Source organism: Serinicoccus sp. CNJ-927 (assembly GCF_001942435.1).
In the GTDB taxonomy this organism is placed as follows: domain Bacteria; phylum Actinomycetota; class Actinomycetes; order Actinomycetales; family Dermatophilaceae; genus Ornithinicoccus; species Ornithinicoccus marinus.
The window spans coordinates 55987-283094 of record NZ_MKKF01000011.1; the positions used below are offsets into that span (position 1 = coordinate 55987).

The 227108-nt window shown below is 72.3% G+C and carries 209 protein-coding genes, 6 tRNA genes, 11 pseudogenes and 1 riboswitch (2 of these 227 only partly in view); of the genes and pseudogenes, 138 read left to right on the forward strand and 88 right to left on the reverse strand.

Features of this window, described 5'->3' with window-relative positions:
• Positions 1-748: the 5' portion of an NADH-quinone oxidoreductase subunit D gene (locus tag BJF86_RS04235; RefSeq protein WP_075817104.1), read on the reverse strand. It extends 422 nt beyond the left edge of the window; the window shows 748 of its 1170 coding nt (coding positions 1-748); it begins with the start codon at positions 746-748; its stop codon lies off the left edge, out of view.
• Positions 749-757: 9 nt separating this feature from the next.
• Positions 758-1894 (reverse strand): SAM-dependent methyltransferase, encoded by a 1137-nt coding sequence (locus BJF86_RS04240; RefSeq protein ID WP_237768081.1) that lies wholly within the window; start codon positions 1892-1894, stop codon positions 758-760.
• Positions 1895-1928: 34 nt separating this feature from the next.
• Here BJF86_RS04240 and BJF86_RS04245 point away from each other — a divergent pair, with 34 nt between their 5' ends.
• From BJF86_RS04245 to BJF86_RS04270, 6 genes are all read left to right on the forward strand, one after another.
• Complete coding sequence (locus BJF86_RS04245) at positions 1929-3053, forward strand: calcium/sodium antiporter (RefSeq protein WP_075817106.1); 1125 nt, start codon at positions 1929-1931, stop codon at positions 3051-3053.
• Between the two features lie 49 nt (positions 3054-3102).
• Positions 3103-4749: a DNA-3-methyladenine glycosylase 2 family protein gene (locus BJF86_RS04250; RefSeq protein WP_321166141.1), complete on the forward strand. Its 1647-nt coding sequence runs from the start codon at positions 3103-3105 to the stop codon at positions 4747-4749.
• Positions 4746-5321 (forward strand): methylated-DNA--[protein]-cysteine S-methyltransferase, encoded by a 576-nt coding sequence (locus tag BJF86_RS04255; protein WP_075817108.1) that lies wholly within the window; start codon positions 4746-4748, stop codon positions 5319-5321. The genes BJF86_RS04250 and BJF86_RS04255 overlap by 4 nt, the downstream gene beginning before the upstream one ends.
• Positions 5318-6820, forward strand: coding sequence for a lysine--tRNA ligase (lysS, locus tag BJF86_RS04260; RefSeq protein WP_075817109.1), 1503 nt, complete (start codon positions 5318-5320; stop codon positions 6818-6820). The genes BJF86_RS04255 and lysS overlap by 4 nt, the downstream gene beginning before the upstream one ends.
• On the forward strand, positions 6820-7047 hold the full coding sequence (locus tag BJF86_RS04265; RefSeq protein WP_075817110.1) for a hypothetical protein: 228 nt from the start codon (positions 6820-6822) through the stop codon (positions 7045-7047). The genes lysS and BJF86_RS04265 overlap by 1 nt, the downstream gene beginning before the upstream one ends.
• Before the next feature lie 160 nt (positions 7048-7207).
• A complete protein-coding gene (locus BJF86_RS04270) occupies positions 7208-7540 on the forward strand; it encodes a histone-like nucleoid-structuring protein Lsr2 (RefSeq protein ID WP_022925479.1) in 333 nt (110 codons plus the stop codon).
• A gap of 137 nt (positions 7541-7677) precedes the next feature.
• Here BJF86_RS04270 and ligD (BJF86_RS04275) read toward each other — a convergent pair whose 3' ends face one another.
• A complete protein-coding gene (gene ligD, locus BJF86_RS04275; protein WP_075817111.1) occupies positions 7678-8526 on the reverse strand; it encodes a non-homologous end-joining DNA ligase in 849 nt (282 codons plus the stop codon).
• A complete protein-coding gene (ligD, locus tag BJF86_RS04280; RefSeq protein WP_075817112.1) occupies positions 8523-9515 on the reverse strand; it encodes a non-homologous end-joining DNA ligase in 993 nt (330 codons plus the stop codon). Before ligD (BJF86_RS04280) ends, ligD (BJF86_RS04275) begins: the two co-directional genes overlap by 4 nt.
• 18 nt (positions 9516-9533) lie before the next feature.
• Here ligD (BJF86_RS04280) and BJF86_RS04285 point away from each other — a divergent pair, with 18 nt between their 5' ends.
• The gene (locus tag BJF86_RS04285) at positions 9534-10484 is read left to right on the forward strand and encodes a Ku protein (RefSeq protein WP_075817113.1); all 951 of its coding nucleotides are present in this window, start codon (positions 9534-9536) and stop codon (positions 10482-10484) included.
• A 57-nt stretch (positions 10485-10541) separates the two neighbouring features.
• Here the strand turns inward: BJF86_RS04285 and BJF86_RS04290 are convergent, their stop codons facing one another.
• The gene (locus BJF86_RS04290; RefSeq protein ID WP_075817114.1) at positions 10542-11162 is read right to left on the reverse strand and encodes a hypothetical protein; all 621 of its coding nucleotides are present in this window, start codon (positions 11160-11162) and stop codon (positions 10542-10544) included.
• Between the two features lie 131 nt (positions 11163-11293).
• On the opposite strand from BJF86_RS04290, the gene BJF86_RS04295 reads away from it, so the two are divergent.
• The 3 genes from BJF86_RS04295 to BJF86_RS04305 all read left to right on the forward strand — a co-directional run bounded on the left by BJF86_RS04295 (position 11294) and on the right by BJF86_RS04305 (position 17052).
• Positions 11294-13819, forward strand: coding sequence for an ATP-dependent Clp protease ATP-binding subunit (locus tag BJF86_RS04295; RefSeq protein ID WP_075817115.1), 2526 nt, complete (start codon positions 11294-11296; stop codon positions 13817-13819).
• A gap of 451 nt (positions 13820-14270) precedes the next feature.
• Positions 14271-15725: an SH3 domain-containing protein gene (locus BJF86_RS04300; RefSeq protein WP_075817116.1), complete on the forward strand. Its 1455-nt coding sequence runs from the start codon at positions 14271-14273 to the stop codon at positions 15723-15725.
• 49 nt (positions 15726-15774) lie between these two features.
• Positions 15775-17052 (forward strand): hypothetical protein, encoded by a 1278-nt coding sequence (locus tag BJF86_RS04305; protein ID WP_075817117.1) that lies wholly within the window; start codon positions 15775-15777, stop codon positions 17050-17052.
• 7 nt (positions 17053-17059) lie between these two features.
• On the opposite strand, the gene BJF86_RS04310 is transcribed toward BJF86_RS04305, so the two are convergent.
• The 4 genes and pseudogenes from BJF86_RS04310 to radA form a co-directional block, all read right to left on the reverse strand.
• Positions 17060-18106, reverse strand: coding sequence for a lipid II:glycine glycyltransferase FemX (locus tag BJF86_RS04310; RefSeq protein ID WP_075817118.1), 1047 nt, complete (start codon positions 18104-18106; stop codon positions 17060-17062).
• 795 nt (positions 18107-18901) lie between these two features.
• Positions 18902-19791, reverse strand: a pseudogene (locus BJF86_RS04315) (A/G-specific adenine glycosylase).
• A 1-nt stretch (position 19792) separates the two neighbouring features.
• Positions 19793-20875, reverse strand: coding sequence for a DNA integrity scanning diadenylate cyclase DisA (disA, locus tag BJF86_RS04320; protein ID WP_075817119.1), 1083 nt, complete (start codon positions 20873-20875; stop codon positions 19793-19795).
• Positions 20876-20983: 108 nt separating this feature from the next.
• The gene (gene radA, locus BJF86_RS04325) at positions 20984-22402 is read right to left on the reverse strand and encodes a DNA repair protein RadA (protein ID WP_075817120.1); all 1419 of its coding nucleotides are present in this window, start codon (positions 22400-22402) and stop codon (positions 20984-20986) included.
• 81 nt (positions 22403-22483) lie between these two features.
• On the opposite strand from radA, the gene BJF86_RS04330 reads away from it, so the two are divergent.
• From BJF86_RS04330 to BJF86_RS04435, 22 genes and pseudogenes are all read left to right on the forward strand, one after another.
• Positions 22484-23410, forward strand: coding sequence for a Ppx/GppA phosphatase family protein (locus tag BJF86_RS04330; protein ID WP_075817361.1), 927 nt, complete (start codon positions 22484-22486; stop codon positions 23408-23410).
• Positions 23407-24215, forward strand: a pseudogene (locus tag BJF86_RS04335) (sugar phosphate isomerase/epimerase family protein). Before BJF86_RS04330 ends, BJF86_RS04335 begins: the two are co-directional and overlap by 4 nt.
• A 33-nt stretch (positions 24216-24248) precedes the next feature.
• Positions 24249-25214, forward strand: coding sequence for a proline dehydrogenase family protein (locus BJF86_RS04340; RefSeq protein WP_075817121.1), 966 nt, complete (start codon positions 24249-24251; stop codon positions 25212-25214).
• Positions 25215-25219: 5 nt separating this feature from the next.
• Positions 25220-26023, forward strand: a complete 804-nt coding sequence (gene proC, locus BJF86_RS04345; RefSeq protein WP_075817122.1) for a pyrroline-5-carboxylate reductase — start codon at positions 25220-25222, stop codon at positions 26021-26023.
• Positions 26024-26099: 76 nt separating this feature from the next.
• On the forward strand, positions 26100-26639 hold the full coding sequence (locus tag BJF86_RS04350; RefSeq protein WP_075817123.1) for a GNAT family N-acetyltransferase: 540 nt from the start codon (positions 26100-26102) through the stop codon (positions 26637-26639).
• Between the two features lie 25 nt (positions 26640-26664).
• Complete coding sequence (locus BJF86_RS04355; protein WP_202817315.1) at positions 26665-27978, forward strand: acetoin utilization protein AcuC; 1314 nt, start codon at positions 26665-26667, stop codon at positions 27976-27978.
• A 79-nt stretch (positions 27979-28057) separates the two neighbouring features.
• Positions 28058-28267, forward strand: coding sequence for an excisionase family DNA-binding protein (locus tag BJF86_RS04360; protein ID WP_022925497.1), 210 nt, complete (start codon positions 28058-28060; stop codon positions 28265-28267).
• Positions 28268-28449: 182 nt separating this feature from the next.
• Complete coding sequence (locus BJF86_RS04365; protein ID WP_003792170.1) at positions 28450-28548, forward strand: 30S ribosomal protein bS22; 99 nt, start codon at positions 28450-28452, stop codon at positions 28546-28548.
• A 113-nt stretch (positions 28549-28661) separates the two neighbouring features.
• Positions 28662-28967, forward strand: a complete 306-nt coding sequence (locus BJF86_RS04370) for a glutaredoxin family protein (RefSeq protein WP_075817124.1) — start codon at positions 28662-28664, stop codon at positions 28965-28967.
• A 143-nt stretch (positions 28968-29110) separates the two neighbouring features.
• Positions 29111-29776 carry a redox-sensing transcriptional repressor Rex gene (locus BJF86_RS04375; protein WP_075817125.1) on the forward strand — a complete coding sequence of 222 codons (666 nt, stop codon included), beginning with the start codon at positions 29111-29113 and terminating at the stop codon, positions 29774-29776.
• The gene (locus tag BJF86_RS04380; RefSeq protein ID WP_075817126.1) at positions 29773-31155 is read left to right on the forward strand and encodes a glutamyl-tRNA reductase; all 1383 of its coding nucleotides are present in this window, start codon (positions 29773-29775) and stop codon (positions 31153-31155) included. Before BJF86_RS04375 ends, BJF86_RS04380 begins: the two co-directional genes overlap by 4 nt.
• Entirely contained in the window at positions 31148-32068 is a 921-nt protein-coding gene (hemC, locus tag BJF86_RS04385; RefSeq protein WP_083652710.1) for a hydroxymethylbilane synthase, read from the forward strand. Before BJF86_RS04380 ends, hemC begins: the two co-directional genes overlap by 8 nt.
• 61 nt (positions 32069-32129) lie before the next feature.
• Complete coding sequence (locus tag BJF86_RS04390; protein WP_075817127.1) at positions 32130-33764, forward strand: uroporphyrinogen-III synthase; 1635 nt, start codon at positions 32130-32132, stop codon at positions 33762-33764.
• Positions 33761-34753 carry a porphobilinogen synthase gene (gene hemB, locus BJF86_RS04395; protein WP_022925504.1) on the forward strand — a complete coding sequence of 331 codons (993 nt, stop codon included), beginning with the start codon at positions 33761-33763 and terminating at the stop codon, positions 34751-34753. The genes BJF86_RS04390 and hemB overlap by 4 nt, the downstream gene beginning before the upstream one ends.
• Position 34754: 1 nt before the next feature.
• Complete coding sequence (locus BJF86_RS04400; protein WP_075817128.1) at positions 34755-35228, forward strand: MarR family winged helix-turn-helix transcriptional regulator; 474 nt, start codon at positions 34755-34757, stop codon at positions 35226-35228.
• Positions 35229-35277: 49 nt separating this feature from the next.
• A complete protein-coding gene (hemL, locus tag BJF86_RS04405; RefSeq protein WP_075817129.1) occupies positions 35278-36600 on the forward strand; it encodes a glutamate-1-semialdehyde 2,1-aminomutase in 1323 nt (440 codons plus the stop codon).
• 44 nt (positions 36601-36644) lie between these two features.
• Positions 36645-37355, forward strand: coding sequence for a histidine phosphatase family protein (locus tag BJF86_RS04410; protein ID WP_083652711.1), 711 nt, complete (start codon positions 36645-36647; stop codon positions 37353-37355).
• Positions 37352-37975, forward strand: a complete 624-nt coding sequence (locus BJF86_RS04415; protein WP_075817130.1) for a TlpA family protein disulfide reductase — start codon at positions 37352-37354, stop codon at positions 37973-37975. Before BJF86_RS04410 ends, BJF86_RS04415 begins: the two co-directional genes overlap by 4 nt.
• A complete protein-coding gene (locus tag BJF86_RS04420) occupies positions 37972-38751 on the forward strand; it encodes a cytochrome c biogenesis CcdA family protein (protein WP_075817131.1) in 780 nt (259 codons plus the stop codon). Before BJF86_RS04415 ends, BJF86_RS04420 begins: the two co-directional genes overlap by 4 nt.
• Positions 38752-40428: a cytochrome c biogenesis protein ResB gene (locus BJF86_RS04425; RefSeq protein WP_075817132.1), complete on the forward strand. Its 1677-nt coding sequence runs from the start codon at positions 38752-38754 to the stop codon at positions 40426-40428. It abuts the gene before it with no gap.
• Entirely contained in the window at positions 40425-41426 is a 1002-nt protein-coding gene (gene ccsB, locus BJF86_RS04430; protein WP_075817133.1) for a c-type cytochrome biogenesis protein CcsB, read from the forward strand. The genes BJF86_RS04425 and ccsB overlap by 4 nt, the downstream gene beginning before the upstream one ends.
• On the forward strand, positions 41423-41671 hold the full coding sequence (locus BJF86_RS04435; protein WP_075817134.1) for a DUF4229 domain-containing protein: 249 nt from the start codon (positions 41423-41425) through the stop codon (positions 41669-41671). The genes ccsB and BJF86_RS04435 overlap by 4 nt, the downstream gene beginning before the upstream one ends.
• A gap of 31 nt (positions 41672-41702) precedes the next feature.
• Here BJF86_RS04435 and BJF86_RS04440 read toward each other — a convergent pair whose 3' ends face one another.
• The 7 genes and pseudogenes from BJF86_RS04440 to BJF86_RS04465 form a co-directional block, all read right to left on the reverse strand.
• Positions 41703-42482: a hypothetical protein gene (locus BJF86_RS04440; protein ID WP_075817135.1), complete on the reverse strand. Its 780-nt coding sequence runs from the start codon at positions 42480-42482 to the stop codon at positions 41703-41705.
• Positions 42479-42664 carry a hypothetical protein gene (locus BJF86_RS04445; RefSeq protein ID WP_143553685.1) on the reverse strand — a complete coding sequence of 62 codons (186 nt, stop codon included), beginning with the start codon at positions 42662-42664 and terminating at the stop codon, positions 42479-42481. Before BJF86_RS04445 ends, BJF86_RS04440 begins: the two co-directional genes overlap by 4 nt.
• Before the next feature lie 347 nt (positions 42665-43011).
• Complete coding sequence (locus BJF86_RS04450; RefSeq protein WP_022925515.1) at positions 43012-43884, reverse strand: 1,4-dihydroxy-2-naphthoate polyprenyltransferase; 873 nt, start codon at positions 43882-43884, stop codon at positions 43012-43014.
• A gap of 13 nt (positions 43885-43897) precedes the next feature.
• On the reverse strand, positions 43898-44167 hold the full coding sequence (locus tag BJF86_RS04455; RefSeq protein WP_321166142.1) for a PLDc N-terminal domain-containing protein: 270 nt from the start codon (positions 44165-44167) through the stop codon (positions 43898-43900).
• 12 nt (positions 44168-44179) lie between these two features.
• A complete protein-coding gene (locus tag BJF86_RS19745; RefSeq protein WP_414819933.1) occupies positions 44180-44623 on the reverse strand; it encodes an AMP-binding enzyme in 444 nt (147 codons plus the stop codon).
• A gap of 164 nt (positions 44624-44787) precedes the next feature.
• Positions 44788-45330, reverse strand: a pseudogene (locus tag BJF86_RS19750) (AMP-binding protein); the annotation flags it as partial.
• On the reverse strand, positions 45327-45935 hold the full coding sequence (locus tag BJF86_RS04465; RefSeq protein WP_075817138.1) for a hypothetical protein: 609 nt from the start codon (positions 45933-45935) through the stop codon (positions 45327-45329). The pseudogene BJF86_RS19750 and the gene BJF86_RS04465, both read right to left, overlap by 4 nt.
• Before the next feature lie 482 nt (positions 45936-46417).
• Between BJF86_RS04465 and BJF86_RS04470 the strand changes: the two genes are divergently transcribed.
• Both BJF86_RS04470 and BJF86_RS04475 read left to right on the forward strand, forming a co-directional pair.
• Positions 46418-47194 carry a YfbU family protein gene (locus BJF86_RS04470; RefSeq protein WP_075817139.1) on the forward strand — a complete coding sequence of 259 codons (777 nt, stop codon included), beginning with the start codon at positions 46418-46420 and terminating at the stop codon, positions 47192-47194.
• 109 nt (positions 47195-47303) lie between these two features.
• Positions 47304-48221: an Abi family protein gene (locus BJF86_RS04475; RefSeq protein WP_075817140.1), complete on the forward strand. Its 918-nt coding sequence runs from the start codon at positions 47304-47306 to the stop codon at positions 48219-48221.
• 37 nt (positions 48222-48258) lie between these two features.
• Here BJF86_RS04475 and BJF86_RS04480 read toward each other — a convergent pair whose 3' ends face one another.
• The 9 genes from BJF86_RS04480 to BJF86_RS04520 form a co-directional block, all read right to left on the reverse strand.
• Positions 48259-49101: a hypothetical protein gene (locus tag BJF86_RS04480; protein WP_075817141.1), complete on the reverse strand. Its 843-nt coding sequence runs from the start codon at positions 49099-49101 to the stop codon at positions 48259-48261.
• A 2-nt stretch (positions 49102-49103) separates the two neighbouring features.
• A complete protein-coding gene (locus BJF86_RS04485) occupies positions 49104-52190 on the reverse strand; it encodes a type III restriction-modification system endonuclease (RefSeq protein WP_075817142.1) in 3087 nt (1028 codons plus the stop codon).
• A gap of 3 nt (positions 52191-52193) precedes the next feature.
• On the reverse strand, positions 52194-54128 hold the full coding sequence (locus BJF86_RS04490) for a site-specific DNA-methyltransferase (protein ID WP_083652712.1): 1935 nt from the start codon (positions 54126-54128) through the stop codon (positions 52194-52196).
• Positions 54116-54838, reverse strand: a complete 723-nt coding sequence (locus BJF86_RS04495) for a DUF4391 domain-containing protein (RefSeq protein WP_158068372.1) — start codon at positions 54836-54838, stop codon at positions 54116-54118. The genes BJF86_RS04490 and BJF86_RS04495 overlap by 13 nt, the downstream gene beginning before the upstream one ends.
• The gene (locus BJF86_RS04500) at positions 54831-58091 is read right to left on the reverse strand and encodes a helicase-related protein (RefSeq protein WP_075817143.1); all 3261 of its coding nucleotides are present in this window, start codon (positions 58089-58091) and stop codon (positions 54831-54833) included. The genes BJF86_RS04495 and BJF86_RS04500 overlap by 8 nt, the downstream gene beginning before the upstream one ends.
• Positions 58091-58288, reverse strand: a complete 198-nt coding sequence (locus BJF86_RS04505; RefSeq protein ID WP_075817144.1) for an excisionase family DNA-binding protein — start codon at positions 58286-58288, stop codon at positions 58091-58093. The genes BJF86_RS04500 and BJF86_RS04505 overlap by 1 nt, the downstream gene beginning before the upstream one ends.
• A 67-nt stretch (positions 58289-58355) precedes the next feature.
• A complete protein-coding gene (locus BJF86_RS04510; RefSeq protein WP_075817145.1) occupies positions 58356-58778 on the reverse strand; it encodes a hypothetical protein in 423 nt (140 codons plus the stop codon).
• A gap of 2 nt (positions 58779-58780) precedes the next feature.
• Complete coding sequence (locus BJF86_RS04515) at positions 58781-59272, reverse strand: hypothetical protein (RefSeq protein ID WP_143553687.1); 492 nt, start codon at positions 59270-59272, stop codon at positions 58781-58783.
• 112 nt (positions 59273-59384) lie between these two features.
• Positions 59385-60323: a 1,4-dihydroxy-2-naphthoyl-CoA synthase gene (locus tag BJF86_RS04520; protein WP_075810987.1), complete on the reverse strand. Its 939-nt coding sequence runs from the start codon at positions 60321-60323 to the stop codon at positions 59385-59387.
• A 22-nt stretch (positions 60324-60345) separates the two neighbouring features.
• Between BJF86_RS04520 and BJF86_RS17345 the strand changes: the two genes are divergently transcribed.
• The gene (locus tag BJF86_RS17345; protein ID WP_143553688.1) at positions 60346-60771 is read left to right on the forward strand and encodes a hypothetical protein; all 426 of its coding nucleotides are present in this window, start codon (positions 60346-60348) and stop codon (positions 60769-60771) included.
• Positions 60772-60789: 18 nt separating this feature from the next.
• Here BJF86_RS17345 and BJF86_RS04530 read toward each other — a convergent pair whose 3' ends face one another.
• Positions 60790-61200, reverse strand: coding sequence for a VOC family protein (locus BJF86_RS04530; RefSeq protein ID WP_075817148.1), 411 nt, complete (start codon positions 61198-61200; stop codon positions 60790-60792).
• A 105-nt stretch (positions 61201-61305) separates the two neighbouring features.
• On the opposite strand from BJF86_RS04530, the gene BJF86_RS04535 reads away from it, so the two are divergent.
• The 4 genes from BJF86_RS04535 (at position 61306) to BJF86_RS04550 (ending at position 65094) form a co-directional block, all read left to right on the forward strand.
• Positions 61306-62313, forward strand: coding sequence for an o-succinylbenzoate synthase (locus BJF86_RS04535; protein ID WP_075817149.1), 1008 nt, complete (start codon positions 61306-61308; stop codon positions 62311-62313).
• A 174-nt stretch (positions 62314-62487) separates the two neighbouring features.
• Positions 62488-63756 carry an ammonium transporter gene (locus BJF86_RS04540; protein ID WP_075817150.1) on the forward strand — a complete coding sequence of 423 codons (1269 nt, stop codon included), beginning with the start codon at positions 62488-62490 and terminating at the stop codon, positions 63754-63756.
• Between the two features lie 184 nt (positions 63757-63940).
• Entirely contained in the window at positions 63941-64342 is a 402-nt protein-coding gene (locus tag BJF86_RS04545) for a cold-shock protein (RefSeq protein WP_022925524.1), read from the forward strand.
• Between the two features lie 5 nt (positions 64343-64347).
• Complete coding sequence (locus tag BJF86_RS04550; protein WP_075817151.1) at positions 64348-65094, forward strand: DUF3027 domain-containing protein; 747 nt, start codon at positions 64348-64350, stop codon at positions 65092-65094.
• Between the two features lie 10 nt (positions 65095-65104).
• On the opposite strand, the gene BJF86_RS04555 is transcribed toward BJF86_RS04550, so the two are convergent.
• The gene (locus BJF86_RS04555) at positions 65105-65353 is read right to left on the reverse strand and encodes a DUF2530 domain-containing protein (RefSeq protein WP_075810993.1); all 249 of its coding nucleotides are present in this window, start codon (positions 65351-65353) and stop codon (positions 65105-65107) included.
• Positions 65354-65436: 83 nt separating this feature from the next.
• Here BJF86_RS04555 and BJF86_RS04560 point away from each other — a divergent pair, with 83 nt between their 5' ends.
• From BJF86_RS04560 to BJF86_RS04590, 7 genes are all read left to right on the forward strand, one after another.
• Complete coding sequence (locus BJF86_RS04560) at positions 65437-65925, forward strand: MarR family winged helix-turn-helix transcriptional regulator (protein WP_083652715.1); 489 nt, start codon at positions 65437-65439, stop codon at positions 65923-65925.
• Positions 65926-65930: 5 nt separating this feature from the next.
• Complete coding sequence (locus BJF86_RS04565; RefSeq protein WP_022925528.1) at positions 65931-67202, forward strand: MFS transporter; 1272 nt, start codon at positions 65931-65933, stop codon at positions 67200-67202.
• Positions 67203-67287: 85 nt separating this feature from the next.
• Positions 67288-69102: a gamma-glutamyltransferase family protein gene (locus tag BJF86_RS04570; RefSeq protein WP_075810994.1), complete on the forward strand. Its 1815-nt coding sequence runs from the start codon at positions 67288-67290 to the stop codon at positions 69100-69102.
• Positions 69103-69154: 52 nt separating this feature from the next.
• On the forward strand, positions 69155-69550 hold the full coding sequence (locus BJF86_RS04575; protein WP_075817152.1) for a hypothetical protein: 396 nt from the start codon (positions 69155-69157) through the stop codon (positions 69548-69550).
• Entirely contained in the window at positions 69547-70233 is a 687-nt protein-coding gene (gene pdxH, locus BJF86_RS04580) for a pyridoxamine 5'-phosphate oxidase (protein WP_075817153.1), read from the forward strand. Before BJF86_RS04575 ends, pdxH begins: the two co-directional genes overlap by 4 nt.
• A gap of 79 nt (positions 70234-70312) precedes the next feature.
• Complete coding sequence (locus BJF86_RS04585) at positions 70313-70978, forward strand: metal-dependent transcriptional regulator (RefSeq protein ID WP_237767385.1); 666 nt, start codon at positions 70313-70315, stop codon at positions 70976-70978.
• Positions 70979-71203: 225 nt separating this feature from the next.
• Positions 71204-71350, forward strand: a riboswitch (cyclic di-AMP (ydaO/yuaA leader).
• The gene (locus BJF86_RS04590) at positions 71349-72221 is read left to right on the forward strand and encodes a C40 family peptidase (protein WP_075817154.1); all 873 of its coding nucleotides are present in this window, start codon (positions 71349-71351) and stop codon (positions 72219-72221) included. (Overlaps the previous riboswitch by 2 nt.)
• Before the next feature lie 104 nt (positions 72222-72325).
• On the opposite strand, the gene BJF86_RS04595 is transcribed toward BJF86_RS04590, so the two are convergent.
• Both BJF86_RS04595 and BJF86_RS04600 read right to left on the reverse strand, forming a co-directional pair.
• The gene (locus BJF86_RS04595) at positions 72326-73429 is read right to left on the reverse strand and encodes a hemolysin family protein (protein ID WP_075810998.1); all 1104 of its coding nucleotides are present in this window, start codon (positions 73427-73429) and stop codon (positions 72326-72328) included.
• A complete protein-coding gene (locus BJF86_RS04600; RefSeq protein WP_075810999.1) occupies positions 73426-74868 on the reverse strand; it encodes a hemolysin family protein in 1443 nt (480 codons plus the stop codon). Before BJF86_RS04600 ends, BJF86_RS04595 begins: the two co-directional genes overlap by 4 nt.
• A gap of 124 nt (positions 74869-74992) precedes the next feature.
• Here BJF86_RS04600 and BJF86_RS04605 point away from each other — a divergent pair, with 124 nt between their 5' ends.
• From BJF86_RS04605 to BJF86_RS18700, 5 genes and pseudogenes are all read left to right on the forward strand, one after another.
• On the forward strand, positions 74993-75403 hold the full coding sequence (locus tag BJF86_RS04605) for a FluC/FEX family fluoride channel (RefSeq protein WP_083652716.1): 411 nt from the start codon (positions 74993-74995) through the stop codon (positions 75401-75403).
• The gene (locus tag BJF86_RS04610) at positions 75400-75777 is read left to right on the forward strand and encodes a fluoride efflux transporter FluC (RefSeq protein ID WP_202817316.1); all 378 of its coding nucleotides are present in this window, start codon (positions 75400-75402) and stop codon (positions 75775-75777) included. Before BJF86_RS04605 ends, BJF86_RS04610 begins: the two co-directional genes overlap by 4 nt.
• Before the next feature lie 127 nt (positions 75778-75904).
• On the forward strand, positions 75905-77146 hold the full coding sequence (locus BJF86_RS04615) for a metallophosphoesterase family protein (RefSeq protein WP_075817155.1): 1242 nt from the start codon (positions 75905-75907) through the stop codon (positions 77144-77146).
• Positions 77143-79839 carry an AAA family ATPase gene (locus BJF86_RS04620; protein WP_075811001.1) on the forward strand — a complete coding sequence of 899 codons (2697 nt, stop codon included), beginning with the start codon at positions 77143-77145 and terminating at the stop codon, positions 79837-79839. The genes BJF86_RS04615 and BJF86_RS04620 overlap by 4 nt, the downstream gene beginning before the upstream one ends.
• Positions 79840-79970: 131 nt before the next feature.
• Positions 79971-80162, forward strand: a pseudogene (locus tag BJF86_RS18700) (type II toxin-antitoxin system VapC family toxin); the annotation flags it as partial.
• A gap of 47 nt (positions 80163-80209) precedes the next feature.
• Here BJF86_RS18700 and BJF86_RS17355 read toward each other — a convergent pair.
• Complete coding sequence (locus tag BJF86_RS17355) at positions 80210-80740, reverse strand: OsmC family protein (RefSeq protein ID WP_075811002.1); 531 nt, start codon at positions 80738-80740, stop codon at positions 80210-80212.
• 77 nt (positions 80741-80817) lie between these two features.
• On the opposite strand from BJF86_RS17355, the gene BJF86_RS04635 reads away from it, so the two are divergent.
• Positions 80818-81282, forward strand: a complete 465-nt coding sequence (locus BJF86_RS04635) for an SRPBCC family protein (protein ID WP_075811003.1) — start codon at positions 80818-80820, stop codon at positions 81280-81282.
• Between the two features lie 41 nt (positions 81283-81323).
• Here BJF86_RS04635 and BJF86_RS19755 read toward each other — a convergent pair whose 3' ends face one another.
• Both BJF86_RS19755 and BJF86_RS19285 read right to left on the reverse strand, forming a co-directional pair.
• A complete protein-coding gene (locus BJF86_RS19755; RefSeq protein ID WP_237767377.1) occupies positions 81324-81572 on the reverse strand; it encodes a hypothetical protein in 249 nt (82 codons plus the stop codon).
• A 231-nt stretch (positions 81573-81803) separates the two neighbouring features.
• Positions 81804-81926 (reverse strand): hypothetical protein, encoded by a 123-nt coding sequence (locus tag BJF86_RS19285; RefSeq protein WP_269087253.1) that lies wholly within the window; start codon positions 81924-81926, stop codon positions 81804-81806.
• 68 nt (positions 81927-81994) lie between these two features.
• Between BJF86_RS19285 and BJF86_RS04645 the strand changes: the two genes are divergently transcribed.
• From BJF86_RS04645 to BJF86_RS04650, 3 genes are all read left to right on the forward strand, one after another.
• Positions 81995-82067: transfer RNA gene (locus BJF86_RS04645), tRNA-Arg, on the forward strand.
• Complete coding sequence (locus BJF86_RS19290; RefSeq protein WP_269087254.1) at positions 82038-82169, forward strand: hypothetical protein; 132 nt, start codon at positions 82038-82040, stop codon at positions 82167-82169. Before BJF86_RS04645 ends, BJF86_RS19290 begins: the two co-directional genes overlap by 30 nt.
• 318 nt (positions 82170-82487) lie before the next feature.
• Positions 82488-83111, forward strand: coding sequence for a hypothetical protein (locus BJF86_RS04650; protein ID WP_237767378.1), 624 nt, complete (start codon positions 82488-82490; stop codon positions 83109-83111).
• An 11-nt stretch (positions 83112-83122) separates the two neighbouring features.
• Here BJF86_RS04650 and BJF86_RS04655 read toward each other — a convergent pair whose 3' ends face one another.
• Positions 83123-83599 carry a GyrI-like domain-containing protein gene (locus BJF86_RS04655; RefSeq protein ID WP_158068373.1) on the reverse strand — a complete coding sequence of 159 codons (477 nt, stop codon included), beginning with the start codon at positions 83597-83599 and terminating at the stop codon, positions 83123-83125.
• Between the two features lie 62 nt (positions 83600-83661).
• Entirely contained in the window at positions 83662-83916 is a 255-nt protein-coding gene (locus BJF86_RS04660; RefSeq protein ID WP_143553689.1) for a hypothetical protein, read from the reverse strand.
• Between BJF86_RS04660 and BJF86_RS04665 the strand changes: the two genes are divergently transcribed.
• Genes BJF86_RS04665 through BJF86_RS17860 form a run of 4 tightly spaced genes read left to right on the forward strand, consistent with a single transcriptional unit; the run spans position 83915 to position 89346 of the window.
• Complete coding sequence (locus BJF86_RS04665) at positions 83915-84259, forward strand: UBP-type zinc finger domain-containing protein (protein ID WP_075817157.1); 345 nt, start codon at positions 83915-83917, stop codon at positions 84257-84259. The genes BJF86_RS04660 and BJF86_RS04665 overlap by 2 nt on opposite strands.
• A 34-nt stretch (positions 84260-84293) precedes the next feature.
• Entirely contained in the window at positions 84294-85550 is a 1257-nt protein-coding gene (locus BJF86_RS04670) for an MFS transporter (RefSeq protein ID WP_237768082.1), read from the forward strand.
• A complete protein-coding gene (locus BJF86_RS04675; RefSeq protein ID WP_075817158.1) occupies positions 85547-89128 on the forward strand; it encodes a DUF4011 domain-containing protein in 3582 nt (1193 codons plus the stop codon). The genes BJF86_RS04670 and BJF86_RS04675 overlap by 4 nt, the downstream gene beginning before the upstream one ends.
• Before the next feature lie 44 nt (positions 89129-89172).
• Positions 89173-89346, forward strand: a complete 174-nt coding sequence (locus BJF86_RS17860; protein WP_158068374.1) for a hypothetical protein — start codon at positions 89173-89175, stop codon at positions 89344-89346.
• 109 nt (positions 89347-89455) lie between these two features.
• Here the strand turns inward: BJF86_RS17860 and mscL are convergent, their stop codons facing one another.
• From mscL to BJF86_RS04690, 3 genes are all read right to left on the reverse strand, one after another.
• Positions 89456-89863, reverse strand: a complete 408-nt coding sequence (gene mscL / locus BJF86_RS04680; RefSeq protein ID WP_075811010.1) for a large conductance mechanosensitive channel protein MscL — start codon at positions 89861-89863, stop codon at positions 89456-89458.
• Between the two features lie 168 nt (positions 89864-90031).
• Positions 90032-90664, reverse strand: coding sequence for an SAF domain-containing protein (locus tag BJF86_RS04685; RefSeq protein ID WP_083652720.1), 633 nt, complete (start codon positions 90662-90664; stop codon positions 90032-90034).
• A 40-nt stretch (positions 90665-90704) separates the two neighbouring features.
• Complete coding sequence (locus BJF86_RS04690; RefSeq protein WP_075811011.1) at positions 90705-91121, reverse strand: FmdB family zinc ribbon protein; 417 nt, start codon at positions 91119-91121, stop codon at positions 90705-90707.
• A gap of 60 nt (positions 91122-91181) precedes the next feature.
• On the opposite strand from BJF86_RS04690, the gene BJF86_RS04695 reads away from it, so the two are divergent.
• Positions 91182-93875 carry a penicillin acylase family protein gene (locus tag BJF86_RS04695; protein WP_075811012.1) on the forward strand — a complete coding sequence of 898 codons (2694 nt, stop codon included), beginning with the start codon at positions 91182-91184 and terminating at the stop codon, positions 93873-93875.
• Between the two features lie 27 nt (positions 93876-93902).
• On the opposite strand, the gene BJF86_RS04700 is transcribed toward BJF86_RS04695, so the two are convergent.
• Positions 93903-94532 carry a 5-formyltetrahydrofolate cyclo-ligase gene (locus BJF86_RS04700; RefSeq protein ID WP_075811013.1) on the reverse strand — a complete coding sequence of 210 codons (630 nt, stop codon included), beginning with the start codon at positions 94530-94532 and terminating at the stop codon, positions 93903-93905.
• A 37-nt stretch (positions 94533-94569) separates the two neighbouring features.
• On the opposite strand from BJF86_RS04700, the gene glp reads away from it, so the two are divergent.
• The 9 genes from glp to BJF86_RS04745 all read left to right on the forward strand — a co-directional run bounded on the left by glp (position 94570) and on the right by BJF86_RS04745 (position 102178).
• Positions 94570-95847: a gephyrin-like molybdotransferase Glp gene (gene glp, locus BJF86_RS04705; RefSeq protein WP_075811014.1), complete on the forward strand. Its 1278-nt coding sequence runs from the start codon at positions 94570-94572 to the stop codon at positions 95845-95847.
• Entirely contained in the window at positions 95847-96341 is a 495-nt protein-coding gene (moaC, locus tag BJF86_RS04710) for a cyclic pyranopterin monophosphate synthase MoaC (protein WP_022924514.1), read from the forward strand. Before glp ends, moaC begins: the two co-directional genes overlap by 1 nt.
• Positions 96342-96394: 53 nt before the next feature.
• On the forward strand, positions 96395-97021 hold the full coding sequence (locus BJF86_RS04715) for a GNAT family N-acetyltransferase (protein ID WP_075817159.1): 627 nt from the start codon (positions 96395-96397) through the stop codon (positions 97019-97021).
• Positions 97022-97112: 91 nt separating this feature from the next.
• On the forward strand, positions 97113-98219 hold the full coding sequence (locus BJF86_RS04720) for a hypothetical protein (protein ID WP_075811016.1): 1107 nt from the start codon (positions 97113-97115) through the stop codon (positions 98217-98219).
• Between the two features lie 128 nt (positions 98220-98347).
• A tRNA-Ala gene (locus BJF86_RS04725) sits at positions 98348-98423 on the forward strand.
• Positions 98424-98612: 189 nt separating this feature from the next.
• Positions 98613-99617 (forward strand): ornithine carbamoyltransferase, encoded by a 1005-nt coding sequence (gene argF, locus BJF86_RS04730; RefSeq protein ID WP_075817160.1) that lies wholly within the window; start codon positions 98613-98615, stop codon positions 99615-99617.
• A complete protein-coding gene (locus tag BJF86_RS04735; RefSeq protein WP_075817161.1) occupies positions 99614-100135 on the forward strand; it encodes a PH domain-containing protein in 522 nt (173 codons plus the stop codon). The genes argF and BJF86_RS04735 overlap by 4 nt, the downstream gene beginning before the upstream one ends.
• A complete protein-coding gene (locus BJF86_RS04740; protein WP_075817162.1) occupies positions 100132-101751 on the forward strand; it encodes a PH domain-containing protein in 1620 nt (539 codons plus the stop codon). Before BJF86_RS04735 ends, BJF86_RS04740 begins: the two co-directional genes overlap by 4 nt.
• A 7-nt stretch (positions 101752-101758) precedes the next feature.
• Entirely contained in the window at positions 101759-102178 is a 420-nt protein-coding gene (locus BJF86_RS04745; RefSeq protein WP_237767382.1) for a tetratricopeptide repeat protein, read from the forward strand.
• 116 nt (positions 102179-102294) lie between these two features.
• Here the strand turns inward: BJF86_RS04745 and BJF86_RS04750 are convergent, their stop codons facing one another.
• Complete coding sequence (locus BJF86_RS04750; RefSeq protein ID WP_083652721.1) at positions 102295-103905, reverse strand: dolichyl-phosphate-mannose--protein mannosyltransferase; 1611 nt, start codon at positions 103903-103905, stop codon at positions 102295-102297.
• Between the two features lie 98 nt (positions 103906-104003).
• Between BJF86_RS04750 and BJF86_RS04755 the strand changes: the two genes are divergently transcribed.
• The 5 genes and pseudogenes from BJF86_RS04755 to BJF86_RS04775 all read left to right on the forward strand — a co-directional run bounded on the left by BJF86_RS04755 (position 104004) and on the right by BJF86_RS04775 (position 108981).
• Positions 104004-104705, forward strand: coding sequence for a succinate dehydrogenase cytochrome b subunit (locus tag BJF86_RS04755; RefSeq protein WP_075817164.1), 702 nt, complete (start codon positions 104004-104006; stop codon positions 104703-104705).
• Between the two features lie 19 nt (positions 104706-104724).
• Positions 104725-106728 (forward strand): fumarate reductase/succinate dehydrogenase flavoprotein subunit, encoded by a 2004-nt coding sequence (locus BJF86_RS04760; RefSeq protein ID WP_075817165.1) that lies wholly within the window; start codon positions 104725-104727, stop codon positions 106726-106728.
• Positions 106725-107476: pseudogene (locus BJF86_RS04765) on the forward strand (succinate dehydrogenase/fumarate reductase iron-sulfur subunit). Before BJF86_RS04760 ends, BJF86_RS04765 begins: the two are co-directional and overlap by 4 nt.
• 81 nt (positions 107477-107557) lie before the next feature.
• The gene (gene rsmI / locus BJF86_RS04770; protein ID WP_075817377.1) at positions 107558-108403 is read left to right on the forward strand and encodes a 16S rRNA (cytidine(1402)-2'-O)-methyltransferase; all 846 of its coding nucleotides are present in this window, start codon (positions 107558-107560) and stop codon (positions 108401-108403) included.
• A gap of 137 nt (positions 108404-108540) precedes the next feature.
• Positions 108541-108981, forward strand: coding sequence for a hypothetical protein (locus BJF86_RS04775; protein ID WP_075817166.1), 441 nt, complete (start codon positions 108541-108543; stop codon positions 108979-108981).
• Here BJF86_RS04775 and BJF86_RS04780 read toward each other — a convergent pair.
• Positions 108972-109583, reverse strand: coding sequence for a DUF4126 domain-containing protein (locus tag BJF86_RS04780; RefSeq protein WP_075817167.1), 612 nt, complete (start codon positions 109581-109583; stop codon positions 108972-108974). The two genes, BJF86_RS04775 and BJF86_RS04780, sit on opposite strands and share 10 nt — an antisense overlap.
• Before the next feature lie 184 nt (positions 109584-109767).
• On the opposite strand from BJF86_RS04780, the gene BJF86_RS04785 reads away from it, so the two are divergent.
• The 8 genes from BJF86_RS04785 (at position 109768) to BJF86_RS04820 (ending at position 119732) form a co-directional block, all read left to right on the forward strand.
• Positions 109768-110610: a peptidoglycan-binding domain-containing protein gene (locus BJF86_RS04785; protein ID WP_075817168.1), complete on the forward strand. Its 843-nt coding sequence runs from the start codon at positions 109768-109770 to the stop codon at positions 110608-110610.
• Between the two features lie 85 nt (positions 110611-110695).
• The gene (locus tag BJF86_RS04790) at positions 110696-111178 is read left to right on the forward strand and encodes a SigE family RNA polymerase sigma factor (RefSeq protein ID WP_075817169.1); all 483 of its coding nucleotides are present in this window, start codon (positions 110696-110698) and stop codon (positions 111176-111178) included.
• Positions 111171-112577 carry a hypothetical protein gene (locus tag BJF86_RS04795; protein ID WP_075817170.1) on the forward strand — a complete coding sequence of 469 codons (1407 nt, stop codon included), beginning with the start codon at positions 111171-111173 and terminating at the stop codon, positions 112575-112577. Before BJF86_RS04790 ends, BJF86_RS04795 begins: the two co-directional genes overlap by 8 nt.
• Before the next feature lie 283 nt (positions 112578-112860).
• Positions 112861-114693, forward strand: coding sequence for a methionine--tRNA ligase (gene metG, locus BJF86_RS04800; protein ID WP_075817171.1), 1833 nt, complete (start codon positions 112861-112863; stop codon positions 114691-114693).
• 181 nt (positions 114694-114874) lie between these two features.
• Entirely contained in the window at positions 114875-115720 is an 846-nt protein-coding gene (locus BJF86_RS04805) for a TatD family hydrolase (RefSeq protein WP_075817172.1), read from the forward strand.
• A gap of 184 nt (positions 115721-115904) precedes the next feature.
• Complete coding sequence (gene rsmA, locus BJF86_RS04810) at positions 115905-116816, forward strand: 16S rRNA (adenine(1518)-N(6)/adenine(1519)-N(6))-dimethyltransferase RsmA (RefSeq protein ID WP_414819929.1); 912 nt, start codon at positions 115905-115907, stop codon at positions 116814-116816.
• A 34-nt stretch (positions 116817-116850) separates the two neighbouring features.
• Positions 116851-117864, forward strand: coding sequence for a 4-(cytidine 5'-diphospho)-2-C-methyl-D-erythritol kinase (locus BJF86_RS04815; RefSeq protein ID WP_075811030.1), 1014 nt, complete (start codon positions 116851-116853; stop codon positions 117862-117864).
• A complete protein-coding gene (locus BJF86_RS04820) occupies positions 117864-119732 on the forward strand; it encodes an ABC-F family ATP-binding cassette domain-containing protein (protein ID WP_075811031.1) in 1869 nt (622 codons plus the stop codon). The genes BJF86_RS04815 and BJF86_RS04820 overlap by 1 nt, the downstream gene beginning before the upstream one ends.
• A gap of 15 nt (positions 119733-119747) precedes the next feature.
• On the opposite strand, the gene BJF86_RS17865 is transcribed toward BJF86_RS04820, so the two are convergent.
• From BJF86_RS17865 to BJF86_RS04855, 8 genes are all read right to left on the reverse strand, one after another.
• Positions 119748-119900 (reverse strand): hypothetical protein, encoded by a 153-nt coding sequence (locus BJF86_RS17865; RefSeq protein ID WP_158068375.1) that lies wholly within the window; start codon positions 119898-119900, stop codon positions 119748-119750.
• Between the two features lie 151 nt (positions 119901-120051).
• Positions 120052-121749, reverse strand: a complete 1698-nt coding sequence (locus tag BJF86_RS04825) for an ABC transporter permease (RefSeq protein ID WP_075817174.1) — start codon at positions 121747-121749, stop codon at positions 120052-120054.
• Positions 121746-122711 carry an ABC transporter ATP-binding protein gene (locus BJF86_RS04830; protein ID WP_075817175.1) on the reverse strand — a complete coding sequence of 322 codons (966 nt, stop codon included), beginning with the start codon at positions 122709-122711 and terminating at the stop codon, positions 121746-121748. The genes BJF86_RS04825 and BJF86_RS04830 overlap by 4 nt, the downstream gene beginning before the upstream one ends.
• Positions 122708-123367 carry a TetR family transcriptional regulator gene (locus BJF86_RS04835; RefSeq protein WP_075817176.1) on the reverse strand — a complete coding sequence of 220 codons (660 nt, stop codon included), beginning with the start codon at positions 123365-123367 and terminating at the stop codon, positions 122708-122710. The genes BJF86_RS04830 and BJF86_RS04835 overlap by 4 nt, the downstream gene beginning before the upstream one ends.
• Before the next feature lie 97 nt (positions 123368-123464).
• Complete coding sequence (locus BJF86_RS04840) at positions 123465-123962, reverse strand: MarR family winged helix-turn-helix transcriptional regulator (protein WP_075817177.1); 498 nt, start codon at positions 123960-123962, stop codon at positions 123465-123467.
• A 37-nt stretch (positions 123963-123999) separates the two neighbouring features.
• On the reverse strand, positions 124000-124872 hold the full coding sequence (locus BJF86_RS04845; protein ID WP_075817178.1) for an aldo/keto reductase: 873 nt from the start codon (positions 124870-124872) through the stop codon (positions 124000-124002).
• Between the two features lie 22 nt (positions 124873-124894).
• Positions 124895-124973 (reverse strand) — tRNA-Gln (locus BJF86_RS04850).
• A gap of 36 nt (positions 124974-125009) precedes the next feature.
• Positions 125010-125618 (reverse strand): TetR/AcrR family transcriptional regulator, encoded by a 609-nt coding sequence (locus BJF86_RS04855; RefSeq protein WP_075810741.1) that lies wholly within the window; start codon positions 125616-125618, stop codon positions 125010-125012.
• 91 nt (positions 125619-125709) lie between these two features.
• Here BJF86_RS04855 and glmU point away from each other — a divergent pair, with 91 nt between their 5' ends.
• From glmU to pth, 4 genes are all read left to right on the forward strand, one after another.
• The gene (glmU, locus tag BJF86_RS04860) at positions 125710-127221 is read left to right on the forward strand and encodes a bifunctional UDP-N-acetylglucosamine diphosphorylase/glucosamine-1-phosphate N-acetyltransferase GlmU (RefSeq protein ID WP_075817179.1); all 1512 of its coding nucleotides are present in this window, start codon (positions 125710-125712) and stop codon (positions 127219-127221) included.
• Positions 127221-128201 carry a ribose-phosphate diphosphokinase gene (locus tag BJF86_RS04865; RefSeq protein WP_075817180.1) on the forward strand — a complete coding sequence of 327 codons (981 nt, stop codon included), beginning with the start codon at positions 127221-127223 and terminating at the stop codon, positions 128199-128201. Before glmU ends, BJF86_RS04865 begins: the two co-directional genes overlap by 1 nt.
• Positions 128202-128390: 189 nt before the next feature.
• Positions 128391-129080 (forward strand): 50S ribosomal protein L25/general stress protein Ctc, encoded by a 690-nt coding sequence (locus tag BJF86_RS04870; RefSeq protein ID WP_075817181.1) that lies wholly within the window; start codon positions 128391-128393, stop codon positions 129078-129080.
• 112 nt (positions 129081-129192) lie between these two features.
• Entirely contained in the window at positions 129193-129792 is a 600-nt protein-coding gene (pth, locus tag BJF86_RS04875; RefSeq protein WP_075817182.1) for an aminoacyl-tRNA hydrolase, read from the forward strand.
• A gap of 33 nt (positions 129793-129825) precedes the next feature.
• Here the strand turns inward: pth and BJF86_RS04880 are convergent, their stop codons facing one another.
• Together BJF86_RS04880 and BJF86_RS17870 are read right to left on the reverse strand one after the other, a co-directional pair.
• Complete coding sequence (locus BJF86_RS04880; protein ID WP_075817183.1) at positions 129826-130542, reverse strand: PspA/IM30 family protein; 717 nt, start codon at positions 130540-130542, stop codon at positions 129826-129828.
• Between the two features lie 104 nt (positions 130543-130646).
• Positions 130647-132737, reverse strand: a complete 2091-nt coding sequence (locus BJF86_RS17870) for a TPM domain-containing protein (protein ID WP_075817184.1) — start codon at positions 132735-132737, stop codon at positions 130647-130649.
• A gap of 188 nt (positions 132738-132925) precedes the next feature.
• Between BJF86_RS17870 and mfd the strand changes: the two genes are divergently transcribed.
• Positions 132926-136576, forward strand: a complete 3651-nt coding sequence (gene mfd / locus BJF86_RS04890; RefSeq protein ID WP_075817185.1) for a transcription-repair coupling factor — start codon at positions 132926-132928, stop codon at positions 136574-136576.
• Between the two features lie 174 nt (positions 136577-136750).
• Here mfd and BJF86_RS04895 read toward each other — a convergent pair whose 3' ends face one another.
• On the reverse strand, positions 136751-137197 hold the full coding sequence (locus tag BJF86_RS04895) for a DUF6918 family protein (protein ID WP_075817186.1): 447 nt from the start codon (positions 137195-137197) through the stop codon (positions 136751-136753).
• 54 nt (positions 137198-137251) lie between these two features.
• Between BJF86_RS04895 and BJF86_RS04900 the strand changes: the two genes are divergently transcribed.
• The 7 genes from BJF86_RS04900 to BJF86_RS18115 all read left to right on the forward strand — a co-directional run bounded on the left by BJF86_RS04900 (position 137252) and on the right by BJF86_RS18115 (position 143109).
• On the forward strand, positions 137252-137791 hold the full coding sequence (locus BJF86_RS04900; protein WP_022924474.1) for a hypothetical protein: 540 nt from the start codon (positions 137252-137254) through the stop codon (positions 137789-137791).
• Positions 137767-138816 carry a MazG family protein gene (locus tag BJF86_RS04905; protein WP_075817188.1) on the forward strand — a complete coding sequence of 350 codons (1050 nt, stop codon included), beginning with the start codon at positions 137767-137769 and terminating at the stop codon, positions 138814-138816. Before BJF86_RS04900 ends, BJF86_RS04905 begins: the two co-directional genes overlap by 25 nt.
• Positions 138817-138882: 66 nt before the next feature.
• Complete coding sequence (gene eno / locus BJF86_RS04910; protein ID WP_075817189.1) at positions 138883-140163, forward strand: phosphopyruvate hydratase; 1281 nt, start codon at positions 138883-138885, stop codon at positions 140161-140163.
• A gap of 130 nt (positions 140164-140293) precedes the next feature.
• Positions 140294-140833 (forward strand): FtsB family cell division protein, encoded by a 540-nt coding sequence (locus BJF86_RS04915; RefSeq protein WP_075810746.1) that lies wholly within the window; start codon positions 140294-140296, stop codon positions 140831-140833.
• A gap of 23 nt (positions 140834-140856) precedes the next feature.
• A complete protein-coding gene (locus tag BJF86_RS04920; RefSeq protein ID WP_022924471.1) occupies positions 140857-141507 on the forward strand; it encodes a DUF501 domain-containing protein in 651 nt (216 codons plus the stop codon).
• Positions 141504-142463 (forward strand): Ppx/GppA phosphatase family protein, encoded by a 960-nt coding sequence (locus BJF86_RS04925; RefSeq protein ID WP_022924470.1) that lies wholly within the window; start codon positions 141504-141506, stop codon positions 142461-142463. Before BJF86_RS04920 ends, BJF86_RS04925 begins: the two co-directional genes overlap by 4 nt.
• Positions 142464-142950: 487 nt before the next feature.
• On the forward strand, positions 142951-143109 hold the full coding sequence (locus BJF86_RS18115; protein WP_022924469.1) for a hypothetical protein: 159 nt from the start codon (positions 142951-142953) through the stop codon (positions 143107-143109).
• Between the two features lie 9 nt (positions 143110-143118).
• Here BJF86_RS18115 and BJF86_RS04930 read toward each other — a convergent pair whose 3' ends face one another.
• From BJF86_RS04930 to BJF86_RS04940, 3 genes are all read right to left on the reverse strand, one after another.
• Positions 143119-143946 carry a uracil-DNA glycosylase gene (locus BJF86_RS04930; protein ID WP_075817190.1) on the reverse strand — a complete coding sequence of 276 codons (828 nt, stop codon included), beginning with the start codon at positions 143944-143946 and terminating at the stop codon, positions 143119-143121.
• A gap of 68 nt (positions 143947-144014) precedes the next feature.
• Positions 144015-144088 (reverse strand) — tRNA-Leu (locus BJF86_RS04935).
• A 40-nt stretch (positions 144089-144128) separates the two neighbouring features.
• Positions 144129-146618 (reverse strand): M14 family zinc carboxypeptidase, encoded by a 2490-nt coding sequence (locus BJF86_RS04940; protein ID WP_083652725.1) that lies wholly within the window; start codon positions 146616-146618, stop codon positions 144129-144131.
• 171 nt (positions 146619-146789) lie between these two features.
• Between BJF86_RS04940 and BJF86_RS04945 the strand changes: the two genes are divergently transcribed.
• The gene (locus BJF86_RS04945; RefSeq protein ID WP_075817191.1) at positions 146790-147683 is read left to right on the forward strand and encodes a Bax inhibitor-1/YccA family membrane protein; all 894 of its coding nucleotides are present in this window, start codon (positions 146790-146792) and stop codon (positions 147681-147683) included.
• Between the two features lie 23 nt (positions 147684-147706).
• A complete protein-coding gene (locus tag BJF86_RS04950; protein WP_075817192.1) occupies positions 147707-147955 on the forward strand; it encodes a hypothetical protein in 249 nt (82 codons plus the stop codon).
• A 96-nt stretch (positions 147956-148051) separates the two neighbouring features.
• Here BJF86_RS04950 and BJF86_RS04955 read toward each other — a convergent pair whose 3' ends face one another.
• The 6 genes from BJF86_RS04955 to BJF86_RS04980 all read right to left on the reverse strand — a co-directional run bounded on the left by BJF86_RS04955 (position 148052) and on the right by BJF86_RS04980 (position 155291).
• Positions 148052-149041, reverse strand: coding sequence for a DUF808 domain-containing protein (locus tag BJF86_RS04955; RefSeq protein WP_075817193.1), 990 nt, complete (start codon positions 149039-149041; stop codon positions 148052-148054).
• 132 nt (positions 149042-149173) lie between these two features.
• A complete protein-coding gene (locus BJF86_RS04960) occupies positions 149174-150397 on the reverse strand; it encodes an acetyl-CoA C-acetyltransferase (RefSeq protein WP_075817194.1) in 1224 nt (407 codons plus the stop codon).
• Positions 150398-150558: 161 nt separating this feature from the next.
• The gene (locus BJF86_RS04965) at positions 150559-151530 is read right to left on the reverse strand and encodes an NAD-dependent epimerase/dehydratase family protein (protein ID WP_075817195.1); all 972 of its coding nucleotides are present in this window, start codon (positions 151528-151530) and stop codon (positions 150559-150561) included.
• Entirely contained in the window at positions 151530-153830 is a 2301-nt protein-coding gene (locus BJF86_RS04970) for an alpha/beta fold hydrolase (RefSeq protein WP_075817196.1), read from the reverse strand. The genes BJF86_RS04965 and BJF86_RS04970 overlap by 1 nt, the downstream gene beginning before the upstream one ends.
• Entirely contained in the window at positions 153743-154240 is a 498-nt protein-coding gene (locus BJF86_RS19490; protein ID WP_321166147.1) for an alpha/beta fold hydrolase, read from the reverse strand. The genes BJF86_RS04970 and BJF86_RS19490 overlap by 88 nt, the downstream gene beginning before the upstream one ends.
• Before the next feature lie 28 nt (positions 154241-154268).
• A complete protein-coding gene (locus BJF86_RS04980) occupies positions 154269-155291 on the reverse strand; it encodes a 3-oxoacyl-ACP synthase III (protein WP_187345591.1) in 1023 nt (340 codons plus the stop codon).
• A 158-nt stretch (positions 155292-155449) separates the two neighbouring features.
• Here BJF86_RS04980 and BJF86_RS04985 point away from each other — a divergent pair, with 158 nt between their 5' ends.
• Together BJF86_RS04985 and BJF86_RS04990 are read left to right on the forward strand one after the other, a co-directional pair.
• Positions 155450-156343: a hypothetical protein gene (locus tag BJF86_RS04985; protein WP_075817199.1), complete on the forward strand. Its 894-nt coding sequence runs from the start codon at positions 155450-155452 to the stop codon at positions 156341-156343.
• 189 nt (positions 156344-156532) lie between these two features.
• Entirely contained in the window at positions 156533-156835 is a 303-nt protein-coding gene (locus tag BJF86_RS04990; RefSeq protein ID WP_075817200.1) for a hypothetical protein, read from the forward strand.
• A gap of 19 nt (positions 156836-156854) precedes the next feature.
• On the opposite strand, the gene BJF86_RS18705 is transcribed toward BJF86_RS04990, so the two are convergent.
• Positions 156855-159347 (reverse strand): CDP-glycerol glycerophosphotransferase family protein, encoded by a 2493-nt coding sequence (locus BJF86_RS18705; RefSeq protein WP_237768084.1) that lies wholly within the window; start codon positions 159345-159347, stop codon positions 156855-156857.
• A gap of 229 nt (positions 159348-159576) precedes the next feature.
• On the reverse strand, positions 159577-160911 hold the full coding sequence (locus tag BJF86_RS05000; protein WP_075810758.1) for a Gfo/Idh/MocA family oxidoreductase: 1335 nt from the start codon (positions 160909-160911) through the stop codon (positions 159577-159579).
• A 512-nt stretch (positions 160912-161423) separates the two neighbouring features.
• Here BJF86_RS05000 and BJF86_RS05005 point away from each other — a divergent pair.
• A complete protein-coding gene (locus BJF86_RS05005) occupies positions 161424-162653 on the forward strand; it encodes a glycosyltransferase (protein ID WP_075810760.1) in 1230 nt (409 codons plus the stop codon).
• Here BJF86_RS05005 and BJF86_RS05010 read toward each other — a convergent pair.
• The 3 genes from BJF86_RS05010 to msrA form a co-directional block, all read right to left on the reverse strand.
• Positions 162643-163548 carry a glycosyltransferase family 2 protein gene (locus BJF86_RS05010; RefSeq protein WP_075817201.1) on the reverse strand — a complete coding sequence of 302 codons (906 nt, stop codon included), beginning with the start codon at positions 163546-163548 and terminating at the stop codon, positions 162643-162645. The genes BJF86_RS05005 and BJF86_RS05010 overlap by 11 nt on opposite strands.
• Entirely contained in the window at positions 163545-164402 is an 858-nt protein-coding gene (locus BJF86_RS05015) for a CDP-alcohol phosphatidyltransferase family protein (protein WP_075810761.1), read from the reverse strand. The genes BJF86_RS05010 and BJF86_RS05015 overlap by 4 nt, the downstream gene beginning before the upstream one ends.
• 92 nt (positions 164403-164494) lie before the next feature.
• The gene (gene msrA, locus BJF86_RS05020) at positions 164495-165166 is read right to left on the reverse strand and encodes a peptide-methionine (S)-S-oxide reductase MsrA (RefSeq protein WP_033418706.1); all 672 of its coding nucleotides are present in this window, start codon (positions 165164-165166) and stop codon (positions 164495-164497) included.
• 290 nt (positions 165167-165456) lie between these two features.
• Here msrA and greA point away from each other — a divergent pair, with 290 nt between their 5' ends.
• Positions 165457-165948 carry a transcription elongation factor GreA gene (gene greA, locus BJF86_RS05025; RefSeq protein ID WP_022924448.1) on the forward strand — a complete coding sequence of 164 codons (492 nt, stop codon included), beginning with the start codon at positions 165457-165459 and terminating at the stop codon, positions 165946-165948.
• 33 nt (positions 165949-165981) lie between these two features.
• On the opposite strand, the gene BJF86_RS05030 is transcribed toward greA, so the two are convergent.
• Positions 165982-166446, reverse strand: a complete 465-nt coding sequence (locus BJF86_RS05030) for a DUF4307 domain-containing protein (protein WP_075810762.1) — start codon at positions 166444-166446, stop codon at positions 165982-165984.
• A gap of 127 nt (positions 166447-166573) precedes the next feature.
• On the opposite strand from BJF86_RS05030, the gene mca reads away from it, so the two are divergent.
• Both mca and BJF86_RS05040 read left to right on the forward strand, forming a co-directional pair.
• Positions 166574-167650, forward strand: coding sequence for a mycothiol conjugate amidase Mca (gene mca / locus BJF86_RS05035; protein ID WP_075810809.1), 1077 nt, complete (start codon positions 166574-166576; stop codon positions 167648-167650).
• Positions 167647-167853, forward strand: a complete 207-nt coding sequence (locus BJF86_RS05040; protein WP_075810763.1) for a hypothetical protein — start codon at positions 167647-167649, stop codon at positions 167851-167853. Before mca ends, BJF86_RS05040 begins: the two co-directional genes overlap by 4 nt.
• A gap of 21 nt (positions 167854-167874) precedes the next feature.
• On the opposite strand, the gene trhA is transcribed toward BJF86_RS05040, so the two are convergent.
• Entirely contained in the window at positions 167875-168603 is a 729-nt protein-coding gene (trhA, locus tag BJF86_RS05045; protein ID WP_075810764.1) for a PAQR family membrane homeostasis protein TrhA, read from the reverse strand.
• A gap of 141 nt (positions 168604-168744) precedes the next feature.
• Between trhA and BJF86_RS05050 the strand changes: the two genes are divergently transcribed.
• The 4 genes and pseudogenes from BJF86_RS05050 (at position 168745) to BJF86_RS05070 (ending at position 173149) form a co-directional block, all read left to right on the forward strand.
• The gene (locus tag BJF86_RS05050; protein WP_075810765.1) at positions 168745-169509 is read left to right on the forward strand and encodes an isoprenyl transferase; all 765 of its coding nucleotides are present in this window, start codon (positions 168745-168747) and stop codon (positions 169507-169509) included.
• A 218-nt stretch (positions 169510-169727) separates the two neighbouring features.
• Positions 169728-171101 carry a PhoH family protein gene (locus BJF86_RS05055; RefSeq protein WP_075810766.1) on the forward strand — a complete coding sequence of 458 codons (1374 nt, stop codon included), beginning with the start codon at positions 169728-169730 and terminating at the stop codon, positions 171099-171101.
• Positions 171102-171991: 890 nt separating this feature from the next.
• Positions 171992-172272, forward strand: a pseudogene (locus tag BJF86_RS18710) (transglycosylase SLT domain-containing protein); the annotation flags it as partial.
• Between the two features lie 56 nt (positions 172273-172328).
• A pseudogene (locus tag BJF86_RS05070) lies at positions 172329-173149 on the forward strand (DUF1206 domain-containing protein).
• Positions 173150-173223: 74 nt separating this feature from the next.
• Here the strand turns inward: BJF86_RS05070 and BJF86_RS19295 are convergent.
• Both BJF86_RS19295 and coaA read right to left on the reverse strand, forming a co-directional pair.
• Positions 173224-173358 (reverse strand): hypothetical protein, encoded by a 135-nt coding sequence (locus BJF86_RS19295; protein ID WP_269087256.1) that lies wholly within the window; start codon positions 173356-173358, stop codon positions 173224-173226.
• A 7-nt stretch (positions 173359-173365) separates the two neighbouring features.
• Positions 173366-174322, reverse strand: a complete 957-nt coding sequence (gene coaA / locus BJF86_RS05075; protein ID WP_028130914.1) for a type I pantothenate kinase — start codon at positions 174320-174322, stop codon at positions 173366-173368.
• A 98-nt stretch (positions 174323-174420) separates the two neighbouring features.
• Between coaA and glmS the strand changes: the two genes are divergently transcribed.
• Genes glmS through BJF86_RS05090 form a run of 3 tightly spaced genes read left to right on the forward strand, consistent with a single transcriptional unit; the run spans position 174421 to position 178187 of the window.
• A complete protein-coding gene (glmS, locus tag BJF86_RS05080; protein WP_075810770.1) occupies positions 174421-176280 on the forward strand; it encodes a glutamine--fructose-6-phosphate transaminase (isomerizing) in 1860 nt (619 codons plus the stop codon).
• Between the two features lie 34 nt (positions 176281-176314).
• Positions 176315-176692 (forward strand): holo-ACP synthase, encoded by a 378-nt coding sequence (locus BJF86_RS05085; protein WP_075817202.1) that lies wholly within the window; start codon positions 176315-176317, stop codon positions 176690-176692.
• A 1-nt stretch (position 176693) separates the two neighbouring features.
• Complete coding sequence (locus BJF86_RS05090) at positions 176694-178187, forward strand: bifunctional ADP-dependent NAD(P)H-hydrate dehydratase/NAD(P)H-hydrate epimerase (protein ID WP_075817203.1); 1494 nt, start codon at positions 176694-176696, stop codon at positions 178185-178187.
• On the opposite strand, the gene BJF86_RS05095 is transcribed toward BJF86_RS05090, so the two are convergent.
• Entirely contained in the window at positions 178184-178621 is a 438-nt protein-coding gene (locus BJF86_RS05095) for a Fur family transcriptional regulator (protein WP_075817204.1), read from the reverse strand. The two genes, BJF86_RS05090 and BJF86_RS05095, sit on opposite strands and share 4 nt — an antisense overlap.
• An 86-nt stretch (positions 178622-178707) precedes the next feature.
• Here BJF86_RS05095 and BJF86_RS05100 point away from each other — a divergent pair.
• The 4 genes and pseudogenes from BJF86_RS05100 to BJF86_RS18720 all read left to right on the forward strand — a co-directional run bounded on the left by BJF86_RS05100 (position 178708) and on the right by BJF86_RS18720 (position 180075).
• A pseudogene (locus tag BJF86_RS05100) lies at positions 178708-179330 on the forward strand (superoxide dismutase).
• Positions 179327-179596: a hypothetical protein gene (locus BJF86_RS05105; protein ID WP_075817205.1), complete on the forward strand. Its 270-nt coding sequence runs from the start codon at positions 179327-179329 to the stop codon at positions 179594-179596. Before BJF86_RS05100 ends, BJF86_RS05105 begins: the two are co-directional and overlap by 4 nt.
• Before the next feature lie 21 nt (positions 179597-179617).
• Positions 179618-179902 (forward strand): VOC family protein, encoded by a 285-nt coding sequence (locus BJF86_RS18715; protein ID WP_237768086.1) that lies wholly within the window; start codon positions 179618-179620, stop codon positions 179900-179902.
• On the forward strand, positions 179899-180075 hold the full coding sequence (locus tag BJF86_RS18720; protein WP_237768087.1) for a VOC family protein: 177 nt from the start codon (positions 179899-179901) through the stop codon (positions 180073-180075). The genes BJF86_RS18715 and BJF86_RS18720 overlap by 4 nt, the downstream gene beginning before the upstream one ends.
• A 130-nt stretch (positions 180076-180205) precedes the next feature.
• Here BJF86_RS18720 and leuA read toward each other — a convergent pair whose 3' ends face one another.
• From leuA to leuC, 4 genes are all read right to left on the reverse strand, one after another.
• The gene (gene leuA, locus BJF86_RS05115; protein WP_075810810.1) at positions 180206-181888 is read right to left on the reverse strand and encodes a 2-isopropylmalate synthase; all 1683 of its coding nucleotides are present in this window, start codon (positions 181886-181888) and stop codon (positions 180206-180208) included.
• Positions 181889-182084: 196 nt separating this feature from the next.
• Positions 182085-183101: a TerC family protein gene (locus BJF86_RS05120; protein WP_022924427.1), complete on the reverse strand. Its 1017-nt coding sequence runs from the start codon at positions 183099-183101 to the stop codon at positions 182085-182087.
• A 262-nt stretch (positions 183102-183363) separates the two neighbouring features.
• The gene (leuD, locus tag BJF86_RS05125) at positions 183364-183963 is read right to left on the reverse strand and encodes a 3-isopropylmalate dehydratase small subunit (protein ID WP_075817206.1); all 600 of its coding nucleotides are present in this window, start codon (positions 183961-183963) and stop codon (positions 183364-183366) included.
• Positions 183963-185399, reverse strand: a complete 1437-nt coding sequence (leuC, locus tag BJF86_RS05130; RefSeq protein WP_075817207.1) for a 3-isopropylmalate dehydratase large subunit — start codon at positions 185397-185399, stop codon at positions 183963-183965. The genes leuD and leuC overlap by 1 nt, the downstream gene beginning before the upstream one ends.
• A 43-nt stretch (positions 185400-185442) precedes the next feature.
• Between leuC and BJF86_RS05135 the strand changes: the two genes are divergently transcribed.
• Genes BJF86_RS05135 through BJF86_RS05150 form a run of 4 tightly spaced genes read left to right on the forward strand, consistent with a single transcriptional unit; the run spans position 185443 to position 188841 of the window.
• Positions 185443-186618 (forward strand): 3-isopropylmalate dehydrogenase, encoded by a 1176-nt coding sequence (locus BJF86_RS05135; RefSeq protein ID WP_083652750.1) that lies wholly within the window; start codon positions 185443-185445, stop codon positions 186616-186618.
• Positions 186615-187781, forward strand: coding sequence for an alanine racemase (gene alr / locus BJF86_RS05140; RefSeq protein WP_075817209.1), 1167 nt, complete (start codon positions 186615-186617; stop codon positions 187779-187781). The genes BJF86_RS05135 and alr overlap by 4 nt, the downstream gene beginning before the upstream one ends.
• Entirely contained in the window at positions 187778-188275 is a 498-nt protein-coding gene (gene tsaE / locus BJF86_RS05145; RefSeq protein ID WP_075817210.1) for a tRNA (adenosine(37)-N6)-threonylcarbamoyltransferase complex ATPase subunit type 1 TsaE, read from the forward strand. Before alr ends, tsaE begins: the two co-directional genes overlap by 4 nt.
• Positions 188272-188841, forward strand: a complete 570-nt coding sequence (locus BJF86_RS05150; RefSeq protein WP_075817211.1) for a hypothetical protein — start codon at positions 188272-188274, stop codon at positions 188839-188841. Before tsaE ends, BJF86_RS05150 begins: the two co-directional genes overlap by 4 nt.
• Here the strand turns inward: BJF86_RS05150 and BJF86_RS05155 are convergent.
• Positions 188807-189208, reverse strand: coding sequence for a S24 family peptidase (locus BJF86_RS05155; RefSeq protein ID WP_075817212.1), 402 nt, complete (start codon positions 189206-189208; stop codon positions 188807-188809). The genes BJF86_RS05150 and BJF86_RS05155 overlap by 35 nt on opposite strands.
• A gap of 203 nt (positions 189209-189411) precedes the next feature.
• Here BJF86_RS05155 and BJF86_RS05160 point away from each other — a divergent pair, with 203 nt between their 5' ends.
• Positions 189412-190959 (forward strand): sugar transferase, encoded by a 1548-nt coding sequence (locus BJF86_RS05160; protein ID WP_202817317.1) that lies wholly within the window; start codon positions 189412-189414, stop codon positions 190957-190959.
• Positions 190960-190987: 28 nt separating this feature from the next.
• The gene (pheA, locus tag BJF86_RS05165; RefSeq protein WP_075817213.1) at positions 190988-191896 is read left to right on the forward strand and encodes a prephenate dehydratase; all 909 of its coding nucleotides are present in this window, start codon (positions 190988-190990) and stop codon (positions 191894-191896) included.
• 16 nt (positions 191897-191912) lie between these two features.
• Here pheA and BJF86_RS05170 read toward each other — a convergent pair whose 3' ends face one another.
• The 13 genes and pseudogenes from BJF86_RS05170 to BJF86_RS05225 form a co-directional block, all read right to left on the reverse strand.
• Positions 191913-192590 carry a GDSL-type esterase/lipase family protein gene (locus tag BJF86_RS05170; RefSeq protein WP_075817214.1) on the reverse strand — a complete coding sequence of 226 codons (678 nt, stop codon included), beginning with the start codon at positions 192588-192590 and terminating at the stop codon, positions 191913-191915.
• Complete coding sequence (locus BJF86_RS05175) at positions 192587-193639, reverse strand: GNAT family N-acetyltransferase (protein WP_075817215.1); 1053 nt, start codon at positions 193637-193639, stop codon at positions 192587-192589. The genes BJF86_RS05170 and BJF86_RS05175 overlap by 4 nt, the downstream gene beginning before the upstream one ends.
• Positions 193636-197601, reverse strand: a complete 3966-nt coding sequence (locus BJF86_RS05180) for a multifunctional oxoglutarate decarboxylase/oxoglutarate dehydrogenase thiamine pyrophosphate-binding subunit/dihydrolipoyllysine-residue succinyltransferase subunit (RefSeq protein ID WP_075817216.1) — start codon at positions 197599-197601, stop codon at positions 193636-193638. Before BJF86_RS05180 ends, BJF86_RS05175 begins: the two co-directional genes overlap by 4 nt.
• A 125-nt stretch (positions 197602-197726) precedes the next feature.
• Positions 197727-198563: an ABC transporter permease subunit gene (locus BJF86_RS05185; protein WP_075817217.1), complete on the reverse strand. Its 837-nt coding sequence runs from the start codon at positions 198561-198563 to the stop codon at positions 197727-197729.
• A complete protein-coding gene (locus BJF86_RS05190; protein WP_075817218.1) occupies positions 198563-199528 on the reverse strand; it encodes an ABC transporter ATP-binding protein in 966 nt (321 codons plus the stop codon). Before BJF86_RS05190 ends, BJF86_RS05185 begins: the two co-directional genes overlap by 1 nt.
• Positions 199529-199625: 97 nt before the next feature.
• Complete coding sequence (locus tag BJF86_RS05195; RefSeq protein WP_075817219.1) at positions 199626-201050, reverse strand: aldehyde dehydrogenase family protein; 1425 nt, start codon at positions 201048-201050, stop codon at positions 199626-199628.
• Positions 201051-201093: 43 nt separating this feature from the next.
• A complete protein-coding gene (selD, locus tag BJF86_RS05200; RefSeq protein ID WP_075817220.1) occupies positions 201094-202125 on the reverse strand; it encodes a selenide, water dikinase SelD in 1032 nt (343 codons plus the stop codon).
• Positions 202126-202202: 77 nt separating this feature from the next.
• Positions 202203-204008: a selenocysteine-specific translation elongation factor gene (locus tag BJF86_RS05205; protein WP_075817221.1), complete on the reverse strand. Its 1806-nt coding sequence runs from the start codon at positions 204006-204008 to the stop codon at positions 202203-202205.
• Positions 204005-205344, reverse strand: a pseudogene (gene selA / locus BJF86_RS05210) (L-seryl-tRNA(Sec) selenium transferase). Before selA ends, BJF86_RS05205 begins: the two are co-directional and overlap by 4 nt.
• A gap of 5 nt (positions 205345-205349) precedes the next feature.
• Positions 205350-206744 (reverse strand): FAD-binding oxidoreductase, encoded by a 1395-nt coding sequence (locus tag BJF86_RS05215; RefSeq protein ID WP_075817222.1) that lies wholly within the window; start codon positions 206742-206744, stop codon positions 205350-205352.
• Positions 206720-207604: a class I SAM-dependent methyltransferase gene (locus BJF86_RS05220; RefSeq protein ID WP_158068376.1), complete on the reverse strand. Its 885-nt coding sequence runs from the start codon at positions 207602-207604 to the stop codon at positions 206720-206722. Before BJF86_RS05220 ends, BJF86_RS05215 begins: the two co-directional genes overlap by 25 nt.
• A 57-nt stretch (positions 207605-207661) precedes the next feature.
• Positions 207662-207755: transfer RNA gene (locus BJF86_RS17875), tRNA-Sec, on the reverse strand.
• Positions 207756-207797: 42 nt separating this feature from the next.
• Positions 207798-207869, reverse strand: a tRNA-Arg gene (locus BJF86_RS05225).
• Positions 207870-207954: 85 nt separating this feature from the next.
• Here BJF86_RS05225 and argS point away from each other — a divergent pair.
• The 19 genes and pseudogenes from argS to BJF86_RS05320 form a co-directional block, all read left to right on the forward strand.
• On the forward strand, positions 207955-209628 hold the full coding sequence (argS, locus tag BJF86_RS05230) for an arginine--tRNA ligase (RefSeq protein ID WP_075817224.1): 1674 nt from the start codon (positions 207955-207957) through the stop codon (positions 209626-209628).
• Between the two features lie 69 nt (positions 209629-209697).
• Positions 209698-210705: a homoserine dehydrogenase gene (locus BJF86_RS05235; protein ID WP_075817225.1), complete on the forward strand. Its 1008-nt coding sequence runs from the start codon at positions 209698-209700 to the stop codon at positions 210703-210705.
• Between the two features lie 249 nt (positions 210706-210954).
• Positions 210955-212972: pseudogene (gene rho, locus BJF86_RS05240) on the forward strand (transcription termination factor Rho).
• A gap of 109 nt (positions 212973-213081) precedes the next feature.
• Positions 213082-213297: a 50S ribosomal protein L31 gene (rpmE, locus tag BJF86_RS05245; RefSeq protein WP_066637757.1), complete on the forward strand. Its 216-nt coding sequence runs from the start codon at positions 213082-213084 to the stop codon at positions 213295-213297.
• Between the two features lie 60 nt (positions 213298-213357).
• The gene (prfA, locus tag BJF86_RS05250; RefSeq protein ID WP_187345592.1) at positions 213358-214467 is read left to right on the forward strand and encodes a peptide chain release factor 1; all 1110 of its coding nucleotides are present in this window, start codon (positions 213358-213360) and stop codon (positions 214465-214467) included.
• Positions 214464-215321, forward strand: coding sequence for a peptide chain release factor N(5)-glutamine methyltransferase (gene prmC, locus BJF86_RS05255; protein WP_075817226.1), 858 nt, complete (start codon positions 214464-214466; stop codon positions 215319-215321). The genes prfA and prmC overlap by 4 nt, the downstream gene beginning before the upstream one ends.
• Before the next feature lie 322 nt (positions 215322-215643).
• The gene (locus BJF86_RS05260; protein ID WP_143553693.1) at positions 215644-216522 is read left to right on the forward strand and encodes an L-threonylcarbamoyladenylate synthase; all 879 of its coding nucleotides are present in this window, start codon (positions 215644-215646) and stop codon (positions 216520-216522) included.
• A 5-nt stretch (positions 216523-216527) separates the two neighbouring features.
• Positions 216528-217828 (forward strand): annotated as a pseudogene (glyA, locus tag BJF86_RS05265) (serine hydroxymethyltransferase).
• Positions 217829-217888: 60 nt separating this feature from the next.
• Positions 217889-219001 (forward strand): glycosyltransferase family 4 protein, encoded by a 1113-nt coding sequence (locus BJF86_RS05270; protein ID WP_075817228.1) that lies wholly within the window; start codon positions 217889-217891, stop codon positions 218999-219001.
• 92 nt (positions 219002-219093) lie between these two features.
• Positions 219094-219531, forward strand: a complete 438-nt coding sequence (locus BJF86_RS05275; protein WP_075817229.1) for a hypothetical protein — start codon at positions 219094-219096, stop codon at positions 219529-219531.
• Between the two features lie 44 nt (positions 219532-219575).
• Entirely contained in the window at positions 219576-219761 is a 186-nt protein-coding gene (locus tag BJF86_RS05280) for a hypothetical protein (RefSeq protein ID WP_075810811.1), read from the forward strand.
• A gap of 73 nt (positions 219762-219834) precedes the next feature.
• A complete protein-coding gene (gene atpB / locus BJF86_RS05285; protein ID WP_237767357.1) occupies positions 219835-220653 on the forward strand; it encodes a F0F1 ATP synthase subunit A in 819 nt (272 codons plus the stop codon).
• A 94-nt stretch (positions 220654-220747) separates the two neighbouring features.
• Positions 220748-220963: an ATP synthase F0 subunit C gene (locus BJF86_RS05290; protein WP_075810795.1), complete on the forward strand. Its 216-nt coding sequence runs from the start codon at positions 220748-220750 to the stop codon at positions 220961-220963.
• A gap of 140 nt (positions 220964-221103) precedes the next feature.
• Entirely contained in the window at positions 221104-221658 is a 555-nt protein-coding gene (locus BJF86_RS05295; protein WP_075817385.1) for a F0F1 ATP synthase subunit B, read from the forward strand.
• Positions 221658-222479, forward strand: coding sequence for a F0F1 ATP synthase subunit delta (locus BJF86_RS05300; protein ID WP_075817230.1), 822 nt, complete (start codon positions 221658-221660; stop codon positions 222477-222479). The genes BJF86_RS05295 and BJF86_RS05300 overlap by 1 nt, the downstream gene beginning before the upstream one ends.
• Before the next feature lie 69 nt (positions 222480-222548).
• Positions 222549-224195 (forward strand): F0F1 ATP synthase subunit alpha, encoded by a 1647-nt coding sequence (gene atpA / locus BJF86_RS05305; protein WP_075817231.1) that lies wholly within the window; start codon positions 222549-222551, stop codon positions 224193-224195.
• Positions 224196-224252: 57 nt separating this feature from the next.
• A complete protein-coding gene (locus tag BJF86_RS05310; protein WP_075810798.1) occupies positions 224253-225152 on the forward strand; it encodes a F0F1 ATP synthase subunit gamma in 900 nt (299 codons plus the stop codon).
• A 16-nt stretch (positions 225153-225168) separates the two neighbouring features.
• Positions 225169-226626 (forward strand): F0F1 ATP synthase subunit beta, encoded by a 1458-nt coding sequence (gene atpD / locus BJF86_RS05315; protein WP_075817232.1) that lies wholly within the window; start codon positions 225169-225171, stop codon positions 226624-226626.
• Positions 226627-226784: 158 nt separating this feature from the next.
• Positions 226785-227108: the start of a uracil-xanthine permease family protein gene (locus BJF86_RS05320; RefSeq protein WP_075817233.1), read on the forward strand. It continues 1020 nt past the right edge of the window; only the first 324 of its 1344 coding nucleotides appear in the window; the start codon lies at positions 226785-226787; its stop codon lies off the right edge, out of view.

Sequence of the window (227108 nt, forward strand, 5' to 3'; positions counted from 1 at the left end):
GCTCGTCGCGCCGCAGGTCGACATCGAGCCCGGAGGCGCGCGCGATCGGCCCGGACACGCCGTAGGCGAGGACGGTGTCCAGGTCGAGGACGCCCACGCCCCGGGTGCGGGCCTGCAGGATCTCGTTGCCCAGCACCAGCCCGACGAGGTCGGGCAGCCGCGAGCGCACCGAGGCCACCGCCGCGTCGACCCGGTCCAGCCAGCCGTCGGGCAGGTCGTGCAGGAGGCCACCGACCCGGGTGGCCATGAAGTGCATCCGGCCGCCGGAGTACTCCTCCATCACCGCCTGGATCTCCTCCCGCTCCCGGAAGGCGTAGAACATCGGGGTGATCGCACCCAGCTCGTGCGGGTAGGACCCCAGGAACATGAGGTGGTTGAGCACCCGCCCCAGCTCGCACAGCAAGGTGCGCGCCCAGGTCGCCCGCTCGGGCACCTCCATGCCCAGCAGGTGCTCGACGGTGAGCGCGACGCCGACCTCGTTGTTGAAGGCGGACAGCCAGTCGTGCCGGTTCGCGAGCACCATGATCTGCCGGTAGTCACGGACCTCGAAGAGCTTCTCGGCACCGCGGTGCATGTATCCGATGACCGGCTCGGCGGCCGTGATCCGCTCGCCGTCGGCGGTGATGCGCAGCCGCAGCACGCCGTGGGTGGCGGGGTGCTGCGGGCCGATGTTGAGCACCATCTCGGTGGTCGAGAGCCCCCCGACGCCGGTGGCGCCGAGGGTGACGTCGAGGTCGCGCGTGCTCACCCGGTCAGCCTAAGCCCGGTCCGGCCGCCCGCGGTCGACCTCGACCACGAGCCACCAGAAGTCGCCGAGGACGCCGCTGCTCAGCGTCCGGGCGGCGGCGCGTCGGGCGAGCGCGTCGAGGTATGCCCGCGGCTGGTCCCGGGCGAGCGCGTGCGGCACCGGGGCGCTCGGGTCGCCGAGGAGGTCGCGCAGGACCTCCCGCTGCCGCCGCGGCGTCACGACGGGGTGTCCGGTCGGGGAGGGGAGCGAGGCGGCGAGGGCGTCGACAGCGACGTGCGCGGTGAGGTCGCAGCTGCCGTCGGGCACCGGGTCGACCTGTCGCCCGCCGCGGAACCCGGTCAGCGTCCCGTGGGCCGGCCGGTCCTCGGCGGTGTGGCCGTAGTCGACAGCCACCACCAGGCCGCTGCGGACCCGCCTCACCACATCGGCGAAGGCAACCTCCCGGGGCAGCCCGACCTCGGCCCGGACCACCGACTCATCCGCAGAAGCTGTTCCGCTGCGCTGATGCGTCACCGCAGCGGAACCCGTCCTGCGCAGGAGTGGACCCGCTGGCGCACCCTCTGGTCCGTCGCCGAGCCAGCGCCGCACCCAGGCCAGCTCCTCGCCCTCCACCGGCGCCCCGAGAGAGTCGCGCCACCGACCCCCCTGCGCGGTCCTCGAGACCTCGACGGTGCGCCATACCCCGGTCCCGTCCCGCTGCACCACCGGGCACGGGACGACGTCGAGCCACTCGTGCGCGAGCAGCAGCGTGGCGTCGAGGTCGCGCAGCGTGTCCGGCAGCGCCGTCCCGCCCGGCGCGACGTGCCACTCCTCGACGTCCAGACCCGCCGGCCGGGCCACGACGTCGACCCCGGTGAGGTGCAGCGCGGGCGAGACCCGGCGCAGCTCGGCCAGCAGCTCACCCCGCCCCGCGCCCACGTCGACGACCCGGTCGCACCCGTGCCGGGCGGCCAGCGCCGCCACCGCCTCGGCGAGCACCCGCCCACCGCCCGGTATGCCCTGGGCCGAGGTCGCGAAGTGCGCCGCGGGCGCGCTGCGCCGGTAGAAGCCCCCCGCGCCGTAGAGCGCCTCCTGCCAGGCCGCCTCCCAGGACAAGGAGGTGTCCTGCGTCCGGTCCGTCGCGCTGCCCGTAGCCCGTTCATGCACCGGGCCAGCCTCGCAGAGCCTAAGGTGTGCGGTCGTGGACCTTCTCGACATCGCGCGCATCATCGGCGGCCTCGTCCTGCTCGTCGGCGGCGGGGAGCTGCTCGTGCGCGGCGCCTCGAACCTCGCGGCCCGCATGGGGATCAGCCCGCTCGTGGTCGGCCTCACCGTGGTCTCGGTGGCCACCTCGGCCCCCGAGCTGGCGGTGACGGTCGGGGCGGTCCTCGACGGCCAGCCCGACCTCGCGGTCGGCAACGTCGTCGGCTCCAACATCGCCAACGTGCTGCTCATCCTCGGGGTCGCGGCGCTGGTGCTGCCGCTCGTCGTGCGCGAGCAGCTCATCAAGATCGACGTCCCGGTCATGGTCGGGCTCTCGGTGGCGCTGCTCCTCGTGGCCCACGACGGGGAGATCTCGACCGTCGAGGGTGTGGTCCTGCTCGGCGCGATGGCCGCCCACACCGTGCTCACGGTGGTCGTCAGCCGCCGGGCGCAGCGCAAGGAGCTGCGCAAGCGCAGGGCGCCCGCCCCGCGCGAGGGCGAGCCGATGCGGGCGCCGCTGGCGCTGCTGCTGGTGGTCGTCGGTGTCGCGCTCCTGGTGTCCGGCGCCAACCTGCTGGTCTCGGGGGCGGTCAACATCGCCGAGGCGCTGGGCATCAGCGGTCTGGTCGTGGGGCTCACCGTCGTCGCGATCGGGACCTCGCTGCCCGAGCTGGCTGCCTCGGTGATCGCGGCGGTGCGCGGCCAGCGGGACCTCGCGGTCGGCAATGTCGTCGGCAGCTGCATCGCCAACATCGGGCTGGTGCTCGGGGTCCCGGCGATCATCTCCTCGGGCGGTCTGCCGGTGCCGACCCCGGCCATCGCCCTGGACATCCCCTTCATGATCGCGACCACCGTGGCCCTGGCCCCGGTCGTCTTCACCGGCTTCACCGTCGCGCGCTGGGAGGGTGGTCTCTTCGTGCTGCTGTATGCCGCCTACACCGCCTTCGTCGTGCTCAACGCCACCCGGCACGAGGCGCTCCAGGGCTTCGAGCTGGTCATGGTGATCTTCGTGCTCCCGCTCGTCGCGCTGACCCTCCTGGTGACCTCGACCTTCGAGCTCGGCGTCCTCGCCGAGCGGCGCCGGGTGCGTGCCAAGGCGGCCGCGGGACAACCCGTACCGTGATGTCGTTTTTCTGCTAGATCTACGTCGCGGCAGGCGGCACCATGGTCGTGTGAGCACCTCAGCCATGCACCTCGACCACGACCGCTGCGCCACGGTCGTGCGCAGCAAGGACCCGCGCTACGACGGCTGGTTCGTCACCGGGGTGCTCAGCACCGGCATCTACTGCCGGCCGAGCTGCCCGGCCATCACGCCCCGGGTGCGCAACATGCGCTTCTACCCCAGTGCCGCGGCGGCCCAGGGGGCCGGCTTCCGGGCCTGCAAGAGGTGCCTGCCCGACGCGACCCCGGGCTCGCCCGAGTGGCACGTGCGGGGGGATGTCGTGGCCCGGGCCGTGCGGCTCGTCGCGGACGGGGTCGTGGACCGGGAGGGCGTCAGTGGGCTGGCGGCCCGCCTCGGTTACTCGACCCGGCAGCTCGAGCGCCTCGTGCGCGCTGAGCTGGGGGCAGGACCGCTGGCGCTCGCCCGGGCGCAGCGCGCGCAGGCGGCCCGCCTGCTGCTGGAGGGCACGGCGCTGACGATGGCCGACGTCGCGCACGCCGCGGGCTTCTCCAGCATCCGGTCCTTCAACGACACCGTGCGCGAGGTGTATGCCGCCACCCCCTCGCAGCTGCGGGCGGGAGCCAGGGGTGGCGCCACCGGCGGAGCCCGCGGCACCGTGGGGCAGCCACCACCGGGTGCCCCGACGACGCTGACCCTGCGGCTGCCCTTCCGGGCACCGCTGCACGCCCCCAGCCTCTTCGGCCACCTCGCCGCGACCGCGGTGCCGGGGATCGACACCTGGGTCGACGGCGCGCTCGTCCGCTCGCTCCGTCTCCCCGCGGGTCCCGCGGTGGCCGAGCTGCGCCCCGGCCGCCCTGACGACCGTCACGTCCACGTCACACTGCGGCTCACCGACACCGGTGACCTGGCGGCTGCCATCGGGCGCTGCCGGCGGATGCTGGACCTGGACGCCGACCCGGTCGCGGTCGAGGAGCACCTCGCCTCCGACCCTGCCCTGGCGCCCCTGGTGCGCAAGCACGCCGGCGTCCGGCTCCCTGGCAGCCCGGACACCGACGAGCTCGCCCTCCGCGTGGTCCTGAGCCAGCAGGTCTCGACCGTCGCGGCCGGGACGCTGACCGTGCGGCTGGTGCAGAGCCTCGGCGACCCGTTGCCGGAGCCGCTGACCGGGCCGGTGACCCATCTGTTCCCGACGGCTGCTGCGGTGGCCGGCGCCGCCGACCACGAGCTTCCCGGGATGCCGGCCTCCCGTCAGCGCACCCTGCGCACGGTGGCTGCGGCGCTCGCGGAGGGCGAGGTCGACCTCGGCCCCGGGGCCGACTGGGGCACGGCGCGCGAGCAGCTGCTGGCGCTGCCTGGTGTCGGCCCGTGGACCGCCGAGATGGTGCTCCTGCGGGGCCTGGGCGACCCCGACGCCTTGCCCGTCACCGACCTCGGCGTCCAGGTCACCGCTGCCGCCCACGGGCTGCCGGGCGGTCGCGGACTGGCGCAGCACGCTGCTGCCTGGAGCCCGTGGCGCAGCTATGCCACCTCGCTGCTCTGGGCCGCCTCCGACCACGCCGCCGCGCGCCTGCCGGACGCCGAGCCGGGCACCGACCGATCCACGACCGACTTCCACACGACCGACCGCCACACCACCGACGGCACCGACCGCCACGGCGGCGACGGGCATACCGTCACGACGAAGGAGACACCATGACCACTCTGCACCTGACGATCGACTCCACCCTGGGTCCGCTGCGCCTCGCCAGCGACGGCGAGCACCTGACCGGCGTCTACTTCGCCGAGCACCGGCACGCGCCTCAGGAGCTGGGCGCCGAGGTCGACGAGGCGCAGGCACCCGCCGTGCTCCTCACGGCGGCCCGGCAGCTGCGGGAGTACCTGGCGGGGGAACGCACCGAGTTCGACCTCCCCCTGGCGGCCAAGGGCACCGACTTCCAGCAGCGCGTCTGGGGCGTGCTGCGCACGATCCCCTACGGCACGACCTGGTCCTACGGCGACCTGGCCCGGGCGCTGCGCCAGCCCGGGGCCTCGCGCGCGGTGGGGCTGGCCAACGGTCGCAACCCGATCTCCATCGTCGTGCCCTGCCACCGCGTCATCGGGTCCACCGGCGCCATCACCGGCTACGGCGGCGGCGTGGAGCGCAAGCAGCAGCTGCTGGACCTCGAGCGCAGCGCGAGCCCCCCGCGCTCTTCGGCTGAGTCGACCCCCGGCAGCGCCGCCGACGCCGTGCCGGGAAGTCGCCGACGGACGACTACGCTGGGAGGGTGAGCGACGCGACCCCCCAGCCCGTCCCGGACACCGACCTGCCCGAGCAGATCGCGGTCCGTCAGGGCAAGCGTCAGGCGATGCTGGACGCCGGGGTCGACCCCTACCCGGTCAGCCTGCCGGTGACCCACACCCTGCAACAGGTGCGCGAGCAGTGGGACGGCCTGGAGACGGGCGAGGAGAGCCAGGACGTCGTCGGGGTCGCGGGACGGGTCGTCTTCGTGCGCAACACCGGCAAGCTCTGCTTCGTCTCGCTGCAGGCCGGTGACGGCACCCGGCTGCAGGGGATGCTCTCCCTCGCCGAGGTCGGGCAGGAGTCGCTGGACCGGTGGAAGGCCTGGGTCGACCTGGGCGACCACGTCTTCGTCGAGGGCCGGGTCATCCGCTCCCGCCGCGGTGAGCTCTCCGTCATGGCGGCCCGGTGGGAGATGGCCGCGAAGGCGCTGCGTCCGCTGCCGGTCCTGCACAAGGACCTGTCCGAGGAGCAGCGGGTCCGGCAGCGCTACGTCGACCTCATCGTCCGGGGCGAGGCGCGCCAGATGGTGGCGGACCGGGCGGCCATGACGCGCGCCGTGCGCCGCGTGCTGGAGCAGGACGGCTATCTGGAGGTCGAGACCCCGGTGCTGCAGGCGGTGCACGGCGGTGCGAACGCCCGGCCGTTCGACACCCACCTCAACGCCTTCGACATGCCGATGTCGATGCGGATCGCGCTCGAGCTCTATCTCAAGCGGGCGGTCGTCGGCGGGGTGGAACGGGTCTACGAGATCGGCCGGATCTTTCGTAACGAGGGCATCGATTCCACCCACTCGCCGGAATTCACGATGCTCGAGTGCTACCAGGCATACGGTGATCAGTTCACCATGGCCGATCTCATCCGCCGGATCATCCTCGCGGCGGCCGACGAGCTCGGCACACGCACGCTCGACACTCCTGCAGGAATGATCGACCTCGACGCGGAATGGTCCTGGCTGCCCTTCTACGAGGGCCTGTCGGCGGCGGTGGGGGAGAGGGTCGGAGTCGACTCCTCGCTCGACGACCTGCGTCGGCTCGCTGCCACTCACGAGGTGCCGGTGAAGCCGGAGTGGGGCGCCGACAAGATCGCCATGGAGATCTTCGGCGACGTCGTCGAGCCGACCCTCGTCCAGCCGACGTTCGTCTGCGACTACCCGGCGATCGCCCAGCCGCTGGCCCGCCCGCACCGCACCGAGCCCGGGCTGGTCGAGGCGTGGGACCTCGTGATCGGCGGGGTGGAGCGGGGCACCGCCTTCTCCGAGCTGGTGGATCCTGAGGTCCAGCGGGCGCGGCTGACCGAGCAGTCGCTGCTCGCCGCGGGCGGGGACCCCGACGCGATGCAGCTGGACGAGGACTTCCTGCGGGCGCTGGAGTATGCCGCGCCACCCATGGGTGGCCTGGGGATGGGTCTGGACCGGGTGCTCATGCTGCTGACCGGCACCGGGATCCGGGAGACCATCCTCTTCCCCTTCCTCAAGCCGGAGGCGTGATGGGCGACCTCCTGTACGAGGGGTGGATGATCCTGGCGGCGCTGCTGCCGTCGGCAGGGCTGCTCTACCTCTTCTACGTCGTCATGAAGCACGTGGTGGAGGGAGACCGCCGCGAGCGTGCCGCGCTGCGGGCCGCCGAGCAGGCGCAGGACGCGCAGGAACGCGAGAGGGGCACCGCACGCGCCCCGCAGGACGATCCGGACGCCCGCCCGGAGCAGCGTCGCTGACTGCTGCGCCCACCCGCTGGCGGGCCGTTGAAGAATGGCACTGTGATTGCCTTGTGACCTTGTCGCGCAATTGCCCGGGTTCGCGTTCGGAGGAAAAGGCGCTAGTCTTCTTTCGCGCCGCATCCTGTTGGCGGCGCAAGGTCTCATCAAGGAGAAGAAAATGGCACAGCGTGTGCAGGTCATCCTCGTCGATGACCTCAGTGGCGGGGAGGCGAGCCAGACCGTGGAGTTCGCCCTCGACGGGGTTCACTACGAAATCGACCTCAGTGACGAGAATGCTGCGAAGCTGCGTGAGGACTTCGCCTCGTGGATCGGTCAGGCGCGTCGTTCCGGCGGTCGTCGGCAGACCCGCCGCAAGGGCTCGTCCGCCACGAGCGGTCGCAGCGACGAGCTCGCGAAGGTCCGTGAGTGGGGCCGGGAGAACGGCTTCCAGGTGAGCTCGCGCGGCCGTGTGTCGCAAGAGCTGCAGGACGCCTACGCGGCGGCCCACTGACAGCAGCGTCTGCCCCCGGGCGGACCTGGACGGGGCCGGCACCCAGGAGGGGGCCGGCCCCGTCGTCGTTCTCGAATCCCCACCGAGCGCCGTGAATGGTTGGCTCGGGTCCCACCGAGCGTCGTGCATGGTTGCCCTCACGCCTCGTGGAGGCTGACCTGGGTGAGCTCCTCGTCGCCGTCCGCCGCGGCCTCGACCTCGTCCCACTCGCGGGGGAGGGCGATCTGAGGGCGTTCGCGTCCTCGGAGCGACCACGGGCAGATCGTCGTCTTGGCCCCGTTGTTCTGGCTCCAGTCGAGGAAGACCTTGCCGGGTCGGACCGCCTTGGTCATGCGCGCCGTCACCAGGTCGGGGTGCTGCTCGGCGAGGCTCTCGGCCAGCGCCTTGGTCACCGCGGAGACCTCGTCCGAGCTGCGGGTGCCCTCGAGTGCGGCATACAGCTGCATCCCCTTGGACCCGCTCGTGACCGGGCGGGCCTCCAGGCCCACCCCGGCCAGCCGGTCGCGCACGAGCACGGCGACCCTCGCGCACTCGGGGAGCCCGGCACCGGGCCCGGGGTCGAGATCGATGACGAGCCGGTCCGGGTGCTGCGGCACGCCGTCCTCGTCCAGCCGCCACTGCGGCACGTGCAGCTCCAGGCTGCCGAGGTTGACGAGGTAGACGAGGTCGGCCAGATCCGTGACGAGGGGGAAGGTCAGGTGGGTGTGCCCGCGCGAGGACCCTGGGGTCGGCACGACGACCCGTGGCAGCCAGTCGGGAGCCCCGGAGGGGAGGTTCTTCTCGAAGAAGTGTGCCTGCGCGACTCCCTCCGGCCAGCGGATCCGGGTGACCGGCCGATCGGCCAGCTCGGGCAGGAGCTGCTCGGCGTGGGTGACGTAGTAGGTGAGGACCTCCCCCTTGGTCGTGCCCGTCGCGGGATAGAGGACCTTGTCGAGGTTGCTGACCTTGAGCGTGCGTCCGGCGACGCTCACCTGCTGGCTGCTCACGTCAGCTCCTCCTGCACCAGGTCCTCCGGGGTGAGGTCGGCCCGGACCCCCTGGAAGGAGGGTTGTCGCAGCCGGTCGGCCTCGCTCAGCCCGAGCGAGGCCACCTCCACGACCACCCGGGGCTCCAGCCAGGTCGACCCGCGGGCCTCCACCGCGGGGATCGGCGCGTCGAAGGGGTATGCCGCCCGCGGCACCGCCGCGAGCAGCCGCTGCAGCTGCTCGCCCGCGCGCCCGGCCAGCCCGCTGCCGACCCGACCCCGGTAGCGCAGGAGCAGGCTCCCGTCGTCGGCGCGCACGGGCATACCGTCGGGACCGGGGACGGGAAGACCCACGTGCACCGCGCCGAGCCGTCCCGGCCGCCCGGTCTCGGGTCGCCACCCCCCGACGACCACCGAGCGGCGGGCCCGGTGCGGGAACTTCACCCAGTCGGCGCTGCGCTGCCCCGCCCGGTATGCCGCCGTCCGCCGCTTGCTGACGACCCCCTCCAGCCGCTGCTCCCGGGTCGCGGCCAGCAGCATGGCCCCGTCGTCGTAGACCGGCGAGACCGAGACCTGGGTCTGCGGCACGTCGTCGAGCAGCTCCTCCAGCGCCTGCCGCCGCGCGCTCCACGGGAGCGAGGTGAGGTCGAGACCGTCGACGCGGAGCAGGTCGAAGGCGACGTAGGTCGCCGGACGGGTGCTCGCGAGCCGGCGGGCCGCGGCGGTGGTCGAGGTGTGCACCCGCTCGACGACCTGGCCGAAGGACGGGCGGCCGTCGACGAGCACGACGGCCTCCCCGTCGAGCAGCAGGTCGTCGGCGATCCCGACCAGCCCGGTGAGCTCGGGGAAGGCGACGGCGATGTCGCGCTCGCCGCGCGTGGTCAGCCGCAACGTCCCCCCCTGGACGTCGGCGAGCAGCCGGATGCCGTCCCACTTGATCTCGTGCACCCAGTCCGGACCGGGCGGCGGACCGACCCGGGTCTCCCCCGGGGTGGCGAGCATGGGGCGCATGGGTCCATCCTGGGGTGCGTGAGAGCGATCTGGAAGGGTGCCGTCTCGTTCGGCCTGGTCAACGTGCCCGTGCGGCTCTACTCGGCGACCGAGAACCACGACCTCAGCTTCCATCAGGTGCGGCGCAGTGACGGCAGCCGTATCCGCTACAAGCGGGTGGCCCAGGCCGACGGCGAGGAGGTCGCCTACAAGGACATCGCCAAGGCCTACGAGACCGATGACGGCAAGACCGTCGTGCTCACCGACGAGGACCTCGCCAGCCTGCCCAACCGCAGCAGCAAGGAGATCTCGGTCGAGCGCTTCGTCCCGCGCGAGCAGATCGACCCGATCCTGTTCGACAAGGCCTACTTCCTGGAGCCGGACGCCATGGGGGCGAAGGCCTACGGCCTGCTGCGCGAGGCGCTGCGGGAGTCCGACCGGGTCGCCGTGGTGACCGTCTCGGTGCGCAGTCGCATGACCATGGCCGTCCTGCGCGTGCGCGAGGACGACGACGCGATCGTGCTGCAGACCTTGCTCTGGCCGGACGAGATCCGGGCCTCCGAGCAGCTGGACCACCTCGACGAGGTGAGCGAGCCGAAGAAGGACGAGGTCGCCATGGCCCGGATGCTCGTCGACTCCATGTCCGGCGACTTCGAGCCCGAGGGGCACGTCGACGACTTCAAGGAGGCCGTGGACGCCCTGGTCGAGAAGAAGATCAGCGGCGGCGAGGTCACCGAGAGCCCGGACGAGGAGGACGAGGCCGACTCCGGCGAGGTCGTCGACCTGCTCGCCGCGCTGCAGCGCTCGGTGGACCGGGCCAAGAAGGGGCGCGGCTCCGACTCCGGCGCCGGATCCTCCGACGACGGGGGCAGCTCGGCCACGAAGGGCGGCTCCTCCTCGAAGACCTCGACCAAGAAGGGTTCGACGAAGAAGTCGACCAGCACGAAGTCGAGCTCGTCCAAGCGGTCGACGACCAAGAAGGCCGGCTGAGCGACCCGGTCACGGGGACCTGTCGCCAGGCGCGTCCCGGACCCGCACCCGAGCCGGTCAAGGCGTCACGGTCTGCTCGGCCGCCTCCTCGCGGGCCTGCTTCGGGCTGCAGCCGACGCCCTGGTCCAGCTTCTGGGCGATGGAGGTGAGGGTGGAGCGCAGCGGCTCGCGCAGGTCGTCCTCGCGGTCGACGAGGATCTCCGCGGTGAGGCTGTAGGGCTCTGGTGATCCGGAGCCCTGCGCTCCGCACAGGGTGAGGCCCACCCCGACCGTCGGGGACAGGTAGGACTCACCGAGGTAGTCCGGGCCAGGCGCCATGCCCTCGGTCGCCTCGACGAGCGACCGGGCGGTCTCGCGGCCCTCCTCACCGACCTCGACGCTCACCCGCACCAGCGGCGTCTGGCCGTCGTAGGCCTCGCACACCCACCGGGTCTCGTCGTCGGCGACCATCACCTCCCGCGGCTCGGTGAGCTCGTCGCCGGCGAGGGCGCGCAGGGACTGCGGGCTGACGTCCTCGCAGAGCCAGCCGTTGCTGCCCGAGCCGTCGGTGGCTGCCGCGTCCTGCTCGGCGGGGGCCGAGGTCTCGGTGCCGGGCTCCTCGGTGGGCTCGGAGGTGCAGGCGGCCAGGACGGCGACGAGCAGGAGCGAGGCGAGGCGGGTCAGGTGACGGCGGCGCATGGCCGCATCGTAGGTCGGCTCCGGGCGGCATTCCGCCGGGGGCGAACACGGAACATCGGCCGTGGATCTCGGCGTTGATCCGGATCAGACGCACGTAGAGTGGGTATACGCCCACAGTGGAGGAGAAAAGCATGTTCGAACGGTTCACCGACCGGGCTCGACGTGTGGTGGTGCTCGCGCAGGAAGAGGCGCGCATGCTCAACCACAACTACATCGGCACCGAGCACCTGCTGCTGGGCCTGATCCACGAGGGTGAGGGCGTGGCCGCCAAGGCGCTGGAGTCGCTGGACATCTCGCTGGACGCGGTGCGCCAGCAGGTGCAGGAGATCATCGGCCAGGGGCAGAACAGCCCGACCGGCCACATCCCGTTCACCCCGCGGGCCAAGAAGGTCCTCGAGCTCTCGCTGCGCGAGGGACTCCAGCTGGGGCACAACTACATCGGCACCGAGCACCTGCTGCTCGGCCTCATCCGTGAGGGTGAGGGCGTGGCTGCGCAGGTGCTGGTCAAGCTGGGCGCCGACCTCAACCGGGTCCGTCAGCAGGTCATCACGCTGCTCTCGGGCTACCAGGGCAAGGAGTCGGCGACCGCCGGCGTCGGCGCCGGCAGCCAGCAGGAGGGCCAGCAGTCCGGCTCGCTGGTGCTGGACCAGTTCGGCCGCAACCTGACCCAGGCCGCCCGTGAGGGCAAGCTCGACCCGGTGATCGGGCGCGAGCAGGAGATCGAGCGGGTCATGCAGGTGCTGTCCCGCCGCACGAAGAACAACCCCGTCCTCATCGGCGAGCCCGGCGTCGGCAAGACCGCCGTCGTCGAGGGTCTGGCCCAGGACATCGTGCGCGGCGACGTGCCGGAGACGCTCAAGGAGAAGCAGCTCTACACGCTCGACCTCGGTGCCCTGGTGGCCGGCTCGCGCTACCGCGGTGACTTCGAGGAGCGGCTCAAGAAGGTCCTCAAGGAGATCCGCACCCGGGGCGACATCATCCTGTTCATCGACGAGATCCACACCCTCGTCGGGGCGGGTGCGGCCGAGGGCGCGATCGACGCCGCCAGCATCCTCAAGCCGATGCTGGCCCGTGGCGAGCTGCAGACCATCGGCGCCACGACCCTCGACGAGTACCGCAAGCACATCGAGAAGGACGCCGCCCTCGAGCGCCGTTTCCAGCCCATCCAGGTCGCCGAGCCGACGCTCAAGCACGCCATCGAGATCCTCAAGGGGCTGCGCGACCGCTACGAGGCGCACCACCGGGTGACCATCACCGACAGCGCGCTGGTCGCCGCCACGTCCATGGCGGACCGCTACATCAACGACCGCTTCCTGCCGGACAAGGCGATCGACCTGATCGACGAGGCCGGGGCCCGGTTGCGCATCCGTCGGATGACCGCGCCGCCGGACCTGCGCGACTTCGACGAGAAGATCGCGCACGCCAAGCGTGAGAAGGAGTCGGCCATCGACGGCCAGGACTTCGAGAAGGCGGCCCGGCTGCGCGACGAGGAGCACAAGCTCACGCAGGCGCGTGCCGAGCGGGAGAAGGAGTGGAAGAACGGTGACATGGACGTCGTCGCCGAGGTCGACGAGGAGCTCATCGCCGAGGTGCTGGCTGCGGCGACCGGCATCCCGGTCTTCAAGCTGAGCGAGGAGGAGTCCTCCAGGCTGCTCAACATGGAGGACGAGCTGCACAAGCGGATCATCGGCATGAACGACGCCATCAAGGCGCTGTCGCAGGCCATCCGCCGCACCCGCGCCGGCCTCAAGGACCCCCGCCGCCCCGGTGGGTCGTTCATCTTCGCCGGACCGACCGGTGTCGGCAAGACCGAGCTGGCCAAGACGCTCGCCGAGTTCCTCTTCGGTGACGAGGACAGCCTCATCACGCTCGACATGTCGGAGTACTCCGAGAAGCACACCGTCTCGCGGATGTTCGGCTCGCCCCCCGGCTACGTCGGGTACGAAGAGGGTGGCCAGCTGACCGAGAAGGTGCGGCGCAAGCCGTTCTCGGTGGTGCTCTTCGACGAGATCGAGAAGGCGCACCCGGACATCTTCAACAGCCTGCTGCAGATCCTCGAGGACGGTCGCCTGACCGATTCCCAGGGTCGGGTGGTCGACTTCAAGAACACCGTCATCATCATGACCACCAACCTCGGCACCCGCGACATCGCCAAGGGCGTCTCGCTCGGCTTCTCCGCCGGCTCGGACACCCAGAGCGACTACGACCGGATGAAGAACAAGGTCACCGACGAGCTCAAGCAGCACTTCCGGCCCGAGTTCCTCAACCGCGTGGACGACACCATCGTCTTCCCGCAGCTGTCGCAGGAGGAGATCGTGCAGATCGTCGACCTCATGGTCGCCGGCCTCGACGAGCGCCTCAAGGACAAGGACATGGCGATCGAGCTCACCTCGGCCGCCAAGGAGCTCCTGGCCAAGCGCGGCTACGACCCGGTGCTCGGCGCCCGGCCGCTGCGCAGGGCCATCCAGCGCGAGATCGAGGACCAGCTCTCGGAGAAGATCCTCTTCGGCGAGCTGGGCACCGGTCAGATCGTCATCGTGGACGTCGAGGACCCGGTCGGCGAGGGCAAGAACCGCGACAAGGTCTTCACCTTCCGCGGGCAGGACAAGCCGTCCGAGGTGCCCGACACGGTGCCGGTGGAGGAGCAGGCCGGCTGACCCCCGGCTGACCCACCCGAACGGGCGGGGCGTGGTGCACGACGTGCGCCGCGTCCCGCCCGTTCTGCGTCTGGGAAAGGTATGCCGATGACCCTCTCCTGACGCATTTCACAGGTGCCACTCAGACACGCCGAGTTCACTCAGATCACGTGCTCGGAGGGGCGCCCGAGAACGGTGTGAAAAGCGAGAAAAATGCTGGTCATCGAACTACACCTATGTGATATCCGGGCTGACCTGCATCAACCCTGAGAGCGTGTGAGCAACATCACGAACTACACGCTTGTCATGCCCCCGGGAAATGCACTCATGGGGGTGGGGGTGGGGTTGCGTCGCAGGTCAGGGGTGGGTTTCATTGCTCCTGGCCCACCTGAGGGTCGTCCCAGAAACACCGGTCTCCGCACCCTGCCGGATACCTCTGCGTCCTGCCCCGCCACACACGTACGGATCACTGATGACCCTGAGCACCCGTCGCCTGTCGCGCACCATGATCGCCGTGACCGCCGCCACCGCCCCGGTGGTGTCGCTCGCGCCCGCGGCCCACGCCGCGCCCTCCGGCACCCCGCAGCTGCCGCAGCAGCCGCTGTTGCCGGCCACGCCGACCACCCCGGTCGCGACCCCCCGGGTCCTCCCGACCCCCGCCCCGACCTCGACCGTCACGATGACCGTCAACGCCGCTGCCGGCGTCAACGCCCGCAGCGGCCCGTCGACCTCCTACGGCATCGTGGGCGGCTACCGCAACGGGGCCAAGCTCACCGGCACGCTCACCTCCAACAACTGGCTCAAGGTCGGCAACAACACGTTCGTCGCCGCCTGGAACCTCACCCGGTCCTCCGGCAGCAACCCTGGTGGCGGTGGCGGCGGTGGCGGGAGCGCCGAGCGGGTCACGCAGTGGATGGAGGCCTCGGTCGGCAACGTGCGCTCGGGCCCCGGCCTGGGCAACCCGGTCGTCACCACGATGCGCAAGGGCACGAAGGTGACGGGCACCTGGACCAGCAATGGCTGGCTCAACATCGGCGGCGGGAAGTACATCGCCGGCTCGATCCTCACCGGCACCAACCCCGGCGGTGGCGGCGGTGGCGGGAGCCAGCGCGTGACGCAGTGGATGGAGGCGTCGATCGGCAACGTGCGCTCGGGCCCGGGTCTGGGTCACCCGGTCGTCACCACGATGCGCAAGGGCACGAAGGTGACGGGCACCTGGACCAGCAACGGCTGGCTCAACATCGGCGGCGGGAAGTACATCGCCGGCTCGATCCTCACCGGCACCAACCCCGGCGGCGGTGGTGGCGGTGGCGAGCAGCCGGACCCCGCCCCGAACGAGGTGACCCGGTGGGTCAGCGCCGCGTCGGCGAACGTGCGCTCCGGCCCCTCGACGTCATACTCCGTCGTCGGCAGCATGTCGCGCGGCACCGAGGTCACCGGCACGCTCACCAGCAACGGCTGGCTGAAGATGTCGGGGTCGCAGTACATGGCGGGCTCGGTGCTCACCGCGAGCAACCCCGGCGGTGGCGGCGGTGGTGGTGGCGGCGCCGAGCCGGCTCCCGCCCCGGCCCCCTCGACCACCCGCCAGGAGATCCTCGACACCGCCGCGCAGTACATCGGCACCCCGTACAAGTGGGGCGGCAACAGCCCGCAGGAGGGCTTCGACTGCTCCGGGTACACGAAGTACGTCTTCGCCGAGGTGGGTCTGACCCTCCCGCGCACAGCGGCGATGCAACAGGCGGCCACCACCCCGGTGAGCAACCCGCAGCCCGGTGACCTGGTCTTCCACGGCTCCCCGGCCTACCACGTGGGCATCTACGCCGGCGACGGCATGATGTACGACACCGGTCGGCCCGGCGTCCCCACGCAGTATCGCGCGATCTTCAGCGGGGTGTCCGGCTACGGGCGCGTCGACGGGGTCGGCTGAGCCGCCGCGGTGCCGGTGACGGCGCCGGGGGTGCACTAGCATCCTCGGTATGCCCACCGACCTCCCCTCCTCCTCGCCTGCCCCGGAGGTGGCCCTGCGGCCGGTCTTCCTGGGCACCGACCCCGGCACCTACGGGCTCGCGCGGGCGCTGCACGAGAAGTACGGCGTGCGCACGACGATCGTCTCGCGCGGGCAGACCGGTCCCATCGCGAACTCCCGCATCCTCGACAACGTCGAGGCGGGGGAGAACACGGACCGGGCACAGCTGCTCCGGACGCTGCTGGACGAGGGGCGGGCGTCCCGGGAGCGGGAGCCGGACGTGGCGCTGCTGCTGGGCTGCAACTCGGACTCGCACACCGAGCTGATCGCCGAGCACGCCGAGGAGCTCAGCGCGTACTTCGCCTTCCCGCGGATGTCGTCGCAGACCCTGGAGCAGATCGCCGACAAGCAGAGCTTCGGGCAGATCTGCGAGCGCCTCGGCCTGCCGACGCCGCGCACGGTCGTGGTGCCCTTCGCCGAGGCCGACGACCCGACGTGGGAGCCCGACCCGATCGACATCTCCTTCCCCGTCGTCGCCAAGCCCGCCAACAGCGCCCACTTCGAGCACCTGCGCTTCCCGGGGGCGCAGAAGGTGTGGTTCCTGCAGACCCCGGACGAGTGGGACGACCTGGTCCGGACGCTGCGGGACGGTGGGGTGCGGCAGGACTTCCTCGTGCAGGAGCACATCCCCGGTGACGACACCCACCAGCTCTCGATCGTCGCCTACGTCGACCGCACCGGGCGGATGACCGCGTGCGCGACCGCGCAGGTCCTGCTCGGCGAGCACGACCCCACGACGATCGGCAACCCGATCGCCATGATCACCACCCCGATGCACGACCTCATGGACGCGGCGGAGCAGATCCTGGGCGCGGTGGACTACTGGGGCTTCGCCAACATCGACGCCAAGCGCGACCCCCGGACCGGGACGATCCACTACATGGAGGTCAACCCGCGGATGGGGCGCAACAGCTTCTACGCGACGGCTGCGGGTGCCGACCTCGCCGGTGCCGTGGTCGACGACCTCGTCCGGGGCGTCGAGCGGGAGCCGGTCCGCGGCACCGAGGAGGTGCTCTACAGCATCGTCAGCCCGCTGGTCCTGCCCTACTACGTCCGGGACGCCGCGCTGCGCCGGCGGGTGCTGGCCGCAGCACGCCGCAAGGTCGTCCACCCGTTGCTCTACGAACGCGGCAACTGGCGACGCCGCGCCTACGTCGCGGCGAACCGGCTCAACCACGCCAAGAAGCTGGCGACGTTCTACCGTCGCCCGTCGGCCTCCGGCTTCTGAGCAGCGCTCAGTAGAACGTCGCGCCGGAGCGGCCGCGGGACACGACCTTCGCGGTGGCGCGGTGCCCGATCCGCTGCCACAGGGCATACCGGCGGGGGCGGACGACGAGGTCGTAGGTGCCGACGAAGTCGGTGACCTCCTTGGCGAAGCTCCGCTTGAACTCGCCGATGCCGAAGTAGGGGTCGTCGCGGTCGTCCACCTTGGTGGAGTGCGGGGTCCCGGCCATGTCGTAGGTCGTGGCCCCCTGGCTCTGCGCCCACTGCATCGCCGCCCACTGGAGCGCGTGGCTGCCGCCGCGGACCGGGCGCTCGCGGACGCTCGCGCCGTCGCGGTAGCAGGCGACGTGACCGACCACGGTGACGAAGGCCCCGGCGACGTCGCGCCCCTCGTGCTGGGCGAGGAAGACGCGGCCCAGGCCGGCGTCGCAGAAGGTGCGCCACATGGCGACCTGGTAGTCGTGCCCCCGCGGGGTGATGCCCTGGTCCTGCACCACCTCCATCCACAGGGTCCACATGCGCTCGTAGGTCGACTCTTCCAGCGGGGCGGCCTCGGCGACCACGCCCTGCTTGATCCCGCGGCGGATGGTGTTGCGCGTCTTGGACGGGAAGCGGGCCATGAGGTCGTCGGGGGTGCCGGTGACGTCGACGAAGACGGTGTTCTTGTTGGTCTGGATCCGGCCGGAGGGCAGCAGACCCAGACGGTCCAGGCCGGCGAGGGTCTCCGGGCTCTCGACGATCTCGGGCTCGAGCTTGACGAGGAAGACGCCCTCGCGGTGGGCTGCCTCGCGCAGCGGCGGCAGCAGCGGCTCGAGCTGCTCGAGGGTGGCCACGCCCGGGCCCTTGGGGAGGTACCAGACCTTGCCGAAGCCGGGGGCCCGCCGCTCGTGCACGGTGACCGGGAAGCCGTCGATGTCGGCATACCGGGGCGTCCACCCCATCATGGTTTTGACCTGCGCGAACTCCGGCGTCTGGAACATCGAGGGCTGGCCCGGCGTCGCCAGCAGGCGCTCGCGCCACGCGGCGTTGGACTGCGGTTCCACCCAGGTCAGCGTCATACCGGGATCGTAACGGCTGGCCCTGCCCGCTCCCGGGGGGAACACGGGTGCCCGGGAAGCCCGGGCGACCTCGGCGATGAGTCCGGGCCGCCGGGGTGGTCCACCTCCTCATGGATACCGCGAACGACCCGACCGACAGCGTGCGCCCCGTCGTGGGGATGTACTCCTTCTTCAGCACCGACCCGCGCCGCCTGGCCGAGTTCTGGGCCGGGCTGCAGGGCCCGGCCGGTCGACCCTGGCAGGTCGCCCAGTGCCCACGCCACCGTCACCGGCAAGGCGAGGGCGGCCACGCCGGCGACGATGACCTGACTCGCCCTGCGGCGTCGGTGGGCACGTGCCGCAACCCGCGTCGTCGCGCTGGCATCGAGCCGGAGGCCAGGAGGGGAGGGTGCTGCACCGAGCTCGGCCCGGATGCGCTCTTCCGCGTCGATCGTCATGACATGACCTCCTCGTCGGCGAGATGCTCGCGCAGGCGGGCAGGTCCTGCGCGGCATGCACGTCGCCGGTGAGGAACCAGCCGATACGCAGCAGCTCGGGGCTCGCCTGCTCGACGAACGCGGTGAACTCGCGATCGCGGGCTCGGCCCCGCGTGGTCTCGCGGCTCTCCCTGCGGCCTCGTGCCACGGCATACCTCCTCGGCTGGTTCACCCTCTCCTACCCTGACCGGCCCGGAAAGGTTGCCTGCGGCGGGCTCCGGCCTCGCGCGTCCCGCCGACAGGCCGGACTCGAACGGCTGCAGCGTTCACGTGAACGCCAAGGCCGTTCGGGTCGGGCGTGTCGCCGGGACGGATCGGCTCAGGTGCCGGGCAGGCGGTAGCGGTCGTCCGCGAGCGGCTCGACCAGGCCCTCGGCGACGAGGGCGTCAAGGCAGCGGTCGCGCTGCAGGTCGTCCTGCTGCCAGGCGGCGCGGAGGAGCTCGCCGGGCACCGGCCCGTCGGCGGACCGCAGGACCTGCAGGAGTGTGCCGCGGCACTGCCGGTCGGTGCCGGCCCAGGCCTGCCCGCGCCGGGCGGGCCCGTCGTGCGCGGGTGACCCGGCGAGCCGCCAGGCGCAGAGGTCGGCGACGGGGCACTCACCGCAGCGGGGAGCGCGGGCGGTGCACACCAGTGCCCCGAGCTCCATGACGGCGACGTTCCACGTCGCGGCCTCGGCGTCGTCCGGCGGCAGCAGCCTGGTGGCGAGCTCCACCTCGGCCCGGGTGAGGGAGGGGGTGGGCAGGGCGGTCCCGATCACGGCGCGGGCGTGCACCCGCCGGACGTTGGTGTCGACCACGGTGGCGCGCCGCCCGAAGGCGAAGGCGGCGACCGCCGCGGCGGTGTAGTCGCCGATGCCCGGCAGGGTGCGCAGCGTCGCCTCCTCGGAGGGCACCTCGCCGCCGTGCTCGTCCCGGATGGCCGTCGCGGCGGAGTGCAGCCGCAGCGCCGCCGGGGGTAGCCGAGGCGTCCCCACTCCCGCACCGCCGTGCCGCTCGGCTGCGCGGCCAGGTCGGCGGGCGTCGGCCAGGCCGTCATCCACCGCTCCCACACCGGCAGGACGCGCGCCACCGGTGTCTGCTGCAGCATGACCTCGGACACCAGGACCCCCCAGGGTGTCCGCTCAGGCCGCCGCCAGGGCAGGTCGCGCTGGTGCGCGGCATACCACCCCAGGACGCGGTCGTGCAGGACCTCGGTGCCGGCCGCGGTCACGTCAGACGTAGCGCTCGAGGATCGAGCTCTCGGCCAGCCGCGACAGCCCCTCGCGCACCGCGCGGGCCCGCGCCTCGCCGACACCGTCGACCTGCATGAGGTCCTCCAGCCCGGCGGAGAGCAGCTGCTGGAAGCTGCCGAAGTGCGTGACCAGCCGGTCGACGATCGCCCCCGGCAGCCGGGGGATGCGGTGGAGCAGCCGGTAGCCGGAGGGGCTGAGCTGCTGGTGGTCCATCCCGTCGCCGACGACGGTGATGCCCAGGCACCGGGCGACGGCGCTGAGGTCGAGCAGCTCGGTGCTGTCGAGGGCTGCCAGCGCCGCCTGGACCTGTGCCGGGTCACGACCGGCCTCGGCGGCGCCGATGTAGTCGCGGACGACCAGCTCGCGCTCCCGGTCCACCCCGCCGGTCATCTCCTCCAGCTGCAGCCCGATGAGACGGCCGTCGACCCCGAGCTCCACGACGTACTGCTCGATCTCGGCGCTGATCCGCCGGACCATCTCCAGCCGCTGCAGGACCTGGGCGAGGTCCCGCACCGTCACCAGGTCCTCGATCTCCAGCGCGGACAGGTTGGCGCCGACCTCGTCGAGCCGGGCCCGGTAGCGCTCCAGCGTCTGCAGCGCCTGGTTGGCCTGACCCTGCAGCTGGCCGCGGTCCTCGAGCACGTGCCGGATGCTGCCGACGTAGAGCGCGATGATCGACATCGACTGGCTCACCGAGATGACCGGGTAGCCGGTCTGCTTGGCGGTCCGCTCGGCCGTCCGGTGACGGGTGCCGCTCTCCCGGGTCTCGATGGTCCGGTCCGGCGCCAGCTGGGTCGCGGCGCGCACGATCCTGGTGCCGTCGCGGGTGAGCACGATGCCGCCGTCCATCTTGGCCAGCTCGCGCAGCCGGGTGGCGGAGAACTCGACGTCCAGCTCGAAGCCGCCGGTGCTGATGGAGTCGACGACCCGGTCGCTGCCCAGGACGATGAGTGCGCCGGTGCGTCCGCGCAGGATGCGCTCGAGACCGTCGCGCAGGTCCGTGCCGGGGGAGACGGCGCCCAGGGTCACGCGCAGCAGCTCCTCGTCGCTGCGTTCCGACATGCTCGCCTCCCTGACCGGTCCCTCTCCGTCCGGAGCCGCCCCGCGGCGTGCCCGGTGCCGCCGATCCTAGGCGCCGCGTGCGCGGGCACCCCGACCCGGCGCAGATCTTTACAGATTCTTGATCAGCGCGTTGTCACGTCCATCCCCCTGGCGGGCGGTGGCGCTCGCGGCTGCCAGCACGAGGGCGACCGCATCGCTGAGCGTGGCGAGCTCGTGGACCCGCATCGACGCGGGCGGTCGGCCCTCGGTCAGCGACCCGACGGGGATGACCGCCTCGGTGAAGCCGATGCGTGCGGCCTCCGCCAACCGCCGCGGCGCGCCGGTCACCGGGCGCAGGTCGCCGGAGAGCCCCACCTCGCCGACGGCGATCGTGCTCACCGGCAGCGCCAGGTCGGCCTTGGCGCTGGTCAGCGCCAGGGCCAGCGCCAGGTCCGCCGCCGGCTCGGACAACCGCACCCCGCCCACCGTCGCGGCGTAGCAGTCGTCCTTGCCGAGCGGGACGCCACCGCGCTGACCCAGCACCGCCAGGACCATGGCCAGCCGGGACGCGTCGAGGCCGCTGGTCGTCCGCCGCGGCGACCCGGCGGCCGCCTCGCTGACCAGCGCCTGGACCTCGGCGACCAGGGGCCGTCGCCCCTCGAGGGTGACGGTGACGCAGGTGCCGGGGACAGGGCGGTCGCGGCTGGAGAGGAAGAGCCCGCTGGGGTCGGCCAGGCCGACGATGCCGGAGTCGCCCAGGTCGAAGCAGCCCACCTCGTCGGTCGGACCGAAGCGGTTCTTCACCGCGCGCACCAGGCGCAGCCGGCTGTGCCGCTCGCCCTCGAAGGCGACGACGACGTCGACGAGGTGCTCCAGGACCCGCGGCCCCGCGATGCCGCCGTCCTTGGTGACGTGGCCGATGAGGACGGCTGCCGTGCCGCGTGTCTTGGCCGCCTGGATCAGCGCCGAGGCCACCTCGCGCACCTGGCTGACGTTGCCCGGTGCCCCCTCGACGTCGGCGCTCGCGACCGTCTGCACGGAGTCGACGACCAGCAGCTCGGGATCGGTCTGCTCGATCTGCCCCAGGATCGTCGCCAGGTCGGTCTCGGCGGCGAGGAAGAGGGTGTCGGCGACCGCGCCGATACGCTCCGCCCGCAGCTTGACCTGGGCCGCGGACTCCTCGCCGGAGACGTAGAGGACCGAGGTCCCCTCCCGCGCCGCCCGGGCCGCGACGTCCAGCGCCAGGGTCGACTTGCCGATGCCGGGCTCGCCCGCCATGAGCACGACGGCCCCGGGGACGATGCCCCCGCCCAGCACCCGGTCGAACTCGCCCACCCCGGTCGAGCGGGCCTGGGCGGCGTCCGCGTCGACCGTGCGGATCGGCACCGCGGGGCGGGTCGGTGACACCGCGCTGGTGCGCACCGTGGTGCGCCCGCCGACCTCGGAGACCGTGCCCCAGGCCTGGCACTCGGGGCAGCGCCCCACCCACTTCACGCCCTGCCAGCCGCACTCGGTGCACCGGTATGCCGCTCTGCTCGCCTTCGCCACCGTGCCAGGGTAGGTGCGGGCACCGACAGCCCTGGCTCGCGGTGGCTCCCAGCCTCACCGGGGTAGGGCATCATGGCCGCCATGCGCCTGGGTGTCATCGACGTCGGATCGAACACGGTCCACCTCCTCGTGGTCGACGCCCAGCCCGGCGGGCACCCCACCCCGGACTACTCGCACAAGGTGGAGCTGCGGCTCGCCGAGCACCTCACGCCGCAGGGGGACATCAGCGACGAGGGCGCCCGGACCCTGGCGGGCTTCGTCACCGACTGCGTCGAGGTCGCCGAGAGCCGAGGCGCCACCGAGCTGCTGCCCTTCGCGACCAGCGCCATCCGCGAGGCCGGCAATACCGAGGAGGTGCTCGCCCTGGTGCGCGAGACCTCCGGGGTGGAGCTCGACATCCTGCCGGGGGAGGAGGAGGCCCGCGCCACCTTCCTCGCCGTGCGCCGCTGGTTCGGCTGGTCCGCGGGGCGGCTGCTCAACGTCGACATCGGGGGCGGCTCGCTGGAGCTGGCGGCGGGGCTGGACGAGCACCCGGACGCCGCCATCTCGCTGCCGCTGGGGGCAGGGCGGCTCAGCCGCGCCCTCGAGCACGACCCGCCGGAGCGCTCCGAGGTCAAGGCGCTGCGCAAGCACATCCGCTCCGAGATCGCGACGGCCCAGCCCGCGCTGACCAAGGTCGGGACACCCCAGCTCGTGGCGGGCAGCAGCAAGACGGTGCGCTCGCTGGCCCGTGCCTGCGGTGCCGCACCGAGGGGTGAGGGGCTCTACGTGCCGCGGGTGCTCCGCTTCGCGGACCTGGCCGAGCTGACGCCGCGGCTGCTGACGATGACGGCGGCGCAGCGGGCCGAGCTCCCCGGTGTCTCGGCCTCCCGAGCCCGGCAGCTCGCGGCCGGCGCGCTCGTGCTGGAGGCCGTGCTGGAGCTCAGCGGGGTCGACGAGCTGGCGGTCAGCCCGTGGGCGCTGCGCGAAGGTCTCATCCTGCGCTTCCTGGACGGGCTGTCCCGATGAGCGACCACATCCCGGTCCACCTGTCGACCTCGTCGGTCTACCCAGAGAACGCCGCCTACGCCTTCGACCTGGCGCAGCGGCTGGGCTACGACGGCGTGGAGATCATGGTCTGGACCGACCCGGTGACCCAGGAGGCGGGCGCGCTGCGCGCCCTCGCCCGGCTGCACGACCTGACCATCGGCGCGATCCACGCCCCCACCCTGCTGCTGGCGCAGCGGCTCTGGGGGTGGGAGCCGTGGGGCAAGATCGAGCGGGCGCTCGACCTGGCGCGCGACACCGACGCCCAGTGCGTCGTCGTCCACCCGCCGTTCCGCTGGCAGCGGGGGTATGCCGAGGCTTCGTCGCCGGGGTCCGGGAGCGGCAGGAGCGCTGGGGCATACCGATCGCCGTGGAGAACATGTTTCCCTGGCGCACCGGTGCCTCCGCGATGCAGGCCTACCTGCCCGGCCCCGACCCGCGCGACTTCCCCTACAGCGACGTCACCTTCGACGTCAGCCACGCCGCGACGGCGGGCGAGGACGCGCTGGACATGGTCCGCGACCTCGGGGACCGGGTCCGGCACGTCCACCTGGGCGACTCCTTCGGGTCCTTCAAGGACGAGCATCTCGTGCCCGGCCGTGGTGACCAGCGGTGCCAGGAGGTGCTGGAGCACCTCGTCGCCACCGGCTTCGGCGGCGTCGTCAGCCTGGAGGTGGGGACCCGCAAGATGAAGCCTTCGGAGCGGGAGGAGGCGCCGGCCGAGTCGCTCGCCTTCGCCCGCCGGCACCTGGGTCAGCACGACCTGCCAGGTGCTCTCCCGGCGTGAGCGCACCAGTGCTCCGGGCGTAGCCTGTCGCCCATGGAGCTCGCCGACCTCAACCCCTCCGCCCTCATGCGCCAGACCCTGCTGGGCATGAGCCGCAACACCACGCTGCGCCAGGTGATCGAGCAGGCGCCGGTCAGCCGGGACGTCGTCCAGCGCTTCGTCGCGGGCGACGCCACCGCCGACGCCGTGCGGGTCTCGGCCGACCTCGTCGACACCCGCCGCCAGGTGACGATCGACTACCTCGGCGAGGACACGCAGGACCCGGAGCAGGCGGCCGCCACCCGCGACACCTACCTGGAGCTGCTCTCCGCGCTCTCCGACGCCGGGCTCACCCAGGACGGCGCGGTCGAGGTCAGCCTCAAGCTCTCCGCGCTGGGCCAGTTCCTCGGCCGGGACGGGCACGCCATCGCGCTGGACAACGCCCGGGCCATCTGCCAGGCGGCCGCCAACTCCGGCACGACGGTGACCCTCGACATGGAGGACCACACGACGACCGACCCCACCCTGGCTGCGCTGGCCGAGCTGCGCCAGGACTGGCCCTGGGTGGGCGTGGCGCTGCAGGCCTACCTGCACCGGACCGAGCAGGACTGCCGCGACCTCGCGGGCGAGGGCTCCCGGGTGCGGCTGTGCAAGGGCGCCTACAAGCAGCCGGAGTCGGTCGCCTTCCAGGACAAGGAGGACGTGGACAAGTCCTACGTCCGCTGCCTGAAGATCCTGATGCAGGGCCCGGGCTACCCGATGATCGCCACGCACGACCCGAGGCTGGTGGAGATCGCCACGGTGCTCGCCGACAAGGCACAGCGTCAGGCTGACTCCTACGAGTTCCAGATGCTGCTGGGCATCCGGCCCGACGAGCAGCGCCGGCTCGCCGGGGCCGGTTCCCGGATGCGGGTCTACCTCCCCTACGGCGAGGACTGGTACGGCTACCTCGTGCGGCGGATGGCCGAGCGCCCGGCCAACCTCACCTTCTTCCTGCGCGGCCTGGCGACCAAGGGCTGATTCCTGTGACGATCGCGCTCCTCGGCGCCGGGGTCATGGGGGGCACCCTGGCCGCGGCGCTCGTCCGGTCCGGGCAGCGCCCGGACGAGCTCGTCCTCAGCGACAAGGTGACCGCGCGCGCCGAGCAGGTCGCCGGGCAGCACGGCACCCGGTATGCCCCTCCGGCCGAGGCCGTCGAGGTCGCCGACGTGGTGGTGCTCGCCGTCAAGCCGCAAGACATGGCGGCCCTCGTCGAGGAGGTGCACGACCACGTCCGCCCGGGCACACTCGTCGTCTCCATCGCGGCCGGGATCACCACCGACTTCCTCGAGCGGCGGCTGCCCGAGGGGACCTCGGTGGTCCGTGTCATGCCCAACACCCCCGCCCTGGTGGACCAGGGCATGTCCGCGATGAGCCCCGGGCGGCACTGCACCGACGAGCACGTGGAGCGGGCCCGTCACCTCATGGAGCACGTCGGCCGGGTCGTCGTGCTGGACGAGGGGCACCAGGACGCCGTCACCGCCATCAGCGGCAGCGGTCCGTCCTACATCTTCTACGTCGTCGAGGCGATGATCGAGGCCGGTGTGCTGCTCGGGCTGCCCCGGGACACGGCCACCGAGCTCGTCACGCAGACGTTGTATGGTGCCGCCACGATGATCCGCGAGACGGGGACCCACCCCACGGTCTTGCGGGAGCAGGTCTCCAGCCCCGGTGGCACGAGCGTCGCCGCCCTGCGGGCCCTGGAGGACCACAAGGTCAGGGCCGCCTTCCTCACGGCGATGGAGGCGGCCGCCAGAAGGTCGCACGAGCTGTCCCCGCGCGAGGACTGAGCACCCGGGTGCCCGATCACCCACTGTTCACCTCGCTCGAGCCAGCACCGACGACCCGTGTGAAAGAGTAGGGAGCATGAGCGAGATCCACGTGCGCGTCCTCGACCCGGATGAGTGGCCGTCCTACAAGGACGTGCGTCTGCGGGCGCTGCGTGAGTCTCCCGAGGCCTTCGTCGCCTCCGCCGAGGAGGAGGAGGCCTTCCCGGACTCCCGCTGGCAGGAGCGGATGGAGCGCTCCCGGCGCCTCCTCGCGCAGGACGGCGACGAGGTCGTCGGCGTCGTCAGCGTCGGCACCGGACATCGCACCAACATCCCCGGCGCCGGTGAGCTCTTCGGACTGTGGGTGGCGCCCGCCCGCCGCGGCTCCGGCGTGGCCCGTCGGCTGCTCGAGAAGGCCGCCAAGGTCGGTCGAGAGGTCGGTCTGCGCCAGCTCGTCTACTGGGTGGGCACCGACAACGGGCGCGCCGTCGCCTTCGCCTCGAGCTTCGGCTTCCGCCCCACCGACGACCGTCGTCCCATGCGCATCCGTGGCGTGGACGAGGAGGACGCGGAGTCGGAGGAGATGATGATGGTCTACCCGCTGGGTGACGCCGCTGGGGTTCCCACCTCGCTCTGAGCGCACCGTGGTCTAGCGTGAGCCCATGACGGGCTCCTGGGTGATGTGGGACGAGCGCTACACCGACTACGACTTCGGCCCCGGTCACCCGATGCACCCGAGCCGGCTCGACCTCACGCATCGCCTCGCAGGGTCGCTGGGACTCCTGGACCACGCCGACGTGGAGATCCACGGCGCCCGGCACGCCAGCCACGACGAGCTGCTCTCGGTGCACACCCCCGACCTCCTCGAGGCGGTGCGGGCCGCCTCGGAGGACCCCCGTGCCGCGACCGGACGTCACGGCGTCGGCACGGAGGACACGCCCGCCTTCGCCGGTATGCACGAGGCCACGTCGTTGGCCGTCGGCGCGACCGTCGAGGCGTGCCGGGCCGTCTGGTCCGGGCGGGTGCGGCGCGCCTGCAACATCGCCGGCGGCCTGCACCACGCCATGCCGCAGGCGGCCTCGGGATTCTGCGTCTACAACGACATCGCCGTGGGCATCCAGCACCTGCTGGACGCGGGGGCCGAGCGGGTGCTCTACCTCGACCTCGACGTCCACCACGGCGACGGGGTGGAGCGGTGCTTCTGGAACGAGCCGCGGGTGATGACGGTCTCGATGCACGAGACCGGCCGGGCGCTCTTCCCCGGCACCGGCTTCCCCGGTGACACCGGCGGGCCGAAGGCGCCGGACTCGGCGGTCAACATCGCCCTGCCCCCGGGCACCGGGGACGAGGGGTGGCTGCGGGCCTACCAGGCCGTGGTGCCGACCCTCGCCCGCGCCTTCGATCCCCAGATCGTCGTGAGCCAGCACGGCTGCGACTGCCACTACGCCGACCCGCTGGCCCACCTGTCGGTCTCCATGGAGGCGCTCGCGGTCGCCTACGGGTGGGTGCGGGAGCTGGCCGACGACCTGGCCGAGGGCAGGTGGGTCGCGCTCGGTGGGGGAGGGTATGAGCTGGTCGAGGTGGTGCCACGGGCGTGGACGCACCTCATCGGCGTGGTCACCGGGCGGCCGGTGGACCCCGCCACGGCGGTGCCGGAGGAGTGGCGGCGGCACGTCGAGGAGATGTACGGCGTGACCGCGCCGCGGTCCATGGGGGATCGTGAGGGGCGGGAGATCCGCTACGGCCGCTGGGACGAGGGCCACGACCTCGACGAGCCGGTGGACGCCGCGATCATGGCGACCCGCCGGGCGAGTCTGCCGGGCTGGGGCTGGACCCGTACTTCGACTGAGACCCTCCGGCTGCCCCTCCGGACCCGCCGGACAACTCCAGGCCCGTGCATCCCGTTGACACCACCCCGCGTGTCGCGCTGGACTTTTTGGTCCCACGACTTTCGCAAGCACCACATCTGCCCCTAGTGTTGGCCCGACAACCACGCAGGCCGCTCGCCGGAGGGGAAGCCGTGCGCGCTGCCTGCACAGAAGTTCAAGAGACGGGATGCGTCCGATGGCAGATGAGCGCCAGCTCGCCGAGATGACGTTCATGACCGTGGCCGAGGTGGCTGCCGTCATGCGCGTGTCCAAGATGACCGTGTACCGGCTGGTGCACTCGGGCGAGCTGCCCGCGGTGCGGGTCGGACGGTCCTTCCGGGTGCCCGAGAAGGCGGTGCACGCCTACCTCGAGGACTCCTACCACGGCACTGCCTGACGCGTCCGACCGCCGTGGCCGGCGTCCCCGGCGACGGCCCTGCAGCCGACCTGCGTGACCGGGTCGCTTTGGGGCACGGCGCTGCGCCGCGCTAGGCTGACCGGGCCGTGCCCCGCCCCGCGTCCGCACGACGCAGGCCGGCGGAGGCACCATCAGGACCGACGACGACGAAGGATGGCCCCATGGGCTCAGTGATCAAGAAGCGCCGCAAGCGGATGGCCAAGAAGAAGCACCGCAAGCTGCTGCGCAAGACGCGTCACCAGCGTCGCAACAAGAAGTGAGGTCGTCGGCCACCGGCCGATGACGATCCGACCACGGCGCCCGTCCCGCCACAGGGAGGGCGCCGTCGTCGTCCCCGGAGACGACGCCGAGCGTGGCGAGGGAAGGACCAGGTATGCCGTGGTGGAGACGGGAGCGCACCCCGGGCGCCGAGCCCCGCGTCGAGATGCTCTCCCGGCCTGGCTGCCACCTGTGCGACCAGATGCTCGCGGTGGCCCGGGAGCAGGTCGACGAGGTCCGGGTCCGGGACATCGACGCCGAGCGTGCCGCGGGGGACATGGACCAGCAGGAGCACGACCGGTGGAGCACCGAGGTGCCTGTCCTGATCGTGGACGGCGAGCCGGTCGCACGCTGGCGGCTCGAGCCCGGCGAGCTACGGCTCGCGCTGTCCCGTGGGCGTCGGCGCGGGTCGGGGCGCTGAGCCCGGACCTCGGCGCCGTTTTGGTGGAACGAGGGGTGCGAGCCTACAGTTGAAGGGTCCGCGCCGACCGCTCGGCGAGGGTCTGATATAAGCCCCTCCCGTCGCCGGCGCCACCCATCCAGAGAGGAGCCGGTGCCGCCGTGATGGCCGAGTCGAACCGGCGCGGGGTGCCGGACGCCACGGTCGGCCGGCTCCCGGGCTACCTCCAGGCCCTCACCACGGTCGCCGAGCAGGGGCATACCTCCATCTCCAGCGAGGAGATCGCCGCGCTCGCGGGCGTGCGCTCGGCCCAGGTGCGCAAGGATCTGTCCCACCTCGGCTCCTACGGCGTCAGAGGGGTGGGCTACGACGTCTCCCGACTGGTCGAGCAGGTCTCCGCCGAGCTCGGGCTGAGCCAGGACTGGCCCGTCGTCATCGTCGGGATGGGCAACCTCGGCCGTGCCCTCGCGAGCTACGAGGGTCTGGCGACCCGTGGCTTCCACGTCGTCGCGCTCGCCGACAACGACCCCGATGTCGTGGGCAGCCACGTGGAGGGTATGCCCGTGCAGCCGCTCGCCCAGCTGCGCACCGGCGGGCCCGTGTCCGTGGGGGTCATCACGACGCCGCCCGAGGCGGCCCAGGAGGTGGCCGACGTGCTCGTCGAGCTCGGCGTGCACTCGGTCCTCAGCTTCGCCCCGGTCGTGCTCCAGGTACCGCCCGACGTCGACGTGCGCCGGGTCGACCTGGCGACCGAGCTGCAGATCCTCACCTTCCACCAGCACCAGCGGGAGGTCGCCGTGTCCGGCACACCGGTGGAGGGGGTCTCGTGAGCGTCCTCGTCGTGGGCCTGTCCCACCGCACCGCACCGATCGACCTGCTCGAGCAGGCCGTCCTCGACACCGACGGTTCCCGGCAGCTGGCCACCGGCCTGCGGGCGGGTGACCACGTCCACGAGGCGCTGGTGCTCTCCACCTGCAACCGGCTCGAGGTGGTCGTGGAGGCAGGGACCTTCCACGGGGCGCTCGAGGAGATCGGGGCCGCGCTGGGAGGGTTGACCGGGCTCACCCGCGACCAGCTCACCGACCACCTCTTCGTCCACTACGACGACCGCGCCGTGGCCCACCTCTTCGAGCTCGCCTGCGGGCTGGACTCCCTGGCCATCGGCGAGAGCCAGGTCCTGGGGCAGCTGCGCGAGGCCCTCGCCCTGGCGCAGCGGCACGGGCACCTGGGCCCGTCGCTCAACCCGCTCGTGCAGCAGGCGCTGCGCGTGGGCAAGCGGGCACACGCCGAGACGGGCATCGACGAGGTCTCCCGCTCGCTGGTCGGCCTCGGCCTGGACCAGGCCGCGTCTGTCCTTCCCGACCTCACCGAGGCGCGCACGGTCGTCGTGGGGGCAGGGGCCATGTCCGGCCTCGCCGTCGCGACCCTCGCGCGGCACGGGGTGCACGACCTCACCGTCGTGAACCGGACCCGCGACCGTGCCGACCGGCTGGCCTCGACCCACGGTGCCCGGAGCCTGCCCTGGTCCGACCTGGCCGCTGCCGTGGGCTGCGCCGATCTCGTCCTCACCTGCACCGGTGCTGTCGGGCACGTCCTGGACGGTCCCGCCCTCGCGCGTGCCCGCAGCGAGGCTGGACGGGCCGGGTCGCCGCTCGCGCTGGTCGACCTCGCGCTCCCGCGCGACGTCGACCCGGCCGTGTCCCGGCTGCGCGGGGTCCACCTCTGGGGTCTCGCCGAGCTGCACCAGGCCGCGGGCCTGGCGGGGGCGGGCGACGCCGGGTCCGCGACCGAGCCGGCCGCCGTCACGGCGGTCCGGGGCCTGGTCGCGACCGAGGTCGCGACCTACCTCACCGAGCGGCACGCCGCGCGGCTCGGCCCCACGCTGGCGGCCCTGCGCACCTCCGCGGGCCGCGTGGTCGACGCGGAGATGACGCGGCTGGACCAGCGCCTGCCGCACCTGCCGGACGACGAGCGCGCCGAGGTGCGCCAGACCGTCCAGCGGGTCGTGGACAAGCTGCTGCACACGCCCACGACACGCGTCAAGCAGCTCCACTCCGGTGTCGAGGAGGTCCCGGCCGACTACGCCCACGCCCTGCGTGAGCTCTTCGACCTGGACAGCCGTGAGGTCGCGGCCCTGTCCAGCCCGCCGCTCGGCGTGGTCGAGAAGGCTGCCGAGCAGCGCGGGGAGGGGGACCGGGCCGATGGCTGACACCCCGTCCCTGACGCCGACCCGGCCGCTGCGGCTGGGCACCCGGCGCAGCGCTCTCGCCACCAGCCAGTCCACCTGGGTGGCCGACCGGCTGCGTGCCGCGGGGCACGAGGTGGAGCTCGTCCTGGTGACCACGGAGGGAGACACCTCGGCGCGCAGCCTGCGCGAGATCGGCGGCACCGGCGTCTTCGCCTCGGCGCTGCGCACCGCCCTGCTGGAGGAGCGGATCGACCTGGCCGTGCACTCGCTCAAGGACCTGCCGACGGCGCCCGCCGACGGTCTCGTCGTGGCAGCCGTCCCGGCGCGGGAGGACCCCCGTGACGTGCTGGTCGCGAGGGACGGGCTGACCCTGGACGAGCTCCCGAGCGGTGCGGTCGTCGGCACCGGGTCCCCGCGCCGCGCGGCCCAGCTGCGCCTGGCCCGCCCCGACCTCGAGGTCCGCGACATCCGCGGCAACGTCGACTCGCGCATCCGGATGGTCGACGACGGCGTCCTCGACGCCGTCGTCCTGGCCCGGGCCGGGCTCGCGCGGCTGGACCGCCTCGACGACGCCACCGAGGTGCTCGCCACCGACGTGGTGCTCCCCGCGGCCGGCCAGGGCGCCCTCGCGGTGGAGTGCCGTGCCGAGGACACCGAGCTGACCCGAGGCCTCGCCGACCTGCTGGAGCACCCGCCCACCCGGGCCGCCGTCACCGCCGAGCGGGCCGCGCTGGCCCGGCTCGAGGCGGGCTGCACCGCACCGGTCGGCGCGCTCGCGCAGACCTCTCGCGACGGCATATCCGGCGACGGCCCCGCCACCACCCTCACCCTTCACGTGTTCGCCGCCCTGCAGGACGGGGCGCGCACGCACGTGCTGACCGGCGCGCAGGACGCGCCGGACGACCTCGCGCCCGCGCCGCCGAGCTGCTGTTGAACCGTCCCGACCCGGCCGGCCTCGTAGCCGTCTCCGGGTCATACGAACCGGAGTCCGACCTGTGAGCACCGACGCCGCCCCCGTCCACCTGACCCCCGTCCCCAGCGCCGCCGCGCGCGTCGCCTTCGTCGGCGCCGGGCCCGGCGACCCGGGCCTGCTCACCGTCCGCGCCCGCGACTACCTCGCGGTCGCCGACGTCGTCGTGGTGGACTCGGCCCACCGTGAGGAGGACGTGCGCGCCTGGGTGCGGGAGGACGCCGAGATCGTCCGCACCGTCCGCGGCGAGGACGGTCCGGCACTCACCCCGTCGGCCCGCGCCAAGCTGCTCGTGCGCACCGCCTCGAAGTTCGACGACGCCACCCACCTCGTCGTCCGGCTCATGCCCGACGACTCCTCCGGCGGCACGATGGCCGACGAGGCGCGCGCCTGCCACGAGGCCGGGGTCTCCTTCGAGATCGTCCCGGGGGTCAGCGCGGCCTGGGCCGTGCCGGCGTATGCCGGGATGCTCCCGGACGGCGACGGCGGGCAGGTCCACGTCGTCAGCGCGGCCGACACCGCCGTGGACTGGTCGCACTCGGTCGACGACGAGGTCACCGTCGTGGTCCTCGGCGACCGCGACCGGCTGCACCGCGCGCTGCGGCACCTGGCCGACGCCGGGCGGGGCGGCGAGACCCCCACGGCCCTGACCGGCAGGGGCACCACCAACACCCAGCAGACCAGGGTCACCACCCTGCAGCAGTCCCTGGACAGCCCCGAGGAGCTGGACGGCGTGAGCCTCGCCGTCGTCGGTCGACCGGTGCAGCTGCGGGCCGAGCTGTCCTGGTGGGAGTCCAAGCCGCTCTTCGGCTGGTCGATCCTGGTGCCGCGCACCAAGGAGCAGTCCGGGCCGATGACCGACCGCATCGCCGGCTACGGCGCCACGTCCTCGGTCGTCCCGACGATCAGCGTGGAGAAGCCCCGCACCCCGCAGCAGATGGACCGGGCGGTCAAGGGCCTGGTGACCGGTCGCTACGAGTGGATCGGCTTCACCTCCGTCAATGCGGTCAAGGCCGTGCGGGAGAAGTTCGAGGCGCTGGGGCTCGACGCCCGGGCCTTCGCCGGGCTCAAGCTCGCCGCTGTCGGGGGAGTCACCGCCGAGGCGCTGCGCGACTGGGGCCTGGAGCCGGACCTCGTGCCGGACGGTGAGCAGTCCGCGCGCGGGCTGCTGGAGTCCTGGCCCCCCTTCGACGAGGTGCTGGACCCGATCAACCGGGTCTTCCTGCCGCGGGCCGACATCGCCACCGACACCCTCGTGGCCGGGCTGCAGGAGATGGGCTGGGAGGTCGACGACGTGACGGCCTACCGCACCGTGCGGGCAGCCCCGCCGGCCGCGGAGATCCGGGAGGCGATCAAGGGCGGCGCCTTCGACGCCGTCTGCTTCACCTCCTCCTCCACGGTGCGCAACCTCGTCGGCATCGCGGGCAAGCCGCACCCGGGCACGGTCGTGGCCTGCATCGGCCCGGCCACGGCCAAGGCGGCCGAGGAGCACGGCCTGCGGGTCGACGTGGTCGCCCCCGAGCCGAGCGCGACGAACCTCGTCGACGCCCTGGCCGAGCACGCCCGCTCGCTCCTGGCCCAGGCGCAGGCGGAGGGCGAGGAGTTCGTGCGACCGAGCCGGCGCGCACCGGCGGCGCGGCGCCCCCGGTCGCGGCGGTGACGGCATACCCGGGACCGCCCGAGCGCCCGCGTCGGCTGCGCGGCACGCCCGCCCTGCGGCGGCTGGTGTCGCAGACGCGGCTTCATCCGGCCGAGCTGGTGCTCCCGGTCTTCGTCCGTGACGGCATCACCGGGCCCGAGCCGATCGGCTCGATGCCCGGCGTCGTGCAGCACACCCCGACCAGCCTGGTCGCGGCGGCGCGCGAGGCGGTCGAGGCCGGCGTCGGGGGGATCATGGTCTTCGGCGTCCCCCGGGCGCAGGACAAGGACGCGGTCGGCAGCGTGGGGCTCGACCCGGACGGGGTGCTCAACGCCGCCCTGCGCACGCTGCGCACCGAGCTCGGGGACGACACGGTGATCATGAGCGACCTGTGCCTCGACGAGTTCACCGACCACGGCCACTGCGGCCTCGTGGACGACGCGGGTCGGGTCGACAACGACAGCACCCTCGAGGTGTATGCGCGGATGGCGGTGGCGCAGGCGGAGGCCGGGGCACACGTCGTCGGCCCCAGCGGGATGATGGACGGCCAGGTGCGGGTGGTCCGCCAGGCCCTCGACGCGGCCGGTCACCAGGACATCTCCGTGCTCGCCTACACCGCGAAGTACGCCAGCGGCTTCTACGGGCCCTTCCGCGAGGCGGTCGCCTCGACCCTGCAGGGGGACCGCGCGACCTACCAGCAGGACCCGGCCAACCGGACCGAGAGCCTGCGCGAGCTGCGGCTGGACCTGGAGGAGGGCGCGGACATGGTCATGGTCAAACCCGCGCTGCCCTACCTCGACGTCCTCAGCGACGTCGCGGCGCAGTCCGACGTGCCGGTCGCGGCCTACCAGGTCAGCGGGGAGTACGCCATGATCGAGGCGGCCGCCTCGCAGGGCCTGCTCGACCGGGACCGTATGGTGATCGAGACACTGACGTCGATCCGCCGGGCCGGTGCCCAGGTGGTGCTGACCTACTACGCGACGACGGCCGCCCGACTGCTGGGAGGGTGAGATGGTCCGCTGGCTGGATGACGAGGAGCAGCCCGCGTGGCGGTCGATCCTGCGGGCCTCCCACCTCATCCAGCTCGTCATGGAGGAGGCGCTGGACGAGTACGGCGTCTCCCTCGGGGAGTACGAGCTGCTCAGCATGGTCTCCGAGGCGCCGGGCGAGCGCATCAGGATGGCCGAGCTGGCCCACCTCATCGTCCAGTCCCGCAGCCGCGTCAGCCACACCGCCAACCGGTTGGAGAAGCGTGGCTGGGTGCAGCGCGTCCGCACCCCGCAGGACGGCCGGGGGGTCGTGCTGCAGCTCACCGCGACCGGGGCGAAGGAGCTCAGGCGGCTGGCGCCGGTGCACGTGGAGAGCGTGCGTCGAGCCCTCCTGGACCACCTGAGCCGGGAGGAGCTGCTCGAGCACGGGGAGGCGCTGCGCCGCGTCGTGCGGGCGCTCCGGCACCGCGATGACGAGGCCCTCGACGCGGTCTGAGGGCAAGGCCCCGCCCGGACCTCGTGAGCCCCGCACCTACGCTGGTGGCATGAGCACCCAGGCACCGGCATACCCCGACGACGCACCCGCCTCGGCGCAGCTGCTGGCGCGGGCGCAGCAGGTCATCCCCGGCGGCGTGAACTCGCCGGTGCGGGCCTTCCGGTCGGTGGGCGGCACACCCCGGTTCATGGAGCGGGCGCAGGGGCCGTGGCTGTGGGACGCGGACGGACGGCGTTACCTCGACCTGGTCTGCTCCTGGGGCCCGATGATCCTGGGACACGCCCACCCCGAGGTGCGGGAGGCCGCGCTCGAGGCGGCGCAGGGCAGCTTCTCCTTCGGTATGCCCACCGCCCGCGAGATCGCGCTCGCCGAGGAGATCGTGGCCCGCGTGGCACCGGTCGAGCAGGTGCGGCTGGTGAGCTCGGGCACCGAGGCGACCATGAGCGCGATCCGGCTGGCCCGCGGCGCCACCGGGCGGTCGGTCGTCGTGAAGTTCGCCGGCTGCTACCACGGCCACGTCGACGCGCTGCTCGCCGCCGCGGGGTCCGGCGTGGCGACCTTCGGGCTGCCGGACAGCCCCGGGGTGCCCGCCAGCGCCGCCTCCGAGACGATCGTGCTGCCCTACAACGACGTCGCCGCGCTGGAGGCGGCCTTCGCCGAGCGGGGTGAGGAGATCGCCGCGGTCATCACCGAGGCCGCCGCCGGCAACATGGGCGTGGTCCCGCCGGACCCGGGCTTCACCGAGGCGCTGCGCCAGGTGACCCGCGAGCACGGCGCGCTGCTGGTCAGCGACGAGGTGATGACCGGCTTCCGGTGCTCGCGCGGCGGCTGGCTCGGGCTGGAGGGCGTCCCCGAGGGCGGTGCCCCGGACCTCTTCACCTTCGGCAAGGTCATGGGTGGCGGCTTCCCCGCGGCGGCCTTCGGCGGCCGCGCCGACCTCATGGCCCAGCTCGCCCCGGAGGGGCCGGTCTACCAGGCGGGCACCCTGTCGGGGAACCCGGTGGCCGCCGCGGCCGGGCTCGCGACGCTGCAGCGGTGCACCGACGAGGTCTACCAGCGGCTCGACGAGGTGAGCGAGACGCTCGCCGGCGCGGTCACCGACGCCTTCACGCGCCACGGCATACCCCACCGCATCCAGTGGGCGGGCTCGATGTTCAGCGTGTTCTTCCGGGAGGGCGCGGTCCGCTCCTACGACGACGCGAAGGACCAGGACGCCGAGCGCTTCGGCCGGTTCTTCCACGCGATGCTGCGGCGCGGGGTCCATCTGCCGCCGAGCTGCTTCGAGGCGTGGTTCGTCTCCGCGGCGCACGACGACGAGGCGGTCGAGCACGCGGTGCGCGCGATCGAGGAGAGCGCCGCCGAGGTCGGCTGAGCCTTCCCAGGAGGCGCTCAGCGGTCCGTGGGACACTGGGGTCTATGCCAGGAGCCGACGGACTGCCCCCCGAGGAGGGCACGCCGCGTGCCCTCTACGACGGCACCCCGGTCACGCTGGTGCACGTCGTGCGGCACGGCGAGGTGCACAACCCGCAGCGCGTCCTCTACGGTCGGCTGCCGGGGTACCACCTCTCCGACCTCGGCCAGGAGATGGCGCGGGCCACCGCCGAGCACCTCGCCGGCCGGGACGTCACGCACGTCGTCAGCTCGCCGCTGGAGCGGGCGCGGGAGACCGCCGCGCCGATCGCCGCCGCGCACGGGCTGGAGGTCGCCACCGACCCGCTGCTCATCGAGAGCGGCAACGTCTTCGAGGGCGAGACCATCGACCGGCGCATGCTCGCCGACCCCCGCCACTGGGGGGCCTACGTCAACCCTCTCCGGCCCTCGTGGGGCGAGCCCTACGTCGACATCGCCGACCGGATGCGCCGCGCCCTCGACGCGGTGCGGGAGCAGGCGGCGGGTCGCGAGGCGGTGATGGTCAGCCACCAGCTGCCGATCTGGACGCTGCGGCGGGCGCTGGAGGGGCGGCGGCTGTGGCACCACCCGCGTCGCCGCGAGTGCAGCCTGGCCTCGGTGACCACCGTCCTCTTCCACGGACCGCTGCCGGTGCGGGTGATGTATGCCGAGCCCGCCGCGCACCTGCTCGCGGGCGCCGTGGACGTCACCGGTGAGGCGAGCGAGGTGGCGCCGTGAGGCGGGCCGTCCGGGGTGCCGGTGTCGCCGCGGCCCTGGCGCTGGCGCTGGCCGGGTGCAGCGGCGAGGAAGGCACGAGCATCACCGAGCAGATGCGCCAGGGCGACCAGAAGGGCTATGTCGCCGGGGACGGCACGCTGGAGCAGCTCGGCCCTGACGAGCGCGAGGAGCCCGTGGACCTGGCGGGGACGACCCTCGAGGACGAGCAGTGGAGCGTCGAGCAGCAGCGGGGCAAGGTCGTCGTGGTCAACGTGTGGGGCTCCTGGTGCGGCCCGTGCGTGGCGGAGGTCCCGGACCTCGTCGAGGTCGAGACAGCCTTCAACGAGGCGGGTGAGCCGGTGGAGTTCATCGGGCTCAACTCGCGCGACACCGTGCCCAACGCCCTGGCCTTCCAGCGGAAGTACGACGTCCCCTACCCGTCCCTGCAGGACGACGGCGGCCGCACCCGGGCCCAGCTCGGCAGCCTGGCCGTGGCTACCCCGACCACCCTCGTGCTGGACGGCGAGGGACGCCTCGCGGCGCGGGTGAGCGGCGAGGTCGACGCGTCCACCCTCACCGGCATGGTCGAGGACGTCCTGGCCGACGGCACGGTGGCGGACGGCGAGGGAGCCGGCGGGTGAGCGAGCTGGTCCTCACCGGTCCGCTGCTGCTGGCCGTGGGTGTCGCCGCGCTGGCGGGCGTGATCTCCTTCGCCTCGCCGTGCGTGCTCCCCCTGGTGCCGGGCTTCCTCGGCTATCTCGGGGGCATGACGCCCGGTCGGCCCGCGGTCGCCGGTGGAGCGGTCGGCCGTGGCGGGACGGACGCGAGCGCGGGCCGCGGGCGGCTGGTGCTCGGCGCGGTGCTCTTCGTGCTCGGCTTCACGGCCGTCTTCCTGCTCATGAGCGTGGCGATCTCCGGGCTCGGGCTGCTGCTCGTCGAGCACCAGGGTCTGCTGCTCCGCGTCGCCGGGGCCGTGGTGATCCTGCTCGGGCTGGTGATGATCTTCCAGCCCGGTGCCGCCTGGCAGGTGCGCTGGCGCCCGGCCGCGGGCCTCGCCGGGGCACCCCTGTTGGGGGTCGCCTTCGGGCTGGGTTTCACCGCCTGCACCGGCCCGGCGCTCGCCGCGATCCAGACGCTCGGCACCTCGATCCTGCCCGGCGACGGACAGCTCGGGCGCGCAGTGGTGCTGGGCACGGCATACAGCCTCGGCCTGGGGCTGCCCTTCGTCCTCGTCGCCGCCGGGCTGGGCTGGGTGAGCCGCGCTTCCCGCTGGCTGCGTGACCACCACCGCGTCGTCCAGCGGACCGGCGGGACGCTGTTGGTGCTGCTCGGCCTGCTCATGGTGACCGGGGTGTGGGCCGGGCTGACCGCCTGGGTCCAAGCGCACCTCGTCAGCGGCTTCGAGACGGTGCTCTAGATGACGACCGACCAGCGGCAGCGGATCGAGCCGACCTATCCCAAGGACCGGACGGCGCTGGGGGGCCCGCGCCTGGGCCCGCTCGGGTGGGCGAGGTGGGTGTGGCGCCAGCTCACGAGCATGCGCACCGCCCTCGTGCTGCTCCTCCTCCTCGCCGTCGCGGCGGTGCCCGGCTCGGTCTTCCCGCAGCGCGGGGTCGACCCGGTGCGGGTGCGGCAGTACTTCGAGGACTCCCCGACCCGCGCGCAGTGGCTCGACCGGCTCGGGATGTTCGAGGTCTACTCCTCGCCGTGGTTCGCCTCGATCTACCTGCTGCTCATGATCAGCCTCATCGGGTGCGTGTTGCCCCGGATGCGCCAGCACGCGCGGTCGCTGCGGGCGCAGCCGCCACGAGCACCGGCCCGGCTGGGCCGGCTGCCGGTGCACCGGGAGGTGGCGCTGCAGGCCGACCCGGAGACGGTCCTGGCCGCGGCCCGGGCGACCCTGGAGCGCCGACGGTTCCGGCTGCGGCGCGAAGACGACGGTGCGGTGACGGTCTCCGCGGAGAAGGGCTACCTCAAGGAGGCCGGCAACCTGCTCTTCCACATCGCGCTGCTCGGGGTCATCGTCGCGGTCGCGGTGGGGCACCTCTTCGGCTGGCGCGGGGAGATCATCATCAAGGAGGGCGAGTCGTGGACGTCGGGGGCCGGCACCTACGACACCCTCACCCTCGGCCCGCTTGTCGACCAGAGCGACGTCCCGGCCTTCACGGTCCGGCTCGACGACCTCCAGGTGGAGTTCGAGAGCGAGGCGGAGGGAGCGCAGTTCGGCCAGCCCCGCGTCTTCGAGGGGGTCGCCACGATCGAGCAGGACGGGGAGCAACCGCGGCAGCGCGGCTTCGGCGTCAACGACCCGCTCTCGGTCGATGGCACCTCGATGTTCCTCCTCGGCAACGGGTATGCCCCCGTCGTCACCGTCCGGGACCCCGCCGGGGACATCCTCTTCTCCGACGCCGTCACCTTCCTGCCGCAGGACAACACCTACGGCTCGGACGGCGTGATCAAGGTGCCGGCGGCCGACCCCGGGCTGGGCTTCGCCGGCGGCTTCCTGCCGACCATCGACATCAGCGAGCAGGGCATGACCTCCTCCTTCCCCGGCCTCGTGGACCCGGCGCTGGTCCTCACGGCCTACGAGGGCGACCTCTTCCCCGAGGGACGCTCGCAGTCGGTCTTCGCCATCGACACCGAGTCGGTGGAGCAGCTCACCACCGTGGACGAGGAGAGCGGTGAGGAGCAGCCGTTGCGGCTGCTGCTGCGCCCGGGGGAGACCTACGACCTGCCCGACGGCACGACGCTCGCCTTCGAGGACGTCATCCGCTGGGGCGGGATGCTCGTACGGCACGACCCCGGCCGGCTGCCCGCCCTGATGTTCGCCGGCGCCGCGCTGGTCGGGCTCGTCCTCATGCTGGGGGTGCGGCGACGGCGCGTCTTCGTGCGGGTGGCCCCCGGGCCCCCTCCCGGTGACGACTACGACGGGACGTCGCGGCATACTGGAGTGAGCATCGCCGCCCTGCCGAAGGGCACCGACCCCGGGCTCGAGGACCTCGTGGAGGACCTCCTGGAGCAGATCACGACGGCCGCCGGCGCCCGGGTGCCGGACCGACCGACCACCGTGGGTGGACGAGAGGACGAGGAATGACGAACGACAGCCTGGCGCAGGCCAGCGACCTCGCGATCTGGGGCGCGGTGGTGGTGCTGGTCCCGGCGATGCTGGCCTTCCTGGTGCACCTGGCCGCCTCGGGCGCGGCGGTGCAGCGACGGGTCGAGCGGCGTGCGCCGGTGGCCGTCGGTGCCGGTGGAGCTGACCCCGCGGGCGTCGGCCCGGCCGGGGCCGCACCTGTCGACGGAGCCACCGATGCACCGTCGGGCACCGACCGCGGCAGCAGCTCGCGCCGCTGGGGCGTCATCGGGCTGCAGCTGACCTTTCTCGCGACCTTCCTCACCGTCGCCGGCACCGTGCTGCGCGGGGTGTCCGTGGGCCGGGCGCCGCTGGGCAATATGTACGAGTTCGCGCTCGTCACCGCCAGCTTCGCGCTGGTCATCTACTCCGGGTGGAGCCTGCGCAAGGACCGGCTCTGGCTGGGCGCCTTCGTCACCCTGCCGGTGCTGGTCATCCTCGGCGCGGCCAAGGTGGCGTGGTACACCGAGGCCTCCCAGCTCATGCCGGCGCTCAACAGCATCTGGCTGATCATCCACGTGACCATCGCCATCCTGGCCACCGCGCTGTTCACGATCGGGGCGGCGCTCGCGGTGGCCTACCTGCTGCGCGACCGCGCCGAGACCGTGGGGCGCGTGCGCGGATGGATCGCGGCGCTGCCCGAGGCGGGGCGGCTGGAGCGGATCACCTACGGCATCCACATCGTGGCCTTCCCGCTGTGGACCTTCACCCTCATCGCCGGCGCCATCTGGGCCGAGCAGGCCTGGGGGCGTTATTGGGGCTGGGACCCCAAGGAGGTGTGGACCTTCATCATCTGGGTCGTCTACGCCGCCTACCTGCACGCCCGCGCCACGAGCAGCTGGAGCACCCGCCGGGCCACGTGGGTGGCGCTGCTCGGCTTCGGCTGCGTGATCTTCAACTACGTCGGCGTCAACCTGCTCATGACCGGCCTGCACTCCTACTCCGGGGTGGCGACGTGATCGCGGCGCGCTACTCGGTGATGCGTGTGCTGATCTTCGTCGGCTTCTTCGCGTTCTTCCGGCTGCTGCGGCTCGAGGTCATCTGGGCGGCCGTCGCGGCGGCGCTGGTCTCGATGGTCGTGTCCTACTTCCTGCTGGCGCCGGACCGGCAGCGGCTCGCGGCCGGCCTGGAACGCCGGGTGGGTGACCGCGTCGCGCGGCGCCAGGCCAAGGTCGACGCCGAGCGGGTTGACGAGGAGGAGTGAGCGCGTGAGCAGAGGGCGAGGCTGACTGCCCTCACGGGCCGGTCGTGCCGTCCGTCGAGGCTCGGTGGGGGAGTGGGTGGGCCGAGTCCTGGTCGGGGTTCCAGCTCAGGACGACGGCGCGGCTCGCGGCCGCATCCGCGAGCCCTCGCGCCGGATAGCCCTCAGCGACCATGGCGTCCTCGATCGCCCTGGCCAGGCGCACCGGGTCGGGGGTCCCGAGCAACCAGTTGACGAAGATCGTGGACCGCGCGCGGGCACCGGGTGCCACCGGGTCGGTGACCCCGAGCAGACCCGGTATGCCGACCCACCCGCCGTGCGCGCTGTCGATGCCGTTGACGCTCAGCGCTCGGGTGACGAGCAAGCCGGTGCGGAAGTGCGGTGAGGAGGCGGGGGTGTCGTGCCGACGCCCCAGCAGGCCCGCACGCTCGACGACCCGCACCCGGCCCGGGTCGACCGTCGACCAGGGGACGACGTAACGGGTGCGGCCACGCCAGCCGAGCAGCAACCCCTTCTCGCAGACCCGGTGACGGTCCACGGCCCCCGCGATGACGAGCACCAGTCCGCTGGCCCCGATGCAGATGAGGAGGGTCACGGTGAGTCCCCAGCCCACCTCGCCCGGGATCAGCAGGGGAAGGAGGGAGAGCAGCATCAGGCCGAGCAGGAACAACCACATCCGCGCCCCGGGCCACGGGCGGAAGGTCTGCCGCACCGCACCCATGTCCTCGGCGTCCAGGTCGGCAAGAGCGAGCAGCTGATCCACCTGGACCGGGTCGTCGGGGTCGGTGATGCGGAAGAAGGGCCGCGCGGTCACGGTGCTCCCAGGGCCTGGGCCCAGTGCTGCTCCACCTCGTCGGCGCCGACACCGCGATAGCTCACCTCGTCGCGCTCCTGAGGGCTGGTCGAGAGGTACGACGCCCGAGCACCGGTGTAGACCCCCGAGTAGCTCCGGACGGCTTCCTCGGCGATGTCGATGCGGGTGATCGTGACAGCCACGGCGCACGCCACCACCGGCTCCAGCTCCGCAGGGTGCTGCGCGAGGGCCTCGCGGGTCAGCGTGAGGCCGAAGGATGGTGCGGGTACCTGCTGGGCGCGGCGAGCGCGCTCTCGGCAGCGCCCCCGACCAGCCCGGAGCCTGCGGCACCCGCAGCACGGCCACCGACCCTCGCGATGGCGACGGCATCGGCGGCCAGGTCGCTCGACAACGTCGTCAGTCTGCTGGACGCCTGGCGCATCTGAGCCGGATGGCCCCCTGCGAATCCCACGGTAAGTCGCCTCCCCCGTGTCGTGATCACCACCCAGCCTAGTCGTCGCCTCCGCGGGCTGGTGAGGCGACCTCCCCTTCAGGAGAGCGCGAGACCCAGGGCGAGGGCGACGGCATACCCGAGCTGCAGCAGACCGGTCTGCACCAGAGCCGGCAGCAGGGCGGGGCCGTAGGCGTCGCTGGTGACCAGCCGGGTGGGGCGCCAGGCGAGCGGTGCCGCGAGCAGCCCCAGCAGCGCCCAGGGGTGCGCGATCGCCGCCAGCCCGACCGCGAGGAAGGCACCGACGACGAGCCCGAGGTAGAGCCGGCGGGTGCGGCGGAAGCCCATCCGGACCGCGAGCGTGCGCTTGCCCGCGGCCCGGTCGCCCTCCAGGTCCCGCAGGTTGTTGGTGACCAGGATCGCGCTGGCGAGGAAACCGCAGCCGAGCGCCCCGCCGAGCGCCCCGAGGTCGAGCGTCTGGGCCTGGGTCCACGTGGTGCCGAGCACGGCGACGAGGCCGAAGAAGACGAAGACCATGACCTCGCCCCAGCCGCGGTAGCCGTAGGGGTTGTCGCCGCCGGTGTAGTGCCACGCCGCCCACAGGCAGGCCAGCCCCAGCGCGAGCAGCAGCCAGGCGCCGGACAGCGCGACCAGGGCGAAGCCGGCCAGCCCCGCGCCGAAGAAGGCGGCGAAGGCGGCGGTCCGGACGTTGGCCGGCTCCGCGAGCCGCTGCCCGACGAGCCGCACCGGCCCGACCCGCTCCTCGTCGGTGCCACGGATGCCGTCGGAGTAGTCGTTGGCGTAGTTGACGCCGACCTGGAAGCCGAGGGCCACGCAGAGGGCGAGCACGGCATACCCCAGGTCGGCGCTGCCGAGTGCGTGCGCCGCGGCCGTGCCGACGAGCACGGGAGCGACGGCGGCGGGGAGCGTGCGCGGGCGCGCCCCCTCGATCCACTGGGCGAGGGATGCCATGTGGGTATGCCCCTTAGAGGTCTCGCAGGAAGTCGGGGTCGTCGTCCGGTCCCAGCGGGCCGCGCCCCGGGCCGCCCTGGCCGCGACGCCCGCCGAGCAGGATGTCGAGGATGCTGCGGGGACGGCCCGCCACGAGCCAGGCGATCCCGCCGGCGACCGGGAAGATCAGGCAGATGATCACCCAGAACGGCTTGGGCAGACCGCGCACCTGGTGCTCGTCGGTCTGGACCGCGTCGACGACGCAGAAGACGGTGAACGCCAGCAGCGCCACAGCGAGGGCCACGCGAAGCACGTCTCAGCCGTCCTTCCTGGTCACGATGGGTGAAGATCCCATTCTGCCACCGTCGGTGAGTAGCCGCCGTGCCGCCGCGCGGTCCGGCTTGCCGGTCGCGAGCAGCGGGATCTCCCCGACGACCGCGATCTGCTGCGGCAGGGCGTGCGGGGGGAGGTGACCCCGCTCCCGCAGCGCCTGCCGCAGCGGCTCTGTCGCGGTCGTGACCTCCGACCGGACTCCCCGTGCGTCCCGCGCCAGGGCCACCAGAGCGGCCACGCGCTCGCCCCACTCCTCGTCGGGCAGCCCGAGGACGAGGCGTCCAGCACCTGCGGCAGCGCCCGCAGCGCGGTCTCGACGTCGCGCGGCTCGACCTTGTGCCCCCCGGTGACGACGACGTCGTCGACGCGGCCGAGGACGGTGAGGCGCCCGTTCCGGTATGCCCCGCGGTCGTCGGTCACGAACCACCGCCCGGTCGCGTCGGAGACGAAGCGCCCCTGCGTGAGCACCGGGTCCTCGGGGTAGCCGTCGGCCAGGATCGGGCCGCCCAGCCGGATCCGGCCCTCGCCGTCCACGTCGACCTCGACCCCCGGCAGCGGCGTCCCGTCGTAGACGCAGCCGCCGCAGGTCTCGGACATGCCGTAGGTGGTCACCACCCGGACACCGGCGTCACGGGCGGCGTCGAGCAGCCCGGGATCGCTTGCGGCCCCCCCGACCAGCACGGCGTCCAGCTGCCGGAGAGCCCGGGCCCCTCGCTCCGCGGCGAGCGCGCGGCGCAGCTGGGTGGGGACGAGCGAGGCATACCGGCGCGTCGACGGTTCCATGCGGGCCACGGCCTCGGCGAGCGCGTCGGCGGTGAAGGGCGCGGCCGGGTGCAGTTCGACCGGCTCGGTGCCCGCCAGGGCGGAGCGGGCGAGGACCTGCAGACCGGCGACGTGCGCGGTGGGCAGCGCGAGCAGCCACTGCCCGTGGCCACCGAGGACCTGCGCGGTCGCCTCGCCGGACGCGCGGAGCGCCGCCGCACCCAGCCGGACCCGCTTGGGCGAGCCGCTGGACCCGGAGGTCTCGACGACCACCGCGTCCGGCTCACCGGGTCCGAGCAGGTCCCGCAGTGGTCCGCCGAGCGCGGACCAGTCGGCTCCTGCGGCGATCGTCAGGGCCGGGCGGTCCGTCACGGTGTCGCGAGGAAGCGGTCCACGTCGACGAACCAGTCGCCGTCGATCTTGACCAGGGTGATGGTCGACCCGCCCATCGACTCGGCGAAGAGCTCGCTGTAGTTGTCCTCGTCGATGACCGCGGTGTCGCCGTCGACCGCGGCACCGGTGATCTGCATCGCCTCGAGGATGCCGCGGCCCTCCTCGCCCAGCCCCTGCGCCTCGACGGCCGCCGACATCGTCTCCGGCAGCTGCGCCTCGCACAGCTCTAGATCCTCCGGGGCGTCCCGCATCGGCACCGTGGGATCGCTGAAGGAGAGCATCAGGTCGCAGGTGGCCGGGTCGGCGTCAACCAACCCGAGCAGGAACTCCTTGGCCCGGTCCGCGGCCGCCTGGCCGTCCTCCCCGCCCTCGGCGCCGTCCGAGGGGGTCTCGCTGGTCACCGCGGCGTCGTCCGGGGCGGCGCTGGCCGCGGCGTCGTCCCCGCGGCTGGTCACTGCGGCGTCGTCACCGCCGGCGGGTGCCTGCGAGGCCTCCGCGGTGGGCTCGATCACCTCGGGCCCGGAGTCGCAGGCCGCCAGCAGCAAGGCGGGCACCGCCAGCAGGGGTGTGAGTGGGCGTCGCATCACGGTGTCCTCCCTGGTCGCAGCGGTGACGGGCGCGCTCAGTCTCTCACGCGCGCACGCTGCGCACCGGGCGGACGGACGCGGGGCGGCGGTCGGCCCAGACCTGGGAGGGCCTGGGTGGTGGGCTCAGAAGTACCAGGGGAAGTTCTGGGATCCAGATATTCTCTCTTGGCATTGTTGGCAAGTGCCGATTTCGCTTGCTGACCTGCTGATATGCCTCCAACGCATGTTGACTGTGTTGGTCAGATCAGGTGCCGTTCGACTCTGTTGTGCCCAGTACGTGCCCAGTAGACCGCCCGACGAAGGCCTGCTCGATAAGGCCGGCGGCGGCAGCTCGGGTGCGGTCCTCGGCCTTGGGCCAGAGGTGGCTGTACGTGTTCAGCGTGATGGTGACACCAAACCGCCCGGGGAGAGATCCTCGCGTGGACGTAGGCGTATGACAGTGCTACGCTAAACGTCATACAGCCTTACAGGAGGTTCGAATGGCTGTTCTGAACATCAGGGTGGATGACCGAGTGCGTGACCAACTCAGGGAGTTGGCCGACGACGAGGGCGTGACCCTCAGCGAGTTCGTGCGGGACAGGCTCATGGAGGCCGTCGTGCCCGTCTTCGAGGCCGAGGAAGAACACGGCGACCAGGCCGCTCCGGACAGCATGAGGCTGGCCGACCGACAGGTGCTCTCGATGCTGCACCGGATCCTCGCCCGAGTGTTGCCAGAGGATGCCAACGACGATGATGGTGACCACGAGTACCAGCTGATGCGGGCGCGCATCCTCGAGGAGGGTTTCACCGGCGAGTACTGGTACGAGGTGGCCGGGTTCCGGACCGAGCTCTCGAAGCGCGACTGCCGGCGGGTGATCGACATCCTGCAGATGTTCCGGATCCTGACCTACAGCGTCAGCCACCTCGAGAAGGAGGGGACGCCGGTCGATGAGGATCTGGCCCGCGTTCTGGAGTTCCAGGGATTCGACTTCAACGACTCGCTGGAGGGCCATATGGACGACTACGTCAAGTTCCAGATGCGCGACGGCGACCGCTGGACCGAGCTGCAGCCGCAGATCGAGCGCACCGACGGCGGGAACTCGCACTTCCCGATGCTCGAGACCTACATGCGGATGCTGGCCGAGTACCGCCGCATCATGGACAGCCGGGACCGAGGCAGCTTGGGCAGGCACGACTACCTCCTGTCCGCAGAGGAGTTGCAGCAGATCCGCGATGCTCGGATCCACCCCTCACGTCGCCACGAGTCGCAGGACTGACCAACGATGGGTACAAGCAACCGGCGTCGTGCTAACCTTCAGTCATCACGACCGGTTCCGCCTACCTCGGTAGGCCCAGGGCCGGTCTTCACTTTTCCCGGCGGTCGCGATGCACGATGACGTGAAGGCGTACCGAACCTACGAAGAGCAGGTCGACCTCCTCGCCGGCCGCGGCATGGCTATCGGGGACCGCGGCAAGGCGATCGCGACCCTGCAGCGAGTCAACTACTACCGCCTTAGCGGGTATTGGTACCCCTTCCGGCAGCTAGTCGGCGGGAACCGCGTAGACGACTTCTACCCTGGTACCAGCCTCGACGACGTGGTGGCGCTCTACGAGTTCGATGTCCGGCTGAGAGCGGCAACGTTCTCGGTGCTCGCCCCGATCGAGCTAGCGCTGCGAGCTCACCTTGGTCACGAGCTCGGCCGAGTGGACCCCTGCGCTCATCTCGATCCCGACCTGCTCGGCCCCACCGTGCAAAAGGGCAACTCATACCAGAAGTGGCTGGAGGGCTATGAGGCAGAGCTCTCCCGCTCGCGCGAGGATTTCGTCGCGCACCATCACGACAAGTACGGCGGACGCCTCCCAGTTTGGGCAGCGGTAGAAGTCCTCGACTGGGGAAGCCTCACGTGGCTCTATGGCTTCGCTCCCCGAAAGGTTCAGGACGCCGTCGCTGACGCGTGCGGTCTGCGGGCACCGCAGCTCACGAGCTGGATGAAGGCGCTCAACCTCGTCCGGAACACGTGCGCGCACCATGGACGGCTGTTCAATCGTGTCCACACGCTCTCGCCCAAGCTGCCGAAGGTTGGCATCTACCCGGATCTCGACGCCGTCTCGACAGACTGGTCCAGGACGTTCGGTCAGTTGACGCTGATCCAGTTCATGCTCGACCGGCTTGGACTCGGCCGGACCACGCTGCTGCCCGCAGTGATGAAGTCGTACCCGACCGTGCGCGCAGTGCCGATCACGCACATGGGCGCTCCGACCGACTGGCAGAGCGGGAGCGCCCTCTGGGCCAGCACGCTGTAAGGCACGGTGGCGCGAGCAACGGTTCACGTCGCCCAAGTCAGAACCGCTCGCGGGCTGCGTCATGGACGGTCTGAAGGGTCGCTTCAAGGCCCCCGAGGTCCGTGGCGAGCTGCTCGGCGTCGGCGAGATCGTTGACGATCGCCGTTGCGTATCCGAGTGCCTCGCCGGCCAGGTGGCCGAGCCCCGGATCCATCATCCGGAGTACAGCCACCTCCTCGCCCAACTGCGCGGCGAAGTCCCGGACGCGGACCTGTTGCTGTCGATGTGCTTCGTTGAAGCGCTGTTGAAACTCGTTGATCTGGGTTTGAGGAAGGCGGAAGCTGCTGGATGGAACCCGCGACTTGTTGCCGTCGTCGTCAACCTCGTAGATGATCCCCAGCGCGGCGTACCCCTTGTCGTGCGCGCGCCGGTACTCGTCATTGATGTCGCCAAGGGCAGCCGCCGCAGACTTCGCCGCCTCTTCAAGGCGGTACGCGAGACGAGCCAGCCGATCGATCGCCGTCCGTTCCTCCGTGGAGAGTCGAATGAACCTCACAGCGTCCTCGTCAGCGATGGCGACACCGCCGTCTGCTCCTTCGGCCTGTGCCTTCTTCCAGGCCTCCAACTCGTCGACGGAGTAGATCGCGTCGTGACGATCCACCGGCTTGTGGTGAACGCCGCAAAGGAGCAGTAAGTTGTCCGGCCCGTCCAGGTCGCCGACGAACTCGGGATCGTGGCGCGGCCCGCCCGGAGCTTCGGACCGTATGTGAGCGATCTCGGCTACGACTGTCTTTCGGCCGCGATCTTCGTAGACCAGCGGGGTACGGCAGCCCGGGAAGGCGCACTGCTCGGCCTGCCCGAAAAGCAACTTGATCGCTAGCTTCGTGTAGTTCCGCGACATCGTCAGCCCACGACGAGGTTCATGAGCTCTGTGTAGCTGTCGACGACGTCGTACTTCACCTGATCGGCAGCTGCCTTGGCGCTCAGCGAGTCGAAGAACTTCCGGGCGCACTCGATCTTCGACTTCTCGACCTGGCGCAGTTGCATGGACGACATCGAGCCCTTGGTCTCAGCGACGAAGTAGATGTGCTTGACCGTTCCCTCCTTGAAGGCGACGGCCCAGTCAGGGTTGTAGTCGCCGACCGGCGTGGGGATGAAGAATCCACGCGGCAGCTTGGCGTACACGACGACCTCATCGCTGGTGTCCAGATCGGCCACGAAGCGCCGTTCCGTTCCGGAGTCAGTGACGACGTAGTCGTAGATGTGCTTCTTCAGCTTGTCGCCGGCCTTGGCGAAGTCCTGCTTGGTCTGGTTGGCGGTGAAGATGTCGGTGTCGTGGCGATCGTCTAGCGCGTCGTAGCTCAGGTGCTCGACGATCACCGTCGCCTTCTGCTCGTTGATGAGCCGCGCGCTCTCGGTGATGAAGTGCTCAGGGTTCTGCCGGAACTTCGCGAAGGTCGCCGGCTTGATCTTGGTCAGGATCTTGGTGACTGTGCGACGAGTGAGCTGGGTCTTCTCGGTGATCTCCCCGAGCAAGTCGTACTTGACCTGCGAGCCCGAGCTGAGTGACTCGAACTCGGTCCGGTGCTGGCCCTTGTCGAACCCTTCGCCCGTCCCGAGTTCGTCAGCCTCAAGCGAGTCCTTTTGTCGGCCCTGCTCGATGACGTACTGGAGCGCGCTGACTTTGAGTTGCGCGTCGAGAGCGGTCACGCACTTCGTGATCAGCTCCGCAGAGTCAAACTCGACCTGGTAGACCGCCTTGTGGTTGATCCGGCTCCACAGTTCGGTGAACTCCTTCTTCTCGAAGTTCTTGTTGAGCGGGATGACCTTCGGCTTCCGGCTGTCACCGGGCTCGGGGAGCTCGAGGTACAGCACGTCGATCAGCGGCCACACGATGTCAAGAACTGGCTTCAGCGTCTCATCGGCCGTTGCCGCCAAGGTTCCTTCGCCCCGGGCCTGCTTGTAGGACTCCGACAGAGTGTCGTCGTCGTTGATGTAGTCGTTCTTGAGCAGGTACTTGTAGATCGCGCGAGCGAGCTTCTCCTCTACCACGCTCTCTTCACCCTCTGGCGTGACGATGGTCTTGCCGAGGAAGTACTTCTCCGTCGCCTTGCGCGGCCGGGCCGCAAGCGACTCGCTGATTTCTCGCTGCAGCCCCGTGACGAAGTCGGTGTAGGACTCGTCGGTGGCGACGGTGAGCTCGTTGATCTGATGCACGGTGAGCGGGTTGTCCATCCGTTCGCCCTGTTGGTTCACCGCAAGCCTCAGGCCGCGTCCGATCTCCTGGCGTCGCGAGACCGTGTTGTCGCTCTTCTTGAGCATGCCCATGGTGAAGACGTTGGGGTTGTCCCACCCCTCGCGCAGGGCCGAGTGGGAGAAGAGGAACCGCGTCGGCTCCTCGAAGGAGAGCAGCCGCTCCTTCTCCTTGAGGATGAGATCGTAGGCGTCGGTGTCGGTGGGCTGCCCCTTCTCGTCACCTCGGCCGGCGACCTTGCCGTCGACCTGGTGGCCCTTCTTGTCTATCGAGAAGTACCCCTTATGGGTGTCCTCGACGGCGATGTCCTTGAGGTAGAGCCGGTAGTCCTCGGCATCGAAGGGCAGTTCGCTGAGGTAGTCCTCGACCTGGCTTTGGTACTCCTCCTCGAACATGCGGGCGTACTCGCCCTTCGTGTCGTCGCGGTCGTAGTCGCGGTACTTGGCGACCTCGTCGATGAAGAACAGCGACAGGACCTTGACGCCCTGGCCGTAGAGCTCTCGCTCCTTGTCGAGGTGAGCCCGGATCACCTCGCGAATCTGAATCCGACGCTTGGCGGCCTCAGTGACGTCCTCGGTGATCTGTCCGGCTGTGACGAGGTCGCCGTTGCTCAGTTCGATGATGTCGCGGTTGGCATCGATGTCGGTGACGATCAGCGCCTTGCCATCGGGGTTGTAGGCCTCGATGCCCCCGGCGAGGTCGTGCAGGTTGCTGCCCTGCTCCACGCGCTTGAGCTGGCGCTTGATGCCGGACTTGGTCTGCACCTCGAGCTCGACCCGCGCAGCGGGCTTGGCTCCCTTCTTCACCTCGATCGCGTCGAGGTAGAGGTACGCGGTGCTGCCCGCCAGCCCCTTCACGGTGATGCCACGGACAGCGATCTTCTTCACGAGCTTCTGGTTGTAAGCGTCGAGCGCGTCAAGCCGATGCACCTTGTTGTGGTCGACCTTGTGCGTGGCCGAGTAGCGCAGCAGGAACAGGGGATTGAACTGGCTCAACGCCTTCAGAGTCTTGTCGGCTCCAATCTTCTGAGGCTCGTCAAGAATTAAGATCGGTCGGTTCGCGGCGATCACGTCGATTGGACGACGTGATTGAAAATCGTCCAGCTCACGAAAGATCCTGCGTGCCGCGTCCGAATGTTTCTTACCCTCGTGCGCCTGGCGCTCTGCGTCGGCTGCTGCATTGAATGCCTGAGTATTGATGATCATGACCTGCACGCCGGCGTCGGACGAGAAGCTTTCGAGCTCGTGGAGCTGGCTGGAGTTGTAGATGAAGGAGCGGGGCTTGGTGCCGTAGGTCTCCTGAAAGTGCTCTGCGGTGATGTCGAACGACTTCTGGACGCCCTCACGGATGGCGACGCTGGGCACGACCACGATGAACTTCGACCAGCCGTAGCGCTTGTTCAGCTCCATGATCGTCTTGATGTAGACATAGGTCTTGCCGGTCCCGGTCTCCATCTCGACGTCGAGGTTGATCTTCCCGGCCTTGCTCGGGACCATCTCGTCCGATCGCGGAAGGTTCTGGTGACGCTGGACGTCCTGGATGTTCTGCAGCAGCTGGGAGCCAGTCAGGCGGATCTCCGCGTTGCGGAATCCCGCGAGTTCGATCTGGCTCTGGGGCCCACGGCCGGGGTCGATCCGGTACTTGGTCGCGTCCACACGAGGCTGGCCCGCGAAGCACTCGACGACGGAGTCGACTGCTGCCGTCTGGTACGGCTGGATCTTGAACTGGAGCTTCACGACTCAGATCGCCTTCACGTCCGTTGCTGGCGAGAGCTCCTTGAATATCTGCTCCGCGTTGATCCGAGCGTCGTCAGAGGCGAACCCGGAGTCCCGGAAGACCGCACGCAGCGGCTGACGCTTCGCCATAGCGCGGACCAATTCAGGTTTGACCCGTTCGTCAAAGCAAGCCAGGAGCACATCTCCCTCCACCACAAATACGCGGAAGCCTTCGATCTGCTCAACGGCTATCGGAAGTGAGACCTCAAGCCCCCCGTCCAGAAGGACTTGGAAGAGCAGATCCTCCCCGGTGCGCCCGTCCTTGACGCTGTCCTCCAGCCCACTCAGCGTTTGCTGCTCTGTCTCGTCTGGGATCCGTAGAACGTCAGACATGTTGCTGGAATCGACTATGAAGGCACGGAACCCAACATCCAGATTGGCAGCAGCGAAGCCAGCGTCTTGACGGACCGCCCTACCTGCCCGCCGGGTTCGGTCCCGTGATAGCGCTGCGATCGACGAGAATCCTGCCTTGAACGCGTGGGACCTTCTGTCCACTTCTTCGTCGAGTTGAACCATCACGAAACGCCGGTCCCCGCCGTCTTCCGCATTGGCCAACAGCACCGCGTGGGCCATGGACGAGCTTCCGGCAAAGAAGTCGAGAACAGTACTCCCTGGACCGGCAGCGATGTCGACGATCCGCTTCATCAACTGAGGGGACTTGGGGAAGTCCATTAGAGGTTCGCCAAAAAGATCCTTGACGGCCCGTCGGCCATAGTCGTTGCCGAACTCAGGTTCCAGCCAAAGGGACTTGACGAGTGTCTTCGCAACTTCGCCATCCACGCCATGCAGGTAGTCCTTGCGATGGATCCGCCAGTCGCCGCCTACGCGCTCAGCCGCCAGGAGCTCGTTGTCCTTAGTGACGCGTTCGCGACCCCAGGTCCAGCAGGTCTGCGTTCCGTCAGGCGCGTCGGGCAACACGCGCACGCTGAATTCGTCTGACTCCGTAACCGACACTCGACCCGTAGCTTCGGACACGAAGAGCGGGTAGTAGAGATTGGGCCGGGTCTGGGGGTTGAACGCTTGGTTTCGGTTTCGCAGGCCGAGTAGACGGAACGGGCCGCGCTCATCTGACCGCTGGTACTCATCCGCCATGCGACCTTCCTTCGCGATCCCACGAATCGCTTCAGACTCTGAGTTGCGAACGAAGACCATCAAGGACTCATGTGTCTTCGCGACGAATCGATCCAAGTGACGACCTCGTGGGTTCACCTGCACCGCCAGCTGAGCGACGAAGTTCCCGGCACCGAAGACCTCCTCACCGATCCGGCGCAGGTTGGCGCTCTCGTTGTCGTCGATTGAGACAATCAGTACACCGTCGTCGGCGAGAAGGTTGCGGGCCAGCCTCAGTCGCGGATACATCATGCTCAACCAGTCAGAATGAAACCGACCGTTGGACTCTGGGTTCGCCACCAAACGCGCGCCCTTGTCGTCAGCCTGGCCCGTGCGGAGAAGATACTCATCAGTCGTTTCGGCGAAGTCATCCTCGTAAACAAAGTCGTTGCCCGTGTTGTAGGGCGGATCGATGTAGATGAGCTTGATCTTGCCGAGGTATGACTCCTGCAGCAGCTTGAGCGCCTCGAGGTTGTCGCCCTCGATGAACAGGTTCTTCGTCGTGTCGAAGTCGACGGACTCCTCACGAACGGGCCGGAGAGTCTTGGCGATGGGGGCGTTTGCGGCGAAGAGGGCTGCCCGCTTGCCGGGCCAGTCGAGCTGGTAGCGCTCCTGCGGCCCCTCGACGACATGGTCGGAGAGCTCCTGGCGCAGTAGGTCGAAGTCGATGGCCCGGACGGGGTTGCCGTCGGGGTCGATGGACTCGGTGACGACCGTGGGGAACAGCTCCGCGATCTTGTCGATGTTCTGCTCGGTCAGATCGGGTGAGTGCATGTCTAGCTTCTCCACGTGGCGTCCTCTGTCGTCGTCTCGTCTGGGGCGGTCGTCGTGTCTAGCTCAGCTTGGAGGGTGCGCAGGTCTCGTCGAAGGTCGACCTTGCGGTTGAACTGTGGCTCGAGGCGCACCTTCTTCTCGAGCCGGCCAATCTCCCGCTCCAGCTTCCGGATGTGGTCCATTCTGGCGATGCCGTCTGACAGTCTCTCGCCGCGACGGAGCGAATGTGGGAGCAGGGCACCCAGCAGCTGGGCGTAGAGGCCTTCGATATCGAGCGCTTGCGGGAGCGCAGCACGCTCGTCGGTCGCTCGGACCCATCCGGAGCGGAAGTAGGCCTTCGCCTTCGGCTTGCCTGCGGAGGCCTGTTGGTCGGCGGCGGACATCGCCTGCTCGACCCAGCTGCCGTCGTCGCGTCGCAGTTCGAACACGATGGGCGACGGGATGGACTTGTCGATTGAGGCGAGGACAGAGTCGTCCAGTTCCGAGGCCTTGAGGTCGACCTCGAACACTTGGATCTCGGAGACGTTCGCCGTGCCCTTGAGGCGGACGGACTCCTCGCCGAGCTTGTATGCCCAGCGAACGCGCTGGACCTGGTCGATGAAGCGCTGACGAACTGCGGTCGTCACGCCGCTTTCGGAGTAGAGGCGCTCCTTGGGGATGATGCGGTCGACCCGCCCAGCATTGGGCCACCGGAACAAGGGCTTCGGTTCGACTGGCTCAACCACCGAGGGGCTCCTCGGGTTCGACGATCGCAAGGAAGGCGATCAGCTCGAAGTCATCCAGTCCCGCAAAACTCTGCTGCAGTGCGGTGGTCCTGGCACCCGCGAAGAGACTGTCGATGTCTCGTTTCTCGGTGACGTCGATGAGTGAGCCGATCGCCTGGTTGAGGAGCGTCGAGTAGGCGCTCATGTCGACGCCTTCTCGCGTGGCGGCGTTGAAGACGCGGTAGGCCGGTGCGATCGGTTCGCTCCTGCCGCGGGCGCTGCTGCGGATGAGATCGAGCAGTGCCTTCACCTCAGTGTGGTCGGCGACGACGTCCCCGTCGGTGCCGAGATACACGAGGTAGTGCGGGTGTAGTCGGTTGTGCCGGTTGACCTTGACCTGGTCGTCAACGCTGCGGAGGGCGAAGATCACGCCGGGCTGGAGTCCCTTCGCCTGGTCCGAGGGCACGACGGCGTGGAGACCCTTGGGCGCAGAGGCGATGTCGCCGTACTCCTCCATGTAGGCGAGCAGGTCCATACGGAAGTCATTGAGACCCAGGTCGGTGATCGAGACTCCGGTGTTCGCGTCTTCGAGCTCGAGGATCTCGTCCTGAAGCTTGCGCAACTGTTCCCTGCGGAAGGCCGTCTCGCTGGTCTGCTGGGTCAGCAGGTTGTCGTCGGCGGTCGCCGCGAGATCGGCAATGACCATGCGGTTCTCGACGCGTTCCTTCAGGTTGATGTACTCGTCGAGGGAGATGTCGGGCCAGAAGTTGACCATCTGGATCGTCGCGTTGGCCGAGCCGATCCGGTCGATGCGACCGAACCGCTGGATGATCCGCACCGGGTTCCAGTGGATGTCGTAGTTGATCAGGTAGTCGCAGTCCTGGAGGTTCTGTCCCTCGGAGATGCAGTCGGTGCCGATCAGGACGTCGATCGATGCCGATTCGTTCGGGAACACGAGGTCCTTGTCCTTGGACCTCGGCGAGAACAGGGTGAGGACCTTCTGGAAGTCGTATCCGTCTCCCAAGGTCGTCTTCGGTCTGATGTTCCCGGTGACCAGGCCGAGGTCGAGCCCCTCGGCTTCGCTGAGTACTGGAGCGAGTTCGCGGTAGAGGTAGACGGCCGTGTCGGCGAAGGCGGAGAAGAGCAGGACCTTCTTGTTGCCGCTGTTGACGGGGTTCTGGACCTTGGTCAGGATCTCTTGCTTGAGCCGCTGGAGTTTGCGGTCGTGCCCGGGCGTGACCTGGTCCATGGCGTCGATGAGCTCGCGCAGCGTTTCGCGATCGTGCCAGAGGTCGGTGCGCCACGAGACGGTGTCCATGTCGGCGAGGTCGATCTGGAACTTCTTCCCGACCGACCGGTTCTCCGACACGTCGAAGTCGTCGTCGTCAGCGTCGATGTCCAGCCCGACGCCGAGATCCTCGACCACCCCGTCGTGGTTGTCGAGTGTCTTGAGCGCTTGGCTCACTGCGCTGTCGACCTTCCTTAGGGTGATACGGAATGCCTCGACTGAACTCTCCAAGCGCTTGAGCAGGTTGACCGTCATCAGCTTCTGGAGGCCACGTTCACGGCCTGCCTGGCCGAGGTTGCCGCGCGCGGTGCCGCCCTGGACGCTGGAGAGGTCGATGTACTTCTGTATCTTGCTGGCATGCACGTACGACAGGGGTGCGTACACCGCGAGGTTCATTTGCTGCAGCTGCTCGAAGATCTCGTTGAAGCTCGGGGCTTCGGGCAGGTCGGTGAGCGGCTCTCGGATCGAGATCGGCGGCCGGCGCTTGGGGAAGACGCCGATCTCAGTGGTGTCGTAGAACGCCTGGATGTGCTTGCGGGACCGTGCGATGGTGACCGAGTCGAGGAGTTCGAAGAAGTCGAAGTCGAGCATCCTGAGGATCGCGTCGGTGGTGCGGTCCTCGACGGGTAGCTCCGACCACTTCTTGAAGGCAATCTGGGCATCGCGGAAGACCTGCTCAACGCTAGTGGAGATATCCAGCTTCGCGGAGAGGTTCTCGGACTCGCCCTCGTACGCGAGCGCCAGCTGGTTCTTGAGGTCGAGGAACCTGTTGTTGACCGGGGTGGCGGAGAGCATCAGCACCTTCGTCTTGACGCCCTGTTGGACGACCTGGCGCATCAGCCGCTGATACCGGCTCTCCCTCTCCGCGGCGTAGTCAGCGTTGCGGAAGTTGTGGGACTCGTCGATGACGACCAGGTCGAAGTTGCCCCAGTTGACCTTGGCGAGGTCGAGGCTCCCGGAGAGGCCTCGGTCTCGTGAGAGATCGGTGTGCGCGAGGACGTCGTAGTTGAAGCGGTCCTTGGCGAGGAGGTTGGTGACGTAGGGGCTGTTGTAGGTCGTCCAGTTGTCGGAGAGCTTCTTCGGGGCGAGCACCAGGACCGCCTTGTTGCGCAACTCGTAGTACTTGATCACGGCGAGCGCGGTGAAGGTCTTACCGAGGCCGACGCTGTCGGCGAGGATGCAGCCATTGTAGGTCTCGAGCTTATTGATGATGCCGGTGGCCGCGTCGCGCTGGAAGTTGTAGAGGCGCTTCCAGATCTCGGTGTCCTTGTACCCGGTGAGGTCGTTGGGGAGCACGTCCTCGCTGATGTCCTCGAGGAACTCGGCGAAGAGGTTGTAGAGGATGAGGAAGTAGATGCGCTCGGGGCTGTTCTCGGCGTACACCGAAGAGATGTGCTCGTGGATCAGCTCGGTGACGTCCTCGACCTGCTGTGGGCTGTTCCAGATCTGGTCGAAGGTCTCGAGGTACGCCGCCGTCATGGGTGTGTCGTCGAGCTTGTTGACCAAGTAGGAGACCGCATCCCCCTTCTCATAGCCGAGGTCGGCAGAGGTGAAGCCGTGCAGCGGCATGTACGCCGTGGTGTCATCTACGACAGCGAACTGCTGCATGTGGCCGCCGGTCTTGTTGGACTTGAAGGTGACCTTGGACTTGATCCATTCGGCACACTCTCGGGCGATCGCTCGCTGGTTGAGCTTGTTGCGGAGGCGGATCTCGAACTCGGAGCCGTACAGGCTGGACTCTCGCCGCGCCTGTGGGATGAAGAACTCGCGGCGCTCCTTCCGGGCTCGATCTGTTGCCTCGTTGGCCACGAACGTCGGTGAGGTGAAGATGAACTCGAGCGAGTCGAGGTCCGTGAGCTCCTCCTTGAGTGCCTCGAACGCGAAGATGGAGAAGGTCGATGCTGCGACCCGTAGCCGGGCTCCTGAGGCGACGGAATTCTTGAGGTCGTCCCCCAGGAGCCGGTTGATGTTGTCGATGATCTCCATCAGCCGACGTCCTCGGCTGAGCTGTCGTCAGCTCCTTTGGCTCGCACCCAGGCGTCGACCTCGCTCACCTGGAACTTCCAGAGCCGACCGACCCGGTGAGCCGGCATGTTCCGCTTCGCGATCCAGGTGTAGACGCTGTCTTTGGTCACGCCGAGATGCTCGGCGATCACATCGGCTGACACCCAAGGCTCGGTCACGAGCCCATGCTAGTACGATTAAGCTTGGTCTTTGCCGGTTCCTCCGAGTTTCTCAGCCAGCCAGCTGCTACACGTCGGCCAGCGGGACTTGGTCGGTGTCACCTCCCGCCGGCGCGGGTGGCTCTTCTGCCAGACCGATCGCCTCCCCATCCACGATGGTCGCGGGGTCCAGCTCGCATTCCGGGCAGCAAGTCGAGCCGGTGAAGGCGCTGTGCAACGTTTTGTGGGTGTAGTGGGAGGTCGTCTCGACCACGTGGCCGCAATACAGGCGCAGCCGCCACCGCATCAACTCATGAGGCGGAGTTCGATGGCCGAGCAAGCGGCTGAGCTCGGAGACCTGCCCCGGCCGCAGCGGTGGTGCCTGTTGAGCGAGCCGATGTGCGTGTTCACGGATGCGCCCAGACTCCTCCTGCGCCCTCTGGTGCTTCTTCGTGAGCTCGAAGGGGGTCTCCAGGCCTCCCCGCTGCTCGTACTCCGTGAGGTCCACCATGACTACTCCTCCATATGCCGCTCGACCGCTTCATCCCAGGCTTCGACCTCGTGCGCAGTGAAGGTGTGCCGGTTCATCTCGGTGACGAGGTAGCCGAGCTCGCGCCACGCCTCGGCGTAGGCAGGGTCGATGCCGGTGGCGTCGAAGGCCTCGAAGATCATGTCCCAGTCGAAGTCGAGTTCTTCCAGGGGCCGTGGCTCACGTGCATCCGCGTCGAAGAAGAGCGGGTCCTCGGGGGCAGGCTCGCGCCCGAACGTCTCAACGAACAGTGCGCGTCGACGCCGGAGCACGTCGGCCATCTGCACGCCGGTCTCAGGCTCTGCGTCCCAGGAGTACTGCCGGCCAGTCGGCGTCCGGGCGGTCTGCACGAACCTCATGTTCCCGTCGCGTTCGCGTACAAGACGGGCGTGCTCCTCACGCCGCTGTTCCGCTGCCCGTCGAGGGTCTCCCGACATCCGGTGGCGGGTGCTCTTCTTGCGCTTGTTCTTGGCCATCGTCCACCAGTCTGCACGGTGCCGGTGACTGCCGCCAGCGACTGACCGCGTTGTGCACGGTGGGTGCACAGTAGAGCGTCAATAGCGCTCTGACCTGCGGAAACGTGGCCCTCTAGAAGTACCAGGGGTAGGGGCCCCAGTCCGGTGCCCGCTTGTCCAGGAAGGCGTCGCGGCCCTCGACCGCCTCGTCGGTCATGTAGGCCAACCGGGTCGCCTCCCCGGCGAAGACCTGCTGCCCCATGAGCCCGTCGTCGGCGAGGTTGAAGGCGAACTTCAGCATCCGCTGCGCCGTGGGGCTCTTGCCGAGGATCTCCCGGGCGGCCTGGACCGCCTCGGCCTCCAGCTCGGCGTGGTCGGCGACGAGGTTGACCGCACCCATGCGCTGCATCTGCTCGGCGTCGTAGGTGCGCCCGAGGAAGAAGATCTCGCGGGCGTTCTTCTGGCCCACCATCGCGGCGAGGTAGGCCGAGCCGTAGCCGGCGTCGAAGCTTCCGACGTCGGCGTCGGTCTGCTTGAAGCGGGCGTGCTCGCGGGAGGCGATCGTGAGGTCGCAGACCACGTGCAGGCTGTGCCCGCCGCCGGCCGCCCAGCCGCCCACCACCGCGATCACGACCTTGGGCATCGTGCGGATGAGGCGCTGGACCTCGAGGATGTGCAGGCGGCCACCCTCGGCCTTGACCCGCGCGGCGTCGACGCTGTCCGCGGTCTCGGCGTCGGCATACTGGTAGCCGCTGCGGCCGCGTATGCGCTGGTCGCCGCCGGAGCAGAAGGCCCAGCCGCCGTCCTTGGGAGAGGGGCCGTTGCCGGTGAGCAGCACGACGCCCACGTCCGGGGTCATCCGGGCGTGGTCGAGAGCGCGGTAGAGCTCGTCGACGGTGTGCGGGCGGAAGGCGTTGCGCACCTCCGGGCGGTCGAAGGCGATCCGCACGCAGCCCAGCTCGGCGTGCCGGTGGTAGGTGATGTCGGTCAGCTCGAAACCCTCGACCGGCTTCCAGGCGGCGGGGTCGAAGGGGCTGCTCGGGGCGTGGCGCGGGTCGGCGTTCTCGGTCACGGCGTCACTGTAACGAGCAGGGGTGAGCGCTCCTGTCCTGGAGACCGACGTCGCGGAGGGAGACGGCGGTGACCAGCAGCAGGTCCGCCTCGACCTCCTCGACCCGCAGACCTGGTCGGTGATGGGCGAGGTGGACTCGATGCTCCTCGTGCGGCCCCCTGCCCTGGGCAACGTGCGGCGGGACCTGCTGCCTCCAGGTCGTGCCGCACGCCGCGGTGGAGAGCTTGCTGCGGGCCGGGCCAGAGGCGCTCAGCGACGACGAGGTGGCCGACGTGCTCAGCACTGTGCTCGACAGGAGGGTGCGGTATGCCCGACCGGGCCTGCCGCGCGGCTCGGCCTCGCGGACGGGTTGAGCGACGACGTGCAGCGGGTGCTGGGTGAGCCGCCCACCTCCTTCGCGGAGTTCGCCCGGCGGGAGCAGCCCCCATGGTCGCGGCGCGGTGGCTGACCGCGGGGCGAGAGAGGATCAACCGTCGCGCGAGGAGAGCACGCAGAACTCGTTGCCCTCGGGGTCCGCCAGCACGGTGAAGGTGTCGGTCTCGGTCTGACCGACGTCGACGTGGGTGGCGCCCAGGTCGAGCAGCCGCCGCACCTCGGCGTCCCGGTCCTGGCTGGTGTGCGGGGCGAGGTCGAGGTGCAGCCGGTTCTTGACCTCCTTGCCCTCGGGCACCGGCACGAAGACGAGCCCCTGGCCGCGCCGCATCCAGGCGTCGAGGTCGCTCTCGTGCTCGGGCCCCTCCAGCGCGAAGCGGGGGACCGCGACCGCCTCCTCCGGGGTGTCGTAGACGACGGTCCAGTCCAGCGCCTCCGCCCACCAGCGGGCCTGGGCCTGCGGGTCCCGGCAGTCGACGACGACGGTGTACCACTTGAGTGCCATGTGGTCATCCTGCCCGCGGATCGGCCCGCGATGGGAGCCCTTCGGCGAGGTCGCGGACAGGTGGCGTCCGCCGGCGGCCGGGGGAGGTCGTCCTACGCTGGACCGGTGCCCGACCCCGAGATCCCGGACCTGGACGAGCTGCTGGCCGCCGCGCACGTCGTGCGGCTGCCGATGCGGGTGCGCTTCCGCGGGGTGACGACGCGCGAGGCGGTGCTGCTGCGCGGCCCGGCCGGCTGGGCCGAGTGGGCCCCCTTCGTCGAGTATGCCGACCCCGACGCCGCGCGCTGGCTCGCCGCTGCGGTCGAGGCCGGGTGGGGCGAGCTGCCCCCGCCGGTGCGTGACGAGGTCGGGGTCAACGCCACCGTCCCGGCCCTGCCGGCCGCCGAGGTGGAGGGCCTGCTCGCCCGGGTGGACGCCCGCCGGACCGCGAAGGTCAAGGTGGCTGAGGCCGGCCAGGGTCTCGTCGACGACGTCGAGCGGGTCACCGAGGTGCGTCGGCTGCTGGGGCCGCAGGCCCGGATCCGGGTCGACGCCAACGGCGGCTGGTCGGTGGAGGAGGCGACCACGGCGCTCGCCAGGCTCGCGCCGCTGGACCTGGAGTACGCCGAGCAGCCCTGCGCCACCGTCGAGGAGCTGGCCGAGCTCCGGCGGACCCTGGCGCGCCACGCCATCGACGTGCCCGTCGCCGCGGACGAGTCCATCCGCCGCGCCGAGGACCCGCTGCGCGTGGCGCGGCTGGACGCGGCCGACCTCGTCGTGGTCAAGGTCGCACCGTTGGGCGGCATCGCCCGTGCCCTCGACGTCATCGAGCGGTGCGGGCTGCCGGCCGTGGTCTCCTCGGCGCTGGACACCTCGGTGGGCCTGTCGCTCGGGGTGCGGCTCGCCGCAGCCCTGCCGATCCTCCAGCACGACTGCGGGCTGGGCACGGCGACCCTGTTCGACGCCGACGTCGTGGCCGAGCCGCTGGCGCCGAAGGCCGGCCGGCTGACGCTCCAGCGCGCCGAGGCGGCCCGGGACTTGGTCGACCCGGCCGCGCTCGCGGCATACCGACCGGAGCCGGAGCGTGAGACCTGGTGGCGCGACCGCCTCACCCGCGCCCACGCGCTCCTCTGACCGCGCTGAAAGATTTACGCGACGGAAACATCGGTAACGCACCTTTTACACCGATGCGCCTGCTCCCGAAACATCCCCGGTCTTGACTGGTGCGCACGGCGAGCGGACTCCCACCCCCGACAGACGTGACGCGGGGAGCCCGAGCGCACCACCACTCACTGGAGGCACGCAACGATGGAACTCTCGACCAGCGACGTCTGGGTCATGGTCTCGGCGGCGCTCGTGCTGCTGATGACGCCGGGCCTGGCGTTCTTCTACGGCGGTATGGCGCGAGCCAAGGCCTCGACGAACATGATCATGATGAGCTTCGTCTCGATCGGTCTCGTCGGTGTGGTCTGGGTCCTCTGGGGCTACGGCATGTCGGCCGCCCCGCCGCTGCTCGGCGGTCTCGTCGGCAACCCGGCCGCGGACTTCGGGCTCGCGAACCACGTCGGCACCGCTGACATGATCGGCATCGGCTTCGGCGCGACCTTCGCGATCATCACCGTGGCCCTCATCTCCGGTGCGGTCGCCGACCGCACCCGCTTCGGCTCCTGGTCGGTCTTCGTGCCGATCTGGGTCACCCTGGTCTACTGCCCGCTGGCCTTCATGGTGTGGGGCGGTGGCCTGCTCTCCGCCGACGGCGCGATCGGCGCCACCTTCGGCGAGGCGATCGACTTCGCCGGTGGCACCGTGGTCCACATCAACGCGGGCCTGGCGGCCCTGGTGCTGGTCTACATCATCGGCTCCCGCAGCGACTTCGGCCCCAAGGGCTTCCACAAGCCGCACAACATCCCCCTGATGATGCTCGGCGCCGCCCTGCTGTGGTTCGGCTGGTTCGGCTTCAACGGTGGCGCCGCGGGCACCGCCGAGGAGGCCGGCCTGATCTGGGTCAACACCATGGTCGCCCCGGCCGCCGCGATGCTGGCCTGGCTGATCACCGAGCGCGTCCGCGACGGCCACGCCACCTCCCTGGGTGCCGCCTCCGGCGTCGTCGCCGGTCTGGTCGCGATCACCCCGGCCTGCGCCAGCGTCTCGGCCCTCGGCGCGATCCTCATCGGCGTCCTCGCCGGTGTCGCCTCGGCGCTCGCGGTGGGCCTGAAGTACAGGTTCGGGTATGACGACGCCCTCGACGTCGTCGGTGTCCACCTGGTCTCGGGCATCGTCGGGACCGTCATGATCGGCTTCCTGGCGCTGCCGGTCGACGGCGAGGGCGGTGGCCTCTTCTACGGCGGCGGCGCCGGGCAGCTGGTGGCCCAGGTCGTCGCCACCCTCTTCACCCTGGTCTACACCGGCGTGATGACGGCCCTCATCGGCCTGGCGATCGCCCGGACCATCGGCTTCCGCGTCAGCGCCGAGGACGAGGCCCGCGGGGTCGACCTGTCCGAGCACAGCGAGTCCGCCTATGCCTTCGGTGATGAGGAAGCCTCCTACGACCCCATCGCCGAGGAGGCCCGCGCCTAGTCGCTCGGGGCGACGCGCGAGCCAGCACGACAGCGGGGCACCCACGGCCGACAGCCGCCGGGGTGCCCCGCTCGTGCGTCCCGACCCGCACCCTGGCGGGGCAAGTCATTCGACCCGTGCCGCCGCGGGCGATACCCTCAGGTGTTCCCGTTCCACCCCCCACACACTTTCGTGAGGTGCTCCCGTGCCCACCGGCAAGGTCAGGTTCTTCGACGAGGACAAGGGCTTCGGCTTCGTGTCCAGCGACGAGGGCAGCGACGTCTACGTGCCCCGCTCCGCCCTGCCCGAGGGCGTGGGCGCGCTCCCACGCGGCAGCAAGGTGGAGTTCGACGTCGTCGCGGGCAAGCGCGGCGACCAGGCGCTGCACGTGCGGCTGCTCGACCCTGCCCCCTCGGTGTCGCGCGGTCTGTCGATGCGCGACCGCAAGCCGGCCGAGGAGATGGTGGTGGTCGTCGAGGACCTCATCACCCTGCTCGACCAGGCGTCCTCGTCCCTGCGCAAGGGCCACTACCCCGACCGCACCCACGGTGCAGCGATGGCCAAGGCGCTGCGCGCGGTGGCCGACCAGTTCGAGGCCGGGAAGTAGCCCGTATGCCCTCTCCCCGCAGCGATGCCGTCCTGACCGGTGCCGTCGAGGTCGCCCGCGCCGCCGCGGGTGAGATCGCCGAGCCGGGCACCGTCGGCGACCACCTCGAGGTGGTCATGGAGGCCGAGCGGCTGGCGACGCACTACTTCGCCTGCACCGCTGCCGCCTACCCGGGCTGGCGCTGGGCCGTGACGCTCTCCCGCGTCCCGCGGGCACGCAAGGCCACCATCAGCGAGGTGCATCTCCTCGCCGGCGAGGGGGCCTTGCTCTCCCCGGAGTGGGTGCCGTATGCCGAGCGCCTCGCCCCCGGTGACATCGGCCCCGGTGACCGGACCGCCTTCGTCGCGGACGACCCGCGGCTGGAGGCCGGTTTCGAGGCCACGGGGGAGGAGGACGTCGACCAGGTCGCCCTCTGGGAGCTGGGTCTCGGACGGCCCCGGGTCCTCTCGGCCGAGGGCCGTGACGCGGCGGCCACCCGGTGGCAGGACGGCGACCACGGCCCCACCAGCGAGAGTGCCCGCAAGGCTCCCGCGCCCTGCCGGACCTGCGGCTACTTCCTGCCGATGGCCGGAGCGTTGCGCACCGTCTTCGGCGTCTGCGCCAACGAGTGGTCGCCCGCGGACGGCTCCGTCGTGGCCCTCGACTTCGGCTGCGGGGCGCACAGCGAGGTGGACGTCGAGAAGCGGGCGCCGGAGCGCATCGACCCGCCGGTGCTCGACGACGAGACCGAGATCGTCTTCAGCGACCGCTGAGGACCACGGCTCACGCCTCGGCGGCGTTGCCCTTCCCGCGGCGCAGGTAGGCATACCCCAGCGCGCCGAGCACGATCCCCGCGACGGGCACCCAGACCCACCACTCGCGGTCCCCGGTGCGCAGCGAGGGCAGCGCGAGCAGGACCGCCAGGACCACCAGCCAGACGAGGATCCCCCAGCGCACCAGGGTGATGGTGCGCAGGGTGACGTCGGGCGGGCGGACGTCCTCCGGGGGCCGGTTCGGCGGAATCCTGCTCACGCCACCAACGTAGCCCTCTCCACACAGGGAACGCGCCGAGGGCGTGATCGTTAGATGGAGTAATGAGATAGACTAACGACCGTATGCCTGACGCCTCACCCGATCCCGCGACCGCCGCCCTGGCGCACGACCTGCGCATCGCGTGCATGCGGGTCGCCCGCCGGGTGCGTTTCGACGCCGGCAACACCATCGCCCCGCACCACTTCAGCGTGCTCGTGCGGCTGAGCGAGCAGCCGCGCACCCTCGGCGAGCTGGCGTCGATCGAGCAGGTGAGCCCGCCGAGCATGAGCCGGACCGTGACCCAGCTGACCGACCTGGGGTATGTCGACCGGTCGCCCGACGCGGACGACGGCCGGCTGGTGCGGCTCTCGCTGACCGAAGAGGGCGGGGCGGTCGTGGGTCGTGAGCGCGCCCTGCGGGACGCCTGGATGGCGGCGCGCCTGGACGGTCTGAGCAGCGCTGACCGGGGCGTCCTGCGGCAGGCCGCGGAGCTCCTCGAGGGGCTCCTGTGCGGCGACGTCGACCGGGGCGAGGCGTCCCGGGAGGGCACGGGGACGGGGGAGGTGCGGTGAGCGCGATGTTCTCCGCGCTCTCGGTGCGCAACTACCGGATCTACGCCACCGGCGGCATCATCTCCAACACCGGGACCTGGATGGGCCGCATCGCCCAGGACTGGGTGGTGCTCACCGAGCTCACCGACAACTCCGCGCAGGCGCTCGGTCTGGTCACCGGCCTGCAGTTCCTGCCGATCCTGCTCTTCTCACCGGTCGCGGGAGCGATCAGCGACAACTTCTCCAAGCGCAAGGTCATGCTCGTCAGCCAGAGCGCGATGGCCTTCTTCGCCACCGTCATGGGGATCGCGGTGCTCACCGGCCACATGGAGCTGTGGCACATGTTCGTCCTCGCCTTCCTCTCCGGCACGGCGGCCGCCGTCGACGCCCCCGCCCGCCAGGCCTTCGTCTCCGAGATGGTCCCGAAGGCGCAGATCACCAATGCCGTGGGGCTCAACTCCGCGTCCTTCCACTCCGGCCGCCTCATCGGCCCCGCGGTGGCCGGCCTGCTCATCGCTGCCGTCGGCACCGGCCCGACGCTGCTGCTCAACGCGGTGACCTTCGTCGCGGTGATCCTGGCGCTGCTCGCGATGGACCCCTCCCAGCTCGCGACCCGCGACCGCACCGGACCCCGCGGCAGCGTGCGCGAGGGCATCGCCTACGTCCGCGGCCGGCCGGACATCCAGCTCATCCTCGTCATCGCCTTCATGCACGGCACCTTCGGGATGAACTTCCAGATCTTCAACGCCCTCATGTCCACCGAGGTCTTCGGCAAGGACGTCGCCGAGTTCGGGATCACCGGCTCGGTCATGGCCATCGGCTCCCTCGCCGGCGCCCTCCTGGCCGCGCGCCGCGACCGCCCCCGGTGGCGCCTGCTCCTGGGCTCGCTGGCCGCCTTCGCCGGGTGCACCGCGCTCATCGCCCTCGCACCGAGCTTCACGGCATACACCCTCCTGCTGATCCCGACCGGCCTCTTCGCCCTGACCGTCATGGTGAGTGCCAACGCGATGGTCCAGCTGAGCGTCGACCAGGCCGTCCGCGGTCGGGTGATGGCGCTCTACATGGCCGTCTTCATGGGCGGCACGCCGGTGGGATCCCCCTTCCTCGGGTGGTTCGCCGAGCAGTTCGGTGCCCGGGCGACGGTGCTCATCGCCACGGTGATGTGCGGCGCCACCGCTGTCCTCGCCGCCGTCCACGTCATGCGCCACGACCACCTGCGGCTGCGCTTCCGCGCCCGTTGGCCGCGCCCGGTCTACCTGGTGCGCATGACCGAGCCGCTCCCTGAGAAGGTGACCTGATGAGTGCCCGAACCCGTCGCCTCGTCGTGCTGGTGGCCCTGGCCGCCCTGATCCTCGTCCCCGTCCTGGCGGCCCTGGGCTGACGATGACCTCCACCACGCGCCCCACGCTCACCGGCTCGGTCGGCATGGTCTCCAGCACGCACTGGATCGCCTCCTCGGCCGGTATGCGGATGCTCGAGCTGGGCGGCAACGCCGCCGACGGGGCGGTCGCCGCCGGCTTCGTGCTGCAGGTCGTCGAGCCGCACCTCAACGGTCCGGGGGGCGATCTGCCGCTCATCGTCGCCTCCGCCGACGACCCGACGCCGCGGGTCCTGTGCGGCCAGGGCCCGGCGCCGGCCGGCGCCACCCCCGAGCACTTCGCCGCGGCCGGGCTGGACCGCGTCCCCGGGTCCGGGCCGCTGGCCACCGCCGTGCCCGGCGCGACCGTCGCCTGGCTCACGCTGCTGCGCGACCGCGGGACGATGAGCGTGCAGGAGGCGCTCGGCCCGGCGATCCACTACGCCCGGCACGGTCACCCGGTGGTCCCGCGGGTCAGCTCGACCATCGACTCGGTGCGTGACCTGTTCGCCTCCGACTGGCACACCTCGGCCGACCAGTGGCTCGTCGACGGCGGGGCGCCCGCGCCCGGGACCGTCGTCACCAACCCGGCCTGGGCCGACACGCTGGAGCGGCTGCTCGAGGCAGAGCGGGACGCGGTGCGGGACGGCGGCTCACGGGAAGCCGGCATCGACGCCGTGCTGACCGCCTGGCGGCAGGGGTTCGTCGCCGAGGCCATCGGCGCCTTCGCGCAGCGCGCCTTCCGGCACAGCGGCGGCGCGGTCCTGCCCGGTGTGATCACGGCCGAGGACGTCGCGACCTTCGAGGCCACCTGGGAGGACGCGGTGACGGCGCAGTGGCGCGGCCACACGATCGCCAAGACCGGTCCGTGGGGGCAGGGTCCGGCGCTGCTGCAGGTGCTCGCGATGGTGGACGAGGTGGCCGGCGAGGACCCGGGCGCGACCGATCTGGACACGGTCGCGGGGGTGCACACCCTCGCCGAGGTGTGGAAGCTGGCCATGGCCGACCGGGAGGCGTGGCTCGGCGACAGCGCGGGCGAGGACGCCCTGCCCATGAGCGACTTCCTCGACCCGGCCTACGTCGCGGACCGGGCGGCCCTCGTGGGCGAGCGCGCCTCCCGCGAGCTCCGGCCCGGCGCACCCGGAGGCCGCGAGCCCCGGCTGGCCGCACAGGCGATGGTCCCCGAGGGTGCGGGTGCGGACGCCGCCGACGGCAGCGCCGGTGAGCCCACCGTGCAGCGGGACGGCGCCACCCGGGGCGACACGTGCCACGTCGACGTCGTGGACCGGTGGGGGTTGCTCGTCTCCGCCACCCCCAGCGGCGGCTGGCTGCAGTCCAGCCCGTTCATCCCCGAGCTCGGCTTCGCGCTCGGCAGCCGGCTGCAGATGACCTGGCTCGAGCAGGGGCTTCCCAGCTCGCTCGTCCCCGGCCGGCGACCCCGCACCACGCTGACGCCGACGATGGTGCTGCGCGAGGGCATACCCGTCCTCGCCTGCGGAACCCCCGGAGGCGACCAGCAGGACCAGTGGCAGAGCGTCTTCCTGCTGCGCCATCTCGTCGGCGGCGCCGGGCTGCAGGAGGCGATCGACGCGCCGGTCTTCCACACCACGAGCTTCCCCGGCTCGTTCCACCCGCGCGCGAGCGAGCCCGGCGTGCTGGTCACGGAGTCCCGGCTGGGTGCGGACGTGCTGGACGGGCTGCGCGCCCGCGGGCACGAGGTCCTGGACCAGGGCCCGTGGAGCCTGGGCCGGATGTGCGCCGTCGCCCGCGACCCGGAGACCGGGGTGCTCAGCGCCGGGGCGAACCCCCGGGGAATGCAGGGGTATGCCGTCGGGCGTTGACACCAGGAGACCGCCTACCCTGGCGGCACACCCCAGATCCGCAGGAGGACCCGTGCCCGGCAAGACCCGGCTGGCCAAGCAGGCGATCAAGTACGGACCCGTGGTCTACGCCATGGCGCAGAAGTACGGCCCGCAGGTGGTCGACCAGATCCTCAAGCAGCGTGAGCCCGCGACCCGGTTCGTCCAGGACCAGGCCGCCAAGGCCCGCACCAACCCTCGCAAGCACGCCCTCGCTCACGCGGACACCGTGGTGGAGGGCTCGTTGCAGCAGGTCTTCCACCGCGGCCAGCCCTACTGGGTGGTCTTCTCCCGCAACGAGCCGGTCGGCGTGCACCCGCACACCGACGCCCCCTTCGACACCCTGCTGCTCAACGCCGACCCGGCGAAGCGGCACACCCCCGACGAGCTGCGCCGCACCGTGCACCTGCCGCGCCGGGGCAGGCGATGAACGGCGCGCTCGGCGGGCGGGCCGACTACACCGGGGAGGGGATCACCGAGCAGGACGCCCCGGAGGCGCCGCTGCCGCTGGTGCAGGACTGGCTGGACCAGGCGATCGCCCGGCACGAGGAGCGCGGGGACGTGCCCGAGCCGGCGGCCCTCTGGGTGGCCACGGTCGACGCCGACGGTATGCCCGACGTGCGCGCCGTGCTGATGCGCTTCCTCGACGCGCAGGGCCCGGGCTTCCTCACCAGCAGCGACTCGGCCAAGGGGCTGCAGCTGGCGGCGAACGACAAGGTGGCGGCGACGCTCACCTGGGCAGGGATGTTCCGGGCCGTCCGCTTCCGCGGCCGCGCCCAGGAGCTGCCGACGGACCTGGTCGACGACTACTTCCGGAGCCGCCCCTACGGCTCCCGGATCAGCGCGCACGCCTCGACGCAGAGCGCCCCCGTCGCCGACCGGGCGACGCTGGAGCAGGCATACCAGGAGTGTGCGGAACGCTGGCCGGACCGCGGTCGGCCGGACGACGTGCCACGGCCGACGACGTGGAGTGGCTACCGGATCGTCCCGGAGCGGGTCGAGGTCTGGGGCGGCCGGCGCAACCGGCTGCACGACCGGCTCGTCTGGGAGCGGGTCGCGGCGGGCGGGCTGGACGACCCGGCGGCCTGGCGACGCAGCAGGATCCAGCCGTGAGCCCGGCGCAGGAGCCGAGCCCGTCGGACCCCGGCCCTAGGATGACACCGTGAGCGGCGACCTGATCGACACGACGGAGATGTACCTCAAGACGATCTTCGAGCTGGAGGAGGACGGCGTCCTGCCCATGCGGGCGCGCATCGCCGAGCGCCTCGGCCAGTCGGGGCCGACCGTCTCGCAGACCGTCGCTCGCATGGAGCGCGACGGTCTGCTCGAGCTGGCCGAGGACCGCCACCTCGTGCTCACCGACCACGGTCGGCTCTCCGCCGTGCGGGTCATGCGCAAGCACCGGCTCGCCGAGCGGCTGCTCATGGATGTCATCGGCCTCGACCCGGCCTACGTCCACGACGAGGCGTGCCGCTGGGAGCACGTCATGAGCGAGCAGGTGGAGAAGAAGATCCTGCAGCTCGTCGAGGACGGCACCAGCTCGCCCTACGGCAACCCGGTGCCCGGCCTCGCCGAGCTCGGGCAGCAGGACGCCCCGCCGGCCCAGGGTGTCGCGAGCAGCGAGCTGGCCGAGGGCGGGGACCGGAGCACGACGACGGTCGTCCGGCTGGGTGAGCCGGTCCAGGTGGACCCCGAGGTGCTCGGGCTGCTGCTGGAGTCCGGCGTAAGGCCGGGCGCGCGCGTCGCGGTGTGGAGCGAGGACGGGCGGACCATCGTGGAGGCACTGGACGGCGAGGCCGTGTCCCTGCCGACAGATGTCGCCGCGCACATCTTCTGCGCCGCGCCGACCCCCTCCTGACGTGTGAGATGGCTCACGCGGAGCCTGGGAGGTCGGTCAGGCCGGACCGCAAATCTGCAGGTCAGCAGGGATGGTGCTGGTGAGGTCTTCACGGGTTGTCCACAGCGTCGTTACCTCAGCGTGACATTTGTTACCGGGGCTGTGTACCGTTGTCGAGTCCTCCTCCCTGGGGGGATCCCCGAAGCGTGACTGCCTAGTCCTGTCCGCGCGCACCCGGGGCCGTGGCACGTACGAACACCGCTTGACAGGAGCGGGGGAACCACCTCTGGAGCCGGACCTGGCTCCTCGGGGCGAACGGTCCGGCTCGGTCGGACCAGGGGCACTCCAGCCCAAGCCCGACAGCTCACCCCGCAGGCACTGGAGGATCTACATGACGCAGCGCATCACCGGCCGCCACCGTCGGCCCGGTCGTCTCAGCACGACCAGCACCGCTCTCACCCGCACGGCGGCCGTCGCGGCCACCTCGACCGGGCTGCTGGCCGGCGCGACCCTGAGCGCCAACGCCGCCCCGGACCTGTCCCAGGACCGTGGTGAGGGCCTGCAGCGGCTGGGGGTCGACGTGACCGCCGACCGCACCGTGACCGTGGACCGCCCGGCCGAGGCCGTGGCCGCGCCCGAGGACGTCGACCTGGCCTCCTTCGGCGTCGGCGGCTTCTCCGCCTACACCCCGGTCGTCGAGGAGGAGCCCGCGCCGGTCGAGCAGACCGAGCAGGCTGCCCCGGCCACCGAGCAGGCTGCTCCGGCCACCGAGCAGGCGAGCGAGCAGGTCGCCGCCCGCGAGGAGACCACCGCCAGCCGCGACAACGAGCGTCAGGCCCAGCCCGAGCCCGTCGTCGAGGCCGAGCCGGCCGTCGAGGCCGAGCCGGCCGTCGAGGCCGAGCCGGAGCCCGAGCCCGCCGCTCCGGCCCCCACCGGTGGTGTGCTGGGCGTGGCCGCCGGTCTGACCGGCATCCCCTACCAGTGGGGCGGCAGCACGCCGGCCGGGTTCGACTGCTCCGGATTCACGAGCTACGTCTTCGCCCAGGTGGGCATCAGCCTGCCGCGCACCGCGGCCCAGCAGCAGGCCTTCGCCACGCCGGTGAGCAACCCGCAGCCCGGCGACCTGGTGTTCTACGGTTACCCGGCCTACCACATCGGCATCTACGCCGGCGACGGCATGATGTACGACTCGCCGACCCCGGGGAACTACTCCGGCTACCGGCCCGTCTTCAGCGGCGTCTCCGGCTACGGCCGCGTCGGCTGACCCAGCCCGCACCAGCCTGCACCAAGAGGGCCCCGACCGCACCGCGGTCGGGGCCCTTTCGGCATGCCTGAGTTCGGGGCGCCTGCCGCCCCTGCGAGAGGTCGTCAGGCGGGGGAGCGCTCCGCCTGCGACGCCTCGACGTCGAAGGTGTCGCTCTCGGGGTCCGACTCGTCGTCGAACTCGCCAAGGATCTGCTCCAGGATGTCCTCCATCGAGGCCATCCCGACGACCCGGCCCGAGTCGTCGCGCACGAGCGCGAGCTGACCGCGCTGCTGGCGCAGGCTCGAGACCGCGTCGATGAGCGGCATGCACGCGGGCAGCGAGGCCACCGGCTGCAGGAAGTCGCCGAGCGACTGCACGCCCCGGCCATGGGCCGAGGCCAGGATGGCGTCACGCACGTGGACGAGGCCGCGGATGCGCTGCTGCCCCTGCCGGCCGGTGGGCTCGACGACGAACAGCCGGGAGCGACCGCTGGCGTGGCTGATGCGCTCCACGTCCGCCGCCGTTGCTGTGCGGGCGATGGTCACCGCCTCGGTGGTCGGGAACATCACCGCCTCGACCGTCTCCTCCTCCAGGCGCAGCGCACCGGTGAGGATCTGGTGGTCGGCGTCCTCGAGCACGCCGTGCTCGTAGGACTGGGCGAGCAGCAGCTGCAGGTCGGCCGGGCTCTGCGCGTTGCCGAGCGCGTCGACGGGGTCGACCCCACCGAGGCGGAGCAGCAGGTTGGCCAGGGCGTTCATCAGCCACAGGACCGGCCGGGCGAGCCAGGTGAAGGCACGGAAGGGCAGGGCCAGGAGCATCGCCGAGCTCTCGGGGTGCGAGATGGCCCACGACTTCGGTGCCATCTCGCCGACGACCATGTGCAGGAAGACCACGATCGAGACCGCGATGACCACGGCGATGGCGTGCACCGCCACGTCCGGGACGCCGACGGCGTGGATGACGGGCTCCAGCAGGTAGGCGACGGCCGGCTTGGCCAGCGCTCCGAGCGCCAGGGTGCACAGGGTGATGCCGAGCTGGGCGCCGGCGAGCATGAGCGAGAGCTCCCGCGAGGCGTCGACGGCGGCGCGCGCGGCGCGGCTGCCCGCCTCGGCGCGCTCCTCGAGGCGGTGCCGCTTGGCCGCGACGACCGCGAACTCGGCGCCGACGAAGAAGCCGTTCGCGATCAGCAGCAGCACGCTGACGAGCAGGGCCTGGGTGGTGCTCATCGGGCGACCTCCAGCTCGTCGGCCGCAGGTGTCGCGATGACCAGCCCGTCACCCAGGTGCTCGCGCTCCTCGTCGCCGAGCTCGCGCCACTCCTCGAGGGTGCGGGTGACCATCGGGTGCAGGGTGACCGTGTCGGGGACGTAGCGCTGCGTGGTGACGACGTCGATGCGGGTGAGGTGGACGTACTCCTCGCCCTCCCCGTCCCGGCCGTTCCACATGACGACCACGCTGTCCCCCTCCTCGGCGGTGCGGCCCAGCTGGTCCAGGACCAACCCGGACAATGTGTCGTAGTGCTCGTGCTCGGGCAGTTCCACACCGGTCAGCTGCGCGACCTCGTCGATCCGCAACCGGGCCGAGAGGTCCCACATGCCGTCGGGACGGGCGGCGCTCGTGGCCTCCTCGTCGTCGTCCTCGTCCCAGATCTCGCCGACGACCTCCTCCGCGACGTCCTCGAAGGTGACGATCCCGGCGAAGCCGCCGTACTCGTCGACGACGACGGCCAGCTGCTGGTGCCCCTCCCGGAGCGCCTCGAGGACCTTCGGCAGCGGCAGCGACTCGGGGAGGATGAGCGCGTCGTCGGCCAGGTCGCGGACGAGGGTCGTGCGGCGCGCCTCGGGATCGACCTCGAGGAGGTCGTGCAGGCCGATGACCCCGACGATGTCGTCGATGTCGCGCCCGATGACGGGGAAGCGGGCGTGCCCGCTCTGCAGGGCCTCGAGCACCACGGCGGCCTGCTCGTCGGCCTGGATCGTCTGGACCGACGTGCGCGGCGTCATGACCTCCTCGGCCACCCGGTCGCGGAAGGCGAGGCCGCGCTCGAGCAGGATCGACAGGTCCTCGTCGAGGGTGCCCCCGCTGTGCGACTCGGCGATGATCCGGGTGAGGTCCTCGGGGGTGGCGCCCTGAGGCAGCTCCTCGACGGGCTCGATGCCCACCGAGCGCAGCAGGGCGTTGGACGCCTTGTCGAAGAGGGCGATGACCGGGCCGAGCACGGTGAGGTAGAGCAGCGTGCTGCGGGACAGGGCCCGGGCCAGCGGTACGGGCCGGGCGATCGCCCAGTTCTTGGGCCCGAGCTCGCCGATCACCATCTGCAGGAGGGTGGAGAAGACCAGCGTGCCGATGGAGAACAGCGAGATCATCGCTGCCCGCGCCAGCCAGCCGGCGTCGGCATACGAGTCGGTCAGACCGCGCACCAGGAGCGCCTCACCGAGATAACCCACCATGAGCGCGGTGACGGTGATGCCGAACTGCGCCCCGGAGAGGGTGAAGGACAGGCGGGAGGTGACCTTGAGCGCCCGCTGCGCGGCGGCGTCCCCCTCGTCGGCGAGGTGGCGCAGCCGGCCCCGGTCGACGCTGACGTAGGCGAACTCCTGGGCCACGAAGTAGCCGGTCATGAGGGTGAGGACGACGATGACGGCGATGCCGCCGAGGATCAGCATGTGGCGCCCCCCGCGCCTTCGGGCAGCCGGACGAGGTCGTCGTCCGGCCGGGGACTCGGAGGTTGCGCGTCGGCGCAGGGTCGATCCATGCCGCCCAGTGTACGACCGCCGGTAGGGTCGGCCCGTGTCCTCGCCCACCACGCCCGCCCGCCGCGGCGCCGGGGATGCTGGCGTGCTGGGCTGGGTGGCGGCCGGGGGAGCGGTCGGCGCCCTGCTGCGGTGGGCCCTGGAGCTGCTCACCCCCGTCGGCGCTGTCCTGCCGTGGTCCACCCTGCTGGTCAACGTGCTCGGCAGCGCGGCGCTCGCCTGGCTGCTGGTCCGCGACGAGCGGCGCCCGGGTCCGGTCTGGCTGCGACCCGGGGTCGGGACCGGGCTGCTGGGTGGTTTCACCACCTTCTCGACGTATGCCGTCCAGGTGGCCCTCGCGACCGGCGTCGCCCCGGCGACCGCGGCCGCCTACCTGCTCGGGACCCCGGTGCTGTGCGTCGTCGCGGCGGCGCTGGGGGGCGGCGCCGCGCTCCGGTGGGCACGGTGAGCACGGGTCTGCCCGCGCTCGCGGCCCTGGTCTGCGTCGCGCTCGGCGGGGCGTCGGGTGCCGTGCTCCGGCACCTGGCGACGGCGTCACGAATCGGAGGGCTGGGCGGCACGCTCCTCGTCAACGTCGTCGGCTCCTTCCTGCTGGGCGTGCTGGCAGGGGTGGCCGAGGCGCTGCCCGCCTGGCTGTTCCTGCTCCTCGGCACCGGCCTCGCCGGTGCCCTCACCACCTGGAGCGCCCTGGCGGTGCACACCTGGAGGCTGGGGCAGGACTCGTGGCGGCGGGGCGCGGCATACCTCACGGTGACCCTCGGGCTCGGGGTGACGGCCGCGGCGCTCGGCCTCGCGCTCGCCTGGTCGTTGCCGTCGTCCTGAGGGGCGATGAGGCAGGAGCGCCGAGCCGACACGGTGCCTCGGCTCCGGGGGACTGTCGGTGCGCTCTCCTACGGTGGAGGCACGACGCGACAGCGGAGCACGGCGACCGGCGAGAGGAGGCGGGCGGATGGTGCGGTTCCTGCACACGGCGGACTGGCAGATCGGCATGACCCGCCGGTTCCTCGAGCCCGAGGCGCAGTCGCGGTTCACCGCGGCGCGCACCGACGCGATCCGCCGGCTGGGGCGCGTCGCGCAGCAGGAGGGCTGCGCCTTCGTCGTCGTGAGCGGCGACGTCTTCGAGAGCAACCACCTCACCGGGCAGACGGTGCGGCGGGCGCTGGACGCCCTGCGCACCGTGCCGGTGCCGGTCTACCTGCTGCCCGGCAACCACGACCCGCTGGACGCCGCCTCGGTCTTCACCTCGGCACTCTTCCTCGCGGAGCGGCCCGGGCACGTCCACGTGCTGGACCGTGCCGGCCTGCACGAGGTGGGCGACGGTGTGGAGCTGGTCGCGGCGCCCTGGGAGAGCAAGCACCCCGGGCGTGACCTGGTGGCCGAGGCCCTCGCGGCACTGCCCGCCGGCGCCGCGCCGGAGGGCGTCACCCGGGTGCTCGTCGGCCACGGCGGCGTGGACACCTTCGATCCGGAGTGGCGCGACCACGCCACGATCGCCACCGCGCCCCTGGTGCGGGCCCTGGACAGCGGCCAGGTCCACTACGTCGCGCTCGGTGACCGGCACTCGCGCACCGAGGTCGCCGGTCGCCCGGACCTGACCTATGCCGGCACCCCCGAGCCCACCCGGGAGACCGAGGTGGCGCCCGGGGAGGTGCTCGTCGTGGAGGTCGACCCGGACGCCCCGGCGGGGGAGCGGGTCCGGACGACGCCGCACCACGTGGGCACCTGGAGCTTCACCGTGCTGGACCGCGAGGTCGACTCCGCCGACGACGTCGCCGCGCTGGACGGCGAGCTGGCGGCGCTGACCGACCCGGACCGCCGCGTCGTCTTCCTCAACCTGCGGGGGATGCTCGGCGTGGCGGAGCACGCACGCCTGGAGCAGGTGCGGCAACGGCACCGCGACCGCCTGGGTGCGCTGGTCGAGCGGGAGCAGCACCACGACGTCGTGGTCGTGGCCGACGACGATGCCGCCTGGGACGAGCTGGAGCTCGGCGGCTTCCTCGGCTCGGCTGTCGAGGAGATCCGGGGAACGGCGCAGCAACCCGGCACGGCGGCCTCGCCGGTGCTCGCGACCGTGGAGACTGATCTGACCGAGCGGACGGCCCACCCCTTCGTGGCCGGTCGCCCCGATGACGAGCAGAGCGCGCGCGACGCGCTCGCCCTGCTCTACCGTCTGAGCGGGAGCGGGTCGTGAGGCTGCACCGGATCACCCTGCGGGACGTCCGCGGCGTCGCCGAGCGCACCGTGCACCTTCCCGAGAGCGGTGTCGTCGTGGTCGAGGGGCCCAACGAGGTCGGCAAGTCGACCCTGCTCGAGGCCTTCGACCGGCTGCTGGAGCTCAAGGCGACGTCCAGGAGCGCGCGGGCGCAGGCGCTGCAGCCGATCGGGCGTGACGTCGGGCCCTTCGTCGAGGCCGAGTTCACCCTCGACGGTCAGCGGCTGCGGCTGGCCAAGCGGTGGCTGCGCTCCCCGATGACCGAGCTGGAGGTGCTCTCCGGGCGTCCGGAGCAGCTGACCGGGTCGGCGGCCCAGCAGCGGCTCGAGGCGCTGCTGCGCGGGTGCCTGGACACCACGTTGTGGGAGGCGCTGCGCCTGACCCAGTCCGGGGACGGCACGGTGCAGCCGCTCGTGTCCAGCGGCGTGCTGCGCGAGGCGCTGGACACTGCTGCCGACGCCCATCTGCACGGCGGTGACAGTGAGCGGGTGCTGGACCTCGTGGAGGAGGAGTACCTCCGCTACTTCACCGAGCGCACCGGTCGACCGACCGGCGACTACAAGGCCGCCATCGCCGAGCATGCCCGGGCCCAGACCGACGTGGCCGAGGCGCACCGGCGGCTGGCCGAGGCGGAGGAGCTGCTGGAGCGCCAGGCAGCCGCCCGGACGGTCGTGGACGGCCTGGTCGAGCAGGTGCGCGCTGCCCGTGCGGCGCTCACCACGGCGCGGGCGGAGGCCGCCGGCATCACCTCGCTGGTCGCCGCGCACGAGGCGGCTGCCTCCCGGCTGGGTGAGGCCGGAGAGCGGGCTCGGACCGCCGCGACCGACGTGGAGCGGCGCAGCGCGCAGGTGCGGGAGGTGGAGGAGTCCGCGCGGACTCTCGGCCGGCACGAGCGGCAGGTCACCGAGCTGGCCGAGGCGGCGCAGGGGCTGCTCGCCGTGCTCGAGCCGGCGCAGCAGGCCGCCCACCGGGCCGAGACCGACGTGGAGAGCGCCGAGCAACGGCTCGAGCAGGCCCGCGACGACCTGGACGGGCTGGAGCAGCACGAGCAGGTCACGCGGCTGGGGGGTGTCCTCACCGAGGTCGAGCGGCAGGCCCTCCTGGTCGAGGAAGCGCGAGAAGCGCTGCCCGCGCGGGCGGTGACCCCGGAGCAGGTCCGGGACGTCGAGGCCAGGGTCCACGAGCTGGAGGTCCAGCGGGCGCGTCACGAGGCGGCCAGCCCACGCGTCGTCGTCCACGCGCTCGGGGAGGCCCAGGAGGTGACCGTGCGGGGGGCGGGGGCCGGCCACGAGGCGGTGCCGCCTGGTCGGGAACGATCCTTCGTCGCGACCGAGGACCTCCGGGTCGAGGCTCCCGGCGCGGTCGAGATCGTCGTGCAGGGTGCTGCTGACTCGACCGAGCGGATGGCCGCGCTCGACCGGGCCCGGCAGGATCTCGCTGCGGCCCTGGCCGACGCCGGGTGCGCCGACCTCGACGAGATGCGGGACGCGGCGCAGTCGGCCCAGACCGCGCAGGCGGCGTGGCGCGAGGCACGCCGCGACCTCGTCTCCCTCCTGCAGGCGCACGGCGCCGAGGCGGACCTGCCGCAGGTCGAGGCCGGGGCCGCCCCGCCGACTCTCCTCGCCCGGTTCGAGGAGGCGCGGCGACGGCTGAGTCCGCTGTCCACCGACGTGCGGGAGCGGCCGATGGCCGACGTCGACGCCGCGCGCGACGCGGAGCGGTTGGCCGGCACCCGGTTGCGGGAGGCCCGCGAGGCACACCGCGCCGCCCGCGCCAGGCTGAGCGAGCGGCAGGAGGAGGCCCGCCGGACACAGGCCGAGCTGGACCGCCTCACCGGCCGGGTGGAGGGAGAGCGCGCCCGGCACGAGCAGGCCCAGGCCGCGCTCTCCGGCGCGCGCGAGAGCACCAGCGACGAGGAGCTGGCCGTGACCACCACGCTGCGTGCCGCAGAGCTCGACGAGGCGCAGGCCGCCGAGATCACGGCGTCGGCGGCCCTCACCGCGGCCGACGCCGACGGCGTCATGGCCGCGCTCGCGGCGGCCGAGAGCTCTGCGACCCGGAGCCAGGACGAGCTGGAGCAGGCGCGGGCACGGCTGCACACCCTCACCGGGCAGGTCGAGCTCGCCGCCAGCGAGGGACGCCAGGAGCTCTACGACCTCGCGGTGTCGGACCTCGACGACGCCGAGCGCCGGGTCGGCGCGCTGGATCGCCGGGCGCGGGCGGCGCGGCACCTGCGGACCACGCTGCACGAGCACAGAGATGCCGCGCACCGGGCCTACGTCCGCCCGTTCACCGCGGCCCTGGAGCGGCTCGGGCGCCGGGTCTACGGCCCCACCTTCGGTGTCACCGTCGACGAGCAGCTCAGCGTGGTGGAGCGGACCCTCCACGGCACCACCGTCCCCCACGACCAGCTCTCCGGCGGCGCCAAGGAGCAGCTCGGCATCCTGGCCCGCCTGGCCGTCGCGCAACTGGTCGACCCCGCACGCGGGGTGCCCGTCGTCATCGACGACGCCCTCGGCTGGACCGACCCGGAGCGGCTGGAGCAGATGAGCCAGGTCCTCGCCGGGGATCCCGTGGGCGAGCAGGACGTGCAGGTCGTCCTGCTCACCTGCACCCCGGACCGGTATGCCTCGATCCCCGGCGCCCGGACCGTGCACCTGGACGCCTCGTGAGCGGCGCTCCTACGTATCAGCGGTGATAGCGTCGCGGATGGGTGACGTGACGATCAGGGGATACCTCGACGCTGATCGACCTGGCCGACCTGGATCCGGTCGAGCTGCCGGAGCAACCGCTCATCACGACGGTGACGCTGGCTGAGTTGTCGGTCGGGCCGCTCGTCGCCCGCTCGTTGTCGGAGCGGGCTGCTCGTCAGGCCCATCTGCAGCAGGCTGAGGCGGACTTCGACCCCCTGCCCCTGGACGCTGAGGCTGCGCGGGCCTTCGGGCGGGTCGCCGCCGACCTGGGACGGGCGGGACGCAAGCCCGCGGCCCGGGCCTACGACGCCCTGATCGCAGCCATCGCCATCGCGCACGACCTCCCGCTCTACTCCCGCAACCCGACAGACTTCGAGGGCATCGAGGAACTTGTTGTTCGACCGCTCGGGAGCTCACCCATCACCCGTGCGGTCGGGTCGTGGTCGACCGGGAAGTTCACCGACGACGCGATGAAGCAGGCCCGGCCCGCCTCCTCGTGCAGCTGCGGGAGGAGGTCGACGTGGGCCGGGTCGGCGACCGTCACCTCGGGCCGCAGCAGGACCCGGGTGAAGCGCCCGCCGATCCCGGACTGCTCCAGAGTTCCGACCGGGGCGTCCGTGTAGTCCACGACCGTGACCCCGTGCGTCACCGCCACATGCAGCAGCGACAGCAGGTGGCACTCGCTCAGGGCCGCGAGCAGCAGCACCTCGGGGTTCCACCGCCCGGCGTCGCCACGGAAGGCGCGGTCCGCGGACAGCTGGAGATCGGGCATACCCTCGCTGCGGGCCAGGACCGAGCGGTCGTAGTCGCGGTAGCCGGACGTCCCCGAGCCTCGGTTGCCGGTCCAGGTGAGCGCCAGCTCGTAGGTGTGCGTCGCCATGCGCCCAGCCTGGCAGGTCGTCGGTGCGGCTGCTCCTCGGCTCGCGTCGTCGTCCTCACCTCGTTAGCGTCGGGAGCATGAGCGAACAGACGAGCATCACCGTCAGCCGCACCATCGACGTGTCCGCCAAGGACGTCTTCGAGGTCCTCACCCTGCCGGACAACCACGTCGCGATCGACGGCTCGGGCTTCGTGCAGTCCGTCGACCACGGCGACCGGATCACCGAGACCGGGCAGGTCTTCACCATGAACATGTCCGGGGACCACATGGGCGGTGACTACCAGACCGACAACCACGTCACCGGCTACGCCAAGGACAAGCTGGTGGCCTGGCAGACCGCGCCGGCCGGCACCGACCCCAAGGGGTGGGAGTGGGTGTGGGAGCTCACCCCGCAGGGCCCGGACAGCACCGAGGTGCGGCTGACCTACGACTGGGGCAAGGTGACCGACACCGAGCTGCTCAAGAAGGTCAGTTTCCCCCTCGTCAAGGAGGAGCAGCTGGAGACCAGCCTGGGCAACCTCGCTGCCGCCGCCACCGGCTGACCGACATCGACCGACGACTGGGCCCCCGCCGCGGCGGGGGCTCAGTCGTCCCGCGCCAGGGTCAGCAGCGCCTCGGTGCGGGTGCTCGGGCCGTCCCAGGTCAGGAGGGAGACCGCCGTCACCGCGGCGTTGACCCGGGTCCAGGCATACAGGTGGTCACGGTCCAGGTCGAGCAGCCGGGCCAGTGACCCGGCCCGGTCCCGCATGGCCGCCGGTGTCCCCTCGACCACGACGAAGTCCACCAGGTCGAAGCACGGGTCGCCGACGCAGAGCTGGGGGTCGATCGCCACGAGTCCACGGTGCCCACCGTCGAGGACGTTGCCCAGGTGCAGGTCACCATGCGCTCGATCATCTCCTCGCACCACTGCGCCAGGGTGTGGTGACACCCTCGGCGGAGGTGGGGTGCAGGTCCCGCAGCAGGTCGGCCCAGTCCGCCGGGGCCGGGGGCCTGCGCCGGGCACTGTCCAGGGTTGTTCCCGGCAGGATGCGCTCCAGCAGCACCGCCCCTCGGGGGCGAGCTCTCATCGCTCCACGAGGTTCTCGACGAGCCGGGGCAGCGCGGCGGAGAAGGCGTCGGCGCGCTGCCGGCCGAACCGGTCCTCCAGCGCAGCCCCTGCCCGGATCAGCTGCTCGTCGCCGGTCATCGGGTCACCCGAGGGAGGCTCCCGGAGCATGAGACGATATGCCGGTTCCGGCCCCAGCGGCCCGGTCCGCCCTCGTAGCTCAGGGGATAGAGCACCGCTCTCCTAAAGCGGGTGTCGCAGGTTCGAATCCTGCCGGGGGCACGTGCCCGCCACCACCTCGGCCTGGCGGAGGATCTCGTCGACGACGTCGTCGAGGACGAAGACACGGTCGAAGACGTCGAGGAATCGGTCATGGTTCCGTGACCCTCCGCAGAAGAACGTGAGGCGCCGGTCCCGCTGTCCGGCGAGCGAACGGACCTCGCTCTCACGCCAGAGATGCTGCTGGTGCGAGGGCGGTCCCGAGACTGGTGCGCCGGTGGCCGGGTCGCCCTGGTGGGCGAGCTCGGTGTCGCCGTTGAACGCCTGGATCCCACGTCTGCGCAGCTCGCGGCATACCGAGGTCTTGCCGGTGCCGGAGACGCCTTCCACGAGGAAGTTCACGCGGCCCATGCAGCCCGACCGTAGCCGGGTGGGTGGCCGCGAGGCCACGGATTAACCTGGGCCACCGACCGGGAGGTGTCAGTGGCGCGCAGCCGTGAGGACGAGTGGGAGGAGCGGCTGGCGCTGCCGGTGCTGGTCGCCGCGCTGGCCTCCGTCCCCGCCGTCTTCCTCACCCTCCTGGCCGAGCCCTACTCCACCGTCGGCACGGTCGCGAACTGGCTGGCCGGGGGAGTCCTCGTCGCCGAGACCGTCATCCTCTTCGTCGTGGCGGAGGACCGTCGGGCCTGGCTGCTGCGGCACTGGTGGCTGGTGCTGCTCACGGTCGCGGTCGTCGTGGCCGTGGTCTTCGCGGTCGGCCCGGTCCAGCTGCTGCGGCTGCTCCGGGTCGTCGGCGCGCTGCGCCTGGTGCGCGCCGGGCGCATCCTCAGGGCCGGACGGCTCCTGCAACGGCGATGGGGTCTGACCGGCCGTTGGGAACGGGTCCCGATGATGCTCGCGACCCTCCTCGTGGCCGTCTTCGTCGCGGTCATCCTGGCCGATCCCACCTCGCAGAGCCGGATCCTGCTCTCCCAGGCCCTGGGGAGCACGGCGAGCACGGTGCTGACGATCCTCGCCGGCCTCGTGCTGGGTGTCGCCACCTTCGTCGTCCTGCGCCGACGGCGGCGGGTCGCCGACGGGGTCGGCGAGGACGCGCCGGCGGAGTGAGCCTGACCAGATCAGCCGTCGGCGAGCGGGAGCGTCAGCCGGGTGCGCATGTCGGCGGGATCCGCCCCCGGCGTCGGCTCGGTGAGGTACTCCTCGTAGAACCAGCCCGCCGGACGCTCGCCCCGGTCGAGCACCCACGTCGTCAGGCGCTCCCAGGACCCGGACAGGTCCTCGTAGTTCCCCGCGTGCACGAGGCGGGCCGCGCGTCCGCCGGGGATCTGGGTCAGCTCCACGCCGTCGGCGGCGAGGACGTCGCCCTCGACCGGGAGGCCGATCCGCAGGTCGACCGTGTCGGAGGGCTGCCGGTCGTACGCCGCGAACGCCGGTCCGGTCGGCGGGGCCCCCGCCGTCTGCAGTGCCGCCCCCAGCCTCTGGAAGCCGCTGTCGAAGAAGGCGCGGATGTCGGTCATCGGCACGTCGGCCCCGGTGACGACCAGCGCGTGGAAGTCCTCGACGGTCTCGATCGTCGGCGTGTGCTGCTCGGTCATAGTTCGTCCTTGTCGGTCGATCTCGTGCGGTCCCTCATCCTGACCCACGGCTTCCCGCGAACTCATCGGCCCGTCCTTGACCTTGGAGCGGGGTATGCCCGTGCGAGCCGGCCGAGCAGCACCTCGCCCGCCGCCTCGGCGAGGTCGATGCCCAGATCGCCGAGCTGATTCACCTTACGGACGCAGATGGCGGCCATGCTCGCGTCGATCCCGACGGGCGACTGCGACCAGCCGGAGCCGGGCACGTGGGCCCGCCCGTGGACGGCATACCCCTCCTCGTGCGTGAATGGGGCGACCCGAGGAGAGAGGACCGACATGAGCAGCGAGGGGATCAGCGCCGAGGTGCCGCCGAGCGGCACCGGGTGCGTGGAGTGCGCGGACGCCGGGGGCTGGTGGATGCACCTGCGCCGGTGCGCCGAGTGCGGGCACGTCGGGTGCTGCGACAGTTCGCCGGGCCAGCACGCGAGCGCCCACTTCCGTGACTCCGGGCACCCGGTCGTGCAGAGCTTCGAGCCGGGGGAGGACTGGTTCTGGTCCTACGAGAAGGGCAAGGGTGTGCTCGGCCCGGAGCTCGCGGCCCCGACCAGCCGGCCCGAGGACCAGCCGGCACCCGGCCCCGCCGGTAGGGTCCCGGCGAACTGGCGGCTGCAGATCCACTGACCGCCGCCGGGACCGCTGCTGCGACACTGCCCGGGTGATCGAACGCGCCCTCGACCCCGCCGGGACCGCGCAGCTCCAGTCCCGCACCGTCCTCACCCTCATGGGCAGCCAGACCCTCGGCGGCATCGGGGTGGCCAGCGGCATCGCCGTGGGGGCGATCGTCGCCGCGGACGTCAGCGGTCGGGACGCGCTGTCGGGCCTCGCGACGACGACCCAGGTGCTCGGCGGGGCCCTGTTCACCATCCCGGTCGCGGCGCTCATGGGTCGGCACGGGCGCCGGGCAGGGCTCTCCGCGGCCTACGTCATCGGCGCGCTCGGGGCAGCGCTGGCGATCACCGCCACCGCGACCGGGACCTTCTGGTTGCTGCTCGTCGGCACCACGCTCTTCGGCGCCTCGACGACCGCAGGCAGCCAGGCCCGGTATGCCGCGACCGACCTCGCCGTCCACGAGCGCCGGGGACGCCAGCTGAGCTGGGTGGTGTGGGCCACGACGATCGGGTCGGTGCTGGGCCCCAACATGGTCGGCCCCGGCAAGGCCGTCGCCGGGGTGCTCGGGCTGCCCCCGCTCGCGGGCGCCTGGGTCTTCTCCGCCGTCGGCTTCGCGCTGGCCGCCGTGGTGCTGCAGCTCGCGCTCCGGCCCGACCCGCTCGTGACCGCCCGCCGGCTCGCCGGCGTCGACACCGACCAGCCGGTCGGCCGGCAGGGGAGCGTGGCCGACGGGCTGCGGCTGATCCGGGCGACCCCGGCCGCGATGTGGGGGACCGTCGCCCTCACGGTCGGACACATCGTCATGGTGGCGGTCATGGTCATGACGCCGCTGCACATGCGGCACGGGCAGGCGGAGATCGAGCTCATCGGCCTGGTCATCAGCCTGCACATCCTCGGCATGTACGGCCTGGCCCCCGTGACCGGACAGCTCACCGACCGGTGGGGTGCCCGCCCGGTGGTGCTCCTCGGGGTCGTCCTGCTCGTCCTGGCCTGCCTGCTCGCCGGGCTCAGCCAGGACGGCTTCTCGGGAGGGCTCACGGCCGGCCTCGTCCTGCTCGGTCTCGGCTGGTCCTGCACCATGGTCGCCGGCTCGGGCACGGTCGCCGGGTCGGTGCCCGTCGGCCAGCGGGCCTCGGTGCAGGGCGCGGCCGATCTCGTCATGGGCCTGTCCGCGGCCGCCGGTGGTGCCCTCGCCGGGGTGGTCATGGACCTCGCCGGGTATGCCTGGCTCTGCGTCCTCGCCGCGCTCGCCGCGGTGGGGCTCGCGGCATACACCCGCCGAGTCGTTAGCCTGAGGCAGTGAGCTCGCTGCGCCCCCTGAACACCCTCGACGAAGCACGCGTCGAGGCCGTGCAGCGCGCCCGGACCCGGTGGCGTCACGAGGTCGCCGAGCTCGGCGGGGCCAACTCCCTGCTCTGGCACCGCACGTCGCTGACCGGCACCTTCGACCTCAACCTGGCGCACCCCGGCGGGGTGGCCAAGCTCTTGTCGGGACGTCCCACGCCGCTGTCCGACCTGGTCCGTGAGCAGGTGGCCTTCGCCGATGCGGCCCGGCGGCTGGGCGGGATCCGCGACAAGGTCACCGAGATGCGGCGCGAGCACGGGCTGGAGACCAGCTTCCTGGCCATCGGGCTGGCCACCTGGACGCTGCACCGCGTGCCGGTGCCCCCGCGTGCCCCCGTGCTGCTGCGGGCGTGCACCATCACCCCGACCGATGCCGCGCACTCCGACTTCGTCCTCGAGCTGCACGAGGACGTCGTCTTCAACCCGGTGCTGGAGCACTACCTGCGCAGCGAGGCGCACCTGCAGCCCGACCCGGCGCTCCTGGCGGGCCTGTCCGCGCAGAGTCACGGCTTCGACCCGCGGTTGACCTACCGGGCGCTGGAGGACATCTGCATCGAGATGTCCGGGTTCGCCATCGGTCCGCAGATGGTCATCAGCACCTTCCCCTGGGCCAAGCTGCCGCTGGTCACCTCCTACACCGGCGATCCTGAGCCGCTGGCCGCGCACGACGTGGTCGCGGCGCTCGCCGGGGCCGACGTGCGGCTCACCCCCTCCGTGCAGGACCCGGACCGCGCCGAGGACGCCGCCCGCGAGCTCGGTGCCCTCGACGCCGACGCCTCGCAACGGGCGGTGATCGACGAGGTGTCGCACGGCGGTGACCTCGTGCTCGACACCCCCTCCGGGACCGGCGCGACCCAGACGATCGCCAACGTCGTGGTGGGCGCCCTGTCGGAGGGCCGCACCGTCATGGTCTGCAGCGAGGACCGCAGCGCGCTGCAGGCGTTGCGTCGCCGGCTGGATCACGTCGGGCTGGGCGACCTGTGCCTGCACCTCGCCGAGGACCCCGCCTCGATGCGCGACACGCTCGCCGCGGTGCGTCACAACCTGGACCGCCTGCCCGCCGAGGACGAGCCGGACCTCGGTCCCGACCCGCTCCCCGCACGGGCCGACGCCCTGTCCGTGCTGCGCCGCGAGCAGGAGGTCCTGCACCAGGAGCACGGGCCGTGGGGGCTCAGCCTGGCCAGCACCGAGGACGACCTCTCCGCGCTCGCGACCGCCGAGCACCCTCCGGCCTCCCGGGTGCGGCTCCCGCTCGACGTCCTGCGCACGCTGACCGAGGAGGAGCTGTCCGCGGTCACCGACGCCCTGATCGAGGCTGCGGACTGCGGCGCCTGGTCGACGGCACGCACCGAGGACCCGTGGTATGCCGCCCGCCTCACCGGCCCCGACGACGCCGCCCGGGCGACCGAGATCGTCGGCCGCCTGGTCTCCGAGAAGTTCAGCAGCGCACGCCAGCAGGCCGACACCGTATGCCGCGCCGCAGGCCTGCCGGCGCCGGTGACGCTGACCCAGTGGGCTCATCGGCTCGGTCTCCTCTCCCGCGCCAGCGACACCCTCGACCACTTCTCGCCGGGGATCTACGACGCACCGCTGGAGCAGATGGTCGCCGCGCTGGGGGCCGACCGCGACTCGACGGCAGCGGCCCCACGGCCCGGTGCCGTCGCCCGGGCCCGGCTGCGCCGTCAGGTGCGCCAGCAGCTGCGGCCCGGCACCCCACCACCGGACCTCGCCGAGCGGGTGCGCAGGGCGCGCGACGAGAAGCAGGAGTGGGAGGAGGTCGCCGGCAAGGCGGCTCGCCCCACAGCGCCCGAAGGCTGGGAGGAGGCCCTGGCGGCGCACGCGCCGATCGGGGAGGACCTGGCCTGGCTGGAGCAGGCGTTGACCGGGACCTCGGCCGGTGACGAGCTGTCGACCACTCACCTGGACACGGTCCTGGAGCGGCTGGTGCGGCTGGACGCGCGCGCCGACCGGGCCCCGGTGGCAGCACAGGCGCACCCGCTGCTCGCGCCGCTGCGCGAGCGCGGTCTCGGTGAGCTCGTCGACGACCTCGCCCGGCGTGGCGTGCCCGCGGACCGGGTGTCCCAGGAGGTCCGCTTCGTGCACCGCAGCTCGGTGCTGGACCACCTCACCTCGGACGCCGTGCCGCAGCAGGTCGGCGGGGACACCGTGCGCGAGGCCGAGCGCTCCTTCCGCGCCGCCGACCGCGCCCATCTGCACCGCAACGCCCTGCGGGCCCGTCGCGCCGTGCTGCGCCGGTTGCGCCGCACGTTGTCCGGCCACGCCTCCCAGCTCGGGGCCTGGCAGCGTGCCCTGGAGGAGACGAAGGTCGGTGCGGTCGACGCCCGTGACGTGATCAGCCGCGCTCCCGACGTGGTCCTGGCCGCGGCGCCTGTCCTCCTGGCCAGCCAGCTGGCCGTCCCGGCGGTGCTGCCGCCCGACCTCACGCTCGGCCTCGTGGTCGTCGACCGCGCCGGGCGCACCACCACCGCCCGCACCGCACCGGCGCTGGCGCGGGGGCGCCAGGTCCTCGTCGTCGGTGACAGCGGCGGACCGGGGCCGAGCCACTTCGCCGTCGTCGCCGACCCCCGGGCCGAGGGGGACCCGGGCCCCATGGACGAGCCGTCGCTGCTCTCGCGCGCCGCACAGGTGCTGCCGGTGCGTCACCTCGGCACGCACTACCGGGCGCTCGACCAGGGTCTCGTCGCCCCGCTGGCACCCCTCATGCCGCGTCCGGTGCACTCCTTTCCCGGGGTGGAGCGGGCGGCCAGCGTGCGCGAGCACGTGGTGGACGGTCACGTCAGCGCCCGGGTCGAGGCCGGCGTGCGGCTGGTGCTCGGGCACGCCCGCTCCGGGCCGGACAGCCTGCTCCTGGTGACCGACGACGAGGCGGGCGCCGAGGACGCCGGGATCGCGCTGCGCGCGGCGATGGGCGAGGACGAGCGGCCGGCGTCGCTGTCCGACGACGAGCAGCACAGCCAGGCCTTCCTCGTGCTCCCCGTGCACCGGGTCGCGGGCCAGACGCGGGACCGCGTGGTCTGGATCGGGTCGCCGGAGGCCGTGCGCAGCCCGGAGGCCGCCGGGTCGGTGCTCGCCGCGGCGCGGCGCAGCGTCGACCTCGTCACCGCGACCCCCGTGGCCGACTGGCCGACCGGTGCAGGTCACGGGGCGGCGATCGTGCGGCACGCCCTGGTCCCGGGCGCCGAGGAGCACGGGCACGGCTCCGCCGTGCTGACCGAGCTCGTCCGCCGGCTGCGCGCCGAGGGCCTCCAGGTCAAGGAGGGGGTGGGCCACGGACCGCACGCGATCGACCTGGCCGTGGTGTCGGAGGACGACGACGCACGGTATGCCGTGGCCGTCGACGGCGACGTGCAGCGCGGCCCGGTGCCGAGTCCGGGGCGCGACGACGTGCGCCTGCGGCACGACCAGCTGACCCGGATGGGGTGGGTGCCGGTGCGGGTGCGCACCACCGACGTCTTCACGGACCCCGCCCGCGAGGTCGCCCGGGTGCTGCAGGCGCTGCGCGGGCGGTCTGGGTGAGCCGACCGAGCGGAGAAAAGCGCCGTCGCGCCCCCCGGCGTGCCGTGGCCGCACCGACCAACCCGGCGGCCGACCAGTCCGACGAGGTCCCCGCCTCTCATGACGGCCGGTCCGTCCCCGGACAGCCCGAACGCGGCCGGGAGGCCGGGCGCGTGCCGCGCCGCCTCGACCCGCGGGACGACTGGATCCTCGAGCAGCGCCCGCCGCACTGGGACTGACGCCGTGTCGGGACATCCCCAGTGACATGCAGGACGCCCCGGCACAGGACGACGTGTCTGTGCCGGGGCGTCCCGGTGCGCGGTGAGCAGGTGCCCGCGGCTGCTCAGGTCAGAGCGAGCCGTCCGCGCGGCGCTGGGCCAGCAGGTCGCGGATCTCGCGGAGCGTGGCCACCTCGTCGGTGACGATCTCCTCCTCGACCGGCTTGTTGCGATTCATGCGCTCGCTCACCTTGTTCATCGGGGCGACGAGCACGAAGTACACGACGGCCGCGGTGAGCAGGAAGACGATGAGGGCGTTGATGATGGCCGCGAAGTCCATCGCGGTGTCGGCGCGACCGTTGATGATCTCGAACTTGAGACCGCCGACCTCGGCGCCGCCCGCCGCGTTGAGCAGCGGGGTGATGATGCTAGAGACGATGGTGTCGACGACCGCGGCGAAGGCCGAGCCGATGACGACCGCGACGGCCAGCTCGATCACGTTGCCGCGCATGATGAAGTCCTTGAAGCCGCTGAGCATGGCCTCTCCTTTCGTGCGAGCGCAGGGCAGGGGCAGATCGCTCGTGGTGGTGGTGGTGGGTGGCCCGACATCGTGACACGCCCCTCGGGCCAGTCGAGAAGTGTATACCGCCACCCGCGCTCTCGATCACCCTTTCGGGTGAGTCGGGAGTGTGAGGTTACTCACGCGTCAACCACCGGTCGCGCGGACCGCCACGAGCAGCGCAGCGCCGAGCGGGTCGGCGCCCCGGGCCGCGGCCAGGTCGCCGGCCGTGCCCTCGTCGACGGCCACCCACAGGCCGGGCTCCTCTCCCGTGCCGGGCCGTAGCACGAGCGCACCCCGGGCCACCCGATCCCCGTCCACGGGGGAGTGGACGTCGATCCGGTCGCCGGCGACCGTGGCCGTCGCCACCGCCGCGTCGGTCACGGGCAGCCAGACCGCCACCTCACCCTCGAGCCCGTCGAGCAGCGCGCTGGTGCGCAGGTCCGCGGTCGTCAGCACCTCCCCGGCCTGCACCGGCACCGCGAGGGAGGCGCCGACCTCAGGGGCGGCGGAGAGGAACCCCTCGGGCAGCAGGTCCGGCGGCACGTGGCGCAGCTCGGTGTCGCGCGCGGACAGAGTGGTGCCGACGGCGAGCTGCCGGGCGGCGACGACCACCGGGACCTCGTCGGGCTGCGGGCGGGTCAGCACCAGGTGCAGGCTGCCGCCCACCGTGATCGCCGCGAGGGCCGCCGCCAGCCAGCGCCGCAGCACCGGATGTCGCAGCACACGGGCCAGCTCACGTCGGGAGGAGGTGCCGGATCGGGCTGCTCGTCGGGTCACCCCACCGACCGTAGGCAGGCCGGCGCGTGCCGACCAGGGCTCAGCGCGCGGCTGTGGACGACCCGCCGGAGGACCCCGAGGATGTGGACGACGATGCGCCGGACGTCGACGTGCCCCCGGAGGATCCGGAGGAGCCCTTCGCCCCGCCGGAGCCGCTCGTGCCGGAGTCGCCGGTGCTTCCCCCGCTCGTGCCGGACCCGGCCGCCCCCGTCTCACCCTTGCCCGACTGGCCCTTGCCGGACTCGCTCGTGCCGGACCCGCCCGCGCCGGAGGAACGCGATCCGCGGGAGTCGGTGCGGTAGAAGCCCGAGCCCTTGAAGACGACGCCGACCGCGCTGAAGACCTTGCGCAGCGATCCGTCGCACTCCGGGCATACCGTCAGTGCGTCGTCGGTGAAGGCCTGCTGGATGTCGAAGGCGTGACCGCAGTCCTTGCAGGCGTATGAATACGTGGGCACGAGGTCGGATTCTACGTCGCCTCCGACGGTCCTCACGCACGGTCGCCTAGGCTGGGGCCCGTGTCCCGACCTCTGTGGCAGCGCGTGGCCGTGCCCACGGTCGCGATCCTCGTGGTCGTGGCGGTGGCCACGGCCGTGATCGGCGTGGGCCTCGCGAGGCGCGCCTTCCCGCAGGTCTCCGGCGAGCTGGAGCTGCCCGGTCTCGCCGGTCCCGTCGAGGTGGTCCGGGACGAGCGGGGCGTGCCGCACATCTACGCCGACACCGCGGAGGACCTCTTCCGCGCACAGGGCTTCGTCGCCGCCCAGGACCGCTTCTTCCAGATGGACCTGCGTCGCCACATCGTCAGCGGGCGGCTGTCCGAGCTCGTGGGCGAGGGCGGCCTGGAGACGGACCGGGTGATCCGCACGCTGGGGTGGCGCCGCGTCGCCGAGCAGGAGCTCTCGCTGCTGTCCCCGGACGCGCGGACCTACCTCGCCGCCTACGCCTCCGGCGTCAACGCCTACATCGACAGCCGCAGCGGCCCCTCCGCGATGGGGGTGGAGTACGTCGCGCTGGCGCAGAGCGCCCCGGGCTACACCGTGCGCGACTGGGACGAGGTCGACTCGCTCGCCTGGCTCAAGGCGATGGCCTGGGACCTGCGCGGCAACTACGACGACGAGCTCGCCCGCGGCCGCCTGGTCGGCGAGGTCTCCCTGGACCAGCTGGAGAACCTCTACCCCGACTACCCCGCCGACGAGCACCCGCCGATCCTCGACCGCAGCGAGTGGTCGCCGCCGGAGCGGCCCGCACCAGGGGTCAGCGACACGCGAGGTGGCGCCCGCGGCACGGTCCTGGCCCCGGTCCCCGGTCAGGGGGACCCGGCCGACATCGCCGGGCTCACCGAGCCGCAGGCCCCGGACGGACCGACCTCCGGGATGACGCGCAACTGGCTGGCCGGGGGGAGCCCGGACGCGCGGGACGCCCTGGCCGACACCGGCACGGTGCTGGCGGCGGTGCCCGAGCTGCTCGGCGAGGGGGAGGGGATCGGCTCCAACTCGTGGGTCGTCTCCGGCGAGCACACCGAGAGCGGTATGCCGCTGCTCGCCAACGACCCGCACCTGGCGATCACGCAGCCCGGGATCTGGATGCAGAGCGGCCTGCACTGCCGGGAGGTGGACGAGGCCTGCCCCTTCGACGTCACAGGCTTCACCTTCGCCGGTTTCCCCGGGGTCGTCATCGGCCACAACCAGTCCATCGCCTGGGGCTTCACCAACCTCGACCCCGACGTCACCGACTTCTACCTCGAGGACACCGCCGGCGACACGGTCCTGCGCGAGGACGAGCACGTGCCGATGGACGTGCGCACCGAGACCATCCGGGTGGCCGGCGGTGACGACGTGGAGCTGGAGGTGCGGGAGACCTCCCACGGGCCGATCGTCTCCGACGTGCTCGCCGAGACCGGTGTCATGGGCGCCAACGGGCCGATCGACGGGGTCGCGACCTCCCGTGACTTCGAGGTCGCGCTGCGCTGGACCGGGCTGGAGCCCTCGCGCACCGCCGAGGCGGTCTTCGCGCTCAACGCTGCCACCGACTGGGAGGGTTTCCGCGGCGCGGCCGAGCTCTTCGCCGTGCCCTCGCAGAACCTGCTCTACGCCGACACCGAGGGCAACATCGGCTACCAGGCGCCCGGGCTGGTCCCGGTCCGCCGGGCGGCGACCCACGGCACCCCGCCGGGCTACTTCCCCGCCCCCGGCTGGGACGAGCAGTATGCCTGGAGCGGGTGGGTCGACTTCGCGGACCTGCCCTCGGCCTACAACCCCGAGGACGGCATGGTCGTGGCCGCGAACCAGGCCGTGGTCCGTGGCTCGACCCCCTTCCTCACCAGCGAGTACGACAAGGGCTACCGCTCGACCCGCATCCTGGAGCTGCTGCAGGAGCGGCTCGAGCAGGGGCCGCTCACCGCGGCGGACATGAACGACATCCAGCTCGACGACACCAGCACCTTCGCGCTGGACGTGGTCCCCTACCTCACCTCGATCGATCTCGACGGCCGGTTCTACACCGAGGCGCAGGGTCTGCTGCGGGACTGGGACGGCACCGCCCCGGCGGAGGGGGAGCAGACGGCGGCCGCGGCATACTTCTACGCCGTCTACGACAACCTCCTCGAGGCGGTCTTCGACGACGAGCTCCCCCCGGACCTCGGGGCCACCGGCAACTCCCGCTCGATGCAGGTCATGGCCGAGCTCATGGCCACCCCCGAGAGTGTCTGGTGGGACGACCAGCGCACCCCCGGGGTCGTGGAGTCCCGGGACGAGGTGCTGCGCACGGCCCTGGTGGACGCGCGGCTGGACCTCACCCGCACGGTCTCCAAGGACCCGGACGACTGGAGCTGGGGCGAGCTGCACCGGGCGGACCTGCGCCACCAGGTCCTCGGTGAGGAGGGAGTGCCCGGCCTGGTGCAGCAGATGGTCAACCGCGGGCCGCTCCCGGTGTCCGGCAGCAGCTCCATGGTCAACGCGATGAACTGGGACGCCAGCACGGACAGCTTCGACGTCACGTCGGCACCCTCGATGCGCATGGTCGTCGACCTCGGCGACCTCGACGCCTCCACCTGGGTCAACCAGACGGGCACCTCCGGCCATCCCTTCCACAGCAACTACGACGACCAGACGCAGGCGTGGGTCGAGGGCGGCACCTACCCGTGGGCTTTCACCCGGGCCGCCGTGGACGAGGCGGGCACCGACACCCTCACGCTGCTGCCGGCGGACGAGTGAGCGGGGCCGGCTGAGCGCCGGTGCGGGTCAGCGCACCGGGACCGGCACCACGCCGCTGGTCGGCCGCAGCACCGCGTCGACCACGGCGTCGTGGTCCGCGGCGGGCACCCGGGGCACGACCTCGTGGTCGTGCAGCACGATGACCACGGGTGCCCCGGCGGAGCTCTCACGCAGCCGCGGCAGCACCGTGTCGTAGTAGCCCCCACCCTGCCCCAGCCGCACCCCGTCGCGGGAGACCGCGAGCCCGGGGACGAAGGCCAGGTCGACCTCGGCGAGGACGTCCTCGCCGAAGGGGCGCCGGTCGGGGTCGGCCAGGTCGGCCCACTCCAGCCGCGGTCGCGCGAGGGTGATCGGCACGAGCACCCGCACGCCCGCACCGCGCAGCGCGGCGGTCAGCCCGTCGACCGGTGGCTCGGTGCGCATCGGCTCGTAGGCGGTCACGGTCATCCCGGCGAGGTCCGCGCGGGCCGAGCCACGGGCATACCGACGCAGGTGCGTGAGACCCGCCTCGGCGAGCGATCTGGCGAGGGCGGGCCGGTCCGCCGGCGACCACGCGGCGACGAGGTCGCGGCGCGCGGTCCGGACCAGCGCGCGCCAGTGCGCCTTGTCGGCGACGACGTCGCCCGTCGGACGGTAGGGCGGGAGCGGCAGGCTCATGCGGCCCCAGTGTGGCCGATGCTCCTAGGGTGGGGCCATGATCTCTGTCGACGAGCACCTGGACTCCGTGCTGGCTCAGGTCGAGCCGGTGGCCCCGGTCACGCTGCCGGTCCGGCGTGCGCAGGGCCTCGTGACCACCGCCGACGTGCACAGCCGCGTCGACCTGCCGCGCTTCGACAACTCCTCGATGGATGGGTATGCCGTCCGCCGGGCCGACCTCGAGGGGGCCAGCAGCGAGAGCCCGGTCGTGCTGCCCGTCGCCGGCGACGTCGCCGCGGGCGACCAGTCGCAGCACGTGCTCGCCCCTGGGCAGGTGTGGCGGATCATGACCGGCGCCCCCCTGCCCGAGGGCGCCGACGCCGTCGTCAAGGTCGAGGACACCGACGGACACCCGCACGAGCCGCAGCTGCGCGTCCACCCCGACGAGGGGGCGCACATCCGCCGCGCGGGCGAGGACGTCAGGGCCGGGGACCTGATCCTGCCCGCGGGGAGCCGGGTCGGGGCGGGGGAGATCGCCGCGCTGCTGTCCTCGGGGGTGACCGAGGTCGAGGTCGTCGGGCCGGTGCGGGTGGCGATCCTGTCGACGGGTGACGAGCTCGTGCCCGCCGGCGAGCCCGTCGGCCCCGGGCAGATCGTCGACAGCAACGGCCCGATGCTGGAGGCGCTGGTGCGCGACGCGGGGGCCCACGTCGTGCACGTCGGGCACCTGCCCGACGACGAGGGTGCCACCAAGAAGCAGCTGCACCGAATGCTGGACCACGCCGACCTCGTCATCACCACCGGTGGCGTGAGCAAGGGCGAGTTCGACCTCGTCAAGAAGGTGCTCACCGGCCAGGGGTCGATGGAGTTCGTCGAGGTCGCGATGCAGCCCGGCAAGCCGCAGGGCTTCGGGGTGCTGGGGCGTCGCGACGTGCCCGTCTTCACGCTGCCGGGCAACCCGGTGAGCACGCTGGTGAGCTTCGAGGTCTTCGTGCGGCCGGCGCTGCAGCGCAGAGCCGGACGGCGCGAGGGCGCCCGGCTCGCGCGCGGCTTCGCCACGACCGGGTGGCGCAGCTCGCCGGACCGGCAGACGTATACCCGGGTGCGGGTCGACCGCGACCCCACCGGCGCGTATGCCGTCTCGCCCGCCGGCGGTGCCGGGTCGCACCTCGTCGGGCCGCTCGCCGTCGCCGACGCGCTGGCGATCTCGGAGCCGGAGGTGAACGAAGTGTCCGCCGGGTCCGAGCTGGACCTGCTGCTGCTGCGGCCACGCGCCGAGATCGACGCCCGGCTGCACGCCGAGGGGCAGGGTGACGAGGCGGGCGAGGACGGCTGATGGGGCACGAGCCGCGGCTGACCCACCTGCGGGCCGACGGGTCGGCCCACATGGTCGACGTCAGCACCAAGGAGGTCACCGCGCGCAGCGCCACGGCGCGTGGACGCGTCGACCTGTCGGCGGACGCGGTCGCCGCGCTGCGGGACGGCACCGTGCCCAAGGGCGACGCCCTCGGGGTGGCGCGGATCGCGGGCATCCAGGCGGCCAAGCGCACGCCGGACCTCGTGCCGCTGTGCCACCCGATCGCGATCCACGCTGTCGAGGTGGACCTGACGGTCGACGACGGCGGGGTGGAGATCACCGCGACGGTGCGCACCGCCGACCGCACCGGGATCGAGATGGAGGCGCTGACCTGCGTGAGCGTCGCCGCGCTGGCCCTGGTCGACATGGTCAAGGCGGTGGACAAGCTGGCGGTGATCGGCGGGGTGCGGGTGGTCGCGAAGTCCGGGGGTCGGTCGGGGGACTGGGTCCGCACCGAGGCGAGGGGCCGGTGAGCCCCGCGTCGGCGCCATGACGGGTGCCGGGGTGAGTCAGGGATGAGGGACGCGTGAGCTGGCGCTGGCCCGTCAGCGTCCGGCACCAGCTCCCCGACGGCAGGGCGCTGGTCCTGCGGCCGCTGGAGCGGGCCGACCGGGCCGCCTGGGAGTCCTTGCGGCGCCGCAACGAGGCCTGGCTGCGGCCGTGGGAGTCGACCGCGCCGGGCGAGAGGACGCCGAACCTGCCCTTCCCGCGGTTGCGGCGGGTCCTGGACCGCGGCGCGCGGGACGGGCTGGTCCTGCCCTTCGTCATCGACGTGGACGGGGAGATCGTCGGCCAGATCCAGCTCTTCGACGTGCTCTGGGGCGCGCGGCAGGCCGGGTGGGCCGGTTACTGGCTCGACCGGCAGGCGACCGGGCGCGGGGTGGCGACGTGGGCGCTCGCGGCGCTGGTCGACCACGCGCTCCTGGAGGTGGGCCTGCACCGCGTCGAGGTGGCGATCCGACCGCAGAACTCCGCCTCCCTCGCCGTGGTCACCCGGCTGCGTATCCGGGAGGAGGGTCGCCAGCGCGGGCTCATGCACGTCGACGGAGGGTGGGCCGACCACCGGCTCTTCGCCGTGGTCGCCGAGGACCTGCGGCCGGGCGGGTATGCCCCGGGTGGCCTGGTCGCGCTGCTGCACGGCCGCGCCGGGTGAGGAGGCCGTTCCCGCGAGTCACAGGAGAAACTCCCGCGACACTCCGCCGACCTCACCGCCTCGTGCTGCGGCGGCACCTACCGTGAGTCCCGTGCCTCCGGTCAGCAGCCTCATCTTCGTCGTCATCGTGGCGGTCTGGGCTGTCTATCTCGTCCAGCACTGGGTCCGCCGTCGTGAGCACGTCGCGACCGCGCGGTCGGTCGACCGGTTCTCCGAGGCCATGCGCGTGCTCGAGCGCCGTCGGGCGCTCCCGCGCCCCGACATCGCGGAGCAGGCCCCGGCGGCCTATTCCGTCTCCCCGCTGCGCCCGGCCCGACCGGACGTCGTCGTCAAGCGCGGCGGGAGCGCTGCGGCCTCTGCTCCCGCGACGGCGCGCCCAGCGGCCCGTCCCGCTGCCGCTCGTCCTGCGGCCAGCGCCACGTCGAGCGCACCGGCGCCCCGGCGCCGGAGCGGCGCCACTGCCGTCGGTCCCACCCCGGCGGTGCGGCGCGCCCGGCGTGCCGCACAGCTGCGGGCGACCGCGCTGATCGTCGCCTCCGTGGTGATGGTGGCGCTCGTCTCGCTCGGGGTCAGCCCCGTGCTGGACTGGTGGTGGAGCTTCGTGGGCGTCGCTGTGCTGGCCGCGACGCTCCTGCTCGTGCGGCGCTCCGCCGCCGCCCAGCGCTCGCGCCGGGCCCGGCCGCGTCGTGCGACGGTGCGCCCGGACACGGCACCGCAGCGATCCGGTGCGCCCGCACCGGTGCAGGCCGACAGCCGCCGTCCGGGCCACCAGGCGCAAGCGTCGGCGGAGGTCACGGTGACCGCGGAGGCGTCCGCCTCCCCGCTCGCCGCCCAGGCCCGCGCCACGGCGGCCTCCGCCTCGGCCGGTCCCGTCGCACCGGCCTCCGCCGGCACCGCGCGTCGGGCCGTGGACCTCCGGCCCGCGCGCCCCGCGCTCTTCGACATCGACGAGGTCGAGGCCGACCTCGCGGCCCCGCCGGTCGCCGTCACCGCGGTGGTCGACGAGGCCGAGACGGTCGCGGCGCCCGGGTCGTGGACGCCCGCCCCCGTGCCGCCGCCGACCTACACGCTCAAGGCCAAGGCATACCGTGGCGCCCCGCAGCCGTCGACCGGCTCCGCCGAGCTGCCCGCGGACGGGACCGAGATGGCGCTGGAGGAGGAGTTCGAGGACCTCCCGCAGATCCACCGCGTCGGCTGAGCCCCGCGCTCGGCGCCGGCCGACCAGGTCCCCACCCACCCCGCCTGCCGGTCCGTCGCCCCGGTCGCCCGGCTCGTCGCTGGTTTGGGCTGGCCACCTGCGGGTCTGTATAGTCTGGAGACGCACACGGGGCTGTGGCGCAGTTGGTAGCGCGTCTCGTTCGCAATGAGAAGGTCAGGGGTTCGATTCCCCTCAGCTCCACCACCGGAGAGCCCGCCGAGTCACTCGGCGGGCTCTCGTGCTGTGCGGCCTGCCGTCGAGCGACCACGGACAGCCAACCCACCCGGCCCGACCACCCGGGTACGAGAGCCGGCGGTCGCGCGATGACTAGGCTGGAGCCCAGCGGCCGGCGGGTGAGACCCGGCCGTCCGCACCCGAGCGAGGAGCCCGACCATGACCGTGGACCTGCGGGGGCGCAGCCTGCTGTCCCTGGTGGAGGAGACGCCGGAGGAGATCCGGTCGCTGCTCGACCTCGCCGCCGAGCTCAAGGCCGCCAAGCGCGCCGGCACCGAGGAGCGCCGCCTCGTCGGCCGGTCGGTCGCGCTGATCTTCGAGAAGACCTCGACCCGCACCCGCAGCGCCTTCGAGATGGCCGCCGCCGACCAGGGCGCCCACACCACCTTCCTCGACCCCAAGAGCACCCAGATCGGGCACAAGGAGTCGATCAAGGACACCGCCCGCGTCCTCGGTCGGCTGTACGACGCGATCCAGTACCGCGGCGCTGCCCAGTCGACCGTCGAGCAGCTCGTCCGGTATGCCGGTGTGCCGGTCTACAACGGCCTCACCGACGAGTGGCACCCGACGCAGATGCTCGCCGACGCCCTCACCATGGCCGAGCACTGCGACAAGCCGTGGTCGCAGATCTCCTACGCCTACCTCGGCGACGCCCGCAACAACACCGGTCACTCGTTGCTGCTGCTGGGCGCCAAGCTCGGCATGGACGTCCGCGTCGGTGCCCCGGCCGGGCTGCAGCCTGACCCCTCCGTGGTCGCCCTGTGCCAGGAGGTCGCCGGGACCACCGGTGCGCGGGTGACGATCACCGACGACCCCCTCGCCGCCGTCTCCGGCGTGGACTTCGTGCACACTGACGTCTGGGTCTCCATGGGGGAGCCGGCCGACGCCTGGGGAGAGCGGATCGAGCAGCTGATGCCCTTCCAGGTCGATGCCGATCTCATGGCGGCCACGCGCAACCCGGCGGCGCGCTTCATGCACTGCCTGCCGGCCTTCCACGACACCGACACCGCAGTGGGGCAGGAGCTGATGGACACCCATCCGGAGCTGAAGGACGGTCTCGAGGTGACCGATGAGGTCTTCGAGTCGTCGGCCAGCATCGTCTTCGACCAGGCGGAGAACCGCCTGCACACCATCAAGGCCCTCCTCGTGGCGACCCTCGCATGACCGTCGTCCAGCCCGAGCACGTCGACGTCGGCCCGGCGCTGCGGGAGCCGGCGCACCAGGTGAGCCCGCGTGCGCTGCGTTACTGGGTGGTGCAGAACTTCATCGGCAGCGTCCTCACGTGGGGCGTCCTGTTCACCATCCACTGGTTCCTGCCGGACTCCTGGGCGCGGTGGCTCGGGCCGCTGTTCGTCCTGATCATGGTCTACAACGTCCTCGAGCTGATCCTCGAGCCCACGATCCGCTACCGGCGCACGCGCTGGGAGGTCACCGGGGAGCGGGTGTTCTCCCAGACCGGGTGGCTCTCCCGCGAGCAGCGCATCGCGCCGCTGTCCCGGGTGCAGACGGTCGACACCGAGCGGGGGCCGATCATGCGGCTCTTCCGGCTCGCCAACGTCACCGTGACCACCGCCTCGGCCGCGGGACCGATCACCCTCCCGTGCCTGGACACCGACCTCGCCGACCGCGTCACCGCCGACCTGGCCCGGGTCACCGGGCAGACCCGGGGTGACGCGACGTGAGCGAGCCGCACGCCCCCGGCGCCGGGCCGGAGGTCGAGGAGCGGCCCGACGTCGCGGGTATGCCGCCGGTGGGCACCGCCGACGCCGGTCCGGACGACGGCTGGCACCGGCTCAGCCCCCGGATGCTGCTGGTCCACCCGTTGCTGGCGCTGCGGTCGATGATCGTCCCGCTCGCCCTGGTCGTCTTCCAGGTCATGCGTGGTGACGGTCTCAGCGGCGGCGGCCCGTGGATCTGGATCGCGCTGGTCTTCCCTGTGCTGGCGGTCGTCTTCGGCCTGCTCTCCTGGCACTTCACCCGCTACCGCTTCACCCCCGAGCAGCTGCAGCTGCGCACCGGGTGGCTCAACCGCAAGCTCGTCACCGCCCCGCTGGACCGCATCCGCAGCGTCGACCTGGAGTCCTCGCTGCTGCGCCGGGTCCTCGGGCTGACCAAGGCGCAGGTCGGCACGGGCGTCGACACCTCGCAGATCACCCTCGACGGGCTGCCGCGCGAGCAGGCCGCGCAGCTGCGGGTGGACCTGCTGGCCCGGTCCCACCTCGCCGACGACGAGGTCGCGGAGGCCGGGACGCCGCAGGACGCGCCGGCGGGCGAGCCCGAGCGCAGCCTGCCCGCCCCGGAGGAGGAGCTGGCCCGGATCGACTGGAGCTGGCTGCGGTATGCGCCGTTCAGCCTGTCCAGCCTCGTCGTCGTCGCGGGTGCCCTCGGTGTGCTCGGCCAGTTCGGCGACGACATCCCCGTCGACGAGGTCGCCGTCGCCGAGGGCGCCTGGGAGTGGGTGGTGGCCCAGGCCGTCGCCGTCCTGGTCCTCGGCGCGCTCGCGATCCTGCTGATCAGCTGGCTCCTCGTGTCGACGATCTCCTACGTCATCACGTGGTGGAACCTCCGCCTGGTCCGGGAGGGCGGCGGCAAGATCCGGCTCACCCGGGGGCTGTTCACCACCAGGAGCCAGACCCTGGAGAGCGGCAAGATCCGCGGCGTCCTGATGACCGAGCAGTTCCTGCTGCGCTTCGTGCGCGGCGGAGAGCTGGCCGCCCTCGCCACCGGGGTCGGTGCGGGCGGCAGCGTCAAGCTGCTCCCCCCGGCGCCCCGCCGGGTGGTCCAGGACGTCGGCCACCAGCTGCTGGGCGAGGACGGCCCGCTCACGATGCCGCTCGTCGGGCACGGGCCCCGGGCCCGGCGCCGGATCCACGTTCGGCGCCAGTGGGGCAGCCTCGTCCTGGCGGGGCTGGCGTGCATACCGACCTTCGTCCTCGACGTGTGGATCTTCGAGGCGCTGCCCTGGTGGGGGCCGCTCGCCGTGCTGGCCGTCGTCGTCCTCCTCAACCTGCTGATCGCCGAGAGCGCGTGGCGCAACCTCGGGCACGGGCTCACCGACGGGCACGTGATCGTGCAGACCGGCGCCGTCATCCGCAGCCGCGAGGTGCTCGAGCGGGCGGGCATCATCGGGTGGACCCTCGACCAGAGCTTCTTCCAGCGCCGCCTCGGGCTCGCGGACCTCACCGCCACCACCGCAGCGGGCAACGAACAGTTGTTGGCGCCCAACATCCCGGTGCCGCTCGCGGTCGACCTCGCCGACCGGGCCACCCCGGGAATGCTCGACGGCTTCCGCGCGTAGGAGGAGCATGGGCGACTTCGAGGACATGCTGCGGGGGCTGGACGGGACCGGCGCCGACGACCCACGGGGTGAGGGACGCGATGACGCGGTGTCGCTGCCGTCGGACGAGCAGCTCGACGACCACGCGCGCTACGACCGGGCGACCTTCGCCTTCGAGACCAAGGACTACCTGAGGGCCGCTGCCCTGCTCGAGCCGCTGGCGCAGGCGGACCCGGGCAACGCGGAGGTGCGCCTGCTGCTCGCGCGCAGCTACTACCACTCCGCGCGGCTGGGCCCGGCGGAGACCGAGCTGCGGGCCATGGTCGAGCGATGGCCGAGCGACGCCTACGCCCACCTCGTGCTGGCCCGGACCCTGCAGCGCGCGGGCCGCGCCGAGGAGGGGGCGCCGCACCTCAAGATGGCCGAGGCGATGGGGCTGGATGTCTGAAGCGACCGCCGAGCCCCGTCGAGTGGCCCACTCAGGGGCCGGAACCGGGTCGCTTTCGCCGCACGACCGGGCCATCGGGCGACTGTTCCGCCCTGTGACGGCCCCGCTGGCTGCCCTCAGGTCCAGAAGTCGAACCACATGCGTAGGTTCCACGCCTCGCGCGGGATCGTGATGGCGGTGTGCACCGGCCAGTACCACGCGAAGCAGGCCGCGGCCAGCGTCAGGTAACCGATCACCGCGACCGCGCCCCAGCGGCGGCGCGCCGGTGAGGCGTCGGCGCGGCCGAGCACCAGCCCGAGGCAGCACACCACGACGAGCACCAGCCAGGGCACGAAGGCGACCGCGTAGAAGCTGTAGACGGTCCGCGTCTGGTAGAGGAGCCACGGCAGCCAGCCGGCGACGATCCCGGAGAGCGCGGCGCCCGCCCGCCAGTCCCGCCCCAGCAGCCACAAGAACGCCACGACCAGCAGGCCGACCGTGCCGCCCCACCAGAGCACGACGTTGCCGAGCGAGGCGATGTACTCCACGCACTCGGCGGCCTCGCACCCCTTCTCGCCCTGCTTCGGCCACTCGGCGTAGAAGAGCGTGGGCCGCCACTGCACCGTCCAGCTCCACGGGTTGGACTTCCAGGCGTGGTCGTTGGCCAGGTCGATGTGGAAGTTCCACTGCTCCTGGTGGTAGGCCCACAGCGAGCGCAGCGGGTCCGGCACGAGCCCGACCAGGCTGCCCGACGGAGCCGGGTTCTCGGCCGCCCACTGCCGCTTCCACCCCCCGGCGGTCGCGAACCACCCGGCCCAGCTCGCGACATACGTGAGCAATGCGGTCGGCACCATGAGCAGGAAGGCGGGTATGCCGTCGCGCACCACCGTGCCCGCGCGCCAGTCCCGCGCCCCGGCGGCCCGGCGAGCGCCGAGGTCCCAGGCGACGGTCATCAGCCCGAAGACGGCGAGGAAGTAGAGCCCGGACCACTTGGTCCCGATCGCCAGGCCCAGGCATACCCCCGCGGCCAGGCGCCACCACCGGATCCCGAGGCTGGGCCCCCACCAGCGGCGGGCGCGCGCCCAGGGCGACCGGGGCACGCTCACGCCGGGACCGTGCGTGCGCTCCCACCACGGCCCCCAGCGCGCGGCGAGCCGACGGCGCCCCTGCTCCCGGTCCAGCAGGAGTAGGACGAAGGCCAGGAGCACCCACCACATGAGGAAGATGTCGAGCAGCCCGATGCGCGAGGACGCGAAGTGGTGCCCGTCGACCGCGAGCAGGGTCGCCCCGCTGATCGCCAGCAGCGCGTTGCGCCACAGCAGCCACGCCGCGACGCCGAGCAGCGCGATCGACAGCGTCCCGACGGTGGCGGCCGACAGCCGCCAGCCGGTGGACGACTCGGGCCCGGTGACGAGCTCGCCGAGCCCGATCATCCACTTGCCGACGGGCGGGTGGACGATGAGGTCGGGCTGGTCGCCGAAGACGTCCGGGTCGCCCGCCGTCCAGAGCGCGTCCGGCTCCTCCAGCCCGCTCTTGATCTCCCGCTCGTGGCCGAAGCGGATCAGCGACCACCCCTGTTTGACGTAGTAGGTCTCGTCGAAGACGAGCCGGTCGGGGTAGCCGAGTCGCCAGAAGCGCAGCGCCCCGCCGACGAGGGTCAGCAGCAGGATCCCGAGCGCCGCGGCACGGCGTTGCGACGTGAGCGTCGCGGGCGCCGGGCCGAGCAGGCGCGCCCGCAGTGACTCCATACCGGTCATCGTAGGTGCTGACCCGGGACGTCCCGGGTGCCTGCCGGGGGGTGCAGGGCCGAGGGGAGTCGCCGCAGGTCGGGCGCTAGAATCAGAGGGTGGCCACCTCAACTGCTCCCAGGCAAGCGGCCCGCACGGGCCCGCCGAGCATCCTGCTGAAGACCGTCGTCGCGGTCACCGGGCTGCTCTTCGTCGGTTTCCTGCTGGTGCACATGTACGGCAACCTCATGATCCTCGTCGGGCCCGAGGCCTTCGACGAGTACGCCCACCACCTGCGGACCTTCGGTGAGCCGATGATCCCGGAGAAGGGCGTGCTCTGGGTGGCGCGGATCGGGCTGCTCGTCTCGGTGCTCCTGCACATCTGGGCGAGCATGACGTTGTGGCGCCGCGCCGGGGGCGCGCGCACCACCCGTTACGCGGGCAAGAAGAAGACCTCCTACGGCACGTTCTACGCCAAGGCCATGCGCTGGGGCGGGCTGGCGCTGCTGGCCTTCGTCGTCTTCCACATCCTGCATTTCACCACCCAGACGATCACCATCGACGGGGCCTACGCCAGCCCCGCCGAGCGGGTCATCAGCAGCTTCAGCGTCTGGTGGGCGGTGCTCATCTACGTCGCCGCGATGTTCTTCCTGGGGATGCACCTGCTGCACGGCGTCTGGGGCGCGGCGATGACGCTGGGGCTCAACACCTCGCTCAAGCGGGCCGAGCAGATCCGCTTCACGGCGATCCTGGTGGCGACGGTGGTCGTGGTCGGCTTCCTCATCCCGCCGTTGTCCATCCTGTTCGGCATCATCGACTGACGTGATTGAGGAGCGCAGCATGAGCGACACCCTGACCGAGACCGAGCCCGACCAGGACTCGTCGCTGGTGAACGGCCTCTACCGCGAGGGTGCCCCGGTCGCCGACAGCAAGGCCCCGGGCGGGGACATCTCCGAGACCTGGACCAACCGCAAGTTCGAGGCGGCCCTGGTCAACCCGGCCAACCGACGCAAGCTCTCGGTCATCATCGTCGGCACCGGGCTGGCGGGGGCCAGCGCGGGCGCGACGCTGGGCGAGGCGGGCTACCAGGTCAAGTCGTTCTGCTACCAGGACAGCCCGCGCCGCGCGCACTCCATCGCGGCGCAGGGCGGCATCAACGCGGCGAAGAACTACAAGGGCGACGGTGACTCGATCCACCGCCTCTTCTACGACACGGTCAAGGGCGGTGACTACCGCTCCCGCGAGACCAACGTCTACCGCCTCGCCGAGGTGAGCACCGACATCATCGACCAGTGCGTCGCGCAGGGCGTGCCCTTCGCTCGCGAGTACGGCGGTCTGCTCGACAACCGCAGCTTCGGCGGGGTCCAGGTCTCCCGCACCTTCTATGCCCGCGGCCAGACGGGCCAGCAGCTGCTCATCGGGGCATACCAGGCGCTGGAGCGGCAGATCGCGGCCGGCACCGTGCAGATGTATGCCCGGCACGAGATGCTCGAGCTCGTGGTCGTGGACGGCAAGGCGCGCGGCATCATCGCCCGCGACATGGTCACCGGCGAGATCGAGACCCACCTCGCGGACGCGGTCGTGCTGGCCTCCGGCGGCTACGGCAACGTCTTCTTCCTGTCCACCAACGCGATGGGCTGCAACGTCACCGCGAGCTGGCGGGCGCACCGCAAGGGCGCCTACTTCGCCAACCCCTGCTACACCCAGATCCACCCGACCTGCATCCCGCAGAGCGGTGACCACCAGTCCAAGCTGACCCTGATGAGCGAGTCGTTGCGCAACGACGGCCGCATCTGGGTGCCGAAGAACGCCGAGGACTGCGACAAGGACCCGCGCGAGATCCCCGAGGAGGACCGCGACTACTACCTGGAGCGGATCTACCCCGGCTTCGGCAACCTCGTGCCCCGCGACATCGCCTCCCGGCAGGCCAAGAACATGTGCGACGAGGGCCGCGGCGTCGGACCCGCCGTCGACGGTGTGCGGCGCGGCGTCTACCTCGACTTCGCCGACGCCATCGAGCGCATGGGTGAGGACGCCGTCCGGTCCAAGTACGGCAACCTCTTCGACATGTACGAGCGCATCGCCGGGGAGAACCCCTACCAGGTGCCGATGCGCATCTACCCGGCCGTGCACTACACGATGGGCGGGCTGTGGGTCGACTACGACCTGGAGTCCTCGATCCCGGGGCTCTTCGTCACCGGCGAGGCCAACTTCTCCGACCACGGTGCCAACCGGCTCGGTGCGTCCGCGCTCATGCAGGGTCTGGCCGACGGCTACTTCGTGCTGCCGAACACCATCCGTGACTACCTCGCCAAGGGGCCGTTCCCGAAGATCGACGACGACGACCCCGCCGTCGTCGAGTCGCAGCAGGCGGTCACCTCGCGCATCGAGCGGCTGATGAGCATCGACGGCACGCGGTCGGTCGACAGCTACCACAAGGCGCTCGGCAAGATCATGTGGGAGCAGTGCGGCATGGAGCGCTCGGAGGAGGGGCTCAAGGGGGCGATCGAGGAGATCCGCGCCCTGCGCGAGGACTTCTGGTCCAACGTGCGCGTCCTGGGCAGCGCCGAGGGGCTCAACCAGAGCCTGGAGAAGGCGGGCCGGGTCGCCGACTTCCTCGAGCTCGGCGAGCTCATGTGCGTCGACGCGCTGCACCGGCGCGAGTCGTGCGGCGGTCACTTCCGGGTGGAGAGCCAGACCGAGGACGGCGAGGCGCTGCGTCACGACGATGACTTCGCCTACGTCGCCGCCTGGGAGTGGGGTGGTGACGAGGGTGCTCCGGTGCTGCACAAGGAGGACCTCGTCTACAACTTCATCGAGCTGAAGCAGAGGAGCTACAAGTGAGGATCGCGCTGAAGATCTGGCGCCAGGAGGGTCCCGCCGACACGGGCCGGATGGTGGACTATCGGCTCGACGAGGTGAGCGAGGACAGCTCCTTCCTGGAGATGCTGGACCTGCTCAACGAGGGGCTCATCGCCGACGGCGAGGAGCCGGTCGCCTTCGACTCCGACTGCCGCGAGGGCATCTGCGGCATGTGCGGCGTCGTCATCAACGGCGAGGCGCACGGCCCCGAGCGCACCACGACGTGCCAGCTGCACATGCGCAGCTTCAACGACGGCGACGAGATCGTCATCGAGCCTGGCGTGCCGACGCCTTCCCGGTCATCAAGGACCTCTGCGTCGACCGCACCTCCTTCGACCGGATCATCCAGGCCGGCGGCTACATCTCCGCCAACACCGGCTCCGCCCCGGACGCGCACGCGACCCCGGTGCCCAAGGAGGACGCCGACCGCGCCTTCATGGCCGCCGAGTGCATCGGCTGCGGCGCCTGCGTCGCGGCCTGCCCCAACGCCTCCGGCATGCTCTTCATGGGAGCCAAGGTCACCCACCTCGGCGAGCTGCCGCAGGGCCAGCCCGAGCGCGACGCCCGGGTGGTCGCCATGACGGCCCAGCACGACCTCGAGGGCTTCGGCGGCTGCACCAACCTGGGCGAGTGCACCCGCGCCTGCCCCAAGGGCATCCCGCTCAACGTCATCGGCCAGCTCAACGGCGACTACCGCCGGGCCGGCTACGGCGCCTCCGCCGGCGACTGAGCGTCGCCCGCACCCTGATGGACACGGGTGTGTGGGGCGCGTCCCCGAGAAACCTCTGTCCAGAACGGGGAAGTGCGCGTGCTGACTGAGGACCGCGCGGCCCTGGTCCTGGCCGCCACCCCGATCGGGGACTCCCGCGACGCCAGCCCGCGCCTGCTCGACGAGCTGACCAGCGCCGGCGTCGTCGCCGCCGAGGACACCCGCCGGCTGCGCCGGCTGACCGACCGGCTCGGGATCGAGGTCGGTGGCGAGGTCGTGAGCTACCACGAGCACAACGAGGCCGCCCGCACACCCGAGCTGGTCGCGCGGATCGAGGGCGGTGACCGGGTGCTGCTCGTGACGGACGCCGGTATGCCCTCGGTGTCGGACCCCGGCTACCGCCTGGTCCAGGCGTGCGTCGCGGCCGACGTCCCGGTGACCTGCGTGCCCGGCCCGTCGGCGGTGCTCATGGCGCTCGCGGTGAGCGGCCTGCCGGTCGATCGCTTCTGCTTCGAGGGTTTCCTGCCGAGGAAGGCCGGGGAGCGCGAGCGCGTGCTGGCCGAGGTCGCCGACGACTCGCGCACCCTGGTCTTCTTCGAGGCACCTCACCGGCTCGCCGCGACCCTGACCGCCATGGCGACGGTGCTCGGCGAGGACCGGCCCGCCGCCGTCTGCCGGGAGCTGACCAAGACCTACGAGGAGGTGCGGCGCGGCACGCTGGCCGAGCTCGCGGCCTGGGCCGTCGACGGGGTCAAGGGCGAGATCACCGTGGTCGTGGCCGGTCGCCCGCGGGGAGCAGCGATGACCACCGACCCGGCCGACGTCATACCCGAGGTGCGGGAGCGGGTCGCCGCCGGGGAGCGTCTCAAGGACGTCACGCGGGACCTGGCCGGGCGGACGGGCCTGTCGGCGCGGGCGATCTACGACGAGGCCGTCCGCTCCCGCTGACCCCGCGCGGTGGGGACGTGTCGTTCGGGCAACCCTGGTCGACCGCGGTGCGGCCCCTGGTGGGGCGGGCAAGCCCATGGTTGACTGTGCCCCGGCCCGTACCGTGACGGGCTCAGACTCCACGACGAGAGGCACGCATGCGGTTCAACTGGATGGCGATCCTGGGGGGCCTGGCCGGTGGCGTGCTCGCCGGCCTGGTGGCGGTCTACGCCACGACGCAGGTGCTGCCGGGCGATGCAGGTGACCCTACGACGTGGTCGATGGTCTGGTGCGGGGCCGTCGCCGCCGTCGGCGGGGCGCTGGGGGTCGCCGCCGGGTGGTTCGTCAACGGTCGACGGGCCCGCGGCCTGGGCGGTATCGCCGCCATCACGACCCTCCTCGGCACCCTCGTCGGGACCTATGCCTGGTCGCGCAGCGACGCCGTCCCCGAGCGGGCCTGGCCCTTCCTCGTCGGCGTCATGCTCATGCTCGGCGCCGGGCTGGTCGTGCTCGCCGCTGTCTGCGGCCTGACGGCCGCGCTGCTGCGCCCGCAGTCCCTCGACGACCAGATGCCCCCGGCCCCGCGCGATCAGCTGTAGCCGGCGTCCGCCATCAGCTGGTCCCGGTGACGCCTGCGGGCGCGGCTGCGCCGCCACAGCACGACCCCGCCCCACAGGAGCAGCAGGAGCAGGAAGATCACGAGGACCGGCAGGAAGATCGCGACGAGCGACAGGGTGACCGCCGCACCGTCCTCGGCGGCCGAGACGACCGGGGTGCCCATGCCCGCCGTGCCGGCGTTGACGACCGGGCGGCTGACCGCCTTGCCGGTGTGCACGATCCCGGCGGTGACGATGCCGAGCAGCACGCCCACCCAGGGGTTGTCCTGCATGAAGGACGAGCCGGCCTCGAAGTCCTCGGCCGCCGTGGTCGCGGCGAAGATCAGGCCACCCGTCGCGGGGCGCACGAAGGTGCCGACCGCGTCGTTGATGTGGTCGACGAGCGCGACCTTGTCGAGCACGACCTCCGAGAGCAGCAGCACGGCGGCGATGCCGATGGCCCAGTTCGACTCGATCCAGGCGTACTGGTGCGGCAGGTTGACGACGTCGGTGAAGCGTGCGATCAGCGCGACGAGGATGAACGGGATGTAGGCGTTCAGCCCCGCCGCAGCCGACAGGCCGGCTCCGGTGAGGGCAGCGAGCACGTCATGGCCTCCTGACTCGGCGGCCCCCGGCGGGAGCCGTCGCCACCAGTGAACCACGCGGCATACGGGCGGGTCCCCTCCTGCCGGCCGAGGACCGGTCGGGTCGAGGAGGTATCCAGGGGGCGGCAGGGTCCTCCGACCGGCAGAGGCCGTCGCACCGTGCCCGGCCGGAGAGGCAGCGATCATGAACGTCGAACCGTGGAGGGACCTGTCCCCGGGGGACGCGGCCCCGCTCGTCGTGCGAGGTATGCAGTTCCTCCTGCGGGAGCGCGGCGCGTCCCTCGTCGTCGACGGGCTCTTCGGGCCCCTGACCGCGGCGGCCGTCGCGGCCGTCCAGTCCGACCAGGGGCTGCCGTCGACCGGGGACGTCGACACCGCGACCTGGGTTGCGCTCGTCGTCCCCACCGGTCCCGGCTCCAGCGGCGAGGCGGTGCGCGGGGTGCAGGGCTTCGACCCCGGCGGGCGGGTCGGCGTGCCCGCGCTCGCGGTGGACGGGGTGTACGGGCCTGACACCGCCGCGGCCGTCGCCGAGTTCCAGCGGCGCTGGGGGCTGAGCATCGACGGGCTCGCCGGCCGGGAGACCTGGTCGTTCCTCTCCACCATGCGCGCCGGCAGCCACGTCTGGGGCATGGCCAAGGTCGGGCACACGCAGGCGGTGAACTGGCGGGTCCGGGCGGTGCAGCACCTGCTCCGCCACCACGGCGCCTCGCTGGTCGTGGACGGCGCGTACGGCCCGGTGACGGGGGAGGCGGTGCGTTCCTGGCAGCAGACGCAGCGGGCCACCTTCATCTCCACGACGTGCGGGCAGCTCGACTGGCCCGGCCTCATCGCCACCGCACGGCTCGGCGACACCGGCGACCACGTGCGGGCGGTGCAGTCGATGCTGCACGGGCTCGCCGAGGACGGCGCCTTCGGACCGCTCACCGACGCCGCGGTCCGGGAGTTCCAGGGCATGTTCGCCCCGCCGGTCGACGGCGTCGTCGGGCCCCTGACCTGGCGCGCCCTCACGGTGCCGAAGGGGGAGTAGCGGCGCGACGGCATACCGGGCCCGACCCCACCTCCTGACCCGCCGGCCCGTTGAGGGGATGACAGGGTGTCGAGCAGGAGGCGGTATGCGGTCCACGCACGAGCAGGAGTTCGTGGAGTTCTTCGACTCCAGCTCCTCGCGGCTGCTCAGCGCGGCCTGGATGCTCACCGGGGACGGCCACGTCGCCGAGGAGCTCGTCCAGGAGGCGATGGCACGGACGTACGCCCGATGGTCCAGGGTGCGCCGCGGGAACCCTGCCGCCTACACCCGGCGGACCATCATCAACCTGCACACCGACCGCTGGCGCAAGCGGCGCCGCGAGGTGCTCACCGACGCGGTGCCCGAGCGGGCCACGTCCGACGACCCGATGTCGGTCGACCTCGTCCGTGCCCTGGCCCGGCTGCCCCGGCGTGAGCGCGAGTGCGTCGTGCTGCGTCACTACCTCGACCTCTCCGAGGCCGAGACGGCGCGCACGCTCGGTGTGGGGGTCGGCAGCGTCAAGAAGTATGCGATGAACGGTCGCCGCGCGCTGCGCGAGCTGCTGGAGGGAGTGGAGTCCCATGACTGAGGCCCGCGAGGACATCGACGAGGTCGTGGCGCTGCTCGACCGGGCCGGCGGCCACGCCCCACCGCTGCACGTGTCTCGCGAGGACGTGGTGCGGCGCGGCAGCACGATCCGTCGTGGTCGTCGGGTCGCCGCCGCCGTGTCGGCGCTCGCCGTGGCGGGGGTGCTGTGGTTCGGCTGGGCGGTCGCGCCCCTCGATGAGGACCCGGTCACGGCTCCGGCCGAGGTCACCTGGTCCGACCTCGACCTGGACGGCCGCCTCTTCGGGCTGTCGGGCGAGACCTCCTGGAACGCCGAGCTGCGGACGGTGGAGGGGGAGGAGCAGCCGGAGCTCGTCGTCTCGCGCGACGGGGAGGTCCTGCCCGAGCCGCTCGCGGCGCAGGACGGGCCGGGAGACGTCCAGGTGTTCCGCACGGACGGGCTGACGGTCGCGGTCTGGCTTCACACCGAGGACGACACCGGAGGTCAGGTGGCCTGGGGAGGACGGTGCAGCTTGTGCGTCGGCGGGGCGAGTGACGTCGACGGGGCGAGGATCGGGTATGCCGCGGCAGCAGCGGTGGACGGGCCAGGAGACCCAGGTGAGCTGTACGTGACCTCCGGTGACACGGTCGTCACCCTCACCGGCCATGAGGTGCCCTCACTGCGGCTCTCGGTAGGCGGTCGCCGATTCCTCGTCTTCCTCGATGAGAAGGCCAGCCAGTGGGGAGTCCGGGGACCGACCGACGACGACCGGATCGACGTGATGCCCACCCATGGCGGCGCCGGCATGGTCAGCGGCGTCGATGGCTCCACGTCGTGGGAGGTGACCCTCGTCCCGCCCGAGGTGAAGGCAGTGATGTCGGATGACCGCGGCGAGAACAGGTCAGCGGAACTGGCGGGGCATCAAGTCCTGCTCTCGGTCGGTGACGAATCCGGCACCGTGGACGTGGACGTCAACGTGGACGGTGAGCCTTGGCCAGCCGAGTCCTACGTTCTCTCCCAGCACGTGGAGGTCGGCGTGGGGGAGCCGCCGGTGACCTGGAGATCCACCGTCGAGGGCTTCCTGTGGCTGGATCAAGGGTCCAGCACCGAGGCGCTGTCGGTCGAGGAGGAGCTGGCAGACGGACGGGCCGTCGTGCTGCCGGTGGCTGGCGGCACCCTCGTCGTGGTCGGCGGCTGGGAGCCTCGCGCGGGGGAGGTCGCCGTCCGCATCGGCGACGACGCGGGTGGTCGCTGGGAGGCCGCCACCTCGGTACGGGTGCGCGAGCTCGTCGACGGCCGGCCGGTGACCTTCCTGGGACTTCCCGAGCTGTCGGCGACCGAGCAGGCGCAGGTCACCGATGTCGGCATGGTGGCAGGAGGAGCGCGCGACCCCGAGCCCCTGGGGCTCACTGACGTCCAGGTGGTCCCGCTCGGTGACTGAGCGGCGGTGCCGGAGGAGCGGCGCGACGGCATACCGGACTCCGGCACGTCACGGAGATCCCAGGGGTCACTCGCGCATCCCCGTGCGGGGATCTGCACGGATGACGGAGAAATACCGGCGGCATCGGTGACTTTCCCCGCCTCCTGCGACGGGTGTGGCTCACGTGACCTGCGTGAGCACCGGAGGCCGATCGCCGCCCGCGCCCCGGCCGATCGCCGCCCGCGCCCGGGACGACGCCGGGACGGGGAGGGTGCCCGCCGGGGCGCACCTAGACTGGTGACCCATGAGTCACGTCCTGTCCGCGGTCGCCTGGCCGTATGCCAACGGCCCGCGCCACATCGGTCACGTCGCCGGCTTCGGGGTGCCCTCCGACGTCTTCAGCCGCTACATGCGGATGGCGGGGCACGAGGTGCTCATGGTGTCCGGTTCGGACGAGCACGGCACGCCGATCCTGGTCCAGGCGGACAAGGCGGGGCAGAGCCCGCAGGAGTTCATCGACACCAACCACGCGCTCATCGCGGCCGACCTCACCGCGCTCGGGGTGTCTTACGACCTCTACACCCGCACCACGACCGCCAACCACGACGACGTCGTGCAGCGGATGTTCCTCGCCTGCCACCGCAACGGCTACCTCATCGAGCAGACCCAGCAGGTCGCGATCAGCCCCTCGACCGGCCGGACCCTGCCGGACCGCTACATCGAGGGCACCTGCCCGATCTGCGGGTATGCCGAGGCGCGCGGCGACCAGTGCGACAACTGCGGCAACCAGCTCGACCCGGCCGAGCTGAAGGACCCGCGCTCCAAGATCAATGGCGAGACGCCGGAGTTCCGCGACACGCAGCACTTCTTCCTCGACCTGCCGGCGCTCGCGGACGCGCTCGGGGAGTGGCTCGACGGGCGCGAGGCCAGCGGGCTGTGGCGGCCGAACGTCATCCGCTTCTCGCAGAACATCCTCTCCGAGATCCGGCCCCGGCCGATCACCCGGGACATCGACTGGGGGATCACCATCCCGCTCGATGGCTGGCGGGAGAACCCGACGAAGAAGCTCTACGTCTGGTTCGACGCCGTCATCGGCTACCTGTCCGCATCGATGGAGTGGGCCCGGCGGCTGCCGGGGGACCAGGGCGAGCGCTGGCGCGAGTGGTGGAACGGCTCGGATGCCCTGACCTACTACTTCATGGGCAAGGACAACATCACCTTCCACTCCCAGATCTGGCCGGCCGAGATGTTGGCCCACAACGGGCAGGGCAGCAAGGGCGGCGAGACCGGTCCCTTCGGCGAGCTCACCCTCCCGACCGAGGTGGTCTCCAGCGAGTTCCTCACCATGGAGGGCCGGCAGTTCTCCACCTCGCGCAACGTCGTCATCTACGTCCGCGACGTGCTGGAGCGCTACCAGCCCGATGCGCTGCGCTACTTCCTCTCCGCCGCCGCGCCGGAGACGGCCGACTCCGACTTCTCCTGGCCCGAGTTCGTCAAACGGACCAACACCGAGCTGGTCGCGGGCTGGGGCAACCTGGTCAACCGGACCGCCTCGATGATCGCGAAGAACTTCGGCGAGATCCCGCAGCCCGGTGACCTCGAGGACGTCGACCGGGCGCTGCTCGACCAGGTCGGTGAGGGCTTCGGCACGGTCGGCGGGCTCATCGCGACCCACAAGCAGAAGGCGGCGCTGGCCGAGGCGATGCGGCTGGTCGGTGAGGCCAATGCCTACGTCTCGACGACGGAGCCCTTCAAGCTCAAGGGGGACGACCAGCGCGAGCGCCTGGCGACGGTGCTGCACACCCTCGCGCAGGTCGTCGTCGACCTCAACACGATCCTGTCGCCCTACCTGCCGCACAGCTCGACCGCCGTGCACCGGGCGCTCGGCGGCGAGGGCGACTTCCAGCCGATGCCGCGGCTGGAGACGGTCACCGACCTCGACGACAGCTCGCGGCCGGACTACCCGGTCATCACCGGCGACTACTCCGCCGCGCCGCGCTGGGAGCACCGCCCGGTCGTGGTGGGTGCGCAGGTGGCCAAGCCGTCGCCGATCTTCACCAAGCTCGACCCCTCGGTGGTCGAGGAGGAGCGGGCCCGCCTGGGTCTGGTCGACGACCCCGCCGGCGCCGCGGTATGACGCCCGCCCACCGCCGGCCCGACCTGGGCAAGTCTCTGCACCGCCGGCCTGACCTGGGCAAGGCTCTGCACCGCCGGCCCGACCTGGGCAAGGCTCTGCACCGGAAGCACGGTCGAGAAGGGCGCATCGGGTGCACAACCTTGCCCAGGTCGATGATGGCGTCGCCGCGGCAGGTCGTGCCATGAGTGACGAGCGGCTGGCCGACCGGCCGCCGGCTCCTGACCCGCTGCCGATCGCGGTGGCGGACAACCACTGCCACCTCGACAGCCGCCGGGAGGGTGCCGAGCTGCTGCCCGTCGAGCAGATGGTGCGGGAGGCAGCCGCCGTCGGGGTGGACCGGCTGGTGCAGATCGGCTGCGACATCGAGTCGGCCCGGTGGACGGCGCAAGTGGTCGACGAGCACCCGGCCCTGCTCGGCGGGGTCGCCATCCACCCCAACGAGGCCCCGGGTCACGAGGCCGCCGGTGACCTCGACGCGGTGATCGACGAGATCGGCGCGCTGGCGGGGCATACCCGGATCCGGGTGATCGGGGAGACCGGCCTGGACTACTTCCGGACCGGCGAGGAGGGCGTCGCCGCGCAGCAGCACTCCTTCCGCCGGCACATCGCCCTGGCCAAGCAGCTCGGCCTCGCGCTGCAGATCCACGACCGGGACGCCCACGACGACGTGCTGCGCATCCTCGCCGAGGAGGGCGCACCGGAGAAGACGGTGCTGCACTGCTTCTCCGGCGACATGGAGATGGCGAGGGAGTGCGTGCGGCGCGGCTACTACCTGTCGTTCGCGGGCACGGTGACCTTCAAGAGCGCGAAGGACCTGCGCAACGCCCTGGCGGTGACGCCCGTCGAGCACCTGCTCGTCGAGACCGACGCGCCCTACCTCACACCCACGCCGCACCGCGGCCAGGTCAACGCGCCCTACCTCGTCCCGCTCACGGTGCGGGCGATGGCGGCGACGCTCAACACCTCCGTGCCGCAGCTGTGCGAGGCCCTCTCGGCGACCAGCGAGGCGGTCTACGGCCCCTGGTGAGGCGACGCGCAAGCCCAGGAGACGTGCCGCCTCGGCCTGGCGGGGGTCAGGAGCGGCACCAGCACCAGCGTGGCAGACCCTCGCGCGCCCCGGCGAGAGGAGGCTCACGGGTGCCTCCGAGCCTGGCGGAGCACCCCGGTGCGGGAGAGGTCGGGGTGGGACGTCGGGTGAGAGGATGCCGGGCGTGAGCGAGCGACCGACCCGCAGGCCGTCCTCCGGTGCGCAGGGCGACACCGGCGGGACCGACGCCGCGCTGCTGGGGCCGGCGCAGGTGCGTGACCTGGCGGCCCGGCTCGGGATCCGGCCGACCAAGCAGTGGGGGCAGAACTTCGTCATCGACAAGGGCACCGTCCGACGCATCGTCCGCGCCGCCGACGTCGGCACCGATGACGTCGTGCTGGAGGTCGGGCCCGGGCTGGGCTCGCTCACCCTGGGCCTCCTCGCGCAGGTGCGCCAGGTCACCGCGGTGGAGATCGACCCGGCGCTCGCGGCCCAGCTGCCGCAGACGGTCGCCGAGCACGCCCCGGACCTGGCCGGCCGGCTGACGGTGCTGCACGCCGACGCCCTGCGGGTCGACACCCTGCCCGACCCGCAGCCCACCGCCCTCGTCGCCAACCTGCCCTACAACGTCGCCGTCCCCGTCGTGCTGCACCTCCTCGCGAACGTGCCCACGCTTCGGACCGTGCTCGTCATGGTGCAGCTCGAGGTCGCCGAACGGCTCGCCGCGGCGCCCGGCGGCAGGGTCTACGGCGTGCCCAGCGTCAAGGCCGCCTGGTATGCCGACGTCACCGGCGCCGGGCGGATCGGCCGCAGCGTCTTCTGGCCCGCGCCCAACGTCGACTCCGGCCTGGTGCGCATGGTCCGCCGGGACCCGCCGCCGGTGGACGTGACCCGCGAGCAGGTCTTCGCCGTCGTCGACGCGGCCTTCGCACAGCGCCGCAAGACGCTGCGCGCGGCGCTCGCGGGGTGGGCCGGGTCGGCGGCGCAGGCGGAGGCATACCTGCGGGCGGCGGGGGTCGACCCCCGGGCGCGCGGCGAGGTGCTGACCGTCGCCGACTTCGCCCGCATCGCCGAAGCCGCAGGTCAGCGCCCCTGACGCGCTCCTCGAGCCGACACCATAGGGTGAAGCCATGACGTTGGGCACGCAGGCGCAGACGGTGACCGTCCGGGTGCCCGGCAAGATCAACCTGGGCCTGTCGGTCGGCCCGCTGCGCGACGACGGCTACCACGAGCTGTCCACCGTCTACCATGCCGTCAGCCTCTACGACACCGTCAGCGTGCAGCCGGCCGACTCCTGGTCGGTGCACGTCACCGGGCCCTGGGGCGAGCACGTGCCGACCGACGACAGCAACCTCGCCCTCGTCGCGGCCAGGACCCTCGCCAAGCGCCGCGCACGCAAGGCCAAGGTCGACCCGGTGCGCATCGACATCGACAAGCACATCCCCGTCGCCGGCGGCATGGCCGGGGGCAGCGCCGACGCCGCGGCCACCCTTGTCGGGTGCCGTGAGCTGTGGGGGCTGGACCACCTCGAGAACGACCTGCTCGAGCTCATGGGCGCCAGCCTCGGCTCGGACATCCCCTTCCTGCTGCACGGCGGCACCGCGATGGGCAGCGGGCGCGGCGAGCAGGTCACCTCCGTGCTCGCGCGCGGCGAGCTGCACTGGGTGCTGTGGGCCGGCGAGGGGCTCTCGCTGTCCACCCCCCAGGTGTATGCCGAGTGCGACCGGCTCCGCGAGGAGGCCGGGGTGACGCCGGGCCCGCCGGAGCCGAGCGGTGAGCTCATGACGGCGCTGCGCCGGATGGACACCGACGAGGTGGCGGCGGCGCTGCACAACGACCTGCAGGAGGCCGCGATCTCGCTGGAACCGGTCCTGGCCGAGGCGCTCTCGGCCGGGCTCGACCTCGGTGCGCGCGCGGGCATCGTCTCCGGCTCCGGACCGACGGTGGCCTTCCTCGTCGGGTCGCAGACCGAGGCGATCGACCTGTCCGTCGGCCTCGCCGCCAACGGCCCCACCGGCGACATCGAGCGGGCCGTCGGCCCGGTCCCCGGCGCGCAGATCATCCACCAGCGCAGCAGCCCCGAGCCGCCGCGCGCCCGCCCCGACACCGACCGCTCCGGCCCGCTCGGCCCGGTGATCGGCTGATGGCGGGGAGGCCGCCCGCCAGCCTCGTCACCCTCGCCGACGCCCACCTGCTCGCCGGCACCCAGGTGCTCCTCGACGAGGTCTCCGTCGGCGTGCTCGACGGGGACCGCATCGGCGTGGTCGGCCGCAACGGCGGGGGCAAGACCTCGCTGCTCTCGGTGCTCACCGGGGACCGGCCGCTCGACGCCGGCCGGGTCATCCGCACCGGCGACGTCACCGTGGGCATGCTCAGCCAGACCGACGTGCTCGACCCGGACGCGGCGGTGCGCCAGGTCGTCCTCGGCGACCTCGACGAGCACGAGTGGGCCGGCGACGCGCGGGTCCGGCACGTCATCGACGGGCTGCTCGGCGACAGCGCCGGCGCCGTCGGCGGGTGGGAGGCGAGCGTCGGTCCGCTCTCCGGCGGGGAGCGGCGCCGGCTCGCCCTCGCCGCGCTCCTCGTGGCCGACCCCGACCTGCTCGTCCTCGACGAGCCGACCAACCACCTGGACGTCGAGGGGGTCGCCTGGCTCGCGGCATACCTCTCGGGGCGGCGGCCGAGACCGGGCGGCGCGCTCGTCGTCGTCACCCACGACCGGTGGTTCCTCGACGCCGTCTCCACGCTGACCTGGGAGGTCGCCGATGGCGAGGTCCACACCTACGAGGGCGGGTATGCCGCCTACGTCCTGGCCAAGGTCGAGCGGCAGCGCGTCGCCCGGGTGACCCAGGAGAGGCGGGAGAATCTCGCCCGCAAGGAGTTGGCCTGGCTGCGCCGGGGAGCGCCCGCGCGCACGAGCAAGCCGAAGTTCCGCATCGAGGCGGCGACCGAGCTCATCCAGGGTGAGCCGCCGCCCCGGGACAGCGTCGAGCTGGTGCGCTTCGCGACGACCCGGCTCGGCAAGGACGTCCTCGACCTGCTCGACGCCACCGTGCGGGTGGGGGAGCGCGACCTGCTCACCGATGTCACCTGGCGGATCGGACCGGGCGACCGATATGGCGTCGTCGGCGTCAACGGCGCGGGCAAGTCGACCCTGCTGCGGGTGCTGCTGGGCCAGCACCCGCTGGCCGCGGGCAAGCTCAAGACCGGCAAGACGGTGCGGATGGCGTGCCTGTCACAGGAGCTGCGCGAGCTGGACCGGGTCGCCGGCTGGTCGGTCATCGACGCGATCACCGAGGTGCGATCGTTCACGGTGATCGGGGGCAAGGAGGTGAGCGCGAGCTCGCTGGCCAAGCGGCTGGGCTTCTCCGGCGGGCGGCAGCAGTCGCGGGTCGGGGATCTCTCCGGCGGGGAGCGGCGGCGGCTGCAGTTCGTCCGGCTGCTCATGGACGAGCCCAACGTGCTGCTGCTGGACGAGCCGACCAACGACCTGGACATCGACACCCTCACCGCGATGGAGGACGTGCTCGACGGATGGGCCGGGACCCTGCTCGTCGTCTCCCACGACCGCTACCTGCTGGAGCGCATGACCGACCGGCAGGTGGCGCTGCTCGGGGACGGCAGCTTGCGGGACCTGCCGGGCGGCGTGGAGGAATACCTCCGGCTTCGCGAGGGTATGAGCTCGGCCGGCCGGACCAGGGGGTCTGCGGCGTCCCCCTCGGGCACGCCGACCGCGGCGCGGGTGGGCGGACCGGCCGCCGGTGGGTCGGGGTCTGGCTCCTCGTCGCGCAGCCCGGCCCAGGTGCGCGAGGCCCGCAAGACGCTGGCGCGGGTGGAGAAGGCCCTGGACCGGCTGCATACCCAGCAGCAGCGGCTGCACGAGCAGATGGCCGCCGTGGCGACCGATCCCGACGAGCTGGCCCGGCTGACCGCCCGCGACGCCGAGCTCACCGCGCAGGAGGAGGCGCTCGAGACCGAGTGGCTCGAGGCCTCCGAGGTGGCCGAGGCGTAGCCGCGTCCCGAGACGTCAGTGCGTCGGTGCCGGTGGCTGCGGTGCGCGCTCGCCGAGGGCCTGGGTCACCGACGCCGCCACGGCGGCGCCGGTCACCATCGGCACCAGGACGGCCGGGGGGAGGAAGACCAGCAGGATGAGGACGGAGGCGAGCGGTCGACGCAGCACAGCCGTGCCGGTGGCGGCTGCCGCGCCGGCGCCCAGGACGAACCGCGAGGGCAGCGGTGCGTGCGGAGGATCCCCAGCGGTGCACCTCAGCCATGGCCCGGGCCTATCACGCGCTCAGCCCCGGCCAGGAGTCTCCGCGCGCGCCGGGGTCTCAGCTCCGGGCGCTGATCTGCCGGCGGCGCAGACCGACCAGACCGAGGGCCGCCGCCACGACCGCGATGAGCCCGAGCCAGAGCAGCGGCAGCCACTGCACCGGCTCGACCGGCACCTGAGCCATGTGGTGCAGCGGGGAGAGCGCGAGCACCCAGTCCGGCACCTCCAGGAGGGTCGCGAAGTTGCCGACGAAGATCATGACGCCGACCAGGGTCCACCCGACCGGAGCCAGCAGCCGCGGTGCCCAGCCGACGAGCAGCGTGCAGATCCCCAGGGTGACGAGCGCCGCGGGCAGCGTGTTGACGTGGGCGAGGAATCCGTCGCCGACGAGCGCACCGGTGCCGGTGACCCCGGCCGCCGCGACGCCGACGAGCAGGCCGGTGACGAGCATGACGGCCACGGCCCCGAGGCCGATCGCCAGCACGTGCGACAGGCCCCAGGCGGTGCGGCCGGTCGGCGTGGCGAGCACCGCCTGGGCCCGGCCGGAGTCCTCCTCCGCCTTGAGGCCCTGCACGGCATACACGATGAAGGCGGCCGTGAGATAGCCGCTGAAGACCGAGAGGAAGGCCAGGTATCCGGCGGCGAGCTCGCCCGCGCCGAAGACCTGCTGCAGCGCGTCGGGCATGTTCTCGGCCGAGTCCAGCATCACCTGGGTGAAGAGCCCGTCGACCACCCCGAGGACGGCGATGGCGAAGCCCCAGGCCAGGACCGGGCCGCGCTGCAGCCGCGCTGCGAGACCCCAGACCGTGCCCAGCGCCGGGCCCGCCTCGCCGCGGCCGGGACGCGCGGCCAGCAGCCCCGCGCCCAGGTCACGCCGGTCCTGCAGCCCGAAGGCGAGCGCCGTGGTCGCCGCCGCGAGGCCGACCGACAGCAGCAGCGGCCACCAGCGGTCGAGCACGTAGGGGGCGGTCTGGCTGGCCCAGCCCAGCGGGGAGAACCACGACAGCGTGCTGCCGCCCTCGGCAGCCATGTCGCCCAGGGCGCGGAGCGCGAAGGAGATCCCCAGCACGAGACCGGCCAGGCCCGAGGCGGAGCGGGAGTACTCCGAGAGCTGCGCGGTGACCGCGCTGACCCCGGCGAACGTCATACCGGTCAGGGCGACCCCGACGCCGACCAGCAGCGAGCCCGTCGTGGCGAAGTCGTTGGCGAGCGCCATCGCGGTGATCGCGACCGCCGCCGCGAGGTTGGTGATCACCGCCACGACCAGCGCCGCGGTGAGCCGGGCGTGCCGGCCGGTCACGTTGGCCCGCACCAGCTCGGCGCGGCCGCTCTGCTCCTCGACCCGGGTGTGCCGGGAGATCAGCAGGATGTTCATGAGCGCGGCGAGCAGGTAGAGGTAGAGCGTGTAGCCGCCGGCGAAGAAGGTCTCGTAGCTTGGCGGGTCCATGCCGTAGGCCGGACCGGCGAACATGCGGCCGATCGGCTGGCTCAGCAACGGGCTGGCGGCCGCGAGGTCGGCCTCGGTGGGCGCGACCTGGGGCAGCGCGGCACCGATGTAGATGACGAAGAGGCCCAGCCCGGCGACCCAGGCGGGCAGCTTGATCCGGTCGCGCCGCAGCATGAAGCGCACCAGCGTGCCGGTCCCGGCGAGCGTGCCGCTGCCGCGGGTATGCCGTGGCGCCCCGTGGGCGGGTCCGCTCCGGTCGGTCGGTGGGCGGCTGGCCGAGGCGTCGTGGTCGCGGATGGCGGTGCTCATCGCGTGGCCCCCTCCTCGACCGAGCGCCGCGAGTGGTTGCCCTGAGCCCCGCCGGACGTCGCCTGTCGTTGCTCGCCGTAGTGGCTCACGAGCAGCTGCTCTAGCGTCGGCGGGTGGGCCGTGATCGACCGGACCCCCAGCTCGCCGAGCCGGCTGACCACCGGGCCGACGTGCTCGCCGTCCACCTCGAGCCGCACCTGGTCGTCCTCGGTGGTGACGTCGTGGACGCCGGTGAGCGAGGCCATACCGTCGGCCGGGCGGTCGGTGCGCGCCACGATCGTGGTGCGCGTCATGTGGCGCAGGTCGTCCAGGCTGCCGGTCTCGACGACCCGGCCGGCGCGGACGATGGAGATACGGTCGGCGAGGACCTCGACCTGGGCCAGGATGTGGCTGGAGAGCAGCACGGTGGTCCCGGCGTCGCGGGCCTCGCGGATGCAGTCCTGGAAGACCAGCTCCATCAGCGGGTCGAGACCCGCCGTGGGCTCGTCGAGCAGCAGCAGGTCGACGGGGGAGGCCAGGGCGGCGATGAGCGCGACCTTCTGCCGGTTGCCCTTGGAGTAGGTGCGGGCCTTCTTGGTGGGGTCCAGGTCGAAGCGCTCGCACAGCTCGCTGCGGCGGGCCTTGTCGAGCGTGCCCCGGAGCCGGGCGAAGAGGTCGATGGCCTCACCTCCGGTGAGGTTGGGCCACAGCTCGACGTCACCGGGGACGTAGGCCAGCCGGTGGTGCAGCGCCACGGCGTCGTCCCACGGGTCGGCGCCGAAGAGGCGTGCCGTGCCGCCGTCGGCCCGGAGCAGTCCGAGCAGGACGCGGATCGTCGTGGACTTGCCGGCGCCGTTGGGGCCGAGGAAGCCGTGGACCTCGCCCGGGGCGACGGACAGGTCGAGGCCGTCGAGGGCACGGGTGCTGCCGAAGGTCTTGACCAGGGCGTTGGTCTCGATCACGGGACTGACGGTGGTGTTCATGCGGTCTCCTCCGTGGTGTCGTCGGTGTCGCCCGAGAAGATGAAGGCCTGCTTCGCCCGCTCGGTGAGGAGCCCCTCGGAGAAGAGCTCGAGCATCGTCTGGGTGTAGAGGTCGGTGCTGCCCTCGCCGATGAGGTCCTCGCCGAGGAGGCGCTGCATGTGCTCGTGGAGGACCAGCGCGCCGAGCGACCAGAGGGTCAGGATGACCACCCGGGCCCGCGGGTTCGCGCTGGGCAGGACCAGGCCGGTCTCGACGCCCTGGGCGGTGTAGCCGACGGCGTCCTCGACGAGGTCGTCGACGAACTCGTCCAGCCGCGGGCTGCCCTCGGAGAGGGTCCGGGCGAGGTAGCGCAACGCCGGTCGTGCCTGCGCCACGCGGGTGTCGACCTGGATCGGCGGGCCGCCGAGGCCGGCGCGCATGGTCTCGGCCTTGGACTCGCGGATGAAGGCGAGCACCCGGTCGTCGCAGGCCTCGCGCAGCTTCTCCTTGGAGCCGTAGTGGTGGATGACCAGCGGTGGGGACACGCCGGCCTGCTCGGCGATGGCCCGGACGCTGGTCGCCTTCACCCCGTGCCGGCCGAAGAGGTCGATCGCCGTGGTGAGGATGCGCTCGAGCCCTGGCTCGGCGGGGGTCTCGTCGGTCGCCTGGCTGACCATGTGTTCAGCATGGCACTGACTGAACGTTCAGTCAACACTTCTCTGACCACGTCCCCACCGAGCGTCGCGCATGGTTGGCTCGACCCCCGCAAGAGCGTCAGTCGAACGGCGCGAGCAGCCCCTTGAGGAGCTGGGCGAGCTCGGTCTGACGCTGCGGTGAGAGCCCCTGCAGCAGCCGTCGCTCGTCGGTCACCAGGTCGGCCAGGGCCGCGTCGACGACGTCCCGACCCTCGGCGGTCAGCCGCACCAGCTTGGAGCGCTGGTCCGCCGTGGATGCGGCGCGGTCCACGAAGCCGCGTCCCTCCAGCCGCGCGAGCCGGTTGGTCATCGTGCCGCTGGTGACCAGGGTCTGCCGCACCAGCTGGGTGGGAGTCAGCTCGTAGGGCTCACCGGCGCGGCGCAGGGCCGAGAGCACGTCGAACTCCCACGACTCCAGCTCGTGGGTGCTGAACGCGTGCCGTCGGGACAGGTCGAGATGCCTGGACAGGCGGGAGACCCGGGAGAGCACCTCCAGCGGGGTGACGTCCAGGTCCGGGCGCTCGCGCCCCCAGGCCGCGACGATGCGATCCACCTCGTCGTCCGGTCCCTGGCTCATGCCTCCCACAGTAGGCGAGGACCCGGGAGGGGGTGAATCAGCGGAACTGACCCTCGATCCGGTCGAGCTCGTCCCCGGTCAGCCGCAGGTCGGCGGCGCGCACCGAGTCGGTGATCGACTCCGGCCGGCTGGCGCCGGGGATCGGGATGACGTGCCCGCCGAGGCTCAGCTCCCAGGCGAGCACCACCTGCTGCGGGCTCACGCCGCGCTCGGTCCCGATCTCGTGGAAGGCGGGGTAGGTCACCCCAACGTCGCTCGCCGACCCGGTGCCGCCGAGCGGGCTCCAGGGGAGGAAGGCGATCCCGTGCTCACCGCACATCTCGAGCTCGTCGCGGCTGGAGCGGAAGCGCGGGGAGAACTCGTTCTGCACCGAGGCCAGCCCGCCCTCGCCGAGCACCTCCAGCGCCACCTCGATCTCCTCGACGTCGGCGTTGGAGATGCCGACAGCCCTGATCTTGCCCTCGTCCTGCAGCTCCTTGAAGGTCTGGATCACCTCGCCGTAGACCCGCCAGCGGTCGGGGCGGTGCCACTGGTAGAGGTCGATGGTCTCGACCTCCAGCGCGCGCAGCGAGGCCTCGACGGCACCCCTCAGGTATGCCGGTGACCCGTCGCGACCCCAGTGCTCGCCCTCGGCGCGGGTGATGCCGCCCTTGGTGCCGACGACGACGTGGCTGGTGTCGCCGTAGCCCTGGAGCGCCTTCGCGACGACCCGCTCGTTGTGCCCCATCTGGTCCCAGCTGGGAGCGTAGATGTCAGCCGTGTCGACGTAGGTCACCCCCGCGTCGAGGGCGGCGTGCACCGTGGCGATCGCCTGCTCCTCGCTGGGCTGCGGATCCTTGCCCAGCGAGAACGGCATCGCCCCCAGGCCGATGGCGGAGACGGTGAACGGGCCCAGGCGACGGGTCTGCATACCGACGACCCTAGGCGGTGGGCTCCCCGGGCAGGAATCGAACCTGCGTCGCTAATCCTGATTCAAAGTCAGGCGGCCCCTACCAGCAGAGCAACCGGGGAACGTGCCGCAGCACCCCGCCAGCCTAACGGCCGGGCTCAGCTCTTGGCCCTGGTCCGCAGCGTCGGACGGGCCTCCATGCCGGCGAGGCCGTTCCACGCGAGGTTGACCAGGTGCGCCGCGACGTCGTCCTTCTTCATCTTGCGCGAGTCGAGCCACCAGCCGCCCGGGATGGCGACCATACCGACGAGCATCTGGGCATACAGCGGGGCGGTCTTGGGGTCCAGCCGCCGCCGCCTGAACTCCGCGGCGAGGATGTGCTCGACCTGGGTCGCGATGTCGCTGATGAGCGAGGCGAAGGACCCGGTCGACTGCCCGGGCGGGCTGTCCCGCACGAGGATGCGGAAGCCGTCGGTCGAGTGCTCGATGTAGTCCAGCAGCGCCATCGCCGCCGCCTCGAGCAGCGCCCGGGCATTGCCCTCGTGCGCGGTGAGCGCGTCCGTGATCTGTCCGAGCAGCGCCTGGATCTCGCGGTCGACGACGACGGCGTACAACCCCTCCTTGCCGCCGAAGTGCTCGTAGATCACCGGCTTGGACACCCCGGCCGCCTCGGAGATCTGCTCCACGCTCGTGCCCTCGAAGCCCCGCTCGGCGAACAGCGAGCGACCCACCTCGATCAGCTGCTGCCGCCGCTGCGGGCCGGTCATCCTGTGTCGGGAGGTCTTCGCGCTGGAGCTCACCACCCCATCATGCCAAGGGCGGGTCGCGGCGCGATCCTGCACAGGTACAGTCGGTCCCGTGACGTCCCACCACCCCGCCGCCGTCATCATCCTCGCCGCCGGGCAGGGCACCCGGATGAAGAGCTCCATCCCCAAGGTGCTGCACCGCATCGGTGGTCGATCCCTCGTCGGGCACGCGATGTATGCCGCCCGCCAGGCCTCGCCGGAGCACCTCGCCGTCGTCGTCCGGCACGAGCGGGAGCGGGTCGCCGCGCACGTCGCCGAGGCCGACCCGGGCGCGATCGTCGCCGACCAGGACGAGGTCCCGGGGACCGGTCGCGCCTGCGAGTGCGGGCTCGGCGCCCTCCCCGACGGTCTCACCGGCACGGTGCTCGTCACCATGGGTGACGTGCCGCTGCTCTCCGGCGAGACCCTGCGCGAGCTGACCCGGGTGCACGAGGAGCGCGGCTCGGCGGTGACCCTCCTCTCCGCCGTCGTGGACGACGCCGGCAGCTACGGCCGCGTCGTGCGCGACGGCGACGGCGAGCTCGCCGAGATCATGGAGTTCAAGGACGCGGTGAAGCGCCGCGACGCCGGCGACCCGGACTACGGCCACGTCGTCGACATCCGCGAGTTCAACTCCGGCATCTACGCCTTCGACGTCGAGGTGCTGCGCCGCGCGCTGGACCAGGTGGGGCAGGCCAACGAGCAGGGCGAGAAGTACCTCACCGACGTCATCAAGATCGCCCGCGAGGAGGGTCGCACCGTCGTGGCCCACCCGGTCACCGACCTCATGCAGACCGAGGGGGTCAACGACAAGGTGCAGCTCGCGGCCCTCGGCAAGGAGCTCAACCGCCGGGTCGTCGAGCGGCACATGCGCGACGGCGTCATCGTCGTCGACCCCGCCACCACCTGGATCGACGCCGACGTCACGATCGGCCAGGACACCGTCGTGCGGCCCGGCACCCAGATCCTCGGCGCGACGACCGTCGGCGCCGAGGCCACGATCGGCCCGGACACGACGCTCACCGACTGCGAGATCGGCGACGGCGCGAGCGTCGTGCGCACCCAGGCCGAGCACGCGGTGGTGGGCGGCGACGCCACGGTCGGCCCGTTCTCCTACCTGCGCCCCGGCACCGTGCTCGGCGAGGGCGGCAAGATCGGCGCCTTCGTCGAGACCAAGAACGCCGACATCGGCCCGGGCGCCAAGGTCCCGCACCTCACCTACTGCGGCGACGCGACGATCGGGGAGGGCGCCAACATCGGCGCCGGCACGATCTTCGCCAACTACGACGGCGTCGCCAAGCACCGCACCACGGTCGGCCGGCACAGCTTCGTCGGGTCCGACTCGGTGCTCGTCGCGCCGGTCGACATCGCCGACGGGGCGTATGTCGCGGCCGGCTCCACCATCGAGGGCCGGGTCGGGCCGGGCCAGATCGCGGTCGCCCGCGCCCGCCAGCGCAACGTCGACGGCTGGGTGGCGCGGCGGCGCGCCGGGACCGCCACCGCGGCGGCCGCCGAGGAGGCGACCGGGACCGGTACCGGTGGCGAGGGCATACCGCAGGACGAGCCGAGCACGGAGGAGAGCTGATGGGGATCCACAAGACGACCGAGAAGAACCTCATGGTCTTCTCCGGCCGGGCGCACCCGGCGCTCGCCGACGAGGTCGCCGCCGAGCTGGGCACCAATCTCGTGCCGATGCAGGCGCACAGCTTCGCCAACAGCGAGATCTACGTCCGCTTCGACGAGTCGGTCCGTGGCTGCGACGCCTTCGTCATCCAGAGCCACGTCGCGCCGGTCAACGAGTGGATCATGGAGCAGCTCATCATGGTCGACGCGCTCAAGCGCGGCTCGGCCAAGCGGATCACCGTGGTGCTGCCGTTCTACGGGTATGCCCGCCAGGACAAGAAGCACCGCGGCCGGGAGCCGATCTCGGCCCGGCTCATCGCCGACATGTTCAAGACCGCTGGCGCCGACCGGCTGCTGACCGTGGACCTGCACACCGCCCAGATCCAGGGCTTCTTCGACGGCCCGGTCGACCACCTCATGGCCACGCCGATCCTGTCCAAGCACGTCAAGGAGAAGTACGGCGACCGCCAGCTGGCCGTCGTCTCCCCGGACGCCGGCCGGATCAAGGTCGCGGAGTGGTGGAGCAACAAGCTGGGCGGCGTGCCGCTGGCCTTCATCCACAAGACCCGCGACGTCACCCGCCCGAACGAGTCCGTCGCCAACCGGGTCGTCGGCGAGGTCGAGGGCCGCACCTGCATCCTCGTCGACGACATGATCGACTCCGGTGGCACGATCTGCCAGGCGGCGGAGGCGCTCATGAAAGACGGTGCCAACGAGGTGGTCATCGCCGCCACGCACCCGATCTTCTCCGAGCCCGCGGTCGAGCGGCTCGCGAAGTCCGTGGCGACCGAGGTCATCGTCACCAACACGCTGCCGCTCTCGGACGAGGCGCTGGCGATGGACAAGCTCACCCAGCTCTCGATCGCCCCCCTCGTCAGCCGGGCCATCCGTGAGGTCTTCGAGGACGGCTCGGTCACCTCGATGTTCGAGGGCCGCGCCTGACCCAGGCACCTGCGGACGATTTCGCCGCCCGGGGGCCGCGGCGATAGACTGAGCGGCGTTGCCTCGGCGAGGGATGCTGCGTGGTGTCCGTCATCGACGAAGAGCTCACGGTGGTTGCTGCCCCGCGCCGTGTCCCGCGTCGAGGCCCGACCAGATCCCACCGCATACCCCTGAACGAGGTCCTATCCCATGGCTGACGAGCTGAAGATTCCCGCCGAGAAGCGCACCGAGTTCGGCAAGGGTGCTGCCCGCCGCATCCGGCGCGCCGACAAGGTGCCCGCCGTCCTCTACGGCCACGGCACCCCACCGCTGCACCTGTCGCTGCCCGGCCACGACACCATGCTGGCGCTGCGCCACAGCAACGCCGTCCTGACGCTGGACGTCGAGGGCGAGTCGCACATGGCCCTGGCCAAGGACGTGCAGCGCGACCCGATCAAGCGCTTCATCGAGCACGTCGACCTCGTCGTCGTGCGCAAGGGTGAGAAGGTCACCGTCGAGGTCGGCGTCCACATCGAGGGCGAGGCCGCCCCGGAGACGGTCGTCACCACCGACTACAACGCTCTCGAGGTCGAGGCTCCCATCACGAGCATCCCCGAGTGGCTGGTCGTCTCGGTCGAGGGCCTCGAGGCCGGCACCCAGATCCTGGCCGGCGAGGTCGAGCTGCCCGACGGTGTCACCCTGGTCACCGACCCGGAGGCGCTGGTCGTCAATGTCTCGCAGCAGGTGTCCGAGGAGGCCCTGGAGGCCGAGCTCGCCGAGGCCGAGGCCGAGGTCGGCATCGAGCAGGAGGAGTCCGACGACGACGCCGAGGCTGCCGATGGTGGCGAGTCCGAGGACGAGGCCGAGGGCGGCGAAGACACCGAGGCCAAGGACGACTGACCCCGTGGCAGGCGCTCCGGCGCCTGCGGCGTGATCGCGACGTGGCCGCGTCCGGGTGCTCCCGGGTGCGGCCACTGTCGCGTCACGGCCCTCGATCGGTGGAGGAGGAACGATGAGCGAGGCACCCTGGCTCGTGGTCGGCCTGGGCAACCCCGGTCCGAGGTATGCCGGTCACCGGCACAACATCGGTGCGATGGTGGTCGAGGCGATGGCGGCCTCGGCGGGGGCGAGCCTGCGCGAGCACAAGGCGGGCCGGGCCTGGGCCGCCGAGGTGCGGCTCGGGACGCTGCCGGGAGGACTGCCCGGCCCGCGTGCCGTGCTCGCCCGGCCCATGACCTACATGAACGTCTCCGGCGGCCCCGTCTCCGGGCTCACGAAGTTCTACAAGGTGCCGGTCGAGCAGGTGGTCGTTGTGCACGACGAGCTCGACATCGAGCCTGGGCAGGTCCGGCTCAAGCGGGGTGGCGGCGAGGGCGGGCACAACGGACTGCGCTCGATCAGCCAGTCCCTCGGCAGCCGGGACTACCTGCGGGTCCGCCTGGGCATCGGCCGCCCGCCCGGCCGCCAGGACCCGGCCGACTACGTGCTCTCCGACTTCCCGGCGCGCGACCGCACCGAGGTGGAGCTGCTCGTCGGCGACGGTGAGGACGCCGTCATCGACCTGGCCCAGCGTGGCCTGGAGGCCACCCAGCAGCGCTTCCACGTGCGCTGAGCCCAGACCCACCGGTCCGGGCGGGGGCCGGGCTCAGCCCTGGCTCTTGAGCTGCTGCAGCCGGGCCTCGATCTCGGCGTCCCCGCTGCTGCTCTCCAGCTCGGCGAACTGGTCCTCCAGGCTGGCCGACTGCGCCTCGGCGCGCCCGGCGACCATCGCCTCCTGCTTGCGGATGGAGTCCTCCCACCGGGACAGGTCGCTGCTCGGGTCCATGACGTCGATCGAGGACATGGCGTCCTGGACCTTCTCCTGCGCCTCGACCGAGCGGGCCCGGGCGACGAGCGTGCTGCGGCGCGACTTGAGGTCCTCCAACTTGGTCTTCATGGTGACCAGACCGCCCTTGAGCTGCTCGACCGTCTCGTTCTGCTGGGCGATGGTCGGCTCGGCGTTCTTGACGTCGTTCTCGTGCTGGATCTGGCGGCCCAGGGCGACCCGCGCGAGGTTGTCGAACTTGTAGGCGCCGTCCGGGTCGCCGGCGCCGCGCATCTCCTCGGCCTTCGCCGACGCGGCCGCCGCCTTGCGTCCCCACTCGGCCGCGGCCTCGCGGTCGGTCTGCAGGTCGGCCTCGGCCATGCGCACGTTCGCGATGGTCTGCGCCACCGCCTCCTCCGCCTCGGCGATCGAGTTGGAGTAGTCCCGGACCAGCTGGTCCAGCATCTTCTCCGGGTCCTCGGCGCGGTCCAGCAGCGCGTTGATGTTGGCCCGTGCCAGCTGGCTCACCCGGCCGAGGATCGTCTGCTTCTGCGTCATCTGGTCTCATCCTTTCTCCGCCCGCGAGGTCGCGGGTCCTGCTGGTCTGATGTCGAGGGTATGACGTGCGTGCGCCACCTCCGGTTGCGCTGCACCAGGACTGCTCAGAAGCGGCCGCCAGAGAAGTTCCCCCCTCCGCCGCCACCGAAACCACCACCGCCGAAGCTGCCGCCACCGAATCCCCCGCCGCCGCCGAAACCGCCGCCGGAGAAGCCACCCCCGCCCCAGCCGCCACGGTGCCGGTGCGAGCTGCCGGCACCGGAGAGGATGCCACCGAGGATCACCGACCAGGGGTCGATGCCCCGGGACCGGCCCCGGGAGTAGGGCGAGCCGAGGCCGCCGGACCCGCTGCCCCAGTGGTCGGTGTCGCGCTGCGCCTCGGTCAGCGCCTGCTCGCCGAGCTGCTCGGCGCGGGTGAGCAGGTCCATCGCGGCGGTCGGCGACTTCGACGCGCGGGTGACGGCGTCGTCGTAGAGCCGCAGGGCCTCGGAGATGCGGGTGCGCGCAGAGCTGTTCACCGCACCCCGCGCGGTGGACACCGTCTGGTCGATGCTGCGCAACCGTGCCCCGACCCGGCTGACGCGGGCCTCGAAGTCGCCGCGCAGCTTGGCCTGGTGGCGGTCGGCCTCGCGCAACGGCTCCAGCAGGGCGTCGAGGGCGTGCTCGGCGGCGTCCAGCTCGGCCAGCGCGCGCAGCGGATCCCCGCCGCGCCCGCTGCCCTGGGCCTGCTCGATCGCGGCGCGGGCCCGCTGGACGGCCTGGGCGATGGTCGGCTCGCCCCCGTGCGGGCGGGCGTCCTGCAGGTCGGCGGACAACGAGGCGATGCCCTCGGCGATCGCCTCGTCGGCGCCACGCAGCTGGGCGTCCGCCTCGGCGACCTGGTCCAGCAGCGCCGCGGCCTGTCCGATCGACTCCTCCGCGGCCCGGGCGGCCGCGACGGCGGAGGCCCGGTCGTCCCGCTCCAGCGACTGCCGTCCGGCGGTGACGAAGCCGTCGGCCGAGTCCAGCAGGTTGGTCGAGCGCTCCAGGTTGGCCCGCACCGTGGCCAGCGCCTGCTCGGGGTGACGCGCGCGCAGGCCGCTCAGCTCCTGCTCGGCGACGGGCAGCCGGTCACGGGTCTCACGGGCCCGGGTCTCGAGCTCGGCGAGGAACTGCGGGGCACGGTCCTGCAGCGAGCGGAGCCGCGCGAACTCCTCGGTCTGCGCGTCCAGCTCCTGCCGGGACTGCCCGGTCAGCTCCAGGATGCGGCCGAGCATGCCGCGCTGGACGCTCTCCGCCTCCTCCGAGTCGTCGTCGAGCTGCTGCCGCAGCGCGAAGGCCTCCCGGGCCGCGGCCCGCGCGCGCTCCAGCGCCGCGCTGAAGGCCTGGGTCTGCTGCTCGCCGAACTGCGCCCGCGCGAAGTCCAGCTCCTCACCCGCCGAGCGCACCGCGTCGTCCATCCCCACCAGGGCCTCCGAGGCCTGCCGGTGCAGCTCGGGCAGGCTCGGGCCCTGCGCCCGGTCCGGCGCCGTCGCGCCCGGGTCGGGACGGCGCCGCACCCGCTGGGCGACCATGGCGACCCCGCCGATGGCCAGCGGGGCGAAGAACAGCAGCGGGAAGGCGCCGCCCAACCCGCTCCCGGAGGACTGCGGATAGACGTCCTCGCCGTCCGGCACGCTCACCCCGCCCGAGGACGGACCCTGCTCGTGCTCCCGGGCGAAGCCGTCGACCGCGCCCTCGATCGCTCCCGCCCAGTCGCCCTGGGCCAGCCGCGGCTCGACGTCCTCGAGCTGGATCGTCTGCAGCTCTGCGTCGCTCAGCGTCTCCCCGATGTCGCCGAGCCCGTAGGCCCGCTGGTCGACGGCGACGGCGAGCACCAGGTCACCGGCACCCATACCGGACTCCTGCGAGGTGAGCTCGGCCCACTCCGGGCCGTCGATCGTGGACCCCGAGGTGTCGGTGAAGGTGTCGACATAGGCCACGAAGAGTTGCAGTCCCGTCTCCTCACGCAGCGTCTCGATCTGCTCGGCCGCGCTCTGCTCCTCGGCGTCGGTCAGCGCGTCGACGGGGTCGAAGACAGCGTCCTCGAGGTAGGTCGGCTCCTCCGCCGCCGCCGGCACGGCGACACCGGAGGCGGCGAGCGCCAGGGCTGCGACGAGGACGTGGCGGGGACGCCGGTGGCGCCCCGCCCCTGCGCGATGTGTCGAACGACTCACGTGGCGATCCTGCCCGACCGCACCCGCCCGCGCCACCTCCGACGCGCGGCGGCCCGTCCGGACGCGGTCGCCGCCCGCCCGCGCGTCGCGGCCCCCCGGTCGGCGCGCCGTACACTGATCCGGCAGCCGCGACCGGTCTCGCCCGCTGCACCCTCACCCTGTCTGACGCGCTCGCCAAGGAGCTGTTCATGTCGCTCGCGCCCCTCCTCGCCGCCACTCGTGCCGAGGAGACCGTGTCGGGCGTGCTGGAGTCCGCCGGGGCGGGGACCGGTATGCCCGCGCTGGAGGTGTCGGCCGCCCCCGGGCTGCACCCGAGCCTGGTCGCCCTGCTCGCGACGGCCGAGGCCTCGGGCCCGGTCCTGGCGGTGACGGCGACCGGCCGCGAGGCGGACGACCTCGTCGGGGTGCTCGGCGAGCTGCTGCCGGAGGGGCCCGACGTCGTCGCCGGCTTCCCCAGCTGGGAGACGCTCCCGCACGAGCGCCTCAGCCCCCGCTCGGACACCGTGGGTCACCGCCTCGCGACGCTGCGCCGGCTGGCCCACCCGGACCGCACGGGGGAGGACCCGCTCGCCGGGCCGGTCCAGGTGGTCGTCGCGAGCGTGCGCGCCCTGCTCCAGCCGATCGTCCGTGGTCTCGGCGACCTCGTCCCGGTCCGGCTCGCGGCAGGGGAGGAGCGCCCGCTCACCGAGGTCGTCGAGGCGCTCGCGGCGGCGGCCTACACCCGGGTCGACATGGTCGAGCGGCGCGGCGAGTTCGCGGTGCGCGGCGGCATCCTCGACGTCTTCCCGCCGACCGAGGAGCACCCGGTGCGGGTCGAGTTCTGGGGCGACACGGTGGAGGAGGTGCGGTGGTTCAAGGTCGCCGACCAGCGCAGCCTGGAGATCGCGAGCCACGGACTTTATGCACCCCCGTGCCGGGAGGTGCTGCTCACCGATGCCGTGCGGGCGCGGGCCGCCGAGCTCGTCGACACCCTGCCCGGTGCGGGTGACCTGCTCGAGAAGATCGCCGAGGGCATCGCCGTCGAGGGGATGGAGTCGCTGGCTCCGGCGCTCGTGGACGGCATGGAGACGCTCGTCGACGTGCTGCCGCAGGACTCGCGGGTCGTCGTGCTCGACCCGGAGCGGGTGCGCACCCGGGCGCACGACCTGGTGCGGACCAGCGAGGAGTTCATGCAAGCCGGGTGGGCGGCCGCGGCCGGGGGCGGTGCCGCCGTCCCCATCGACCTGCAGCAGCTGCTCGGGACGGCCTCGTCCTGGTCGCTCGCCGACATGCGCCGGCACGCCCTGGACGCCGGGGTGCCGTGGTGGACCCTCACCGCCTTCGCCGCGGACGAGTCGCTGGAGGAGTTCGTCGACGAGGACGCGGGCGCCGACGAGCCGGACGAGGGAGCCGACCGGTCGCCCGCGGTGACGATCCCCTCCAGCCCGGTGACGGCATACCGCAGCGACGTCGACGCCCTGACCACGGACCTGCGCGGCTGGCTGGCGCAGGGGCGTCCGGTCGTGCTCGCGCTCGACGGTGCCGGGCTCGCCCGCCGCGTCGGTGAGGTGCTGACCGAGCGTGAGGTGCCGCACCGGCTGCACGAGGGGGCCGACGGGCTGCCCGAGACCCTCGACCCGCAGCGGGTGACGGTGACCACCGGTCGGGTCGGGCGGGGCTACGTGCTCGGCGACGACGGTCTCGTCCTGCTCGGCGAGACCGACCTCACCGGCAACCAGGGCACTGGCGGCAGTACCAAGGACATGCGGCGCATGCCCTCGCGCCGGCGGCAGCAGGTGGACCCGCTCCAGCTGCGCCCGGGCGACTTCGTCGTGCACGAGCAGCACGGCGTCGGCCGGTTCGTCGAGATGGCGCAGCGGCAGGTGCAGGGCGCGACGCGGGAGTACGTCGTGCTGGAGTATGCCCCGTCCAAGCGGGGCCAACCGGGGGACCGGCTCTACCTGCCGACCGACCAGCTGGACCAGCTGACGAAGTACGTCGGCGGCGAGGCGCCCACCCTCCACCGGCTCGGCGGCGCGGACTGGCAGAAGACCAAGTCGCGGGCGCGCCGGCACGTCAAGCAGATCGCGGCCGAGCTCATCCGGCTCTACTCCGCGCGGCAGGCCACGCAGGGCCACGCCTTCGGCCCGGACAGCCCGTGGCAGCGCGAGCTCGAGGACGCCTTCGCCTACGCCGAGACCCCGGATCAGCTGGTCTCGATCGACGAGGTCAAGGAGGACATGGAGAAGACCGTGCCCATGGACCGCCTCATCAGCGGCGACGTGGGCTACGGCAAGACCGAGATCGCGGTCCGCGCCGCCTTCAAGGCGATCCAGGACGGCAAGCAGGTCGCGGTGCTCGTGCCGACCACGCTGCTCGTGCAGCAGCACCTGCAGACCTTCGCCGAGCGGTATGCCCAGTTCCCCGTCGTCGTCCGGGCCCTGTCCCGCTTCCAGTCAGACAAGGAGGCGCGCGAGGTCGTCGCGGGCATCGCCGACGGCTCGGTGGACCTGGTCATCGGCACCCACCGGCTGCTCGGCTCGACGGTGCGCTTCAAGGACCTGGGGCTGGTCATCATCGACGAGGAGCAGCGCTTCGGCGTCGAGCACAAGGAGCAGCTCAAGGCGCTGCGGACCAACGTCGACGTGCTCGCCATGTCGGCCACGCCGATCCCGCGGACGCTGGAGATGGCGATCACCGGCATCCGGGAGATGTCGACCCTGGCCACCCCGCCGGAGGAGCGGCACCCGGTGCTGACCTTCGTCGGCGGCTACGACGAGAAGCAGATCGCCGCCGCGATCCGGCGCGAGCTGCTGCGCGAGGGGCAGGTCTTCTTCGTGCACAACAAGGTCAGCTCGATCGAGAAGGTGGCCTCCCGGCTGCGCGATCTCGTGCCGGAGGCGCGCATCGAGACCGCGCACGGCCAGATGGGCGAGCACCGGCTGGAGCAGGTCGTCGTCGACTTCTGGGAGCGGCGCTTCGACGTGCTCGTGTGCACGACGATCGTCGAGACGGGCCTGGACATCTCCAACGCCAACACCCTCATCGTGGACCGGGCCGACGCCTTCGGGCTCTCCCAGCTGCACCAGCTCCGGGGCCGCGTCGGTCGCGGCCGGGAGCGGGCCTACGCCTACTTCCTCTACCCGCCGGAGAAGCCGCTCACCGAGACGGCCGTCGACCGCCTCCAGACGATCGCCGCCAACACCGACCTCGGTGCCGGCATGGCGGTCGCGATGAAGGACCTGGAGATCCGCGGTGCCGGCAACCTCCTCGGCGGTGAGCAGTCCGGTCACATCGAGGGCGTCGGCTTCGACCTCTACGTCCGACTCGTCGGCGAGGCCGTCGCCGCCTTCAAGGGCGAGGGGAGGGAGGCGCCGCCCGAGGTCAAGATCGAGCTGCCGGTCGACGCCCACCTGCCGCACGACTACGTGCCGGGGGAGCGGCTGCGGCTCGAGGCATACCGCAAGCTGGCACAGGTCGCCGACGAGGCCGAGCTGGAGCAGATCCGCGAGGAGCTGGTGGACCGCTACGGCCAGCCGCCGACCCCGGTGCAGACGCTGCTCGAGGTCGCGCGGCTGCGGACGGTGGCGCGCGAGGCCGGCATCAGCGACGTCGCGATGCAGGGGCAGATGGTGCGCTTCGCGCCGGTGGAGAACCTGCGGGAGAGCCAGCAGCTGCGCCTGACCCGGGTCTACCGCGGCACAATCATCAAGCCCGCGCTGCGGCAGATCCTCGTGCCCGCGCCGAAGACGGCCGCGGTCGGCGGCAAGCCGCTGCGCGACCAGGAGATCCTCGACTGGGCCTCCCAGCTCATCCACGCGGTGCTGCTCGACGACATCGCCACCGCCAGCGCCACCTGAGCCCTCAACTCGCGGAATCTGAACACGCCACACCAGTCACACCCGTACCTGAGCACGCTGACGCAGCCGGCGCGTAGGAAATAACCTGCGCTTCGCCTGCATCAGCGTGTTCAGGTCCGGCGGGGGCGTTGAGTCAGGGGGCGCCGGTCGAAGGCACCCAAGCCGGGTATGCGCTCAGGGGACGAAGGTCTCGAGCGTGGCGCCGAGCCGGGGGAGCGCCGCGACGACGTGCTCCTTCGCCTTGCCGCGGAAGGAGGCATACACCTTGCCGAGCGGGTTGCCCTCGACGCGCGCGGCGGCGGAGTCGGCGACCGCGAGCAGCTCATCGGCCACCTGGCCCGACCGTGCCGGGTCCGAGAGATAGCGGCCGAAGGCGACCTCGCCCTTCGCCTCGTAGTGCGGGTCGAGCGAGCGGGCCATGCCCGGGAGCAGCCGGTCCACGCCCTTGCGGACGTTGCTCTCGCTGGCCTTCTTCGCCCCGGCGAAGGCGGTCTTGAGCATCGTGCCGGAGATGCCCTTCTGGGTGGAGATCTCCGCGTCGGCCAGGACGAGGAGCGCGTCGACCACGCGGGGTCGCGTCCCCGGATCGAGGAGGGCGGTGCTCAGGGTGCTGGTGCTCATGGGCCGAGCATGCCACGGGCCGCCCGAGGCGCGGGCCGTGCGATGATGAGCCGCGTGAAGCGCGCATACACCCTCCCCTCCGTCGCCGCGGTCGCCGCGCTGGCCCTCACCGGGTGCAGCAGCGGCCTCGGGATGACCGAGGGCGTCGTCATCGAGGGCACCGGCTACTCGGTGGCCGAGGTCCAGGAGGCCGCCGAGCAGCTCAGCGAGGTCTCGCCCGAGCCGGTGGCCGTGCCGACCGTGATCTACCAGGCGGGCGTCGCGCCGCTGCTCCACCGCTCCTTCAACGACACCAGCTACGAGGTGACCGAGAGCGACGCCCGGCGGGTGCTCTCCGAGGCGGGGCTGGAGGGCGAGGCCAGCGACCTCACGGTCCAGGCGGTGACCTTCCAGGAGTACGGCGCGCTCCTGGGCGACCAGGAGGCGCTCGCCGACGAGGAGCTCGCGCCGGTCATCGCCGAGCTGCAGACCCTCAGCGCGGAGGACATCGGCGCCCTCGAGGTCGAGGTCAACCCGCGCTTCGGGTCGTGGAGCGCCTCGGGCGACGGCGTGCTCCCGCAGGTGCCCGGGTGGATCAGCTCCCCGTCGGGCTGAGCCTGCTGCTCACCTCCCCCCGGGTGGCGCCGGGGCTGCTGTCGGCTGCCGCCTGGCAGACGGTGCGCGGCGCCGACCACGTGCTCGCGGCCGATCCCGATGCCCCCACCCCGCGGGCGCTCGCCGCGGCCGGGATCGAGGTGAGGCCCGCCGGTCCCGACGCCACGCCGCAGCAGCGGGCCGCCGAGCTGCTCGCGCTCGACGGCGCGGTGGTCTGGGTCGGCTCGCCCGACGGCGACCCCGGCCTGGCCGAGGCCCTCGCCGTCCAGCTGCCGGAGGACGACCCGACCGCCCTGGAGCTGCTCGTCGGGTCGTGGGACACCCCGGGCGCCCGGCTGCTGGACGCCGTCGCGGTGATGGACCGGCTGCGCTCGCCGGGTGGCTGCCCGTGGGACGCCGAGCAGACGCACGCCAGCCTCGTCCCCTACCTCGTCGAGGAGGCGCACGAGGCCGCCGAGGTCCTGGACGACCTCGACGCCGCCGTGGGGGACGCCCGGGAGCACGCGATCGACGAGCTCGGCGACGTGCTGCTCCAGGTCCTCTTCCACGCCCGGGTCGGCGCCGAGCACGAGGAGGAGCCCTTCGACGTCGACGACGTCGCCGCAGGGCTGGTCGCCAAGCTCGTCCGCCGCCACCCGCACGTCTTCGCCGACACGCAGGTCTCGGGGGCTGCCGACGTCGCGCACAACTGGGAGCAGATCAAGGCGCAGGAGTCCTCCGGGGCGCCCGCCCGCGAGCACCCGCTCGACGGCATACCCACCGGTATGCCCTCCCTCGCCCGCGCGGCCAAGGTCGCCTCGCGACTGGCGAAGGCGGGCGAGGGGGCAAGGCTCGACGAGCGGGTCGCATCGCTCGAGGCAGAGGGCGACCCCGGCGCGCCGCTCCTGCGGACAGTCCTCGACCTGCGCGCCCGCGGCGTGGATCCCGACCAGGCGCTGCGGCACACCCTCCGCCAGGTGGAGGCCGCGGCACGCCGGGGCGCCGATGGCCCCGGCCCGCCTCCCGAGAGCTCCGCGCGGCGCTAGGCTGGCCGACGACATACCGCCGGTGCTGCCGGTCGATCCCCAGACGCCCCCGTGAAAGGAGCGCACATGGCTGCCATCGATGCCATCATCGCCCGCGAGATCCTCGACTCCCGAGGCAACCCCACCGTCGAGGTGGAGGTCGGCCTGGACGACGGCACCGTCGCCCGCGCCGCGGTCCCCTCCGGTGCCTCGACCGGTGCCTTCGAGGCGGTGGAGCGCCGTGACGGTGACAAGAGCCGCTACCTCGGCAAGGGTGTGGAGAACGCCGTCGCCGCGGTGATGGACGACCTCGAGCCGCGGCTGCTCGGCTTCGACGCCTCCGAGCAGCGCCTCGTCGACACCGAGATGCTGGCCGCCGACGGCACCGACAACAAGGGCGAGATCGGCGCCAACGCCATCCTCGGCGTCTCGCTGGCCGTCGCCAAGGCCGCGGCGGACTCCGCCGGGCTCCCGCTCTTCCGCTATGTCGGCGGCCCCAACGCCCACGTCCTGCCGGTGCCGATGATGAACATCCTCAACGGTGGCTCGCACGCCGACTCCAACGTCGACATCCAGGAGTTCATGATCGCCCCGATCGGCGCGCCGAGCTTCCGTGAGGCGCTGCGCTGGGGCACCGAGGTCTACCACGCGCTCAAGGGCGTGCTGAAGTCCCGCAAGCTCAACACCGGGCTGGGCGACGAGGGCGGCTTCGCCCCCGACCTGGAGTCCAACCGGGCCGCGCTCGACCTCATCATGGAGGCCATCAAGAAGGCCGGCTACACCCCCGGCTCGGACATCGCGCTCGCGCTCGACGTCGCGGCCACCGAGTTCTGCGAGAAGGGGAAGTACACCTTCGAGGGCAAGAAGCGCAAGGCCGCCGACATGGTGAAGTACTACGCCGAGCTCGTCGACGCCTACCCGCTCGTCTCCATCGAGGACCCGCTGGACGAGGACGACTGGGAGGGCTGGGCGCAGATGACCGCGCAGCTCGGCGACAGGGTCCAGCTCGTGGGCGACGACCTCTTCGTGACCAACCCCGAACGGCTGCAGCGCGGCATCACCGACCGCGCCGCCAACGCGCTGCTGGTCAAGGTCAACCAGATCGGCTCGCTCACCGAGACCCTGGACGCGGTCGCCCTCGCTCAGAGCAACGGCTTCCGCTGCATGATGAGCCACCGCTCCGGCGAGACCGAGGACGTCACCATCGCCGACCTCGCGGTCGCCACCAACTGCGGGCAGATCAAGACCGGGGCCCCGGCGCGCTCGGAGCGGGTCGCGAAGTACAACCAGCTGCTGCGCATCGAGGAGGAGCTCGACGACGCTGCGGTGTATGCCGGCGCCGGCGCCTTCCCCCGCTTCCGCGGCTGAGCCCGGTCCGTCGCCGCCCGGGCCGGCGTTCCGCTCGCCGCCCGGCGCGGCGTCCCCGCACCCGGTGACCACGGGCATACCCTGGCCACACCTGTCACACCCCTCCCGCCCGCACGCCCGAGGAGCATCCATGAGCACGGCCCGCGGCCCCCGCGACCGGCGCACCTCGCGCGCCGGCAGCAGGCCGACGGGTCCCGCGCGCCGCACCTCCTCGCGACCGGGTGGCCGGTCCCGTGCCGCGACGCTGCCCAGCGCGCGGCAGGCGCCGGTGCACGTGCGCCGGCTCATCACCCTCGGCGTGCTCCTCGTCGTCATGGCGCTCGTCGTCGCCCCCGCGCTGTCCGGCTTCCTGCGGCAGCGCGCCGACATCAACGCCCTGCACCAGGAGATCGAGACCGAGCGCGAGGAGATCGCCGCGCTGGAGACCGAGCTGGAGCGCTGGGAGGACGACGACTACGTCGAGCAGCAGGCCCGTGAGCGGCTGCGTTTCGTCAAGGAGGGCGAGACGGCCTTCACGGTCATCGACGACACCGGGAGCGACTACACTGAGACGTTGCCAGGAATGGCCCCGGTGAGCGATGACGTGATTGCCGACAGCCCGTGGTACGGCCAGGTGTGGGAATCCGTGAAGATCGCGAACGAAGGGCTCCCCGAGACCACGGAGCCGTGAGCAACGGCCCCGCAGAGAAGGACATGAGCGAACTCGACCGCACCACGCTGGACGAGACCCCCACCGAGGAGGATCTCGAGGTCATCCGGCGCCAGCTCGGACGGGAACCGCGCGGCGTCGTGGCCATCGTGCACCGGTGCCCCTGCGGCTGCCCCACCGTCATCCGCACCGAGCCCCGGCTGCCGGACGGCACCCCCTTCCCCACCAGCTTCTACGCCACCTGCCCCAAACTGACCGGCGCCATCTCCACCCTCGAGAGCGAGGGGCTGATGAAGCAGATGTCGCGGCGGCTGGCGGAGGACCAGAGCCTGCGCTGGGAGTATGCCCAGGCGCACGACGACTACCTGCGCCGCCGCGAGGAGCTCCTCCACGTCCCCGAGATCGCGGGTATCAGCGCCGGCGGCATGCCCAACCGGGTCAAGTGCCTGCACGTGCTCGTGGCGCACAGCCTCGGGGCCGGTCCCGGGGTCAACCCGCTCGGCGACGAGGCGATCGCGGCCCTGCCGACCTGGTGGGAGGGCGGCTGCTGCTCCGGCGTCTCGGCGGTCGAGGACGAGCGCTGCGACTCCTGCCCCAAGCACCACCCGCTGCCCGAGGCCGAGCAGGCCCACCCCGCGGCGCAGGAGGTCGCCGACGACGCGCCCCGCGGGCGCCAGGGCGGGTCCGCCGCATGACGCGCGTGGGTGCCGTCGACTGCGGCACCAACTCGATCCGGCTGCTCGTCGCCGACCTCGAGGCCGGCCCCGACGGGCCCGCGCTGCGCGAGGTGCACCGCGAGATGCAGATCGTGCGGCTGGGTGAGGGCATCGACGCGACCGGCGCGATCAGCGAGGCCGCGATGCAGCGGACGCTCGCGGCCGCGCAGGGGTATGCCGACCAGTGCCGTGAGGCGGGCTGCGAGCGCGTCCGCTTCGTGGCCACCTCGGCCTCGCGCGACGCCTCGAACGCGGCCGACTTCGTGGCCGGCGTCCAGGAGGCCTTCGCCGGCTTCGACGTGACGCCCGAGGTCGTGAGCGGCGAGGAGGAGGCGGCGCTGTCCTTCGCCGGGGCCACCGGGCCGCTGCGGGGGCACGGTGCCCCGGGCCCCTACCTCGTCGTCGACATCGGCGGGGGCTCGACCGAGTTCGTCCTCGGGGACGAGGCGGGCACGGGGGTTGCCGCCGCTCGCTCGGTGGACATCGGCTGCGTCCGGCTGACCGAGCGTCACCTGCGCGACGACCCGCCGAGCGAGGACCAGGTCTGGGCGGCCCTCTCCGACATCGTGCGCGCGGTCGACGAGGTGGCCTCGACGGTCGACCTCACCGGGGTGGGCACGCTGGTGGGGCTGGCGGGGTCGGTGACGACCGTGACCGCGCACGCGCTGGACCTGCCGGCATACCGGCGCGAGGCCATCCACGGGGCCGAGCTCGAGGTCGACCGCGTGGTCGACGCCTGCACCGACCTGCTGCTGAGCCCGCGGTCGCGACGGCGCGAGCTGCCGTTCATGCACGAGGGCAGGGTCGACGTCATCGGGGCCGGAGCCCTGGTGTGGCGGACCGTGGTGCAGCGGGTGGCGCACGACTCCGGGCTGGCGACCGTGCGTGCCTCGGAGACCGACATCCTCGACGGCATCGCCCTCTCCCTGGCCTGAGTCGTCCACAGCGGCTGTGGACGACCCGGGGGAGAAGCTGTGCAGAACCACCCCGCCCCTGGGGAGGACACGCCGACCGTCGCGGACACGCCGACGACCTTCCGCCCACCCCTTGCGAGGGTCCCGGGGACGGCGTAGACATGGTCCCACGCCGCCCGCGAGGGCAGCGGGATCCGCTCGCGGGAGTGGTCCACCCCGGGGCTCCGGCTCCGGGATCTGGTGGCTCCGCCACCACGTCCGGCCCGGTGACGGGGTCGGCGGGACCATCTCAGGCGATCGGGTCGATCGGGAACGTCACACCTCCCCGGTCACTTGTCGGGCCGAGCCCGGCGCCTCGCGCGCCGGCCCCGGTCCTGACCCAGGACCGACCGTCCTCGTGACGGCGTGTCCGAGGGGTCCTCGGCACTCATACTGCCGAGGGCCCCTCATCCATGTGCAGCCGTATCTGGCACGGCCCCCGGTCCTCGGCACCCCCGGAGGACGAATCATGCCGGACACCCACCAGACCTGGCAGGTCGAGCACCTGCCCCACGACCTGAGCTGCCTGAGCTGCACCCACCCGGTGCACACCTACCTGCCGTGCGGCGAGGGATGCGACTGCCCACCGGTCGTCATGCCGGGCGCCGCGGCCGCCACCGCTGCGTGAGCCGTGCCCTCACAGGCGGGCGACGACGTCGTCCAGCATGGTCTCGGTGAGGCGGCCGGTGAAGGTGTTCTGCTGGCTGACGTGATAGCTGCCGACCAGCCGGATCTCCCGACCCGAGCCGGTGGTGAGCCGCGCCTGCGCGCCGTGGCCGAAGCGCGGCTTGGGACGTGGCACCTCCCACCCGAGGGTGCGCGCGGCGACGAGGAACGCGTCCCACCCGATCCCGCCCAGGGCGAGGACCGAGCGCAGGCTCGGCTCGGCCAGGGCGAGCTCGCGCTGCAGCCAGATCCCGCAGGTATGCCGCTCGGCCGGCGTCGGCGCGTTGTCCGGTGGGGCGCAGTGGACCGCGGCGGTGATGCGGACGGTGCCCAGGGTGAGGCCGTCCCCCGCGTGCGTGGTAGAGGCCTGGCTGGCGTAGCCGGCACGGTGCAGCGCGGCATAGATCCAGTCTCCGGAGCGGTCCCCGGTGAAGATGCGCCCGGTCCGGTTGGCCCCGTGCGCCGCGGGCGCCAGGCCGACGACGAGGACCTGCGGGTGCGGGTCGCCGAAGCCCGGGGCAGGACGCCCCCAGTAGGGCTGGTCGGCGTAGGCGGCCCGTCGCGTGCTCGCGACCTCCTCACGCCACGTGACCAGGCGCGGGCAGGCGGCGCACACGCTGACCCGGGCGTCGAGGGTGGCCAGGTCGCGGGCCCCGGCGGCCAGCCGGCGCACCCCGCCCTCGGAACGCGCGACGCGGGTGCCGGGGTCGGCCGGGTCCTGCGGCCATCCCGTGCCGGGCGGGACGGGCGAGGGGAACTCGTGGCCGGTGACCGGGTGCGGGTCGGTGCGCGCGGGCATACCCCCATCCTGCCGCCCCACGCCCACGGCGCGGAGCGCAGGAGTCGTCGTCACCGATCTGCGACAGGTGCCCCCGGCGGGACTCGAACCCGCACTGCGCCCATTTTAAGTGGGCTGCCTCTGCCGATTGGGCTACGGGGGCAGGATCCGGACGCCGGACGCCTGATGGAGGGCCGCACGGCCTACCGACCGGCGCCGGTCCAGAGTACGGCGCGGGCGACGAGGGCGAACTGGCCCTTGGGGTGGGCCCGGAAGAGCGGCTCGCTGCCGAGGAGCACCGCGCGGGAGTCCTCGCCGTCGTGGCTGATCGCGAGCGGCTGGCCCGCGCCGGCCTCCGGGCCGCCCTCACCGCTGGGCGTCGGCCTCCAGTGCCCGCTCACCACGGGGTCCGCACCGAGTCGCTGGTCCACCCGCACGTCGTCGCCCAGGTCGGAGAACCAGACGGGGGAGTAGACGAAGGTGTGAGGTGTTGCGCCGGAGGCGACCGGACTCTCCTGGTCGTTGTCCACCCGGACGACACCGTTGGCGTCACCGCGTCCGCGCACCGGCGTCGCCTCGATCACGCCGAGGGAGTTGGCCAGGCTGGTGCCCGCCACACCGCGCGCCACGAGGCCGCCCCCCTCCGCGACGAAGTCCCGCAGCTCGGCACGGGCCTCCTCGTCGAGGTCGTCCCAGGCGAGGCCGCTGGAGACATACAGCGCGTCGAGCTCGGTCAGGTCTATCCCGTCGTTGAGCGACTCGGTGCTCACCTCGCGCGCGGTCAGACCCATCTCGCCGAAGGCCCACCGCTCCTCGGCGCTGCCGGCCACGCCGACCGTCCGGGCCGAGGGGTCCAGCGGCTCGCCGGAGGCCCGCCGGGGCGCCGCGTCGAGCTCCACCCCGAACCGGCGGACCACGTTGCCCGCGGCCCAGGGATAGCCGCGCGGCACGAGCACCCGGCCGTCCTCGAGCAGCTCCAGCGGGACGCCCTGCTCCAGCAGCAGGCTCACGGCCTGCACGTCGGCGGGGTCGGTCATCGGCAGCGTCCAACCGCTGCGACTGCGGGGCAGCGAGCCGTCGAGATCCACCTCGTCGACGACACGACCCCGGATCCGCAGCGGGTCGCCCTCGGGCACGGTGACCACGTCGGCACCCCAGAGCAGCCCGTGGCTCCACCCGGAGATGTCGTACATCGCGTCCACTCGGTCGGAGATGTCGGTGCCCCGGCCGAGCAGCGTATTCGCCATCCCGCGCTTGGCCTGGTGCATGTCGACGACATAGCTCCCCGCGGGATAGCTGCGGCCCGACAGCGTGACGGAGCGTGTCAACCGCGTCACCTCGACGTCGTTGGCGAGCAGGTGCTCGACCAGCCGGGCGGTGGCCGGGGCCGACCGCTGCTGGTCGCCGACGGGGATGACGTAGGCGCGCGGGTAGGTCGTGTTGTAGACGTCCTCGGGCCCGATGACCCCGTCGAAGAGACCCTCCTCGACCGGCGTCTGCGGCTCGCCGGCCTCGCCCCGCCGGAAGATCTCGACGTGGTCGGCGAGCAGCTCGTCACGGTGCGTGGCGGCATACTCCAGCGTCGCGGTGACCGCCGCGTGCGCGATGCCGGTGTTGATCCGCGAGCGGCGCTCGAGCTCCTCCACGGGCAGGTCGTAGGAGGAGTTGTTGACCCGCAGCGGCACCTCGATCGTGTGCGCGACGGCCCCGTGCAGCGCGGCGTACTGCGGGGTGAAGATCGGCGGCCAGTCATCCCAGCCCTCGTCCCAGTCGCGCAGCGGCACCTGGACCGGCTCGACCCCGTCGTCGGCGTCGTAGCCGAGCCCGTTGATCGCCTCCTCCATGCCGAGGCCGTTGGGGTAGGCGTGCTCGATGAAGAGGTCGTACTCGTAGTTCTCCCCGTGCGGCGGGGTCGTCGGCTCCACCAGGGTCCCGTTGACGTAACCGTGCAGGTCGAGCATGAGCGCGGGCTGCGTCGCGATGAGCGCGTCCCGCACCGCGATCGTCTCCGGCTGGGTGGCGGTGACGAAGTCGCGGTTGAGGTCGAAGCCGGCGCTGTTGCGGCGGGTGTTGCCGTGCCGGCCGTCCGGGTTCATCGTCACGACGAGGTGGATGCGCGAGCGCTCGAGAAGATCCACGACCTGGGGGTCCTCGCTGGTCGCGTAGTCCTCCACGAGCCGCAGGGCTGCGTCTGTGCCCTCGAACTCGTTGCCGTGGATGTTGGCGTTGACGAAGACGGGGAGCTTGTAGCGCTGGCCGAGCTGCCGGTCGCGGGCCGCCCGGGCGGGGTCGTCCGTGATGAGGTCGCGCAGCCGCTCCTGCTGCCGAGCCTGGCCCCGGGTCTCGGGCGCGGTCAGGGTGACGAGGACGACGTCGCGGCCGCCCCCGGTCTGCGTGATGACCTCGGCGGAGACACGGTCGGAGCCGGCCATCGCGGCGTTCAGCCGCCGCGACACGTCGTGGTATGCCGTCAGCCCGGGTTTCAGCGCCGCGTCGGTGTCGTCGACCGGCGGCTCGGGCAGCGGCTCCTGGCGCGGGTAGGGGGTGCCGTCGCCCGGGTGGGTGGTGACCGGGGCCGTGACGACGTCGCCCGAGGGTGCGGCTCCAGCCATCGCGGGGACACCGAGCAGCCCGGCGGACATCGCCAGGGCCAGGGCGCCGGTGAGCGCGCGGGTGCCGGTGCGGCGCGGCATACCACTCCTTCAGACGGGAGCCGCCAGGATAGCCGCACCCGGTGACACGGACCAGATCGATGCCGCGAGCGTGATGAGCGCGCGGAATCCTTCTGTCGGCCCGCGCGTTTATGCTGGTAACACCTGACATCGCGGTCGCTCGACCGCGGTGCCGTACGACTTGGAGGTTCCATGGCCGTCAACCCGGTCTTCAACCGCATCGACAAGGAGGCCGCCCAGGGCGGGTATGCCGGCTTCGGCCAGCCGTCCGGCGGCTACGCGCAGCAGGGGTACGGCCAGGCGCAGGGCGCACCGCCCATGCCGACCGGCTACCAGCCCGGCCCGAGCGAGACCATGTCCGAGCAGCAGCTGCAGGACATGTACGACCAGGCCCCTGCCGGCCCCGCGCAGACCGGTCGCCTCACCCTCGACGACGTCGTCGTCAAGAGCCTCATGCTCTTCGGCGTCGTCGTGGCGGTCGCCGCCGCGACCTGGATGTTCGTCGGCCCGCGACCTGAGGTCGCCATGCCGATCTGGCTGGTCGGCATGTTCGGCTCGCTGGCGCTGAGCTTCGCCATCGGCTTCAGCAAGAAGGTGAACGTCGGCCTCATCCTCGTGCACGCCGTGCTCCAGGGCGCCTTCCTCGGTGCCGTCAGCTCGACCTTCGAGTTGATGTTCCCCGGTGTCGTCACCACTGCTGTGGTCGCCACCTTGGCGACCTTCGCCGGCATGTTCATCGGCTGGAAGGCCGGCTTCATCAAGGTCACCAGCAAGTCCCGCCGGATCTTCGGCATGGCCGCGATGGGCTACATGGTCTTCCTGCTCGTCAACATCGGCGCCAGCTTCCTCGGCTTCGGCGACGGCTGGGGAATCTACAGCGGGCCGCTCGGCATCCTCGTCTCGCTACTCGGCGTGGGCCTGGCGTCCTACTCGCTGGCCGTCGACTTCGACTCCGTGGACCGCGCGGTCAGTGGCGGTGCTCCGGAGAAGTACTCCTGGCTGCTGGGCCACGGCCTGGTCGCCAGTCTGGTGTGGCTCTACATCGAGTTCCTGCGGCTCTTCGCGATCCTGCAGAGCAGCGACTGAGCCTCTCTGGCTCGGCACACCTCGTGACCGGTCTGCGGCCCGTCGGCAGTTCCTCTGCCGGCGGGCCGTCTGCGTCCCGTGCTGCCGACACCGAGCTGGAGCGGGTCGCGCTGCGTTGGGCGCAGCTCCCGGTGGACCGCGCGCTCCGGGCATACCCGGCACTGCGGCGACTGGTGCAGGAGCTCGCGGACGAGACCGCCCGCGTGACCGGTCAGCCGCAGGAGGCGTCCCCGACCTCGGTCCGGCCGTGGTCATCGACCAGCTGCGGGTGATGATCTACGACCGCCGCGAGGCGGGCCTGCCCGACGAGGCTGTGCGTGAGCGCCTTCGCGCCGTGCGGCGCTCGCTTCCCTGATCGCTCGACGCTGTCAATGGCTGTCGGCGCCGGCCTGCGCGGCACCGCTGTCGCTCCCGTGGTCCTCGTCCTTGCCGCCGAACGGCAGGACCGAGACGATGCCGACGATGAGCAATCCGACGAGCAGGCCGAGGATCGCCGAGAAGAAGGTGTTGGTCAGCCAGGTGAGGAATCCGGCGATCGCGGGGATGAGCCCGGCGACGACCTCCTCGGCGTGGTGCACGAACTCGTAGATCGGGTGGAAGCCGAGCTCGTCGATGCCGACGAGCAGGATGTGCCCGCCGACCCAGAGCATCGCGACGACACCCACGATGGACAGGGTCCGAAGGACGATCGGCATCGCTGTGACCAGGCCGCGCCCGAACTTCTGGATCCCCTCGGACTCGCGCTGCGACAGGTTCAGCCCGAAGTCGTCCATCTTGACGATGAGCGCGACGGCGCCGTAGATCAGGGCCGTGATGGCGAGGGCCACGACGACGAGGACGATCGCGCGGTTGAGCAGCGGCTCCTCGGACACCTCGTTGAGCGCGATGACCATGATCTCGGCGGAGAGGATGAAGTCGGTGCGGATCGCCCCCGAGGTGACCTTCTGCTCCGCCTCCGGACCCTTCTCGACGGCCGGCTCGTCGTGCGACGCGTCGTGCCCCACGCCCAGCCACTCCAGCACCTTGTGCGCGCCCTCGTAGGAGAGGTAGCAGCCGCCGACCATGAGGATCGGCGTGAGCAACCAGGGGAGGAAGACGCTGAGCAGCAGCGCCGCCGGCACGATGAAGAGCAGCTTGTTGCGGATCGAGCCGATCGCGATCGTCTTGATCATCGGCAACTCGCGGCTGGGGTCGACGCCGCTGACGTAGCGCGGCGTCACCGCCGCGTCGTCGATGATGACGCCGGCCGCCTTGGAGCCGGCCCGGCCGGCCGCAGCGCTGATGTCGTCCACGGACGCGGCGGCGACGCGGGCGATGGCCGCGATGTCGTCGAGCAGTGCAGCGAGGCCAGCGGCCATCGGATCACCTCACAGGAAGCAGCGGATCGGTCCGCGTCAGGCTACCTGCCGGGGCGCGCGTCTGACGCATACCGCGCGGCCGGTCCGCCGCAGACCGCGCGGCCGGTGGGCACATACCGTGCGTCCGGTCGGTCAGGAGAGGCGCTCGATCACCATCGCCATGCCCTGGCCGCCGCCGACGCACATGGTCTCCAGCCCGAACTGCCCGTCGTGGGTCTGCAGCGCGTTGATGAGCGTGGTCGAGATGCGGGCGCCGGTGGAGCCGAAGGGGTGCCCCAGCGCGATGGCGCCGCCGTGGACGTTGAGCTTGTCCTCGTCCATGCCCAGCGCGTCGGTCGAGCCGAGGACCTGCACGGCGAAGGCCTCGTTGATCTCGTAGAGGTCCATGTCGCCGATGCTCATGCCCGCACGCTCCAGCGCCTGCGTGCTCGCCTCGATCGGCCCCAGGCCCATGATCTCCGGGGAGAGCGCCGAGACGCCGGTGGAGACCACGCGCGCCAGCGGGGTCAGGCCGAGCTCCTTGGCCCGGGTGTCGCTCATGACGACCAGGGCCGCAGCGCCGTCGTTGAGCGGGCAGCAGTTGCCGGCGGTGACCGTGCCGTCCTCGCGGAAGACCGGCTGCAGCTGGCTGACCTTCTCCAGGGTGACCCCGGCACGCGGGCCGTCGTCGGTGCTGACCACCGTCCCGTCGGCGAGCGTGACCGGCGCGATCTCGCGGGCGAAGACACCGTCGGCGATGGCCTTCTCGGCGCGGTTCTGGCTGCGGACGCCCCACTCGTCCTGGCGCTGCCGGGAGATGCCGAGGGAGGTGGCGACGTTCTCGGCGGTCTGGCCCATGGCGATGTAGACGTCGGGCAGGCCGCCCTGCTCGCGCGGGTCGGTCCAGGTCTCGTTGCTCGCGGCCATCGCCTCGGTCCGGGCGACGGCGTCGGCGAAGAGCGGGTTGCGCCACGACTCCTTGCCACCGCCGGCGCCGGAGAAGTCGGCATACCGCGACACGCACTCGACCCCGGCGCTGATGAAGACGTCGCCCTCCCCGGCCTTGATCGCGTGCAGCGCCTGCCGGGTCGTCTGGACCGAGCTGGCGCAGAAGCGGTTGACGGTCGAGCCGGGCACCCCGTCCAGGCCCAGCAGCACGCTGACGACGCGCGCCATGTTGAAGCCGTGCTCGCCCCACGGCTCGGCGCAGCCGAGGTAGAGGTCCTCCACGGTGGTCGGGTCGAGCTCGGGCACCTGCTCCAGCGCGGCGCGGATGACGCCGGCGGCCAGGTCATCCGGCCGCGCGGTCGTCAGCGACCCCTTGAAGGCGCGACCGATGGGGGTGCGGGCGGCGGCGACGATGACGGCCTCGGGCATGGGTCCTCCTTGACGCGAGCGGTATGCCGTGAGTCTAGGTGAGCGCCGCGGCGCCGCCGGGGGAGAGGTCCCGGCGGTGCCGCTCCCGACGTGCGCGACTGCACCGGTTGTCTGCTCAGAACCGCTGATGTGGCGACATGACCGCTGCAGGCGCGCAGAGCTCAGAGGCGGGTGAGGCCCTCGTCGACGCTCACCCGCGGGCGCCAGTCGAGCACCTCGCGGGTGTGCCGTTGGTCGAACCAGTGCGCGGTCGAGAGCTGCTCGGCCAGGAAGCGGGTCATCGGCGGCTGGTTGATGGTCGGCAGGCCGGGGACCCGCTCGGACAGCGCGGTCACTCCCTCGACCGCCGCCCCGAGGCCCCAGGCCAGGGGGGTGGGCAGGCGCAGCCGCGGCGCCGGTGCCCCGACCGCGCGGCAGATGTCACCGACGAGCTCGCCGATCGGCCGCGGCTCGCCGTTGGTCACGACCAGGGCCTGGCCGCGCGCGACGTCGATGCGGTCCAGTGCAGCGACCAGGGCCTCGGCGGCGTTGTCGACATAGGTCGTGTCCACGAGCGCGGTGCCCGGGCCGACCAGCGCGAGCCGGCCCTGGTGGGCGCGCTGCGCGATGCGGCCGACGAGCTGGGTGTCGCCCGGCCCCCAGACCAGGTGCGGCCGCACGGCGGTGACCGCGAGGTCGGGGGAGTCGGCCTCGAGGGCGAAGAGCTCGGCCGCGGCCTTGGTCCGGGCGTAGTGCCCGCGGGCGCGCATCGGGCTGGCGGGGGTTGCGCCCGCCCCGGCCAGCGAGTGGCCGCTGTGCGCGACCGAGGGAGAGCTGACCTGCACGAGCCGGCCACCGCCGTGGCTGCGCAGCGCCTCGATGACCCGGCGGGTGCCGCGCACGTTGACGTCCACGAAGTCGCGCCACGGGCCGACCACGTCCACCTTGGCCGCCAGGTGCACCACCGCGTCCTGCCCCCGCACCGCGCGCTCCACGGCGTCAGGGTCGCGGATGTCGCCGAGCGACTCGCGGTGCCGGCCCCCGGCGGTCCGGCGCTGCATGACGGTCACGTCCCAGCCGTGGTGGGCGAGCAGGTCGGCGGTCGCGCCCCCGAGCATCCCGCTCGCACCGGTGACGAGCACCCGCCCGCCCATCAGCGGCTCCTGCGCCGGGGCGCCCGGGCGCGACCCCGGCCGGCGAGCACGTCGCGCAGCCGGTCGGCCGTCCGGCGACCGTGGAGGATCCCCTCGGCCCAGTCCGCGAGGGCGCCGCGGTCGACCTTGCTCGCGTGCCGGACGTCCACCGGGAGCCAGTCGCGCACGAGCACGGCAGCCACCGGGACGCCTGCCGTGGCCCGCGCCCGTGCGGCGAGGTCCGGGCCGGCCAGCGCCCCCGCGCCGGGAGCGGCCCCGGTGAGGCGCGCGAGAGGCCCGCCCCGGTGACCCGGCACGAGCACGAGCACGACGAGCTGCGCCCCGGTCGGGCCGACCCCGACGACGGCGACGTCGACCAGCCCGGGAATCTTCCGCACCCGGTCCTCGACGGGGTAGGGGGTCACCGGTCCGTCAGCCGTCGTGAGCACGTGGGCCAGCCGCCCCTCCACCCAGAGCCGACCGTCCTCGTCCACGTGTCCTACGTCGCCGGTGCGGTGCCAGCCGGTCGGCCGGTCGCTGTGCTCCTGCGCGGCCCAGCGGCGGTCGTAGCGGTCCTTGACGTGCGGGCCGCGCACGACGATCTCGCCGACCACACCCGGTCCTGTCCCGAGCTCCTCCGTGGATATGCCGTCCGGCCCCAGTGCGGCCACACCCACCTCGACGCCCGGCACGGGTCGTCCCACGCAGACCCCGTCCTGCGCGGTGAGCTCGTCGGTCGCGGTCGCCGTGGGGTCGTGCGTGGCGACGGGAAGCGCCTCGGTCATCCCGTAGGGCGTCTGCGTCTGCGCACCGGGCAGCACCTCCTGGACCTCGCGCAGCAGGTCCGGCGGCACCGGCGCGCCGGCGGAGAGCACCAGCCGCACGCCGCCGAGGACCCCCCGCTGGTCAGCGGTGAGCGACCCGGCGGTCGCGACGACGTTGCGCAGGGCGGCCGGCGCGGCGAAGACCATCGTCGCGTCGACCGCGGCGACCGCCTCGACCAGCCCGGTCGCCGTCAACGTGTGGGGAGCCGTGACGTCCATGTCCGGGACGGCGCTCGGCAGCCCCAGCGCCGGGCCGTAGAGCGCGAACGGCGCGAACGCCGCGACGAAGCGCTCGCCCGGGCCGAAGCCGAAGGTCTCCCGCAGCAGCGCGACCTGGGCGCCCAGGCCGCGCCGGGTGTAGATGACCCCCTTCGGCGGGCCGGTCGCACCCGAGGTGAACAGGATCGCCCCGTCGGCCTCGTCGTCGAGCCGGTCCGGGAGCGGGTCGGTCCCGCCGCGGCCCTCGTCCGCCAGCGCGACCAGGCCTCCCCCGTCGGTGCGGATCCGTGACCCCGGGACCCGGGTCGCCGCCGCGAGAGCCAGCGCACGGCCGATGCCGACGACGTGCGCCGGCCCCGCGCCGGACAGCGCCGCGGCGAGCCGCCGCAGCCCCAGCCCGGCGTCCGCGACGACCACGACGGCGCCGAGGCGCCACACGGCATACACGACCGTCGTCAGGTCCACCCCGGGTGGCACGAGCACGGCCACGCGGTCACCCGGCTGCACGCCTCGGGCCGCCAGACCCTGGGCCACGGCGTCCACCCGCTCGTCCAGCTCGCCGAAGGTCACCCGCCGCTCGCCCTCACCGAGCTCGACGACCGCGACCTCGTCGGGCCTGCTCGTGTCGACCCGGATCGGCACCACGGCCGAACCTTCACCGGGAGCCGCCCCCTCGGCCCCGTCGTCGTGCGCGGCCCGTGCCCCGTCCCCGCCGACCCGTCGCCGCACCCAGTCCCAGACGACCCCGACACCCTCGGGGGAGTCCTCGAGGACGAGGTGCGACGCGGTGGGGTAGACCTGCACGTCGGCGTGCGGCAGCCGCCGCAGCAGGTCCTCCAGGTAGCGCTGCGAGAAGACCGGGTCGCGGGTGCCCCAGACCAGCAGCGCCGGCACGTCCAGCGTCGCCGTGCCAGCGGCGATGTCGTCGAGCGTCCTCCGGCTGGGGTGGTCGGGCTCGACGGGGATGTCCCGGACGAAGTCGGCGACGGCGTCGCGGCGCGCGGCGCTCGCGTAGGGCGCCGCGAAGGCGTCGCGCACGTCGCGGGCCAGCGCGGGCCGGGACAGGGCGGTCGTCGCCCGGACGAAGGCGGGGGTGGTGCGGCACGCCTGCGCGAGCAGCATCGGGGCACGCGCGAGCCGGATGACGGCCGGCGCCGCGTGCTCGACCGGCTGGTGGACGGCGGTGTTGGTCAGCACCACGGCCGCGAGCTGCTCCCGGTGCGCCAGGGCCCAGCCCAGGCTGACCGGTCCGCCCCAGTCGTGGGCCAGCGTGACCACGGGTCCGGTGAGCCCGAGGCGTCGGTGAGACCCCCGAGGTCGGCGACGCGCTGGCCCAGCGTGCGGGGGGTGCCGGGGCGCTCGGACCAGCCCATCCCGAGCTGGTCGACCGCGACCACGCGCCAGCCGGGAGGTGCCTGCGCCAGCACCCGGCGCCACAGGTAGGACCACGTCGGGTTGCCGTGGACCGCGAAGACCGTCCCGACGGGCTCGACCCCCTCCGCCTCGAGCGCGGGGCCGTTGTCGAGCACGTGCCACCGCCGGGTCCGCCCCTCGGCGTCCCGGGCCAGCACGACCCGCGACCAGTCGCGCTCGAGCCCGGGCAGCGGCGCGGACGGGAGACCGACCCGGTCGTGCGCGGCGCGGCGCGCCGGATCCTCGATCCGGTGGGTGGGGGAGGGGTGCGGCACGGCCACGCTCAGCTGGGCTCGGCCCGGGTCACCAGTCGATCTCGAGGCAGGTCATGTTGAGCCCGGAGCCGATGCCCATCATGAGCACCCGGTCCCCGCGCTCGAGCGCGTCCGCCTCCTTCGCGAGGGTGATCGCGACCGCGGCGGGACCGACGTTGCCGTAGGTGGGGAAGGTCAGGGGGATGCGCGCGAGGTCGATGCCCAGCGCCTCGGCGGTCTTGGTGGTATGCACCTGCGAGACCTGGTGGACGATGTAGCGGTCCATCTCCTGCCAGTCGAACTCCTGGGCCGCGTCGCGCCACAACTCGCCGGCCAGCCCCATCCCCGCCACGAGGAGTCCCTGGGCGTCGGTGCGCATCTCGGTGAAGTCGCCGACGCAGAGCTCGTGGTGCTCGGTGGCCGCGCGCGTGACGCCACCGACCACGCGGTGTCCTTCCGGGTGCTCGCTGGCCCGGCCGAGCAGCATCGCCGCCGCGCCGGAGCCCAGGGTGAGGGTGGCGAACTGGCTGACGATGTCCTCCGCCGTCGCGTCCGGGCCGGAGAGCCGCTCCAACGTCCGCTCCTGCGGGATACGCGAGCCCTCGCCGCAGACGACCAGGGCGTAGTCGATCTGGCCGGCGTCGATCATCGTCGCGGCCAGCTGCATACCGTTGACGAACCCGAGGCAGGCGTTGGTGAGGTCGAAGTTGAGGCACGCCGAGGGCAGCCCCAGGTCGTGGTGCACCGACACGGCGATCGACGGCTCGAGGTGCTCCCGGCTCACCGAGGTGTTGACGAGCAGTCCCACCCGGCTCGCGTCGACCCCGGCCTCCGCCAGCGCCTCCTGCGCGGCCTGGACCGCGCCGTCGACGAAGCTCTGGTCCTCTGGCCACCATCGACGCTCGGAGATCCCTGCCAGCTTGGCCAGCATTCCCGGGCGCAGCCCGTTGCGGGTGTAGGAGTCACCGATGACCTCGTCGAACTCGGCGGAGGTCTTGACGATCGGGGCGTCGACGGCGGTGACGGAGAGCACAGCGGTGTCGCTGTGCCGGAAGGTGGCGTTGCCGGTCACGTGGTGGTTCCTGCGTTCTGGCGAAGGGAAGACGGACAGAGTCCCCATTCGACCACAGCACCGGCGCCGGGGAAGAACCGAAGGCGCCGCTGTGCCACGATGGGGAGCACCATCCACCTCCCGCCGCCCGGCGGGAGCCGCCGGAAAGCGAGACCGACATGAGCAGCACGCGGACGAGGCTGGGCGCGATCCTCAGCGCCGGAGTCCTGGGGCTGGGGCTGAGCGCCTGCGGCGGGGACGAGAGCAGTGACTCCGCGGGCGGGGCCGGCGAGTCCTCCGGCACCGAGACCTCGCAGGAGAGCAGCGCCGGGCAGGAGGACGAGAGCGAGGACGCAGCCGCGTCCGACGGCGACGCCGGTGGTGAGGGCGACGCGGACGCCGCCGCGGACGGCGAGGAGATTCCCGTGGAGGAGTTCCTCGCGATGATGCAGGAGCCGGGCGAGGAGACGCTGTCCAGCTACACCCTCACGATGACCATGGACGCCTCCGGTCAGTCGATGGACGCGGAGGGGGCGGTCGACCTCTCCGGCGACCAGCCGGTCATGCAGTTCACGATGGCCGTGCCCGAGCTCGGCGACATGGACATGATCACCACCGGCGGCGAGGTCTACTTCGCGATGCCCGGCGTCACCCCCGACGGGATGTACGTCCGCGGTGGGGAGGATCTGCTCGGTCAGGCCGCCGCCATGGAGGATCTCGACGTCTCCTCGCAGTGGGAGGCGTGGGAGCAGGGCGCGCAGAGCGTGGTCCTCGTCGGCGAGGAGGACGTCGACGGCACCGAGATGCGGCGCTATCAGGTGACCCTCGATCCCGAGGCGGCCGCGGCCGGGGAGGCCGCCACGACGACCGCGCCGGGTATGCCGGAGACCGTCGTCTACGACGTCTGGCTGGACGACGACAACCTCATGCGTCAGCTCGCCTTCGACATGGAGGGCGTGTCGGCCGAGATGATGATGGACAACTGGGGCGAGCCGCAGGAGATCGAGGCCCCCGCCGAGGACCAGATCATGCAGATGAGCGAGCTCGGCGGGCAGCCGGGCAGCGAGGGCTGACCCCCCGAGCAGCAGGAGGGCCACGACCGGAAGACCGGTCGTGGCCCTTCTGCGACCTCCGGCCGACCCTGGTGCGACCGCCGCGTGAACGCCTCGTGAACCCTCGCCGGGAACCCCCGATCTGGGCCGTCAGCGGCTGCGCGGCACAGCAGACTGACGGTGTCGTCGAGCCGAGGTGAGGAGAACGACATGGCGTCAGGCTGGACCCCCGTCCGGGTCGTCCGCTGGCCCGCGCAGCAGCAGGACCGTGCGTGGTGCGCCCAGCGGGCGATCCCCTGCCTGCTGCTCGTCGACGACGGGGCAGCGGCCCCCGAGCCCGGGCCGACGGAGTCGGTGCTGCCGCAGACCGCCGACGAGCACCGCATCGCCGGAGCCGTCGACGAGCTGTCCTGGCGTGCGGCGGCCGCAGCTCCCGCCCCTGAGCCGGAGCGCCTCGCGCACCCGTCGGGTCGGCGCCGCTCGGTCGTCGGCCTGGTCGCCGCGCTGTTCTGAGCGATCGAGCGCCGCGTCCTCAGGCGCCCTCGAAGAGGCGGGCGACGACCCGCTCGGCGCTGTGCCCGTCGTCGAGGTGGTTGAAGCGCTCGACCCACCGGGCGTAGCGCTCGGCATACCGCTGCGTGTCGTCCATCTCCCGGAGCGCCGCCACCACCTCCTCCTGGGTGGCCACGACCGGGCCCGGTGCCTCCTCGCCGAGGTCGAAGTAGACCCCGCGGACGTCGTCGCGGTACTCGTCCAGATCGGGGACGTAGAAGATCATCGGGCGCCGGGTGACGGAGTAGTCGAACATCACCGAGGAGTAGTCGGTGATGAGCGCGTCGGCCGCGAGGAACAGCTCGGTGATGTGCGGGTAGGTCGTCACGTCGACGACGCCGGGCAGGTCCACGCTGCGGCCGTGGCCGACGGTGCGGGAGTGGCCGCGGAGCAGGACGACGTAGTCATCGCCGAGATCGGCGGTGAGCCGCTCCAGGTCGAGGAAGACCACCATGCCCGCGGCGTTGTCCCGCCAGGTGGGGGCGTAGAGCACGGCCTTCTGGTCGGGTCGGATGCCGAGGCGCTCGCGGATCTGCTCCCCGGACCCCCCGGTGAGGGCGTCGTTGCGGGGGTAGCCCTCCTCGTAGAAGACGCCCTCCCAGGCGTAGGCGCTGCGGAAGATCTCGGTGCTGTGGTGGTTCTGGCTGAGCAGGACGTCCCACTTGTCCCGCTCGCGGACCAGGGCCTCCCGGGTCGATGCGTCGGCGTTCGGGCGGTCCAGGCCGATGCGCTTGAACATCGACCCGTGCCACGTCTGCAGCACCGTCTGGAAGGGCTGCGGGGTGAACCGGCGGCGCAGCCAGTCGTTGGCGATGACGAACCGCGAGCGGGCCCGCGCGTCGAACCAGGCCTGGGTGCCCTCGACCACGGCGACCGCCCCCTCAGGGACGGGCACCGACAGGTCCGTCACGCCCCAGTAACGCACCCAGTCCGGGTGCTCGCGCGCGATGACCGCGTCCAGGGCGTGCGGGTTGCAGGTGGCCAGGCGGCCGTAGAACGACTCGAGGTAGACCGATCGCTGCGGCTCGTGCGGACCGGCGAGGTAGGCCGCGTCCATCCGGCGCTGGTGGAACGACCCCAGCTCGTCGGCGGCGCGGGTCAGGCCGACGCGCAGCCGCAGCGAGCGCCCCTTGCCGATCTCCCACCGCAGCCTCGCCTGCTCGACCGGCAGTTTCTGCGGGGTGCGCGCGACCACGTCGGGGGCGGCCATGACCCGCACGGAGCCGCCCGAGGAGTCTCGTCCCCGCAGGGCGTAGCTGCCGGTGCGCGGCAGCCGGGCAGGGCCGCCCCATCGTGGCTGCAGCAGGTCGACCTCGGCCTCCCAGGTCCCGTCCGGGCGCAGCTCCACGGCCGCGGGCAGCACCTGGCGCCGGCCGGCGAAGGTCAGGTCCAGGTGCTCCAGCTCCCCGCCCCAGGTGCCCCGCAGGCGCACTCGCGGTGCCTCGCCGGGCTCGACCTCGGTCCCGGTGACGACGAGGTGGGACCGTGGGTCGGCGAGGTAGAGCGCGCCGCCCGAGCCCGCGTAGGCGAGCAGGCCGGACCCACGTGCCTGCACCGGCATCTCCTGGTCCAGCGCGGTGGCGACGACGTGCTCGGTGCCATGCGTGTCGACGACGACCACCCGGTAGGTCTGGGCGACGCGACGCTGCCCTTCCCGGGCGTCGTCCGGCCCCGCCGCGGTCGTCGTGTCGGACTGCTCCGAGCCGGCCTCCTCCGCGGCGGCCTCGGAGCCGTCCTCCTCGGCTGCCGCCCTCGCGCCGGGGGCCTGGGAGTCCAGCGCACCCTCCTCCGTCTCCGGGGCGAGCAGGTCTGTCTCCGTGGGGAGGACCACCCAGGTCTCGGGCACCTCCGCGTGCAGCCGGAGCACCCCGTCGTCCCGCCGGTCCACGTCGACCGGGCGCCGGGCATACCGGGAGACGAGCTCGACCCGCTCCGCCCTGATGCCGCGCAGCTCCACCTCGGCCCGGACCTCGCGCCCGTCGATATCGACCTCGCGCGCGAGTGCCGACGGCACCACCCGGGCGAAGAACAGTCCGCGCCGCCGGACCCACCTCGGCACCACCTGCACGCCACCGGGGAAGGTGCGCGCGCCGAGCATCAGGGCCGAGCTGGCGCGGTGGCGGTGCTTCAGCGTGCCCGACGCGGTGCGGCCGTCCGCACCGGTGACCCGGACGTGGACCTGCCACGGGCGCGGGTCCTCGTCGGCGAGGACGGCGGCGAGGTCGACGCGGGCCACGAAGGCGGTGTTGGCGTAGTCGAACTCCCCCTGGGTGGCGAAGGCGTTGACCTCCATCTCGTGCACGGACGTGACGTCGGCGCGCACCCGCAGGCGCGTCCCTCCGCGCCGCGCGACGACGACCTCGACCTGGGGCGGGGAGGTATGCCCGTAGCCGCGCTCGTAGGCCCAGCCGCGGATCTCGTAGGTGGTGCCGTCCAGCCAGCGCGCGCCCCACAGGGTCGCGACCCACCCCACCTGACGGTGGTGACGGTGTTGACGGCTGCCCGGGCCCCCTGCCGCCCCAGCACGTAGGCCCGCTGCAGCAGCTCACTGTCCGAGGAGCGGGCGCGGGTCAGCTGCCGCCGCAGGAGACGCCGGGCGCGACGCTCGGTCTGCGTCCTGGCCCGCAGCGCGGTCGCGCGGGCGCGCTCAAGCGGCGAGGGGCGCGGCGGCTCCTGGTCGGGACCGACCGGGGGCAGCGCCATCAGGTGAGGACCCGGGCGTCGGTGCGCGCACGCTCGATGACGTCGGCGATGGCGACCGACTCGGCGGCCCGCAGCTTGTAGGACTCGGAGGTCTCGTTGCGGATCAGCCAGGCGAACTCGGCGAGCTCGTAGCGCAGCCCGTCGCCGTCGAACTTGTAGTAGTACTTCTTGTTGTCCCGGCTGTCCTCGAAGCGGGCCTCGAAGTACTCCGTCTTCCACCACGGCGCCGGCACGTAGAGGTAGCCGGCGCTCCCCGCGACGACGAGGTCACCCTCGGCCTTGACCCCCAGCCCGGTCCGGGCGGTGGCCTCCCCGTGCCGGAAGGTCACGTCGATCTTGGAGTAGACCTCGACAGGGGATGCCTCCGGCTGCAGCGAGGTGGTGCGCACGTCGGCGATCTCGGTCCCGAGCAGCTTGACGACGGCGACGAGCGGATAGCTGGCGAGCTCGGAGATGCTGCCGCCCGCCGGGGCCTGGAGCTCCCGGCCCTCGTCGACGAGCTTGGTGAAGGTCGCGTCGACCGAGCGCACCTGGCCGATCGCGCCGCTGCGGGCCAACGCCACCATGCGCTGGAAGCCGGGGGCGAAGGCGGTCTTGATCGCCTCCATGAGCACGACGCCGCGCTCCTTCGCCCGGGCGAAGAGCTCCTCGGTCTCGGCGCGGGTGAGCGTCATCGGCTTCTCGCACAGCACGTGCACGCCGGCGTCCAGCGCGCGGCGGGTGAAGTCGGCGTGGGTGTCGTGCGGGGTGGCGACGTAGACCGCGTCGACCGCCTCGAGCAGCGTGTCGTAGTCCTCCACGGCACGGTTGAGCTCGTGCTCGGCGGCGAAGTCCTGCGCCGTGCTGTGCGTCCGGTTGTGCACCGCCTCGACGCTGACGCCGCTGACGAAGCGAGCCTCCTGCACGAAGCGGTGCGCGATCCGGCCCGCCCCGACGACCCCGACCTTGATGACCCCCGCCTCGTTGCGCAGCTGGGTGCTGGAGACCCCCTTGGTCCGCTCGAGGTAGACGACGTCGCAGTAGTCCCGCAGGTAGTCGAAGCGCCCCAGCCAGTCCGAGCCGATCGCGAAGACGTCGACCTGGTGCTTCTGGATGTCCTGGACCTTCTGGCCCTCGTACTCCTCGATGATGATCTTGTCGGCGAGGCCGCTGTCCTCGACGTTCTTGATCCGCGTCATCAGGCTCTGCTGCACGTTGAGCTTGCCCCGGGCGTCGTCGTAGTTCTCCGTCGTCACGCCGACGATGAGGTAGTCCCCGAGCGCCTTGGCGCGCTCCAGCAGGCGACGGTGGCCCTCGTGGAACAGGTCGTAGGTGCCGTAGGTGATGACACGCACTCTGGGTTGCCTCCTCGTGGTGGACTCATGCGAGTATGCCTGCTGATGGCGAGAAGACTGAGATCCACGCCGCGCCGGGTGCTCGACCGGCTGCGGCGGTCCGGGCGCCCGGACCGGGTCGGGGGTGAGGACCCGTCGCAGGCCCCCCGGCCCGTCGTCCGCCGCGACCCGGTCCCCGAGCTCGCGCCACCGCCGGACGTCCAGCATGTCGTGCTCGTCGAGGGCATCCCCATGGAGTTCGGAGGGCGCACCGCCTCCATCCTGGCCAAGTGCCGCACCCTCTACGAGCAGGGTGGGCTCCGCTCCGTCGTGCTGGTGCGCAACCACGCCCACACCCTGCCCCGGGCGATCGAGGGGATGCGTCGCCGCGGGCAGCTGGGCGAGGGCGTGGAGGTGCGCTGGCTGATGGACGCCTACCCGGACGGCACCGAAGCGGTGCCGCCCGCAGCGGTGACGCGGGAGCCGAGGGCGACCTGGAGGCATCGGGGTGGGTCCGTCGGGGCCGCAACCTCGTGCGCTACGCCGAGGACGGGACGCCGCTGGTGCTGCGCAGGTTCGTCGAGGGGGCGCTGGAGCACGAGGACCACTTCGATGCCGACGGGGAGCGGATCCGGCGGGAGGAGTACGACCGGGAGGGCAGGCTCCGCCGGACCATGCTCTGGGACCCGGGCGAGGCGACGGCGAGAGAGCACGTGTTCCATCGGCGCAACGGCGGCCCGATGTATGCGCAGACCTTCCGCCCGCCCAAGCGCCCCGGCGGGAAGCCACAGGAGGAGTCGGTCACCTTCTTCGACGAGGACGGGAACGTCGAGTCGAGGCAGGACGGCACCCTGACCCCCGTGGTGCATCGCGCGCTCGACGCGCTCAGCGGGGGGCATCCCACCATCGTGGCGGTCGAGGCGCGGCAGGCCGACGACGACGTCCTCGGCTACCGGCGCGACCACGTCCGGACGGTCTTCGTCGCCCACAACTCCCATCTGAGGTCCACCTCGAGCTCGCTGGACGACCTGCGCTCCACCTTCCGCAAGCTCTTCCGGCACCTGGACACGATGGGGGCCATGGTGTTTCTCACCGACAGTCAGCGGGCGGAGGCGGAGGCCCTGGTGGGCCGGCGTGACAACGTCTGGGTCATGCCGCACGCCGCACCCGGTGCCGCCACCCATACCGAGGTCGAGCGGGACCCGCGGCTCGTCATCATGATGGGCCGGCTGGCCAGCCAGAAGCGCACGGACCACGGCATCCGGGCCTTCGTCGAGGTGCTGGAGCAGCACCCGGACGCCCGGTTGGAGATCTATGGCGAGGGGGCCCGGCGCGCCGAGCTGCAGCAGCTCATCGAGGAGCTCGGGGTCCGGCACGCGGTCAGCCTCGAGGGCTTCACGAACCAGCCGGGGCGGGAGTACCGCCGGGCGACGCTGTGCCTGCAGTCCAGCAGGTTCGAGGGCGCTCCCATGGTCTTCGTGGAAGCACTGCGGCAGGAGTGTCCGATCGTCAGCTACGACATCCGCTACGGGCCCGCGGACATCGTCGACCACGGGGTCAACGGATTCCTCGTCCCGGACGGCGACATCCCGGGCCTGGCGCAGCGCACGGCCCAGGTCCTCGGCGACCCAGAGCTGGCTGCCTCGCTGCGGGCCGGCTGCGCGGGCGTCGACGGGCGTTTCGGGCAGGAGGCGTTCGCGGCACGGTGGTTCGAGCTCTTCCGTGCCCTGGACGCCGACATGCCTGACTCGGTCAGACGATGAGGAAGCGGCCGTGCCGGGCCATCCGCGCGACCGCACGCCAGGTGAGGCGGGTGCGGTCCTCGCCCGGCTCGAAGGGGTCGCTGCGCCAGCCGTGCACCCAGCCGGACCACCACGAGGCGAGCCCGTCACGCTGCGCGGCCCAGCGCACCAGCTGGATCCCGGTCCAGCTGCCGACGTAGGCCACGGCCAGCGGCCGGGGCAGGTTGCGCCGGGCCAGCCATACCCGGTTGCGGGCGTTCTTGAAGAAGTAGTCCGAGTGCCGGCGCGGGTCGACCACGGGGTGACCGGTGCGCAGCGAGGGGACGTAACGGACCCGGTAGCCGGCCGCCCACACCCGCCACGCCAGCTCGATGCCCTCGTGGGCGTAGAAGAAGATGCCCGGCCACCCGCCGGTCGCCTCGAAGGCCTCCCGGCGCATCGCCACGGTCATCTCGACCACGCTGAAGACGTCGGCCTCGGTATGCCGCTGGCGCGCCCCGAGGCGAGGGATCCACCGGCCCGGGTGCGCCCCGTCGCTCACCTCGGGGTCCTCGATGAGCGGCTGCACCAGGCCGACGTCGGGGTGCTCGCGCAGGTAGCCCGCCGTCCGCAGCAGCACGTCGTCGTCGATGAGCCAGGCGTCGTCGTCGAGGAAGAAGAGGAACTCGCCGTCCACGTGCGGCACGCCGGCGTTGCGCCCCGCGGGGATGCCGATGTTGGTCGGCAGCGCCAGCGTCTTGACCTCGTTCGGGAGGCCGGTGGGGTTCCAGGCGTTGCCGACGACCACCACGTCGAGCTCCACCCCCTGCTGGCGCTGCAACGACTTCAGCCCGCGCGCCAGCTCCTCGGGGCGGCGGCCCTGGGTCAGGACGACGACGCCGAAGCTGGGACGGCCGCTGGAGGTGCCCCCGGTCATCGGGCGTCCTCTCGGCGCAGCCGGGGCGAGGCGAGGATCGCGGCGAGGTGGCCCGCGGTGACCGGGAGGATGACTGCGGCCATGACGAGCACCTGCCAGCGCGCGGCCTCCAGCTCGGCACCGGCGAGGGCGCCGACCACCGCGACCGCCAGCGTGACCAGAGTCATCTCGATCGAGTGGAACATCCGGTGGAAGGGCACCAGCCGCGCCGCTCGGCGTAGCACCCCCAGCACGCTGCCTGCCGGCACGGCCCGGGCCTGGGTGGTGTCCGGCAGCCGGTCCAGACCGGCCGCCGCCCGCGAGGCGTGCACCATCTCGTTGAGCGCCTTGTTGAGCAGGAGCCCGGCGGCCAGCAGCGCGCCGAGGAAGGCATACCGCCACGTCGTGGCCGGATCCGTCTCCTGCCCACCGACGACCCCGGCCGCCCGCCAGCCGAGGGCCAGCGCGATCGCCCCCTCGACGGTGTAGTGGCCGACCTTGTCCAGGAAGACGCCGACCGGCCCGGACAGCCCCTTCCACCGGGCGACCTCCCCGTCCGAGCAGTCCAGCAGCATCTGCAGCTGCGCGAGGAGCGCGCCGAGGAGCGCTCCCCAGAGGCCGGGGATCAGCAGCGCGCCGGCGGCGGCCCAGCCGGCCACCATCATCAGCCAGGTCACCCCGTTGGCCGTCACCGGCGTCGGGATGAGCGCGCGGGTCAGGTGCGGCGACACCCGACGGAGGTAGAGATCCCCGGTCCAGTGCTCGGCGCTGCCGCGCCCCAGGACCTCGGGCGGCTGAGCCACGGCGCGTACCTGCGCCAGCGTGGGCCGCCGGGGCCGGGAGTCGAGCGGGCTGGCGGCCGACGGGTCAGCCATGGACCACCTCTCGTCGCCGGTCACGGGATCTGACCCGCAGGAGTCTAGGGGGTGGACGACCGGGTCACCCTCGGGCGAGGCCGACGCCGCCCTCAGTCGGGCGGCGCGATGCTCGTCTGGGCCGGGAGCTCGTCCTGCGGGACCAGGCCGACCGGGCAGGTGTAGCCGTTCGGGCCGTGGTTGCAGTAGCCGCCGGGGTTCTTGTGGAGGTACTGCTGGTGCACGTCCTCGGCGTAGTAGAAGGGTCCGGCCTCGGAGGCGGGCAGCAGCTCGGTCGTGATCGGTCCGTGCCCGGCGTCACGCAGGACCTCGCCGAAGGCGTCGGCGGTCGCCCGGGCCGCGCGCTCCTGCTCGGGGGTCGTCCAGTAGATCGCCGAGCGGTACTGCGTGCCGATGTCGTTGCCCTGCCGGTTCGCCGTCGTCGGGTCGTGGTTCTCCCAGAAGGCCTTGAGCAGGGTCTCGGGATCGGTCGCGCGACGGTCGTAGACGACCAGCACCGACTCGGTATGCCCGGTGCGCCCGGTGCACACCTCGCGGTACGTGGGGTTCGGGGTGGTGCCGCCCTGGTAGCCGGCCGCGGTGGTGACCACGCCGGGCAGCTGCCAGAAGATCCGCTCGGCTCCCCAGAAGCAGCCCATCGCCACGGTCATCACCTCCGAGCCCTCGGGCCACGGCTCGTGCATCGAGGTGCCGAGGACCACGTGGCGCTCGGGGATGTCGGGCAGGGGGGTCGCGCGGCCGGGAAGGGTGGCGTCGTGTCGCATCACCCCAGTGTCCCACCCGCGGCGACCGAGGGCCGACCGTGCCGCCCCATGCCGCCGAGGTGGCTCGCGGTGGGCCCGGGATCGAGGCGCGGTCGCCGTGTGAGGTCCACGCGTGAGGTCGACTCAGGGGTGCAGGCGGGCTAGACTTGTCGCTCGATCCACGGTCCGGGCCTTGTTGGCCCGGACCGTGTGTTTGGGGAGAGCCGCACCGCCTGGCGCGGCACCCGGCGCACGATCGCCGGCCGCGGCTGGACGCCGCCGGCCACGCGAAGGCATACCGAGGAGACGCAGTGACCGAGACCACAGCAGCCAGCTACCTGACCCAGGAGGCCTACGACCGCCTGCAGGCCGAGCTGACCCAGCTCAAGGACGAAGGGCGCTCGGAGATCAGCAAGCGCATCGAGGCGGCCCGGGAGGAGGGCGACCTCAAGGAGAACGGTGGCTACCACGCCGCCAAGGAGGAGCAGGGCAAGATGGAGGCCCGCATCCGCCAGCTCGAGCACCTGCTGCAGAACGCCGTGGTGGGGTCGGCCCCGACCGAGAAGGGCGTCGTGCAGCCGGGGACCGTCGTGACCGTGGAGATGTTCGGCGACAGCGAGACCTTCCTGCTCGGGTCCCGGGAGATCATCGACGAGGGAAGCGACCTCGACGTCTACAGCGAGCAGTCCCCGCTCGGGGCCGCGCTCCTGGGCGGCCGGACGGGCGAGACGGTCAGCTACGAGGCGCCCAACGGCAAGACCGTGGAGGTCAAGATCCTGGAGGCCACGCCCTACCAGCCCTGACCTCCCGCGCGACCGCCTCGGGGCGTCCTGCCGTCAGCGGCGGGGCGCCCCGTCGGCGTACCAGCACTCCTCGACGTAGCCGGTGACGGCCGGCGAGGCGGTGGTCACGCTCTCCACGTGCCGGCTCGGGGAGCTCTGGGCCGCGGGGACGCGCACCTCGGTCCGCCCGACGACCACGTGCGAGGTGGCCTGCGCCTCGAGCCGGCACACCGCCTCGCGCGAGGGGTCGCGCCGCAGGTCGAAGCGCACGTCCACCCGGCTGTCGGAGACGACCTCGAAGCCGGTGTCGACCCAGTGCACCCGCCCCACGGTGGCGGACAGTCCCCAGATCACGGCCATGAGGCTCATGACGACCACGGCCAGCACGCCGACGACCCACCACCGGCGGTCGCCGCGCCGGCCGCGCTCCTGCGCCTCGGCACGCTCCTCCTCCGCGTCCCAGTCCCGGACGCCGTCCGGGCGCGGCGGCTCGGCGGGACCGGTGTTGCTGGCGGTCATGTGCGGCTGCCCTCCGAGGGGGTGAGAGGATGGCGGGGTGCCCGGAGCGGCACCACCACCATTGTCCGGCACGGTCCGGTCGGCCATGACGCCGACCCGTGCCGGCTCCGACGCGGAAGGAATGCCGATGGCCACCTCGGGTCCCGGGCTGCGCCTGCTCGCGGTGCACGCACACCCTGACGACGAGTCGAGCAAGGGCGCTGCCACGACGGCGCACTACGTCGCCCAGGGGGTCGACGTGCGCGTCGTGTCCTGCACCGGTGGGGAGCGGGGGGACGTGCTCAACGAGAAGCTCAAGGACGACCCGCACATCATCCGCGACATCGCCCAGGTCCGGCGGGACGAGATGGCCCGGGCGGCGCAGATCCTCGGTGTCAGCCACACCTGGCTGGGCTTCGTCGACAGCGGCCTGCCCGAGGGTAACCCGCTGCCGCCGCTGCCGGAGGGGTGCTTCGCGCTGGAGCCGCCGGAGGTGACCACCGAGGCGCTGGTCCGGGTGATCCGGGAGTTCCGGCCGCACGTGCTCACGACCTACGACGAGAACGGCGGCTACCCGCACCCCGACCACATCATGACGCACACGGTGACGATGGCGGCCTTCGAGGCGGCCGGCGACCCCGAGGCATACCCGCACGCCGGCGAGCCCTGGCAGCCGCTCAAGGTCTACTACAGCGGCTGGGACCCGCAGCGGATGATCCGGCTGGACGAGGCCATGGTCGAGGCCGGTCACGAGCCTCCGTTCGCCGACTGGCGCAAGCACCTCGGGAGCCGGCCGCGCCGCGTGCTCACCACCCGCGTGCCGTGCGGGGAGCACTTCTCGGTGCGCGACGACGCGCTGCGCGCGCACGCGACCCAGGTCGACCCGGAGGGGCCCTGGTTCCGCGTCCCGCTGGAGATCCAGCAGCGGGTCTGGCCCACCGAGGACTACGAGCTGGCGCGCTCGCTGGTCCCCGTGACACTGCCCGAGGACGACCTCTTCGCCGGCCTGCGCGACCTCGACGGTGGGCTGGACGCCCGGTGCCGTCAGGTGCCGCAGCGCGACGAGACCGGGGCGCTCGTGCTGGCGCACCGGGGCGAGCCGCCGCTGCCGCCGCTGGAGCAGGATGCGGTCGGTGAGCGGAAACAGGACGCCGTTGCCGACATGGGGGACGCTGACGGAGACGGTGCCGACGACGTGCGCCGCGACGAGGGGCACGACCGGTGAACTCGACCGGCGTCGAGATCACGGCCGGGCTCGGGGGCTTCCTCGTCCTCTTCGGGCTGGCCCTGGCCGTGTGGTTCCTCGGCCGCGACCTCACCCGCCGGCTGCGGCGGATGCGGCGGGCGGAGGAGGCCCGGCTGCGGCAGGAGAGCCCAGCCGAGCAGGGCGACGCACCGGACCGGCCCGAGGACGACCCGCTCGCCTGAGCGCCGCCGTGCTCTAGGTGCTCAGGCCGCGGGCACCGAGTCCATCGACAGGCTGAGATAGGCCGCCAGCCAGTGCGCGGCGAAGGCCGCCACCGTGAAGGCGTGGAAGACCTCGTGGAAGCCGAACCACCGAGGTGAGGGGTCCGGGCGCCGCAGGCCGTAGACGACGGCGCCCAGGGTGTAGAACAGGCCCCCGAGCCCGATGAGCCCCACGACGACCGGGCCGCCGCTGCGCCACATCGGGACCAGGAAGAAGATCGCGACCCAGCCCAGGGCGATGTAGACCCCGGTGTAGAGCCACCGCGGCGCCCCGACCCAGAAGACGCGGAAGAGGACCCCGGCGAGCGCCCCGGACCAGACGACCCAGAGCAGCAGCCTGGTCTGCGGCGACGGGAGGAGCAGCACCGCGAAGGGGGTGTAGGTGCCGGCGATGATGAGGAAGATGTTGGCGTGGTCCCAGCGCTTGAGCACGTGCGCGACCCGAGGACTCCACCGACCGCGGTGGTAGACCGCCGAGGTGCCGAAGAGCAGGACGGCGGTGATCGCGAAGACGAGTGCGGCGGCGCCCGCCGGGGCGCTGGGGGCGAGCGCGACGAGCACAGCTCCGGAGACCACGGCCACCGGGACCATCACGAGGTGCAGCCAGCCACGGAGGTGGGGCTTGACGCGATCCTTCACCTGGTCCGTCACCTGGCCGACGAAGGAGCCCAGGGTGCCGGTCGCCTCGGTCGTGTCACGGGGGGTCGACATGCCTTCAGGCTAACCTACGCAACCGTAGGTTACGAAACCGTAGGTTCGGTCCCGCCGAGGGTTCCACGACTCTGGGCGACGCTTCCACCGCCCCGGACGCGGGCGCAGCGGATCTCCAGGGGTGGCCGGTAGGTTGAGGCCATGCCGACGCCGAGGGACCTGGTCTACCGGGCCTACAACTCATCGCTGCGCCGGCACCTGCCCGCCGAACGGCTCCCACGTCACATCGGGGTCATGCTCGACGGCAACCGCCGTTGGGCCCGGCGGCGAGGGGCGCAGACCGCGGACGGGCACCGTGCGGGGGCGGAGAACATCGCGCCCTTCCTGGGGTGGTGCGAGGAGGCCCGGGTCGAGGTCGTGACCCTCTGGCTGCTCTCGACGGACAACCTCAACCGTGCCGCGGGGGAGCTCGAGCCGCTGCTGACCATCATCGAGGGGGTGGTGCAGCAGCTCGCCTCGACCGGGCGCTGGCGCGTGCGGGTCGTCGGTGCCCTGGACCTGCTGCCTCAGGAGACCGCCGACCGGCTCACCGAGGCCGCTGCGCTGACCGACGACATCGACGCCATGGTCGTCAACGTGGCGATCGGCTACGGCGGGCGCCGGGAGATCGCCGACGCCGTGCGCTCGCTCCTCCGGGACGCCGCCGCGTCCGGAGCCTCGCTCGAGGAGGTCGCCAGCACGGTGACCGTGGAGGACATCGCCGGGCACCTCTACACCCGCGGCCTGCCGGACCCCGACCTGGTGATCCGCACCTCGGGCGAGCAGCGGCTCGGCGGCTTCCTGCTGTGGCAGAGCGCGCACAGCGAGTTCTACTTCTGCGAGGCCTTCTGGCCCGACTTCCGCAAGGTCGACTTCTTGCGCGCGCTGCGGGCCTACGCCGAGCGCGAGCGGCGCTTCGGCAGCTGAGCGACACGCCGCCGCAGCGCGCAGGCAGGACCTGGCTCCCGGCATACCGTCGAGGCAGACGCGGGGCACCCCCGCCCCGCCTCTCGGGAGGCCCACCACATGGAGCTCTGGCTCTGGCGGAGGGCCGGTACCGGCCCACGTCGTGGCGTGGCCCGGTCCCGGACCGCCCACCGCCTGCGACGCGCAGCCCACCGGCGCGCGTCCCCCTGGGAGTCAGCATGAGCATCAGCCGTCCCGTCTCGACCGCCGACCTGCTGGACGAGGCCGTCACCCCCTTCGACGCACTGCCGGAGACCGGCCGCAAGACCTACGTCCTGGACACCTCCGTGCTGCTGTCCGACCCGCGGGCGCTGCTGCGCTTCGCCGAGCACGAGGTCGTCCTGCCGGTGGTGGTCATCTCCGAGCTGGAGGGCAAGCGGCACCACCCGGAGCTCGGCTACTTCGCGCGCCAGGCGCTGCGGATGCTCGACGACCTGCGGGTCGCCCACGGCACCCTGAGCGAGCCGGTGCCGGTGGGGCAGGCCGGGGGCAGCCTTCGGGTCGAGCTCAACCACACCGACCCGACCGCCCTGCCCGCCGGCTTCCGGCTCGGGGACAACGACACCCGGATCCTCGCCGTGGCGGCCAACCTGGCCGGCGAGGGCCAGGACGTCACCGTCGTCAGCAAGGACCTTCCGATGCGGGTCAAGGCGTCGTCGGTCGGTCTGGATGCGCAGGAGTACCGCGCCGAGCTCGCGGTCGACAGCGGCTGGACCGGCATGGCCGAGATCGAGGTCGACGACGAGCAGATGCGCCAGCTCTACGACACCGGCCGGCTGGAGCATCCCGGGGCGGCGCAGATGCGCACCCACACCGGGCTGACCATCCTCGGCGCCTCGGGCAGCGCCCTGGGCCGGGTGGCGCCCGACCACACCGTGCGTCTGGTGCGCGGTGACCGGGACGCCTTCGGTCTGCACGGCCGCTCGGCCGAGCAGCGCATCGCGCTGGACCTGCTGCTCGACCCCGACGTCGGCATCGTGAGCCTCGGTGGACGCGCGGGCACCGGCAAGAGCGCGCTGGCGCTGTGCGCCGGGCTCGAGGCGGTCATGGAGCGTCGCCAGCACCGCAAGGTCATCGTCTTCCGTCCGCTCTACGCCGTCGGCGGCCAGGAGCTGGGCTACCTGCCGGGCAGCGAGAACGACAAGATGGGGCCCTGGGCGCAGGCGGTCTTCGACACCCTCGGCGCGGTGGTCTCCACGGAGGTCGTCGAGGAGATCCTCGACCGCGACATGCTCGAGGTGCTTCCCCTCACCCACATCCGCGGTCGCTCCCTGCACGACGCCTTCGTCATCGTGGACGAGGCGCAGAGCCTGGAGCGCAACGTGCTGCTCACCGTGCTGTCCCGGATCGGCCAGAGCTCCCGGGTCGTCCTCACGCACGACGTGGCCCAGCGGGACAACCTGCGCGTCGGGCGCCACGACGGGGTGGCCGCCGTGATCGAGGCGCTCAAGGGGCATCCGCTCTTCGCTCACGTCACGCTGCACCGCAGCGAGCGCAGCCCGATCGCCGCCTTGGTGACGGAGATGCTGGAGGGCCCGGAGGCGCTGCTGTGACGGGCGTGCCGTAGGGTGAAGTCACAGACGTCACACCGGCCTCATGTCGGTGTGACCTTCACCACGTCTTGTGCTGAGGGTTTGACGTGAGGCCGTGCTGCCCGGCACGGTAGTGGGGTTACATCACGTTTTGGTAACGCCGCGCGGGCCCCGATCGTCCCTGTGATCCACCCCCCTGAGGGCCCGGCAGCCATGAGCGAGAGCGGCGAGCCGTCCGAGTGAGGAAGACCTGCCCCATGAGCCATGCCCCCATGACCGATGACCAGAAGGCCCGCCACACGCGAGGCCGCCGGATGAGCCCCGCGGCGATCGCCGTGACGGCCTCGATCGCCGCCGGATCGCTCGGCCTGGCGACCTACGCGGCCACCGCGGGCTCCGGCGCCCCCGCCGCCGAGGGCCACAACGAGGCGCTGCGGGCCTCGGTCGGCCAGTTCTCTCCGACCGTCGCTGCCGACGCCGTCGCCGCGCTGAGCGAGGTCGCCGGCGAGGAGTCGACCGGGATGTTCGCGCAGCTGCGCGAGGTGCGCGCCGACCAGGACGCCGCCCTGAGCGTGTCGACCGGCATCCGGGACGAGAGCCTGTCCACCGTGCAGGACGCCTCCGACGCCGTGGTGAAGGCGCGCGCCGAGGAGCGCCGTGCCGAGGCCGAGAAGGCCGCCCGTGAGGCCGCGGAGAAGGCGGCGCGCGAGGCCGAGGCCGCCGAGGCCGCTGCCGCGGAGCGCGCGGCCGAGCAGGAGCAGGCCGCCTCCCGTGACCAGGAGCGCGCGGCCGCGGAGCCGGAGCCGGAGCCCGTGGCGCAGCCCCAGCCCGAGCCGGAGCCCGAGCCCGAGCCGGAGCCCGAGCCCGAGCCGGAGCCCGCCCCCGTCTACAGCGGTGACGCCCGCGGCATCGCGCAGTCCATGCTCGGCAGCTACGGCTGGGGCATGGACCAGTGGAGCTGCCTGGACTCGCTGTGCAGAAGGAGTCCGGCTGGAACCACACCGCGATGAACCCCAGCTCGGGCGCCTACGGCATCCCGCAGTCCCTCCCGGGCAACAAGATGGCCTCGGCCGGTGCCGACTGGCAGACCAACCCGGCCACCCAGATCGAGTGGGGCCTGGGCTACATCTCCGGCCGCTACGGCTCGCCCTGCGCCGCCTGGGCCCACTCCCAGGCCGTGAACTGGTACTGAGCCGGTCCCGGCATACCTGACAGCACCCCCGGTCGCGCCGCGGCCGGGGGTTTGTCATGCTCTGCCGCGTGAGCAACGACATCCTGGACGAAGGATCGCGCCGGGCACGTCAGGTGGCGGACCACCCGTGGCTGGAGAAGGTGGCCAGGGTCGGCTTCGCGGCCAGCGGGCTCATCCACCTGGTGCTCGGATGGATCGCCGGCCGGGTCGCCCTCGGCAGCGGCGGGGAGGCGGACACCAGCGGCGCCATCGCGACGGTGCGTGAGGCCCCGGCCGGTCCGCTCCTGCTCTGGATCTGCGTCCTCGGCTTCGTCGCGCTCGCGCTCTTCCAGCTGCTCGACGGGATCCTCGGTGGTGGCGAGACGGGGGCCCGTGTCAAGGCCGCGGGCAAGGGCGTCCTGTATGCCGCTCTCGGCGTGATCTCGGTCCGGTTCGCGGTCGGTGGGGGCAGCTCGGGCGGTCAGGAGTCCAGCACCGACATCACCCAGCGGTTGATGGAGATGCCCGCGGGTCGCCTCCTCGTCGGCGCGGTGGCGCTCGGTGTCATCGCCGTCGGCGGCTACCACGTCTACAAGGGCTTCACGAAGAAGTTCCTCGAGGACCTGTCCGCCACCGGTGGCGGCAGCCTCGGCACCGGCGTGACGGTGGCCGGCATGATCGGCTACGTCGCCAAGGGAGTGGCCCTGCTGGTCGTCGGCGGCCTCTTCGGCCTCGCGGCGTGGCAGGCCGACCCGGACGAGGCGCAGGGGATGGACGGCGCCCTCAAGACGCTCGCCGAGCAGCCTTCGGCACCGTCCTGCTCCTCCTCGTCGCGGTGGGCCTGGCGCTCTACGGCGTCTACAGCTTCGCCCGCGCCCGGTATGCCCGGATGGACTGACCCCTCCACCACCCTGAGCAAGGAAGCCTGCTCCGGACAAAGCAATATCGCCTGTGTTGCGAAGACATCTTTGCTCAGGTCGAGATGGAGTCCGGGCCGGCGTGAGGGCCGGGGGCGAGATCGCCGACGCCCAGGGTGGTCATCGAGAGCGCGACATAGCTCAGCGTGCTGGCCACCCAGAAGGGGCGGAAGGTCGTGGGGAGGGCCACGGCTCGCTCAGAGGCGACGGAGCCGGACGCGGTCGACGCTGTGGTCGGCGCCCTTGAGCAGCACGAGGGTGGCGCGGCTGCGGGTGGGGAGGATGTTGTCGACGAGGTTGGGGGCGTTGATCGTGTCCCAGATGTTCTCCGCGATGTCCACGGCGGCGTCGTCGGTGAGCGAGGCATACCGGTGGAAGTGCGAGTCCGGGTCGGCGAAGGCGGTACGCCGCAGCTCGAGGAAGCGGTCGACGTACCACCGCTTGATGTCCCCGACGTGGGCGTCGACGTAGACGGAGAAGTCGAAGAAGTCGCTCACCGCCAGACCGGGGCGGCCGTCGTCGTGCGGGCGCGGCGGCTGCAGGACGTTCAGTCCTTCGACGATGAGGACGTCCGGCCGGCGCACCACGATCTGCTCGTCGGGCACGATGTCGTAGACGAGGTGGCTGTAGACCGGGGCCCGCACCTCGGCCCTGCCTGCCTTGACCTCGCTCACGAAGCGCAGCAGCGCCCGCCGGTCGTAGGACTCGGGGAAGCCCTTGCGCGGCATGAGGTTGCGGCGGGCCAGCACCTCGTTGGGGAAGAGGAAACCGTCGGTGGTGACCAGGTCCACCTGCGGCGCGGACTCCCAGCGCGAGATGAGCTCCTTGAGGATACGGGCGGTCGTCGACTTGCCCACCGCCACCGAGCCGGCGACGCCGATGACGAAGGGCGTCCGCTCGTGCCCCTCGTCGAGGAAGTCGCTCGTGACCTGGTGCAGCCGCCCGGTCGCCCGTTCGTAGAATGACAGCAGCCGGCTGATGGGCAGGTAGACCTGCTCCACCTCGGCGAGGTCGAGGCGCTCCCCGAGACCCCGCAAGCGCTCGACGTCGGCGGCGTCCAGCCGCATCGGGTGCTCCTCGCGCAGCCGGGCCCAGTCACCCCGGTCCAGCTCGACATACGGGGACGGTATGCCCGAGCTTCCCTGCGCACCCATGACGGGCATTGTGCCAAGCGCGGCGGCGCGAGGCGGACGGGCGTGCCGTGCCGCGGCAGATGCCGTGCGGGCGGGGGCGGACACGTAGGCTTGCCCCCATGTGCGGAATCGTCGGATATGTGGGTCCTCGGACCAGCGAGAAGGCCCTCGACGTCGTCATGGAGGGACTCGGGCGGCTGGAGTACCGCGGCTACGACTCGGCCGGTGTCGCCGTGGTCGAGCAGGGCGGTGTGGGCACGCGCAAGCGGGCCGGCAAGCTGACCAACCTGAGCCAGGCCCTGGTCGAGGCGCCGCTCCCGGAGACCGCGACCGCGATCGGGCATACCCGGTGGGCCACCCACGGGGGCCCGACCGACGCCAACGCCCACCCGCACCGAGGGGGGTCCGGCAGCAAGCTGGCGCTCGTCCACAACGGGATCATCGAGAACTTCCACGCGCTGAAGCAGTCGCTGCTCGCCGACGGGGTCGACTTCTCCTCCGAGACGGACACCGAGGTCGTCGCGCACCTGCTCGACCGCGCCTTCGCGGGGTCCGTCGACCTCACCGAGGCCATGCGCGAGGTCGTCGGCACGCTCGAGGGCGCCTTCACCCTGCTGGCGGTCCATGCCGACCAGCCGGACGTCGTCGTCGGGGCCCGCCGCAACAGCCCGCTCGTCGTCGGGCTCGGGGAGGGCGAGAACTACCTGGGGTCCGACGTGGCCGCCTTCATCGGGCACACCCGGCAGGCGCTGGAGCTGGGACAGGACCAGATCGTCACGATCACCCCGGACTCCTGCTCGGTCGTCAACTTCGACGGCTCGCCCAGCGAGGGCAAGGCCTACGAGGTCACCTGGGACGCCGCCGCCGCGGAGAAGGGCGGCTACGAGACCTTCATGGAGAAGGAGATCCACGAGCAGCCGCACGCGGTGGGTGACACCCTGCTCGGGCGCACCGATGCCGAGGGCAACCTCATGCTCGACGAGCTGCACATCCCGGTGGAGGAGCTCCGCGCCGTCGACAAGATCGTCATCGTGGCCTGCGGCACCGCGTCCTACGCCGGCATGGTCGCGAAGTACGCCATCGAGCGGTGGACCCGCATCCCCGTCGAGGTCGAGCTCGCCCACGAGTTCCGCTACCGCGACCCGGTCATCGACGCGCGCACGCTGGTCGTGTCGATCTCCCAGTCGGGTGAGACGATGGACACCCTCATGGCGGTCCGGCACGCCAAGGAGCTGGGCGCCAAGACGGTCTCGATCTGCAACACCCACGGCTCGACGATCCCGCGGGAGTCCGACGCCGTCCTCTACACCCACGCCGGTCCGGAGATCGCGGTCGCCTCGACCAAGGCCTTCCTGGCCCAGATCACCGCCTCCTACGTGCTCGGGCTCTTCCTCACCTCGCTGCGCGGCGAGTCCTACGGCCGCAGCGCCGCGGAGATCATGGCCGAGCTGCAGGGCATCCCGGACAAGATCGAGCAGCTGCTGGGCACCATGGACCGGGTCGAGGAGATCGCCTACTTCATGGCCGACTCCCGGTCGGTGCTCTTCCTCGGCCGGCACGTCGGCTACCCCATCGCGATGGAGGGGGCGCTCAAGCTCAAGGAGCTCGCCTACATCCACGCCGAGGGCTTCGCCGCCGGGGAGCTCAAGCACGGGCCGATCGCCCTCATCGAGCCCGGTCAGCCGGTCTTCGTGGTCGTGCCCTCCCCGGACAGCGAGCACGGGCTGCACGGCAAGGTCGTCTCCAACATCCAGGAGATCCGCGCCCGCGGTGCGCGCACCCTGGTCATCGCCGAGGAGGGCGACGACGACGTCGTGCCCTTCGCCGACGAGGTCATCCGGGTGCCGCGGACCTCGCCGCTGCTGGCGCCGCTGCTCACCGTCGTCCCGCTGCAGGTCTTCGCGCTGCACCTGTCGACCGCCAAGGGCCTGGACGTCGACCAGCCGCGCAACCTGGCCAAGTCGGTCACCGTCGAGTAGGCGGGGTCGTGGGCGTGCGGACCGGTGGTGCCCGGTGATCGTCGGCGTCGGGATCGACGTCGTCGACATCGCGCGCTTCACCGCGCGGCTGGACGCCAACGCCCGGCTCGGTGAACGGCTCTTCACAGCCCAGGAGCTGGGCCTGCGCCCCGAGTCGATGGCGGCCCGCTTCGCCGCCAAGGAGGCGCTGGCCAAGGCGCTGGGTGCCCCGGTGGGGCTGCGCTGGACCGACGCGTGGGTGGAGCGCGACGAGGCCGGCCGCCCCCACCTGCGCACCGAGGGCACGGTCCGCGCCCGGGCGGACCGGCTCGGCGTCACCCGCCTGCATGTCTCGCTCTCGCACGACGCCGGAGTCGCCTCCGCCGTGGTGATCGCCGAGGCCGACCCCGGCCCCACCCCCACAGGAGGCTGACATGCTCCAGGCGTATGCCGTGTCCGACGTCCGGGAGGCCGAGGCCCGGCTGCTCGAGGAGACGCCCGACGGCGAGCTGATGCGCCGCGCCTCGCGGGGGCTCGCCGACGTGGTGGCGGAGCGCGCCCGGCAGCGGCAGGTCCGTCGCGTCGTGGTCCTGGCCGGGCCGGGCAGCAACGGCGGCGACGCCCTGCACGCGGGCGCGATGCTCGCCGGCGAGCACGACGTGGAGGTCGTGGCGCTCGCGCCGCAGCTGCACGCCGGCGGCGAGGAGGCGGTGCGCTCGGCCGGGGTGACCATCCACGATACGGAGCCCGACGGCGAGGAGCTGCCGGCGGCGGTGCGCGAGCTGATCGACTCTGCGGAGGTCGTCGTCGACGGCCTGCTCGGCATCGGGGGACGCCCGGGGCTGAGCGGCATGATGCGGGCCACCGCCGAGGCGGTGCCGAGGACGGCATACGTCATCGCCGTCGACCTGCCCAGCGGCGCCGACCCCGACGGTGTCGCCGCCCCGGAGCACTGCGTGGTCGCCGACGAGACGGTGACCTTCGGGGTGCGCAAGCCGGTCCACCTGCTGCCGGCGACCGCGCCGGTGGTCGGCGAGGTGACGCTGGTCGACATCGGGCTCGAGGTGGGGGCCGCGCCGGTGGTCGAGCGGGTGGAGCACGCCGACGTCGCGGGCCTGTGGCCGGTCCCGGCGGCCGGCGACGACAAGTACCGGCGCGGGGTGCTCGGCGTCATCGCCGGCAGCGAGGAGTTCCCCGGGGCCGCAGTGCTCTGCACGACCTCGGCGCTGGAGGCCGGGGTGGGCATGGTGCGCTACCTCGGGCCGGAGCGTCCGGAGGGCCTCGTCCTGGCCGCCTGCCCCGAGGTGGTCCCCGGCCGGGGCCGGATCCAGGCGATGGTCATGGGCTCGGGCGTGCCGGTGACCGACGGGGAGACCTCCGACCGGCGCCAGATCCAGTGGTTCCGCCAGGCGCTGGCCAGCGAGGTCCCGCTCGTGGTCGACGCCGGCGCGCTGCAGCTGCTCGGCCACTGGCAGCGCACCGGGCACCTGCGCTGCGAGGCGCCGACGCTGCTGACGCCGCACGCCGGCGAGCTCGCGAGCCTGCTCAGCGAGCTGCGCGAGGAGGAGGTCTCGCGCGAGGACGTCGAGGCCGACCCGGTCCGGCACGCCCGGCGCGCCGCCCGCTCGACCGGTGCCGTCGTGCTGCTCAAGGGAGCCGTGACCGTCATCGCCGACCCCGACCCCCGGGTGCCGGTGCGCACCCAGGCGGACGGGCCGCACTGGCTGGCGACCGCGGGCGCGGGCGACGTCCTCGCCGGGCTGTGCGGAGCGCTCATGGCGGCCGGGGTGGAGCCGCGGGACGCCGGGGCGCTCGCCGCCCTCGTCCACGGGTTCGCAGCGCACCGGGCCAACCCCGGTGGCCCGGTCCGCGCCCTCTCGGTGGCCCGTGCGGTCGGGCCCGCCGTCGCCGCGCTGCTGACCGGCTAGTCCCGCGCGCACTCCGAGCAGGTCACCGACAGCGCGGTATGCCCGAGGTGCGGTTCGTAACCGTTGTCGCGCAGGTAGTCCGCGACCGGCGCCACGACCTCGGTCGGCAGGTCGACGACGCTGCCGCATCCGGAGCACGCCGCGTGGACGTGCGGGCGGCCGGACACGGCGGCCGAGAAGTGGAAGGTGGGCTCGCCGTGGTCGACGTGGACGTGGCTCAGCACCCCGGCCGCGCACAGGCTCTCCAGGGTCCGGTACGTCGTCGAGAGGTGCGGTGCGTCCTCCTCGCCCAGGGCCGCGTGGATCTGACCGGCCGTCGGGTGACCGCCGAGCCGGGCCAGGGTCCGCAGGATGTGCTCGCGCGGTCGGGTGAGGCGGCCGCCGCCGCCGCGCACCATGGTGCGGGCCCGGTCCACCAGCTCCTCCTCGCGCATACCCCCAGTGTGCCCGACGCCTCCGGTCGCCAGATGCGAGTCGTTCGCATTAAGGTCGAGGAACCACACCACACCAAGGAGCAGGCATGGCCGACTACACCCTCCCCGACCTCGACTACGACTACGGCGCGCTCGACCCGCACATCGCCGGGGAGATCATGGAGCTGCACCACTCCAAGCACCACCAGCCTACGTCGACGGGGCCAACACGGCCCTGGAGAAGATGGCCGAGGCCCGCGAGAAGGACGACTTCGCGACGATCGGCCTGCTCGCCAAGAACCTCGCCTTCAACCTCGGCGGGCACGTCAACCACTCGGTCTTCTGGCAGAACCTCTCCCCGGACGGCGGTGACAAGCCGGAGGGCGACATCGCCGCCGCCATCGACGACGCCTTCGGCTCCTTCGACGCCTTCCGCGGGCAGTTCACCGCGACGGCGACGTCCATCCAGGGCTCGGGGTGGTCCATCCTGGCGTGGGACAGCCTCGGCCAGCGGTTGGTCCTGGTCCAGCTCTACGACCAGCAGGGCAACCTGGCGATGGGCATGGTCCCGCTGCTCATGCTCGACATGTGGGAGCACGCCTTCTACCTGCAGTACCGCAACGTCAAGGCGGACTACGTGAAGGCCTGGTGGAACGTCGTGGACTGGGCCGACGTGCAGCGCAGGTTCGACGCGGCGCGCACGAGCACGGCGGGCCTCATCACGCCATGACCGAGCGCGACCTCCTTCCCCTGGTCCACGACGCGCAGCAGGTGGCGGGACTGCTGGCGGCACGCCGCCGCGGGCAGGAGGCCGAGGAGGACCTCGCCCTGCTGCTCCGGGAGACCGACGCGAAGGCCCTCGCCGGCGGCGCGATGCTGCTGGCCGACGTCGCCGTCGGGCTGCTCAGCCACCTGACCGGGGAGGACTACCAGCATTGCGTCCGTCGCCTCACGGTGGACCTGGAGAGCGCGGTTGCCGGAGGAGGGTCGGGCTGACCTGCTTGCTAGGTTGACCGTATGGATCAGCGTCTGTCCCTCGTGACCCTGGGTGTGAGCGACCTCGAGCGTGCCCGATCGTTCTACCAGGCCCTGGGCTGGACGCCCGGGCCCTCGCCCGAGCACATCGCCTTCTTCCAGGCCGGCGGCATGGTCGTCGCCCTCTGGGAGCGGGCCGCGCTCGCCGTCGACTCGGGGATCGACATCGACTCCGACACCGACGACACCCCCGGCAGCGGCGACGCCTGGGGCGGCAAGGTCCTCGGGGTCAACCTGCCCACGACCGCGGACGCGACGACCAGATGAAGGACGCCGAGGCGGCGGGCGCCGAGGTGCTGCGCGCGCCCAGCACCCGCTTCTGGGGCGGCTACTCGGGCGTCTTCACCGACCCGGACGGTCACGTCTGGGAGATCGCCCACAACCCCTTCTGGACCGTCACCGGGGACGGCCGGACCATCCTCGGCGACGGCCGGGGCTGACGCGGCTCGACCGACGCGGCCCGACCGACGCGGCCAGGCGGACGCGCCGGGGCGATCCGACGCCACCACCGGAATTCGACCTCTGGTTTATGCGCCATGGCGCACGAACCAGAGGTCGAATTCGGGCGGGTCAGGGCTGCGGGCGGTTGAGGGCGCTGCAGACCGCGTGCAGCGAGGCGCGCACGGTGGAGGAGTTGATGCCCACGCCCCACCTCACCTCGCCGCCGACAGCGCACTCGACGTAGGCGGCGGCGAGCGCGTCCTCCCCGGCGGAGAGGGCGTGCTCGGCGTAGTCGAGCACCCGGATGTCGTGGCCCAGGGCGTTCATGCCGTCCACGAAGGCCGAGATGGGGCCGTTGCCGTGCCCGGAGATCTGCCGGTCCTGGCCGTCGACCGTGACGCTCGCCTCGAGCCGGACGTCGTCGGCGTCACCCTCCACGTGCGAGCTGGTGAAGTCGTGCAGGACGATCGGCCCGTCCTGCTCGAGGTATTCGTGCTGGAAGGACTCCCAGATCTGCGTGGGGGTCATCTCCCCGCCCTCGGTGTCGGTGTGCCGCTGGACCGCCTGGCTGAACTCGATCTGCAGGCGCCGGGGCAGGTCGAGCTTGCGCTCGGTCTTCATGACGTAGGCCACGCCACCCTTGCCGGACTGGCTGTTGACCCGGATCACGGCCTCGTAGGTGCGCCCGATGTCCTTGGGGTCGACGGGCAGGTAGGGCACCTCCCACCGGAACGCGTCGACCTCGGCACCAGCGGCGGAGGCGTCCCGCTCCATTGCCTCCAGGCCCTTCTTGATCGCGTCCTGGTGGCTGCCGGAGAAGGCGGTGAAGACGAGGTCGCCGCCGTAGGGGTGCCGCTCGGGCACGGGCAGCTGGTTGCAGTGCTCCACGGTGCGCCGGATCTCGTCGATGTCGGAGAAGTCGATCATCGGGTCGACGCCCTGGCTGAACAGGTTCATACCCAGGGTCACCAGGCAGACGTTGCCGGTGCGCTCACCGTTGCCGAACAGGCAGCCCTCGATCCGGTCGGCGCCCGCCAGGTATCCCAGCTCGGCAGCGGCCACGCCGGTCCCACGGTCGTTGTGGGGGTGCAGCGACAGGATCACGTGCTCCCGGTGGTCCAGGTGGCGGCTCATCCACTCGATGGAGTCGGCGTACACGTTGGGCGTGGCCATCTCCACCGTCGCCGGCAGGTTGATGATGACCGGGGTCTGCGCCGTCGGGACGAAGACCTCCATCACCGCGTTGCAGACGCGGGCGGCGAACTCCAGCTCGGTGCCGGTGTAGGACTCGGGGGAGTACTCGTAGAAGACGTCCGTGCCCGGAGGCAGCTGCTCCTCGTACTTCTTGCAGGCGCGCGCACCGCGCACGGCGATGTCGACGATCTCGTCCTCGCTCGCGCCGAAGACGACCCGCCGCTGCAGCGTGGACGTCGAGTTGTAGAGGTGGACGATGGCCTGCCGGGCGCCGGCGATGGCCTCGTAGGTGCGCTCGATGAGGTGCTCCCGGGCCTGGGTCAGGACCTGGATCACCACGTCGTCGGGGATCAGGTCCTCCTCGATGAGCATGCGGACGAAGTCGAAGTCGGTCTGGCTGGCGGCCGGGAAACCGACCTCGATCTCCTTGTAGCCCATGCGCACGAGCAGCTCGAACATGCGGCGCTTCCGGTCCGGGGTCATCGGGTCGATGAGCGCCTGGTTGCCGTCACGCAGGTCGACCGCGCACCACCGTGGTGCCTCGGTGATGGTGCGGCTCGGCCAGGTGCGGTCCGGCAGGTCGACCGCCGGGAAGGGGGCATACCGGTCGATCGGCATGCCGCTGGGCTGCTGGGGGTTGGGGTGATGCACCGCAGAGGTGTCGGTGGTGATGACGCTCACGAGAGAATCTCCTCGCTGGGGGCTGGTGGGCTGGTGTCCGTGGCAGCAGCGACTCCGCAGCGAGGGCCGGACCTAGGAGGTCTCGCTGCGGCAGCCGAGGAGGAGCAGGTGAGTCATCGCCTGCGACTCTAGCTCATGACGATGACGTCGCGTCAACCCGGGACCGCGCGTCGCGCCGCTCCGCGACCACGCTGGTGAGGACGGTGACCGCGAGGATGCCGACGATGACCAGCAGCGAGGCCAGGGTGGGGACGGTCGGCACGCCCTCCCAGACGCCGTGCGCCCAGTGCAGCACGAGCTTGACGCCGATGAAGGCCAGGATGAGCGACAGGCCGTAGCCCAGGTGGCGCAGCTGCCCCAGCGCCCCCTCGAGCACGAAGTAGAGGGCGCGCAGGCCGAGCAGGGCGAAGGCGTTGGTGGCGAAGACCAGGTAGGGGTCACCGGTGATGCCGTAGACCGCGGGCACGGAGTCGACGGCGAAGACGACGTCGGTGCCGAGGATCGCCAGGGCGACCAGCGCGAAGGGGGTGAGCGCCCGGCGGCCGCCCTCCCGCACGGTGAAGCGGGTGCCCCGGTAGTCGTCGGTGACGGCGAAGAAGCGACGGGTGAGGCGGACGGCAGGCAGCTTGGCCACCTCCACGTGGCTGTCCGTCCGGGCGTCCTTGAGCACCTTCCAGGCGGTCGCCAGCAGGATGAGACCGAAGACGAGGAAGGTGACGGCGAAGTTGGCGATGAGGGCTGCGCCCAGGGCGATGAAGATGCCGCGCAGGACCAGCGCGCCGATGATGCCGATGAGCAGCACCCGCTGCTGCAGCTCGCGGGGCACGGCGAAGGCGCTCAGGATGAGGATGAAGACGAAGAGGTTGTCGACCGACAGCGACTTCTCGACGAGGTAGCCGGTGTAGTACTCCAGCCCGGTCTGGCTGCCGAAACGCTGCCAGATCCAGAGCCCGAAGAGCAGCGGCAGCGCGAGGTAGAAGACCGACCAGGCCAGCGCCTCCTTCATCGACACCGCGTGCGGCCGCCGGGTCAGGACCATGTCGAAGGCCAGCAGCAGGACCACCCCGCCAAAGGTGATGGCCCACAGCACCGGGTCGGCGATGCTGCTGGTGGAGGTGGTCTCGGCCGGGGCCAGGGGAAGGAACGTCACGAAGGGTCCTCTCGATCACGACGCGCGGATCGAGGTCTCTTTCACCCTGGCACCAGGCGCGCGCCGAGCGGGGCTCGGGCCCCGCGTAGTGGCCGACGCGACGTTCGGGAAATACTCCCCTCGAAGGGCCAACGATAGGAACGGCCGGGGCCGGGTGTCAACGTGGCGCCTCGTCTGCCGTATGCCGCCTGTCCCTGCCGCGCGCCGCGACGGCGCCCCTGCCGTGCGCCGCCTGCCGAGAAGGTGCCCCCGCCGCTCGGGGTCAGTCCACGGCCGAGGTGACCGTCGGCTTCCAGGAGGGACGGCCGCGCTCGAACGCCGCGATGTCGTCCTCGTGGCCCAGGGTCAGGGAGATGTCGTCCAGGCCGTTCTCCAGCCGCCACGCGACGTAGTCGTCCACCTGGAAGGGCGCGGTGATGTCGCCGCAGACGACGCCGCGGCCCGGCAGGTCGACGGTGATCTCGGTGCCGGGCTCGGCCTCGAGCTGCTTCCAGATGAGCTCGATGTCGCCCTGGTCCAGCTGCGCCGTGAGCAGGCCCTGCTTGCCCGAGTTGCCGCGGAAGATGTCGGCGAACCGGCTGGAGAGCACCGCGCGGAAGCCGTACTGCTGCAGCGCCCACACGGCGTGCTCGCGGCTGGACCCGGTGCCGAAGTTGGGACCGGCGACCAGGACGCTGCCCGCGCCGTAGGCCGGCTGGTTGAGGACGAAGTCGGGGTCCTCGCGCCAGCGCGAGAAGAGGCCCTTCTCGAAGCCGGTGCGCGAGACCTGCTTGAGCCAGTGCGCGGGGATGATCTGGTCGGTGTCGACGTCGGAGCGCCGCAGCGGCACGCCGATCCCGGTATGCGTGGTGAACGGCTCCATCAGACCAGTGCTCCCTGGGTCGTGCCGGTGGGGCTCAGGTCGGCCGGGCCGGAGAGCGTGCCGCGGACGGCGGTGGCCGCCGCGACCGCGGGCGACACGAGATGGGTCCGCCCGCGTGCTCCCTGACGCCCCTCGAAGTTGCGGTTGGAGGTCGAGGCGCAGCGTTCCTCCGGGGAGAGCTGGTCGGGGTTCATGCCGAGGCACATGGAGCACCCGGCGAGCCGCCACTCGGCCCCCGCGTCGACGAAGACCTGGTCCAGCCCCTCGGCCTCGGCCTGCTGCCGCACCGCGTGCGACCCCGGCACGACGAGCACCCGCACCCCGGGAGCGACGGTGCGGCCCCGCAGGACGTCGGCGGCCAGCCGGAGGTCCTCGATCCGCCCGTTGGTGCACGAGCCGAGGAAGACCGCGTCCACGGCGATCTCCCGCATGGGTGTCCCGGCCTCCAGCCCCATGTAGGCCAGGGCCCGGCGCGCGGTGTCCTGGGCGTCCTCGTCACCGGCGTCGGCCGGGTCCGGCACCGCCTGACCGAGCTGCACCGACTGCGCCGGGTTGGTGCCCCAGGTGACGTAGGGGCTCAGGCTGCTGCCGTCGATGACGACCTCGGCGTCGAAGACCGCGTCGTCGTCGGTGCGCAGCGCGCGCCAGGCCTCCACCGCGGCGTCCCAGTCGGCCCCGGTCGGTGCGTGCGGGCGACCCTGCACGTAGTCGAAGGTCGTCTGGTCCGGGGCGATCATGCCGGCCCGGGCCCCCGCCTCGATCGACATGTTGCAGATGGTCATCCGGCCCTCCATCGACAAGGCCTCGATCGCCGGTCCGCGGTACTCCAGCACGTAGCCCTGCCCGCCACCGGTGCCGATCCGGTTGATGACCGCGAGGATGATGTCTTTGGCGCCCACGCCGTCGGGCAGCGAGCCCTCGACCGTGATCGCCATCGTGCGGAACGGCCGCAGCGGCAGCGTCTGGGTGGCCAGCACGTGCTCCACCTCCGAGGTCCCGATGCCGAAGGCGAGCGCCCCGAAGGCGCCGTGCGTCGAGGTGTGGCTGTCCCCGCACACGATGGTCATCCCGGGTTGCGTCAGCCCCAGCTCGGGGCCGATGACGTGCACGATGCCCTGCCCCAGCCGGCCCCGCTCGTGGTGCACGATGCCGAACTCCTCGCAGTTGGTGCGGAGCGCGTCGAGCTGCGTGCGGGAGGTCAGGTCCGTCACCGGGCCGAGCGTGGTGGGGACGTTGTGGTCCTCGGTCGCCAGCGTGAGGTCCGGGCGCCGGACCGGGCGGCCCTTCTCGCGCAGCCCGTCGAAGGCCTGCGGGCTCGTCACCTCGTGCACGAGGTGCAGGTCGATGTAGAGCAGGTCCGGCTCGCCCTCGACGGAGCGCACCACGTGCTGCTCCCAGAGCTTCTCGGCCAGGGTCCGTCCAGCTCGTTCGGACACGGTCCGACCCCTTCCATGTCGCCGTGGTGGCGGGTGAGAGACAATGCGCTCAACTGTAAGCCCAGTCGTTGACGTGACGTCACGGAGGTCGTCTGTGCCCACCCGCTCCCATTCCCTCGCCGTCCTGCCGGGAGACGGTGTCGGCCCGGAGGTGACCGCCGCCGCGCTGGAGGTCCTCGACGCCGCGCAGCAGCGTTTCGGTTTCACGACCGAGCGCACCGTCGTCCCCCTGGGCGCCGAGCACTACCTCGAGACCGGCGAGCTGCTCACCGAGGACACGGTCGCGCAGCTGCGCGAGCACGACGCCATCCTCTTCGGCGCGATCGGCAGCCCGAAGGTGCGTCCGGGAATCCTTGAGCGGGGGATCATCCTCGCGCTGCGCGGAGCCATGCGGCAGGCGGTCAACCTGCGCCCGGTCCGGCTCTACCCCGGCGTCCCGACCCCGATCGCCGGTCTGGAGCCGCAGCGCTGCGACCTGGTCATCGTGCGGGAGAACACCGAGGGCGCCTACGTCGCGCAGGGCAGCACCGTGCACCGCGGCACCCCGGCCCGCACCGCGGTGCAGGAGTCGGTCAACACCTGGTATGCCGTCGAGCGCGCCGTCGAGTTCGCCTACCGGCTGGCCTCGGTGCGGCGCGGGCGGCTCACGCTGTGCCACAAGACCAACGTGCTGGTCGAGGCCGGGTCGCTGTGGCTTGACGTCATGGAGGAGGTCGGGCAGCGCTTCCCCGACGTGGAGACCGACTACGTCCACGTCGACGCGATGTGCATGCACCTGCCGGTGAGCCCGGAGCGCTTCGACGTCGTCGTCACCGACAACCTCTTCGGCGACATCGTCACCGACCTGGGTGCGGTCGTCCAGGGCGGCCTGGGGGTCGCCGCCAGCGGCAACCTCAACCTGGAGGGGACCGGCACGAGCATGTTCGAGCCCATCCACGGGTCGGCGCCGGACATCGCCGGTCGGGGCTGGGCCAACCCGGCGGGCGCCTGCCTCTCGCTCGCGCTCCTGCTGGGCGAGCTCGGCGAGGGCGAGGCCGCCGCCACGGTGGAGGGCGCCACCGCCGCCGTGCTGGGGCAGCTGCCGGCGCTGGCCGGGGAGGCGATGGGCGCGAGCACCGCAGAGCTCGGTGCGCGGATCGCCGCAGCGGTCGCCGAGGGGAGCACGAGCCCGGTCCCGGGCAGCCTCATGGGCCAGCTGGCCCGGGTGAGGACTGCGTGAACGACCTCTACCCCGCCCGGGCGGTCGTCGACCTGGACGCCATCGCGCACAACGTGGGGGTCCTGCGGGAGCGCGCGGGCTCGGCGGAGGTCATGGCCGTCGTCAAGGCCGACGCCTACGGCCACGGGCTGGTCCCGAGCGCCCGGGCGGCGCTCGCCGGGGGCGCGGCGGCGCTCGGGGTGGCGCAACCCACGGAGGCGCTCGCGCTGCGCGCCGCCGGAGTGGGAGCCCCGCTGCTGTGCTGGCTCACCGCGCCTGGGACCGATCTGGGCCCGCTGGTCCGTGAGGGTGTGGAGGTCGCCGCCTCGGCCCGCTGGACGCTGGACGCCGTGGCAGCGGCGGCCCGGGAGCAGGACCGGGTGGCCGTCGTCCAGCTCAAGGCCGACACCGGCCTGGGGCGCAACGGCGCCTATGCCCTGCCGCTCCGGTCGGGCCCGGACACGGAATGGTCCGACCTGGTGGCGCACGCCGCTGCGCTCCAGGCAGAGGGCGTGCTGCGGGTGCGCGGTGTCTTCAGCCACTTCGCGCACGCCGACGCGCCCTCCCACCCCACGGTCCGGGGGCAGCAGGAGACCTTCGCCCGGGCCGTCGCCGTGGCGGAGGAGGCGGGGCTGCGCCTCGAGGTCCGGCACCTGAGCAACTCCGCGGCGACCCTGACCACCCCGGAGGCCGCCTGGGACATGGTGCGCCCCGGCCTCGCCGTCTACGGGCTGACGCCGGTGCCCGAGGTGGGCTCGGCGCCGGACTTCGGGCTCCGGCCGGCGATGCGGGTCGTCGCGCGCTCCGTGCTCGCCAAGCGGCTGCCCGCCGGCCAGGGGATCTCCTACGGGCACGCCTACGCCCCGTCGCGCGAGACCACCGTCCTCGACGTCCCGATCGGGTATGCCGACGGCATACCCCGTCACGCCTCCGGTGCCGGTCCGGTCCAGGTGCGCGGGCAACGGTTCTCCGTCTCCGGCCGCGTGTGCATGGACCAGTTCGTCGTGGACGTCGGCGACCTGGACGTCGACGACGGCGAGGAGGTGGTGCTCTTCGGTCCGGGGGACGACGGGGAGCCCACCGCGCAGGAGTGGGCCGACGCCGCGGGGACCATCAGCTACGAGATCGTCAGCCGTCTGGGGTCCAGGGTGCCGCGCGAGCACGTCGGGGCGATCGCCAGATGACCCCGGAGCACGAACGGCGGCGGACGCTGCCGACGGCGCAGGACACCCGGGACCTCGGGCGCGAGCTGGGCGCGGTGCTCCGCGAGGGCGACCTGGTGGTGCTCACCGGTGACCTCGGGGCGGGGAAGACGACCTTCACCCAGGGGCTGGCCGAGGGTCTGGGCGTCCGGGGCCCGATCACCTCGCCGACCTTCGTCATCGCCCGGGTGCACCCGTCGGTGACCGGGGGGCCGGACCTCGTGCACGTCGACGCCTACCGGCTCTCCGGCGGCGCCGAGCTGGACGACCTCGACCTGGACGCCTCGCTGGAGAAGTCGGTGACGGTGGTCGAGTGGGGCGAGGGGCTGGCCGAGAGCCTGGCCGCGCAGCGGCTCGAGGTGCTGCTGCAGCGCTCCGGGAGCGAGGACGAGGAGGAGCAGGAGCGCGTCGCGGTGCTGCGCGGGGTGGGGGAGCGCTGGGCCGACGGACTCGCCGAGGTGGGGCAGGAGCGATGAGCGCACCGACGATCCTCACGGTATGCACCGGCAACGTGTGCCGTTCCCCGCTGCTGGAGCGGATGCTCCAGCGCGACGTCGACGGCGCGCACGGACCCGGACGCGTCGCCGTCCGCTCCGCCGGGACCGGGGCGCTCGTCGGCGCGCCCATGGACGAGCGGTCGGCCGAGATCCTCGTCGGGCTGGGTGGCGACCCGACCGGGTTCGTGGCCCGGCGGCTCACCGCCGAGCTGGTGTCCGACGCCGCTCTCGTCCTCGCCGCGACGCCGACGCACCGCTCGCAGGTCGTCCAGCTGGACCCCCGTGCGCTGCGGCGGACCTTCACCGCGCAGGAGTTCGCCGGGCTGGTCGCGGCCGTGCCGGAAGAGGACCTCCCGACGTGGGAGGAGCCGGCCACGGCTCTGGCCGAGCTGTGCACGGCGGCCCGGGCCGCCCGGGGCGCCGCGACCCGCCCGGCCGGCGAAGGTCTGGTCGATCCCTACCGGCAGCCGGACGCGGTCTACGACCGGCTCCGGGCCCAGGTGGTGGAGCTCAGGCCGCTCCTCGCCCGCGGTCTCGCCCGCTGAGCCGGGAGGGGTCCGGGCGCAGCAGCCGGGGCCAGCGGCGCGGGCGCCGGCGGGGCAGCCGGAGCAGCGCGACGGCGACGAGGGCCTGCGGTTCGAGGTGTCCCAGCTCGCGGGAGTCGGTGCCGTGCCCGTCGGAGAGCACCCAGAGCGCTCCGTCGTGACGGATGCGCGCCAGCCGCTTGACCGCCAGGGGCCGGGGACTGCCGGCGTGGTCCGGCGGCAGTCGGACCACGACGACGGAGCCAGGACGCGGCCGGCCGCCGTGGCGGACCAGCAGCCGGTCACCGGGCGCCAGGATCGGCAGCATCGAGGATCCGGTCACGCGCGCCACCCCCACCGCGCCGGGGTGTCCCCACGTGTCACTCACACGCGATAGGGTAGCGAGCGACCCAGGGGTGACATCGGGTCGACGATGGGATGAGCACGGGATGTCCAAGAAGCGGACATTTTCCGCGTGTGGGGGTAGACGCCGTCGCGCGTGGGTGCTTTACTGAGAGGTAGGTAAAGATTTAGTAAGGTCAGGCTGATAGGGGATCGGCCGCATACCACAGGGACAGGATGGGAATTGCCGTGACCGTGATCGCAGGCGCCGCAGCACGTGAGGCGTCGGGGACGTCGATGAGAACTGTCGACGCCAGCTACCCCTTCGTCATCCCGGACTCGCTCCAGGGGATGGTCGACCGACCGAGCGGCGGTCGCAAGACGCCGCACCGTGCCCGGCGCTACCTCGCGCCCTACCTCAGCACCCTCAAGGTGCTCGACCTCGTGCTCATCACCGTGGCGGTCCTGGCCGCCTACGTGACCCGCTTCGGGCTGGACGAGTCCATGCAGCGGGTCTCCGGCATCGGCTACGGCTACATCGCCTTCACCCTGGTGCTCGTCTGGGTGCTCGCCCTCCACGTCCAGCGGGCCTACGACGGCCGCACCGTGGGCCACGGGGTGCAGGAGTACCGCCAGGTCTTCGCCGCCTCCACCTGGGTCTTCGCCGCCGTCGCCATCGTCGGCTTCGCCTTCCGGCTCGAGATCGCCCGTGGCTTCGTGATCGTGGCCTTCCCGCTGGGGACGTTGATGCTGCTCGCCGGCCGCTGGGGCGCCCGGCGCTGGCTGGTGGCCCGTCGCAAGAGCGGCCAGCTGTCCGACCGCGTCATCCTCGTCGGTGACGCGAACCACGTCGCCGGGCTCGTCACCGCGCTGCGCCGCAGCCCGGACGCCGGCTACAACGTCCTGGGCGCCTGTGTCGACGACGCCGAGGGCACGGTGCAGGGCGTGCCGGTGCTCGGCCCGGAGTCGGACGTGCTGCTCCAGGCCCTGGACCACCACGTCGACGTCGTGGCGGTCTCCTCCTCGGCCGGCCTCGGGACCACCGGGCTGCGCCAGCTCGGGTGGGCGCTGGAGTCCACCGACATCGACCTCGTCGTCGCCCCCGGCATCATGGACGTCGCCGGTCCCCGCGTGCTCACCCGCCCGGTGCAGGGCCTGCCGCTCATCCACGTCGAGGCCCCGCGCTTCGTCGGTCCCGAGCGGGTGCTCAAGAACGTCATGGACCGGCTCATGGCCCTGGCGGTCACGCTGGTCCTGCTGCCGGTCATGCTCGCCGTGGCGCTGGCGGTCAAGCTCGAGGACCGCGGCCCGGTGCTCTTCCGTCAGGAGCGCATCGGCCAGGACGGTCGCAGCTTCTCGATGTTCAAGTTCCGCAGCATGGTCATGGACGCCGAGGCCCGGCTCGCCGAGCTGAGAGACTCCAACGAGGGCGCCGGCCCGATGTTCAAGATGCAGCGCGACCCGCGGGTCACCCGCGTGGGCGCCTTCATCCGGCGCTACTCCCTGGACGAGCTGCCCCAGCTGCTCAACGTGCTGCGCGGCGAGATGAGCCTGGTCGGACCCCGTCCGCCGCTGCCGCGCGAGGTCGCCGAGTATGCCCGTGACACGCACCGCCGTCTGCTGGTGCGGCCCGGCATGACCGGCCTGTGGCAGATCAGCGGCCGCAGCGACCTCTCCTGGGAGGAGGCGGTGCGCCTCGACCTCTATTACGTGGAGAACTGGAGCCCTCTTCTCGACGGCATGATCATGTGGCGCACCGCGCGGGTCGTGCTCGGCTCCGAGAGCGGCGCCTACTGAGCGAGCCCGCCTCGGCTAGGGTGCCTGGGTGAGATCCCGCGTCGCCTATCTCGGCCCGGCCGGCACCTTCACCGAGCAGGCCGTGCGCCAGTGGGACGTCGGTCAAGCTCACGAGGCGTGGCCGGCGCCCACCGTTCCGGCCGCGATCGCCGAGCTGCGCGAGGGCGACGCCGAGGCGGCGGTGGTCCCCTTCGAGAACTCGGTGGAGGGGTCCGTGCCCGCCACCCTCCAGGCCCTCCTCGAGGACGCCCGGGTGCGGATCTGCCAGGAGATCCTCGTCGAGGTGCAGTTCGACCTCCTGGCCCGCGGCAGCACCACCCTCGGCCAGGTCGACGTCGTGGCCACGCACCCGCACGCGGCGGCCCAGACCAGGGACTGGTTGGCGCAGCACCTGCCGCGGGCCGAGCTCGTCCAGGAGTCCTCGACCGCGCGCGCCGCGCAGGCGGTGGCCGAGGGGCGCTACGACGCCGCGATCGCCTCGCCCGAGGCAGGGGCGGCCTACGGGCTCACCCCCCTCGCCCGGCGGATCGCCGACCGGGACGGCGCCCTGACCCGGTTCGTCCTGCTGCGCCGTGACGCACCGGTGCCCCCGCCGACCGGGGCGGACCGCACCACCCTCGTCGCCCTCATCTGGCAGAACCGGCCGGGCGCGCTCCTCGAGCTGCTGGAGCAGTTCGCCGTCCGGGGGATCGACCTGACCCGGCTGGAGTCCCGCCCGACCGGTGAGGGCCTGGGGGAGTACTGCTTCTGGATCGACGCCGACGCGCACCTGTCCGAGGCACGGATGAGCGAGGCGCTGCTGGGGCTGCGGCGCACGTGCCGGGACGTGCGCTTCCTCGGCTCCTACCCCCGCGCAGACGGCCGGCTGCCCGCGGTGCCCTTGCACGCGGACGAGCAGGCGTACCGCGAGGCGCGGGAGTGGCTCGAGAGCCTGTGACCCGGTCCGGCGCCGCTCAGCGGTCCAACTGGAGCCAGCGGGTCCAGCCGCCGTTGAGGACGAGCCAGGCCATGAGGCCGTAGCCCGCCTGGCCGGGGTGCACGGTGTCGCCGGCGGCGAGGTCGGACTGCCACTGGTCGTGGCTGAGCAGGGGGGTGAAGCAGTCGACGTAGGGTACGCCGCGGCGGGCGCAGACGTCGGCGAGCGCGTCCGCGAGCACCTGCAGCTTCGCGTTGACCTCGGCGTCCAGCGTGGGCGTCGGGCCGACGACGAAGGTGGCGATGCCCGTCGAGCTGGCCTCGTCCAGCACGTTCGCCAGGTTGAGGCGGGAGCGAGCCGTCGTCACCCCCTGGGTGACGTCCTCGGCCCCGACCCCGATGACGAGGCGACGCTCGGAGCGTCCGGCCCAGCGGGGCGGGCACTCCGCGCGCCAGCGGTTCATGACGTCCGCCGAGCTCGACCCGCGCACCCCGAGGTTGTAGCTGGTGAGCGACCCCCCCTCCGCGGTGCCGCTGAGGTCGGTGCGGCCCACGACACGGTTGACCCAGCCGAGCGCGCGCGGGTCGCCGTAGCCGGCCACGAAACCGTCGCCGACGAAGCACAGACCGACGTCCCGCGGGCCGTCCGCGACCTGGAAGTCGGCGCTGGGGGTGTATTCCAGCTCCACCCGCCCCTCGCGCTCAGCGCTGCTCACTGCTCACCTTCCTCGTCGTGGGTCAGGGCACGGTGCCACGACTGGGTGACGTACTTGGTCTCCCAGCCCAGTGAGCGGTAGAGCCCGTCCGCACCCGTGGGGGAGTCGGCGTCGACCTCCAGGCCGACCGAGGCACGACCGCGCGCGGCCGCGTCGGCGATCACCGTGCGCAGCAGCCCCTTGGCCACACCACGGCCTCGCGCGCGACGGTGGACGCCGATGTAGTCGATGTAGGAGCTGTCCGGGCTCGCCGTGCCGTCCTCGCCGACGCCGCCGCGGCTGATCGAGGCCACCACGGCCCCGGCCGGCTCGCCGTCCACCGTGGCCAGCCACCAGTGGTCCCACCGGTGACCGGGGTCCTCGCGGAGCCGGGCGACGAATTCCTCGAAGGTCTCGCGGTAGGAGTTGAAATGGTCGGCGAAGGACTGCTCCAGGACGAGGTGCACCGCGCGCAGATCCTCCTCGTCCGGCATACCCACCCCGTCGTCCTGGCGCACGCGATGGATCCGGACCCCCTCGCGCAGCTCCGGTGACCCGGCGTCCTCGTCCGGGTCCACGGGGCGGGTCATCTGCCACCAGTCCCGGACGTGGTCGTAGCCCGCCGCACGCAGCCAGCGCTGCTGTCGCTCGTCGTCCGCGAAGGCCCCGGAGTCCAGCTGGGTGCGGTCCATGGCGCGCTCCGCGAGCAGCTCCCGGCCGAGCTCCTCGACCCGGGCGAAGGCCCACTCGGCGAGCGGGTCGGCCTCCTCGTCCGGCAGGTCAGGGTCGAGGGTGACCCCGACGAGCACACGACCGGCGGCGCGGTCGTGCAGGCTCAGCCACGCGCGGGCATCTCCGTGGGCGTCCCGGACCATCTCGTGCCGGTGCGTGCTCGCCCCGCGTCCGCTGACCTCGGCCCGGACGGTGTCGCTCTGCGCGCCCGGCCAGCCGCGGGCCTCGCGCTCGTGCCGCCGGAGCAGCCGCACCAGGTCGTCGAGATCCTCCTCGCCCGGGGTCGACGCCGTCAGGCCGTCCGGGAGAGCGACGGGGCCGGTGGCGGTCCCGCTCATGCGCGACCGGAGAAGGCCTCGTCGTGCAGGGCTGCCTGCTCGACGGCGTGCACCTTGGCCGACCCGGTGGCCGGGGAGGCCGAGGCCGGGCGGCTGACGACGCGCAGCGGGCGGTCCTCGCCGTGCTGCTGCAGCGCCTCGGTCAGGTTGAGCGCCATGAACGGCCAGGCGCCCTGGTTCTTCGGCTCGTTCTGCACCCACACCAGCTCTGCCTCGGGGTACTGCGAGGTGAGATCGGCGAGCTGCTTGCCGGGCACCGGGTAGAGCTGCTCCACCCGCAGGATCGCGGTCCGCTCGTCCTCGCGCTTGGTGCGCTCGTCCTCGAGGTCGTAGACGAGCTTGCTCGAGGCGAGCAGCACTCGCTCGACCTTGCTCTTGTCCAGCTCCACGCGGTCGGGCAGCACCGGCTCGAAGGTGCCCTCGGTGAAGTCCTGCACCGAGCTGGCGGCGGCCTTGAGCCGCAGCATCGCCTTCGGGGTGAAGACGATGAGCGGGCGCCGCGGCCGTGCCATCGAGTGGGCGCGCAGCAGGTGGAAGTAGGACGCCGGGGTGGAGGGGTAGGCCACCTTCATGTTGTCCTCGGCGCACTGCTGCAGGAAGCGCTCGATCCGGGCCGAGGAGTGGTCCGGCCCCTGACCCTCGTAGCCGTGCGGCAGCAGCAGGACCACCGAGCTGCGCTGGTCCCACTTCTGCTCCGAGGCGCTGATGAACTCGTCGACGACGACCTGGGCGCCGTTGACGAAGTCGCCGAACTGCGCCTCCCACAGCACCAGCGCGTCGGTCTTCTCCACCGAGTAGCCGTACTCGAAGCCCATGGCCGCGAACTCCGAGAGCAGCGAGTCGTAGACCTCGAAGGTGGCCTGGTCCTTCGCGAGGGAGTGCAGCGGTGTCCAGGTCGAGGCGGTGTCGTTGTCGGTGAGGACGGCGTGCCGCTGCACGAAGGTGCCGCGGCGGCTGTCCTGCCCGGCGAGCCGGACCGGCGTCCCGTCCTGGACCAGGGAGCCGAAGGCCAGCAGCTCGGCCATGCCCCAGTCGATCCCACCCTCGCGGGTCATCTCCTGGCGCGAGGTCAGCAGCTTGGCCAGCTTGGGGTGGACCGTGAAGCCCTCCGGTGGGCTGCCGAAGGCGTCGCCGATGGCCTCGACCGTGCTCTTCTCGATCGCGGTCGGGCGCTGCGGTGCCGCCTGGTCGCCCTCGTCCTGCGCGTGCGGGCGCTCCAGGCCCCCGCCGCCCTCGTCCTCCTTGAGCGCTTTCTTGGTCTCGGTGAAGACGTTCTCGAGCTGCTTCTGGTAGTCGCGCAGCGCCGCCTCGGCCTCGTCGACCGTGATGTCGCCGCGACCGATGAGCGACTCGGTGTAGAGCTTGCGGACCGAGCGCTTGGCCTCGATGAGGTCGTACATCAACGGCTGGGTCATCGAGGGGTCGTCGCCCTCGTTGTGGCCCCGGCGGCGGTAGCAGACGAGGTCGATAACGACGTCGGTGCCGAACTCCTGGCGGAACTCGTAGGCCAGCTCCGCGACCCGCACGACGGCCTCGGGGTCGTCCCCGTTGACGTGGAAGATCGGGGCCTGCACGGTCCGCGCGAGGTCGGTGCAGTAGACCGAGGAGCGGGAGTGCTGCGGTGCCGTGGTGAACCCGACCTGGTTGTTGATGACCACGTGCAGGGTCCCGCCGGTCCGGTATGCCGGGAGCTGGGACATCTGCATCGTCTCGAGCACCACGCCCTGGCCGGCGAAGGCGGCGTCCCCGTGCATGAGCACCGGCATCACCGTGCTGGGGTCCGCGCCGGTCTCCCGGCTGAGGCGGTCCTGCTTGGCCCGGGTGATGCCCTCCAGGACGGGGTTGACCGCCTCCAGGTGGGAGGGGTTGGCCGCGAGGTAGACCCGGGTGGTCTTGCCGTCCTCGGTGGTGAACTCACCCTCGGTGCCGAGGTGGTACTTCACGTCACCGGATCCATGCACCGAGCCGGGGGACTGCTTGCCCTCGAACTCGCGGAAGATCTGGCCGTAGGACTTGCCGGCGAGGTTGGCGAGCACATTGAGGCGGCCGCGGTGGGGCATACCGATCGTCACCTCGGTCAGCCCGTCGTCCGCGGCGCGGTTGAGCACCTTGTCGAGCAGCGCGATCACCGACTCGCCACCCTCGAGGCTGAACCGCTTCTGGCCGACGAACTTGGTCTGCAGGAAGGTCTCGAAGGCCTCCGCCGCGTTGAGTCGGCGCAGGATCCGCAGCTGCTCGGCCGGAGCCGGCTTCTCGAACGGGACCTCGAGCTTCTTCTGGAACCACCGGCGCCGCTCGGGGTCCTGGATGTGCATGTACTCCACGCCGACGGTGCGGCAGTAGGTGTCGCGCAGGATACCCAGGATGCGCCGCAGGCTGAGCCGCGGCTTGCCGCCGAAGCCGCCGGTCGGCACCTCGCGGTCCAGGTCCCAGAGCGTGAGCCCGTGGTTCTCGATGGCCAGGTCCGGGTGACGGCGCTGGCGGTACTCCAGCGGGTCGGTGTCGGCCATGAGGTGGCCGCGGACCCGGTAGGCGTGGATGAGCTCCTGGATGCGGCTCGGCTTGGAGATGTCGTCGTCGTGCGTGGCCGCGATGTCGAGGTTCCAGCGGATCGGCTCGTAGGGGATCCGCAACGAGGTGAAGATGTCGTCGTAGAAGCCGTCCTGCCCCAGCAGGAGCTGGTGCATGATCTTGAGGAACTCACCGGACTGCGCACCCTGGATGATGCGGTGGTCGTAGGTCGAGGTGAGGGTGAGGATCTTGCTCACGGCGTTGGCGACGATCCGCTCGCTCGCCGCACCCTGCCACTCCGCGGGGTAGTCCAGCGACCCGACGCCGATGATGGCGCCCTGCCCCTTCATGAGCCGGGGCACGGAGTGCAGCGTGCCGATGCCGCCGGGGTTGGTGAGGCTGATCGTCGTGCCCTGGAAGTCCTCGATGGTGAGCTTGCCGTCGCGCGCCTTGCGCACGACGTTCTCGTAGGCGCTCCAGAAGTCGTAGAAGCTCATCGCCTCCGCGCTCTTGATGCTCGGTACGAGGAGCTGGCGGGTGCCGTCGGACTTGGGCACGTCGATGGCCAGGCCGAGGTTGACGTGCGCGGGCTCGACGAGGGTCGGCTTGCCGTTCTCCACGGAGAAGCCGTTGTTCATCGCCGGCATCGACTTCAGCGCGCGCACCATGGCGTAGCCGATGAGGTGGGTGAAGCTGACCTTGCCACCACGGCTGCGCGCGAGGTGGTTGTTGATGACGGTGCGATTGTCGATGAGCAGCTTGGCGGGCAGGTTGCGCGCGCTCGTGGCGGTCGGCACCTCCAGCGAGCTGTCCATGTTGGACACCACCCGCGCGGCCGCCCCACGCAGCGGGACGAGCGTGACGTCCTCCTGCGGGCCGCTCTTCTTCGGGGCCGGGGCCTCGCGGGCCATCGGTGCCTTAGCGCCCTTGTCCTCGTCCTTGCCGCCGCCGCCGCTCTTGTCCTTGCCGCTGCTGCTGCCGCCGCTCTTCCCCCCGTCGGTCTTGGTGTCCGGGGTGCTCGCCTTGTCGTCGTCCTTGGGCGTGGGCTTGCTCATGTCCTGGGAGCTGGCCTCGCCGTCGGTGCTGCCCTTGCCCTTGCTGCTGTCCTCATCCTTGCCGGACTTCGTGGACCTGCCGCTGGAGGTGGACGACCCCTTCTCCCGCGGCGGTGCCGGCGCGACCTTGGGTCCGCTGGCGGGCGCGGTGCGGGTCGAGGCCCCGCCGTTGCTGTCGGCGGACCGGCGGCTCGGCTGCGCCGACGACGACGACGAGTCCTTCGACCCGGCGCCGACCCCCGACCCGTTGCTGCCGGAGGAGCCGTTCTCGAAGTAGCGTCTCCAGGCGGGGTCGACCGAGCCGGGATCATCGTCGAACTGCTCCCGCATGTCCTCCACGAGCCACTCGTTGGCTCCGAAGTCGACGGTGGTGTCGCTGCTCTGCGGGTTGGCCACGGGGTCTGCGCCTCATCTCACGTCCGGGGACTGCCGCACGCGCGCCGACAAGCGCACGCGCCGCCCTCAGCCTATCTCCTGCGTCACGGAAACGCAGGAGGTGGTCCGAGGGCGGCGCGGGCGCGTCAGGCGACGTCGCGACGGGTGGTGACGATCCACCCAATCACCGTCATGACCAGGGCGTAGCCCAGCAGCACCAGCGCACCCACCCACCACGTGAGCAGGTCACCGCCGCCGAAGACCGCGGCGGCCTCGGCGTCCACGCCGGCGAAGAGGTCGAGCGCTGCCGTCGTGGCCTGGCTCGGGAAGTAGCGCGCGGCCTCGGCCACGGGGTCGAGGAACTGGATGAGGAAGCTCAGCAGCGGCTCGACGAGCAGGGCGATGGCGATGCCCGCGAAGAGGGCCATGACCTGGTTGGTGATGAGCACGCCGAGCCCGAACCCGATGAGGCCCCAGAGCACGAGGACGAGGAGCAGCCGCAGCAGCGTCAGCACCAGACCGCCTGCGTCGGGGAAGAGGGCGACGTCGCCGGAGAGCAGGATGAGCCCGCCGCCCACGAGGCTGCCCGCGATGAAGGCCAGCCCGTTGAGGGTGACGACGACCGCCAGGGCGAGCAGCTTGCCCAGGATGAGCCGGGCCCGCCGCGGGGTGCTCAGCAGCGTGCCGGTGATCGTCTGGTGCCGGAACTCCCCGCTCATCGACAGGATGCCGAGGACGAGGGCTAGCAGGTAGCCGAACTGGAAGCCGCCGGTGTAGACCAGCCGGGCGATCGCGGTCTCGCCGAAGGCCTCGACCGGGGCGATCGTCTGCCCGTCCGGCCCCGGGATCTCGCCGAAGCTCACGAGGGCGAAGCCCTGCAGCGCGGCGAAGAGACCACCGACGAGGAACATCGCCACCGGCATGGTCCAGGAGATGCGGGTGGTGCTGGTCTTGCGCAGCTCGGCGCGCACGAGCGTCATCATCAGGCGGCCTCCGTCCCGGTCGAGCGGTTGCGGTTGCGGTGCTCGGGCGACTCGGTCAGCTCCAGGAAGAGCCGCTCGAGGTCGGTCCGCAGCGGTCTGAGCTCGTGCACCGGCTGCCCCGCCGCCAGCGCGACGTCGCCCACGGCGGCCAGGTCGCCGGTGTGGACCCGCAGCGCGCCCTCGCCCTGGTCGGGCGCGACCTCGACCTGCAGCCCGGCCTGCTCCAGGGCGTGGCCCAGGGCACCCGGATCGGCGGTGCGCGCCAGCACGGCCGGCTCGCCGTGCAGCTCGTCCATGGTGCCGCGGCGCACCAGCCGGCCGTTGGCGATGATGACGACGTCCTCGACGGTCTGCTCGACCTCGCCGAGGAGGTGGGAGCTGACGAGCACGGTCTTGCCCTGCTCCGCGGCCAGGTGGCGCATGAAGCCGCGCATCCACCGGATGCCCTCGGGGTCCAGGCCGTTGGCCGGTTCGTCCAGCAGCAGCACGTCCGGGTCGCCGAGGAGCGCCGCCGCGAGACCGAGCCGCTGGCGCATCCCCATCGAGTAGCCACCGGCCTTCTTGCGGGCGGCCGCCGGGATGCCGACCAGGTCGAGCAGCTCGTCGACCCGGGAGTCGGGGATGCCGTGCGTCGCGGCGAGGACCCGCAGGTGGTTGCGCCCGGTGCGCCCGGGGTGGAACCCGGTCGCCTCCAGCGCGGCCCCGACCGTGCTCATGGGCTGGGCCAGGTCGGCATACCGCCGCCCGCCGATGAGCGCCTCACCCGCCGTGGGGGAGATCAGCCCGAGCAGCATCCGCAGGGTCGTCGTCTTGCCGGCGCCGTTGGGTCCGAGGAAGCCGGTCACCCGCCCGGGGGCCACCTCGAAGGTCAGGTCGTCCACGGCGGTGAAGCTACCGAAGCGTTTGGTCAGTCCCCGGACGCTGATCCCCGTCCCCGGCGTCTGCTGCGCATCTGGTGTCGTCATGCGTCCAGTCAACCAGCGCGCGGGGAGGTCGGGCATCAGACCCCGGTCGGAGATCGGGCGGGCCCGCGTCCTCCCTGAGTCGGAACCGGTCGGGCCCTCAGTCGATCCGGACCGCGACGGTCTTGGTCCGGGTGAAGCCGGCGAGCGCCTCGATCCCCTTCTCCCGGCCGTAGCCCGAGGCCTTGACACCGCCGAAGGGCAGCTCCACCCCGCCTCCGGCGCCGAAGGTGTTGACGAAGACCTGGCCGGCCTCCAGCGCTCCCGCGAGGCGGTGCGCCCGGGACAGGTCGCGGGTCCACAGCGCCGCGATGAGCCCGTATGCCGTGCCGTTCGCGAGCGCCAGCGCCTGCGCCTCGTCCTCGAACGGCGTGGTGACCAGCACCGGCCCGAAGACCTCCTCCTGGGCGATGGGCTCCCGGGGGTCCACGCCGTCGATGAGCGTGGGGAGCCAGAAGGCGCCGTCCGCGCCGCGGTCGGTGGGAGCCGAGCCCCCGACGACCAGCTCGCCGCTGCGGGCGCCCTCGACGTAGCCGCGGACCCGCTCCTGCTGCCGCAGTGAGACGAGCGGGCCGAGGTCCGGGTCGTCCAGCCCGCGGCCCAGCGTGGTGGCGCGGAAGCGCTCGGCGACGGCGTCGACGAGGTCGCGCCGGACCGAGGAGTGGACGACGAGCCGGGAGCCGGCCGAGCAGGTCTGTCCGGCGTTCTGCAGGATGCTGCGGGTGATGGCGTCGGCCGCCGCCTCGAGGTCGGCGTCGGCGAAGACGACGTGGGCGGACTTGCCGCCCAGCTCGAGCACGGCCGGCACCACCCGCTCGGCGGCGGCCCGGGCGACCGCGCGGCCGGTCTCCGTGGAGCCGACGAAGCCCAGGTGGGCCACCTGCGGGTGGGCGGTGAGGGCGGCCCCGGCCTCCGCGCCCAGCCCCGGCACGACACCCACGACACCGTCCGGCACGCCGGCCTCCGTCGCGAGCGCGGCGAGCGCGAGGGCGGTCCGTGGCGTCTCGTCCGCGGGCTTGAGGACGACGGCGTTGCCGGTCGCGGCGGCAGCCGCCATGGAGCGGGAGGCCAGCTGCAGCGGGTAGTTCCAGGCGACGACGCTACCCACGACGCCGTAGGGCTCGCGCCGGGTGTAGGCGTGCAGCTCCGGCCCCAGGGGGATCGCGTCGCCGTAGAAGGCCTCGACGACCCGGCCGTAGTAGCGCAGGTAGCGCGCCGCCACCGTCGCGTCGGCGCGGGCCTGGGAGAGCGGCTTGCCGGTGTCCTCGGACTCGGTGCGGGCCAGCTGCTCCCGGTCGCGGTCGACCAGCGCGGCCCAGCGGGTCAGAGCGTCGGCGCGGTGCTCGGGGGAGGTCGCCGCCCACGCCGGCTGGGCCCGCGCCGCGGCCCGCACCGCCCGGTCGACCTCGTCCGGACCGGACCGCGCGACCTGCCCCAGGACCGAGCCGTCGGCGGGGTCGATGTTGTCGTAGGTCTGCGCGACCGGGAGCTCGGTGCCGTCGACGAGGGGGAGCGCGGTGGGCATACCGGTCACGGTAGGGCCCGGACCGGGGTGGGCCCGAGCGGGCTCACCGCAGGTGCAGGGTCGGGCGTCCTCCCGCGGCCGGCACGGTCCGGCCGATCAGGGTGCCGACGCCGTCCGGCACCTCGCCGACGAGCAGCAGGCCGCCGCTGGTCTGGGCGTCGCCGAGGAGGAGCAGGTCGTCCTCGTCGACGCCGGCGCCGGTCTCGAGGTGGGGCCGCACCCAGTCCAGGTTGCGCCGGCTCCCGCCGGGCAGGTAGCCCGCCGTCAGGCTCTCCCGCGCGCCGGGGATCGTGGGCACGGCGGTGACGTCGATCTCGGCCGCGACGCCGGAGGCGCGGCACAGCTTCCACAGGTGCCCCAGCAGCCCGAACCCGGTGACGTCCGTGCCGGCGCGCACCCCCGCGCCGACGGCGGCGGCCGAGGCCTCCCGGTTGAGGGCCGTCATGGTCGCCACCGCCTCGGGGAAGACCTCGCCGGTCCGGCCGTGGCGGTTGCTGAGGATGCCGGTGCCGAGCGGCTTGGTGAGCGTGACGGGCAGGCCGGGGTCCGCGGCGTCGTTGCGGATCAGCGCGTCGGCGCGGGCGGTCCCGGTCACGGCGAGTCCGTAGAGCGGCTCGGGGGCGGTGATGGAGTGACCGCCGGCGAGCGGGCAGCCCGCGAGGGCGGCGACCTCGGCGCCGCCGCGGAGCACCTCGCGGGCGAGGTCGTCGTCGAGGTCCGAGGGCCAGCCGAGCAGGTTGATCGCCAGCACCGGGGTGCCGCCCATGGCGTAGACGTCGGAGAGCGCGTTGGCGGCCGCGATCCGGCCCCAGTCGGTGGGGTCGTCGACGACGGGGGTGAAGAAGTCGGCGGTCGACAGCACGGCGGTCCCGCCGTCCAGCCGCACGGCGGCCGCGTCGTCGCCGTGCTCCAGCCCGACGAGCAGCCGGTCGGCGACGTCACCGTCCGGGGTCTTCAGCCCGTCGACGAGCCGTTCCAGGCGCCCGGCCGGGATCTTGCAGGCGCAGCCGCCGCCGGCGGCCAGCGCGGTGAGTCGCGGGGCGGTCGAGGGATCTGCGGTCGTGCGCTCGGGCATACCGGGACTCTAGGAGACGTGGACGGAGCCTTCTGGGGCGCGGCTCCCAGATCGCCATGCCCACCCTGCGCAGCGGATCAGGTGAGCAGCGTGCGGGTGCCCTCCGGGTCGCGTCGGGTATGCCCGCGCGCGTCCAGGTGCTCGAGCAGCGCGATCGTCACCCGCCGGCTGACCCCGAGGGCTTCGCGCGCCGCGCTCGTCGTCCATGGCTGCGGCAGGTCGGCGAGCGCCCTCAGGGCCCGGGCCGGGGCGTCCGGGCCGAGCAGCACCTCGCCCGGCAGCCGGAGCAGCGCGCCGCGCGCGCTCGCGGTCGCGATCTCTCGCCGTTCCACGCCCAGGACCTCGATCTCGGGCCGGGTGGGGGCGTCCAACGGGTCGTCGGCGAGCCGCCCCAGGAGCGCGGCCAGGCCCGGCGGGTCGCCCGGGAGCGCCCCCGAGGTCGTCGTGGGTCCGGGGCTGCTGCCGGGCGAGGGCCCCACGCGGTCGTCGCGGACCACCAGGCTCGCGCGTGCCGCGACCGCCTCCAGCACGAGCCGGTCGGGCACCCCGACCTGGCGGCGCAGGGTCGCCAAGGTGGTGCCGAGCGGCAGCCAGGGGTCGAGCGGGTCCGCGGCCGCCCGGTCAGCCACCAGCGTGGTCAGCGCCCCCACCCACAGGTCGGCGGTCGCCGCAGCGACGCGGCGGCCGCCCAGCTCCACGCCGGTGACTGCGCTCGTCGCCACGGCGTCCGTCCCCCCCTTCGGCGCGCGGTCCGCATCCCGTGCTGCCCCGCCCGACGTGTCCTCGCCGGGATCCCCACGCAGAGCCGCCGCCCGCCGCCGGGCGGCGCCGCTGCGCCGCAGCGGCGGGGCAACCGGGTCGAGCACCTCCGCCCCGACGATCGCCCCCTCGCGGCCCGGGTCCCGCAGGATGAGGCGGTCGCCCAGCACGAGCGGCAGCGGGAGCTCGGTGTGCAGCCGGGCGTGGTGCCCGTCGAGGGTGCGCAGCCTGCCGGGCACGGAGACCGTCCCGGCGTGCACCGTCACCTGGGCGGGCAGGGCATCGACGCCGTCGTCGAGCAGCACGTCGCTGGTGTCCGTGCGCCACCACGGCCGCTCCGCGCCCAGCAGCGCCTGTCCCCGACCGACGTCGGACAGGTCCACCCCGCGCAGGTTGAGCGCGACCCGCGCCGCGCCCTCCACGCGCCCGACGTCCTCACCCAGGGTCTGGACCCCGCGCACCACCACCTCGCGGGGCCGCGACCCGTCGGGAGGGGTCAGCAGCAACCGGTCCTGCGCCGCGACCGTCCCCGCGGGCAGGGTCCCCGTGACGACGGTGCCGGCGCCGCGGACGGTGAAGGCCCGGTCGATCCAGAGCCGGACCGGCGCGTCGGCGGGCGGAGCGGGCATCCCCGCCGCGCAGGAGTCCAGCAGCTCGCGCAGCTCGACCAGACCGGCGCCGGTGCGGGCCGACACGGAGGTCGCCGGGATGCCCGCGAGGCTCGTCCCCACGAGCCGCTCCCGCGCCTGCCTCAGCGCGGCGGTCGGGTCGGCGAGATCCGCACGGGTCACCGCGAGCACCCCGTGCCGCAGCCGCAGCGCGTGCGCGGCACGCAGGTGCTCCTCCGACTGCGCGCTCCAGCCGCCGTCGGCGGCGACGACGAGCAGGACCGCGGCCACCGGCCCCAGACCGCTGAGCATGTTGCCGATGAAGCGGCGGTGACCGGGCACGTCGACGAAGGCCAGGTCCCGGGAGCGGGGGAGCGTGGTCCAGGCATACCCGAGGTCGAGGGTGAGCCCGCGGCGCCGTTCCGCCTCCCAGCGGTCCGGCTCCATGCCGGTCAGCGCGCGGACCAGGGTCGACTTGCCGTGGTCGACATGACCCGCGGTGGCGACGACGGTCATCGCCCGGGCTGCGCCGCGCGAGCGGCGGCGACCACGGCCCGCACGAGCACGTCGTCCTGCTCGGTCGGCACGCACCGCGGGTCGAGCAGGCAGACCCCGTCGTGCACCCGCGGGAGCACCGCCGGGCGCCCGGCCCGCAGCGGGGCCGCCAGCGGCTCGGGCACGGCGACCGCCCAGCCGGCCAACGGTATGCCTGGCGCGCCACCACCGCCCACGCGCCCGTCGTGCGGGACCACCTCGGCGGTGATCCCGTGGTCGCGCAGCGCGGCGGCGAGACGCTCGGCACGCTCGCGCAGCTGCCCGTCCCGGGCCCGGCGGGCCAGCGTCACCGGCGTGGTGGCACGCTCGCGCACCGTCGCGGCGAGCGCGGCGAGGGTGAGCTTGTCGACACGCAGCGCGCGCGCCATCGGGTGGCGGCGCAGCCGGGCCACCAGGTCGGCCCGGCCCAGGACGACCCCGGCCTGCGGGCCGCCGAGGAGCTTGTCGGCGCTCGCGGTGACCAGCGCGGCCTCGGCGCGCAGCGTGGTGCGGGCATCCGGCTCCTCGGGCAGGTCGACGTCCGGCTCGAGCAGGCCGCTGCCGAGGTCCACGACCAGCGGCCGCTGCCGGGCGTCGGCGAGCCCGGCCAGGTCGGCCACGGGGACGCTGCTCACGAAGCCCTCCACCCGGAAGTTGCTGGGGTGCACCTTGAGCAGCGCGCCGACGTCCGCGCCGGTCCGGTCCAGGGCCTGCTCGTAGTCGCGCAGGTGGGTGCGGTTGGTGGTGCCGACCTCGCGCAGCCGTGCCCCGCCGGACTCGACGAGGTCGGGCAGCCGGAAGCCGTCGCCGATCTCGATCATCTCGCCCCGGCTCACGACCACCTCGCGACCGGCGGCGAGCGCGGTGGTGGCCAGCAGCAGCGCGGCCGCGCCGTTGCCCACGACGAGCGCGTCCTGCGCCTCGGGCACCGCGGCGAGCAGCGCCTCGAGAGTCCCTGCCCCTCGCCGCCCGCGGCGCCGGTGGTGAGGTCGAGCTCGACGTCGGTGTAGCCCGCCGCGTCGACGAGGGCCGCCCGGGCCGCCTCGCTCAGGGGTGCACGACCGAGGTTGGTGTGCACGACGACACCGGTGGCGTTGAGGACCGGCCGCGTCCCCGGGCCGGGGTCGAGTGCCGCGAGCTGCGCCGCGACGGTCCGCACGACCGCGCCCGGGTCGAGGTCACCGGCCCGGGCACGTCGCTGCACGTCGGCGACGAGCGGCACCGCCCTGTCCCGTCCCACCTCGGCCACGTGCGGGGCGACGGCGGGGTCGCGCAGCACCGCGTCGGTGGAGGGTATGCCGCGGCGCGGGTCGACCACCCGCCTCACCCCGCCAGCGTCCGCCGCAGGTGGCGATACCACTCGCTGGTGAAGACGTCGTCCGGGTCGTGCTCGTGCTTCTTCTCCAGGAAGGCGGGCAGCCGCGGGTGGGCGGCGAGCAGCTGCTCCCGGGTCGCCCAGCGGTGGTAGGTGAGGTAGAACGACCCGCCGCGCTGCAGCGCCCGGTCGATGATGCGGCGGAAGTCGTCGACGGCCTTGGTGATCCCCGCCTCGTCGTGCTGGACGTGCAGGTTGACGATGATGCAGGCGCGCAGCCCCTGCGCCCACGGCAGGAAGCTCTCCTCGTCGGGCTCGATGAGCCGCACGGTGCCGTAGATGCACTCGACCTCGTGCGCCCGGAAGTCCTCGCGGCAGGCCCGCATGAACGAGCCCAGCTCGGTGCGTGGCACGTAGACCTCGGTGATCATCTCGCTGGCCGGCGGGCCGTCGAGCGAGTCGTGGTAGCCGTCGACGTAGACCCCGAGCTGCTGCCGGTCGGAGCGGTAGACCTGCCCGTCGGTGCCCAGGTAGTGCTCGGAGTAGAGGTCGAAGGCCCGGGCCTTGTCGGTGTGCGCGAGGGTCAGCAGCTGCTGCCACCGCTGCGCCGTGAGCTCGCGAGGGTCCGCGGTGAGCGGGACGTCGTCGGGCACGGGGGCATACGCCGCGAGCACCCCGCGGTCCAGGAAGCCCGGGGCGGCCGGGTCGGTCATGAACTGGAAGTCGCCGTAGGTGTAGCCGCGACCGAGGCGCTCCTCGAAGGAGGTCTCGATCTCCTGCAGGTCGACGACCTCGACGTCCCGGCGCAGGTGCTGGCGCGGCACGAGCCGCAGCGTCACCTCGGTAATCACCCCGAAGAGGCCGTAGCCGCCGATGGCCGGCGCGAACAGGTCGTGGTCCTCCTCCCGCGAGCAGTGCCGCACCTCGCCGTCGGCGTCCACGAGGACGAAGGACTCGACGTCGTCGACGAAGGGGCGGAAGCGCAGGCCGCGACCGTGCACGTTGGCCGACAGCGCCCCACCAAGGCTCAGCCGGTCGGCGCCGGTCTGTTTCTGCCGGAAGGTCAGCGGCGTCTCCAGCCCCGCCGACCGGCGCTCCAGCTCGGCCACCAGCGCGGGCCACTGGATCCCGGCCCCGACCGTCAGCAGGCGGCGCTCCGGGTCGAAGGAACGCACCCCGGTGAGCCGGGACAGGTCGAGCTGCACGGCGTCGGCGCCGAACTGCTGGCCGCCCATGGCGTGCCGCCCGCCGCACACCGAGACCGGCAGGCCCCGGTCCCGGGCCGCGCGCACGGCGTCGGCCACCTCGGCGGTCGAGGTCGGCTCCAGCAGGGTGCGCACCCGGGTGGGGTTGAGCCGGGAGTGCAGGTCGTTGAGGGTCACGGGCTGGTTCGGCACCGGCATACGGCCTCTCCTTCCGCGAGGTCCCCCTCGAGCCCGAGCGGGTCGAGGTAGCGCGTGCGCAGGTCGGCGGCGTCGAGGATCTCCTCGACCTCCAGCCCGAGCGGGGCGACGAAGCCGGGGACCGCGTCGACGGGCAGTCCCCAGGTGAAGGGCTCGTGCTGGCGGTCCAGCCAGGTGTCGACCCACCCACCGGCGCGGTGGAAGCGCAGCCGACCGGCGTCGTCCGGGTGCACGAAGGTCCAGAGCACCTGTGAACCGGTCGGGAGCTGCGCGCAGGCGCCCAGGATGTCCCGCACCGCCTCCTCGGTGAGATACATGCTCACGCCCTCGAGCACGACGACGGTGCGCAGCCCCCGGTCGAGCTCGTCGACGTCCCGCAGCGAGCGGGTGGACAGGTCGACCGGGAGCAGCCGGAGGCTCGCCGGTATGCCCTCGCCCAGCGCCCGCCGCTTGACCGCCTGGGTGGCCGGGTGGTCCACCTCGACGCACCGGACGTGGGGGAGGTCGCGGGCGACCCGGGTGGCGAGCGTGTCCAGCCCGGCGCCGAGGACGAGGAGCTGCTCGGCCCCCTCGGCGACGGCGGTCCGGGCCGCCTCCTCGATGGCCCGCTTGCGGAGGGCGTAGTGCCGCTGGATGCCGGGCAGGAGGGAGCGCTCGACCAGGCGCACGAGGTGGTGCAGCGGCGGACGGGAGAGCGCCCCCACGAGCCGCGTCCGGCCCGGTGCGACGGCCCCCAGGAGGGTCTCGGTCTGCTCCGCCGCGCCGGCGGGGAGCAGGTCGCGCTCGCGCGGTCGGCGGGAGAGGAAGACGGTGCTGAGCGCCACGAGGAGGGCGGTGCTGCTGGTGCGACCCTGCTGCACGGCCACCACCCCCTCGCGGCGTCGATGTAGCGAAGCAGCCTAGCAAGGCGGGAGGAGCGGAGGCGGACAGGAATCGAACCTGCCAACGACGACGAGTCGCCGTTCCGCGGGTTTGAAACCCGGGGGGCCCACCAGGAACCCTGACACCTCCCTCGCAGACCTGTTGCCTGCGCACCCTCGGTGAGGAGGGGAGCGCCCCCGGCAGGATTCGAACCTGCGCACCCGCCTCCGGAGGGCGGTGCTCTATCCCCTGAGCTACGGGGGCAACAGCCGACAACTCTAGCAGCGCCCGTTGGGGTGGCCGAAATCCCGGTTCGGGCCCGGCATACCGCGCCCCTAGACTGGTGCGGGTGACCCCTGAACAGCTCGCTGCAGCGATCCATGCCGTGCTGACCGAGGCCGCCGGCACCGGCGACCTGGCCCTCGCCGAGGCCGACCTGCCGGCCGTCGGGGAGCTGCGCGTGGAGCGGCCGCGCAGCCGCGAGCACGGGGACTGGGCGAGCAACGTCGCGATGCAGCTGGCCAAGCGCGCGGGTATGCCCCCGCGCCGGCTCGCCGAGATCGTCGCCGGGCGGCTGCAGCGCGTCGACGGGGTCGCGGCGGTCGACGTCGCCGGCCCGGGCTTCCTCAACATCACGCTGGACGCCGCGAGCGCCGGTGAGTTGGCCCGCAGCATCATGGAGGCGGGTGAGGCCTACGGACGGGGAGAGACGTTCGCGGGGGAGCGCATCAACCTGGAGTTCGTGTCCGCCAACCCGACCGGGCCGATCCACCTCGGAGGCACCCGGTGGGCCGCGGTCGGGGACGCGCTCGGCCGGGTGCTGGAGGCCAGCGGTGCGGACGTGACGCGGGAGTACTACTTCAACGACCACGGCGCGCAGATCGACCGTTTCGCCCGGTCCCTCCTCGCCGCGGCCCGGAAGGAGCAGGCCCCCGAGGACGGCTACGCCGGTGCCTACATCGACGACATCGCCGCCGAGGTCGTCCGGCAGCACCCTGAGGTGCTCGAGCAGGACGAGGTGCAGGCCCAGGAGACCTTCCGGCAGGCCGGCGTCGCGCTGATGTTCGACGAGATCAAGGCCTCGCTGGAGCACTTCGGGGTGCGCTTCGACGTCTTCTTCCACGAGAACTCGCTGCACGAGTCCGGCGCGGTCGAGCGGGCCGTCCAGCGGCTGCAGCAGCAGGGGGAGATGTTCGAGCAGGACGGCGCCCTGTGGTTGCGCACCACCGACTACGGCGACGACCGGGACCGCGTGGTCATCCGTCGCGACGGGCGGGCCGCCTACATCGCCGGCGACCTGGCCTACTACCTCGACAAGCGGGAGCGCGGCTTCGACCGCGCCATCATCATGCTCGGCGCGGACCACCACGGCTACGTCCAGCGGATGATGGCGATGTGCGCGGCCTTCGGCGACGAGCCGGGGGTCAACCTCGAGATCCTCATCGGCCAGCTGGTCAACCTCGTCAAGGACGGGCAGCCCGTCCGGATGTCCAAGCGTGCGGGCACCGTCGTCGTCCTCGAGGACCTCGTCGGGGCGGTCGGCGTGGACGCCGCGCGCTACGCGCTGACCCGGAGCTCGTCCGACACCAGCATCGACATCGACCTGGACCTGCTGGCCCGCCGGACCAATGACAACCCCGTCTTCTACGTGCAGTACGCCCACGCCCGTACCTGCAACGTCGCCCGGCTCGCCGGCGAGGACGGGGTGCGTCGCGAGGACGGCTTCGCCCCGGCGCTGCTGGACCACCCGACCGAGTCGGTGCTGCTCGCCGCGCTCGGGGACTTCCCCCGGGTCGTGGCGCAGGCGGCCCAGCTGCGCGAGCCGCACCGGGTGGCGCGCTACCTCGAAGACCTCGCGGGCCACTTCCACAAGTGGTACGACGAGTGCCGCGTCCGGCCGATGAGCGCCGACGAGGAGATCACCGACCTGCACCGCACCCGCCTGTGGCTGAACGACGCCACCCGGCAGGTCCTCGCCAACGGGCTCACGCTTCTCGGCGTCACCGCGCCCGAGCGGATGTGAGCCGGGGCGCTGCCCGGCTGCGCTCGCACGCACCGTGACCGACCCGTCCCCGACCCCTGGAGCACCCACGTGTCCTCGTCCACCTCGACCTCCGCGACCTCGTCAGGGTCCGTGCCGCTGCGCGTCGCCCTGCTCGGCGGCGGGACCGTCGGCGCGGCCGTCGCCCGCGCCCTGCTGCAGCACCCCGACCGGTATGCCGCCCGCCTGGGCCGCCCGGTGGAGCTGCTGGGCGTGGCGGTGCGCGACACCCGGCGGGAGCGGGAGGGCATACCCTCCGCGCTGCTGACCGACGACCCCGGCACCCTGGCCGAGCGCGCCGACGTGGTCGTCGAGGTGATGGGTGGCCTGGAGCCCGCCGGTGAGCTGATCGGTGGCGCGCTGCGCCGCGGCGTCCAGGTGGTCACGGCCAACAAGCAGCTCATCGCGCGTGAGGGCGTGGAGCTGCGCGCGCTGGCGCAGCAGCACGGCGGCGGGCTGCACCTCGAGGCGGCGGTCATGGCCGCGGTGCCGGTGATGTCGGTGGTGCGTGAGGCCCTGGCGGGGGACGAGATCACCCGCATCCGGGGCATCGTCAACGGCTCGACCAACTACGTCCTCGACCTCGTCGCCCGGGAGGGGGTCCCCTTCGCCGACGCCGTGCGCCAGGCCGGTGAGCTGGGCTACCTCGAGGCCGACCCCACCGAGGACCTGGAGGGACTCGACGCCGCGGCCAAGATCGCCATCCTCGCCCGGACCGCCTGGGGTGTGCCCGCGCCGCTGGACGAGGTCGACGTCACCGGGATCTCGGGGCTGACCGACGCCGACTTCGCCGCCGCCGCCGAGCAGGGCGGGGTGCTCAAGCTGGTCGCGACCGCCGAGCGGGTCCCGGGGGGCCGGGTGCGCACCACGGTGCGCCCCGAGGTGCTCCCGGCCGCCGACCCGCTCGCCCAGGCCCGCGGCGGCACCAACGTCGTCGAGCTGGACGCCGCCCTGGCCGGACCGGTGCGGCTCGTCGGGGCCGGAGCCGGCGGGGACGAGACCGCCTCCGCCGTGCTCGCGGACATCGTGCGGGCCGGCCTCGCGGTCGCGGGCTCGTGACCGGTCGGTCCGGTATGGATCGGTGCGCCGCGCGTGTTATCTTGAGGGCGTCTCGTGACACACGCCGACCGGTTCTGGCCGGCTCCGAGGCACCTCACACGCACGGGCCTTGCGACCATCAGTGACGTGTCCTGATCCGTAGGCCGCACTCCGGTCCAACCCCGTGCGAGACCGACCGTGGTGCCGTCCACGCGCACCACGACACCTCAGACCCCGACACGGCACAGGCCGAGGGGGAAGGAATCCCACGTGACTGAGATCACCGACGCCGGCGCGACCCGCACGGGCGCGCTGAGCACCCTGCGCCTGGCCGAGCTGCAGCAGCTCGCGTCCGGCATGGGCATTACCGTGAACCCCAAGATGCGCAAGGCCGACCTCGTGTCCGCCATCCGGGAGCGGCGTGGGGGCGCTGCCTCCAGCAACGGTGCGGCGCGTCCGGAGGCCGGCCAGGACCGGTCCGCCGACGACACCCGTCCGTCGCAGGAGCGGCCGGCCGTGCAGGACGGCGGCGCCACGGGTCTGGAGGCCGCGCTCGACCGCGCCCAGGCCGAGCGGGAGGAGACCGGCGCCGCAGGCGGCGGGTCCCGCACCCGCCGCAGCCGCCGGGGTGGGTCGTCCGCGGGTGCGCCGCGCTCGGCGCAGGAGCGCGGGCAGGAGCAGGCCCAGGACCAGGTTGGCGGCACGCAGACCGAGGAGCGCGGGGACCAGCGCCGTGACGACCGCGCCGGCGGGTCGGCAGACCGCCAGGACGAGCAGCGCGACCGGCAGCAGGGTCAGCGCGACCGCCAGGGCGACGGCGGCCAGCAGTCCCGCCAGGGCGACCAGGGCCAGCAGTCCCGCCGCGACCAGGGGCAGCAGGGCGACCAGGGCGGCAGTCCCGCCGCGACCAGGGGCAGCAGGGCGACAGCCAGGGCCAGCGGGCCCAGGGCGAGAACGACCGTGACGGCTGGGACGACGACGAGGGCGGCCGCCGCGGGCGCCGTCGCAACCGCAACCGCAACCGCGACCGCAAGCGGGGGCGCGGCGGTCAGCAGGGTGGTGGCGGCGGAGGCCAGCAGGAGGCCGAGAGCTACACCGAGGAGGACGTGCTCGTCCCCGTCGGCGGTGTCGTCGACCTGCTGGACAGCTACGCCTTCATCCGCACCACCGGCTACCTGCCCGGCCCGACCGACATCTACGTGCCGATGGGCATGGTCAAGCGCCACGGTCTGCGCAAGGGTGACGCCGTCACCGGGGCGATCAAGGCCCCGCAGGAGGGCAGCGACGCCGGGCAGCACACCGTGTCCTCCACCGGCAACAAGCGGGACAAGGGCAAGTTCAGCGCGCTCGTGCGGCTGGACAGCATCAACGGCCAGGAGGCGGAGCAGGCGCGCCGCCGGCCGGAGTTCTCCAGCCTCACCCCGCTCTACCCGCAGCAGCGGCTGCGGCTCGAGACCGAGCAGAAGAACCTCACCACCCGGATCATCGACCTGGTCGCCCCCATCGGCAAGGGCCAGCGCGGACTGCTGGTGGCGCCGGCCAAGGCGGGCAAGACCCTGATCCTGCAGGCCATCGCCAACGCGATCACCACGAACAACCCTGAGGTCCACCTCATGGTCGTCCTCGTGGACGAGCGCCCGGAGGAGGTCACGGACATGCAGCGTGCGGTCAAGGGCGAGGTCATCTCCTCGACCTTCGACCGCCCGGCCAGCGACCACACGACGGTCGCCGAGCTGGCGATCGAGCGGGCCAAGCGCCTGGTCGAGATGGGGGGCGACGTGGTGGTGCTCCTGGACTCCATCACCCGCCTGGGCCGGGCTTACAACCTGGCGGCCCCGGCCTCGGGCCGCATCCTGTCCGGAGGTGTCGACTCCGCCGCGCTCTACCCGCCGAAGAAGTTCTTCGGCGCCGCGCGCAACATCGAGAACGGCGGCTCGCTGACCATCCTGGCGACCGCGCTCGTGGAGACCGGCTCCAAGATGGACGAGGTGATCTTCGAGGAGTTCAAGGGCACCGGCAACATGGAGCTCAAGCTCGACCGCCAGCTCGCCAACCGCCGGATCTTCCCGGCGGTCGACATCAACGCCTCCGGCACGCGGCGCGAGGAGATCCTCATGAGCTCGGAGGAGCTCAAGATCATGTGGAAGCTGCGCCGGGTCCTGGCGGCGCTCGACCAGCAGCAGGGAATCGAACTGCTCATCGACCGGTTGAAGAAGACGAAGCACAACTACGAGTTCCTCACCCAGGTCCAGCAGACCAGCTCGGTCCGGCTGGACGACGAGGACTGAGCGGTCCGCCGGACCGTCCAGATCACGTAGACTGATCCGCTGGCCCACCGGTTCACGGCCGCGCAGCCGCGCGGGCGACCCGGGGACACACGCCATCCCGAGGAGAGACATGCAGAAGGACATCCACCCGGAGTACGTCGAGACCCAGGTCACCTGCACCTGCGGCGCGTCGTTCACCACCCGGAGCACCGCCACGTCCGGCCGCATCAACGCCGACGTCTGCTCCAACTGCCACCCGTTCTACACGGGCAAGCAGAAGATCCTGGACACCGGCGGCCGCGTGGCCCGCTTCCAGGAGCGCTACGGCAAGAAGGCCGCCAACTAGGACCCGTGCAGCGCCGGTCCCGCGAGATGCTCGCGGGGCCGGCGTTCGCCGTTCCCGGCGATGTGGACCGACGTCACCCAGGAGGACACGGTGTTCGACTCCGCCCGACCGCTGCTCGAGGAGCACGCGGACATCGAGCGGCAGCTCGCCGACCCCGCGGTCCACTCCGACCCCGCGGCGCTGCGCCGCCTCAACACGCGGTATGCCGCCCTCGGGCCGGTCGTGACGGCATACCGGTCCTGGGAGGCGGCGACCGGTGACCTCGAGGCTGCGCGCGAGCTGGCGCAGGAGGACCCGGCCTTCGCGGCCGAGCTGCCCGACCTGGAGCAGGCGGCCGGCGACGCGGCTGAGCACCTGCGGCGCCAGCTCGTGCCGCGCGACCCGGACGACGACCGCGACGTGATCCTCGAGGTCAAGGCCGGGGAGGGCGGCGAGGAGTCCGCACTCTTCGCCGCGGACCTCATGCGCATGTACCTGCGTTACGCCGAGCGGCGGGGCTGGCGGACCGAGATGCTCGACGCCACCCCCTCGGACCTCGGTGGCTACAAGGAGGCCCGAGTGTCGGTGGCGGCGCCGGGCACGCCGCAGCCGGGAGACGCGCCGTGGGCCCGGCTGAAGTACGAGGGCGGCGTCCACCGGGTGCAGCGGGTGCCGGTCACCGAGAGCCAGGGTCGGGTGCACACCTCGGCGGCCGGGGTGCTCGTCATGCCCGAGATCGAGGACCCGGCCGAGGTCGACCTCGACCCGCACGACCTCAAGATCGACGTCTTCCGCTCCTCCGGACCCGGCGGGCAGTCGGTCAACACCACCGACTCGGCCGTCCGGATCACGCACCTGCCGACCGGCCTCGTCGTCTCCTGCCAGAACGAGAAGAGCCAGCTGCAGAACAAGGAGTCGGCCCTGCGCGTGCTCCGCGCGCGCCTGCACCAGGTCGCGGTGGAGGAGGCCGAGGCGGCGGCCAGCCAGGCCCGGCGCAGCCAGGTGCGGACCGTGGACCGCAGCGAGCGCATCCGCACCTACAACTTCGGCGAGAACAGGATCGCCGACCACCGCACCGGCTTCAAGGCCTACAACCTCGACCAGGTGCTCGACGGCGACCTCGACCCGGTGGTGCAGTCCGCCGTGGACGCGGACGAGGCGGCGCGGCTGGACGCCGTCGGCCGGCAGTGACCGTCGACGAGCTGGTCCGCGCCGCCACCCGGTGGCTGGCCGGCGCGGGGGTGCCGAGCCCGGGGGTCGACGCCGAGCTGCTGCTCGCGCACGCGCTCGGGCAGGACGTCTCCCAGGTCCGGCGTGGCCGGGTGCTGCGCGAGAGCGTCGGGGCGCAGGCGCACGCCCGCTTCCTCGAGCTGGTGGTCCGACGCGCGGAGCGGGAGCCGCTCCAGCACCTCACCGGCACCGCGCACTTCCACGGGCTGGACCTGAGCGTGGGGCCGGGGGTCTTCGTCCCGCGTCCCGAGACCGAGACGCTGGTCGACCTCGCGCTGCGGCACCTGGCACCGCTGCGGGAGCCGGTCGTCGTCGACCTGTGCACCGGCAGCGGGGCCGTCGCGCTCGCGATCGCCGTGGCCCGACCGGACGCCCGGATGGGCGCCGTGGAGCTATCTCCCGAGGCATACCGGTATGCCCGCGCCAACGTCGCCGCGCTCGGTGCCGACGTCGACCTGCGGCTGGGGGAGGCGCAGGAGGCCTTCGCCGACCTGCTGGGCCGGGTCGACGTCGTGGTGAGTAACCCGCCCTACATCCCGCCGGACGCCGTGCCGGTCGACGTCGAGGTGCGCGAGCACGACCCGGGGCTGGCGCTCTACGGCGGTGGGGCCGACGGGCTCGAGGTCCCGGCGCAGGTGGCGGCCCGTGCCTGGGACCTGCTGCGTCCGTCCGGCGCCCTCCTCATGGAGCACGCCGACGTCCAGGGTGACGCCGTGGTCGAGCTGCTCACGGGGGCGGGCTGGGGGTCGGTGCTCGACCACGAGGACCTCACCGGGCGTCCCCGGGTGGTGGGGGCAACGCGTCCCGCCCGCTGAGGCACGGTCCCCTGCACGAAGTCGACCTTGGGCTCCGTCGCCATCGCGGCGAGATTCAAGGTCGAATTCCGGTGGGTCAGAAGCTGAAGGTCAGAAGATGAAGATCAGCAGGGCGATGATGAGCAGGATGCCCACGATGGTCCAGATGAGGTTGCTTCCACGCATACGGTCCACGTCCTTCAGATCGGGCGGGCGCCGGGCGGAGCCCGCGTCGGGAATGCTCCAGCCAACTGCCGCCCGCTGAACCCTGCAAGTCGAAGCGACCCGGCCGGGTCGTGGGAAGATGGCCCGGATCCACGTCCCTGCCGATCCGGGAGGCCCCATGTCCGCCACGCCGCCGCAGGACCGCCTGCTCGACTGCACGGACGAGAACCAGCGCGAGTCCTCGCTCGCGCGTGCCGCGGAGGTGGTCCGCGAGGGCAAGGTCGTGGTCCTGCCGACCGACACGGTCTACGGCGTCGGGGCGGATGCCTTCGACGTCGTCGCGGTGGCCATGGTCCTGGCGGCCAAGCACCGCGGGCGGGAGATGCCCCCACCCGTGCTGGTGCCGAACCCGCGGACGGTGGACGGGCTGGCGACCGACCTGCCGATGTATGCCCGCATCCTCATGCGGCAGTTCTGGCCCGGCCCGCTCACCCTCGTGCTGCGCGCCCAGCCGTCGCTGCAGTGGGACCTGGGCGAGACCAACGGCACCGTCGCCCTGCGCATGCCGGGCGACGAGATCGCCCTGACGCTGCTGGCGGAGGTCGGGCCGCTCGCGGTCACGAGCGCGAACGTCACCGGCCGGCCAGCCGCCACGACCGCGCAGGAGGCGCTGGACCAGCTCGGGGGCGCGGTCGCGGCCTACCTCGATGGTGGGCCGCGGACCGGCGGTGAACCGTCGACGATCGTGGACTGCACCGGTGAGGAGCCGGTGGTGCTGCGGCGGGGAGCGCTGGGTGCCGAGGACCTCCGGGCCGTGCTCGGCACCACCGTCCTGCACGACTCACCGGAGGCCGCAGGCCGCGCGCAGGCCGGCGGGGACCCGTCGCAGGCAGCGCTCGACGCTGCCGCCGGGGGAGCGAGCGAGGACCAGGCCGCGCTGGTCGGCTCGATCACGCCCAGCGGTGTCGTGGCGGTGCGGGACGCGGTGCGCACCATCCCGGCGCCCTCCTCCGCGGCGTCCTCGTCCCCGGGGTCCACCGGCCACCCCCTAGAGTGAGGCCCATGACGACCCGCGTGAGTCCGGACACCTACTACGGCCCCTCGTTCTCCGCGCTGCTGGAGCAGGACCCGGACATCGCCGGGCTCCTCGTCTCCGAGCTGGACCGGCAGCGGGCCGGGATCCAGCTGATCGCCAGCGAGAACCAGACGAGCCCGGCGGTCCTCGCCGCCCTCGGGTCCACGCTGTCCAACAAGTACGCCGAGGCTACCCGGACGCCCGCTACTACGGCGGGTGCGCCGAGGTCGACAAGGTGGAGAAGCTCGCGATCGAGCGGGCCAAGGAGCTCTTCGGCGCCGACCACGCCAACGTGCAGCCGCACTCCGGGGCGAGCGCCAACCAGGCGGTCTACGGCGCCTTCGCCTCCCCGGGGGACACCATCCTGGCCATGTCCCTGGACCACGGCGGGCACCTCACGCACGGCTTCAAGGTGAGCTTCTCGGGCAAGTGGTTCAACGCCGTGCACTACGGCGTCGCCCAGGACACCGAGGACATCGACTACGACCAGGTCGAAGCGCTGGCCAAGGAGCACCGGCCCAAGATCATCCTCGCGGGCGGCTCGGCGATCCCGCGGCTCATCGACTTCGAGCGCTTCCGCGCGATCGCCGACGAGGTCGGCGCGATCTTCTGGGTGGACGCCGCCCACTTCATCGGGCTGGTCGCCGGCAAGGTCATCCCGTCGCCGGTGCCGCACGCCGACATCGTGTCGTTCACGACGCACAAGGTGCTGCGCGGTCCGCGCGGCGGGGCGATCGTCTGCAAGGAGGAGCACGCCAAGAAGATCGACCGCGCGGTCTTCCCCATGATGCAGGGCGGCCCGCTCATGCACGGTGTCGCCGGCAAGGCGGTCAACTTCGCCGAGTGCATGACCCCGGCCTACCAGGCCTATGCCCAGCAGGTGCTCGACAACGCCGCCGCGCTGGCGGGTGCGCTCGACGCGCACGACATCCGTCCCATCACGGGAGGGACCGACACCCACCTGTCCCTGCACGACCTGCGCGGCGTCGGGGTCACCGGCCGGGACGCCGAGGCCCGCTGCGACGCCGCGGGGATCGTGCTCAACAAAAACGCCATCCCGTTCGACCCGGAGAAGCCCAACGTGGCCTCGGGCATCCGGGTGGGCAGCCCCTCGGTCACCACGCAGGGCATGGGTACCGAGCAGATGGGCACCATCGCCGACCTCATCCACCGGGCCGTCACCGAGACCGACGGCGACCCGGAGCACCCGGTGGCCCGGGAGATCCGGGCCCAGGTCGGCGAGCTCGTGACGTCCTACCCCGCCTACCCCGAGCCCGCCGCGGGCTGACTCGGGACGGGGCCGCGCGGCAGACCGCCGTCTCGAGCCGCCAAGAGGGGAGAGGCGCCGGTGCGCGAGTTCATGATGGTGCTGCTGACGGCAGCGATCGTGACCTACCTGGCCACCCCCCTGGTCCGCCGCCTCGCCCTGCGCGTGGGCGCCATCACGGCGGTGCGCGACCGCGACGTCCACTCGGTGCCGATCCCGCGGCTCGGCGGAGTCGCCATGCTGCTGGGCTTCGCGGCGGCGGTGCTGCTCGGCTCCCAGCTGCCCTACCACGGGCAGCTCTTCGACGCGACGCCCCGACTCTTCGGCGTGCTGGCGGCCGCGGTCCTCATCACCGGGCTCGGCGCCATGGACGACATCCGCGAGCTGGACTGGCTGACCAAGCTCGCTGGCCAGATCCTCGCCGGCGGGATCATGGCCTTCTACGGCGTGCAGCTGGAGTCGCTGCCGATCCTGGGCGTCACGGTCCTCCCCGAGCCGGTCATGGTGACGTTGACCGTCCTGGTGGTCGTCATCTCCACCAACGCGGTGAACTTCATCGACGGGCTGGACGGACTGGCGGCCGGCATCGTCCTCATCTCCGCCGCCGCGTTCTTCGGGTGGACCTACCTGGCGAGCCGCAACTTCGACCCGCCCAACGTCTTCTCCGAGGCCACCTTCATCAGCGCCGCGCTGGTCGGCGTCTGCCTGGGCTTCCTCCCCCACAACTTCCATCCCGCCCGGCTCTTCATGGGGGACGCCGGCGCGCTGCTGCTCGGCCTGCTGCTGGCAGCCGCGACGATCTCGATGACGGGGTCCGTGGATCCGAACTCCTCAGTCGCCAGCGTGTCCGCGGCTACCGCCATCCTGCTCCCGATACTCATGCCGCTGGCCATCCTCGCGCTGCCTTTCCTCGACATGGTCCTGGCCGTGCTGCGCCGCACGCGCGCCGGGCAGCTGCCGTGGAAGCCGGACCGGGGCCACCTGCACCACCGGATGCTCGACATCGGGCACAGCCACCGGCGGGCGGTGATCCTGCTCTACCTCTGGGCGCTGCTCGTCGCGGCCGGCAGCGTGTCCTTCGCCTACCTGCCGTTCTGGGTGTCCCTGGTCGGCATCCTCGGGCTGCTGGTGCTGGCGGTCGGCCTGACCCTGCGCTCCGCCCCCGAGGCGGTGACGGATGGCTCGCGTCCGTAGGGCCGTGACCAGCGGGTTCGTCGCGTCGCCGGTGCTTGTGATAACTTTCACAAGCACCGACGACCCCGCCTCAGACCCGGAGCCGTGACGCCATGACCTCGACACCCGCCGCGACCGCCAGCCGCCCGGCTGCGCGGACGATGCTGGTGGCCGGCCTGGCCGGAAGCCTTCCGCTGGTCGTCGTGGTCCCGTTGCTCGCCTGGGCCGCAGCAGGGGAGTGGGCCGGGGTGTCTGCCCTGATCGGGGCGGTGCTGTCGGTCGTCGTCTTCGCCCTCGGGGTGGTGGGGATCAGGGGCGTCCTCGCCGGCCCGACGGCCAGCACCATGGCTGGCGCCTTCGCGGTCTTCGTGGTGCAGATGGCCGCGCTGGCCGGGGTCATCTGGGCCCTGGGGCAGACGGCCTGGCTGGTCATCGTCCCGCTGGTGGTGGCCTTCGTGCTGGTCGGGCTCGGCTTCCAGGTCGGGCTGGTCGTGGGATACCTGCGGTCCCGCTCCGAGCTGGACCTCCCGACGGTGGCGAGGGCCTCGTGAGGACCCCGTCGCCGCACGGCGGTCACGAGCCGGAGGTCGAGGGTATGAGCGCCCAGACCGACCTCGCCACCGGCGCCATCGCCTACCTGCTCGCCGGGCCGGCCGGTTTCGGCCTCGTCGGCCTCGGGCTGGACCGGTGGCTCGGCACCGTCTTCCTGCTGCCCGTGGGCGTGGTGGTCGGCATGGTGGCGTCGATGTACGTCATCTGGCTCAGGTACGGTAGGTCATGACGCCGGTGCCCGGGCCAATCCCTGCCCGCCCGCAGGGCTCGATGTCCCCGAACAACTGTGTGGAGGAGAACGCGTGAGTGCGACCTTGACGGCCGCTGGCCTCGCCCTGCCGATGGCGGGGGACGACAGCCACTTCCCGCCCACGCCGGGAGACTTCTGGCAGCCGATGTTCGCCATCCCGGGCACGGACTACTACTTCACCCGGCCCATGGCTCTGGTCGCCATCGCCACGGTCGTCCTCATGGTCTGGCTGTGGATGACCACCCGGCGCGCCGCCATCGTCCCCGGCAAGGGGCAGTGGATCACCGAGCAGGTCTACAACTTCGCGCGCAACGGCATCGCGCGGGACATGATCGGCAGCAAGGACTTCATGCCCTTCGTGCCGTTCCTCTTCTCGCTCTTCGTCTTCATCCTCCTCAACAACCTCTTCGGCATCATCCCGCCGTTCCAGAACCCGGCCATGGCGCGGATCGGCTTCCCTATCGGCCTGACGCTGCTGGTCTACGTCGTCTACCACTGGGTGGGGTTGCGCAAGGCCGGGAGCGTGATGGCCTACCTGGGCGGCATGTTGCCGAGCGGGCTGCCGGGCTGGATCAAGCCCTTCATCCTCTTCCTCGAGCTCATCACCTTCTTCATCACCCGGCCGCTCACGTTGGCGCTGCGACTCTTCGGCAACATGTTCGCCGGACACATGCTGCTCGTGGTCTTCATCGTCGGAGGGTGGTACCTCTTCAAGACCTACGAGCCGGGCCTGATGTTGGTGGCCCTCCCGGCCTGGGGGCTTGGCCTGCTGCTCACCGTCTTCGAGGGGCTGATCCAGTTCCTGCAGGCCTACGTCTTCACCCTGCTCGCCGCCTCCTACATCGGCGGCGCGCTCGCGGACGAGCACTGAGCCCGTCCCGCTGCCCGACCACCACAACTGAATACGCACTAGAAGCCTCCGGAGCCCTGCGGGCGCCGGGACCTCAACAGAAAGAGAAACTGACGTGACTGGTGACATCACCCTGCTCGGCTACGGCGTGTCCACGATCGGCCCGGCCATCGCCGTGGGTCTGATCTTCGCCGCCTACATCAACGGCGTCGCTCGCCAGCCCGAGGCGCAGGGCAAGCTGCAGCCGATCGCCATCCTCGGCTTCGCGCTGGCCGAGGCGCTGGCCATCTTCGGCCTGGTGCTCTTCTTCATCGCCTACTTCACCGGCTGATCACCCGCCCCACCCGACACCCGTCCGCCGACCGGTCCCCCCGGTGACGGACACGCACACGTGAGGAGCCGCTCGTGGACTACACCACGATCGTTGCGGGCGCGCTGAGGGCCGCGGCCGAGGAGGACGCCGCCGAGCCCATGGGCGCCGGCGAGAACGCCATCCCGATCCTGCCCTACGTGCCGGAGCTGATCTTCGGCCTGATCGCCTTCGCCATCCTGTTCTTCTTCGTGAGGAGCAAGATCGTCCCGAACCTGGAGAAGGCCTACGCCGACCGGACGTCCGCGATCGAGGGCGGCATGGAGCGTGCCGAGAAGGCGGAGGCCGAGGCCGCCGCCGCCAAGCGGAAGTACGAGGAGCAGCTCGGCGACGCCCGGGCCGAGGCCGCGCACATCCGTGAGAAGGCCAAGGAGCAGGGCGCGCAGATCATCGCCGAGATGCGCGAGCAGGCCAATGTCGAGGCCAACCGCATCACCGAGACCGCGCACAAGCAGGTCGAGGCCGAGCGCCAGCAGGCCATGGTCCAGCTGCGGGGCGAGGTCGGACAGATCTCGACCGCCCTGGCGAGCAAGATCGTCGGGGAGTCCCTCGACGACGAGGCGCGCCAGCGCAGCATCATCGACCGCTTCCTCGCCGACCTCGACTCCGGCGCCATCGCCCCGGAAAAGGCCGGCGCGGGCGACGAGGCACGCTGATGGACAGCGCCTACCGCCGCTCCCTGCACGGGGCCCGAGAGGGCCTGCAGGAGGTGCTGCAGCACGACGGCGGCGCGATCGACACCAGCCGCCTGGGGGAGGAGCTGTGGGCCGTCGCCCGTCTCGTCGACAGCAACGCCGTCCTGGCCCGCACCCTGGCCGACCCCTCGCGCGAGGGGTCGGAGCGCGCCGCGATCGCGCAGCGGCTGCTGAGCGGCAAGATCGGTGCCGGGGCGCTGCACGCCGCGAAGGCCACGGTGTCCCAGCGCTGGTCCGGCGTGACCGACCTGGCGACCGCGCTCGAGCGGGTCAGCGTCGAGGCGCAGCTCGTGCACGCCCAGCGGGCCGGTCGGTTGGACCAGGTGGAGGACGAACTCTTCCGCTTCAGCCGCATCGTGGAGTCCACCCCCGACCTGCAGTCGGCCCTGGGCGACCGGCGCGCGCCGGTCGAGGCCAAGCGCTCGCTCGTCGGGCGGCTGCTGTCGGTCAAGGCTGCGCCGGAGACCGTGACGCTCGTGGAGCAGGCCGCGGTCGGTGTCCGTGGGTCCCGTGTCGAGCGCACGCTCACGGCATACATCGAGCAGGCCGCCGAGCTCCAGGACCAGGTGACGGCGGTCGTCACCACCGCGGTGCCGCTGCGGCCCGATCAGGAGGAGTCGCTGCGCTCCACCCTGAGCCGGCAGTACGGCCGCGCCGTCCGCACCAACGTGGTCATCGACCCCGATGTCGTCGGTGGCATCCGGGTGGAGATCGGCGACGAGGTCATCGACGGCACCGTGAGCCACCGGCTCGACCAGGCCCGACGCCTCATGGCCGGCTGACCCTACCCACCACAGACCCCACAGCACCGGCCCGACCACAAGCCCAGGGCCACGACGAGGAGAAGAGACATGACGGAGCTTTCGATCCGTCCCGAGGAGATCCGGGACGCCCTGGACCAGTTCGTCCAGTCCTACGAGCCGGGCACGGCCTCCCGCGAAGAGGTCGGCCGCGTGGTCGACGCCGGTGACGGCATCGCCCACGTCGAGGGTCTGCCCTCGGTGATGACCAACGAGCTGCTCGAGTTCGCCGACGGCACGCTCGGGCTGGCGCTCAACCTCGACGTGCACGAGGTCGGCGTCATCGTGCTCGGCGACTTCTCCGGGATCGAGGAGGGCCAGGACGTCCGCCGCACCGGTGAGGTGCTCTCGGTGCCCGTCGGCGACGGCTACCTGGGCCGCGTCGTCAACCCGCTGGGCCAGCCGATCGACGGCCTGGGCGACATCGAGACCGAGGGCCGCCGCGCGCTGGAGCTGCAGGCTCCCGGCGTCATGGCTCGCAAGTCGGTGCACGAGCCGCTGCAGACCGGCATCAAGGCGATCGACTCGATGATCCCGATCGGCCGCGGCCAGCGGCAGCTCATCATCGGCGACCGCCAGACCGGCAAGACCACGGTGGCGATCGACACGATCCTCAACCAGAAGGCCAACTGGGAGTCCGGCGACCCGGACAAGCAGGTGCGCTGCATCTACGTCGCGATCGGCCAGAAGGGCTCGACCATCGCCTCGGTGCGCGGCACGCTGGAGGAGAACGGCGCGCTGGACTACACCACCGTGGTGGCCGCGCCCGCCTCGGACGCCGCCGGCTTCAAGTACCTCGCGCCCTACACCGGCTCGGCCATCGGCCAGCACTGGATGTATCAGGGCAAGCACGTCCTCATCGTCTTCGACGACCTGTCCAAGCAGGCCGAGGCCTACCGCGCCGTGTCGCTGCTGCTGCGCCGTCCGCCGGGCCGCGAGGCCTACCCGGGCGACGTCTTCTACCTGCACTCGCGGCTGCTCGAGCGTTGCGCCAAGCTCTCGGACGAGATGGGTGCGGGCTCGATGACCGGGCTGCCGATCATCGAGACCAAGGCCGGTGACGTGTCGGCCTACATCCCCACCAACGTCATCTCCATCACCGACGGCCAGATCTACCTGCAGGCGGACCTGTTCAACTCCAACGTCCGTCCGGCGATCGACGTGGGTGTCTCGGTCTCCCGCGTCGGCGGCGCCGCGCAGATCAAGGCGATGAAGTCGGTCTCCGGCCGGCTCAAGGTCGACCTGGCGCAGTTCCGGGAGATGGAGGCCTTCGCGATGTTCGCCTCCGACCTCGACGAGGCGTCGAAGGCCCAGCTGGCCCGCGGTGCCCGCATGGTCGAGATCCTCAAGCAGCCGCAGTCCTCGCCGGTCTCGGTCGAGGAGCAGGTGGCGATCATCTGGGCCGGCACCAACGGCCACATCGACGAGGTGCCCGTGAGCGACGTGCGCCGGTTCGAGACCGAGTGGGTCGAGTTCCTGCGCCGCGAGCACGACGGCCTGCTGGACGGCGTGCGCGAGAGCGGCAAGCTCGGGGACGACACCGAGCAGGCGCTGGCCGACGCCATGTCGGCCTTCCAGTCCGAGTTCACCCCGGACGACAGCGCCGAGGTCGGTCTCGGCTCCGCCGAGGAGGACCCGGCCGAGGCCATGGACGATGACGAGGTCGACCAGGAGCAGCTGACCGTCCAGCGCAGCTGACGCGCCGGGCATACCAGCTGACCGAACGACCACCAGCGAAGACGAGAGAGGCGAGATATGGGAGCGCAGCAGCGGGAGTACCGCCAGCGCAGCCGGTCCGTCCAGTCGACCAAGAAGATCACCCGCGCGATGGAGCTCATCGCGGCCTCCCGGGTGGTCAAGGCCCGGCAGCGGGTCGCGGAGACGACGCCGTACGCCCGGGCGATCACCCACGCGGCGTCGGCCGTGGCCACCCACGCCGACGTCGACCACCCGCTCACCACACAGCGGGAGGCGCCGAAGCGGGCGGGGGTGCTGGTCATCACCTCCGACCGCGGCCTCGCCGGGGCCTACGCCGCCAACGTGCTCAAGCGCAGCGAGCAGCTGCGTGAGCTGGTGCAGGACTCCGGCATGGAGTTCGTGCCCTACCTGACCGGGCGCAAGGCGGAGTCCTACTACAACTTCCGCAGCCGCCCGTTCGAGGACTCCTGGAGCGGCTTCTCGGACTCCCCGACGTTCGACGTCGCGCAGGAGATCTCCGAGCGGCTGATCGGCGAGTTCGTCAAGGGTTCGCAGGAGGGTGGCTTCGACGAGCTGCACCTCGTCTACACCCGGTTCGTCAACATGGTGACCCAGGAGGTGCAGGTCACCCGCCTGCTGCCGCTGGAGGTCGTGGAGGACGCGGCGCCGAAGACCCCGGAGAACGGCTTCCCGCTCTACGACTTCGAGCCGGACGCCGCCGAGGTGCTCGACGCGCTCCTGCCGCGCTACATCACCTCCCGGGTCTGGAACGCCCTGCTCCAGTCCGCCGCCTCCGAGCTCGCCGCCCGCCAGCGGGCGATGAAGTCGGCGACGGACAACGCCGAGGAGCTCATCAAGACCTACACGCGTCTTGCCAACCAGGCCCGCCAGGCCGAGATCACCCAAGAGATCAGCGAAATCGTGGGCGGCGCGAGCGCCCTCGCCGACGCCAAGTGAGAGGAAGCACGCAGCCATGACTGCCACCACCGAGGCTCCCACCACGGAGCAGACCCAGGGCGCCGCGGGTCGCCTGGCCCGGATCATCGGCCCCGTCGTCGACGTCGAGTTCCCCCCGGGGCAGATGCCGGCGCTCTACAACCTGCTGAAGACCGAGGTCGAGATCGGCGGGGAGACCAAGACCGTCAACCTCGAGGTCGCCCAGGACATCGGCGACAACATGGTCCGCGCCATCTCCCTGCAGCCGACTGACGGCCTGGTCCGCGGCGCGCAGGTGCAGGACACCGGCGGCCCGATCACCGTGCCCGTCGGCGACGTGACCCTGGGTCACGTCTTCAACGCCACCGGCGACGTGCTCGACCTGCCCGAGGGGGAGACCCTCGAGGTCAACGAGCGCTGGGGCATCCACCGCCAGGCCCCGGCCTTCGACCAGCTGGAGTCCAAGACCCAGATGTTCGAGACCGGCATCAAGGTCATCGACCTCCTGACCCCGTACGTCCAGGGCGGGAAGATCGGCCTCTTCGGCGGTGCCGGCGTCGGCAAGACGGTGCTCATCCAGGAGATGATCGCCCGCGTCGCCCGGGACCACGGTGGTGTGTCGGTCTTCGCCGGCGTCGGAGAGCGCACCCGTGAGGGCAACGACCTCATCGTCGAGATGGAGGAGGCCGGCGTCCTCGGCCAGACCGCGCTCGTCTTCGGCCAGATGGACGAGCCCCCGGGCACCCGGCTGCGGGTCGCGCTGTCCGCCCTGACGATGGCGGAGTACTTCCGCGACGTGCAGAAGCAGGACGTGCTGCTCTTCATCGACAACATCTTCCGCTTCACCCAGGCCGGCTCCGAGGTCTCGACGCTGCTCGGGCGTATGCCGTCCGCGGTGGGCTACCAGCCGAACCTCGCCGACGAGATGGGCACGCTGCAGGAGCGGATCACCTCGACCCGTGGTCACTCGATCACCTCGATGCAGGCGATCTACGTGCCGGCCGACGACTACACCGACCCGGCCCCGGCGACCACCTTCGCCCACCTGGACGCGACGACCGAGCTGTCCCGCCCGATCGCCTCGCAGGGCATCTACCCGGCCGTGGACCCGCTGACCTCGACCAGCCGGATCCTCGACCCGCGCTACATCACCCAGGAGCACTACGACACCGCGGTCCGGATCAAGTCGATCCTGCAGCGCTACAAGGAGCTGCAGGACATCATCGCGATCCTCGGTATCGACGAGCTCTCCGAGGAGGACAAGATCCTCGTCGGCCGCGCCCGTCGCATCCAGCGGTTCCTGTCGCAGAACACCTACGTCGCCAAGCAGTTCACCGGCATCGAGGGCTCGACCGTGCCGCTGAGCGAGACCATCGAGGCCTTCACCAAGGTCGCAGACGGCGACTACGACCACCTCCCCGAGCAGGCCTTCTTCATGTGTGGTGGGCTCGAGGACGTCGAGCGGCAGGCGGCCGAGCTGGAGAAGAACAGCTGACCGCAGGCGTCACCGTCTGATCGTCACCGGACAGGCCTTGTGTCCCCCGCGCCGGGGGCACAAGGCCTGTCCAGTGCCCACCGAGCGCCGTGAATGGTTGCTCTCCTGCCCACCGAGCGCCGTGAATGGTTGCCGTGACCTCGAGGAGGCCCTGACCCATGTGGACCGTGCACGGTGACGGACACCGGATCGCCCCGGGCGAGGTGGTCGGGCCGCAGGAGCGGCTGGCCTGGCTGCCGACCGTCGGGATCGGGATGCAGCACGTGGTGGCGATGTTCGGCGCCACCTTCCTGGTGCCGCTCATCACCGGCTTCCCACCGAGCACGACCCTGCTCTTCAGCGGGCTCGGCACGATGCTCTTCCTGCTCCTCACGGCGGGCCAGGTGCCGTCCTACCTCGGGTCCAGCTTCGCCTTCCTGGCCCCGATCGCCGCAGCCCAGTCCCAGCACGGCCCGGCGGGCGCCCTGGGCGGGGTGGTCATG

Coding starts and splice junctions, on each gene's coding strand:
- BJF86_RS04475 (WP_075817140.1), top strand. CDS start 47,304: ATGCACGATGACGTGAAGGCGTACCGAACCTACGAAGAGCAGGTCGAC.
- BJF86_RS04665 (WP_075817157.1), top strand. CDS start 83,915: ATGAGCAGCGAGGGGATCAGCGCCGAGGTGCCGCCGAGCGGCACCGGG.
- BJF86_RS05275 (WP_075817229.1), top strand. CDS start 219,094: ATGACCTCGACACCCGCCGCGACCGCCAGCCGCCCGGCTGCGCGGACG.
- metG (WP_075817171.1), top strand. CDS start 112,861: ATGAGTCACGTCCTGTCCGCGGTCGCCTGGCCGTATGCCAACGGCCCG.
- BJF86_RS05295 (WP_075817385.1), top strand. CDS start 221,104: ATGGGCGCCGGCGAGAACGCCATCCCGATCCTGCCCTACGTGCCGGAG.
- BJF86_RS04510 (WP_075817145.1), bottom strand. CDS start 58,778: ATGGTGGACCTCACGGAGTACGAGCAGCGGGGAGGCCTGGAGACCCCC.
- BJF86_RS05030 (WP_075810762.1), bottom strand. CDS start 166,446: ATGACCGCCAGCAACACCGGTCCCGCCGAGCCGCCGCGCCCGGACGGC.
- BJF86_RS05205 (WP_075817221.1), bottom strand. CDS start 204,008: ATGACCGTCGTCGCCACCGCGGGTCATGTCGACCACGGCAAGTCGACC.
- BJF86_RS04815 (WP_075811030.1), top strand. CDS start 116,851: ATGACGTTGGGCACGCAGGCGCAGACGGTGACCGTCCGGGTGCCCGGC.
- BJF86_RS04255 (WP_075817108.1), top strand. CDS start 4,746: ATGACCACTCTGCACCTGACGATCGACTCCACCCTGGGTCCGCTGCGC.
- BJF86_RS04365 (WP_003792170.1), top strand. CDS start 28,450: ATGGGCTCAGTGATCAAGAAGCGCCGCAAGCGGATGGCCAAGAAGAAG.
- BJF86_RS04400 (WP_075817128.1), top strand. CDS start 34,755: ATGGTCCGCTGGCTGGATGACGAGGAGCAGCCCGCGTGGCGGTCGATC.
- mca (WP_075810809.1), top strand. CDS start 166,574: ATGGCCACCTCGGGTCCCGGGCTGCGCCTGCTCGCGGTGCACGCACAC.
- BJF86_RS04820 (WP_075811031.1), top strand. CDS start 117,864: ATGGCGGGGAGGCCGCCCGCCAGCCTCGTCACCCTCGCCGACGCCCAC.
- BJF86_RS04330 (WP_075817361.1), top strand. CDS start 22,484: ATGCGCCTGGGTGTCATCGACGTCGGATCGAACACGGTCCACCTCCTC.
- BJF86_RS04500 (WP_075817143.1), bottom strand. CDS start 58,091: ATGGAGATCATCGACAACATCAACCGGCTCCTGGGGGACGACCTCAAG.
- BJF86_RS04300 (WP_075817116.1), top strand. CDS start 14,271: ATGACCCTGAGCACCCGTCGCCTGTCGCGCACCATGATCGCCGTGACC.
- selD (WP_075817220.1), bottom strand. CDS start 202,125: ATGCCCGAGCGCACGACCGCAGATCCCTCGACCGCCCCGCGACTCACC.
- BJF86_RS05105 (WP_075817205.1), top strand. CDS start 179,327: ATGACCGAGCGCGACCTCCTTCCCCTGGTCCACGACGCGCAGCAGGTG.
- BJF86_RS04655 (WP_158068373.1), bottom strand. CDS start 83,599: ATGACCGAGCAGCACACGCCGACGATCGAGACCGTCGAGGACTTCCAC.
- BJF86_RS04550 (WP_075817151.1), top strand. CDS start 64,348: ATGCCCTCTCCCCGCAGCGATGCCGTCCTGACCGGTGCCGTCGAGGTC.
- BJF86_RS04590 (WP_075817154.1), top strand. CDS start 71,349: ATGACGCAGCGCATCACCGGCCGCCACCGTCGGCCCGGTCGTCTCAGC.
- pdxH (WP_075817153.1), top strand. CDS start 69,547: ATGAACGGCGCGCTCGGCGGGCGGGCCGACTACACCGGGGAGGGGATC.
- BJF86_RS19285 (WP_269087253.1), bottom strand. CDS start 81,926: ATGACCGGCGACGAGCAGCTGATCCGGGCAGGGGCTGCGCTGGAGGAC.
- BJF86_RS04375 (WP_075817125.1), top strand. CDS start 29,111: ATGGCCGAGTCGAACCGGCGCGGGGTGCCGGACGCCACGGTCGGCCGG.
- BJF86_RS04370 (WP_075817124.1), top strand. CDS start 28,662: ATGCCGTGGTGGAGACGGGAGCGCACCCCGGGCGCCGAGCCCCGCGTC.
- trhA (WP_075810764.1), bottom strand. CDS start 168,603: ATGTCGACCCCCCGTGACACGACCGAGGCGACCGGCACCCTGGGCTCC.
- rpmE (WP_066637757.1), top strand. CDS start 213,082: ATGCAGAAGGACATCCACCCGGAGTACGTCGAGACCCAGGTCACCTGC.
- BJF86_RS04825 (WP_075817174.1), bottom strand. CDS start 121,749: ATGAGCACCGCCATCCGCGACCACGACGCCTCGGCCAGCCGCCCACCG.
- BJF86_RS04880 (WP_075817183.1), bottom strand. CDS start 130,542: ATGACGCAGAAGCAGACGATCCTCGGCCGGGTGAGCCAGCTGGCACGG.
- BJF86_RS04310 (WP_075817118.1), bottom strand. CDS start 18,106: ATGACGCTGACCTGGGTGGAACCGCAGTCCAACGCCGCGTGGCGCGAG.
- BJF86_RS18715 (WP_237768086.1), top strand. CDS start 179,618: ATGGATCAGCGTCTGTCCCTCGTGACCCTGGGTGTGAGCGACCTCGAG.
- BJF86_RS05050 (WP_075810765.1), top strand. CDS start 168,745: ATGCCGACGCCGAGGGACCTGGTCTACCGGGCCTACAACTCATCGCTG.
- BJF86_RS04480 (WP_075817141.1), bottom strand. CDS start 49,101: ATGTCGCGGAACTACACGAAGCTAGCGATCAAGTTGCTTTTCGGGCAG.
- BJF86_RS04270 (WP_022925479.1), top strand. CDS start 7,208: ATGGCACAGCGTGTGCAGGTCATCCTCGTCGATGACCTCAGTGGCGGG.
- BJF86_RS04265 (WP_075817110.1), top strand. CDS start 6,820: ATGGGCGACCTCCTGTACGAGGGGTGGATGATCCTGGCGGCGCTGCTG.
- BJF86_RS04360 (WP_022925497.1), top strand. CDS start 28,058: ATGCGTCCGATGGCAGATGAGCGCCAGCTCGCCGAGATGACGTTCATG.
- leuA (WP_075810810.1), bottom strand. CDS start 181,888: ATGCCGATCGACCGGTATGCCCCCTTCCCGGCGGTCGACCTGCCGGAC.
- BJF86_RS05095 (WP_075817204.1), bottom strand. CDS start 178,621: ATGCGCGAGGAGGAGCTGGTGGACCGGGCCCGCACCATGGTGCGCGGC.
- hemL (WP_075817129.1), top strand. CDS start 35,278: ATGAGCACCCAGGCACCGGCATACCCCGACGACGCACCCGCCTCGGCG.
- BJF86_RS05185 (WP_075817217.1), bottom strand. CDS start 198,563: ATGATGACGCTCGTGCGCGCCGAGCTGCGCAAGACCAGCACCACCCGC.
- BJF86_RS04775 (WP_075817166.1), top strand. CDS start 108,541: ATGCGGTTCAACTGGATGGCGATCCTGGGGGGCCTGGCCGGTGGCGTG.
- moaC (WP_022924514.1), top strand. CDS start 95,847: ATGGGGCACGAGCCGCGGCTGACCCACCTGCGGGCCGACGGGTCGGCC.
- BJF86_RS18720 (WP_237768087.1), top strand. CDS start 179,899: ATGAAGGACGCCGAGGCGGCGGGCGCCGAGGTGCTGCGCGCGCCCAGC.
- atpD (WP_075817232.1), top strand. CDS start 225,169: ATGACTGCCACCACCGAGGCTCCCACCACGGAGCAGACCCAGGGCGCC.
- BJF86_RS04450 (WP_022925515.1), bottom strand. CDS start 43,884: ATGGCATCCCTCGCCCAGTGGATCGAGGGGGCGCGCCCGCGCACGCTC.
- BJF86_RS04870 (WP_075817181.1), top strand. CDS start 128,391: ATGGCTGACGAGCTGAAGATTCCCGCCGAGAAGCGCACCGAGTTCGGC.
- BJF86_RS04920 (WP_022924471.1), top strand. CDS start 140,857: ATGAGCGAACTCGACCGCACCACGCTGGACGAGACCCCCACCGAGGAG.
- BJF86_RS04745 (WP_237767382.1), top strand. CDS start 101,759: ATGGGCGACTTCGAGGACATGCTGCGGGGGCTGGACGGGACCGGCGCC.
- BJF86_RS04660 (WP_143553689.1), bottom strand. CDS start 83,916: ATGTCGGTCCTCTCTCCTCGGGTCGCCCCATTCACGCACGAGGAGGGG.
- BJF86_RS04990 (WP_075817200.1), top strand. CDS start 156,533: ATGGCGTCAGGCTGGACCCCCGTCCGGGTCGTCCGCTGGCCCGCGCAG.
- BJF86_RS04960 (WP_075817194.1), bottom strand. CDS start 150,397: ATGCCCGAGGCCGTCATCGTCGCCGCCGCCCGCACCCCCATCGGTCGC.
- BJF86_RS04465 (WP_075817138.1), bottom strand. CDS start 45,935: ATGCGACGCCCACTCACACCCCTGCTGGCGGTGCCCGCCTTGCTGCTG.
- coaA (WP_028130914.1), bottom strand. CDS start 174,322: ATGGGTGCGCAGGGAAGCTCGGGCATACCGTCCCCGTATGTCGAGCTG.
- BJF86_RS04790 (WP_075817169.1), top strand. CDS start 110,696: ATGCGGTCCACGCACGAGCAGGAGTTCGTGGAGTTCTTCGACTCCAGC.
- BJF86_RS05260 (WP_143553693.1), top strand. CDS start 215,644: ATGTCCGCCACGCCGCCGCAGGACCGCCTGCTCGACTGCACGGACGAG.
- BJF86_RS04845 (WP_075817178.1), bottom strand. CDS start 124,872: ATGCAGACCCGTCGCCTGGGCCCGTTCACCGTCTCCGCCATCGGCCTG.
- BJF86_RS04295 (WP_075817115.1), top strand. CDS start 11,294: ATGTTCGAACGGTTCACCGACCGGGCTCGACGTGTGGTGGTGCTCGCG.
- BJF86_RS04425 (WP_075817132.1), top strand. CDS start 38,752: ATGACGACCGACCAGCGGCAGCGGATCGAGCCGACCTATCCCAAGGAC.
- tsaE (WP_075817210.1), top strand. CDS start 187,778: ATGACCCCGGAGCACGAACGGCGGCGGACGCTGCCGACGGCGCAGGAC.
- hemC (WP_083652710.1), top strand. CDS start 31,148: ATGGCTGACACCCCGTCCCTGACGCCGACCCGGCCGCTGCGGCTGGGC.
- BJF86_RS05195 (WP_075817219.1), bottom strand. CDS start 201,050: ATGCCCACCGCGCTCCCCCTCGTCGACGGCACCGAGCTCCCGGTCGCG.
- BJF86_RS05190 (WP_075817218.1), bottom strand. CDS start 199,528: ATGACGACACCAGATGCGCAGCAGACGCCGGGGACGGGGATCAGCGTC.
- BJF86_RS05015 (WP_075810761.1), bottom strand. CDS start 164,402: ATGGCTGACCCGTCGGCCGCCAGCCCGCTCGACTCCCGGCCCCGGCGG.
- BJF86_RS04735 (WP_075817161.1), top strand. CDS start 99,614: ATGACCGTCGTCCAGCCCGAGCACGTCGACGTCGGCCCGGCGCTGCGG.
- BJF86_RS05150 (WP_075817211.1), top strand. CDS start 188,272: ATGAGCGCACCGACGATCCTCACGGTATGCACCGGCAACGTGTGCCGT.
- BJF86_RS04410 (WP_083652711.1), top strand. CDS start 36,645: ATGCCAGGAGCCGACGGACTGCCCCCCGAGGAGGGCACGCCGCGTGCC.
- BJF86_RS04795 (WP_075817170.1), top strand. CDS start 111,171: ATGACTGAGGCCCGCGAGGACATCGACGAGGTCGTGGCGCTGCTCGAC.
- leuD (WP_075817206.1), bottom strand. CDS start 183,963: ATGGAGCCGTTCACCACGCATACCGGGATCGGCGTGCCGCTGCGGCGC.
- BJF86_RS04955 (WP_075817193.1), bottom strand. CDS start 149,041: ATGGCCGCTGGCCTCGCTGCACTGCTCGACGACATCGCGGCCATCGCC.
- pth (WP_075817182.1), top strand. CDS start 129,193: ATGAGCGAGGCACCCTGGCTCGTGGTCGGCCTGGGCAACCCCGGTCCG.
- BJF86_RS04985 (WP_075817199.1), top strand. CDS start 155,450: ATGAGCAGCACGCGGACGAGGCTGGGCGCGATCCTCAGCGCCGGAGTC.
- BJF86_RS05175 (WP_075817215.1), bottom strand. CDS start 193,639: ATGAGCGGGACCGCCACCGGCCCCGTCGCTCTCCCGGACGGCCTGACG.
- mfd (WP_075817185.1), top strand. CDS start 132,926: ATGTCGCTCGCGCCCCTCCTCGCCGCCACTCGTGCCGAGGAGACCGTG.
- BJF86_RS04760 (WP_075817165.1), top strand. CDS start 104,725: ATGAGCGACACCCTGACCGAGACCGAGCCCGACCAGGACTCGTCGCTG.
- BJF86_RS05300 (WP_075817230.1), top strand. CDS start 221,658: ATGGACAGCGCCTACCGCCGCTCCCTGCACGGGGCCCGAGAGGGCCTG.
- BJF86_RS05215 (WP_075817222.1), bottom strand. CDS start 206,744: ATGCCGGTGCCGAACCAGCCCGTGACCCTCAACGACCTGCACTCCCGG.
- BJF86_RS04600 (WP_075810999.1), bottom strand. CDS start 74,868: ATGCTGATCCTCGGCGGCATCGCCGTCATCGTCGTCCTCACCCTCATG.
- BJF86_RS05135 (WP_083652750.1), top strand. CDS start 185,443: ATGCGCTCAACTGTAAGCCCAGTCGTTGACGTGACGTCACGGAGGTCG.
- BJF86_RS04560 (WP_083652715.1), top strand. CDS start 65,437: ATGCCTGACGCCTCACCCGATCCCGCGACCGCCGCCCTGGCGCACGAC.
- BJF86_RS04750 (WP_083652721.1), bottom strand. CDS start 103,905: ATGGAGTCACTGCGGGCGCGCCTGCTCGGCCCGGCGCCCGCGACGCTC.
- BJF86_RS04805 (WP_075817172.1), top strand. CDS start 114,875: ATGAGTGACGAGCGGCTGGCCGACCGGCCGCCGGCTCCTGACCCGCTG.
- BJF86_RS05280 (WP_075810811.1), top strand. CDS start 219,576: ATGAGCGCCCAGACCGACCTCGCCACCGGCGCCATCGCCTACCTGCTC.
- prfA (WP_187345592.1), top strand. CDS start 213,358: ATGTGGACCGACGTCACCCAGGAGGACACGGTGTTCGACTCCGCCCGA.
- BJF86_RS04925 (WP_022924470.1), top strand. CDS start 141,504: ATGACGCGCGTGGGTGCCGTCGACTGCGGCACCAACTCGATCCGGCTG.
- BJF86_RS04700 (WP_075811013.1), bottom strand. CDS start 94,532: ATGAGCCTGCCGCTCCCGCCCTACCGTCCGACGGGCGACGTCGTCGCC.
- BJF86_RS04945 (WP_075817191.1), top strand. CDS start 146,790: ATGGCCGTCAACCCGGTCTTCAACCGCATCGACAAGGAGGCCGCCCAG.
- BJF86_RS04355 (WP_202817315.1), top strand. CDS start 26,665: ATGACGGGCTCCTGGGTGATGTGGGACGAGCGCTACACCGACTACGAC.
- BJF86_RS04515 (WP_143553687.1), bottom strand. CDS start 59,272: ATGGCCAAGAACAAGCGCAAGAAGAGCACCCGCCACCGGATGTCGGGA.
- BJF86_RS04785 (WP_075817168.1), top strand. CDS start 109,768: ATGAACGTCGAACCGTGGAGGGACCTGTCCCCGGGGGACGCGGCCCCG.
- glmS (WP_075810770.1), top strand. CDS start 174,421: ATGTGCGGAATCGTCGGATATGTGGGTCCTCGGACCAGCGAGAAGGCC.
- BJF86_RS04865 (WP_075817180.1), top strand. CDS start 127,221: ATGGGGATCCACAAGACGACCGAGAAGAACCTCATGGTCTTCTCCGGC.
- BJF86_RS04585 (WP_237767385.1), top strand. CDS start 70,313: ATGTACCTCAAGACGATCTTCGAGCTGGAGGAGGACGGCGTCCTGCCC.
- BJF86_RS04930 (WP_075817190.1), bottom strand. CDS start 143,946: ATGCCCGCGCGCACCGACCCGCACCCGGTCACCGGCCACGAGTTCCCC.
- BJF86_RS04340 (WP_075817121.1), top strand. CDS start 24,249: ATGGAGCTCGCCGACCTCAACCCCTCCGCCCTCATGCGCCAGACCCTG.
- BJF86_RS04615 (WP_075817155.1), top strand. CDS start 75,905: ATGGTGCGGTTCCTGCACACGGCGGACTGGCAGATCGGCATGACCCGC.
- BJF86_RS04835 (WP_075817176.1), bottom strand. CDS start 123,367: ATGGTCAGCCAGGCGACCGACGAGACCCCCGCCGAGCCAGGGCTCGAG.
- disA (WP_075817119.1), bottom strand. CDS start 20,875: ATGTCGGAACGCAGCGACGAGGAGCTGCTGCGCGTGACCCTGGGCGCC.
- eno (WP_075817189.1), top strand. CDS start 138,883: ATGGCTGCCATCGATGCCATCATCGCCCGCGAGATCCTCGACTCCCGA.
- BJF86_RS18115 (WP_022924469.1), top strand. CDS start 142,951: ATGCCGGACACCCACCAGACCTGGCAGGTCGAGCACCTGCCCCACGAC.
- BJF86_RS04470 (WP_075817139.1), top strand. CDS start 46,418: ATGGCTGTTCTGAACATCAGGGTGGATGACCGAGTGCGTGACCAACTC.
- BJF86_RS05090 (WP_075817203.1), top strand. CDS start 176,694: ATGCTCCAGGCGTATGCCGTGTCCGACGTCCGGGAGGCCGAGGCCCGG.
- BJF86_RS04595 (WP_075810998.1), bottom strand. CDS start 73,429: ATGAGCACCACCCAGGCCCTGCTCGTCAGCGTGCTGCTGCTGATCGCG.
- BJF86_RS05010 (WP_075817201.1), bottom strand. CDS start 163,548: ATGACCGGGGGCACCTCCAGCGGCCGTCCCAGCTTCGGCGTCGTCGTC.
- BJF86_RS04350 (WP_075817123.1), top strand. CDS start 26,100: ATGAGCGAGATCCACGTGCGCGTCCTCGACCCGGATGAGTGGCCGTCC.
- msrA (WP_033418706.1), bottom strand. CDS start 165,166: ATGCGACACGACGCCACCCTTCCCGGCCGCGCGACCCCCCTGCCCGAC.
- BJF86_RS04855 (WP_075810741.1), bottom strand. CDS start 125,618: ATGACCGGCCCGCAGCGGCGGCAGCAGCTGATCGAGGTGGGTCGCTCG.
- ccsB (WP_075817133.1), top strand. CDS start 40,425: ATGACGAACGACAGCCTGGCGCAGGCCAGCGACCTCGCGATCTGGGGC.
- BJF86_RS04895 (WP_075817186.1), bottom strand. CDS start 137,197: ATGAGCACCAGCACCCTGAGCACCGCCCTCCTCGATCCGGGGACGCGA.
- atpA (WP_075817231.1), top strand. CDS start 222,549: ATGACGGAGCTTTCGATCCGTCCCGAGGAGATCCGGGACGCCCTGGAC.
- ligD (WP_075817112.1), bottom strand. CDS start 9,515: ATGCGCCCCATGCTCGCCACCCCGGGGGAGACCCGGGTCGGTCCGCCG.
- BJF86_RS04965 (WP_075817195.1), bottom strand. CDS start 151,530: ATGGGCGGGCGGGTGCTCGTCACCGGTGCGAGCGGGATGCTCGGGGGC.
- BJF86_RS04305 (WP_075817117.1), top strand. CDS start 15,775: ATGCCCACCGACCTCCCCTCCTCCTCGCCTGCCCCGGAGGTGGCCCTG.
- BJF86_RS04540 (WP_075817150.1), top strand. CDS start 62,488: ATGGAACTCTCGACCAGCGACGTCTGGGTCATGGTCTCGGCGGCGCTC.
- BJF86_RS04840 (WP_075817177.1), bottom strand. CDS start 123,962: ATGAGCCAGGGACCGGACGACGAGGTGGATCGCATCGTCGCGGCCTGG.
- BJF86_RS04570 (WP_075810994.1), top strand. CDS start 67,288: ATGACCTCCACCACGCGCCCCACGCTCACCGGCTCGGTCGGCATGGTC.
- BJF86_RS04915 (WP_075810746.1), top strand. CDS start 140,294: ATGAGCACGGCCCGCGGCCCCCGCGACCGGCGCACCTCGCGCGCCGGC.
- BJF86_RS04530 (WP_075817148.1), bottom strand. CDS start 61,200: ATGGCACTCAAGTGGTACACCGTCGTCGTCGACTGCCGGGACCCGCAG.
- BJF86_RS17355 (WP_075811002.1), bottom strand. CDS start 80,740: ATGGCGACGCACACCTACGAGCTGGCGCTCACCTGGACCGGCAACCGA.
- mscL (WP_075811010.1), bottom strand. CDS start 89,863: ATGCTCAGCGGCTTCAAGGACTTCATCATGCGCGGCAACGTGATCGAG.
- BJF86_RS04635 (WP_075811003.1), top strand. CDS start 80,818: ATGAGCGAACAGACGAGCATCACCGTCAGCCGCACCATCGACGTGTCC.
- BJF86_RS04940 (WP_083652725.1), bottom strand. CDS start 146,618: ATGCCGCGCCGCACCGGCACCCGCGCGCTCACCGGCGCCCTGGCCCTG.
- BJF86_RS04830 (WP_075817175.1), bottom strand. CDS start 122,711: ATGAACACCACCGTCAGTCCCGTGATCGAGACCAACGCCCTGGTCAAG.
- argF (WP_075817160.1), top strand. CDS start 98,613: ATGACCGTGGACCTGCGGGGGCGCAGCCTGCTGTCCCTGGTGGAGGAG.
- BJF86_RS04565 (WP_022925528.1), top strand. CDS start 65,931: ATGTTCTCCGCGCTCTCGGTGCGCAACTACCGGATCTACGCCACCGGC.
- glp (WP_075811014.1), top strand. CDS start 94,570: ATGATCTCTGTCGACGAGCACCTGGACTCCGTGCTGGCTCAGGTCGAG.
- BJF86_RS05310 (WP_075810798.1), top strand. CDS start 224,253: ATGGGAGCGCAGCAGCGGGAGTACCGCCAGCGCAGCCGGTCCGTCCAG.
- BJF86_RS04290 (WP_075817114.1), bottom strand. CDS start 11,162: ATGCGCCGCCGTCACCTGACCCGCCTCGCCTCGCTCCTGCTCGTCGCC.
- BJF86_RS05055 (WP_075810766.1), top strand. CDS start 169,728: ATGAGCATCAGCCGTCCCGTCTCGACCGCCGACCTGCTGGACGAGGCC.